This window comes from Streptomyces eurythermus, assembly GCF_014649115.1.
GTDB lineage: Bacteria > Actinomycetota > Actinomycetes > Streptomycetales > Streptomycetaceae > Streptomyces > Streptomyces eurythermus.
Map to the genome: position 1 here is coordinate 147,459 of NZ_BMSK01000006.1, position 228,615 is coordinate 376,073.

The window sequence follows — 228,615 nt, forward strand, 5'->3', positions numbered from 1 at the left end:
TCCTTCGGCGGCGGCGGAGCATCGGACAACTGGCGCTTCTCCATGCCGGTCACCGCGGCCGCGACGAGCGGCATCGTCGGCCAGGGCGAAGCGCACGACGTCTCCGCGGCCGGTACGGGTGGCCGCCTCGGTATCCGGCCCCGCCTGACGACCACGACGACGATCGAGCTGGAGGTGTCCACGGGCCGCGTCGACGCGGTGGCCGTCACCTCAGGTGGCCTGATCGACGCCATCACCCCGTGGACGTGGGCCAGCGGGGACGCCATCCGCGTCTGGGGCAACTACGAGGCCGCCGCCTGACCCTCTGCCCACCCACGCTCCTGCCCCGCGCCGTCCGGTGCGGGGCCTTCTTCATGTCTGGAGGGCCTCATGGCCACAGAAGTCCATCCCGCCACCGCCTCCAACACCGGCCGGGAGAGCACCCGATGAAACTCGTCACCCGCGCGCAGTGGGGCGCGCAGCCGTCCCGGTACGACCTGGTCTACATCGCCAGCACCCAGGGCGTGAAGATCCACTACGAGGGCGACTACGTCCCCAAGTCGCTCGCGGACCCGGACGCGCACAGCGCCTGCGCCGGCCACATGCGCGACATCCAGGCCGCCCACCTGGCCAACACCACCGAGGACTACAGCGACATCGCCTACAACGCCGTTGTCTGCCCGCACGGCTACGTCTTCGAGGGCCGCGGCGTGCACCGCAAGACCGGCGCGAACGGCAACCAGACGCTCAACGCCAAGGACTACGCGGTGTGCGCGATGCTCGGCTCCTCCGGCCACGTCCAGCCCACCCCCGCACAGCTCGACGGCCTGGTCGACGCCATCGAGTGGATGCGCACGGACGGCGCCGCTGGCAGCGAGGTCCTCGGGCATCGCGACGGCTACGCCACCCAGTGCCCGGGCGAGCCGCTGTACGCCTGGGTGCAGGCGGGCGCGCACCGACCGGACGGCACCACCCCGTCCGGCGGTGGCACGTCCGGCGGGGCGGAGATCGCCCGCTACCAGGTCACGATCAACGGCCTGACGTACGGCTACGGGGCGACCGGGTCGCACGTCACCAAGGTCGGCGAGGCCCTCGTCGCGCGCGGCTTCGGCCGGCACTACTCCGTCGGCCCGGGCCCGACGTGGAGCGACGCCGACACCCTGAACTACTCGGACTTCCAGCAGTCGCTCGGGTACACGGGGACGGCGCCGCATCAGGACGCCGACGGTGTGCCCGGCGCGGTGACGCTGCAGCAGCTGCTCGGCTACCTGCCCGGCTCCTCGACCACGCCCACCACGACCGCAGCCCCGTATCCGGGCCGGGCGGCGTTCGTGCTCGGCGAGGCCAACCCGGCCGTCGTCCGCCTGGACCGGGCGCTGATCCGGAAGGGGTTTACCCGGCACCACGACGGCAACGGCTACCAGCCCGGACCGCGCTTCACGGAGCACACCCGCCGGAACGTCGCCGACTTCCAGCGCTCCCGCAAGGAGTTGGCGGGCGACGCCGACGGCTACCCGGGCCCGCTCACCTGGAAGCTGCTGCTGGCGTGATCCTGAACCTGACGCCGCACCCGATCCGCCTCTACAGCCCGGACCGGCCCGACGGCATCGACGACCTGGAGCCCGGCCTGCTCCGCGTCATCGACCCCGAGCCGACGCCGGCCCGCCTCGACACGCTGCCGCTCAGTACCGAGTACCGGGACGGCGTCCGGGTCGAACTCGTCTCCTACGGCTACGTCCAGGGCATCCCGCCGCAGCGCACGAGCGTGTCCTGCGTCGTGTCCTTGCCCGTCGCGCTCGCCTTGGCCCCGCGCCGCGACGACCTGCTCGTCCCCTACCGCGAGGTCCGCAACTCCGCGGGCACAGTTATCGGCTGCCGCCAGCTGGCGCAGCCCGTCTAGGAAGGACCCCCGAATGGTCTTCGGTAGAGAACCCGCCCTGGTGCTCGGACTCATCGCGGCCGGCGTCAAGCTCATCGGCTACGAACTCGACGTGTCCGACGGCGTACAGACCGCCATCAACGCCATCGCCGCCGGCGTCGTCGCCATCATCATCGCGATCGTCGCCCGCAACGGCGCCTGGGCCGCCGCCATCCTCCAGACAGCGCAGGCCGTGATGTCTCTCTTCGTGGGCCTGGGTCTCGACTGGTCCGCAGACCGGCAGGCGCTGTGGATGGCGACCATCGCCGCGCTCCTGGCCGTCGTCGAGCGGTTCATCGTGACACCGCCGCGCGCGACCACGCCGCTGGAGCAGTCCAGCCCCATCAAGGCGGCCTAGTGCCGTGCCGGGCGGTCCGGCAGGTCCGTAGACGGCTGGGCCGCCGCGGCCACTTCCTCCTGATCTTGGGCGTCGGGAAAACTGCCTGGGGCGCCGGGTTCCTCATCGACCCGCCCGCCCCCGAAGGCCTGCGCCTGCTGACGCACTGGGCCAGCCTCCACCACTGGGCATGGTTGTGGATCACCTGCGGCATCATCACCACCACGTCAGCGTTCCTGCGGGTCGGCCGTGACTGGGCGGGTTTCGTCGCAGCCCTCATTCCCCCCACCGTGTGGGCAATCGCCTACACGGCCGCCGTCGCCAGCGGCACTTACTCCCGCGGCATCTACGTCGCAATCTGGTACCTGACCTCGCACGTCGGGGTCATCGTGTGGGCGAGCACGGTGCCCGAGCACTCGGTCCCCCACGTGCCGCGCTCAGCCCGGAAAGGGCGGGAGCCGTGACCCTGTGGGCTGGACTGGTGGCCGCGTTCGGCACGGTCGGCATGGTGATCGCGGGCTGGTTCGCGGCGCGCGCCACGCGGTCGGCGGCGGCCGCGACGGCGGAGGCGACCGCTGCGGCGGCGCAGGCTCAGGCGGCCCCGGCGCAGAGGGCCGCGGACCTGGCCGTGTTGCAGGCGACGGTGGAGCGGGTGGACAAGGAGAACGGCGAGCTGAGGACGCGGCAGTCACGGCTGGAGTCGATCCTGCGCGCGTTCTCGTGGAGCGCGGATCGGTGGCGCCGGCAGATGGAGCAGGCAGGGATCGAGCCGGAGCCGCCGCACCCCTTGGTCGAGGAGTACAACCGGACTGGAGTCTGAGATGGCCCCCATCGCCTTCGGGCGGTGGGGGCCCTTTCGTCGTGCCCGGTACCCTGCCCGCATGATTCGCGCAGTGATCTTTGACGTCGGCGAGTGCCTCGTAGACGAGACGACCGAGTACGGCACCTGGGCCGACTGGCTCCAGGTCCCTCGCCATACCTTCGCCGCGATGTTCGGCGCCGTCATCGCCCAGGGCCGCGACTACCGCGAGGTGTTCCAGGAGTTCCGGCCCGGCTTCGACCTGTACGAGGAGCGGGAGAAGCGCGCCGCCGCGGGCAAGCCGGAGACCTTCGGCGAGGACGACCTCTACCCGGACGTCCGGGACGCGCTCGCCGCGCTCCGCGCCGATGGCCTGTGGCTGGGCATCGCCGGCAACCAGACCGTCCGCGCCGGCCACATCCTGCGCACCCTGTTCGCCAACGACGTCGACCTGATCGGCACCAGCGACGACTGGGGAGCGAGCAAGCCGGACCAGGCGTTTTTCGATCGCGTCGCCGAGGTCGTCCCGGCCGAGGTGGACGAGATGCTGTACGTAGGCGACCGTGTCGACAACGACATCCGCCCCGCCGCCGCGGCCGGCATGCACACCGCGCTCGTGCACCGCGGCCCGTGGGCAACGATCCAGTGGCGGACCGAGGAAGCGGAGAAGCTCCCGACGTTCCGGGTCGAGAGCCTCCTCGAACTGTCTGGACGGATTGCGCAGTTCAACGAGCAAGGGCGCTGACCGTCGTCGTCCAGCCGTACAGCCGGTCGTCCAGCTCCCGCACGCACCGCTCGTGCTGGTGCGGCGCCAGCGCGCGCCGCACCTCGCGCACCCGGTCCATGCCCATCGCGTACCAGGTGCGCTCCAGCTGGTCGAGTGCGCGCAGCGCGTACCCACACGCGGCCTCCGGGTCGCCCGCCGCGACCTCGACGGCGGCAAGGTCGCCGAGGATGACGGTGCGCTGCTTCTCCTCGGTCGGGGCGAGCGCATCGAGGACACCGAGGAGGGTGGTCCGGGCCTGCGGCAGGTGCCCGGCCTTCAACTGGGTGTTGCCCTTGAAGGCCGCCAGCCGGGCCGAGGAGAACCAGTCCAGCCACTCCGGGGACTCGTGTTCGCTGCCCGCGGCGAGGACATCCTCGGCGTGCCCGATCAGGTGCAACGCGGTACGGGTGTGCCCGCACCGGGTCTCGCACTCGGCCTCCACCGCGTCCAGCCAGGCGAGCAGCTCGGCCGAGGCCGGGCCGCGGCGTGCGTACGTTCGCGCGGCCACCATCCGCTCCACTGCGGCTTCCCTGCGACCGTCCCAGCCCGGGATAAACGCCATGTGCGCCAACACGGCCGCACCGAGGAGTGCGTCATCGGCCTCGCCAGCGGCCTGGAGAGCACGCAGCAGCGTCTGCTCGGCCCGTTCTGCCTCCCGCAGATCGAAGAACTCGATTCGGCCGGCCAGCAGGAGGTCTTCGGCGAGGGCCGCAGCGATCCGTCGCTTCGTCTCGCCCGCGGTCTCCGGCAGCAGTGCGCAGCCGAGTGTGGCGTGTGCAACAGCGGCCGGGTGCAAGGTGGCTGGCGCGACAGACCAGTACAGCCGTCGGTGCGAGCGGGTGACGGCCTCGTAATCCTCGGCGGCGGTGGCCGGCTGCATGGCGAGGGCCTGCGTGGGAACAGCGGCAAGACCAACGGCGGCCGCAGTCGTTGCGAGCCCCGTCCGCCTGGGGTGACCGGCTGGCGTGCCAGCGGGCGGAGTGAATCCGAGCGATTCGAGGTCCTGGCCGAGGAGACGTGTGAGAGCCTGGGCCGCCTCGGGCTGCGGCATGGGCGGGTGGTCGGATTCCCACCGGCGGACCTGCCGCACGCCGACGCCGAGCGCGTCCGCGAGGGCCTGCTGGGAGTGGTATCCAGCCGCGAGGCGGGCGGACTTCAAGCGGGTGTTACCTGCGGACCGTGCCACTGCTGCACCTCCATCGTCGTGCGCTGCGCCAAGTGTCGCGCCACGACCTCATGTTGGCCAGCAGTCACCCGTAGAGCCCAATGAAAGTCCTGTTTGCGGCGTGGAAGCGACCTCTCTGAGTCCTCGGATTTGTGAAATCGGGGGACCACCCTGGTGTGTGACAGACCACACCAGCCGCTGAGGAGCCCAGATGCCCGCAGCCCCAACTGTTGACGCCGCTGAGCGGGACGTTGTCCGCGTCCCCCGACAGCTCGGCCTCGCAGCCGTGACGATCTTGGGCACGCGTGCCGGCGCTGTCGTCGAGGACCCGGCGCAGACCGCGGTGTACTTCTTCCTCCCCCTCGGTGCGGCGGCCACGTGGGACGTAGAGAACACCTGCCCGCTGTCCGACGGCGAGACGGTACCGCTGCCCCCGGACCGCCGCACGGATGGGCCGGGGCCACACTGGCGGATCTGCCCCGGCGACGACGGCTGGCTGACTAGCCCGGCCGCACTCGCCGCGGCGCTTGCGGACGCATCATCGGCGCGCGTTGGCGAGGAGCTGGCCCGGTGACCTCTGCTCCTGGGCTGCCGCAGGTCCGCGTACTGCCCCGGCAGCTGTGTGCCGCGCCGGACGCGAGGCACTTCGTGGTCGACGTCCTCAAGGACTGGGGCCTGGTCAGCGTGCTGGACGACGCCGCGATGGTCGTGACCGAGCTGGTGACCAACGCGGTTCAGCACACGGAGACGCCGACCGTCCGGATCATCGTGCGCCGGATGCCGTCAAGCGCGGTCCGGGTCATCGTCATCGACAAGCACCCTGACCTCTGGCCCGCTCTCCAGCCCGCGAAGCCTCTCGCCAGCGGCGGGCGCGGCCTGGCCCTGGTGGATGCCGTGACGAGGGCATGGGGCTGCACTCGATTGCCCCGGGAGAAGTACGTCTGGGCCGACCTGGAGGTGCCCACGGATGCCTGAGATGCCGGTTCCGAGCGCGCGCCTGATGGAGATCCCCGCCGCGCTGGTGCCGCACATCGTGCTGCCCCGCCTGGAGCTGCTGTCCGAGGCCCGGACGCGAGGCGCCGAGTGCGTCTGGGGTGGCGAGCGGCTGACCATCGAGACAGCCATCGACCTCAGAGTGCACACCAACAACGGCTTCAACTGGTACCCCCGCGCCTGCCGACGCTGTACCAAGGCCGCCGTACGAACAGCCCGCGATACCCACCCAGACCAGTGCACCGAGTGCACGGGCCCCACCAAGCTGTGCGAGACGCGCCGCGCGCTGCACAACCTCCTGATGGAGCTGCGCCGATGACCGTACAGATCCCCGAGGAACTGGCGAGACTGCACCAGCTCGTCTCCTGGTACGACCTGCCTCGCTGGCTACCCGAGGCGGCCCGCGCCGGCAAGGCATGCGTCTGGTGCGCCGGTCGTGCGGACGCCACCGCAGTGGAGCTGGAACCGTCGGCCGCGCTTCCGCGCCGGGCCTGCACGCGCTGCTACGCGGCCCGGCTCGCCTGGTACATCACCTGGTACGACTGGCACGGTCACTTCTCCGCCTGCACCCCCTGCCGGCAGCACCAGACCTGCTACGTCGGCCACGGGCGGCGCCTCCAGCACGAACGGACAATGCCCCCGATCGACAAGAAGCCCGTCTGCCTCTCTTGCCCCGCCCCGCTGCTGGCGACGGAGCTGGTCGCGCCCGTGCGCTGGGAGGGGAGCGACGGCTTCAACTTGGGGTACGTGCACCTTCGGTGCCTGAGCAGAAGGGCGATCGTCACGTGACCGCCATCAGCCCCATCCGCCCCGTCCGCTACTGGAACGGCACCCCCGTCCCGTTTATCACCTCCTGGACCAAGGAGGTCGCCCCGCCCCAGCCGGTCACCGTCATCGAGGGCTGCGGCGGACGGGGTCTGGGTTTCCGAGACGAGGTCGCCCACATCGATCGGCACTACGGCGTGCCCTGGGTGCGCATGCCAGCCGTGCGGGGCGGCCGGCCAGACTTCAAGCTCGTCCACCCCCTGCGGGGGCGGCAAGCGATGAGCCGCCTGCTGTGCCAGGTCTGCGGCGGGCCCACGATCGGGACCCGGACGGACGAGCGCACCCTCTTCCTGGCCGGCTCGGCTGGCGGTCGGCCCATCGCGGAGGGGGAGCAGACGATGTCGCCGCCCGTGCACGCGGTCTGTGCCCGCCTCGCCGTCCGGGAGTGCCCGCCGCTACGCGACCGCGGCTGGGCGGCGGCGCTCGTCGGGTACACGCCGGTCTGGGGCGTGGCCGGCTCACTCTTCCACCCGCACACCCTGGAGGAACTGGCGGCTAAGAAGCTGTGCCGTGTCCCGTTCAGCGACACCAGGCGTATCCGTTGGGTCCTCGCCACCCACCTCATCATCACCTTGGAGCAAGTGACCCCCGTCACCGACCTTGACGCCCTGGTGGACGAGGAAGCCGAGGCCATCCGGACCTCTCACAGACCCGTGTCCGGCAGCGGCGCCGACCGCGCCGGGCACGGCCAGACCTCCAGCGCAGCACCTCGGGCGGGGGCCAGAGGGTAAGCGCTGGAGCCGGGCGGCCGTCTCCGTCCCCCGTCGGGGGCGGCCGCTCACGTGGCTTACGCGAAGAGCTTGGCTCGGCCGGCCCGGACGTCTCGTCAGCGAACGAGGTCGGCCAGCGGGACGCCGAGGGCGTCGGCGATGAGCAGCAGATGATCCAGTAACGCGGAGTGGGCGCCTTGCTCGATCCGGTTGATCGTCTTGCGGTCGAGGCCCGTCAACTCGCCCAACTTCTCTTGCGACAGCTTGCGAGAGCCACGAGCGGCACGGATGGCGTCCCCGATGACCCGGCGGCGGGTGAGTACCCAGTCGGGCAGGGGATCAGATGGCACGGATACACGCTGGTCAAGTTCTTGATCATTGTCTGTACCATGCTTGGTACATTCCGAGCACACGTTTCGGCCACTGCGCAACCCTGTGAGCCATAAAACATGCGTTCGAGTGACGTGATCCTTGACCTATTGAGAATAGGTATCCACATGTCAACTATTGAGCGTTACATCAACCGTGAATTCGCACGTCAAGCAGGTGGCTACGCATGACCGATGAGCAGTCCCGCTTCCTCTCGGGGCCCCTCACCGACCTTCAGTTCGCTCGTATCGACTACGCCCGCCGTGACCTCGAATACGCTCGTGCGGAAGATCTGGCGCAACTTCAGGCGGACGGGCTCATCCTGATCATCGAGCGACTCCGTACGCGCCTCAGCGATGTGCTGAGCCTCGTGGATGAGATCGTTAAGCCCGAATCGCCCCATGCGTAGGCGATTTGTCCTGCGGAGGTAAACAACTTTGTGGGGCGACACCTACACGCCCAACGGCGTCCTCTACGCCTGGCAGACGACCGACCTCGCCGCCGGCACCTGGACCCCGGTCGACCAGCGGCTCTACACCCACCCGGTCAACGCCAAGCACTGCACCATCGCCCCCATCACCTCCGCCGAGTACGGCAACCTCGTGGCCCGCTGGGGCACTCCCGCCTGGAATCGGCTCAAGTCCTACAACCAGCCCGCCCGTTACGTACGCCACGCCGACTACACCGCGCGGATCGACACCTACCCCTTCGACCCGTACACCGACTCCCAGTGGAAGCTCGTACCCGGCCTGGCCGACCCCTCCGGCGTGTCCTTCCAGTCCGTCAGCCACCCCACCCGTCACCTGCGGCACTACGACTACCAGCTGCGCCTGGACGTCAATGACGGCAGCTCCGCCTTCGCCCAGGACGCCACCTTCCACCGGGTTCCGGGCCTGGCCGACCCCTCCTGGGCGTCCTTCCGCTCGCACAACTACCCGACCCGGTACATCAGGCACTACGACTACGCCCTGCGGATCGACCCGGTCACGACCACCACGGACCGGGCCGACGCCACGTTCTCCGTCGGCTACTGACCGGACCCTCCCGCCCACCGGCATCGCTCCCCCCGGGGCTGACGGAGTCCGTTCCGCGAAGGGGGCGTACGCCGCGCCTTCCGCGTCCGCTCCGGTGCGCCCGTCCGCCACGTACCCGAAGGCGTGTTTCCCGCCGGACGGACACCCCTGTCGTGCCACTGTGGCGTCGCCGAAGGACACCGGTGGTGTGCCGGGCGGGGCATGCCGCCGCCGTGGAGGGAGTGTGGGAAGTGGAGCTGGGCAAGGCCACGCGGGCGCGCATCGCGGGGACGGACGACGACGCCTATCGAGAGGCGTTCGACATGTTCCTCTCCGGGACGGACGAGAAGACCACCACCCACGCGTACCTGCGCCGGGTGGTGGACCGGCTGCCCGCCCGGCGGACGCTCCTGGACATCGGCGCCGCCCAGGGCACGACGACCCGGTATCTCGCCCCGTACTTCGAGCGCGTCGTGTGCGTCGAGCCGAGCGAGCCCATGCGGCGCGCGCTGGCGCGGGCGTGCCCGCGGGCGGAGGTGGTGGCCGAACCGGTCGGCGAGGCCCGGGTGGACGCGCGGGCCGACCTGGCCCTGCTGTCCCACGTGCTGTACTACATCCCCCGTGCGCAGTGGGCGGTGACGACGGCCCGCGTCATGGAGTGGGTGGCGCCGGGCGGCGTCCTGCTCGTGCTGCTGCAGAATCCCGACAACGCCTGCATGCGCATGGTGCGTCACTTCACCGGCCGCCATTTCGACGTGCGGGAACTCGTCCGCGAACTGGCCGCCCTCCCACCCGGCCTGGTCGGCCGCACCGAGCTGGACGTCGTACCCGCCCGCTACCACGGCCGCAGCCTGGAGGAGACCCTCATGGTCGCCGACTTCCTCCTCAGCGTCCCCGAAGCCCCCTCCCCGACCCGGGAGGCGGTCGAGGCATACGTACGACGGCACTTCGACAACGAGGACGGTACGTACACCTTCCGCCACGACCAGCACGTACTGCGCATCGAACGCCCGGCACCCTGAGCACGCGGCGACGTGGGCCCGTTCGGTGCACTACTGTGTCGGGAATGAATACCGGGACGGCATCGCGCCACACACGGATCGGTGACCCGGTGCCCTCCTGAGCGCCGTACGGGCCGGTGAGGGCCCACCGTCCGGCCGAAGGTCTCGCGCCGCCGCGCGCGCTCCGCCTCCGTCGTGTTGATCACAGGTTCGACAGATCAGCCACGACAGGAGAGTTCATGCCCACCGAAACACTGCGGATCCCCACCGCCGACGGCCACGCCGACGCCTTCGCCGCCTTCCCCGACCAAGGGGAACGGCACCCGGCGGTGCTGATGTACCCGGACGGCTTCGGCATCCGGCCCGCGCTGCGGGCGCTGGCCCGCCGACTGGCCGGGCACGGGTACTACGTGCTCGTCCCCAACATCTTCTACCGGCACGGCCCGTCGCCGGTGATCGAACTGCCCGAGCACATCGGAGAAGAGGCCCGGCCGCAGGTCTTCGCCCGGCTGATGCCTCTGATCGAGGCGCACACCGCCGAACGTGCTCTGCGCGACGCCGGCTCCTACCTGGAATTCCTCACCGGCCGTCCGGAGGCCCGGCCCGGACCGGTCGCGGTGACCGGTTACTGCATAGGCGGCCTGCTGGCGGTGCGCACCGCCGCGGCCCACCCCGGCCAGGTGGCCGCCGTCGCCGCGTTCCACGCCCCCGTGGGCGCCGACGGCCCCCGCCTCCTGTCCGGGCTTACCGCCCAGGTGCACTTCGGCCACGCCGAAGGAGACATGACCCCCGAGGCCCTCGGCGAGCTCGACCAGGCCCTGGATGCCGCGGGGGTCGGCTACACCTCCGAGATCTACCCCGGCACCGTCCACGGCTTCACCATGTCCGACACCGACGCCTTCAGCCCCTCCGGACTGCGCCGCCACTGGGACCGCCTGCTTCCCCTGCTGGACCGCGCACTGGCCGACCGCTGAGGCTCCGGTACCGGGCCCTGTGCACCGGCTACGGCCGCCGGTGCACAGGGCCGTAGCCGCCCCCCTTGGGCAGCACCGCGCCGGTTCAGGGGGTCTTCTTCGCGTTCCCGCCACCGCTGCCGCCGGACTGCGCACCGCCGCCGGTGGCCTGGCCGGCCGTCTGGCCGGCGGCGGCGGACAGGTTCTGCAGGGACTCGAGGGCCTTCGTGAGCGAGGTGAGGGTCTCCTGGAGCCGGGCGACCTGGCCGGGCAGACCGGACAGTGCCGTGGCGAGGTCCACGGCACTTCCCGCCGCACCGGCCGCGCCGGAGGCCCCGGCCAGGAGACCGCTCGGCCCCGCGAGCGGCGCCCCCGCCGCCCCGCCCGCCGCGCCCAGCCGGCTCGCCAGGCCGGTCACGTCGGACAACGGCTCGCCCTTGAGCAGCCGGGCCGCCTCTTCCTCGCCCAGGCTCTGCAACGCGGCGAGCTTGCCCAGCAGTTGGAGCGACTCGGCGGGCAGGTTCCGCGAGAAGGCGACGACAGCCGCCGACACCGCGAAGGAGACGGCCCACGCGGCGACGGCCGCCCCGCAGGACGACCGTCTGGGAAGTCCGCCCGATCGGCTGGTGACACCCCGGCGGCCGGCCCACCTGGTGGGGCGTGGAGCTTTTCCCAAAACCCTTAGCGCCTGCTCGCCTCGCCCGATACGGTCTCGACCGTGTTCCCGCTGCGGGGAGGCCGAGAGCTGTGCGCGGCCGCCCGGCAGTTCCCACGCTGAGAGTAGGTTTGGTCGATGGCATGTCGTATCGGTGAGCTGGTGCTGGGCTGCCGCGAACCGGAGGTGCTGGCCCGGTTCTGGTGCGAGGTCCTGGATTTCGTGGTGCTCGGTCGTGAGGAGGACGGCAGCATCGAGATCGGGCCGCGCGAAGGGTTCGGCGGTGCGCAGCCGACGCTCTTCCTCAGCCGCAGGGACGAGCCGGAGCCGGGCAAGTCCCGGCTGCACATCGACGTCAACGCCACCGACCGCGATCAGGACGCCGAACTCGAACGCCTCCTGAAGCTCGGGGCGCGTCCGGCCGACATCGGCCAGACCGGCGAGGAGTCCTGGCACGTCCTCGCCGACCCCGAGGGCAATGAGTTCTGCCTGCTCAAGGCCCGCCTCAACCCGCTCTGACGGCTCTGCGCCCCCCCCACGCCCGGGTCGGGTCATCCGCCGGCGTGGAGCCGGCTCGCGCCGGCCGGGACCGGCGCGAGCCGGTAGGCGCCTCCCTGGGGGACGACCCGGCCGGCGGTGGGCGGTGCGAAGTGGGTGCCCAGGACGAGGGTCCCGGTGCCGGCGAGCGCGCCGAGCAGTGAGCGGCGCGTCGCCTCGGACCGCTCGGGGTCGATGTCGACGCAGGCGCCGACGGCGGGGTGGGCGAGCTGGACCGGGTGGTGGACGCAGTCGCCGGTGATGAGGGCCGTCTGCCCGCGGCTGGTCAGTTCGACGGAGAGATGACCCGGGGTGTGCCCGGGGGTGGGGATCAGACGCAGGCCCGGGACGATCCGGGCGCCCTCGGCGGGCACGTCGACGAGGTCGAGCAGCCCCGCCCGCTCCACCGGGATCACGGAGTCGCGGAACATCTGCCTGCGCGGCTCGTCCATGGCGTACCCGGCCCAGAACTCCCGCTCGGTGCGGGAGGTGAGGTGGCGGGCGTTGGGGAAGGTGGGGACCCACTCGCCGTTCACCTTCCGCGTGTTCCAGCCGACGTGGTCGGCGTGCAGGTGGGTGAGGATCACCAGGTCCACCGAGTCCGGGGGGAACCCGGCGGCGGTGAGGCGCTCGAGGTAGTCGGTGTCCAGGTCGTGCCACGCGGGATTGGCCCGCTCCTTGCCGTTGCCGATGCCGGTGTCCACCAGGACGCGCCGGCCGCCGACGGTGAACGCGAAGCTGTGACTGTCCAGGCGCAGGACCCCCGCGTCGTCCGCGAAGTGCGGGCGCAGCCAGTCCTGCCCGGCGACGAGGTCCGGGGTGGCACCGGGCAGCAGCCACGGTCCGGTCGCGGGCGGCAGGAGAACCTCGTCGACGCGGTGGACGAGGAGGTCGCCCACGGTCCAGGAGGGGACGGCGGTCGGGCCGGTGGCCGGGGGAGTGCTCATGATCGGTCGTTTTCCTAGGGAATGGCGTGCGGTTGTGGGTGGGCGGGCGCCTGGTCCGGGACTCAGCGCGGACGCGGCTAAACGCAATGTGTTTGCGTTAAGGAACCGTAGGCCCTAGAGTCCAGCTAACGCAAACATTTAGCTTTTGGTGTCGGGGCTGCTCCGCGGCTCCTGCCGTACGAAACCACTCGGACCAGCCCGCACCACCTCAGACCGCGCCCCCAGGGAGAACGCCCATGTCCTCCGCCGAACTCACCCCAGCGGAGGCGGCCCGCTGGGCCGCCCGCGCCGGGCTCCCGCTGCCAGCCGACCGGCACGCCGTGGTGGCGGCCACCGCCGACCACATCCACTCCGTCGTCGCGGTCCTGCGGGAGCTGGACTTCGGGGACACCCCGCCCGCCCTCGCCTACCGCGCGGAACAGGAGACGCATGATGCAGCCGTATGAACTTCCGCTGAGCGTCGCGGCCGAAGCCATCCGGACCCGGAAGCTGTCCCCCGTCGAACTGGCGGACTCCGTCCTCCGGCGCGTCGAGCGGGTGGAGCCGCACCTTCAGGCCTACGTCGCCGTCGCCGCCGAACACACTCGCCGGGCCGCGCGCGAAGCCGAGGGCGAGATCGCGGCCGGCCGGCACCGCGGTCCGCTGCACGGCATTCCGATGGCGCTGAAGGACCTGATCGACGTCGCGGGCGTGCCGACCACGGCCAGCTCCCGGGTCAGGGCCGGCCACACCGCGCGGGCCGACAGCACGGTCGCCGCCCGGCTGTCGGCGGCCGGCGCGCTCCTGGTCGGCAAGACCCACACCCACGAGTTCGCCTACGGCCTGACCACCCCGCAGACCGGCAACGCCTGGGACACCGGCCGGGTCGCGGGCGGCTCCAGCGGAGGATCCGCCGTGGCCGTCGCCGCGGGCACCGCCACCTTCGGCCTCGGCACCGACACCGGCGGGTCGATCCGGGTGCCCGCCGCGCTGAACGGGGTGGTCGGCCTGAAGCCGACCTACGGCCTCGTCCCCCGCCACGGCGTCACCTCGCTGTCCTGGTCACTGGACCACGTCGGCCCGATCACCCGCACCGTCGAGGACGCCGCCCTGGTCCTCGCCGCCCTCGCCGGCCCCGACCCCCGCGACCCCGCCTCCCTGACCGCCCCCGCCACCGACTATGGGCCGGGCGTCGGCACGGACCTCACGGGGCTGCGCGTCGGCGTGCCCCGCAACTACTACTTCGAGCACGTGGACGCGGAGGTGGAAGCCGCCGTCCGGGGCGCGATCGACCAGCTCGCCGCCCTCGGCGCACGGCTCGTGGACGTCGAGATCCCCATGACCCGCTACATCCAGGCCACCCAGTGGGGCCTGATGGTGCCCGAGGCCACCGCCTACCACGAGAGCACCCTGCGCACGGTCCCCGAGCTGTACCAGGCCGACGTCCGCGTACTCCTCGAGGCCGGCGAACTGATGCCCGCGGGGGACTACCTGCGGGCCCAGCGCTCCCGCACCCTCATGCGGCGGGAGTGGGCGCACATGCTGCGGGAGGTCGACCTGATCGCCGCCCCCACCGTCCCGGCGACCGCGGTCAAAGCCGGCCAGGAGACGATCACCTGGGCCGACGGCACCGTGGAAAGCGTCTCCGACGCCTACGTACGCCTGTCGTCCCCCGCCAACATCACCGGAGTGCCCTCCCTGACCGTGCCGGTCGCCCTCGACACGGCGGGTCTGCCGATCGGCATGCAACTGCTCGGGCGACCGCTCGGAGAGAGCGTCCTCCTGCGGGCCGGCCACGCCTACCAGCAGACCCGGCCCGCACCCGCACTCGCACCGGCGGTCTGAAACCCCGATGCCGAACGGAGACAGGCCGCCCGGCTAGAAGCAATGGATGAGCTTTAAGCTGGTTTCCATGAGCAGGCAGATGGTGCGTCCCGGCGGGCGCAGCGCCCGGATCCAGGCGTCCGTGCACGCCGCCGTACGCGAACTCGCGGCGGAGCTGGGCCGGGACGCCCTGACGGTTCCGCTGGTCGCCCAGCGCGCGGGCGTGACGCCTTCGACGATCTACCGCCGCTGGGGGGACCTGCAAGAGCTGCTGTCGGACGTCGCGGTGGAGCGGCTGCGGCCCGACACCGAGCCCGAGGACCACGGCACCCTGTCGTCCGACCTGACCGGCTGGGCCGAGCAGTTCCTCGACGACATGGCCGCCCCCGCCGGCCGCGCCTACATCCGTGACGCGCTGCTCGGCGACCCGGACGGCGGCAACGCCGGCCGGTGCTCCGACTACGCCGCCGCGCAGATCGACGTCATCCTCACCCGGGCCGCCGAACGCGGCGAGCACACCCCCGAGACCGAGACGGTCATCGACCACGTCGTGGCCCCCCTGATGTACCGCATCCTCTTCCGTCCGGACGGGCTCGACGCCTCCTACGCCCGGCGGCTCGTGGCGGGAGTGCTCGCCCCGAACCACCGGTGACCAAGGGCAGCGCGGCCCGTATCGTGGTCCCCCGGCGAAGGGGGAGGGGCACAGCCATGGGCTGCTCAGGCGGACGGGCGGCGGGCCGGGCCGTGGCCGCCGTGATGGGCGGGTCACTGCTGGCCGGCTGCGCGACGCGCGCCGGTGCGGGACAGGCCGGACCGACGGGTACGCAAGTGACCCCCGCGCGGCCTCCAGCCCTGTCGGACACCCGGCTCCGGGCGCTTCTCCTCACCGCCGGGGACCTGGGCGAGGACCACGCCCGCCAGGCGGTGCCCTCCCCTTCGCCCGGCGAACCCACCGCTTCCGTGAAGGGATGCCGTTCCCTGGAGCGGTGGGCGCGCGAGCGGCCGCTCAAGGACCTCGCGGGCGAGGCGGCGACCCGCTTCGTCTCCCCCTCCACCCGACACGAGCTGACCGAGGAACTGCACAGCGACCGGCCCGCCGCTCTCTCCGCCAGGCTCCGGGAGTTCTTCGACGCCTACACGGGGTGCCGCCGCTACACCCTCACCTCACCCTCGCTCACCATAGACATGACCGTGTCACAGGTGCCCGCTCCCCGGCTCGGCGACGAGAGCCGCGCCTGCCTGGAGCAGCTCACGTCGTTCACCGGCCCGAACGACTTCACCAAGACCGTGGCGGTCCGCGAGGGGAACATCACGGTGCTCCTGCGTGGCACACCGGCACTCGTCGACCGTGAGATCGGCACAGCCGTGGCCAGGCTGCCGACGGGCTGAGTACACCGCCGGTGGCCACTGGCGGGCCCGGTTGTCAGTGGCGGGTGGAAGACTGCCCGGCATGATCGAGACGAACCCGAAAGCGGACCTTCTCCGATACCTGCAAGAGGCGCGGGACGCGCTGCTGTGGAAGCTCGACGGGCTCTCGGAGTACGCCGTCCGCCGTCCGCTGACCCCCACCGGAACCAACCTGCTGGGGCTGGTCAAACATGTCGCCGGCGTGGAACTGGCGTACTTCGGCGACACCTTCGGACGCCCGTTCTTCGACCAGGAGCCGCCGCCCTGGTGGTACACACAGGAGGCGGAACCCAACGCGGACATGTGGGCCACCGAGCAGGAGTCACGGGAAGAGATCGTGGGGCTGTACCGCCAGGCGTGGGAGCACTCGGACGGCACGATCGCGACGCTGGCACTCGACGCGACCGGTCACGTCCCGTGGTGGCCCGAGGAGCGGCGGGAGGTGACCCTCCACCACGTCATGGTGCGCGTGGTCTGCGACACCCAGCGCCATGCGGGCCACGCCGACATCGTGCGCGAACTCATCGACGGATCCGCGGGGTACGCGCGAGGCCAGGACAACCTGCCGGCAACGGACCAGGCTTGGTGGGAGAGCCACCACCGGCGACTGGAGCGCGTGGCCCGGGACGCCGGCGAGAACTGACCGCGCCCGGCTGTCGCCGGCCCGTCGGATCAGTCCTCGGCGTCGACATCCGGACTCCCGGCCTCCGCCCGCAGTTTCGCCGACCGCTCGCGCGGGTCGTAACGAGGTCCCACCCCCTCGATCAGCAGCACGTCCCCCTCGATGTGGTCGGTCCGCAGCCGAAGGATCTCCTGGTACGCGGGGGAGACGTACCAGGCACGGGCCGTGGTCAGGTCCGGGAACTCGATCAGCACCATGCTGCCGGGCCAGGCACCCTCCCCCACCTCGGCCGGCGGACCGTGGATGACGAAGCGTCCGTGGAAGGGGTCGAGGGTGCCTTGGATGCGCTCCAAGTACTCCAGGACGTCGGGGTGATGACGACGGGTGCGGAGATGCGCGAAGCCGTAAGCGGGCACGACGAGTTCCTTTTTCCGGATCGTTCGCGTCCCCGTGCGGGACGACGCCCCGAACGTAGCCGCGAGCGGCACGGCGCGGCGATTACCAGGGAGGTAAGGAACACCGCGCCGTGCCGTCCCGGTGCGGCCGGCCTGGCCGAAGGGCCGAGCCGGTGTCAGGAGACCACGCGCAGGTGGGTCGGCCATCCGATGCGGTTGAGCAGGCGGAACATCTTCTTGATGTCCGCCGGACGCAGCTTCACGCAGCCGTTGGACTTGTAGTCCCCGTCGCCGTCCCACCGGCGGCTCTCGGTGCTCCCCTGGCCGCCGTCACGGTTCATCTCGGAGTGGATGAACATCTCCGTGCGCGTCAGGGTGCCCCGGGAACACTTCATGTCCTCCAGATGGACGGCGTACCCCTTGATGAGACGGCCGTCGTAGAAGGGATCCTTGAGCCTGATCCTCCAGTTCCCGTTCGGCATCCAGCCTTCGGCGCGGACGCAGTCGTCCTTGACGCCGGTGCCCGACCCGGCGCGGTAGGTGGCCTGGAGCCTGTCTCCCTCGTAGACGGAGAGTTTCGAGTGGGCGGGCGAGTCCGGGTTCTTGTCGAACACCAGGGTGGTCGCCGGCCCCGCCGCCACGGTCGCGGTTCTCGCGGGTCCGTGGGCGGTGGCGGCCGGGGCGAGGGCCGGCACCGCGGTGAGGGCGGCCGCCACCGCCACGGCGGCCGTGATGCCGCGTACGCGCCGTACGTTGCTGCTCATGTGTGTACCTGTCTTCTTTCCGCACGCCCTCTTCCGGCCGTGCGCGTGCGGGTGCGGCAGGGGGGCCGGGGGCGGGCGCCGCGACCCGCCCCTCCGGTTGCCGGGTCAGGCGATGGCCAGCCGGACCTGCGCGGACTTCGTCCCGCCGAAGGTGTACGAGAAGTACTCCCGGACCCCGGAGCCACAGGCGGACTTCTTCTCGTAGCCGCCGTTGCCGGCGTTGACGCGGACCACGGCGCACTTCATGTCGGCCCGGGTGTCCTCCACCCAGCCGGACACCGTCACGTTGTTGCCCGAACAGCGCAGGGTCCAGGAGGCCCTCGCCCCGTCGATCACCGGCGCGGCCGCCGAGGGGCACGTGGCCGCGCTCGCCGGGCCGGCGGCGGCCACGGCCAGGCCGCCGGCCAGAACGGCGGCCGACAGGGCGGACGTGAGGGTCTTGCGGACAGCGGACATGGCTGCTCCTCCAGGTGAGAGAGGTCGTGGAAGCCGGACCGGAACGCGTCTCGGGGGCGCGTCGCCGCCGACGGGGGCGGGACGGCCGGAACGCCGGTCGCGGCAGCAGCATGGCCGGAGGAGCCGGACGGCGGAAGCCGATGCCGGCCGCTTGCCCAGGCACATCCATGCCGCGTCCGGGCATCGGCGAACAGGGCGCCTATGACGTGCAGTCATGCCTGCGGGAGTGCGGGTCGGAACGTCATGCGGTCGGCCCTGTGCCGCCGCTTCTCACGCGGACGCGGACGGCGGCATGCCCGTGGGCCTCTGATACGCCGGGGCGCCGGCGGGAGGACGCTGCCGCACCAGCAGGGCCAGCCAGGTGTCCGGGTCCGCCCTGCCGGTGACGGGCAGGTGGTGGGTGCGCTGGAAGAACCTCAGGTCGTCGGCGGTCACCGCGGTGTACTGCCCCGACACCACCGTGCCGCCCTGGCCCACGTTGTCCAGGAGTTCCTGCACGGCCAGGACCATGTGCCCCGAGGAGCCGGGCCCGACGGTCTTCACCAGCTCCGGCCAGGTGTCCCGGCCCGCCTTGCCGTCGGACACCAGATGGTGCTTCCTCTGGAAGTCCATGACGGCGTCCCGGGTCTCCGCACCGAAGAAGCCGTCCGTCCTCACCTTGTAGCCGTGCGCGTTGAGCAGGTGCTGTAACGCGCGGGCACGGGTGTACTGGTCCTCCTTCTTCATCCGCAGCAGCGGCCACTCGTACGGCGACTCGCTCACGCGGAACGCACCGGGAACGCCGTCGGCCGGAAGCCCGCGCACCGGGGCGACCAGTGCGTGTACGGCGATCCCGGCGACGAAGGACAGCACGACCGCCGACGCGAGCAGCACCGGGAGCAGCCGGCGGGAGCGGGACCGGCCCCACGCGCCGGACCGGCCCGCCCGTACCGCGTCACCGGCACCGGTGACGGCGGTGCCGATGGAATCGTCGGCTCCGGGGTGGGATCCGGGCTGTTCCACGAGTCCGGTCGCGGTCCTGCCGCCGGCCGGCCGTTGGCGGCCGCTCTCCTCCAGCGCGGCCCGGCACAGCGCCCTGGCCGGTTCCAGCTCCGCCGCCGGGGCCCGCAACTGGGCGTGCAGGGCCTCCACCACCCGCAGAGGAGCGTTCAAGGGGTGCTTCGGATTGAGGTAGCGCGACAGCGTGGTCTGGTCGATGCCCAGTCTCGCGGCCAGCGCCTGCTGTGTCGGCCGGGCACCGCCGGGTGCGCTCCCGGCCTCCTGCCACCAGCGGCGCAGCAACAGCGCCAACCGCGCCCCCGGCGCCCGCTCCGGCGCCCGGCCCTCTTGCTCACGCATGTCCGTGTCCCCCAGTGGTCGTCAGGGTGGGTCAGCCGGCATCCGCACCGGTGCATGGACGGCATACGGCAGGCCGGCCGGGCATGCCTCGGCACGCATGGACGCATCGGCATACAGCGGCGCAGATCGTAGCGACACGGAAGCCGGCGTCCGGTGAGCCCGCCGGGCAGCCGCCGGCGGCTCCGCGCGGCCACGGGCACCGCGCGGCCGGGCATGGCAGCGGGCCCCCGCCCGTCGGAGGAGTGAGCGGAGAGCCGGTGTGACCACGCGTGCGTTCATCCGGACGAGTACGCGGTGCGGCGCCGGCCTGACGTGGGTGGGTCACTCACAGGGAGGACCCGATCAGGGCGAGCCGTCTGCCGGGGCCCGGTCCGTCGCGGTCTTTCCCCGGCCGGGGTCGAAGTGTGCCGGGATGTGCCGGAAGAAGAAGTTGTGGATCAGCCGGGCGGTGGCCTTGCTGTCGCCGAAGTACTCCTGGGCCTGGTGGAACTGGCCGGGGTCGAACAGCACGAGCCGGTTCGGCACCATCGCCAGGGAGAGCAGCTCCTGCCACCGGGTGATGTCACCGCCGTCGGCGAGGATCTCCTGGGCGTCCGGACGGCCGCGCAGTTCGGAGAAGTGACGCACTCCGGTGCGGCGGTGGGCGTAGAGGGAGGTGCCGCCGCGGCACTGCTCCGCCGTGTTCAGATAGAGCACGCCCGCCCAGCGGGCCTCGTCGATGTGGATCCGGGCGCCGCGGTGCAGGTTGACCTTCCAGTCCATCGCCGTCGACATGTGCAGATGGTTGGCGATCAGTTCCGCCCGGCTGCCGGGACCCAGCACCTCGCAGATCCGGCCGATGGCCTCCTCCTCCATCCAGCGCGGCGCCGACGCGGTGCGGTAGGCGAAGGCGCTGTCCGTGCGCGGGGTGAACGCGCGGGACAGCGCGGCGGCCCGGGCACGCTCGAAGTCTGCGTAGACGTCGTCGACGACGATGAGGGAGGCGTTGTCGATGCCGGTGACGGTCATGGCGAGGCTCCTTCGGGGTCACGGGCGACGGCGGCGGGATCGTGCGCGCCCGAGGTGCCCTCGCGCACGGGGGTGCCGTCGTGGACGCAGGCGCTGTCGCGCGCGGAGACGGCGTGGTCGTGGCCAGGGGCGGCGCGGTCCAGGACGAACGCCGTCACCTCGGCCACGGCCCGGCGCGAGGCGGCCTGGCAGAACCGCTCCACATGGCCGACCGGATAGCCGCTGAGGGTCACCGCCGCCCGGCCGCGCAGCCGTTCGGCGAGGCGCCGGCCGTGCCGGGCGTCGGCCCGGGTGTCATGGGTGCCGGTCTGGATCAGCACCGGCGGCAGCGGACCGGCGGGCAGCGGCAGGTGGAGCGGCGACAGCGCGGCGAGGGCGGCGCGCTGCTCGGGGCGGGACGGGTCGCCGAGCAGGGCCGTCCAATACCGGCCGATGCCGAGCGAGGGGAAACCGACCAGGTCGGTGACCGGGAAGCGCAGGATCCAGCCGTCGAACAAACCGGGCTCCAGCAGGACCGCGCGCGCGGCGCCGACCGCGCCCATGCTGTGCCCGAGGACGAACAGGGGCCGGCCGGGCCCGGTGTGCTCGCGCAGGTACCGGGCGGCGTGCAGCAGGTCGTTGTACCCGCGCTCGCCGGCCGGCACCCGATGGGCGGGGACCAGCGACCGGGTCACCGCCCGGGCCAGGGTGAGCCGTCCCGCGCGGGCCAGGTCCTCCAGGGCGCGTTCCAGCGGGGCGTTGGCGAGGGCGGTGAGCCCGCCGTGCTCCAGCAGCAGGACGGGCCCCGCGGTGCCGGACACCCGCACCGGGAGCCGGTGGCCGTCGCCCGCCGCGCAGAACCGGGTGGTTCCGGGCGCGGACGCCGGCCAGGGAAGCACGCGGAGGGTGCGCGGGGCCGGCGTACCGTCCAGAAGCTGCTCGACGTGGCCGGCGGTGCCGCCGTCGGGCCGGCGGCCGACCCTCAGCCACAGGGCGCAGCCGGCGTCGGGCGCGGCGGTGACCTCCGGGAACGAGTCCCCGGGCGCGCCCTGGGCGAGAAGGCGCGGCTCGGGGCTGTCGCCGTCGATCCGGTACAGGGCCTCGGTCCCGCCCGCGACCACGGCACGGACGACCACCCCCTGTCGTGTGCCCCAGAACCAGGCCGGTGCCGTCCCGTCCGGGAAGGCGACCGGTTCCCCGGCGGACGGATGCGTCGCGCCGGGCGGAAGGGCGTACAGGACGGCGCGGGGCGTGCCCAGCGCCTCGCCGCGCCACCAGCGGTGCGCTCCGAGGACCAGGCGGGTGCGCGGGGAGGACGCCGCCGGCAGTTCGGTGACGGTGGGGCGGCCGGATCCGGGGGCGAGGCGCAGCAGCCGGTGGGCCGTCACACCGCGTGCCGTCGACTTCACGAGCACGGCGTCCGGGTCGGCCGTCGGCTCCAGGGTGACCAGGGCGTCCGGGGCGTCGCCGAGCGGCACCGGCCGGTCGTGCGCGAAGGGTTCACCGGTGCGGTGCAGCGCGACCCTGATCCCGTCCACCGGGGGATCCTCCAGACGGGCGTCCGGCGGGAAACCGGTGTAGAGGAAGCCCGGCCCGGCCGGCCCGCCGGTCGCCGACGGCACGTGGGGCAGCCGGACCAGGGCGGGACGGCGGGCGAGCACGCGGTCCGGCGCGCCGGCCTCGGTGAGATAGCCGTAGTCGCCGCCGGGACGGCCGTACAGGACGGCGGCGGGCCCGCCGTGCGGGACGGCACCGGGTCGGCCGTGCGGGACGGGGGCGGATCCGGCCTCGGCCGGGTGGACGGCGAGGACCGTGAGGCCGTCGGGCCCCTCGGGCAAGGCGACCTCGCTCACCCCGGAAGCGTCCCCGCGCAGCAGCCGGGCCCCGCTCTCCGCGTCCTGCCACCAGTAGCCGGCCGCCCCGACGACCAGCAGCCCGTGCACCGCCACCGGCTCCGGCACACCGGACGGACGACGCTCCCCATACGCGTACACCCCGCGTCAGCCCTGCTCGTTGGAGGCGAGTTCGTGCCGTCCGGCGGCCAGGTACAGGCCGCCCAGGACCAGCAGCGCGGCGGCGAGGCAGCCCGTGATCGCCTGGGTGGGGAAGCTGTCCGCGGCGGGGGAGCGGACCAGCAGTACGCAGTATGTGAACGGGTTCACCGCGGCCAGGGCCCGCATGAACAGCGGCAGCCCGTCCAGGGAGTAGAACAGCGGGGCCGTCATGACCAGCGGCAGGCTGAACAGGGACGTCATCAGGTCGCGCTTGCTGTAGCTGTTGATCCCGAACCCCAGCGCGCATCCGGTCAGCACGGTCAGCAGACACACCAGGACCGCCAGCCCCGCCATTCTCAGGTCCTGGACCGGACTGCCGCGCCCCAGCAGCTGCTTGAGGACGCAGATGGCCGCGATCTGCACGGTCGCGACCACGGTGTTCGCCGCCAGGATCGAGCCGACGTACTGCGGGAAGGACACGTCCGTGGTCCGGGCGACCGCGTACACGCCCCACTTGCGGTCGTTGGCGACGTCGCCCATGCACCAGAACAGGGCGCGTACGGCGATCACCACGAGGACGCCCGCGTACGCGAAGTCGTCGTAGGCCATGCCGTCGACCCGGGTACCGGCCACCAGGGTGTCCAGGCCGGTGACCATGAAGAGGAAGTAGGCGGGGGCCTCGATGACCCGGCTGAGGTGGCTGGTCCGCCAGTTCCACACGCTGAGCAGGTGGAAGCGGGCCAGCGTCAGGGAGGTCTTCACTGCTGCACCGTCACAGTCTCGGTCTCGGTCTCGGTCTCGGGCGTGCGTTCGGCGTAACGGGCGAGATAGACATCGCGCAGGGACTGCTTCTCGGCGCTGAGGTCCTGCACCCGCAGCTCGGAGGGCAGCCAGGCGAGGACCGGGCGCAGCCCCGTGGCCAGCGGCACCCGCACCGACAGCCCCGCGCGGTCCGCCGCCGTCGTCAGGGCCCACTCCGCCGGCAGTGCGCGGGCGAGCCGTTCCGGCATGCCGTCCGGCATCGGCTCGGCGAACACGACGTTCACCTCCATCGTGGCCCCGGCCCGGCGGACGAACTCCGCGACGGGCAGATGGGCGCGCAGCCTGCCCTCGTCCAGCAGGACCAGGTCGGAGGCGGTCCGCTCGACGGCGTCCAGGTCGTGCGAGGAGACCAGCACCGTACTGCCCGCGGCGGCGCGGCCACGCAGATGCTCCATCACCAGCTCACCGGCCGCCGGATCGAGACCGGCCGTCGGCTCGTCCAGTACGTAGACGGCCGCGTCGGCCACCAGCGCCCGTCCGATCTGTACGCGCTGCAACTGCCCGCCCGAGATGTACTCGGCCTGCCGGGAGCGGACCTTGTCCAGGTCCAGCAGTTCCAGCACCCGGTCCACGGCGGCGACCGGCGTGCCCGTCAGCCGCGCCACCAGCTCGATGTTCTGGCGCACCGTCAACGACCAGTCGACCATGGTCCGCTGGGGCGCCCACATGATCCGGCCGCGCCCGATGCCGGTGGTGACCGTGCCGGAGGTGGGGCGGATCAGCCCCGAGACGATGTTCAGCAGCGTCGACTTCCCCGCGCCGTTGTGGCCCACCACGGCCAGCAGGGTGCCGGGTTCCACGGCGAAGGAGACGTCGATGAGGGCCTCCGTCCCCGTGCGGTAACGCTTGGTGACGTGATCGACGGTCAGGCTAGGCACCGAAGTACTCCTCCACAAGGTCCGCGCCCGCCTCCTCGCCGCCCTCGGCGGGCAGCGTCAGCAGGCTTCGTGCTCGGTCGGTCGCGAGCGTGCCCTCCAGCCACGACCAGGCCCCGGCCGGCCACACCCGTGGCACCGGCCCGCCCGGCTCCAGCACCGGCGGGGCGGACGTGCCGGTGCGCCGCACGGCGACCAGGCGCACCGGCCGCAGCCGTCGCCCGACGGGCACGACCGCGCCCAGGCCCTCCGGCCGGGCGAGCACCACCTCACCGCTCACCGTGCAGAAGGAGCGGCGCTGTTCCAGCCCGGCCAGGGCGCCCTCGCGCATCGCGGCCAGCGTACGGCCGCGCACCCCAGCCGGCGTGAGATACGGCCGGGCCGCGCCGGTGGCGCGCTCGACCACCAGCAACTGGTCCGAGGCCAGGGCCCAGCCGCGCGCGAGGAGCACCAGGCCGAGGCTGGTCTTGCCGCTGTGCGGTGCGCCGAGGAAGGCCACGCAGCGGCCCGCGCGCACCAGCACCGTGGCCTGCGCCGCGGCGACCGTGTCCCGCAGGACCCGGAACGGCGGCAGCGGTGACGGCACCGAGGACCAGCGGGTGAAGCGGCGCTCCTCGACGAGGTCGCCGCCGGGCTCCGCGGACAGCCGGAAGGACTTCGGTACGTCGTCCTTGGCCAGCAGCGAGCGCAGGAACCCGCCCTCGCCGGCGGACAGGTCCACCCGGTACCGGGGCCGCGCCCCGTCCCGGGCCCGGTGCGGTCCGAAGAAGAAGTCCAGGTCCACGGCGTCCGCGGGCGTGCACCGCACCCGGACCACGGTGCCGAAGAAGTCGAGGACGCGCTCGGCGCCCGGGTCACCCGGCATGGCGGTTCCCTCCCGCGGTCAGCTGTTCGCACGTCTCCAGCAGGGGCGCCAGGTGCCGGTGCGGGTCCCAGGCGACGCGCGTGACGGGCCCGTCGGCGCGCGCGGTGAAGCGGTCGCCGCGGGCCAGATCCAGGCGCCAGGACAGCCGGTACGGCCGGTCCGGCGGGGCGCAGCGGCCGAGTCGCTGCGGGCGCACCATCCAGGTGCTGCCCCAACGGGTGGGCACACACGGCGCGCCGGCCAGCAGCGAGGCGTCGAGCCACGGCAGCAGCGGCAGGCTGCGCGCGCGGACGCCGACGGGCCGGCCGTAGTAGTACAGCCGTCCCCTGGTACGGCGGTCCAGCACCAGCAGGTCGTCGGAGACGAACCGCCAGCCGAGGCGCAGCAGATGGGCGACGACGACCGACTTCCCGGTGCCGCTGGCCCCGGTGACCGCCAGCGCCCGGCCCTCGTCGTCCGGGGCGGCCAGGGCGGCACCGTGCCGCAGGCGCACCCGGTCGCGCAGCGGCGGCAGGCCGAAGGGCGGCACCGGCGAGGGCAACCGGGCCTGGACGCCCCACTCCTCGTACAGCAGCCAGGGCCTGCCCGGCGTGCGCCACCAGACGCGCTTGGGTGTCGCCGTGCCGAGGGCGGCGGTGAGGCAGCCGTCCCCGTCCGCTTCCAGCCGCACGCTCAACCCGGCCTCCTCGCAGGTCTGTTCCGGTACGAGGTGGTCGTCGAGGTAGTAGCGCAGGTGGCCGGCGTCGCGGGGGTGCGCGCAGTGGAAGTCCACGGTCGTGCCGAGGAAGCGGGCCCGGACGGCCGGGTGCGTGCGGTCAGGCATCGAGACCGGCCTCCATGCCCTGCTCGCGCTGCCAGGCGGTGAGTTCCTCGCTGATGGCCCGCCGGTCGGCCCGGTAGCCGGGCTCCTCGAAGGGCATGCCCCGCACCCGGCTCGGGATCAGGGAGCAGGCGTGTTCCCGCGGACTGAGGAGGCTGTCGAACATCCGCCACGGAAACTCCACGCTCAGCCCGAGCGCGGCCCGTTCGTCCCACAGCCCGCTGCCGGGGCGCAGCTCGCACTCGGTCAGGTACTTGGGCGCGGGCAGGCCCGCCCGGCGGTGTGCGCGGATCTCCGCGAGCAGGCGCCGGCGGTGGTCCGGTGTCTCCTTGGGATGGCCGATCATCACGCCCCACACGCTGCGCATGCCCAGCGAGCGGGCCGCGCGGAGCATCCGGACGCCCTCCTCGACGCTCTGCCGCTTGTCCATCAGCGCCAGATGGTCCTCCAGCAGGGTCTCGATGCCGAGCTGTACGGTCACCCGGCCGAGCCGGGCCAGCTGCCGCAGCCGTTCCCGGCCGAAGTCGGGCCGTATCTCGCAGAAGACGCGGTAGTCGTGCCGCTCCCCGGAGGCGTCCAGCGCCTGGGTCAGACGCGGGGGCAGCGCCGTGTCGAGGAACTGGAAGCGGCGCTGCCCGTACGTCCGGGCCAGGTGGGCCATCTCGGCCAGTACCCGGGCCGGGTCGTGCATCTTGAACCGGGCGTCGTAGGCGTCGTTGAAGTTGCAGAAGTCGCAGCGGTCCCAGTAACAGCCGCGGGACAGCTCCAGGCTCACCACCAGCCGGTCGCGCAGCCAGGGCCGGCGCGTCCCGGCCGCGACGAGGGCGGACTGCTCGGCGTACCCGTCCTTGAAGGTGTGCGCCCGGCCGGCCACGAGCCGGCGCCGCCCCTGAAGGGCGTGGTGCACGGCGTCGCCGAGGACGTCCTCGGCCTCCCCGTACACCACCACGTCCACCTCCTCGTGCCGGTCGAGGACGTCCCGGGCCACCTGCGAGGAGCCGAAGTACCCCCCGAGGACCACGCGCGGCCGGGGCACACCCCTGGCCCGGGCGGCGCGGGCCGCGCGGCGGGCCAGCAGCAGGCTGGGCAGCAACTGGAAGTGGGTGCTGGTCAGGCACAGCACCTCGGTGCCCACCAGGCGTTCGGCCAGCCGGTCCAGATACGCGTCGAACAGCTCCCGCAGCCGCGTCTCGTCCTCGGCGCCGGCGAGGATCTCGGTCCGGGACAGCTCGGCGCGTTCGGCCCGGTGGGCGGGGGCCGGCGGCGACCACAGGGGCAGCAGGGCGACGTCGGAGGCGAAGTGCCGGTTGGTGAACAGCTTGTACGCGCTCTCCGGCAGGCCCCGGCCGCGCGCGAAGGCGTAGAACTCCATGTGCGCCGGCAGGAACCGGGCCCGGCAGCCGAGCTGCCGCAGCCGCCGGGTGATGAGCACGGCCGGGTAACAGGTCGCGAAGGGGGTGAAGAAGGGCAGCGAGACCACGGCGACGGTGGCCGCCGGCGCGGTGCGCACGACCGGCGTCAGCGACAGGGGTGCGGGGCTTGGCGTCATCCGGGGGTCCCTCCGTGCCGTCCGGCGGTGCGAGTGACGTCGTGCGAATGGTGCGCGATGATGAGGGGTGGCGCGGGTCCGGTGCACCGGCTTGGCCCCGGTGCACCGGACCCGGCCCCTGCGGGCGGATCAGTCCACGACGAACTGCTTGTGCAGGCCGGAGGCCATGATGGCCTCCTCGATCGTGGGCTCGAAGAAACCGTCGTCCTCGAACTCGACCTCCGCCGCGGCGGTGTCCGTCTGCTCCTCTGCCATGGGTTCACCTCCTTCCGGCTACTCGGTGCGCTGACCTGTCCGGGGTCTCCACGGACAGGAACCGGGCGATCAGCAGCCGCCACACGAAGGCGCGCAGCCGCGGTACGGATCCCGGGGCGCAACGCGCGGCCAGCTCGGCCCACCGCAGGCCGTCGCTGTCGCAGCCGACGTCTTCGGCGGTGTCGGCGCCCTTGCCCGCGCCGGCGCCTGCGCTCGCGTCGGCGAGGAGCCGGGCGGCGGCGGCCCCGGAGGCGGACAGGCGCAGGCGCTGCCCGGTGATCCAGGAGGTCAGGAGGGTGTCGGTGCCCTCGTGGACGAGGCGGGCGCCCGGCGCGAGACGCAGCAGGAGGTCACCGGTCAGCTGGGCCGCCGAGGTCAGCGACCGGGCGTCCGGGCCGGCGGCTTCCAAGCACCGGTGGTGCAGCGCGGCCCGCAGCAGCCTGTGTTCGGCCTGGTCCCGGCAGACGTCCACGGCGCGCCCGGGCAGCGCGTCCAGCAGTCTGCTCGGCAGGCTGAAGAGGGCTCCTTCCCGGGGTTCGTAGAGGAGGGTCCGGTCGCCGTCGCGCAGCCGGATGACCCAGCCGCCGGCGGGCCGCAGCGCCATGTGGTCCCAGCGGGTCCCCGGGCAGGGCACTCGGGGCGGGGCGGCCCGGTGGCCCCGGCGGGAGTCCGCCCGCAGGAAGACGACCTCCTCGGCGGGGCGGTCCGCGGAGTCGGGGGAGCCGCTCAGGACGCGGTCCGCCCGGGCGGCGATGTCCCGGTCCTCCGCGCCGCGCGGCTGCGGAAAGGGGCCGACGTAGTCGTAACGCAGCGCCATCTGGAGGTCCTCGCCCGGGCCCGGGGGCTCCAGGCGCACCTGGTACTCCTCCGGGGCGGCGGCCACCGGGGACAGCGCGTCCAGGACGAACGGGCCGATGCCGAAGGTGCTGTCCGGCACGCCGTACCGCTCCCGCGACCGGGCGAGGGTCGCGGCCGCGAACTCCACGGTGCGGGCCGTCTGCCAGCGCGCCTCGCCGGGGAACCCGGCGATCCCGAAGAGGTGGACGCTGATGCCGGACGCGAGCAGCGCGTCCAGATTGGGCGCGATCCAGGACGCCTTGATGTCCTTGCGCATACGGTCGAGGACGTCCTGGTTGTACGACTCCAGCCCCAGGTCCAGCCGGCGGCAGCCGGCCGCGTACAGCGCGTCGGTCAGACGGCGGTCGATGGTGGGGGAGAAGCGGGTCTCGCCGTACCAGCGGTAGTCGCGGCCGGCCAGCCCGCGGGCCAGGCCGCGCATGCTGCGGACGGTCAGGATCTCGTCCACGAACTGGAAGTGCCGGATGCCGTGGCGCCGGTGCAGCTCGTCCAGCTCCGCGACGACCGCCTCAGGGGCGCGCATCCGGAACGCGTCCGAGGCGAAGGGGATCGCGCAGAACGCGCACTTCCAGGCGCAGCTGCGGGAGGCGATGACCGGCAGGACGGGTCCGGGCGCGAGGTAGCTGTCGGTCAGCGGGTGGTCGGTGAAGTCGGGCACGGGCAGCTCGCCGAGCGAGGCGGTCACGGGCGGGCAGCGGTGCAGGGCGTCACCGTCGGGTACGACGATGCCGGGGACACCGTGCGGGGTCCGGCCCGCGAGCAGCCGGTCCACGAGGGCCACGACCGACTCCTCGCCCTCGTAGCACACGAGGGAGTCCACCAGCGTGAAGAACGGGTGCCCCGGCCGCAGCCGGTCGGCGATCCGGGTGACGAAGTTGCCGCCGAGGGTGATGTGCGCGCCGGGCCGCTCGCGCCGGACCAGCCGTGCGGCCGTCAGCGCGGCGATGAGCTGGGAGTCGGCGGACACCGACAGCCCGACCACTTCGAGGTCCGGCAGCGCGCGCAGCCGGGGCACCAGGACGCGTTCGAAGACGTGCAGGTACGGGTTGTGCACGGGGTCGGTGACCGCGCGCATCACCTGCGCGCTGGAGACGGGGCGGTGGCGCAGGTCGAACCGGTCGAAGCTCAGCCGGGAACCGGGGGTGAGGGCGGCCATGCCGTCGAGGACGGCATGGCACACGGCGGTGGCGGCCCGGTGGCCGTCGATGTCCTCCACGGAGGCCGGCGAGCGCAGGAACGCCGCCGCGCGGTCCACGGCGGACCGCGCCGCCTCGAACTGGTCGAGGGCCCGGCCGGTCAACGTCTCCGACCGGTGGGCCGCGTACTCGCCGGCCCCCTCCCGGCTGAGCAGGTGGCGCATCGTCTCGGCGGACAGGTCGAGCGCGCGGGCGGCCACCCCGTGGCGGCGCAGCACGGCCAGCAGGAGGGGTACGGCGAGATGAGGCGCGTACGGGTTCCACAGCGGCGGGTTGACCAGCAGGACGCGGGGTGAGGAGGGGGCGGTGTCCGGGGCATCGGCTGTGGCGGGGGTATCGGGGGTATCGGGGGTATGGGGAGTATCGGGCGGGGGTGCGGGATTGCGTGGGTGCATGGGCTCACCTCGTCCCGTTCCGGGAAATGGTCCGGCCTTCACGGTTTTACGACGTCACGGTTTTTACGACGTCATCTTTTCTGCGTCGTCACGGCTTCCACGGCTTTCACGCCTTCGTGATCTCGTGACTTCGTGACTTCGTGACTTCACGGCGAAGGCACGGAGGAGCGGTCGGTGTAGGTTCCCTCGCCGTCCCAGCGGCCGATGCGTCCGGGGACGAAGGTGTGCCGCACCGCGTCCGCGTGCGGGGTCCAGGGCCGCCCGAGGAGACGGCGGGTCAATTCTTCGAGCGGACTTTTCGGGGCCGGTCCGTCGGCGAGGTTCATCGGTGATTCGAGTGCCACGACCGGATTGGAGATGAACCGGGGCCGGCCTCGGGGATTGGGTGCCGACTGATGAGCGGTCAGTGGGTGCAGGATCCAGGCGTCACCCGCCTTTCCGGTCAGGGAGAGGTGCCGCCCCGGGTCCCCGACGAAGTCCCGGGCGGGAATGTGCGCGCTGGTCAGCCCGGCCGGATGGCGGGCCAGGTGCCGGAGAATGCCGGCGGTGGCCGAGGGGGCCGCGAGCGTGGCGCCTTCGCCCTCCTCCACGTCGGTCCACAGCACGAACAGCAGGAGCGCCTGTTCGGGACTGTCCGGATGGTGCACGAAGAAGTCACCGTCCACGTGCCAGCTGTCGGCCAGCCCGGTGGTACGGAAGTTGCAGATCAGGGCGTTGCCGAGCCGGGCCGGCCGCTTGATCCGGCCGGCTCCGCCGAGCAGGGCGCACACGGCCGCCCAGAGTGTGGGCGCCACGTCGGCGAGGTCGGCGACGCGGGTCGGGGGCAGCGAGGTGACACCGGGCGGCACCGTGAGCCGTCCGTCCACGGTGAGCCCCTCCCTGCGGAGCGTGGTCTCGAAAAATACCTGGAGTCGCGATCCGGGGCTGAGGTCGAGCGCGTTTCTCACACGGACGTACCCGTGCCGGAGAAAAGAGGACACGAGAGAGACATGAGTCAACGGAGCCCCCCGTACTTCGTCTGACTGAGCCCTGAAAGGAATGGAGTCGAATGAGGGAGGGTGGTCAATCCTCGCCGAACATCGATGAATCACTCATCGAGGGAACTGAATCATCGGTGGAACGCTGAATCATCGGTGCGGTGGGATGCTAGCAGCGCCCACTTCGCGACGTCCATCAACGTGCGCTGTCCGTGCGGATCTTCAGAACTCCGCAAAGCGGACACCGGGCTTCTCAAACATGGAATTTCCCGCGCGGGTGGAGAGACGCGAGTGATCTCGAAAGGTCTCCTTTCGACAGGTCGCCGAGGGAATGCCGGACCGGCCCGCCGCCGGGAACGGACACCACGCTGTGCGCCGACATCGACACCCACGCGCGCCCCACACCGGCCGAACACCACCCGTACGAGTGACAGTGAGGTCTACCCGGGAACCGTCCGGAAGTTCTGGGTGCACGTGCCCGCACGGTACGACCCGGCGGAACCGGCGTCCTTGGTGGTGTTCCAGGACGGATGGTGGTACCTGGACCCCGCGGGGGAGGTGCGCGGCGCGATCGTCCTGGACAACCTCGTTCATCGCGGCGACATCCCCGTGACCATCGGCGTGTTCGTCGATCCCGGTGTCTTCCCCGGTGCGGAGAACCGTAAGAACCGCAACGCGGCAACTGTGCCTTCACCGCCGCGTGGTAGCGCAAGGCGGCCACCGCGACCTGCGCTGGAACGAGCCACGGCGGAACTGGCTGGCCGAGAACCTGCGCGTGGCGGCCGCCCTCGCTGAAGCGGGCTACGACTTCCGTCTTGTCCTGGGGGACGGAGGACACAGCCCGAACCACGGCGGTGTCCTGTTGCCGGACGCTCTGCGCTGGCTGTGGCGGCCGAACGAGAGCGGCCCCCCGGAAGCCTGAGCGATTCCGCGACCGGGGTGATCACGCACGGGACGCCGTTCGAGGCCCGGGCTCAAAGGTCAAGGTCGCGTTTGCCGACGGTGAGTTCGCCGTTCAGGATCACCATGCCGAGGTCACGGACGCTGCCGATGTCCGCAGTGGGATCGGAGTTCAGTACGAGCAGGTCGGCGCGCTTGCCGGGGGCCACCGCGCCGAGGTCGGGGCGGACGCACTGCCGCGAGGCGCCGCTGGTGCCCGCGGCCAGCACCTGCGCGGGCGTCATCCCGGCCGCCACCATGAGTTCGGCCTCCTCCAGCGTGTTGGCCCCGAACAGGCCCCGACCGCTGAAGGTGTCGCTGCCCAGCGCGATGTGCACGCCGGCCTCGGCGACCTTCTTGAGGTTGCCACGGGCGTCCGGGTGGGCGTCGTCGATCCAGAGCGTGGGCGTGTAGGTGATACCGCGTTCCAGCATCAGGTCGATGAGCGAGTGGTCGGTGAGGGGCTCGACGGTGACACCGTGCTCCAGACCGTCCGCCCCCGCCTCGATCGCCTCCCGGGCCGCGGCCTGCTGGGTGGTGTGGACGGTCACCCGAAGACCCCGCTCGTGACCGGCCTCGATCCCCGCGCGCAGAAGCTCGACGGGGAGTCGTATCAGCTCGACACCGTCCGGGAAGACGGGATTCCGCCAGAGGTACCCCGGTCCGCCGGAGTGCGCGCACGCGCCTTCCGACAGGAGTTTGATCGCGTCCACCTCGCGGTCGGCGAGGTGGTGCACCAGGTCGCGGATCTGCCGCACGCTGTCGACCTCTCCCGTGAAACGTTCGCGCGCCCACGGGTTGTCGCCGAAGACCGTGACGGCGGGATGCCCGTCGCGTCCGGTGATGCCGCAGCCGGTCGCCAGCAGTCGCGGGCCTCTGAGGGCGCCCGCGGCGATTTTGGACCGCGTGTCCAGGATTCCGTCCGTCGGATCGCCCACCGACTTGACGGTGGTGATCCCGTGGTCGAGGAACAGCCCGAGCTTTCCGGGGAGTTCGTGCTCCTCGAAGGCCCGCATCGAGTCCGGACCGGAGACCGCGTGCACGTCGTAGAGGTGAATGTGCGTGTCGATCAGTCCCGGCATCACCCACCCTTCGGCCGCGTCCACCTCTCGTCTGCCCCTGAGTGGCTCGGCCGAGACGGACGCGATCTCCTCACCGTCGATGGCGATGTCGTACAGGCCGGCGAGCGCCTGGTGGCCGTCGAAGACATGTGCGCGCCTGATCACGAGGTCGTGGATCGCGGGGCCGCGAGCCCCGGCATTCACGGTCGTTCCGGATTCCTGAGGCATCGCTCTCCTCTTGGCGCGCAGGCCGAGTCATGCGTCGTGACACACGTGTGTGCGTCACCGCTCGATCAGTGATCCTTCGCCTCGCTGTCGCGGGCCAGTATCCGCCGCAGCAGGCCGGCGATCGTCGTCCGGCCGAGTTCTCGCTCCAGAGCTCGCTCCGCGTATCGGAACTCGGCGTCGAGCAGGTCGCCGATATGGCGTCCGATCTCGCACGCCGTGCTGGGCGGACGGGTGTGCCGCGAGAAGATCCGGCCGTCCTCGACGGCGGCGTACGCGTCCTGGAGCGTGATGTCCCGAGGGTCGCGGGCCAGGGACCAGCCGCCGCCCCGGCCCTCGGCGGACCGCACCAGGTCGGCGTCTCGCAAGCGCCCGAGGACGCGCCGCACGAGGACTGGATTGCTGTCCAGGCTGTCCGCGATCTCCGCGGAGGTCAGCGCGCCTCCGCGCCGGTGCGCCAGCATCGCGAGCGCGTGCACCGCGACCGCGCTCCGGCTGCTGAGCCCCGTCAACTCCTGCTCCCGTCACCGCCCATGGCTAACTGAAACCAAGCTAGTTGCAGTTAAATCGACGGTCAACCGCCCGCCGCCCGGGGTGCCAGAAGCCCGGGGTGGCATGCGCGACGTGTTGCTCCCCGTCTCGCGGTGGACGATCCTCGCCCATGGGCTCCCGGCGCTTCAGGGGCGCTTCTCAGGGCCGGGTGGGACTTGCCGCCCACACCGTGGGGGTGCGGCCCGACCAGGGGCTCGCCTGTTCCAGTTGGCCGGCGAGGCGGAAGAGGCGGCCCTCGAGTCCGTGACCCGCGGCGAACTGCATACCGATCGGGAGCCCCGTCTCGGCGTCGGCCGTCACGGGTACGGACATGGCGGGCGTGCCCGCCACGTTGAACGCCATGGTGAAGGGTGAGCGGTCGTTGAGGCGCTCGATCCAGCCGAGGCCGTCCAGCGCCTCCGCTCCCTCGGCGTAGGTGCCCAGGGGGACGGGCGGTTCCGGCAGAGTGGGGGTGAGCAGGATGTCGTGGACGTCGAAGGACCGTGCCAGGCTTCGGGCGACCCGGTTCCGGATGGTGAGGGCGGTGACGAACTGGGCGCCGCTGACCCGCTGCCCGTAGTGGTAGCCGGCGAGGGTGGGCGCTTCGAGGGTGGAGGAGTCGACCGGCCGGCCGAAGGCGGTGGCCAGTTCGTCGATCTGGGCCGTCAGGTTCGCCGCCATCAGACGGGCGTTGGCCAGGACGAACTCCTCCCAGTGGGCCCCGAGGCCGGCCTCCGCCTCCTCCACCCGGTGGCCGAGGGATTCGAGCAGGCGCACGGTGCGGGAGAGGGCGTCGGCCACGGGCGGGGTGGTGCGGCGGCCGCCCCACGCCTGCGGGAGCACACCGATCCGCAGCGAGCCCGGAGGGCGGGTGACTTCCTCCGCGTACGGCCGGGACGGTTGCCGCGCGGAGTAGGGGTCGCCCGGTTCCGGGCCGCTGATCCGGTCGAGCAGTGCGGCACTGTCGCGTACGGTGCGGCTGAGGCTTCCGTGCACGGCCAGGCCGTTGAAGACCTCGTCGAAGTCGGGGCCCATGGAGACCCGGCCACGGGTGGGCTTCAGTCCGAACAGGCCGTTGTAGGCGGCCGGGATGCGCAGTGAGCCGGCGGCGTCGGTGCCGTGTGCGATCGGGACCACCCCGGCGGCGACAGCCGCGCCCGCGCCCCCGCTGGATCCCCCCGCGCTCCGCTCCCGGTCCCACGGGTTGCGGGCCGCGCCGTACAGCAGTGGTTCCGTCGTGATGCTGTAGGCCATCTCCGGTGTCGCGGTACGCCCGAACGTCACGAGGCCGGCCCGGCGGAAGCGCGTCATCAGGGAGGAGTCGGCGCGCGCGACATTGCCGGCCGCGAGGCGGCTGCCCAACTCCATGCGCCTGCCGGCCATGGCGACTCCGATGTCCTTGATCAGGAAAGGCACCCCGGCCAGCGGTGCGCTGCCAGGGTCGGGCACGTCGTCGGCCGGCCATGTCTCCACGATGGCGTTGATCCGCGGATTGACCGCCTGTGCGGCCTCCCGCGCGGCTGTCTCCACTTCGGCGGGGGGCACCTCGCCCTTGGCCATCAGCTCCGCGAGCCCGACCGCGTCGAAGCTCACGTACTCGGAAATCCTCACTGTCACTCCCAGCAGGGCAGAACGATACCGATGGGTCTTGGATGAGACCGAACGGTATCGCATGGAACGGGCTGGTACCGTAGCGGTGGGCGCGGGGCCCGACAGCCGGACCGGACGTCACGGAGTAGTCATGGAAGCGACCGCCAGAAGGCCGGGCAGGGTGGCCAAACTGCCACCTCGTGAGCGCATCCTCGACGCGGCGGAAGAGCTCTTCCAGAGCGAGGGAATCCGGCGGGTGAGCGTCCAGGCGATCGCCGAGAGGGCCGAGACCACCAAAATGGCGATCTACCGGCACTTCGAGACCAAGGACGCCTTGGTCGCGGAGTGGCTGCGGATCGTCGCCGCCGACTACCAGGCGGCCTTCGACCGGGCCGAGGCCGAACACCCGGGCCGGCCCAGGGAGCAGATCCTCGGCCTGGCCCGCTTCATCGCCGAAGGGCTGCCGGCCATCTCGCACCGGGGCTGCCCGTTCATCAACTCCCTCGCCGAACTGCCCGACCGCTCCCACCCCGCACGGCAGGTGATCGAGGAGCACAAGGCCCGCCAGACCCGCAGACTGGTCGGCATGTGCGCCGAGGCCGGGCTGACCGACCCTCGGCAGGCCGCGGCCGAGATCACCTTCGTACTCGAAGGCGCGCAGGTCAGCACGCAGAACGGAAGCATCGACCAGGCGGACAACCGGCTGATGAGGACCGTCGAGGGCATCCTGGACCGGTACCGCTCCCCCCTCGGTGCACCCCCCGCCACGACCGGCTGACCGCCCGTACCCGCGTCCCCGCCACCGAGCGCCCCGGGCGCGCTTCCGGGCCCGGGGTGACCGGCCCGGCCGGCACCGCCGGGCCGCGCGCCGTTTTACGAACAAGCGGAAGGGCCTGCGGCCGGAGGCCGCTGGGTCACCCGGCGAGGGAGTGGGCGAGAAGGGTCTCCGCTGCCGCCCGTGCGTGCCGGCCGTAGTCCGGGTCCCCCAGCACCATGGCCCGGCTGGCCGCCCCGTCCGCGAGGGTGACCAACTGTTCGGCGAGGGTGGCCGGTTCACGGCAGCCCAGTTCCGTCACCAGCGCGGTGACCAGCCCCACCATGCGTAGTTTCTGCTCGCGGGCGTAGGAGTGGACCGTGCTGTCCGGGTCGGGGAACTCCGCCGCGGCATCGATGAACGGGCACCCGCGCACCGTTTCCGCCTCCGGCGAGGGCTGGTCGAACAGCCCGAGGATCCGCTCCCGCGGCGGGATGTCCTCGCGGGTCAGCACGCTCTCCAGGGTCGCCCCCGACGAGGCGAGGTCCTGGAGGTGGGCGATCACCAGGTCGCTCTTGGTCCGGAAGTGCGCGTAGAGCGTCCGCTTGGACACCGGTGCCGCCTCGGCGACCTGCTCCATGCCGGTCGCGTTGATCCCCTGGACCGCGAACAGCCGGGCGGCGGCGGCCAGGATGCGCTCCCGCCCGCCACGCCCGCGCCCCCCGGAGGCCGTAGTCGTCGCACTCATGCACCAAGTATACGTCTCCGTTTACCTCGCCGGGCGGCGTCTGCTAGGGTCCCGTGGCATCCACAAAGTAAACGGTCACGTTTACATCATGCTGTCGAGGAGTGCCCCATGAGCCTGTTGGTCCCCACCCAGCTGAGCGGCTGCGCGGAGAAGCTGATACGCGGCCGTCACGCGACCCGCGCGTTCCGCCCGGACGCGGTGCCCGAGGACACGCTGCGCGCGATCTTCTCGCTGGCCGGCGCCGCGCCGTCCAACTCCAACGCGCAGCCGTGGCGGGTGGAGGTGGTCAGCGGCGCCGCGCGCGAGCGCCTCGCGGACGCCTTGCAGGCGGCCCACGCCGCACACCGCACCTCGGTCGACTTCCCGTACTCCGAGGACATGTACGCACAGGTGCACCAGGCGCGCCGGGCGGCGTTCGGCGCCCGACTGTACGGAGCGCTGGGCATCGGCCCCGACGATCACGAGGCGCGAGCGGCCTACGACGCGCAGAGCCTGCGCTTCTACGGCGCGCCCCACGCCGCGTTCCTGTTCGTCACCGGGGACGGCGGGCCCCGGCTGGCCGCCGACGCCGGCGCCTACATGCAGACGCTGCTCCTGGCGATGACCGCGTACGGCGTGGCGAGCTGCCCGCAGGGGCTGCTGAGCTTCTACGCCGACACGGTACGCGCCGAACTCTCGGTCACCACAGGGAAGTTGCTCGTGGGCATTTCCTTCGGGTACGCCGACGAGGCCGCGCCCGTGAACCACGTCACGACCGAGCGGGCCGCGCTCGAAGAGGTCGCGGCCTTCCACGGGTAGGGAGTGTCCGCGGAAGGGTCCTCCTGACCGCCGCCCAGGCGTACGTGAGCGTCGACCTGGGCGGCGGGCCGTACCCCCACGGTGCGAACCGACGGCGCGTGCTCAGGAGTCGTGCCGGTGCTCGGCGGCGAAGGCGGCCAGCCAGGCCAGGGGAGCGTTCCAGTTGATGGCGACCTCGTTGGTCGAGTACGAGCCGATGTCGTCCACGTAGCAGGCCGCCGGGCTGCAGCCGGGCAACCGCTCCTCGGCCACGGGGTCCTGAAGGGCGCTGTTGGGTCCGCCCGCCAGGGAGCCCGCAGGCGGGTTGGGCAGCGAGGCGTCGTACTGGTGCGCCCAGAACCGGTGGTGCTGGTTGTGGGAGTACCGGGTGCCGTAGCCGGTGACGTAGGACGTCCCGAGCGCATTGCGGCCCAGCAGGTAGTCCATCGCCTCGACGGCGCCGTCACGGTAACGCCGTTGCCGGGTCAGGTCATAGGCGACCCCCATGACGAGGGCGTTGTTCGCGACCTGGCTGTTGGAGCCCCAGACGTACGCCGACGCGGGAATCGTGGCCGGATAGCCCTGGCTGCTCAAGGTGGTGAGATAGCCGTCGGCGGCGGAGACGACGGAGGCGCGCAGCCGGGCCACATCCGGGGCCGGCAACCGGTTCGGCACGGTGGCGAGGGTGAGACGGCCGAGGGCCGCGGTCTCGGCCCACCCGAAGCCGAAGGAGGTGAACGCGTCCGGGGACGTGTGCCAGGAAGAGGAGGTGACGGCGTCGCGGTACGTCCTCTCCCCGGTGGTCGCGTACAGTTCGCCCGCCGCCCAGTAGAACTCGTCGCTCACCTGCCCGTCGCCGTACGCGCCGCCGCCCGTGCTGTCGGAGTCCGGCGCGATCATGCCGGGGTTGGCCTCGGCGGCGGCCCAGGCCTTGCGTGCGGCGGTCAGGCAGCGCGCCGCGAACGCCCGGTCGAACGGGGCGTACACCCGCGCGCACTGCGCGGCCGTCGCCGCGAGGTTGAGGGTGGCCGCCGTGGAGGGCCGGTGCAGTTCGCGCGGCTGCGGATCCTGTTCGGGACGGGTGGGCAGCGCCGTCCAGTTGGCATCGTGGATCTTGTGGAAGGCCATGCCGGCGTACGGCCGCCCGTCCGGCACCTGCATGCGCAGCAGGAACTCCAGCTCCCAGCGGGCCTCGTCGAGCACATCGGGCACGCGGTTGCCCCGCTCGGGGACCCGGAGTGTGGAGTCACCGAGGGCCTTGGCCGTGCCGGCGCGCGCCGCACGGTCGTAGGAGTTGACCAGCAGCCAGGTGGAAATGCCGCCGTTCACCACGTACTTGCCCTGGTCGCCGGCGTCGTACCAGCCGCCGCGGACGTCGAGGGAGTAGTCGCAGACACCGGCCTGGCAGGGCACCTGCGTGTCACCCGTGTTGGGGGCCACGCCCAGGTGCCCGGCCGGCCGCGCGTAGGCCGCCCCGGCGAGGGAGGGCTCGATCGGAGTGCCGCTGCGCTGCTGGTAGAAGAAGGACATCGAGTCGGAGAACAGGGGGCTGTAGAGGCCGGCACGGATGTCGAACGCCGGACTGCTCTGCCCGTCCACCACCAGGCGGAAGCCCTTGCCGGTGCCCTTGTACGACGTGAAGTCGGCCAGATGGGTGGAGTCGCCGGACGCCGCGTCGGTGCCGCGCGCAGCCGTGGAGCCGGAGGCGACGGTCCGGCCGGAGGCGTCGACCAGCTGCCACGCCAGCGGCTGAGCCGACGAGCTGACGACGGTGGCGCGCTTCGGGCCGTCCGGGAGGTACCCGACCTGGTTGACCCGGACCGGGGAGTCGGCGAGGGCAACGGTGGGCGCCGCTCCGGTACGCGTGAACCCCGCGGCTCCGGTGGCGTCGGTCAGTGTGCCGGCGAGGGCCAGCGCCGTCACCAGGCTGACGGCCGCCACGCGACAACGACGCAGGACGGTGGGGGAGGGGGAGGCCATGGGCTGCTCCTGGGCTGGACGGGACAGGAGTGGGAGCGCTCCCACGCAGCGTTGCATGGTCATGTCACTGCGTCAATCGGTCCTGCGGTGATTGGTGTGGATCCGGGGCACGCCGTCCACGCGGCCGGGATTGCTCCTGGTGCACGGCCGGCAGGCCCATCGCGGCCGAGTCCCGCGCGACCCGCAGGCGGGCCGGACCCTACCCGTTGTCCGGTTCCGAGGAGTGGGCCAGTACCGTGCGCAGCCACACTTCCGAGGTGTTGACGTGCAGCATGGCGGTGGACTGTGCGAGCAACTGGTCGCGGGCGCACAGGGCGTTGTAGATGGCCTCGTGCTCGGCGAGGGTGACGTGCGAGGCGTTGCCTTCGATCAGACCGCGCCACACCCTGGCCCGGATGGTCCGGCTGGACAGCCCCTCCAGCAGCGAGGTCAGCGTCTCGTTCCCGGTGGCGGCGATGACGGTGCGGTGGAAGGCCGTGTCGTACCGGATCAGCAGTTCGGCGTCGTCCCGGGCAGCGCGCATGTCCTCCAGGATCTTGCCCAGGGCGTCCAGGTCCTCCTCGCGCATCCGGACCGCGGCCAGGCCCGTCGCCATCGGTTCCAGCAGACGGCGGACCTCCATGACTTCCAGCAGGGTGTCGTCGCGCAGCAGTTCCACGGCCACGCCGAGCCCCTCCAGCAGCAGGCGCGGGGCGAGACTGGTGACGTATGTGCCGTCACCGCGGCGCACGTCGAGCACGCGGGCCGACTCCAGGACCTTCACCGCCTCCCGCACGCCACTGCGGGACAAGCCCATCTGGGCGGCCAGCTGGGGTTCGGGTGGCAGGCGCGCACCGGGCGGCAGTTCACCGGACTGGATCAGGGACCGGATCTTCGCGATCGCCTCGTCGGTCAGTGCCACGTAAACCCCTCGGAGCGCGGCGGGAGCAAGACATCATACCTTCGGTAGTGGGCGGTGCGAGCGTGGTTGTCCATGGGCGGTCGTGGGGTCGGCGCCCCCCTGTTCAACCCGCGGACCGGGGAGACCCTATCAACGGGGCGAGTGCCGTCCCGGGCGGTCGATTGCCGTCCGGCACCTATGGCGCGGAGATCAGCGGAGGTTCCAGAGGTGACGTCAGATGTAGGGGCCGGCGGGAGCGCTGCCGGGCACGATGAACAGGTCGATGCCGTGCGCGGCGGAACAGCCCTCGTTCCGGGCGGAGTTGAGGAACACCGGCCCGGCCGGCGCCCGCTTACCCTGGCCGGAGCCCGCCGAGCGCAGCGCTGCGGGCGGACCCGAAGCGGAAGGACTGCCCGATGAACGCGTCTCCGTCTCCCGCCCACCGTCCACTCCGGATCGACGCGCACCACCACCTGTGGAACCCGGCCACACGTCCCCACGAGTGGCTGGCCGGCGAGGAGATGACGCCGATCCGGCGCCGCTTCACCGAAGCCGACCTGCGCGCGGCGGCCACCTCGGCCGGAGTGGGGCGCACGGTGCTGGTCCAAGTACTGCCCGACCTCGAGGAGACGGCGGAGTTCCTGGCGCTGGCGGCGGGCTCGCCCCTGATCACCGGGGTCGTCGGCTGGGTGGACCTCACCGCACCGGACGTCGCCGACGTCCTGGCCGGGCTGCGGTCGGGGCCCGGCGGGCGCTTCCTGGTCGGGGTGCGCCATCTGGTGCAGGGCGAACCGGACCCTCGGTGGCTGGTGCGGCCCGATGTCCTCGCCGGGCTGCGCGCGGTGCGCGACGCCGGGCTGGTCTACGACCTGCTCACCCTGCCGCACCAGATGCCCGCGGCACTGGAGGCGGTACGAGCGGTCCCCGACCTGCTCTTCGTTCTCGACCACCTGTCCAAACCCGACGTGGCGGGCGGGTCGTTGCGCCCGTGGGCCGACCGGATCGGCGCGCTGGCGGAGCGGCCCAACGTGGTGGCGAAGCTGTCCGGCCTGGTCACCGAGGGCGACTGGGCGACATGGACGGTGGACGACCTGCGGCCCTACGCGGACGTCGCGCTGGAGGCGTTCGGACCCGGCCGGTTGATGGTCGGCTCCGACTGGCCGGTCTGCTTGCTCGCCGCGGACTACGCGCGCGTGTTCGCCACCGCGGAGGAACTGCTGTCCGGCTGCACGGCCGACGAGACGGTGCAGGTTTTCGGCGGCACCGCCTCGCGGGTCTACGGCCTGGGGTAAGGCACACGCGCCCGCGTCCGCAGTGGTGGCGGGTGCCGCCCACCCGCTGGGACGGGCGACACTCGGTCGGATCAGACGGCGGTGATGGTCCACTGGAGGTTCGTGCTGCTGTCCGGCGCCCACAGGCCCACCGTGGAACCGGACGCGACAGCGCCGCGGCCGTCCAGGGCCGTACCCGTGCCGCGGTTGACGATCTGGTAGCGGCCGGCACCCATGTCCACCAGCCGCCACTGCTGGTTGACGCCCCCGTTCCAGGGCGCCTGGCGGGCGTCCGCGCCGTTGGCGCTGTTGCCCCAGCTGTCGGCGGCCATGCCGTTGGTCCGGTTGACGATGCGGTACCAGCCACTGCCCAGGCCGACCAGCTGCCATTGGAGGTTGGTGCTGCCGTCGAAGCTCCACGACTTGAGCACCGAGCCGGAGGCGACGTTGCCGCCGCCGTCCAGGGTCAGGCCGCTGGTGACATTGCTGATCCTGGCCCACGTGGTGGGGAGGTCGGCCGCGCCCAGTGCGGGGATCGGCCCGGAGAAGGTCAGCTTCACCACGTACGCCGGGGCGGTGAACGGCGCGCTCGATGACGGCATGGCGATGTGCAGTCCCGAGCCGTCCTGGGTGCGGCCGGGCAGGCTGGTGTAGGTGCCGGCGCCGGGACCGAGCAGCTGGACCGAGGCGAGTGTGCCCAGGTTGATCCGGCCGGCGGCCAGGGTGCCGATGGTGAGGGTGCTGCCGGGCCAGCCCAGCACGGTCGCGTAGAGGACCGTGTTCGCCTTGTCACGGGTGAAGCGGATGTCGGCGCTGGTACCGGGTCGCGGAGTGACGAAGGAGCCGCCGCCCATCTTCGTCGGGCCTTCGCCGTAGACGGTCCAGGCGCGGGTGGCGTAGACGGACTCGCCGAAACGCTTCAGGTAGTCGCCGATGCCCAGCAGGATGCCGCGCTGTCCGCTGGGGATGGTGCCGTCGGCGGTCGGGGCGATGTTGAGCACCATGGTGCCGTTCTTGCTCACCCGGTCGATCAGCGAGTGCAGCATGGCGGGCAGCGAGTAGTAGCCGATGCCGGCCGTGTAGCACCAGCTGGAGCTGGAGACGCTGTCGTCGGTCAGCCAGTACGGGGACTGGATGTCGGCCGGGCCGCCGCGTTCGAAGTCGTATACCTCGCCCCTGTTGTTCAAGCCGTCCTTGTAGGTGGCGACGACCTCCTTGTCCCAGGCGACGGCGCGGTTGTAGTAGTAGGACAGGAACTTGAGCCGCTGTGCCTCGTCCACCCGGGAGAGGTTGAAGTCCTGCCACAGGATGTCCGGCTGGTACCCGTCGATGATCTCCTTGAGCTTGTCGTACCACAGTTGGTTCTCGGCGGCGGCGCCGAGCTGTCCGTACAGTTTCTTCAGCGTGGTGGTGGACTGCGCGGGGACGTTGTCGTAGAAACCGGTGAAGTTGTAGGCGTGGTGCATGGCCACCATCAGCTTCAAGCCCTTGGCGCGGATCGCGTCGGCGTGCAGCCGGAGGAGGTCCAGCCGGGGGCCTCTGGCCACCGAATTCCACTCGTTGACACCGCTGTTCCACATCGAGAAGCCGTCGTGGTGCTCGGCGACCGGCCCGGCGAACCTGGCGCCCGCGTCGGCGAACAGCTGGGCCCACTCGTCGGGGTCGAAGTTTCCGCCGGCCGACTTCAGCCTGGGCGCGAACTGCACGAAGTTGCCGGCCTTGTCCCGGGCACCGTCGATGAAGTTGTGGTACGGCCACGTGTTCGGCTCACCGTAGACGCTCGTGTGGTGGGTGTTGGCGCGCGAGCCGCCGATGTACATGTTGCGCGGGTACCACTCGTTGTCGTACGCCGGGACGCTGAAGGTTCCCCAGTGGAAGTAGATGCCGAACTTCGCGTCCTGGAACCACTCCGCGGCGGGCGGGTGCTGGTCCACCGACGCCCAGTCGGGGGAGTAGCCGGCGGGGCCGGGGATGCTGACGCCGGTCGGGGCGTCGCCCAGCGCTTCGGCGCGGCCCGCCAGGCCGAGGGACGCTCCGGTGGCGCCGAGCACCGTGAGGAACACGCGACGGCTGTGGGGAGACGCTGGCATGGGAACCTCCGGATCGGACACGGAAACCGCGACGCGCGAGACATCTGACGTTAGGGGCGCCCCACTGTCCGGTCAATGACCCGCACATGGCAAAACGCGAGGAGTGCGCGTGCGTAGATCAGATGTATGGGTCTCCTTCGCGCCACTGGCACCCTCCGCACCGGGGCCGCTGTTCCTCACGATTGATGGGATGGATCGGATGCCCCGGCTTCGGCGCTCGATCCGGAACAGCGCGCGGATCTGGGGTTTTCGAGCCATGTATGTCCAGCCCATGGACAGCTGCCGCAGCCGGTCCTATACATACATCCCATGTCTCCGGGTGGTGGCGAACGCATGCCGTCCAGGCGAACGAACCCTCTTCCGTTCCGGGACCAGCGCAAGGAGAAGCGCCCATGAGACTCAGACTCGTGCTCTGCTCCACCCTCTCCGCCGTGTCCGTACTGACGCTGCTCAACGCCTGTGGCGACTCCGCCACCGCGTCGGGCGACGGGCCGTTGGTCGGTGTCGACTACCCGCGTTCCGACACCGACTTCTGGAACTCGTACATCAGGTACACGCCGACGTACGCGGGGCAGCTGGGCCTCGGCCTCAAGACCACCAACTCACAGAACGACGTCGCCAAACTCGCCGCCGACGCGCAGACGTTCATCAGCCAGGGCGTCAAGGGCATCGCCATGGCCCCTCAGGACACCGCCGCGATCGCGCCGACGCTGGCGCAGCTGGAGGCGAGGAAGATCCCGGTCGTCACCGTCGACACCCGGCCGGACAGCGGCAAGGTCTTCATGGTGGTCCGTGCCGACAACCGCGCGTACGGCGAGAAGGCGTGCAAGTACCTCGGCACCCGGCTCGGAGGCAAGGGGAAGGTCGTCATGTTGCAGGGCGGCCTGGACTCCATCAACGGCCGTGACCGCACGGAGGCGTTCCACGCGTGCATGAAGACCCGCTACCCGGACATCAAGGTGTTCGGGGAGGCCACCGGCTGGGACGGTGCCGTGGCCGCGCAGAAGCTCCAGACCGACCTGACCGCGCACCCGGACATCAAGGGCGTCTACATGCAGTCCAGCTTCGCCCTGTCCGGCACCCTGCAAGTCCTCAAACAGAAGGGCCTGTTGACCGGGCCGCGGGACAAGAGGCACGTCTACGTCGTCTCCAACGACGGCATCCCCGAGGAACTCGCGTCCATCGCCGCGGGCAGGATCGACGCCACGGTCTCCCAGCCGGCCGACCTCTACGCCAAGTACGCCCTGTACTACCTGAAGGCCGCGGTCGACGGGAAGACGTTCCGGCCCGGGAGGACCGACCACGACAGCACCATCGTCCAGGTGCGCGAGGGCCTGCTGGAGGACCAGCTCTCCGCCCCGCTCGTCACCGCCGACGGCGGCACCTACGGCGGCGTCCCCAGCGTCAGGAGCGACGACACCTCCCTGTGGGGCAACCACGTCCGATGACGGACCCGAGGTCCTGCACCAGCACACGGACACAAGGCGGCTGAGATGAGCGAGGGAAAGCGAGCGGCCGACCCCGTGCCCGCCCCGTCGGCCGGCGGGCGGGCACCGACGGACCCACCCGTCGTCGAGGCAGTCGGCATCGTGAAGCGATTCGGTCCGACGGTGGCCCTGAACGGCGCCCGGATCACCATCCGGGCCGGCGAGACCCACGCGCTCGTCGGCCGCAACGGAGCCGGCAAGTCGACCCTGGTGTCCGTCCTCACCGGGCTGCGGGCCCCGGACGAGGGGACGGTCGCCTTCGACGGCACCCCGGCCCCCCGGCTCACGGACCGCGACGCGTGGCGGCGGCGCGTCGCCTGCGTCTACCAGAATCCGACGATCATTCCCACGCTGGCCGTCGCCGAGAACCTCTTCCTCAACCGGCACGACCACGGCCCAGGCGGGCTGATCCGCTGGCAGGCGGTGCGCCGCCGCGCGCGGGATCTGCTGGCGGCCTGGTCCGTGGACGTGGACCCGCAGGCCCCGGCCGGCGAACTGAACGTCGAGCAACGGCAGTTCGTCGAGATCGCGCGGGCCCTGTCCTTCGGTGCCCGGTTCATCATCCTGGACGAACCCACCGCCCGGCTCGACGGCGCGGCGATCAACCGGCTCTTCGAGCGGATCCGCGACCTGCAACGCCAGGGCGTCACGTTCCTCTTCATCAGCCACCACTTGGAGGAGATCTACGACATCTGCGACATGGTGACGGTCTACCGGGACGCCCGCCACGTCCTGACCGCGCCCGTCGAGGACCTCCCGCGCGCCGAACTCGTCGCCGCCATGACCGGCGAGGCGGCCGCGGACCGGCACGCGGAACGGGCGAGCACCGCCGACGCCGACGCGGTCGCCGCGCTGAGTGTGCGGGGCCTGACCGGGGAGAACTACGACGACGTCACCTTCCAGGTGGCCGCCGGCGAGATCGTCGGGCTCGCGGGGGCCGCCGGCAGCGGCCGCACGGAGGTCGCCGAGACCGTCGTAGGACTGCGCGCGGCCGCGTCCGGCACCGTGGAGATCGCCGGGCGGCGGCCACGGCCCGGCAGTGTGCCGGCCGCGCTCGCGGCCGGTGCCGGATTCGTCCCGCAGGACCGGCACCACCAGGGGTTCGTGCCGGACATGTCGATCGCGGACAACGCCACGCTGTCCGTGCCCGAGCGGCTCGGACGCCACGGGTTTCTCAGCCGCGCCCGCCGGGACCGGCTGGCGAGGACCCTGATCGAGAACCTGTCGATCAAAACGCCCGGTCCCGAAGTGCCCGTCTCCGCCCTCTCCGGGGGCAACCAGCAGAAGGTCGTCATGGCCCGCGCCCTCGCCGACGACCCCCGGCTGCTGGTCCTGATCAATCCGACCGCGGGCGTGGACGTGCGCTCCAAGGAGTTCCTCCTCGGCAAGGTCGAGGAGACCGCGGGCACCGGCACGGGAGTGCTCATCGCCTCCGACGAACTCGACGACCTGCGCGTGTGCGACCGGATCCTGGTGATGTTCCAGGGCCGTGTGACCTCGCAGACAGCCCGCGGCTGGCACGACCACGATCTGGTGGCCGCGATGGAGGGAGTGGACCTCGATGCCTGACACCGTCCTCGCGGACCCGTCCGCCCCCGGGAGGCCCACCGCCCGGCGGAAGGGGCTCCTCGGCGGCCGGGTGCCCCTCGCCCGGCTGCGCGACCTGGCCCTCGTCCCCGCGATCGTGATCATCGCGATCGTCGGCCAGATCGTCAATCCGGTGTTCCTGCGCGCGGACAACCTGATCAACGTCCTGCAGACCATGTCCGAGACGGCCCTGCTGGTCCTGGCCCAGACGATGGTCCTGATCGTCAAGAAGATGGACCTGTCACTGGAGTCCACCATGGGCCTGGCCCCCGGTGTCGCGGCCTGGCTGGTGGTGCCGGCGGGCGCGGGACACGGTCTCGGCCTGCTGCCCGGCGCCTGGGCCGTCCCCGTCACCCTCGCCGTCGGGGCCCTGGCCGGCGCGGTCAACGCCCTGCTGATCATCCGCTTCGGGCTCAACGGCTTCATCGTCACCCTCGGCATGCTGATCGTGCTGCGGGGCGTCCTCACCGGCATCTCCGGCGGCCAGACCTTCTTCCAGTTGCCGCAGTCGATGCTGTACCTGGGGACCGCCCAGTGGGGCGGGGTGCCCGCCTCCATCTGGATCTGCCTCGTCCTGTTCGCCGTCGCCGTCGTCGTCCTCGGCTGGACCGGCTTCGGCCGCTCGCTGTACGCCATCGGCGGCAACGTCGACGCCGCCAAGGCCGCCGGCATCCGTACCGACCGGGTGCTGTGGATCGTCATCGTCACCGGCGGCGTGCTGGCCGCCCTTGCCGGGCTGCTGCTCTCGGGACGCCTGGCCTCGGTAGCCTCCGCCCAGGGTGACGGCTACATCTTCACCGTCTTCGCCGCCGCCGTGATCGGCGGGATCAGCCTCAACGGCGGCAAGGGGACGATGTTCGGTGCGTTCAGCGGCATCCTGCTGCTCTTCATGATCCAGAACGTACTCACCCTGGCCGGCGTCCCCGCCCAGTGGATCGGAGCGCTCAACGGACTGATCATCCTGGTCGCGCTGACCATCTCACGCATCACGGGCGGCCAGGCACAGGAATGAAGCGGCCCGGCCGCAGCCGCAACCGCGACCGCCCGCGAGGCGGCACAACTCCCGCAAGCCGTCCCCCGTTTGCCGCCGGGCCCTGTTTCCCCGCTCTTCCAGGAGTCGCCATGTCCTCCGCCGCCCCTCCGCCCGCGGAATCCGCCCGCATCATCGCCCTGGACGTCCACGATATCCGCTTCCCGACGTCCGAACACCTCGACGGGTCGGACGCGATGAACCCCGAACCCGACTACTCGGCCGCCTACGCCGTGCTGCGCACCGACGCCCCCGACGGGCTGGAGGGGCACGCGCTGGCCTTCACCACCGGCCGCGGCAACGACGTCCAGGCCGCCGCCATCGCGGCCCTCGCCCCGTACGTGGTCGGCCTGTCCGTGGCCGAAGTCTGCGGCAACCTGGGCGCGTTCGCCCGCCGCCTCGTCCACGACCCCCAACTGCGCTGGCTGGGACCGGAGAAGGGCGCCATACACATGGCGACCGGCGCGGTCGTCAACGCCGCCTGGGACCTCGCGGCCAAGCGCGCCGGCAAGCCCGTCTGGCGCTTCCTCGGCGAGATGTCGCCCGAAGAACTGGTCGCGCAGGTCGACTTCCGCTGGCTCAGCGACGCGCTCACCCCCCAAGAGGCACTGCGGATCCTGCGGGCCGCCGAACCGGGCCGCCGGGAACGCGTCGCGCGCCTCCTCGAGCGCGGCTACCCCGCCTACACCACGACCCCCGGCTGGCTCGGCTACTCCGACGAGAAGCTGGCCCGCCTGGCGCGGGAGGCCGTCGCCGAAGGCTTCACCCAGATCAAGCTGAAGGTCGGCGCGTCCCTGGAGGACGACGTACGACGCATGCGCACCGCACGTGCGACGGTCGGTGACGCCGTCCGCATCGCCGTGGACGCCAACCAGCGCTGGGACGTTCAGGCGGCGATCGACTGGACGCGCGCCCTGGCCCCGTACCGGCCGTACTGGATCGAGGAACCGACCTCCCCGGACGACATCCTCGGCCACGCCGCCGTACGCGAGGCCGTCCGCCCCGTCAAGGTCGCCACCGGTGAACACATCGCCAACCGGGTCGTGTTCAAGCAACTGCTCCAGGCGGGCGCCGTCGACATCGTGCAGATCGACTCCGCCCGGGTCGGCGGCGTCAACGAGAACATCGCGATCCTGCTGCTCGCCGCCAGGTTCGGGGTGCCGGTCTGCCCGCACGCCGGCGGCGTCGGCCTGTGCGAGATGGTGCAGCACCTCGCGATGTTCGACTACATCGCGGTCTCCGGCACGACCGAGGACCGGGTCATCGAGTACGTCGACCACCTCCACGAGCACTTCGTCGACCCGGTGCGCATCGCCGACGGCCACTACCTCGCGCCCCTCCGGCCCGGACTCGGCGCACAGATGCGCCCGGAGTCCTTGAAGGAGTACACCTACCCCGACGGCCCGGTCTGGTCCGCCCGTGCCTGACGTACGCGACGAACCGGGGACCGGGTCCGCCGCGAACTCCCGGGAGAGGGGGGCGCGGTGTCCTTGACGGACCGGGCCATCGAGCGGATCCGGGAGCTCATCCGCACCGGCGTGCTGCCACCCGGCTCGAAGCTGCCGCCCGAGCCGGACCTGGCCGCCCAGCTGGGCCTGTCCCGCAACCTCGCCCGCGAAGCGGTCAAGGCACTCGCCGTCGCTCGGGTCCTGGAAGTCCGGCGGGGCGACGGCACGTACGTGACCAGCCTGCAGCCGAGCCTCCTACTGGAGGGACTCGGCGGAGCGGTGGAACTGCTGCAGGGCGACGCCGCCGCCCTGCGAGACCTCATGGAGGTACGGCGTCTGCTCGAACCGGTCGCCACCGCACTCGCCGCCACCCGGATCTCGGACGACCAACTGGCGGAAGTGGAGGGCCATTTGGATGCCATGCGCCAAGCGCGTGACGACATCGAGCGACTCACCGCACATGACGCCGCCTTCCACCGCGCCGTGATCTCGGCCACCGGGAACGAGACGCTCCTCACGATCCTGGAAGGGATATCCGGCCGCACCCTGCGGGCCCGCATCTGGCGTGGTCTCGTGGACGACCAGGCCGCGGCCCGGACCCTGGCCGAACACGAAGCGATCTTCCGGGCCCTCTCCGCCCGTGACACCGTCCTCGGTCAGGCCACCGCGCTGCTGCACGTGAGCAACACGGAGCGGTCACTGAGGGAACGGCTGCGCGCCAGCGCCTCCCGCTCCTTCGGGATACCGGGGGAGAAGTGAACCGGGAGGCCGGCGGTGACGTGACGACGCGGCGCCGTACCCGCGGGCCGCTCGGCGGCCTGTCGAGGGCCTGAACCACCCGCGCCGGACCGGCACCGGCGTACCGTGTCACCCGTCAGGGCTCGACCACCTCCACGTGGTCGCCGACAGCGACCACCAGGACCCGCGCGCCCGGTTCGGTGGAGCGCCAGCGGTGCCGGACGCCGCCGGACAGCAGCAGCGTGTCCCCGCGCCCCAGCCGGTGGATCCGCCCCTCGGCCTCCACCTCCACCGAGCCGTCCGCCACGTACATCAACTCGTCGTTGCGGTGCCGGAATTCGCGGTCCGCCTCGTGCTCGCCGACGAACTCCAGCGCGTGCAGCTGATGGCGGCCGCGCACCACCGGCCGGACGCGTGCCTCCCGGTCGAGGCCGCTGTCGTCGCCCGCGCGCACCACGTCGACCGTGCGGGTCTCGTCCGAGGCCGCGAGGAGCTGTACCGCCGTGGTGCCGAGGGCGTCCGCGATCCGCTGCAACGAACGCATGCTGGGGCGCGCCCGGTCGTTCTCGATCTGGCTCAGGAACGGGGAGGACAGCCCGCTGCGCCGCGCCACCTCCGCGAGCGTCAGGTCGAGTGCCCGGCGGCGACGGCGTACGGCAGCACCCACCCGAGGTGTGTTCCCGGCCTCCATGGTCGTCCCGTCCCTTCCCGCCCCGCGGCGCCGTTCTCCCTGGCCGACGGTGCCTGACGGCACCTTACGCGGCGCACGCCGAAAGGCCGCAGGCGGTTTCGTACTGCCGACACACGCCCGTCACACAACCTCTCTACCGTCAAAGTCGATTGATGTCGTCAAAGAAAATTTGAAGAATCGAGGAGTTCCGACGTGCCCCCGATCGACCAGAACTCACGCCGCCGGCGTCCCACCGGCCTCATCGCCCTCGACGAGACGGCCGTGTGCGACGGCTACACCCTCTACGCACCGCTCACCGGCACCGGCGAGGTCTACCTCATCGACATCCACGGCCGCACCGTCCACCGCTGGGACCTCCCCTACCGGCCCGGCCGCCACGCCCGCCTCCTGGCCGACGGAACCCTCGCCTACAACGGGGTGCTGCCGGGGGAGAAGGCCCTCTTCCCGATGTGGCACAAGTACCGGGGCGGCGTCATGCTCCGCGCGGCACCCGACGGAACGGTACTGCGGGAGCACCGCGACCCCCTCCAGCACCACGACGCCCACCACCTCGACGACGGCCGGATACTCTACACGGCCCTGGAGCCCCTGACCGGCGCCCAGGCGGCGGCCGTACGGGGCGGAGTGCCCGGCACCGAGGCCGCGGGCGGCGTCGTCTGGGCGGACACCATCAAGGAGGTCGGCCCGGACGGTGAACTCCTGTGGTCCTGGCGCGCCGCCGAGCACCTCGACCCCGCGTCCTTCCCGCTGCACGAGGCGTACGCCCGGGAACACTGGCCCCTCGTCAACAGTGTCACGCCCCTGCGGGACGGCAACATCCTCGCCAGCCTGCGCAGCGTTTCGGCCGTCGTCGTCATCAGCCGCGAGACCGGCGAGATCCTCTGGCGCAGCCGCCCCGGCACGGTCAGCCAGCAGCACGCGCCCACCGAACTGGACGACGGCAGGCTGCTGGTCTTCGACAACGGCGTCTTCCGGCCCGGCCACGACGTGCCGTACTCCCGCGTCATCGAGATCGACCGGGCGGACGGAGACATCGTGTGGGAGTACCACGACCCGGCCCGCGAGTTCTTCTTCGCGCCCTTCATGGGCTCCGCGCAGCGCCTGCCGAACGGCAACACGCTCGTGACCGACTCTCCGTCCGGGCGGTTGTTCGAGGTGACGAAGGACGGCTACCTGTGCTGGGAGTACGTCGTCCCGTACTTCGCTGGCTACCAGGAGAGCGAGGTCCGGGGCCTCTTCCCGTCCGAGCCCAACGCCGTCTTCCGCGCCTACCGTTACACGGCGGCCGGCATCCCGTGGCTGGACGCGACGGCATGACGACCACCCCGGCCCCGGCCGCCCCCCGCTCCGCCGAAGCCGTCGACGCGCGGGTGCCGTTGCGGCGGCTCGTACCGCTGGCTGTCCAGCACGTCCTGGCGATGATCGCCGCCCCCGTCTCCACCGTCTTCCTCGTCGCCGGCACCCTGCGGATGCCGCCCGGCACGACGGCCTCGCTGCTGAGCGCCGTCCTGCTGCTGTGCGGCGCGGGCGCCCTGCTCCAGTCCCTCGGAGTATGGCGGATCGGCGGCAGGCTGCCGTTCGTCATGCTGCCCGGCGGTGCCGCGACGGCGCTGTTCCTCCAGATCGCCCAGGAACACGGCGCGCCGACCGCCACCGGTTCCGTCCTCCTGGCGGCAGCGCTGCTGCTCGCCGTACTGCCCCTGTACACCCGTGTCGTACGGCTCTTCCCGCCCCTGGTCATGGGCGTGACCGTCCTGCTCATCGGGATCGCGATGATCCGCGTCGCCGCCCGGCTCGTCACCGGTCCGGACGGCAGGGGCGAGCCGCGCGCGGTACTCCTGGCCGCGCTCACGGTCGCGGCGACCGTCGTCGCGTACGTGCTCCTGCGCGGTGTCTGGCGGCAGACCTCCGTCCTCATCGGGATGGCGGCCGGAACCGTCGTGGCGGTGACGACCGGCCTCGGCGCCTTCGCCCCCGCGGCCGGCACGGGCTTCGCGCTGCCCGCTTTCCTGCCCTTCGGCGCACCGCGCTTCGACCTCGTGGCCGCCCTTCCGCTGCTCGTCTTCAGCCTCACCACGCTGGCCGAGATCACCGGGCAGACCGTGCTCAACAGCGAGACCGTGGGCCGGACCCCCGCTCCCGAACGGGACGTTCCGCGTGTCGCCCGCGCCGACGCCCTCGTCTCCCTGGCCGGCGGACTGTTCGGCACATCCCTGATGATCACCAGCGCCGAGAACATCGGCATCGGCCGGCTCACCGGGGTCCGCAGCCGTTTCGTGACCGCCGGGGCAGGTGTACTCCTGGTCGTCGCCGGCCTGGCCACGCCCGTGTCCCGGGCGCTGGCCGGCATACCCGAGGCCGTCGTGGGCGGCTCGGCACTCGTCGTCTACGCCGTCATCGCCGTCATGGGCGTCGAGATGCTCCGCCGAGCCGACCTGTCCGGCCCGGGCACGGGCAACCTGACGGCCGCGCTCGCGCTCACGACGGGACTGCTGCCGTTGCTCAGCCCGGACCTGTACGCGGGGTTCCCCGAGTGGGCCCGTACGATCCTCGGCAGCGGCGTCGTCGCCGGAACCCTGACAGCGGTCCTCCTCACCGCGCTGCTCGGCCGCTTCGCCCCCGTGAGCCGGGCCCCCGCCCCGCAGCAGCCGTGTGTACGGGAGTGACCGGCAACCTCAGGGCGTCCGCAGTGTGTCGTCGAGGAGTGCGTGGCCCTGCGAGGTCAGGCTGTGGTGCATGGTGTTGCGGTGGCGCGTACTCGTGATCAGGCCCGCCTGACGCAGGACACCGGTGTGCTGGCTGACGCCGGGTGGTGAGATGTCCAGGCGGCGAGCGATCTCGGTGGTGGTCGCGCCATCCGCGCAAGCGGCCAGGACAGCGGCGCGTGTGACACCGAGAAGGGCGGCGAGCGCTTTATGGGTGCCGGCCGCGTCGCCGGGCGACCATATGCCGCGCACGACGGAGGGGCTGCGGGGAATCGGATAGATCAGGATGCTTTCCCCGTCGCCGGCCGGTGTGAACAACAACGGCAGCGGGCCGCAGAACAAAGCGGGGGCGAGAACCAGGCCGCGACCGTTGAGGTGAATGTCCACCACCCTGCCCGGTCTGTACTTGGGTACCTGCAGCGTGGGCGGATCCCAACGCACCGCGGGGGCCAGGGCCTTGAGAGCGGCACCGATGCCGCTGGTCGCCATGAGCGTACCCATCAGGCTGACATGGGCACGGACGTGCTGTCGGATGCGGTGCCAGTAGGGGGCCAGAGCGGCATCGTGGTACTCACTCAACGCATCCGCCAGCCGGCCCAGTCCGCCGCCGCGCCGCCCGGGGTCGGCCAGCCATCGGGGTCTGCATCGCTCGGCACCCTCCGGGGGCGTCAGCTCACTGCGCAATACACCGGGCGGCGCACCCAGCAGGCGATCCCGTCCATCCTCCATCGATGCCACCGGCCCCAGAGAGGTGTACAAGTCGGCGATGAAACCACTGGGGTTGGCGAGAAAGCGCGCCGCCTCACGCGTGTCATGGGGCACCCGAGGACCCGTGCGTCTGCGCCAAGCGTCGAAGAGCACGCGGTCGTGCCGACTCTGCAGCATCTGCAGACTCAACTGTGTCTCGGCCATCGGCCCGAGTTCCACGATCCGGGTCCGGACCAGATCCTCCATGGTCAGCACGATGCGTTGCACGGTACCTTCCCCCGCCCGCCGATACCTTCGTGAACAGGGACATTGCGTCACGCCTGAACGTTGTTGTCGACGTGGTTCCCGGACAGACATGCTCACGGTGTCGAACACGGACGGCGCACCAGCGGGGGACTACTCCGGCGCGGGAACCACGGGGGTGTTTCCGCGCCGGCGTTCTTCGTCCTCCATGTCACCTCCGCCGAGCGTCACCAAGTGCTCGGGTGCAGAGGGACGGACGGCCGACGGGCTTGCGGCGCGAGGGTTGTCGGCCATTCGGATCCGGGCCGGTGACGTCGGCCTCCGGGGACACCGTGCCGCGTTCCGCACCGCTGATCTGCCCGGATGCCGGACGGAGCCGGCACCCGTGGGATGCCTGTCCGCCCGGGGCATGGCCGGATAGCGCGGTCGGCGCCCGCGGGCGGCGGTTCGCGGACCGGGCAAGGTGTATCAACGGAACGGTACCGAGGCGAAAGCCCCGGAAGATCCGTGGCGCGTATGGGGGAAGCATGGCGCGTTGGAGGGAACTACCGGATCCGCCGGAACGGAGAGAGCGGCAGCTCGTCGTGCGCTCACGACGACGCCACCTCAAGACGGACCCGTGCGTCCACGGGCCGCGGACCGACGCGGCGGCGACGCCCCGGCGGAAGCCGCCCGGGCTGCCGGCGGACGGCGCCGTGGGCCCGCACACCCGGCGGGTGCCGCGCCGATGACCGCCCTCGCACCGGAGTGCGCGGCGTTGACCGAGGGTCTTCGTGCCGTCAGAGCACGTACCGGTCTGAGCCTGACGGGGCTGGCGGAGCGCACCCCCTACAGCAGGTCGTCCTGGGAGCGTTACCTCAACGGGAAGAAGCCGGTACCCCGGCAGGCCGTCGAGGCGCTGTGCGCGATGGCGGGAGAGCCCTCCGCGCGGCTGCTCGCGCTCTGGGAGCTGGCGGACGCCGAGTGGAGCGGGCGGGCCCGGTCCACCCGCCCCACCGTACCGCCCGTACCCGCGGCGCCCCCGGCCTCGGCGGGCGCCGGCACGGGTGCCGTCGGCAGGGCTCGGCGCGAGTACCAGCTCGTCGTGGGGGCGGGCCTGGCGGTGGTGGCCGCGGCGATGACCGGGGTGCTGATCGTGGTGCTGTCGGTGCTGAGCCCGGGCACCGGGCATCCGGCGAGGGCGGCGCTTCCCGCGCTGGATCCCGTTCCGGGATGCCAGGGCAGGACGTGTGAGGGGAAGGATCCCGACCGCATGTTCTGCGGACTGCCCGGCCGGGCGGACTCGCTCGGGCCGGAGCATCGCACCGCCACCGGCGCCCATATGGAGATCCGGTACAGCACGGTGTGCGCCGCCGCGTGGGGCCGGATCTGGCATGCGAGGGTCGGGGACGCGATCGAGCTCTCGGCCCCTGGCGCCCGCTCGCGCCGGACCGTCATCGAGAACGCGTCGGACACCGGTGTCTACCGCTTCACCGAGATGATCGGCGCCCCCGCCAGATCCACCCTGCGCCTCTGTTTCCTGCCGGTGTCCGGCGCGGGCCGGAGGGAGTGCGTCACCCCCGGCTGACGGGGGGCCGAGCGGGGCCGGGCAGGCTTGGCGGGGGCCGGCTCCGGCGAGGCACGTGGCCCCGGTGTGTTCATCCGGATCTACCGCTTGGCGTTGCTCCGTCAGGTCCCGGTCCGGCACGGCCCACATGCTGCGCTTGTGGGACGTGGTGACAGGTCGCTGTGCCGGCCGGCTGGAGGGGCACGGGTGCGATGGGGACGCGGTGGTGAGGACGAAGTCGCCCCCGGGCACCGCGTGCACGGCCCGCGGCATCCCGGCGCCGGACCCCGCGCCGAGCCGGCGGACGCCCGCAGGTCCCACACCCGCACCGTGCCGTCGCCGTCCCCGGTGACCGCGAACCGGCCGTCAGGGGTGACGCAGACGTAGTGGGCGCCCGTCCCGCCGAGGCGTGACCGCCGTCCGGGGCCGCCCTGACCGCGTTCCGCGTCCCCGCGTCCCCGCGGATCCGTGCCCTGCCCAGGGCCTGCGGACCTCGGATCCGTTCCCCGGTCAGGGCCTGCGGACCTCGTACTGGAAGCAGCCGTACTCCACCGCCCGTACGTGTACGAGGGCGACTTGGGGGTCGCTGAAGGCGGTGTGCAGGGCCTGTTCCACGACGGTCTGTGCCCGGACGGGGTCGGCCGGCAGCTGTACGAGCGTGCCTCCGCTGATCCAGCCTTCGGCGTTGTAGCGGCGGAAGACGCGCTGGGCGCCGGTCTCGGCGAACGGATACCCGGACTCCGGATCCGGGCCCGGGCAGGTGCCGGCGTGGATGAACACCGGGCCCACCTCGTCGTAGGCCCCCGGGTCGGCGCCCGCCTCCACCGCCCAACGGCGCAACGGGGCGTACGACACCAGTGAGATCCGCTCACCTGCACGGCTGCGGCGCAGACAGCAGCGCAACGGCGCTCCGTCCATGTCGTACACGTAGGAACGGGGAACCGCCCCGGCGTCGTCGCGTTCGCGGAGCTCGTCGAGGACGTGGGGAGCGATGGCAAGCGGCTGATGGGTCAAGGGTGTCATGTGTTCAGGCTGCGCGATCGGGGCCGCCGGTGCCTGCGGGAATCCGACATCGAGTTCGGCCGCTCGCGACGCAGGCGCCGCCGGTACGCCGGGCATAACGCGAGGTTATGGCGAAGTGCTAGTACCCGGGTCACGGCTCCTTCCCGAAAGCTAGGTCATGTCCATGCCGTAAACGCCGTCTTGTGGCGGCGCATCTCCATGGACACGGCCCGCGAGGCCGTCCACCCCACACATGTGCGCTTCTCCAGGCGCCCTCCGGATCGAGGAACCTTGCGTATTTCAAGGCTTGCGCCCGCTCTCGCCGCGGCGGCGGTCTCCGTCCTCGCGCTGTTCGCCCCCACGGCCTCCGCCGCGCCGACGGCGGCCCCCGTCACCGCCAGGGGTTCCCAGCCCATCATCGGCGGCGGGTACGCCACGAGCGGCCCCTGGGCCGCCCGGCTGTACTCGAACGGCCAGGAGACCTGTACGGCGACGATCATCGCCCCGACCTGGGTGCTCACCGCGAAGCACTGCGTGTCCGGCGGCTCGCTGTCCTTCCGCGTGGGCAGCCTGGACCAGTACAGCGGCGGCACGGTCGCCAACGGGGTCCAGACCTACACCCACAGCGCGGACCTGGCGCTCGTCCGCCTCGACCGCTCCGTGTCCACGACCTACGCCTCCCTCGGACAGCCCGGCACGGTGCGGGTCGGCCAGAGCGTGCAGGTGTACGGCTGGGGCGCCACCTCCCAGTGCGGCTCGGAGATCAACTGCCAGTCCCGCTACCTGAAGGTCGCCAGCGTCACCGTGTCCAGTGGCTGCACCGACGCCTACGGCGGCTCCGCGATCTGCGCCTACCGGGGCAACGGGATCACCGCCGGCGGTGACTCCGGCGGTCCGATGATGGCGAACGGCGTCCAGGTCGGCGTCGCCTCGACCAGCGACCGCCAGACGAACACGGCGTACACCAACGTGACGGCGTACCGCTCCTGGATCCAGTCGATCGCCGGCGTCTGAACCAGCCCGCCCGCCCCGTCCCCAGCGGGGGCGGGGCGGGCGGTACGGCCGGCTCCGGCAGCGGACGCCGGCGGCGGGGGTTCGCCGCTCAGGACGAGGCCCGGCGGCGGTGCAGGGCGGCCACGGTTCCCAGGGCCACGCCGACCGCGATGACGATCAGCCCGCGCGCCCAGACCTCGGCCTCGACCCGCGTGGCCAGCACCACGCAGGAGACCGCTCCCAGGACGGGGACACCGGTGTACGCCCGGAAGTGGGGGTGCGCCGGGCGGTCGCGCCGCTGGACCAGGACGGCGGTGTTGACGAGGAAGAACACCACGAGGAGCAGCAGCACCAGGGTGGAGGCGAGGGTCGCCACGTCTCCGGTGAGCGCCAGCAGGAAGGACAGGGCGGTCGTGGCCGCGATCGACGCCCACGGAGTGCGCCGCCGGGGAAGCACCCGGGTCAGGAAGCGGGGGAGGAGGCCGTCCCGCGCCATGCCGTAGGCCAGCCGGGAACTCATGATGCCGGTGAGCAGCGCACCGTTGGCGACGGCGACCAGGGCGATGGCGCTGAACAGCTTCGGCGGCACCCCGCCCGCCTCCTTCACCACTTCCAGCAGCGGACCACTGGAGCGGGCCAGTGTCCCGGTGGGGACGGCGGCCGAGGCGACGACTCCGACGAGGACGTAGACGGCACCCGCCGTCACCAGAGCGCCGAAGAGGGCGCGAGGATAGGAGCGACGCGGGTCGCGGGTCTCCTCGGCGACGTTGACGGAGGTCTCGAAGCCGACGAAGGAGTAGTACGAGAGCACCGTTGCGCTCAGGACGCCGGCGGCGGCCCCGGTGTCGGCGGTGCCGAGCCGGAGGAGCCGGCCGGGGTCCCCGTCGCCGCGCAGCCACAGCCAGGCCCCGAGTCCGACGACGAGGAGGAGGCCGCCGACCTCGATGACCGTCGCCGCCACGTTGGCGCGGGTGGACTCGCTGATGCCACGGGCGTTCAGCAGGGCCAGGCAGCACAGGAAGACGGCAGCCACCAGCACCACGGGCAGGCTGACGAAGGCGGTCAGATAGTCACCGGCGAAGCCCCGCGCCAGCGCGGCGACGGACACGATGCCCGCGGCGAGCATGCAGTACCCGGCGAGGAAGCCGGTGAACGGCCCGTACGCGAGGGTGGCGTAATGGGAGGCACCGCCTGCCCGGGGGTATTTCGTGGCGAGTTCCGCGTACGAGGCGGCGGTCAGGAGCGACAGCAGCAGGGCGAGGAGCAGGGGCAACCACACGGCACCGCCCGATTCCGCGGCGATCTGGCCGACGAGGACGTAGACGCCGGCGCCCAGCACGTCGCCGAGGATGAAGAAGTACAGCAGAGGGGTCGTCAGCGCCTTGTCGAGCGCGGTGGTCCCGTTCCGCGGTGAGCCGTCGGTGGTCGGTGGGGAGGGAGTGGTCACTCCTGCCGCCTACCCCCTGTCGGTGCGATTACCGAAGGAACGGATGTGACGTGCGCTGAACGGCCCATCGGCGCGGTCCACCCGTCGACGTGACGGTCCGGACGGCACCGCATGACCCCCGTCCGGCTTCGTCCGGCCGCCGACGCGCTCCCGATTCCTCCTTGATGTACCTTTCGCAAGGTGTGTTCCATTTTGGTGATGTGCTTCGGTGAGGGCTCGCCGACGAGGAGAACGGGATGACCGAGTCACGCGTTTCGGCACCGGTCACGGAGGTCGCGCTGCCGTGGGCGGCCGATGGCCTGTCCGGTACGCCGAAGGAGGGACTCCGGGCCGGGCTCACCGCTCCCGTCCGGCACCGCAGGATTCCGTCGCTCTTCGGCTACGACGAGACCGGTTCGCACCTCTTCGAGGAGATCACCCGGCTGCCCGAGTACTACCCGCCCCGGGCCGAGCGGCGGCTGCTCACCGAACACGGCGACGACCTGGTCGGCCTGGCGGAGCCGGCCGAGCTGGTGGACCTCGGGGCGGGCAGTGCCCTCAAGTCCGAGATCCTGCTCGCGGCGATGGACAGGCACGGCCTGGCGCGGGCGTACACGGGCGTGGACGTCAGCCCCGAGCCGATGCGGGAGGCCGCCGGCCGCATCCGGCGGCGCTGGCCGGGAACCCGGGTCACCGCCGTGCACGGCGACTTCCTGGCGGCCCTGGAGTGGCTGGACCGGGCGGAACGGGTCGCGCACAGCGCCGCGACCAGAGGCGACGCCAACGGCTCGGGCAGCCGCCTCCTGACGCTCCTCGGCAACACCCTCGGCAACCTGTCCGAACCCGAGCAGACGCGGTTCCTGCGCGCCGTCCGTGCCGGCTGCGCCCCGAACGACCACCTGCTGATCTGCGTGGACCTGAACGAACCCGTCGAGGTGGTGCGGCGCGCCTACGCGGCCGGATACACCGGGCCGCGTCCCGTCCGCCGGATGTTCGCCCTGAACACTCTTTCGCACCTCAACCGCCGCTACGGCGCGGACTTCGACGCCGACGCCTTCGAGCCGGAACTCACCTACGACGTGGCACGGCGCGAAGTGCGCGGCGGCCTCCGCAGTCTGCGCCGGCAGCGGGTGACCCTGCCCGGGCTGGGGCTCGCGGTGGACTTCGACGCGGGCGAGACGCTCCTCCACGACGTGATCCGCAAGTTCACGGTGGACGACCTCGTGCGCGCGGTCGGCGAACACGGAATGCGCTGCCGGCGGCACTGGGTCGAGGAGGAGTTCGGCTACGGGGCCTTCCTCTTCCAGCCGACCCGCTGACGGTCCGTCCGCTGGGGGACCGGGCGTGCGATGAGTTGCCTCAGTGGCCCCTGGCCGCGTGCCGAGCTCGAGCGCGTGGTGCCCGAGGTTCCCGGGCGGCGCCCCGGCGTCTTCGTGGTCGATCTCGGCGGAGCGATGATCGGGATGATCACGCTCGACCGGCGTGCCACCGGGCCCTGCTGGTAAGACACGCGAAGTCCGGGCCGGACGGCCGCCGGCCCGGACGACACCCGCCGCCGCGGACAGGTGCCGGTCAGCCGCAGTCGTACGCGACCGGCCGGCGGGATTCCACACCGACCAGTGTCCGTTCGTCGTTGCTCAGCCAGTCCAGGACGAACCCGGAGGCGACGGTGGACAGCGGGTCGCTGACCGCACCGTCGCGCCAAAGCACCGGCCGTCGCTGGGAGTTCACGAACCGGTGGCCGCCGACCGTACCGTTGCCGCCGACGGCCGTGGCGTTGACGGCGCCGCCCGCGATGGTGCGGACGAGCCCGCCGCGCGCGGTCCACTCGGCCGCGGCGCTCGTGTCGTTCAGGCCGCCGACGACACGGCCGTCCCGGATGGCCCACGGGGTGCCGTTCGGCGCGAGCTTGCGCCACTGGCCGTCGGTGTCCCAGACCAGTCCGCCGACGCTCGAGTCGCTCTGGGCGATGATCCTGCCCTGGCTGTCGACGTCCTGGAGGTGCAGGTAGGTGACATCCGGGGTGGGCAGCACCCGGTAGGTGCCCGGCGCCCCGGCCGGCCACACCACCACCCGGAACTTCAGATCGACGGTGGCCGTGCCGACGATGTCGCCGTTGTCGCTGACGAGATCGGCGGAGTAGTTGTCCCACGCGGGGTCGCCCGGCAGTTGGTGGGTCGTGCCGTCGTGGTCGACGGTGATCCCGACGAACTCGTTGCCGACGATGGTGTCGCCGACGACCGACCCGGACGCGTTCACGTCGTTGAGGTGCGGGATCTCACCGGAGACCCGCAGCGCGACCTTCCCGTTGTCCCACAGCGTGCCCCGTGCGTTGGTGATGCCTTCGCCCATCCACGCCCGGTTGCCGGTGATGCCGACGGCCCAGCGGTCGCCGTCGTAACCGTCGAGCGTGCCCACGTCCGCACCGGCGGGCAGGTCCCACACCGTCTTCTGCCATGTGCAGGCCGCTGCCGCCGCACCGGCCTGGCCCGCGGGTAACGTCACCAGCCCCGCCACCATCACCGACACCGAGCCCAGCACTGTCGCGAGCGCGCGCCTTCTACGTCGATCCGACACCGGATTCACCCTCCTGTTGGTGTGATCGCCCCAGCCCAGCACGTCCGCCCATAGCGGCGCTATAGAGGCGCGATCCGCGGGCCGGGCGCCTGCCCCGCGGCGCCGGTAGGAGTGCGTTGTCAGTGCCCCCTGTCATCATCCCGCCATGCTCTACGACGCCTTGATCACCGATGTCCGCAGGGACGACTCCCTGGACGGCGTGCGGTTCGCCGCGCTCGACCGGGTCCGCTGGCTCGTCGACGCGCTGGAACGTCAGCGGACCGAGTTCTGGCAGGCCACGGGACACCAGTACCGGCGGTCCAGAGCGGCGGGCGCTGCGACGCATGCCGAGTTGGACAGGCGGCTCGCGGCCTGCGCGGACGAGGAGGCCAGGGCGGCGGCCCTGTGCCTGATGCTGGCCGCCCGTCGGGATCGTACGGGCTGGTGGGAGTACGACGCCGAACTGGAGCCCCTCATGGCCCGGGCGCGTGGCTGGACGCCGGACGAGGTCGCGGTACTGCTCCTGCGGGCCACCGAGCGGGACATGGGCTTCTGGGGCGCGCGTGCGCTGGAGCTGGCGCTGGACGCCGCCGACCGGCTCGACGCCGACGGCCGCCGGGCGGTCCTGCCCTGGCTGGGCGAGGCGCACGCACGGCTCAGGGACATCACCATGGAGGCACGCAGGCGCACCTCGCTCGCCCAGCGCCTGCGCACGCTTCTCGCCCGCACGGACGAGGCCCGCCTGCCCGAGGGACTGGTCCCTGCCGACGCCCCCTGGGCGGCCCCGCTCAGCCACCGGGCGAAGACCGACCCGACTCCCGAACTCGTCCGGCTGGCCGGACACTTGGCGAGCCTTCAGGGACCGCGCCCCACCCAGCGGTGGCGGCGGACGTGTCTGGAACTCCTGGACGCGGCGCGGGCGCGCGCCCTCGTGTCCGAGGTGCTGCGGACGCTGGCCGAGGACGCCCCGATGTGCAGCAGGCGGCACGGCGCGGGCCACGGCTGGCTCTCCGCCGACGTCCACCACCACTACGTCGTCCACGACCGTGACACGGACCTCGCGCGCGGCATCGTCTGGGCCGCCGCGCTGACCGGCGGCCCGGCCGCGGTGGCGCACCTCGCGACGCTGGCGCTGCGCGGCGGCGGTGTTCAGGACGACGTGATGGAAGACCTCAAACTCGCGGGCGCGGCCATCAACGCGCTCGCCGAGACCGGCGACCCCAGCTCCCTGGAGGCGCTGTGGCGGCTGCGGACCCGTATCCGGCACCGGGCGCTGCGCAAGCAACTCGACACGGCGCTGACGACGGCGGCCGGCAAACAGGGCATCACCCCCGAGCAGCTCGTCGAGCGGAGCGTCCCGGACCACGGCCTGGCCCCGGACGGTTCGCTGGAGCGACAGGTGGGCGGACACCGGATACGGGTGGCGATCGAGGAAGCGGCGACCGTACGGCTCACCTACACCCGCCCCGACGGCACGACCTCCCGTACCGCGCCGGCGGCGCTGAAGGACGGCTTCCCCGACGCGCTCGGCGAGCTGAAAGCCCTGGCCAAGGAGGTGCGGGCGACGCTGTCGGGGGAGCGGGCCCGGGTGGAGGCGCTGATGTCGTCCGGGCGGGAATGGCCGTACGACGAGTGGTGCCGCCACTACCGGGACCACCCGGTCACCGGGGCCCTCGTCCGCGGCCTCATCTGGGAGTTCCGGGGCGCGGACGGCGAGTGGCGGGCGGTGGCACCCACGGCCGGGCCGCCCGGCCGGCCCGAGCGCGTCCGGCTGTGGCACCCGGTCCGGTCCTCGGCCGACGAGATCAGGGAATGGCGGGAACGGCTCGTCGCCGCGCGGCTGCGACAGCCCTTCAAGCAGGCCTTCCGGGAGATCTACCTGCTCACTCCGGCGGAGCGGGGGACGGGCGGCTACTCGAACCGGTTCGCCGCCCACATCGTCCACTACCGGCAGCTCTACGCCCTGTTCAAGGAGCGCGGCTGGCAGGCGAACTTCCTCGGCCCGTACGACGGCGGCCACGACGGCCGGGCGCGGGCCGAGTTCGGCGACGGCGCGTGGCGGGCCTGCTTCCACCACGAGCCCGCGCCGCACGACTACCCCGGTCACGCCCCGGAGTACGCCGCGACGGACCAGGTCCGCTTCGAGCGCCGGGACGGCCGGCGCTGGCGGGAGACACCCCTGGACGAGGTGCCCCCGCTGGTCTTCAGCGAGGCGATGCGGGACGTCGACCTGTTCGTGGGCGTGACCTCGATCGCGGCCGACCCCGACTGGGCCGACCGGGGCCAGGACCGCTATACCGCGTACTGGCGGACCGCCGGCTTCGGCGAGCTGACGGCGAGCGCCGAGGTCCGGCGGGAGGCACTGGCCCGGATCCTGCCGCGCCTGAGGATCGCCGGCCGGTGCGCGCTCGACGGCCGCTTCCTGACCGTGCGCGGGGACCTGCGCACGTACCGCATCCACCTGGGTTCGGCCAACGTCCTGATGGCACCGGACGATGCCTATCTGTGCATCGTCCCGGCGCGCGGCAAGGGCCCGGGCCGGGTCTTCCTGCCGTTCGAGGACGAACGGCTGTCCCTGATCCTGAGCAAGGCGTTCCTGCTGGCCGCCGACGCCGGGATCACCGACGAGTCCGTCCTCGCGCAGATCAAGCGGGGTGGCTGATGACCACCGTCACCTTCCGGGACGAGACCGCGACGGGCCGGCCGGTCACCGAGTGGGAGGTCGCCGGGCTGCCGGAACGGATGACCGTGCGGGAGCTGATACGGCTGCGGGTGCGCGAGGAGGTCCTCCGGTACAACGCCCGTCCCGGCGCCCGCTTCAACGGTCTGGTCCGCCCCGACGACGCCGAGACCGAGCCGAACGGCTACCGGCTGCGCGAGCCCCGTCGCATCGACTGGGAGCGCCAGGCCGACATCGCCGAGCGGGCGTTCCTGGCCAACGGGTTCTTCGTGCTGGCCGGCGACCGCCAGGTGGAGGACCTGGACGAGGCCGTGGACCTCACCGCCGACCCGGACCTGGTCTTCATCAAGCTCGTCCCCCTTGCCGGCGGCTGACGCCCGGGCCCCGGTGCCGGATGCGGGCTCGGCGACACGTCACTCCTCGTGCGTCGCGTCGGCCGGCCGGGGGTGTCCCGGGCGGACGGTCCGTGCGGTGAGCACCGGGTTGACGGGCGGCACGAGTCGCTCGACGGCGACCGCCACCAGATGGCCCGGGGCACCGCCGTCCAGCAACGCCCCCACGTACTCGAGCGACTGCGCCGGGGACAGCTCCGGCAGCCTTCGGCGCAGCGTGCGGGACGCGCGTACCCGCCCGTGGGCGGCGGCGACTTCGCGTATCTCGTCGTGGAGGTCGCCCACGGGGGTCCGTGCGGGCTCCCCCCGGACACGGGCCCGGTAGTCGGCCTCCCAGTCCCCGCCGCGCGCCGAGACGACTCCGATCTGGTGCAGTCCACCGTCGACGCGGTCGATGAGATAGGGACCGTTGCCGACCAGCATGGCACTTGGGTTGCCGGTGCGTACGAACTCCTCGGAGTTCCAGTAGACGATCCACACCAGCTCGTGTTCCTCGACACGCGTCACCGTCGCCGGGGGCCAGTCCGGGACGACAGCGGACCACCTCCGGTCCTGGCGATCCAGCTCCTCCCGGACGATGCGCACCGCGTCCTCACGATCGATCACGCGGGCAGCATGTCGCACGGCCGCGGTCGGCCACGAGTGGTTTTCCGGCTGCGGGCACTCGCGGGGGCCCGGCCCGTCCGTTCAGCGAGCGGCGGCGACCGCCGTCGGTGCGGTGTCGCGCAGGCCCAGGCGGAGGTGTTCGACGTGGTAGAGGGCCTGTTCGAGGAGCTCGGCCACATGGTTGTCGTAGAGCGCGTAGATGACCGAGCGGCCCCGGCGTTCCCCGGCGACCAGGCCGAGGTTGCGCAGCAGGCGCAGCTGGTGGGAGCAGGCGGACTGTTCCATGCCGACGGCCTCGGCCAGCTCGGTCGCCGCGCACGGGCCTTCCTGGAGCCGGGCCAGGATCCGCAGCCGGGAGGGCGTCGCCAGGGCCTGGAGGGTGGCGGCCACATCGGCGGCGCCCACGGTCTCCAGGCGCTGGCGCGCGGTGGCGGTGGTCTTGGCGTCAACTCCGTGGCCCATGCCCCCATCCTACGGAGACATCCCCGGCCCGACGCGAATACATGAATAGGTCTTCATTTGATCCTGTACGGTGGGGGAGCGGCACCGCCCCGCGCTGCCCGCTGCTCCGTCATGCCGTCGTGAAGGACTTCCCCGATGACCTCCGCACTCGCCCCGGCCCCGGCCGACCGCGCGGCACCCCCGCGCGGCGGGGACCCCACCCGCCGCCGTACCCCCTTCCTGTCCCTGCCCGAGGCCCGCTGGGCGGCCACGGCCACCGTCTGCTTCCTGCTCGCGCTGCCCCTGCACCTGACCGGCGCCCCGGCCTGGACCTGGGGCCCGCTGTACGCGCTCACCTACGCGGCCGGCGGCTGGGAGCCCGGCTGGGCGGGCCTGTGCGCCCTGCGGGAGAAGAGCCTCGACGTCGACCTGCTGATGGTCGTGGCCGCGCTCGGGGCGGCGGCGATCGGGCAGGTCATGGACGGCGCGCTGCTGATCGTCATCTTCACCACCTCCGGAGCGCTGGAGGCCCTGGCCACCGCCCGCACCGCCGACTCCGTACGCGGACTGCTCGACCTCGCGCCCGCCACGGCCACCCGCCTGGGCGCCGGCGAGACCGAGGAGACGGTCGCCGTCACGGACCTGGCCGTCGGCGACATCGTCCTCGTACGGCCCGGGGAACGCGTGGGCGCCGACGGCCGGGTGCTCCACGGGCGCAGCGACGTCGACCAGGCCACCATCACCGGCGAGCCGCTCCCGGTGACCAAGGAGCAGGGCGACGAGGTCTTCGCCGGAACCCTCAACGGCACCGGCGCCCTGCGCGTCCGGGTCGAGCGGGACGCGTCCGACACGGTCATCGCCCGCATCGTGCGCATGGTCGAGGAGGCGTCCGAGACCAAGGCGCCGACACAGCTGTTCATCGAGAAGGTCGAACAGCGCTACTCGCTGGGCATGGTGGCGGCGACCCTCGCGGTCTTCCTCGTCCCCCTCGCCCTCGGCGACGACCTCGCCGGCGCACTGCTGCGGGCCATGACCTTCATGATCGTCGCCTCGCCGTGCGCGGTGGTGCTGGCCACCATGCCGCCGCTGCTGTCGGCCATCGCCAACGCCGGACGGCACGGGGTCCTCGTCAAGTCGGCCGTGGTGATGGAGCGGCTGGGGCAGGTGGACGCGGTGGCGTTCGACAAGACCGGCACCCTCACCGAGGGAACCCCGCGCGTCACCGACGTACGGCCGCTGACCGGCTCCGGCGTCGACGCGGACGGACTGCTGCGCCTCGCGGCGGCCGCCGAGCGCCCGAGCGAGCATCCGCTGGCGCGGGCCGTCGTGGACGCGGCACGGGAGCGGGGGACGGCCCTGCCGGCGGCGGACGGCTTCGCCGCCACCCCCGGGGTCGGCGTGACCGCCACCGTGGACGGGCGGACGGTCGCGGTCGGCGCACCGGCGCGGCTGCCGAGCGCGGCCACCGGAGCGCGGGCCGCCCAGGCGGCGGTCATCGCCGCCGAACTGGAGGAGAGCGGCCGGACGGCCGTACTGGTCACCGTGGACGGCGGCCCGGCGGGCCTGCTCGGCATCACCGACCGGCTCCGCCCGGACGCGGCCCGCACCGTCGGCGCCCTGGCCTCCCTCACCGGCACCGCGCCCGCGCTGCTGACCGGCGACAACCCGCGCGCCGCCGCCCGCCTCGCCGCCGAGGCCGGCATCGACGAGGTCCGGGCCGGACTGCTGCCCGAGGACAAGGTGCGCGCGGTCAGGGAACTGGAGGCCGCCGGCCGCAAGGTGATGGTGGTCGGCGACGGCGTCAACGACGCACCCGCGCTGGCCGCCGCGCACACCGGCGTCGCCATGGGCCGGGCGGGCTCGGACCTGGCCCTGGAGACCGCGGACGCGATCGTGGTCCGTGACGAGCTCGCGACCGTGCCCGCCGTGATCTCACTGTCCCGCCGGGCCCGCTCCCTGGTCGTCCAGAACCTCGTCGTCGCCGGTGTCTTCATCACCGGACTGGTGGTCTGGGACCTGGCCGGCGACCTGCCGTTGCCGCTCGGCGTCGCCGGTCACGAGGGATCCACCGTCCTCGTCGGCCTCAACGGACTGCGGCTGCTGCGCGAGGCCGCCTGGCGGCGGGCCCGTACGGACGCGCCGCGCTGACCCTCACCGGTCGCCGGAGTCCGCCGCGTCCGGGAACGTCACATGGGTGCAGCCCCGGCGCCCGGCGACGTCGTCGACGTACGCCCGGAACAAGGCCGCCACCGCCCGGGAACCGAGCACGTTGTCATAGGAGTAGCTGCTGCTGAGCGTGTGCAGCGCGGGCTTGCCCCCGCACACGGAGGAGGCCCACCAGACGTTGTTCGTCTGCCCCGCCGTCCCCGGCTTGATGACGATGTCCTCCCCGTCGAGGGACTCGTACCCCGTCGCGCGGGCCTCGGCGCCGGTGTAGGTGACGGTGCGCAGCCACCAGGGCGAGTGGGTGACCGCGCTGTCGGCGTAGTCGCGCTTGTCCTCGGGCAGGCCGCCGGCGGTGTGGCGCACCTGGCCGGGGCTGACCGCCAGCAGGCAGCTCTCCAGCGGATACGTGTCCCGGACCGGCACCGACAGGGCCCGGTCGGGCAGCGGACCGTGGTCCGAGCGCCGGAGGTACCCGGCGAACCAGGCGCAGGAACCGCCGGCCGACCGGGCGGGACGCAGGACGGTCGGCACGGGCGCGGGCTCCCCGCCGGGCAGGGCGGGCAGCCGGGTGCGGCAGCCGATCCGGTGGGTGAGGGTCTCGGTGGCCGAGCGGGCGATGCGGGCCAGCCGTGCCCGGTCCGCCCCGGAAACGTCGTCGTCGTAGTCGGCGCTGGCCGTGATGTGCAGCAGCGGGGGAGCGGTCGGACTGCTGCCGGGCCCGCACTCGGCCCGGACGGTGGTGTACCAGTTGCCGTACCAGCCCAGGGTGCCGTCGCCCAGCGGCCGGGGCTCGGGGCGCCGGTCGGCGACGGCGGTGAGGTCCGTCTTGTCAGTGCGGTCGGGGGTGCGGAGGGCGAAGGGCTCCAAGCCGGCGCCGATCCGGTTCAACGGCTCCCTCTTGCCACCGGTCCGCACCGCCAGCGAGAACAGACCCCTGGTCCGGCCCGACCCGGACGCCTGGTAGACGGTGCAGGAACCCCGCAACCCGTGGGTGTCGATCCGGTCGGCGCTGGTCTTCGCCCGGACGGTGCCGCCGTGCAGGTCCATCACCGCGGCCCCGGACACCAGCCGGTCGCACGCCTCGGCGATGGCGCGTTCGCTCGCGGAACGGTCCCGTGCGTCGTCGACCGTCAGCCAGCCCGCGTACAGGCTCAGCCCGATCCCGCCCCATGCCACGCCCCGCCACAGCCTGATCCACCCCGTGCGCACCGCACACCTTCCGCTCGGACCCCGTCCGGCGCGATCGCCGGCCCCTCGGGCACCGAGCGTAGATGTCCGGCCACGGTCAACTCGACGCGGGGTCCGGCCCGGCACCGGTCGCCGGGGCCGGTGTTCAGCCGGCGCAGCAGTCCTGCCGGGGTGCGCGGAGCGCGGTGGTCTCGAGCCGGCAGTAGCAGGACGCCTCGACCGGTACGTCCGCCAGCGCGGTGGCGAGCTTCAGCTGCCGGGTCACGATCCGGGCCTCCCCCTCCTTGCCGAGCCGTACGAGGCACTCGTGCAGGCCGTGCAGCGCCCAGACGTTGTTCGGGTGCTGGAGCGGGCGCGGCAGTGTGTCGTCCAGCCCGAGGTCGGCGCGGTAGACGGCCTCGGCCTGCGCGATCCGGCCCTGTTCGAGGAGCAGCGCGCCGTACGCGTGCCGGGCCGGCTGCATCCACCCCCACGGCTCGTCGTACGCCAGGCCGTCGCTCAGCTCGATGGACCGGCGCAGCGCCTCGAACGCCGTGTCGTACCGGCCCTCGCGGTACTCCAGTTCCCCGTCGAGCATGTGCGCGGCGATCGCCAGGATGTCCGTGCAGGTGTTGTTGAACAGCGTCCGCGTTTCGGGGACCCGGGCGGCGGCCTCGCGGAACAGCTCGCGTTCCGCCGCGGCCTCGCCGGTGCGGCCCAGGGCGGAGAGCGCGACCCCGCGCGCGTACCGAAGCATGGCCGTGGTCACGCAGTACAGGCGCGCGTCGGCGGGCATCGGCAGGCGCAGGATGTCGTGCCAGCGGCCGAAGCGGACGAGCACGTGCACCCGCATCGCGAGGAAGCCCTCCAGCCAGTCCGCCATCGGCGGGCTGTCCACCCGCAACAGTTCCTCGGGCACCGCCGCTTCGAGCCGCTCCGCCGTCTCGATCGCGTCCTGGAATCGGCCGAGGAGCATCGCGCCGTAGATCTTGAAGTGCAGGTTGTGGCAGCGGTACAGGGTGTAGAAGTTCAGTGCCCCGGAGCGGGCGAGGAACTTCTCGTCGGCCGCGATCGCCGCGGTGTTGTCGGAGACGACCCGGCGGTAGTCGCCGCAGAGCACCTCGATGTGGGACGGCATGTGCCGGAGATGGCCCGCGTCCGGCATCAGGTCCCGCAGCCGGTCGCCCGCGGGCAGCGCGGCCTCGGGGGTGGGGGACATCTCCATCAGGTGGATGTACAGGTGCAGCAGACCCGGGTGCCGCGACCCCGCCTCGGTGGCCAGCGCCCGCTCCAGCACCTCCCCGGCCTCGGTGGTGCGCGAGCCCGGCGCCGGCTTGCCCGCGCGGATGTCCCACAGCTGCCAGGGCGTCAGGCTCATCAGGGCGTCGGCGTACAGGGCGGCCACGTCGGCATCGTCGGGCGCCAGCCGGTGCACGGCCCGCATGCTGTCGGCGTAGGCGGCGTTCCACACCGGGCCCTCCTCGGCGTCCGGGATCCGGGCGCGCGGGTAACGGGCCCCCAACGCCTCGATGAGGGCCTGCTCGACCGGTGTGGCGCCGGCCGCCTTCTGGTGCGCGCGCCGTACGGCGGCGTGCGCGCGTTCCACCGTCCGGCCCAGATCCCGTTCGTCGAAGGCGTCCCAGGGCTTGTTGTAGTTGGGGCCGAGCGCGTAGGCCAGGCCCCAGTCGGCCATGGCGCAGCCGGGGTCCGCCGCGCCGGCGGCCTCGAAACAGCGCACGGCCTCCTCGTGGTTGAAGGCGTACGTCCAGTTCAGCCCGCGATCGAACCAGGTCTGCGCCTCGGCGGACGAGGTCGTCACGGGCCGGCCGTGACTGCCGAGGTCGTAGTACGGCATACGGGCTCCCTCAGGGCTGACGGTCGGCTGCTCCGGACACTGCCCCGTCCGCCCGCGGGGAAACGGGTGACCTCCGGTCGGCGGGCGCCTGGTTGACGACACGTCAACACGACCGGGCAGTCGTCACCTGGTCGGTCGCCGTCGTCTGTCCGACTGTCAGCCTCATCCGGTCGGCCGCAGTCGTCTGCTCGACCGCTCAGCACTCATCCGGCCGGCGCCGCACGTCGGCACGATCGCTCAGCCGCCGTCGGGCCGGCCGCACGTCAGCACGGCCTCGCGCAGCCAACGGTGTGCCGGGTCGTCCGCCCGCCGGGCGTGCCACGCCTGCTGGTAGGCGAAGCGGGGGAGCTCCAGCGGCGGGGTGAACCTCCGCAGCGTCCGGTGCCGGCGCAGCGGGCCGACGGCCCGGCCGGCCACGGTCAGCACCAGATCGGTGCCCGCGAGCAGGTCCACGGCCGCGCTCCAGTGGGGCAGGGTCACGGCGAGGCGCCGGCGCAGCCCGCGCGCCGCGAGTGCCGTCTCGATCTCGTCGTGCGCGTCGGGCCGCATGGCCAGCATGATGTGCGGCCGCTCCAGCCACTCCGCCAGCGACAGGCCCCCCTTCTCCGGCAGTACGGCCTTGTCCGCCAGGCTGACGAACTCCTCCTCGAACAGATCCTGGACCTGGATGTCCTCGGGCGGATGCGGGAACACCCCCAGCGCCAGATCCAGTTCGCCGTCCGTGAGCCGGGCCGCCATCGCCTCCCGGCTCGCCTGGCTGATCGCCAGGTCCAGGCCCGGCGCCCGCTCGCGGATGTGCCGCACCAACGGCGGCAGCACGATCCGTGAGGCGTAGTCCGACAGGCAGAGCCGGAAGCGGCCGCGGGCGCGCGAGGGATCGAAGTCCGGTGCGCTCAGCAGCCCGTTCAGGCGGGTCAGCGCCTCCTCCAGAGGCCGCGCCAGCGCCTGCGCACGGGCCGTCAGGACCATACGGCCGCCGTGCCGCACCAGCAGGGGATCACCGAACCGCGTGCGCAGCTGGGCCAGGGCGTGGCTGACGGCCGGCTGGCTCTTGTTCAGCCGCAGGGCGGCCCGCGTGACGTGCTTCTCCACCAGCAGGGCGTGCAGCGTCAGGAGCTGGTTGAGGTCGATACGGCGCAGCTCATCCATGCGGCGCATACTACGAATGCACACAAAGCATTTCCATCGACGAGCGTGATGGCGCAGGGTCGAAGCGTCGCCCCGCGAGCCCTTTCGGGGCGGCGGCCAACCGCACCCTCACCCTCCGGAAGAGCCATGTCCGACCCGTCCGGGGCGGCCGCCACGCGCGCCCCCTCCGCCGTGCCTCCGTCCGCCCGTCAAGTCCCCGTCCTCTGGCTGGCGTTGCTCGCCGCCCCGGTGGCCGCCGCCGGCAACGCGGCCGTTCTGATCCTCGGCGATCTCGGCCGCTCCCTCGGGATTCCGGCGGCCACCGCCTCCTGGCTGGTCACCGTGTACGCGCTGGCCCTGGCGGTCGCGACACCGCTGTTCGCGACGCTGCTGCGGCGGCGCGGCACCCGGCCCGCGCTGTGGCTCGCAGCCGCCTGCGTCACCGCCGGCACCGTGCTGATGGCCGTATCCCCGTGGCTCCCGCTCCTCCTGGCCGGACGCGCCGTGCAGGCGGCGGGCGGGGCGGGCATGACGGCCATCGCCATGAACCTGGCCGGCACCGCCCGCCGCATGGGCGCGATCAGCGCCGGTACCGGAATCCTCGGCGCCGTGGGACCGCTGCTCGGCGAGCGTCTCACCGAGACGGTCTCCTGGCGCGCGGCGCTGTCCCTCCTGGCGGTCACCCTCCTGGCCGTCCCCGCGGTCGGCCGCCGCACCACACCGGCACCGCCACCCGCCGGGGACCGCTTCGACGCCCGGGGCGCGCTGCTGCTGGCCGTGCTGTCCGGCGGACTGGTGCTGCTGCCGTACCACCCGCTGCCCGCCCTGGCCGTGGCGGCCGTCGCCGCCGCGCTGCTGGTCCCGCACATCCGGCGCCGCCCGGACGGCTACGTCCCCGCCGCCGCGCTGCGCTCCGGACACTTCCGCGGCTCGGTCCTGATCGCCCTGACCCTGTCCGGGTCCTACTTCACGCTGCTGTTCGCGGTGCCCCAGACGCTCGCCGACCGGGCGGGCCGCCCGGCGACCTCGGTGGCCGTGGGCCAGATGGCCGCCATGATCACCGGATCCTTGCTCACCCTCGGCTTCGCGGCCGTCTCCGCGAGGCTGCGCCGCCGCACGGTACGGGTGATCCTGCTCGCGGCCGGGACGCTCGCCGCCGCCGCGGCCGCCCTCGCCCCCGGCGCGGTCGTGCTGCTCGCGGCGATCGGCCTGGCCGTCTTCGCGGCCACCGCCGCCAACGCCACCCAGTCCGTGATCGCCGCCACCGCCGTCCCCGACCGCCAACGCCCCGCCGCCATCGGCCTGTTCCAGCTCGCCTATCTCCTGGGCGGCGCCCTCGGCCCGGCCCTCGCCACCACGCTCGTGCTCCGCTGAATCGCGGACCGGGCGGGTTGTTGACGAGGGGGACCGCTGAAACTACTTTTCATCGCATGAATGCGTTTGCGAAGGAAACTTTCCTTCCGTGAGTGTGCGTCAGCTCGACCTGTTGGTGGTCGTCGTCTACCTCGTGGCGATCGCCGTGATCGGACTGCGCCTGGCCGGACGGCAGAAGACGGCGAAGGACTACTTCGTCGGTGAAGGACACATGCCCTGGTGGACCGTCTCCTTCTCCGTGGTGGCCACCGAGACCAGCGTGCTCACCGTCATCAGCCTGCCGGGCGGCGCCTACACCGGCCAGGGCTTCGGCAACGTCGAACTGGCCCTCGGCTACGTCATCGGACGCGTCGTCGTGGCGACCGTACTCATCCCCCTGTACAAACGGGGCGGCTTCGTCAGCGCCTACCAGTACCTGGGCAACCGGTTCGGACTCAAGGTGCAGGGGCTCGCCTCGGTGACGTTCGTCTTCACCCGGCTGCTCGCCGAGGGCGTCCGGCTGTTCGCCTCCGCCATCCCGATCAAGCTGCTGCTCGACGAGTTCGGCGTGCACGCCGGCTACCGCGTCATCATCCTCGTGCTCACGGCGATCACCGTCGTCTACACCTACCTCGGCGGCATCCGGGCGGTCATCTGGACGGACGCCATCCAGATGGGCCTGTACCTGGGCGGTGCCCTGTTCGCCATCGGCGTGCTCGCCGCCCATGTCGGCGGTGACGGCGTCCAGCGCGCCCTGCACGCGGGCCGGTTCCGGCTCTTCGACACCGACTTCGCCCTGGCGCACATCCTCACCAGCCCGTTCGCCCTGCCCACCGCGATCGTCGGCGGCGCCATCTTCGCGATGGCCAGCCACGGCTCGGACCAGCTGATCGTCCAGCGCGTCCTGGCCACCCGCTCACTGCGCGACGGCCAGAAGGCCATGATCGCCTCCGGTGTCTTCGTCACCCTCCAGTTCGCCGCGTTCTCCCTCGTCGGCGCGCTGCTGTGGTCCTACAACCAGGGCAAGTCCTTCCAGGAGCTGGGACTGACCAGCTCCGACAACCTCTACCCGGACTTCATCCTGCACGGACTGCCCGTGGTGGTCTCCGGCCTGCTCGTGGCCGGCATCCTCGGCGCGGCCATGGGCTCGCTGTCCTCCGCGCTGAACTCCATGTCGAACTCGACCGTCGCCGACATCATCCACAGCTTCTTCCGGAGCGCGCCCACCGAGGAGTTCCTGCTCCGGCTCGCCCGGCTGATGACCCTGGTGTGGGCGGTGCTGATGGCCGTGTTCGCCTGCGCCTTCAGCGCCAGTACCGGCAACGTCTACCTCACCGGGCTGACCATCGCCGGATACACCTACGGCGCGCTCCTCGGCGCGTTCCTCCTCGGCCGGCTGGTCCGGCGGGCGAACGAGACCGACGCCGTGATCGCGTTCCTGGTGACGGTCGGCGTCATGACGTACATCGTGCGCGGCGTCAAGATCGACGTCAGCGCGGGCGGCGGCACCGTACCCACCGCCATCGCCGCACAGTGGCTCGTCCCCCTCGGCGTGGCCGTCACGCTGGCCGTGGGCGGGCTGAGCAGCCTGCTGCACCGGGCACCGACGAGCGCCCAGGCCCCGCTGGACGAGGGCGGCACCGAGCGTACGGCGGCCACCGTCGCCCCCGAGTGACCGGACGGGCGGTCGGCCCGGCGACCGGTAACCGCGACAACCCCGGAGGGGCCGTGCACCAGCCGCAATCGCAGCCGTCCCCGCCCGCCCGGCGTGACCCCGGCCGGAAGGAGGCGCCGTGCGCGTGATCGGCCTGATGTCGGGCACCTCGCACGACGCCATCGAGGCCGCCGCGGCGGACCTCGCGCTGGACGGTGACGCCCTGCTCCTACGGCCCCTCGGACACCTCTCCGTCCCCTACCCGGACGCGCTGCGGGACCGCATCGCCGCCGCCCTGCCCCCCGCCCCCACCACCACCCGGGCCGTCTGCGCCCTGGACACCGGCATCGGCCAGGCCTTCGCCGGCGCCGCCGGCCGGGCCCTGCGCGACCTGTGCGCCGGCACCGCCGACCTCGTGGTCTCGCACGGCCAGACCATGCACCACTGGGTCGAGGACGGCACGGTCCGCGGCACCCTCCAGCTCGGCCAGCCCGCCTGGATCGCCGAGGCGACCGGCCTTCCCGTCGTGTCCGACCTGCGCAGCAGGGACGTCGCCGCCGGCGGTCAGGGCGCCCCCCTGGTCGCCCTGACCGACACCCTGCTGCTGTCCGGACTGCCCGGCACCCCCGCCGCGCTCAACCTCGGCGGCATCGCCAACATCACCGTCCTCGCACCCGGCGCCGAGCCGCTCGCCTTCGACACCGGCCCCGCCAACGCCCTGCTGGACGCGGCCGTGCACCATTTCACCGACGGCGCCGCCGCCTACGACGAGGACGGCCGCCGGGCCGGTGCCGGACAGGTCAGCCCAAAACTGCTGCGCGTCCTGCTGGCCGACCCCTACTACCGCAGACCCGCCCCGAAGACCACCGGCAAGGAACACTTCCACCTGCCCTATCTGCGGCGCGCCCTCGACACCGTGCCCGTGCCGACCGCCGCCGACGTCCTGGCCACCCTGACCCGGCTGACCGCCGTCACCGTGGCGGACGCCTGCCGCGCCCACGGCGTCACCCGGCTCGTCGTCTCCGGCGGCGGCACCCGCAACCCGGTGCTGATGCGCATGCTCGCCGAGGAACTCCCGGGCGTGCCGCTCGGCCCCAGCGACGACCTCGGCCTGCCGTCGGCCGCCAAAGAGGCCCTGGCCTTCGCCGTCCTGGGGTTCCTCACCGCCCACGGCCTGCCAGGAGCCCTGCCCTCGGGCACCGGAGCCCGCCGTGCCACCGTGCTCGGCAGCATCACCCCCGGCCGGATGCCGCTGCGCCTGCCCGAACCCGCGGCACACCCACCGCGCCTGCTGCGGATCCTGCGCTGACCCGGCCGGCCGCGGCGGGCTGGGAGCCCCGCCCGCCCGGGGTCGGTGCCACCCGGGCGGGCGAGGACGAGGGGAGCCGGCCGGTGCCGCGCCGGACGGGGCTGCCGTACCGGCGTCAGGCGCCAGGTGGCCGGTGGTCAGGTGCCGGCGCAGTGCGGGGACGGCGTGCCCGCGGTGCCGGTCGCGGTGAAACCGAACGTGGCCCTGGCGCCGGGGGAGAGGGCGCCGTTGAAGGCGGCGTTGCGGACGGTCGCCCGGCCCTGGGCCGTGGTCAGGGTGCCGTTCCACAGGCTGGTCACGGTGGCCCCGGCCAGATCCCAGTCGACCGACCAGCCCGTCAGCGCCCCGGAGCCGGTGTTCTCCACGGTGACCTCGGCCTGGTGACCGCCCTGCCAGGAGGAGGTGGTGCGGAAGGTTGCCGTGCACGCTCCCGGGGACGGAGTCGGGGTCGGCGTGGGAGCCGGAGTCGGGGTCGGTTCGGGGGCGTCGTCGTAGGTCAGCCCGTACCCGTACGGGAACAGCGGGGTCTTGCCGTCGCCGTCGTTCACGGGCTCCTGCGAGGCGCCGCGCATCCAGCTCATCGGCAGCTTGCCGGTGGGGGCGTGGTCGCCGAACAGGACGTCGGCGACGCCCGCGCCCTCGGTGCCGGGCAGCCAGGCAGCCAACAGCGCCTTCCAATCGGGCAGTTGAGCGGTGACGTCGAGCGGCCGGCCGGAGACCAGCACCACGACGACCGGCACCCCGCTCGCCTTCAGCCGGGCGAGGGTCCCCAGGTCCTCCTGATCCAGTCCCAAGCCGTCCGGCCGGTCGCCCCGGCCCTCGGCGTACGGGGTCTCTCCGACGACGGCGACGGCGGCGGTGTAACGGGAGTCGATGCCGTTGCCGTACCGGTCGTAGGTGACGCGCGAGGGGTCGGTGACGGCGGCGCGGATGCCCTGGAGCACGGTGGTGCCGTCGGTGACGGGACCACCGCGCCCCTGCCAGCCCACGGTCCAGCCGCCGCTCTGGTTGCCGATGTCGTCGGCGGACTTGCCGGCGACGAACAGCCTGGCCGACTTCGCCAGCGGCAGCACCCCGCCGTCGTTCTTCAGCAGCACCTGGGACTCCCGCACCGCCTGCCGGGCCAGCGACCGGTGCGCCGCCGAGCCGACCGTGCCGGTGAACGACCGGTCGGTCAGCGGGTGATCGAACAGGCCCAGCTGGAACTTCTTGGTCAGGACGCGGCGGTTGGCGTCGTCGATCCGGGCCTGCGGGATCCGGCCCGCGGTCACCTCGCCGCGCAGCAGACCGAGGAACTTCTTGTAGTCGTGCGGGACCATCACCATGTCGACGCCCGCGTTGACGGCCGTGGAGATCTCGGCGCCGGTGAAACCGCTCTGCCCGTCGAGCTGGTCGACCGCGGCCCAGTCGGACACGACGAACCCGGTGAACCCCAGCTCGCCCTTGAGCACATCGGTGACCAGGTACTTGTTGGCGTGCGAGCGGACGCCGTTCCACCTGCTGTACGACAGCATCACGGAGCCGGCCCCGCGGCGCACCGCCTCCTTGAACGGCGGCAGATGGATCGCCCGCAACTCGGCCTCGGACAGCTCGGTGTCGCCCTGGTCCACGCCCGCGGTGGTGCCGCCGTCACCGAGGTAGTGCTTGGCGGTGGCCAGCACCGATGCCGGGGCCGCGCCCAGGGTGTCGCCTTGGAGGCCGGTGACGAACGTCGTCATGGCGGACGGCAGTTCGGGACTCTCGCCGTACGACTCGTAGGTGCGGCCCCACCGGTCGTCGCGGGCGACGCACAGGCACGGGGCGAAGTCCCAGTCGATGCCGGTGCCCGAGATCTCCTCGGCGACCGCGCGGCCGATCCGCTGGACGAGGGCGGGGTCGCGCGTGGCGCCGAGCCCGATGTTGTGCGGGTAGAGCGTGGCCCCGCGCACCGCGTTGTGCCCGTGCACGGCGTCGATCCCGTAGATCATGGGGATGCCGAGCGGTGTGGTCAGCGCGGTGCGCTGGAGCGAGTCGTAGGTGTCCGCCCAGGTCTGGGCGTTGTTGGGGCTGACCGTGGAGTCGCCCCCGGACAGCACGGACCCGATCCGGTACGCGGCGAGGTCGGACTGCGGGAGGAGGGAGTCCTTCTCGATCTGCGTCATCTGGCCGAGCTTGTCGTCCAGCGTCATCCGGGACAGCAGGTCGTTCACCCGGTCCGGAACGGGCAGCGAGGCGTCCTGATAGGGGAGCCCGGCGGCCGGCGCGGCGGCGGCCCGCTCCGGGACGGCCGTGGCGGGCCCGGAGAGGACCAGGCCCGCCACGCACAGGGCCACGGCCGCCGTCACCCGGCGGCGGGCGGACGGAAGGCGCCTGGCGGCACCGTCGTGGTGCGGTGACAGTCGCATGCGGGTCCTCTCCGGGGAGGAGGGAGGGGCGGCGAGCACAGGGAGTGGGAGCGCTCCCATCGTCGGTCTGGTGGGACTGTAGAGACAGGCGCACGCCCCTGACAAGACGATCTGCCGAAGAACTTGCGAAGGGGGCGCCGGATCCGCACCCGTCGTCGCGCACGGCGGACCGTGCCGGACCGGCGCCGGAGGGTCAGCCCTCGTCGCGTACGGCGGCCAGGCCGTTGAACACCCCGATGTAGGCGGTGCCGTCCGGACCCACGGTGATCGGCGCCCAGTTGTTGTCGTATCCGACGCCGGTGCCCACGAGCTGCTTCCAACGGGTCCGACCGGTGCGGAAGTCGACGGCGGTCAGGTACCAGGCGTCCACGCCCAGGCTGTTGGGATCCTTGGTGTAGAGGTAGATCAGCCCGTTGCCGGTGGACAGTTTGGGCACGACGGACGGCGACCGCTCGTCGCTCTCCCACACGGTCTCGCAACCGCTGCCGTCCGGGCGGACGTCGATCCGGGTGACCCCGCCGACGACGCTCCGCCCGAAGGTGAGGGACGAGACGTTCTCGTAACCGTAGTTGTTCTCGACCACCAGGCTGTCGCCCCAGCTGATCAGGGAGTTGTCGGTCGTGGACGCACCGGGGGCGAAGACCGGGACCTCGCACACCAGTCGCCGGCCGGCGGGCACGTCCGCGTCGCGCCGGTAGACCAGGACGTGCATCCGGTCGTCGGCGTTGTCGGTGATCGCCACGTACCGGCCGCCATCGCCGAAGATGTCCGGCGTGGTGCCCGAACCCTGGTTCACCGAGCCGGGCTTGGTGCCGGTGCCCCGGTCGTAGGTCTGCCGCCACACCACGGCGGGGGTGCCGTCCGCCGCCGCGGTGAACTCGTACAGCGCGTGGTCGGAGACGATGGACACGCCGTCGGCGGCGACGGAGAAGGAGTTCTGGATCTCCTCACCGTCCAGCCGGACGGAACGGATGGTCCCGGTGGCGGGGTCGACGGTGCCGACCCGGCCCTGCCGGGTGACCCACCAGATCCGGCCCTGCCAGTCCGGCATGATGGAGGTGACCGGGTCACAGCTTCCGTCGGGGTACGGGTCGGCCCAGGTGGCGCAGTCGTGGGGCACCTGATCACCCAGGTCCCAGTCGTCGGTGACGGTGAACTCCCAGCCGCCGTCCGCCCGTTGCCGGTGGGCGAGGCGGACGATGTGCTGCCGGGAGTCCGCGAGCACCAGCCGGTCCTCGTCGTCCAGGTACGAATAGGCCCCGCCCGAGGTGTCCTTGAAGATCCGGGAGAAGTCGAGCCGGGTGATCGCCTCCACGGTGGACGGGCGTTGGGGCAGCTCGTACTCGGCCAGCGTGGCCAGGGAGCGCGGGTCGAGCAGCTTGACCAGGAACCCGGTGAACGTTCCGCACACGGTGACGATCCGCCCCGCCCGGTCGAAGGTGACGGTGGCGCACTCCCCGCCCAGCACCGCCATCCGCTCGCTGTCGGCCCGCGGGTTTGCGCCGAGCGGACCGGACCACGGGGAGGTCGCGCTGCCCCAGCCGTCCGCGTGCATACCGGACCGGCCGTTCGGCGCGAGGTAGGGGTGCTGGGGCGGCTGGGTGCCGGGCAGTGGCCGCGCCGCCGCCGGGGCGCCGGTGTAGGCGTCGGCCAGGCGGTGCCCGGGCGCCCTGGGGATCGGGTCGGCCGACGCGGGGGAAGGCGCGGCGAGGGCGATGCCTGCGGCCAGGGCCAGGGCGAAGGCCAGGGCCCGGCCGGGCGTCCTGCGGGACATGGGGCTCCTCGGGGTGTGTGCGTCGGGTGGTCGCGCCGCCGCGACCTTAGGAGCGGGCCGTCGAGGAGTCCAGGGAAAGATGAGGGTTGTTCATGACCTCGCAACACGGGTACCGGCAGCGGTGGGCAACCCTCCATCGGACCCATGGGTCTCACTCCGTAATGGCGTGACATTCGATCAAGGGGGCAACATCATGCGACGAACAGCGGCGGCGGCAGCGGCGCTCGTTCTGGCGGGAACCGGGCTGGGGATGGTGACGGCCGCGGCGGGCACCGCGACGGCGGCCACCACCGGCGCCACGGCCTGTCCGACCGGCTGGGGCAGCGGCGACAAGGGTGGTGCCGCGGCGGGCGCCGTGCCGCTGAAGACCGTCAGGGCCGGCCGGCACGACTGCTTCGACCGCCTGGTCTTCGATGTGCCCGGCGGCGGCACCCTCGGCTACTCGGTGCGTTACGTCGACCGGCTCTACCAGCTGGCCAGCGGGGACTACATCCCGGTCGGCGGCGGCGCCGTGCTCGACGTCCGGGTGGGCGCGCCCGCCTACGACCCGGCGAGCGGCACACCCGCGTACCCCGGGCGGGCCGGCCAGCCCCTTCCGGGCGTGGACGTCAGCGGGTACAGCACCTTCAGGGACACCCGGTTCTCCGCCAGTTTCGAGGGGGAGACGCAGATCGGTCTCGGCGTCCGCGCCCGCCTGCCGTTCCGGGTGATCCAGCTGCCCGACCAGCTCGTGGTGGACGTGGCGCACACCTGGTGACGGGCGCGTTTCCCGTGACGTGCTGCGCTCCTGTCGGCGTGGCGCGCTCGTGGTGGACGTGACGCGCCCGTGGTGACGTGGCGCACTCCGGGTGAGGCGGCGGACGAGAGCGGACGGACGACTGGCCCCCGCGCGGCCCGCCGCCCGGGACGGGCGGGCCGAGCGCCTCGCGGCGCCGGCGCGGGGTAGCCGGAACCTACCCTTCCGGCGGTCGGAAGGGAAGCCCCCGTGACAGTCCTTCGACGGTCTTTCGACAGTCCTACGGGGAGTGCCCCGGCAGCCCTGGCGGACAGTGCCCCGGCAGCCCTCCGGCGACCCTCGGCCGTGTGACGGCGTGTTCCGGACGGCGGGCGGGGAACGGCCGTTGCCGTGGCGCTCATATCGGGTATGTCTCCCTGGTGCCGACAAAGCGGCATGTGCGGTCGACCTCGGCCCGGGAGGCACGATGAGTCAGCAGCCTGTCCTTCTTCCCTACTCCGACCCGGCCTTCCTGGCGGACCCCTTCCCGCTCTACCGGCGGCTGCGCGAGGAGGGCCCGGTCCGGCGCGCGATGATCGCCGGCGGTCTGGAGGCCTGGCTGATCACCCGCTACGAGGACGGACTCGCCGCTCTCTCCGACCCCGGGCTGAGCAGCGATGTCCGCGACGCCTCGGACCCTCGCCTCATCGCGCAACTGCCCGAGTTCGAGCGCGAGTCGATGATGAGCACCATGCTGCGCTCCGACCCGCCGGACCACACCCGGCTGCGCCGCCTGGTCTCGAAGGCGTTCACCGCACGCCGGGTCGCCGGGCTGCGCCCCCGTGTCCAGGAGATCACCGACCGGCTGCTCGACGCGGTGGCACCGGCCGGCCGGGCCGACCTCGTGGCGGAGTTCGCGCTGCCGCTGCCGGTCACCGTCATCGGCGAACTGCTCGGCGTGCCCGGCGACGACCGGCAGGACTTCCAGCGGTGGACCGACGCCATGCTCGTACGCGACGAGACCATGCCCGACCCGGCCGTCGTCGGCGAGGCGTGGCAACGGATGCACGCCTATGTGACCAAGCACCTGGAGACCAAGCGCGCCCGGCCCGGCGACGACCTCCTCAGCGCGCTGATCAGCGCCCACGACGAGGAACAGCGGCTCAGCCAGGACGAGCTGATCGCCATGACCTTCCTGCTGCTGGTGGCCGGGTACGTCACGACGGTCAACCTGATCAGCGGGGGCATCGCCGCGCTGCTCGCCCACCCCGGGCAGCTGTCGCTGCTGCGGGAGCGCCCGGAGCTGCTGCCCGACGCCGTCGAGGAGTTCCTCCGCTACGACGGACCGGTCAACCCGGGGATCGTCCGGTTCGCCCGTGAGAACGTCGAGATCGCGGGCGTGACCCTTCCCCGTGGGGCCACCGTGGTGATCGCGTCGGCGATCGCCGACCGCGACCCGGCCCGGTTCACCGACCCCGACAGGCTGGACATCACCCGCGGTGACAGCGGCCACCTGGCCTTCGGGCACGGCATCCACTACTGCCTGGGGGCGCCGCTCGCCCGGCTGGAGGGCCAGATCGCCATCGGCGCGGTGCTGCGCCGGCTTCCGGACCTGGCGCTGGCGGTGCCGCCGGCCGAACTGACCTGGCGGCCCGGCGGCCTGCGCGGCTTGGCACGGCTTCCGGTCACGTTCACGCCCGGCGGGCGGCGGTCCGGGGAGAGCTGACCCGCCGTACGCCTCCCAGGCGACTCCGGTGTGCGGGACGCCGGTGGCTCCGGTGGCCGGAGTCACGGCCGTCGCCACCGCTCTCACCCCGAGCCGGGACGCGCCTCCAGCGGCGGATCCCCGCACAAGACCGGTGACATTGCCGGTCCGGTCGTGCCGCGCGACGCCGACAGTGGCACTGCTCACCCCACTGGCGGAGCCCGTCGGCCGGCGCGCTCACGCGTGCCATCCGGGCCGGACGGGCGGCTCGCCACGACAGAGAGGACGACTCGTCGTGCAGCACCCGCGCACCAGCACCACGGCACCGGCCCCCCGCCCCCGCCCCACCCGTCGTGCCGGACGGCTCGCGACCCTCGCCGCGGCGGTCACCGCCGTCGTCGGCCTGACCACGCTCGGCGGACCGGCGGCCCACGGTGCCGACAACCCCTACGAGCGCGGTCCGGCGCCCACCGAATCCAGCATCGAGGCGCCCCGCGGCCCGTACGCCGTCGCGGAGACCAGCGTCTCCCGGCTCGCCGTCTCCGGCTTCGGCGGGGGCACCATCTACTACCCGACCAGCACCACCGACGGCACCTTCGGCGCGGTGGCCGTCTCACCCGGCTACACCGGCACCCAGTCCTCCATCGCCTGGCTCGGCCCCCGGCTGGCCTCCCAGGGGTTCGTGGTCTTCACCATCGACACCCTGACGACGCTGGACCAGCCCGACTCCCGGGGCAACCAGCTGCTCGCGGCGCTCGACTACCTCACCGGCAGCAGCTCCGTACGGAACCGCATCGACTCCAGCCGTCTCGGCGTCATGGGCCACTCGATGGGCGGCGGCGGCAGCCTGGAGGCGGCCAAGACGCGCCCCTCGCTCCAGGCGGCGATCCCGCTGACCCCGTGGAACCTCGACAAGACCTGGCCCGAGATCAAGACCCCCACCCTGATCTTCGGCGCCGACGGTGACACGATCGCCCCCGTCGCCACCCACGCCGAGCCCTTCTACACCACCCTCCCCAGCTCCCTCGACCGGGCGTACCTGGAGCTGAACGCCGCGACCCACTTCACGCCCAACACCTCGAACACGACGATCGCGAAGTACAGCATCTCGTGGCTGAAGCGGTTCATCGACAACGACACCCGCTACGAGCAGTTCCTCTGCCCGCTGCCACGGCCGAGCCTGACCATCGAGGAGTACCGGGGCAACTGCCCGCACACCTCCTGACCGACCCGCCGGGCCCCGGCGGCGACCGTTGCTCGTGGCGGTCGCCGCCCGGCGTCGTGCCGTCCCGCCTCCGGCTTCCAGTAGCCCCGGCACGGCGCCGCCGCGACGGAGCGGAGGGGCCCGGACGTATGCCTTCCGCGCGTCCTTACGCGTCAGTAAGGTTTCGGGAATGAGCGGACAGACGACTCTGGGACCCGGTGCGGCGCGGCACCGGCCGGATCCGGTCGCGACGCTGGGGGAGCGGCTGCGCGAGGGCGGCGCGTACGTCCTGACCGGTGAGCCCGGCAGCGGTCGCTCGACCGTCCTCGCCCGGGCCGCCCGCGCGTTCGACGCCGGGCCCGCCGTGGTCGTACCCGCCCGCCCCGAGCCGTTCCGGCAGCCGCTGGACGGACTGCGGGCGCTGTGCCGGGCCGCCGGGGTGCCCGAGGCCGATGCCGCGGGACCGGTGCGCGACCTGGCCGGCGCGCTGCGGGCGACCGCGGCGTCCGGGACGGTCCTGCTCTGTGTCGACGACGCCGACCGGTGGGACACCGCCTCCCGGGCCGCCCTCGGCCGGCTGGCCGCCCGGCTCCGCCCCGGCGGTGGGCTCGCCCTGGTGCTCACCGTGGCCGGCTTCCGGCCCGTGGACCCGGAGTTCGCCGGCCTGCCGCTGCTCCGCCTCGCGCCGCTGTCCGCGCCGGACGCCGCCGCCCTGCTGGACGAGGCCGCGCCGGGCGCGCTCGACCCCCGGGTACGCGAGGAGATCACCGCCGCCGCCGAAGGCAACCCCGCCCTGCTGCTCGGCGTGCTGCACCGCCTGACTCCGGCCCAGCTCGGCGGCATCGCTCCGCTGCCGTGCCCCCTTGTCGCGGCCGAGACCCTCGCCGCGTCGGCGGACCGCCACCTCACCGGACTGCCGCCGGCCCAGCGGGACCTGCTGCTCGTGACCGCGGCGGCCGTGCAAATCTCGGGGGAGCCGACCGCCGGGACCGACGTCGTACGACGCGCGGCGGCCCGGCTCGCCGCCGATCCCCTCGCGCCTCCACGCGCGCACGCACCCGTGCGTCCAGGCATCGAGAGCGGCTCCTGGCCGGGCCGTGGTCTCCCGCTTCAGCTGGGGCCGCGCCCTGACGGTGGGACGCTACCGAGCCGGGATCCCGGTTTTTTGTCGGAGTCGGATGCCGGGGGTGGGGCCGTGCCGGGTCACGGTCTCGATGCCCTGCCGGAGGCGCGCGCCCATGGTGGTCGCGTGCCCGGTCATGGCCCCGTTCCGCTTCCCGCCGCACACCCCGGCGGGGACCTCGTTCCCGACGGCATCGGCGACGACCGGTTCCCGCCGGGCGACATCGCGCCGCCAGAGGCGCTGTTCGCCGCCGAGGGGCGGCTGGGCTTCCGCAGTACGGTGCTGTGCCGGGCGGTGTACGCCGGCGCGTCGGCCGAGCGGCGCCGTGCGGCCCACGAGGCGCTGGCCGGCGCGCTGCCCGACGCACGCGGCCTCCCGGCGCTGCTGCACCGCTCCTGGGCCGTCACGGCTCCCGCCCCGGCGCTCGCGGCCGCCCTCGCGTCCGTCGCGGCGGACCCGGCGTCGGCGGCCACGCCCGCGCAGCGCTGTACTGCGTACACCCGCGCCGCCGAACTCGCCCCGGACGGCGTCGAGCACGTCCCGTGGTACACGGCCGCCGCCGAACAGGCCCTGCTCGCCGGTCGGTCGGCCCGGGCGCTGCGACTGCTCGACACGGCCCGCTGCCGACCGGCGCCCGCACCGGTACGCGCGCGTGCCGAACTGCTGCGCGGCACCGCGCTGCGCTGGGACGGCCCGGTCGACGACGCCCGCGAGACCCTGCTGCTCGCCGCGGCCCTGTCCGCTCCGCACGACCCCGAACGGTCCGCCGAAGCCGCCCTGGCCGCCGCGGACGCCGCCTGGTCGGCGGGAGACGTCGCCGCCTGCCTGCGCGCCCTGACACAGGGCCGCTGGTGGACCGGGGTCCACCGCGCGGGGAAGGCCCCCGGCCCCGCTCTCACGGGCCGGTCACTGCCCGGGGCCACGCCCCCGTCCCCCGACCGGGCCGTGACCGAGCGGGTGCCAGGCGCGGGGGAGGCGCTTGGCACCGGTCGCGCGGGCCAGGTTCCGCCCGTGTCCGCCGGCTCACCCGGGGATGGGCGGGGCCGTGGCGCGGTGGAGGCTCCCGGTTCTGTGAGCGAGGTTCGGCCCGTGTCCGCTGGTCCGGCCGGGGATGGGCGGGGCCGTGGCATTCCGGAGGCCGTCGGTTCCGTGGGCGAGGTTCCTCCCGTGTCCGCCGGTCCACCCGAGGACGAGCGAGGCCCCGGTATGGCGGAGACCCCCGGCCCTCCGGAACAGGTATCGCCCATGCCCGCCGGTCCATCCCGGGACGAGCGGGGCCGCGGCATGGCAGAGGCCCCCGGTCCCCTGGACCAAGTACCGTCCTTGCCCGTCGGCCCACCCGGGCATGAGCAGGGCCCCGGCATGCCGGAGGCCCCCGGTCCCGGTCTCGTGGGTCAGGTGGTACCCGGGAGTATGCCCCTGGCCGCCGGTGCGCTCGCGGGCGGGCGGGGGCCCGGCGCCGTGGCGGTCCTGCGGGACCACCGTGCGGGCATGCGCGCGGTCCTGCAAGGGCGGTTCGACCTGGCCGCGGCCCCCCTGCGGCGGGTCGTGGACCGCGCGTGGACGGCGGACGACCCGGAGGAACTGCTGCGGGCGGCCTCGGCGGCCCTGCTGCTCGGCGACACCGCCGCCGCCCGCCGGTCCGGTGCCCGGGCACTCGCGGTGGCCCGTACCCACGGGTCCGCCCTGCACGAGACACGCGCCCTGGAGTACCTCGCCTACGGCGAACTCCGCGCCGGACGGCACGCGCTGGCCCGGGCACACGCCGAGGAGGGGCTGCGCAGCGCCTACCGCGCCGGGCTGCGCAACACGGCCGCCCACCACCACGCCGTACTCGCTCTGGCCGCCTCCATCGCCGGTGAGGGACACACCGTCGCCGAGCACGCGACCGCGGCCATGAGCACCGCCCGCCGGCACGGGCTGGCCCAGGCCGCCGCACTGGCCCAGTGGGCGCTGGCCCGCGCCGACCTGGGGCACGGCCGGCCCCGCGAGGCCGCCGAACGGCTCGCGCCCCTGGTGCGGCCCGGCTCGGGGCGCGGCCACTTCGCCGTCTGGATGCTCGCCGTACCGTGCTACGTGGAGGCATGCGCGCTCGCCCGGCAGCCGGAGGGCGCCGGGGACGCGGTCGAGGACTTCGCGCTCTGGGCGGCGTGCGACGCCGACCCGCAGGCCCCCGCCCAGCTCCTGCGCTGCCGCGCCCTGCTGGCACCGCCCGAGGCCGCCGACGCGCTGTACCGGCAGGCGCTGCGGCGGCACGCGGAGGGCGCCGGGGACTTCGAACGCGCCCGCACCGAACTGCTCTATGGCAAGTGGCTGCGCCGACGCCGCCGGCTGAGCGAGGCACGTACCCATCTGCGGTCCGCGCTGCTCGGCTTCGAGCGCTGCGGCGCCGGCCCGTGGGCCCAGCAGGCGGCGGCGGAACTCCGGGCGAACGGGGTGGCAGGGGTGGCCGGGGTGACGGGGTCCGCCGGTGTGCTCGGCGCGGACGGACCGGCCGCGGGCGCGCCCGGGGACGTGGTCCGGCCGGACGGACTGGCGCGGCTGACCCCGCAGCAGCTGCGCATCGCCCGGGGCGTCGCAATGGGACTCACCAACCGGGAGGTGGCCCTCAGCCTGTCGGTCAGCACCCGCACCGTCGACTACCACCTGCGCAACGTCTTCGCCGCCCTCGGCGTCCGCTCCCGGATGGAGCTGGCCCGTCTGGTGGAGCAGGCCGGGCAGACCGTGGCACAGTCCTGAACCCGAGCGCGCCGTGCGTCAGGTGTCCAGGCGCCGCCTCAGCACCGCAAGCCCCACCGCGTACGGCAACAGCACCGCGGTGAGCGGGAGGTAGTAGACGGGTGGCAGGGCGGTCAGGCCGAGCACCGGGCCGACGGGCGAGGGCGGCACGGCCAGCCCGATGACGGCCAGGGCGAGCGCCGCCCAGGACACCGGCCCGGGACGACGGCCCCGGCCGCCGCCCCGGTCACCCCGGAGCAGGAACATGACCAGCGCCTGGGTGAGCAGGTTCTCGGTGAACCAGCCGGAGTGGAAGAGCGTCTCGTCGTCCCCGCTCCCCGCGTCCGGGACGAGCGCGAGCACGCCGAAGGTGGCCAGGTCGGCGATGGCGTTGAGCAGCCCGAAGCCGGTGAGGAAGCGCAGCAGGGCCCCAGGGCGCAGCACGGCGGGCCGGCGCAGTACCGACGGATGCGGCCGGTCGTGGGCGAAGGCGAGCTGGGCCGCGTCGAAGCACAGGTTCTGGGCCAGCACCTGCGCGGGGAGCATGGGCAGGAACGGCAGCAGCAGGCCGGCGGAGAGCATCGCCACCACGTTGCCGAGGTTGGAGGACAGCGTGACGCGCAGATACGTGGCGATGTTGCCGCCCGCGTGCCGGCCGGCGGCGATGGCGTGGGCGATCGCGGTGAGGTCCTTCCCGGCGAGCACCACGTCGGCACCCTCCCGGGCCACGTCGGCGGCCTCGCGCGGGGCGAGGCCGACATCGGCGGTGCGCAGGGCGGGCAGGTCGTTGACGCCGTCCCCGAGAAAGCCGACCGTGTGTCCGCCCGCGCGCAGCGCCTGGGTGATCCGGGCCTTGTGTTCCGGCGTGCAGCGGGCGAAGACGGTCGTACGGCGGACCAGGTCGGACAGTTCGGCGTCGGTGAGGGTGTCGACGCGGCCGGCGGTGAGCACACCGTCCGCCGGGACGGGGACACCGAGGTCGCGGCAGGCGCGCAGGGCGGTGCCCGGGTGGTCGCCGGTGAGCACCTTGACGGTCACGCCGCCGTCCATCAGGTCCCGCAGCGCGTCGGCGGCGGTGGGCGCGAGGGCGTCCCGCAGGGTGACCAGGCCGCGGAAGGCGAGGCCGCGTTCGTCGGCCGGGGTGTAGTCACGGGCGCGGGCCGGGCGCTCGGCGGTGGCGACGGCCAGGACCCGCAGACCCTCGTCGGCCGCGCGGGCGGCGAGGGCCCGGTACCGCTCGCGCTGCGCCTCGTCCAGGGCGCAGCGCTCCAGGACGGAGTGGACATCCCCCTTGACGACGAGCGTGTGCGTGCCGAGCCGGCCCGGGGTGCGGATCACGGCGGTGGCGAGCCGGCGGACCGGGTCGAAGGGAACGGCGGCCACTCCGTCGTAGGCCATCGGCGCGTCCGTATCCGCTTCCAGGAGCGCCTCGTCCAGAGCGTCGGGCCGGGGCAGGTCGGCGAGCTGGAGCGTCCACCACGCGTTGGCGGCGGCCCAGCGCAGCACGTCGGGATCGTCCCGGCCGTCCGCGCCGAACGACCGGTCGACGACCGGCCGGTCCTGGGTGAGGGTGCCGGTCTTGTCCAGGCACAGCACATCCATCGCACCGATGTCGTGCAGGGCGGGCAGCCGCTTGACGATCACGCCCCGGGTGCGGGCCAGCCGCGACGCCCCGCGGGCCAGACAGACGGTGACCAGGACCGGCAGCATCTCGGGCGTCAGCCCCACCGCCACCGCGACGGCGAACGGCAGCGTCTCCAGGCCCCGTCCGCGCAGCGCCGCGTTGGCCATGAGCACGAGCGGCGGGGTGAGCAGCATGAACCGGATCAGGATCCACGAGATGCCGTGCACGGACCGGTCGAAGGCACCGGCCCCCCGCCGGCCGGCCGGGCCGTCCTGGGCGGCGGCGAACCGGGTGCGCGCCCCGGTCGCGGTGACGACCGCGGTGGCGCTGCCGGTGGCGACACTGCTGCCCAGGAAGCAGTACGGGGACCGCTCGAACACCCCGCTCCCCGTCCCGCCCGGAAGATCGTCCGCGTGCTTGGCGACGGCCGCCGACTCGCCCGTCAGCGCCGACTCGTGCACCGTCAGCCCACTGGCCCGCAGCAGGCGTACGTCCGCCGGCACCAGGTCGCCCGGGCCCAGGCGGACGACATCCCCCGGGACCAGCTCGTCCACCGGAACCTCCCGGCTCACCGGCGCCGCGTCCTCCCGCGGGCGGCGCGACACGGTGGCGGTAGTGGCGACCAGCTCACGCAGCCGGGCCGTGGACCGGTCCGCCCGGTGCTCCCCGGTCGCCCGCAGGACACAGCTCACCGCGACCAGGAGGAGGATCACCGAGGCCGTGCCCCAGGCGAGAACGGCCGCCGACACCAGCCCCAGGCACGCCAGCACCGCGGTGAACGGATCCCGCAGGCTGCGCACGCACAACCGCGCCCAGGAAACCTCCCGCCGGGCCGGGAGCACGTTGTCGCCGAACCGGGCCAGCCGCCGCCCGGCCTCCGCCTCCGTCAGGCCGCGCGGACCGGTCTCCAGCGCGCGCAGCACCTCCAGCACGCCGGGCCCCGGACGCTCCTCGGCACGGGCTCCGTCGACTTGTCGGTTCCGGCCCGCCCGCGCGGTGGCGCCGGGAGCCGGGCCCGCAGCGTCCCGACCGGAGGCCGCGGTGGCCTCACGCACCGGTTCCGCGTAGCCCGCGCGCCCGGCCGGAGCCGTACCGGGAAGGCCCGGTCAGATGCGTGACCATCACCCGTACGAGTGTGACCACGTCGGGGTCGTCGATGTAGTAGACCTGCCGCCGGCCCTCCCGGCGGGAGCCGACGAGTCCGGCCAGCTTCAGCTTGGTCAGGTGCTGGCTGACGGCGGGCAGCGCGCCGCCCACCCGGTCGGCGAGGCCGGTCACATCGCTCTCGCCCTGGGACAGGGCCCACATCAGGTGCAGTCGGGCGGTCGAGGCGAGCAGCCCGAACGCGGCGGCCGCGGCCGCCAGCACCTCGGCGGGCGGGTCCTCCAGGCCACCGGCGCGGTCCGTCACAGTTCCCCTGTCCTCTCCTGATCCTCTCCGATTCCGGCCCGTGGGCGACCGGCGCCCACGGGCCCGCCCATCGTAAGGGCCGGGTCACCGGCCATCACGCGCCGCGGGGTCACCGGTCATCGCGCACCGCCAGGTCACCGGTCATCGTGTGCTGCCGGGCTCCGGTCGTCGTGTGCTGTCAGGGTCTCCCGGGCCCGGCCCGTCAGCGTCCCGCGCGATCCCGGCGCTGTCCCAGGCGTGCCTCTTCGAGGCGGCCGAGGAGGAAGGGCACCACCCCCCGCTCCAGCAGGGCCAGTTCCCAGGCCTGCCGGGCCCGGGCCACGGTGTCCGAGGGGACCGCCGCCGCGCCGGAGCCGACAGGGCGGTCGCCTGCCGCCGGCCGGGACCGCCGGACCAGGTGACCGATCGCCACCCCGACGGCCGGCACGCCCAGCAGCAGGCAGACCGTGAGCACGCTCTCGCCGGCGCGGGGCAGAGCACCGGAGGACCACATGCCGTACCCGGAGAGCAGCAGCACCAGTCCCAGCGAGGCCAGGACGAGCCTCGCGGACGTCGAGGACGTCGAGGACGGCGGCCCGGCGGAACGGGTCCGCAGCCGGGGCTCGCGGGACAACGGCAGGGCGCCATACGGTGGCACGCCTGGATCGCAGGACGGCGGTGCGGGGTCATGGAAGGCCCGTCGGCCCCTCCTCCGGCCCGAACTCGCGGTCACGGCCGCCAGATACTCGCGGTACTCGATGTCGGCGAACGCGGCGATCGCGTTTATCGCCCCGAGCGCCCTCGTACGCAGCTCCGCGCGGTCGACGAGGCTCCCGCACCGCTCCATCGCCTCCACGACCTGCCCGAGGCTTATGGCCTGGTCGAGTACGCGCTCGAACACACCGCCGAGTTCAAGCCCGAGCGGGGCACTGTCCGTCATCCATCCCCCAGGTCCGGAAGGCTCGCCGACAGTAGGTCCGCCACCCGTCGCGGCGCGGCGCGGCGAGGGGCGGCGCGTCTCATAGTCGCAAACTTGCGCAACCAACAGAACGGGTCACGCGGCCGGTCGAGGGGGCGTGAAGAAGGGAAAACGTGAACAAGGGAAAAGGGAAGGGGAGACCGGTGGCTCGGTCTCCCCTTCCCCTATTCCCTTTCAGGGCACTCGGTTTCCCGTCAGGGCACTCAGCTCAGGCGCAGGGCCTCGCGGAGGGTGGTGAACAGGTCGGTCTGGTTGGTGACGCCGAGCACCCGGTAGGCCAGCGGGCCCTGTGCGGCGATGCGCACCTCGGTGCCGGTGTGCTCCTGGGACTGGCCCGGGGTGTTGGTCGAGTAGTTGACCTTCAGCTGCTGGCCCTCGTTGGTCACCAGGGTGGCGGACAGGCCGGGCGGGGTGGCCTCCAGCGGGACGATCTGGCTGGTGTGGCCGTGGTCGGCGGTGGTGACGACGAGAGTGTCCGGGTGCTGGGCCGCGTAGGCGCGGGCGACCTTCACCGCGCGGTCGAAGGCGGCCGTCTCACCGATCTGGCCGCAGGGGTCGGCGGCGTGGTCCTGCTTGTCGATGGAGGCGCCCTCGATCTGCAGGAAGAAGCCCTTATTGGAGTGCTTCTGGCGCTGCTTGGCCTCCAGCAACTGGATCGCCTTGGTGGCGGAGTCCGCCAGGCTCGGCGTGGTGGACGGCCGGTTCGGGTTGGAGGTGACGCAGCGCTGCGGGTCGGTGCCGCCGACGGCGGCCGGCCTGCCGGTCCACTCGACCGGCACGTTCCCGGAGGCGAACAGGCCGAGGACGGGCTTGCCCGGCTTCGCGGACTTCATCGAGGCGTCGTCGGTGACGACCTGATAGCCGAGCTTCTTCGCCTGCTCGGTGACGGTCAGACCCTTGTACCTGCCGTCGGTGACCTTCTGGTCGAAGCGCTGCTTGCCGCCGCCGAAGAGGACGTCCACCTTGTGGTTGACGGACTGCTCGGCGATCGAGCCCGGGCCGCCCGCAGCGATCGTGTCGACGGGGCACTTGGCCATGTCGGCCGGGCCCTGGCAGGAGCGGTCGGTGACGTGGGAGGCGAGCACGGCCGGGGTGGCGTCGGTCAGCTCGGCCGTGGTGACGCTTCCGGTGGCGTAACCATTCTTCTGAGCCAGTTCCAGGATCGTGCGGACGGCCTTGTCGGAGCCCGGTGTCTTGGAGATGCGGCCGTTGACCGTCTTCACACCGGTGGCCCAGCCGCTGCCGCTCGCGGCGGAGTCGGTGACGTAGTCAGGGGTGCCGTCCTTGTGCACGGCGTACGTGGTGTACTCGCCGGTCAGCGGGAACTTGTCCATGTTCAGGCGGCCGTTGGCACCGACGGTGTAGTCACGGGCGAGCGTGATCTCCGAGTCCCCCATGCCGTCACCGATCAGCAGGATGACGTTCTTCGCCTTGCCGCCCTTGATGGCGTCCTCGGCCTGCTGCTTGGTGTCGGTCGCGCCGGCGCCGGTGGTGAAGGCGACGGCTGCGGCGGTGGTGGACGCCAGCAGCGCGGTGGCGAGGGTGAGGTGACGGCGGGACGGTCTGTGCATGAAAGCGACTCCTTGGGGCATCCCGTCCGGGACGGACGGGCGTCAACGGGCGTCAGCCCATCACCCGTTGTTGAATCGCGTGGAAACCCCTGGTGGGGCGTTGGTTTCGGATGCGTGTCCTCCGGACGGCCGTCGGTGCGCAGCCTCCGTAGGGTCATCCGCTAGGACCGGGTGATGGCTTGCTCCAGCAGGCCCTGAAGGGTGCTTTGCTGCTGTGGGCTGAGACCGGCCAGCGGTGAGTCCTGGGCGAGGAGCCCGAGGAGCCGGTCGCGCAACGCCGCGCCCTCGGCGGTGAGCAGGAGCTGCTTGGCGCGGCGGTCGGTCGGGTGCGGGCACCGCTCGACCAGGCCCTGCTTCTCCAGCTTGTCGACGACGAAGGTGGCGTTGGAGGGCTCGCAACTCATGCGCTCGGCGAGCTCGCGCATGGTCATCGGGCCGGTCATCTCGCGCAGCGCGGTCGCCTGGGCGGCGGTGAGGCCCAGGGCGGCGGCCCTCTCCCGTACGTGCTCGGCGATCTGCTGCGCCAGTCCGTTCACCAGACCGCACAGCTGACGTTCGGCGCTGGTCTGCGGTTCCGGGGGCGTCGTCATGGGTCCCATCCTAGCAAGTCCATCAAGCTCGGATATTTAGAGCTTGAATGTTTCTAGCTTGATGCTTATCGTGGTGTTGTGCCCACCGGGAGACATGACGGTGACCGGCATCGAGGTCCTGCGCCCACGGCCGAGGCCGGGGAACGAAGAAGAGGGAGACGAAGCGCATGGTGGCCCACTCCGCACTCGCCCAGGACGACCGGCTGCGACGGCCCGCGGGCATCCGCTCGGTCCGGCTGGGCGACACGAAGGTGTCCTTCGTCCCGGACGGAGCCGTGCAGGGCAGGCCCCGCGCCTGGCTGCCGGACACCACCGAGGAGACCTGGACCGCGCACCCGGAGTATCTGGACGCCTCCGGGTGTCTCGTGGCGAGCATCGGCGGCCTTCTGGTGGAACAGGGCGACCGCGCGCTGCTGATCGACACGGGATTCGGCCCCCGGTCCCTGCCGGCCGTCCCGGACACCCCGAACGGCGCGCTGTACGGCGGCGCGCTGCTGGACAGCCTGGCCGAGCTGGGCCGTGCTCCCGAGGAGATCGAGGCCGTGGCCTTCAGTCACCTGCACCCGGACCACGTCGGCTGGGCCGTCCACCCCGCTCCGGGCACCGGCCGGCTCGCGTTCGCCCACGCCGACCACCTCGTACCGGCACCGGAATGGGCCGCGCGTGACCTGCCGGAGACGGCCGGCGGCCTCTCCGAGGAGATCGTGACGGCGCTGGCACCGCGCGTGCGCACGGTGACCGACGGACAGGAGATCTTCCCCGGCGTGCGGGTCCGGATCACCGCCGGCCACACGGCCGGGCACGCGGAGTACGTCATCACCGGCGGCGGAAGCCGGCTCATAGCCTTCGGCGACTCCCTGCACTCACCGATCCAGGTGGACCACCCCGAATGGTCCTGTGTCTACGACCACGACCCCGTCCGGGCCGCCGACCACCGCCGGCGTCTTGTCGCCGAGCTGGCGGAGCCCGGCACGATCGGCTTCGGCGTCCACTTCGCCGACGTGGTGTTCGGCCGGGTCCGGCGCGGCGGCGACGGCCCGGCGTGGCAGCCTCTGGACGCCTGAGGCGCCGGGCGCGGACAAGGCGGGGCGCACTGGCAGGGCGGAGGCGTACGGGCGGGACGGGGTGCGCTGGCAAGGCGGGGACCTACGGGCAGGGCGGGGCGCATGCCCAGGGCGCGGGCGCACCGCGCGCGGGCGCGGGTGGGCGGCGAAGGTGCGGGCGGTCGGCGAGGGCGCGGCTCCGCGAGGGTGCCGGGGGTTCCGCCTGGGCGCGGCTCGTGCCACCCGTACGACGACGCACCGCGATCCGCCGGCCGGCCCCGAAGTCCCGCGCGCCGTCCCGCATGCGGCCCAGGTACCCGCCACCATGGACCCGGCCGTGCCGCCCGCCGACCGTGTCGGTGCGCTGGGGACGGCCGCTCGGTGAGCCGGTGAGGAGAGCGATGACGACGGATCACGGCCGGGTCGGCCGCCGGGACCTGCTGCGGGCGTCCGCCGCCGGGCTGACGGCGGTCGCGGTCCCGGCAGCGGCCCCGGCCATGGCCGCGTCCGCCGCCGCAGGGCGGCGAACTCTGCTTTACCGCGAGGTGACCGGTGGATCGGTGACCTCTTCCCGCGATGGGTCCGTGCTGATCGCCGAGGTGCAAGGCGTCCTGTGGCGGGTGCCGCCGGAGGGCGGGGAGGCGGTACGGATCACCGACTGGGACCTGGAGGCGACCCGCCCGGTCCTGTCCCCCGACGGCGGACGGCTGGCGGTGGGCGGCTACCGGGGCGGCGGCTTCCACCTGTGGACGCTGCGCACCGACGGCAGCGGGCTGCGCCAGGTCACCGACGGCCCCTGGGACGACCGGGGCGTGGCCTGGTCACCCGACGGCGGCCGGCTGGTCTTCGCGTCCGAGCGCGGTGGGGACCCGGTGACCGGTGCCTCGTTCGGACTGTGGACGACGGACGCGGACGGCGGCGGGGCCGAGCGGCTGACCGGCGGCGCCTACGAGGACAGCGACCCGGTCTGGTGGCCGGACGGACGCTCGGTGGTGTGTGTCCGCGCCGCCCACACGCCCGACGGCGGCAGCGACGGCGGCCTGGCGCTGGTCCGCGTACCCACCGGCGGAGGACCCGGGGAGGTGCTCCACAGGGTGGGGGAGGGCCGGCTGCTGTGCCCGTCGGTGTCGCCCTCGGGCCGGATCGCCTGCCTACACCTGTCCGGCACCACGGGCTCCCCGTCCCTGCCGGCCGCGCGGGCCACGCTCCTGGTGGACGGCCGGGCGGTGACCGAGGGCGAGGACCTGGCGGCGGCACCGCCGTGCTGGCTCGGCGACGACCGGCTCCTGTACGTCGCCGACGGCCGGCTCCGCCTCCGTACCCTCGGCGCACCCGGCTCGGTGCGGGACATCCCGTTCACCGCCCGGATGCCGGTGCCGCGACCTCGGCGGCGCCCCAGGCCGCTCTCCCCGGAGGCGGCGGGACCGGTGCGCGGCATCCATCTGCCCGCCCTCGCGCCCGACGGCGGCAGCGTGGCCTTCGTGGCGCTGAACGCCCTGTGGGTGCTGCCCGTCGGCGGGACGCCCCGCAAGGTGCTCCAGGCCGCCGCCGTCCATCATGTGCAGATGCCCGCCTGGGCGCCGGACGGGCGGAGCCTGCTGTACTGCACCGACCGGGACGGGTTGACGGCCGTACGCCGGCTCCACCTGGACAGCGGGCACGACGAGCCGGTAACCGGACCGGGCCGGCTGTATCCGGCGCCGTCCCCGGACGGCACCCGCCTCGCCTGCCAGGACACCCGGGGCAACCTGCTGCTGCGCGACCTCGCCACCGGCGCGGAGCGGGTGCTGGCCCGGCCGCTGGCCGCCGACGGTCCGCCCGGCGCCCCGACCTGGTCACCGGACGGACGGTACGTGGCCTTCTGCGACCGCAACCGGCTCAACCACCGCTTCCGCGAGGGCTACCACCTGATCCGGGTCCTCGACACCCGCACCGGCACCGAGCGGCGGCACCTGCCCGCCGCGCACCAGTCCCTGTCCGACCGCGCCGCCGCCGGCCCCGCGTGGTCGCCCGACGGCCGCTGGCTGGCGCTGGTCGCGGAGTCGATGCTCTGGCTGCTGCCCGTCACCGGTGACGGCACCCCGACCGGTCCCGCCCGCCGGCTCACCGGCGAACCGGCCGACCACCCCACCTGGGCGCGCGAGACGAACACCTTGCTCTACCTGTCCTCGGGCCGGCTCCGTCTCCTGGACCCGGCCCGGTCCGGGCCCCGTACGCTGTCCGTGCCGCTCACCCACCGCCCGGCCGGCGACCGGGGGCGACTGCGCGTCCACGCCGGGCAGTTGTGGGACGGCACCGGCACCGCCCCGCGCCGGGACGTCGACATCCTCACCGACGGCCGCCGGATCACCGCGGTCGAACCCCACCGCCCGCGCCGCCCGGGACACCGCACCGTGGACGCCTCGCGGCACACCGTTCTGCCCGGCCTGTTCGACAGCCACACCCACCCCTACAGCGCCACCTACGGCGCCCGGCACAGCCTCACCGCACTCGCCTACGGCATCACCACCATGGCCTGCATGGGCGCGTCCCTGTACGAGGCGGTCCGGCTGCGCGAGTCCCTCGCCTCCGGGCACAGCACCGGCCCGCGCCTGCTGGCCTGCGCCGAACTCATCGACGGCGCCCGCACCGCGTACGCCATGGGCCGCGCCCACCGCACCGCCGCCGGGGTGCGGCGCACCCTGGAGCGGGCCACCGCCCTGAAGGTCGACTTCGTCAAGACCTACGTCCGCGCCTCCGGGCAGGTCATGGCGCAGGCGGCCGACGCCGCCCACCGGCTCGGGGTGCCCAGCGGCAGCCACCTGTGCGCACCGGGCCGGGCCGCCGGACAGGACCTCACCACCCATCTGCAGGCCACCCAGCGCCTGCCCTACGGCCACGCCACCACCCCCACCGGCCACATCCACCAGGACCTCGTCCAGCAGTACGCCGACGGCCGCTTCGCCCTGATCGCCACCCCGTTCACCGCGCAGGCCCTGCTGGGCGCCGACCCCGCCCTGGCCGACGACCCCCGGGTGCCCACCCTCATGCCGCCCTGGGACGTCACCACCGTCCGTGAACGCGCCCGCACACCGCCCACCGACGAGCAACGGCGGGCCCTCGCCACCGAGATGGCCGCCTACCGCCGCCTCGCCGCCGAGGGCGCCCTGCTCGCGGTGGGCACGGACGCGCCCCTGGTCCCGGCCGGCCTCTCGCTCCACCTGGCCCTGCGCGCCCTGCACGCCCACGGCTTCAGCCCGGCCCAGGCCCTGCTGTGCGCCACCGCCGCCCCCGCGCGGCTGTTCGGCGTCGAGGACGATCTGGGCACCGTCGAGCCGGGAAAGATCGCGGATCTGACCGTCGTCGACGGCGACCCCTTCACCGACTTCGGCAGCCTCCCGCGCACCCCGCTGGTGCTCCGGGACGGCATCGCCCACTACCAGAGCGACCTCCTGGACGCGGTACGGGGCGCGGTCACGACGCCCGCTTGAGGACCACCGTCCGCATGCCCCAGGCCCGCCGTGCTCGTGCGCCACCCGCAACCCGGCGCCGCGGAACTGCTCCAGCACCCAGGCGTGCGAGAGCCGCAGCCCGCGCTGCGCGAGCGCGCGGTCCGCCCGGCCCAAGCCCCGGTCGGCGCCGACGAAGCACGGCGTGCGCCGCACCGTGCCGCTCAGCTCCTCGGCCATCCCCGCGGGCGGGCCGGGCGTGGGGACCGGGCGCCAGGCCCTGCCCGAGCTGTTCGACCAGTGGGCCGTACCGCGCCCCTCCTGGTTCATGCAGAACTTCACCGGCGCCCCCACGCACGCCCCGAGCATCCGTGAGCACGGCGTGATCCACACCGCCGCCGGAAACGGCCGGGGCGGGTTCGTCGACGCCTACGGCATCGCCGCCGTCGTCATCGAGGTCACCGGCCGTCCCGTGAGCCACCGGCCGCCCGCCGCACGGCTTCCGGGACGTCGCGGAACGCGAGCTGACCCTGGGAGGATGAGCGGGACCGCGCGCGAAAGGGCCGGACGGCCCTGTTCCCCGGTCCCGGAAGGGACCAGGATCGGCGAGGAGAACCACGTATGTGACAGGGAGTTACCATGGCGGAGCGCGCGCAGACCGGACCCGGCAACCCGATCCGGGTCTTCCTCCTCGACGACCACGAGGTGGTCCGGCGCGGGGTGCGCGACCTGCTGGACGACGAGCCGGACATCACGGTGGCCGGCGAGGCGTCCACCGTCGCACAGGCCCTGGCGCGCGTCCCCGCGCTGCGCCCCGACGTGGCCGTCCTCGACGTCCGCCTGCCGGACGGCGACGGGGTGACCGTCTGCCGGGAACTGCGCTCGCACCTGCCGGAGCTGGCCTGTCTGATGCTGACCTCGTTCGACGACGAGGAGGCGCTGCTGGACTCGATCATGGCGGGCGCGTCCGGGTACGTCCTCAAGCAGATCCGGGGCTCGGACCTGGTCTCCGCCGTGCGCACGGTGGCCGGCGGGCAGTCGCTGCTGGACCCCAGCGCCACCACCCGGCTCCTGAGCAGACTGCGGGACGGGCGGGAGGAGGAGGCCGGACCGGACGCCCTGCCCGGACTGACCGAGCGGGAGCGGGAGATCCTGGCCCTCATCGGAGAGGGACTCACCAACCGGCAGATCGGCCGGCGGCTGTTCCTGGCCGAGAAGACGGTGAAGAACCACATCTCGCGCCTGCTCGCCAAGCTCGGGGTCGAACGCCGGGTCCAGGCGGCCGTCATCGCCACCCAGGTCCGGAGCCGCCCGCGCGCCGACGGACACCGGTCATAGGCCGACGGCTCGCGGCCCCGGGCGGTGCCCGGCCGGTCACATCCCCGACAGCCGGCGGCCGGTGACCAAGTCCGGCGCGATACGGACGAACACCCCGTCCCGCAGGGGCAACCAGGAGTCCGGGCCGCGCCGCGCGAGGCGCTCCCGCTCGGCCGGGTCCGTCACCAGGACGGCCCGGCCGGTGACGACCACACTCCAGCCGCTGCGGGCCGCCGCGTCGAACTCGTCGGCCTCGAAGGCGACCACGGCACCGTCGACCGCGCGCACCAGGTCCGAGCCCGCCGACGTCCGCAGCACAACGGAGGAGTCCGCGTCCAAGCGGAAGTTGACCGGCAGCACGGCCGGCAGCGCCCGCCTGGTGTACACGATCCGGCCGACCCGCACCCGGCCCAGCAGGCGCAGGCAGGCCTGTCTGCCGAGCGCGTGGAAGTCGACGTCATGAAGCACCAGGCCATCGTGGACGCGGGCGACCGCGGGGGGTAGGGCCGATAGGCCCTGCCCGCGCGTCCGGAAACCGCTGCCGCCGGCGTACCGCCCGACCCCGGGCCACGCCCGCCCGGCCCCGGCCGCTACGGTGATCCCGGACGAGGCGGCCGCGCGCGGGGCGAGAGTTCGGGGAGGAACGGCGGTGGAGGGCTCCGAGGGCACTGGTGCGGCACGCGTCGTACGGCTGCCGCAGCTGAGACTGGACGAGCTGCTGGAGGAGTTGCAGGCCCGCCTGGACGCCGCCCGCGGCACCCAGAACAAGGTGCACACCCTGCTGGAGGCCGTGGTCTCCGTCGGCCGCGAGCTGGACCTGGAGCAGGTGCTGCGCGGCATCGTGGAGGCGGCGGCGGTCCTGGCCGAAGCCGAGTACGCGGCGCTCGGCGTGATCGGCACCGGCGGCACACGGCTCTCGGCGTTCATCACCTACGGCGTCGACGCGGCGGACATCGCCCGCATCGGCCCCTACCCCGAGGGCCACGGCATCCTCGGCGAACTGATCCGCCACCCGGAGCCGCTGCGGCTCGACAAACTCTCCGAGCACCCGGCGTCGTACGGCTTCCCGCCCAACCACCCGCCGATGAACACCTTCCTCGGCGTACCCATCCGCGCCCGCGACCGCGTCTTCGGCAACCTCTACCTCACCGAGAAACGCGGCGGGCTGCGATTCGACGAGGACGACGAGTCGCTGGTGTCCGCGCTGGCCGTGGCGGCGGGCGTGGCGATCGACAACGCCCGGCTGTACGAGGAGTCCCGGCTGCGGGAGCGCTGGCTCGCGGCCACCGCGGAGGTCAGCAGCAGCCTGATGTCCGGCGCGGACCAGCCCGAGGCGCTGGCGCTGATCGCCGAGCGGGCGCGGGACATCAGCGGCTCGGCGCTCGCCGCCGTGGCGACCCCCGTGCAGGACGCCGACGCGCTCGCGGTGGAGCTGGCCATCGGCCGGCAGGCCGACGCCCACCGCGGCCTCGTGCTGCCCGTGGAGGGCACCCTCACCGGCCGGGCCTTCGCCCTGGGCGCCCCCGTGACCAGCCCGGACGTGGCACGCGACGAGCGGGTCACGGCGGGCCCGCCACGGTTCGCCGGACTGGGCCCGGCCGTCGCCGTCCCGATCGGCCGGGAGGACCGGGTCCGGGGCGTGGTCCTGCTGGCCCGCGAGACGGGCGCGGGGGACTTCTCCGACAAGGAGACGGAACTGCTGCGGGGATTCGCCGCGCAGGCCGCCGTCGCCATGGAACTCGCCGAGCGCCGCCGGGACGCCGAGCAGATCGCACTGCTGGAGGACCGTGACCGGATCGCCCGGGACCTGCACGACCTGGCCATCCAGCGGCTGTTCGCCACGGGCATGACGCTGCAGAGCGCGGACCGGTTCATCCAGCACCCCCAGGCCGCCGAGCGGGTGCGCCGGGCCGTGGACGACCTCGACGAGACCATCAAGATCATCAGGTCGGCCATCTTCGGCCTGCGCGCCGACGACCGCGACGAGACACCCGGGCTGCGCGCCCGCGCGGTACGCGTGGCCGGCGAGGCGACACCGGTGCTGGGATTCGCGCCCAGCGTCCGGATGGAGGGCCTGCTCGACACCCATGTGCCCAGGGAGACCGCCGACCACGTCGTGGCCGTCCTGTCCGAGTCCCTCGCCAACATCGCCCGGCACGCCCACGCCGACCGCGCCGACGTGGCCCTGGAGACCGACGGCACCGAGGTACGGCTCACGGTCACCGACAACGGCGTCGGCATCCCGCCCGACGGCCGTCGCAGCGGCCTGCGCAACATGGCGGAACGCGCCCGGAGCCTCGGCGGGGACCTGGAACTCGGCTGCCCGGAGGGCGGGGGAACCCGGCTGGTCTGGCACGCGCCCCTGCGGGAGTAGCGCCCCGGGCCGTGTGCGACCGGGGCCCGGTGCCGGACGGCGGCCGTCGTCCGGGGTCGCCCGAGCGGAGCAGCGCGGGGCCCGAACGGCCGTAGCCCGCCGGGGCCGGAGGCCGTTTGGCCGGGCCCGGCCCGGTGGCATCGGTCATGGTGGACATACGGGGCGACGGTTCGCAGCCCGAGGAATCCCGAGGAATGAGGAACCATGGCCGAAGAGAGACCACCGGGGCGGCTGCCGCAGGGCGACCTCGGGCGCCGCATCGAACAGCGCCGCAGGGAACTGGGCCTCACCGTCGAGGAGCTGGCGTTCCGCGCGGCCATGGCCCCGGCCTACATCGAACACCTGGAGAAGCACAGCACCGCCGCGCCGGAAGCCGGCACGCTGCTCCGTCTCGCCGGCGCCCTGCGCACCAGCGCCACGGAGCTCGGCGGCGGACACGTCGACCTGCCGGCCGGCCTCGGGCAGGCCGCCCGGGCACCCCGCTTCACCGAGCTGGGCGAGGAGGACTGCCGCCGGCTGCTGTCGACGCACGGTGTGGGCAGGATCGCGGTGTCCACCGAGGCCGCCCCGGTCGTCGTCCCCGTCAACTACAGCGTCATCGACGACACCATCGTCTTCAGGACGCAGGCCGGGACGGTCTCCCTCCAAGGACTCGACCGGGAGGTGGCCTTCGAGGTCGACCGCCTGGACGACGCGCTCAGCCAGGGGTGGAGCGTCGTCGTGCACGGCACCGCCGAACAGGTGACCGACCCCGACGCCGTACGCCATCTCGCCGAGCGGGCCTACAGCGCGCCCTGGGCCGGCGGGGAACGCGATGTGTGGGTGCGGATCGGGATGAGCGCGCTGACCGGCCGCCGCATCGACACCTGGTAGCCGACGGCCCCCGGTCCGGATCAGCCGGGATCAGCGGGGCCGAACCTGGTCCTCCCGGACGACGACCACCGGGCAGGCCGCGTGCTGGGCACAGCGCAGGCTCACGGAGCCCAGGATCGCGCGGGCGAAGCCGCCCCGCCCCCGGCGGCCCACGACGAGGATCTCCGCCCCCTCCGAGGCCGCGATCAGCACGTCCGAGGGGTCGCCCTCCACCAGGATCTCGCGCATACCGGGGGGCCGCTTGTCCGGGAAGACCGCGCGCAATTCCTCCGCGAACCGCTCCTGAGCCTGCTCGAGGTCGAACTCGGGGTCGATCGCGGGCCCGGTCCAGCCGATGGCCGACGGGGTGTCCCAGGCGCACACGGCCTCCACGAAACCGCCGACCATCTCCGCGTACCGCGCCGCCCAGCGCAGCGCCGCGTACGACGTCGGGGAGCCGTCCACGCCCGCGACCACGCGGGCCTTCGGTTCAGGGGGTTGCATGGCCACCTCACCAGCAGTCGTTGTCGGTACTCTCCACGCTGCCCGGGACGACGGAACTGTGCCAGCCGGGAAGTCACCTCCGCCGCGCGGCGGCGAGCACGAGGAGTGAGCACCCTTCGCACGGCGCCGCGCGGTCAGACCAGGCTTCCGCTGCCGTAGGGGGCGTACAGGTCGAGCAGCCGGACGCGGCAGGCGAGCAGCCGCTCGACGAGCACCCGGCCCACCCAGCCCGCGATCGCGCGGCCGAACTCCGGGTCCTCGGCGCACATGGCCCGGACCGTCCCGCCGTCGAACTCCCACGCGCGCACCGGACTGATCGCCTCGGCGCCCAGGTGCCAGAGGTACGGCGGGTGGTACCAGGACCAGCCGACGAGCTCACCGTGTCCCAGGGAGGCGACGACGGCGGGACGCCGGCCGGGCACGTGGAGGTCGAGGGCGACCGTGCCGGTGCGGACGATCCACAGCCGGTCGGCACGCCGGCCCTCCTCGAACAGCCGGGTCCCGGCGGCGAAGGACACCTCACTGGCGGTCCGCATCAGCCGTGCGCGGTGCTCGGCGGGGAGTGCCGCGTTCATGGTCGTGGCGGAGGTCATCACACCGGCTCCCTTCGTGTGGTCTGCCCCCAGCCTGGGCCGCTCCAGCCCCCACGACCACGGGCCGCCCGGCCCGCCCGCCGGGGCCCTTCGGCCCCCGTGCCCACCCACCCGCGGACCACGGCGCGCTCTCCTGCGGGCGTCCTCAGCGGGCGTCGGTCCGGGCGCGGGCCTGATAGAGGTCGCGCAGCAGGGCGATCTCGGCCCCGTGGTGCAGCAGTTCCTGGTTGACCCACCACACGACGTCGAGGAACGGCTCTTCCGGATCGCCGCCGTGCGGATAGGCGCAGTACCCGACCGTGTCGAGCGCGGTGTCGTCGGCGCTGAGCAGTGCCTTCCGCCAGGCCTCGGCGCCGCTGCCGAAGGCGGCTGTCGCGGTCGCCGCGTCCCCGCCGACCCGGTAGTCGTCCCGGGTGAGCCGCCGGTCGCCGACGGTGTGGTCGGCGCGCAGGGTCAGCATCTCGCCGAGGTGGCTCAGGCGCCACGCGATGGTGGTGAAGGGCGGCGGCCAGGGGTGCGGGTAGGCGGCGGCGTCGCGTCCCCAGTCACCCGCGCCCGCCAGGGACGTGGCGCGCGGCCCCGGCCCGTCCTCGCGCCGCCGCACCGACCAGCAGCCCGGCACCGGCTCCCAGAAGTACTCGTCGTCCGTCATCGGACCGACCGGGGTGTCCGCTCCGTCGCCGCTGTCCACGAGGGGCCCTGTCATACGGTCGGCGAGACGCCGGTACGCGAAGTCGAACTGCTCCAGCAGCGGCAGCAGGCGGGACGGCACCGTCATGGCAGGCTCCTGTGTCGAACCGGTTCGGTACGGTCCGCCAGCCTGGCACAGCCGCGGCCGGAGCCGCGCCCGGTTTTCCGCGCGGCTCCGCCCGGGTGACGTCCCCCCTGCCGCGCCTACTGCGGGGCGCGCCGGCATGCCTCGAAGGCGATCACCGCGGGGACGTACTCCCGCCGCAACTGCGCGAGAAGCAAGGACGGGACCGCTGAGGGCAGCGGCGAGACGCATGGGAACCAAGGTCAGTCCTTTTCGGGCCGGCGTGACCCGAAATGGTCACGCTGTGTAGTCGATCCAGTGGGGAGGGTGCCCATGCGTGTTCACGATGATGCGGACCGGCGCCTGCGTGACCCGCGTCCATGGCGGACGATGGGCCCAAGACCACGTCGTCCCACCGCCCCACCGCCCCACCGGAGAGAACCCCATGAAAATCCACCTGACCAACGTGTTCGTCGACGACCAGGACAAGGCCCTGCGCTTCTACACCGAGGTGCTGGGCTTCGTGAAGAAACACGACGTCCCGATGGGCGAGGACCGCTGGCTGACCGTGGTCTCGCCGGAAGACCCCCACGGCACCGAACTGCTGCTGGAGCCCTCCGGTCACCCGGCGGTGCGGCCGTACAAGACCGCGCTGGTCCAGGACGGCATCCCGGCCGCCTCGTTCGCCGTGGACGACGTACGGGCCGAGTTCGACCGGCTGCGCCGGCTGGGCGTGCGGTTCACCCAGGAGCCGCTGGAGACGGGCACGGTCACCACCGCCGTCCTGGACGACACCTGCGGGAACCTGATCCAGCTCGTACACACCACATGAGCGCCCCGGGGCGCCGGGCCCGGCGAGGCGGCCTGCCGCAGGGTGATCCGACGGAAGGAGTGCACGTGGAGATCGTCGCGTACGGTGTTCTCTCCGACGAGGAACCTCTGCTCAGGGCCGCGTTCGACAAGGCGTTCGCCGGGCGCCACGAGCTGCGCTGCCTGCGGCTTTTCCTGGACGGGGACACCGCCCTGACGACCGCCGGCCACGAGATCGTGCTCAGCGGCGTCAACGACACGCTGGACGCCGGCGTGCTGCGCACCCTGGCCGCGGGCGGCACCCGGATGATCGCCCAACGGTCCACCGGCTACAACAACATCGACCTCACCGCCGCCCGGGAACTCGGCGTCACGGTCGCCCGTGTCTCGTCCTACTCGCCGTACTCGGTCGCAGAGTTCGCCTGGACCCTGGCCCTGGCGGTCAACCGCCGGATCGTCCGCGCCGCGCACCGCACCCGCGAATTCGACTTCCGGCTCGACGGCCTGATGGGCCGCGACCTGCGCGGCCGGACGGCCGGTGTGGTGGGCACCGGGAAGATCGGGTCCGCGTTCGCCGCGATCGCCCACGGATTCGGGATGCGGCTGCTGGGCTGGGACATCACGGAGAATCCCGACTGCCTCGCCCTCGGCATGGAGTACGTCCCACGCGAGCGGCTCTTCGCCGAGGCCGACCTGGTCAGCCTGCACGTGCCGCTGCTCCCGGAGACCCATCACCTCGTCGACGCCGACGCCCTGGGCCTGATGAAGGACGACGCCATCCTGGTCAACTCCAGCCGCGGCGGTCTGGTGGACACCGACGCCCTGCTGGCGACCCTGCGCGCCGGACGGCTGACCGGCGTCGGCCTCGACGTGTACGAGGAGGAGGCCGGTGTCTTCTTCCTCGACAAGTCGCTGGAGGTGATGACCGACGAACGCCTGGCCCGGCTGATGACCTTCAGCAATGTCCTGCTGACCTCGCACCAGGCGTACTTCACCGAGGACGCCGTCGGCCAGATCGTCCGCACCACCGTGTCCAACATCGAGGACTACCTCGCCGGCCGCAGCGGCGACAACACACTCGTCGCCGCGACCTGAACCCCCCGACGCGTGCGCTCACCTCGTGTCCTGGGCCGGCAGCACGACGCACAGCTCATAGCCGCCGTCACTGGTGGGGCCCGACGTCATGGTGCCGCCGAGGAGTTCGGCGCGCTGGCGCAGACCCAGCAGACCGTGGTGCGCCCCGGGCAGGGGCAGCGGCGGCTGGGTCGGCGCCGTGTTGGTGACCCGGACCCGGACGGCTCCGTCGGCATGGCTCAGATCGATGTGCGCGGTCGCCCCCGGAGCGTGCTTGCGGGTGTTGGTCAGCGCCTCCTGGACCGTGCGGTAGACCGCGCGCTGAACGGTCGGCGGAAGACCGTCGGGCAGGGCCATGCGCAACTCGGTCCTGATGCCGCAGTTGTCGGCCAGCCGCTGGATGTCGCTGAGCGCCGGCTGCGGGGTGAGCTCCGTGGGGTGACCGCTGGAGGCCCGCAGGACACCGACCATGTGGCGCAGTTCGTCCAGCGTCTGCACGCTCAGCCGGCGGATCGTCGCCGCGGCCTCCCTGGTGTCCGGGTCGCCCGCGCCCACCTGCAGCGCCCCGGCGCGTACGGCGATCAGACTGACCTGGTGGGAGACGACATCGTGCATCTCCCGTGCCAGCTGCGCGCGCTCCTTGGCGAGGACGGCCTGGGCGGTCAGCAGCTGCTGGTGGTCACGCGCCTCCGAGATCTCCGCCAGCCTCAGCGACAGATCGCGACGGGTCCGCACCAGCTGCCCCAGGAAGACGGCCGCCGCCGCCGTGGCGGCGCTGTAACCGAGTGCGATCAGCGTCGGGGTACGCGTCAGATCCAGCTCCGGCGACGGCAGCGACGTCGTGTCGCTGACCGCGAACGCCAGGGCGCACACCACCAGCAGCGCCCGGGGACGGCTGAGCGAGGCGAGCGTGTACAGCGCGGCCAGGCAGGCGAACACCGCGTCGGACAGCAGGACCGCGGGCAGCGTGAGCAGGAAGGTGAGCAGCGGTTGCGGCCGGCGCAGCAGCAGGGCGACCGCGGCGGCCAGCGCGCAGGCCATCCGCACCGGCTCGTCGATGTCCCAGTGCGCCCACACGTCGAGGAGCGCCATGGCCACGGCCACGCCGTCCACGAGCAGCGGGGACGGCCGGCGGGTCATCCCGTGCCCTCCGCGAGGAGTCCGGCCCGCTGGGCGAGGAGGGCGGCCTGGACCCGGCCGCTGACCTCCAGCTTGGTCAGGATCGCGCTGACATGGTCCTTCACGGTGCCGGTGCTCAGGTGCATCCGGGCCGCGATGTCGGTGTTCGACAGGCCCTCGGCGATCAGCACGAGCACCTCGCGTTCACGCTCGGTCAGCCGTTCCAGAGCCTTGGGCGGGCGCTCCTGCGCTCCCGCGTTCAGATAGCCGTCCACCACCGTGCGCGTGACCTTGGGCGACAGCACCGTGCCACCACGGGCCAGGCTCTGCACCGCCGGCGGCAGCGCCTCGGGGTCGGTGTCCTTCAGCAGGAAGCCGGCGGCGCCGGAGCGCAGCGCCGTCTCCACGTACTCGTCCATGTCGAACGTGGTCAGCATGGCCACCACCGGAGGCTCCGGCAGCCGGCGGATGTCGCTCAGCACGGTCAGCCCGTCCACGTCCGGCATGCGGATGTCCAGCAGGACCACATCGGGACGCGTCTCCCGTACCACCCGCAGGGCCTGACCGCCGGAGACCGCCCCCACGACCTCGATGCCGTCGGCCGCGTCCAGAATGCGCTGGAAGCCCGTGCGGATCAGGGCTTCGTCGTCGACCACCAGTACCCGGATCACGTGTGCTCCAGCCTGTGTGGGAGTACTGTGTCCGATTCGTACCACGCCGGGCGCGACCGCGCCGCCGGGGGCGTCCCGTTCCTCTTCGCGGGCCTGCTGCCGTGCCGGTACGGGGCTGCCGTCCGGTGTCCTGGCACGGTGGCCGCGCGGCGGTCAGGTCACGGCCGTCCGGCGAGGCAGAGCCGTTCCCGGACGGCGGGCAGGGTGCCGGGGGCGCTCTCCCCGGCCGTCGGCGGCAGCCGCCGCGGTACCGGGGGCGGTGTGAGCCGGGCCGTCCAGTGGCCCTCGCGCAGCGTCAGCGTCACCGTCGACAGCGACGGCACCCGCAGCTGCCAGAAGGCGCGGGCGGGCACGGCCAGGGCATGGACCAGCGCGGCCCGGATGACCGCGGCCTCGGTGATCGCGAGCAGCACCGGGCCGCCGGGCAGCGCCGTCAGCCAGGCCGCCGTACGGTCGCAGAGCCGGGCGACCGACTCGCCGCCGTGCGGTGCGGCCTCGGGGTCCGTCAGCCAGGCGGACAGCCCGTGCGGGTCCTTGGCCGCGATGTCCCGCAGCGGGCGGCCGTCCCACGCGCCGTAGTCCAGATCCCGCAGGGTCTCCTCCGGGGTGGCCTCGACCGCCAGGGCCCCGGCGATCCGCGCACAGCGGGCCGAGGGCGCCCGCAGGGCCCGCGCGTACGGCGGCAGGGCCGCCCGCACGGCGGTGACCACGCTCTCGTTCTCGAGGACCCGGTCCGGCCCGCCCGGTGTGGCGGTCGCGCACAGCATCGTCAATCGCACGGTCACCATCCGCCATCCGCCTCCTTCTCCGCACGGAGCGGCACCTCACCGGCCCGGTGAGCAGGAGGTGCCCGTCGAGCAGGGGGTGCTCGCCCGTCACCACACTCCAGGCAGCAGCACCGGTCGAACCATCCGGCAGGTGGCCGGACCACCCCCGCCGGGTGGCGGGACCTCACCGCGAAGAGACGGAGCGCCGGCCGGGGAGCGCGGAGCGGCGCGGCCCGTACCGGCCACGTCAGCGCAGCCCCAGGCAGGGGAGCCAGCCACGTGGTGCCCCGTGGGCGGCGGTCAGCAGCGCGGCCAGCGCCCCCGGCAGGCCGGTGAGGAGGTCCGCGGGCCACTCGGCGAGCGGCCGGGCGGCCAGCCGGGCCGTCAGATGAACGGCGAGCCGGTCCTTCAACGCGCTCGCCGCCGGCAGCCGGGCGTGGCGGTCGAAGGCGTCGGCGACCGCCAGCACGCCCGCGGCCCCGTGGCACAGCCCGAGCCGGTCGCCGGGGGCGTCGCCGAAGAGGTGGAACGTCTCGTCGTAGTGCTCGGCGAGCGTGGTGAAGGCGGTCGCGGCCCAGTCGGCGGCGGCCCGGTCCCCAAGGGCGTCGGCGGCGTCCCACAGGGCCCAGGCGACCCCCGGCGTGCCGTAGCACCACGCCTGGCGGGGGTTGGCCTCGGCGGAGGGCGGCTCGGCGAGACCGGCGCCGGGCCAGGTGCGGATGCCCCGCTCGTCGTCGTACGCCTGGCGGACCAGCCAGCGAGTGGCCCGGCCGAGCGCCTCGGCGAGATCGCCGGCCGGATCCGCGTCCGGCCCGGTGCGGCGCAGCGCCGCGGTGAGCGCGGTGACGAGCCCGGCGACGCCGTGCCCCATACCGGTGTTGACGCGGCCCTGCATCCAGCCCAGCAGCGGGTGGTCCGTGTACTGGCCCGCGCGCAGCCGCCCCAGCTCCTCCTCGTCGCACAGCAGCGCCAGATGCGCGGCGAGCGGTCGCGGCACGGGCAGCGCCGGTTCTATCGCGCACAGCGTGAGCAGCAGGCCCGAGGGACCGGAGATCAGGTCGTAGTCGGGAAACGCGACCTCGCGGGTGCGGTACCCGGGCGGGCGCCCGGCGAGGTGGGCGCCGAGCCGGTCCGCCGCGGCCCCCAGCCCGGGGTGCACCCGGGCGCCCAGGCGCAGACCGACGAGCGTGCCGGCCAGGCCCCCGTCGTACAGGGTGGGGTGGGACGGCCCGCGGCCGGCCGTGCGGGACCACACGGCGACGGCGGCGGGCGCCGCCCGGTCGTCCGCGACCAGGTGGGCCAGCACCGGGATCCCGGGGTCGCAGAGGTGTCCGCCCCGGTCGGGCGCCTCGGCCCACTCCAGCAGGTAACGGACGGCGAGGCCGTGGACGTCCTCGTCCGGCGGGGCGGCCGGTACTGCCGTGTCGTGCGGCATCGTCCTCCAGACGTCGTCGCGGACGGGGCGGAGCCGCCCGCACGGGCGGGCGGCTCCTGGGGGTCGTCATCCACAGATGACGACCGTGGCACAGATGACGATGGTGCACAGGCCGCTGCATCCCTGGGTGTACACGGATGCCGTCGGCAGCTCCTCGTCGGTGATCCGCTCCTCGAGGTCGCTGATCAGGGTGTCGAGTTCGGTGATTTCGTGTGCGGGCATGGGACTTCCCCTTTCACTCATCGGGTGTTGGCCGCCCCGGCGGGCCGCCTGGCGGGCGGGCCGGGGACGTCGTGCCGGCCGCCGTGGACCAGGGCGTCGGCGGCGGCCTCGGCGAGCCGGCCGGCGCATCGGTCGTGGGGGAGCCGGAGCAGGAGCTGCGCGGCGACGCTCGCGCCACCGTGCAGCGGGTCACGCAACAACAGGTCTTCGGGGGCCGGCAGCATCTCCTCCACCAGCAGCGCGGTGCCCGCCTCCCGGGCACACAGCCGCTCGATCAGCTGGAGGGCCGTCAGCGAGGCGAGGTCCACCGGGACGGGCTTCGCGCCGGGGGCTGTGCGCACGAACGCGTGCCGGGGCAGACCGGCGGACCGGCGCAGCAGGGCGAGGACCCGGACCTTGGTGAGCAGGTCGTCACCGGGCTCCCACAGCTTGCCTCGGTCGACGCGCCAGGTCGCCGGGGCGAGGACGAGGTCGCCGCCCGCGGTGAGCCGGGGCAGCCGGGCCCGGTCGGGCAGCGCCGCGTCCAGCGCGTCCAGCCGCACCAGATAGGAGGCGGCCGGATGGCTCGCCGCGAGCAGCAGCCGCACGAGGGTGTCGTAGGGCGGGGCGGGGGAGCGGGTGGCCTGGTACACGGGGACGATGCGCCGCCCGTCCGCCTCGGCGACGATCCGGCCGTGGGCGCGCCGCAGGCTGATGCGGTCCAGCGGGAGGTAGCGCGCGTGCCCGCCGGGCGAGCCGTAGTACGGCGTGGGGTCAGGGTCGCCGGTCCACCAGCGGGTCGTCACCGGACGGCGCACGGCGTTGGCGGACCGCTCGGCGAGCGGCGGCACGAGCAGGTCGACGAAGCGGACCCCGGCGCGCTCCTCGACGGCGGCGAGGAAGGCGCGGTAGGCGTCGCTGTTGCCGTAGCCGCCGTGCAGGGTGCGCAGTCCGTCGGCGAACCGGGCGTCGAGCACCCCGGCGGACGAGGCGGTCTCCAGCACGGCCACCGGGCCGCCGTCGGCGGCGGGGGGCAGCGGGCGCAGCAGACAGTCGACCGGCCAGGGCGGCAGCGTGGCACCGCCGGGCGGTGCGCCCAGCTCGTCCAGGAGCGCGTCGTCCACGTCCACGCAGGCCGTGCCGGAGCGGGCGGCGGCGTCCAGGCGGGCCAGCAGCCGGGCGTAGCCGCCGGCGGGGTCGTGGGCGGGGTGCCAGCCCGTGTAGCGGCGGACGGGCGGCGGTTCGTCGGCGCTCAGCCGGTCGGCGAGGATCTCGCTGATGGGGCGCGCCTGTTCGGTCAGCCCGGCGAACCAGGGCTGTCGCTCCGGCGGCTCCGCCGGCCGGTCGGCCTCCCGGAGGGCGGCGAGCCGGGCCGCGATCCGCAGGCCGCGCCGGACGCGTGCGGCGGCTGCCGCGGGCACGGCGGCGTCGGCGCCGAGCCGGCGATAGGAGTCGAGGAACCAGGCGTCCGCCCCGCCGCCCGCGGGCGCCGGCGGCAGCGCGCCGGTGGCGCCGACCGTCTCCACCGGCACCCAGCCGGAGCAGTGCTGCCGGGGCGCCCGGCAGATCTGTACGACCCCCAGCCCGTGCAGGTGCTGGAGGAACCCGCGCAGTACCGCGGGGGCCACGGCCGGCCGGCCGGGCGGGGCGCTCAGCGGCGGCAGCACGCGGTCCAGTTCGCCGAGCGTGCGCGGGCCGTCGGCGAGCAGGGCCAGGACGCTTTCCAGCACGCGGGTGCGGCGCAGCACGATCTGCCGGAGCCGCCCGGGTTCACGGGGGTCCACGACGTAACAGCGCACCTGTCCGGGCGGGTCGCCGGGAGCGGGGGCGGACGGTTCGGCGAAGTGCAGGGGCGTCGGCGCGAGCAGGGTCGCGGGGTCGGCGGTGCGCAGATCCGCGAGGGCGGAGCCGGCCCGCAGCAGGTGCACGTTCTCCACGGCGATCGCGGCGAGGGCACCGAGGGGGGTACCGGGCGCGAGCAGCGGCGGACAGCCGTCGTCCGGGCCGTCGGTCACCGGGAGCGCGGCGATCTGGCCCGCCCAGCCGCGCGGCGTCGTCTTCACCGCGGCCCGGCCCACGACGCGCCACAGATAGGCGGCACGTTTGCGCAACTGCTTGCCGGACCACGACTGGCCGTCGGCGAGCCGCCGTTCGATGTCGTCGGCGAGCGCGGGAGCGGTGCTGTCCAGGAACGCGCGCATCACCGGGCTGGAGCACGCCGTGCGCCACGCCTGCTCGGCGACCCGCTGCTGCTCGGCCGTCACCTCCTGCCGCAGCCGGGTCAGTGCCGCCTTTGCCGCCTCGGCGCCGCGCAGCAGGGCGCGGGCCTGCCCGGCGAGGTCGGCGGGCACGGCGGCCGAGCGCTCCAGCAGCACGCAGTCAGGCGCCCCCGGTGCCGTACCCGAGTGCAGCCGCCGCCGCAGCGCCAGTACGGCGCCCCGGTCGGCGGACGCCAGCGACGGGTGGGGTACGACCTCGGCACCCAGCCGGTCGGCCAGCGCCCGGGCCTGCGCGGCGAGCCGCTCGGTGGTGTCGGCGTGCCGGGCGGCACCCTCGAAGAGGTGCTCTGCGGCGCCGGCCGTCCAGGCGGCGCCGGGCATGCCGCCCAGCCGCAGCAGCGCCGTGCCCCCGAGCAGGGTGTCGCGCGTGTCGGCGGGTTCGGTGGCTTGAGCCGGTACGGGGGCGGCCCCGGGCGGGGTGCCGCAAGCGCGGGCCGGTACGGCTGGGGTGCCGGGTGCCGTGCCGGGTGTGGGCGTGGGTTGGGCCGTGGTGCCGGGTGCCGTGTCGTGGCTGTCGGGCCTCGCGTGCCTGTCCTGCCCGTCCTGCCTCTCCTGCCTGTCCCGCCTGTCGGCGGGCTGGGCCGCTTGTGCCGGTGTGTGTTCCATGCTCAGTCCGCCTCCTCCCGGCCGTCGGCGGCGAGTGCCTCGGTGAGCAGGCACTGGCGTGCGGTGGAGAGCGCGCCCCGGTTCCAGTGGAAGATCACGTGGTGGGCGGCGGCCCGGCGCGGACCGACCGTGGCCTCGCCGGAGGCGAAGTAGTGGCTGTGCCAGCGCTCCGCGGCCCGCCCCACCGCCACCAGATGCTCACCGAGGACGTCCCGCCAGGCCTTGGGCAGGGCCTGGAGCCGGTCCTCGGGGCTCTGCTCCCAGTAGGCGCGGATCCCGGCGGCGGCCCGGCGCAGGTCCGGCTCGCCGAGGCCGCCCGGCAACCGCCGGCCGGTCTCCTCCCGTACGACCTGCCAGACCCCCCGGTGCTCCCAGCCGACGATGCCCAGCCCGTCGAACACGGCGCGCAGCAAGGCCAGGGACACCCGCCAGCCGACCGGAGCCGGGTCACCGGCCACGGCGGTGTGCACGTCCAGCCAGGCCCGGGAGTCCGCGGTGAACAGCTCGTGCACCCAGGGCATGGAGCGCGGTCCGCCGAAGAGGTAGGTCTCCGGCTCGTACACACCGGCCACGGGCGGTGTCCCTGCGTCCCCGGTCCGCTCCGGCGTCAGCCGGCGCAGCAGGTCGGCGCGCAGTTCCGGTGCCCGGGACGGCTCCGCCGCTAGGAACCGCACGCGCAGCCCCGGGGGTTTGTGCATGAAGAAGAAGTCGCGGGCCTGTCCGGTGCCGAGCAACTCACGGGCTGTCGTGGCGAGTCGGCGGTACGGTGGCGGCGTGATGGCCAGGTTGAGCTGGACCCAGCCGGCCTCGGGGGCGTGGGCGCGCAGGGCTTCGAGTCCGGCCGTCAGGAACGTCCGTCGGGCCGCCGCGTATCCGGGGTCCTCGGCCGCGAGGGGGACGGTGCCCAGAGGCTCGGCACGTACGTCGTCCAGGCAGTCGGCCAGTAACCGCTCGACCCGTACCATGCGACCTCCTCACCGGGAAGGGCAATCCACTCCTGTGATGTCCACGTCGCATGCGTTCCGAAGCGCGGAAGCGAATTGGTCATATGATCAACAGGAGTGCGCGGGAGGTATGTCGCGCGCGGTGACAGCCCGTCCGACGCGCTCGAGTCACACCGGCGCCGCCGGTGACGACCACCGCACGATCCGGGCCGCCGACGCCGCCCGAGTCCCTCGACCACTCCCGTGAGCTGGGACGACGACGGGGCCGAAAACAGGTGGGCCGGGACGGCGCACCGACGCGATCATGGACCGGTTCGTCACCGCTTCTCAACCACCGAGGGATCCGCCATGCCCGTACCCGCCGATCCGACCGTCCTGCACCCCATGCCCGATCAGCCTCGCGTGGTGCTGCTCAAGCCGCTGGTGAAGTCCCCGCTGATCGAGGTCGGGGAGTACTCGTACTACGACGACCCGGACGACCCCACCGCGTTCGAGACCCGCAACGTGCTCTACCACTACGGACCGGAAAAGCTGATCATCGGTAAATTCTGTGCGCTGGGGACGGGGGTGCGGTTCATCATGAACGGCGCCAACCACCGTATGGACGGCCCTTCCACCTTTCCGTTCCCCACCATGGGCGGCTCCTGGGCCGACCATTTCGACCTGCTCACCGGCCTGCCGAACCGGGGAGACACCGTCGTCGGCAACGACGTCTGGTTCGGCCACGGTACGACGGTGATGCCGGGCGTACGGATCGGACACGGCGCGATCATCGGCTCCGGTTCCGTGGTCACCGCCGACGTACCCGACTACGGCATCGTCGGCGGCAACCCGGCCCGCCTCATCCGCACCCGCTACTCCGACGAGGAGATCGCCCGGCTGCTGGCGGTGGCCTGGTGGGACTGGCCCGCGGAGCACATCACCCAGCACGTGCGCACGATCATGTCGGGCACCATCACCGACCTGGAGGCCGCCGCTCCGGGCGACGCGCGGTCGTAAGGACACCACCGCCGACCGAGCCGGAGGCCGGACGTATCCCGCGTGTTCGTCGTCGGCGAAGACGGTCGTGGGCCTTGGCGACCACTGCCACGGTGGGCACATGAAGACGACACCCGATGGACGGCCCGTCCCGCCCGCGCACGCCGACGAGCGCGCCATGCTGGGAGCGTGGCTGGACTTCCACCGCGCGACGCTCGCGCTGAAGTGTTCCGGCCTGCCGGACGAACGGTTACGCCTTGCCGCGGTGCCACCGTCGCCGATGACGCTGCTCGGCCTCGTGCAGCACATGGCCGAGGTGGAACGCAACTGGTTCCAAAGGGTGTTCGCCGGTCGGGACGTGCCGCCGGTCTTCGGGGGAAGCAACCCGGACGGCTTCGCCCTTGACCCGGAACGAGGACTCGACGAGGCGATGGCCGTCTGGCGGGGGGAGGTTGCCCGGGGGCGTGCGGTGATCGCCGGAGCGGCGCTGGACGACTCCGGCCGGCTGCCCGAGCGGGAGGCCGGTCACGCCGGTGACCGGGGAGTCTCCCTGCGCTGGATCCTGGTGCACATGATCGAGGAGTACGCGCGTCACAACGGTCACGCGGACCTCATTCGCGAGCGGATCGACGGAGTCACCGGCGCGTGAGACGTGCGCGCGGCGCGGGACGGACCGTGCGAGCGCCCGGCCGCGTCTGTCGGCTCGCCCTCACGCCCCGGTCCATCGGCCGCGGCAGGCCTGACTAGGCGATCGAGAAGGTGGTGCCGGGGGCGGCGTAGTCGACGGGGCCGCGGAACCGGGCCGAGGCGCGGCGTACCGCTTCGGCCGGGGTGAGGGCCGGGCCGACGTGGGTGACCAGCAACCGGCGCGCCCCGGCCGCCTCCGCCGTGTCGCCGGTGTCCTCGGGGGTGTGGTGCACCTGGGGGCCGTCGGCCGGGGCCCGGCTGCTGTCGGCCTCGCACAGCAGCGCGTCGCATCCCTCGGCCAGTCGCGTGAGGTTCGCGCACGGAGCGGTGTCCCCGGAGTAGACCAGCGACCGGCCCTCGGCCTCGACGCGCACGGCGAAGGCCGGGATGCCGTGTTCCACCGCCCGGGTGGTCAGCGTGAGACCGCCGACGCTCGCCTGATGCCCGTCATCCAACTCGTGGACGGCGAAGGCGGATTCGACGGGGCTGCGCGTCGAGGTGTTGGTCAGGAAGCGGGCCAGCCGGTCGGCGATGCCCGGCGGCCCGTACAGGGGGATGGGCGCGTCGAACCGGACGTTCGCGAACAGCACCGCGTAGTACGTGGTGAGCAGATCCGCGCTGTGATCGGCGTGCAGGTGCGAGATCCAGATCGCGTCCACCTCGTCGAGCCGGACGTGCCGCTGCAACTGCGCCAGCGTCCCGCTGCCCGCGTCCACCCAGAGGCGGGTGGCGCCATGCGACACCAGGTAGCCGGAGCACGGATTGTCGACGGTTGCGTGGGGCGTCGCGGAGCCCAGGACGGTGAGCCGGAGAGGATCGCTGGTCATTCGCGGAGTCTATAGAGCGGATGATCTTACGTGAGTGTCAATTTCTTGCACCCGGATCACCTGTACGGATGACACCGGTTCGCGTCACTTCGATCTGCCGGGGCATGGATACGGGCCAGTCGGGGGCGGCGGCCACGGCGGGAAACGTACCCTTCAAGACAATATGGAAGATCATTCTTTAATTCGCTTTACATGGTGAACCGTTCTGCCCGGACAGGATGCGAGGGCAGCGCTTCCCGAGCGAAGGGAGTCGGCGGATGGCCGACTGGAAGCAGATCAGCGGTGGGTTGACGCGGATCGCGGTGGGTTCGCGTACGAACGTGTGGGGTGTGAACTCGGCGGGGAACATCTACCGCTACACGAACAACGACGCGAGTCCGTGGGTGCAGATTCCCGGTGGGCTGTCGGACATCGGGGCGGGTGCGGACGGCACGGTGTGGGGGGTCAACTCGGCGGGGAACATCTACCGTTACACCGGTGACCAGGAGTCCGGTCACTGGAAGCAGATCAGTGGTGGGTTGACGCGGATCGCGGTGGGTTCGCGTACGAACGTGTGGGGTGTGAACTCGGCGGGGAACATCTACCACTACACGAACAACGACGCGAGTCCGTGGGTGCAGATTCCCGGTGGGCTGTCGGACATCGGGGCGGGTGCGGACGGCACGGTGTGGGGGGTCAACTCGGCGGGGAACATCTACCGTTACACCGGTGACCAGGAGTCCGGCCACTGGAAGCAGATCAGCGGCGGACTGAAGGCGATCGCCTCCGGCTCCCGCACCACGGTGTGGGGTGTGAACTCGGCGGGGAACATCTACCACTACACCAACAACGACGCGAGTCCGTGGGTGCAGATTCCCGGTGGGCTGTCGGACATCGGGGTGGGCGCGGACGGCACGGTGTGGGGAGTCAACTCCGCCGGGAACATCTACCGTTACACCGGTGACCTGCCCGGCTGACCGGGCACGGCGGCGCCCCGGCCCCGCACGGGAGTCCGGGGCGCCGCAACCGTACGGCCCTCGCGGCGGGGTCAGTTCGCGGCGAGCAGGCCGAGCGTGTCGAGCACGCGGTTCGAGAAGCCCCACTCGTTGTCGTACCAGGCGACCACCTTGACATGGCGGCCGTCCACGCGGGTGAGGGCCGAGTCGAAGACGGACGAGGCCGGATTGCCCGTGATGTCGGACGACACGAGCGGGTCCTCCGAGTATTCGAGAATGCCGGCGAGCGGCCCCTCGGCGGCCGCGCGGTAGGCCGCCAGCACCTCGTCCCGCGACACCTCCCGGCCGACGGTGGTGTTCAGCTCCACGATCGAACCCACCGGAACCGGCACGCGGATCGAGTCACCCGACAGCTTGCCGTCCAGATTCGGCAGCACCAGTCCGATCGCCTTGGCGGCACCCGTGGTGGTCGGCACGATGTTCACGGCGGCGGCACGCGCACGGCGGGCGTCGCGGTGCGGGCCGTCCTGGAGGTTCTGCTCCTGGGTGTAGGCGTGCACCGTCGTCATGAACCCGTGCTCGATGCCCGCGAGTTCGTCCAGTACCGAGGCCAGCGGCGCGAGCGCGTTCGTCGTGCAGGAGGCGTTCGAGACGATCGTGTGCAGGGACGCGTCGTACGCCTCGGTGTTGACCCCGTACGCGAGGGTGACATCGGCGCCGTCCGACGGGGCGCTGACGAGTACCTTCCGCGCGCCCGCGTCCAGGTGCGCGCGGGCCGCCTTGGCCGAGGTGAAACGGCCGGTCGACTCCAGGACGATGTCCACCCCGAGTTCGGCCCACGGCAACCGCGCCGGCTCCCGCTCGGCCAGCACCTTGATGCGCCGGCCGTCGACGACGAGCGTGTCCCCGTCGGCGCTCACCGGCCGGCCCAGCCGGCCGGCCGTCGTGTCGTAGGCGAGCAGCCGCGCCAGGACGGCGGGCTCCGTGAGGTCGTTGACGGCGACGACCTCCAGAGCGGTGTCGCGTTCGAGCAGCGCGCGCAGCACGTTGCGTCCGATGCGGCCGAATCCGTTGATGGCTATGCGGGTCATGAGTGCTCTCCTTTCCGTTCGCCACCATCGTGGATCGCCGCGTCCGCCCGTGCCGACGGCGCGAGCGCCATGGTTCGCAAGGATCGCGCCAGGCGATGGGCCGGCCGTGTCCGCCCGTCCCGGCCCCCCGGTTTGCCGGCGCGCGGGGCGGCGGATGGTTCGCGTACCTTTCGCCAACCGGGACATCGATTCGCGCCGCACGCTCGGCGCATTTCCTCAGATCTCGCTCAATTGCCGCCAATCCCGGCCGGAAGTGTGGTGTTGTTCATCCCGGCACCGAACAGCCGCGTACGGCACGGTGCTTGCGTCACACCGCCCTGCTCCGGGCGCGAACGTACAGGGAGGGCGGATATGGCGAAGGCGGTGCACGCCTGGCTGGGCGACATGAGGATCACCTGTCAGGTCTGCCGGGGAGAGCTCTTCCGCGAGCGAGGCGTGAAGCTCAACAGCACCGGCATGGAATTCATGAAACTGGCCTGGGCGGACGAGACCGCGACGGGGCTGATCTGCTGGCACTGCGGGTATGTGCACCTTTTCGTCAACCGGGACATCGAGTTGCGCCGCGTCAAGATGTGACTCTCGGCCGAGCGTTCACGCGCCCGCACCGTCCTCGTCGTCCCGGCCGTCTTCCGGCTGCCCGGTGAGCCGGGTCGCGAGGCGGTAGACGATCAGGGCGTCCCGGTACTCCTTCCCGGCGACGACTTCGCCGGGAACGTTCGTGCGCTCGCTGCGGGACGTCGATGTCCGCTTCCCGGTGCCGGGGAAGCGGACCGCTGTCCGCGGCCCCTCCACGAAGCGAAGGCGATCGGCGCGGACGGTCGCCCGGAACGCGATGTCCCAGGGCGGGCGCGCGGCGTCCGGCGCCGGGGCGCCGGCCGTTCAGGGCGGCTCGTCCCGCTCCCTCGGGGCACGGCGACGCACGGGACGAGGCGGCACCTTCCCGTCCTCGCCGCGTACTCGGCGCGCGCGGGTGCCGCCACGACCGGGGACGGCCGGATCCCGCACCTCACCACCGGGCCCACGCGCCCGGGCTCCTCCGGGAGCCGCGGTCCTGCGTACGGCACCACGCGCGGCGCCCGGCACGTCCTCGACAACGTCCGCTACGCCCGCCACGTCCTCGACGGCATCCGATGCTTCCGCGACGGCGTCGGGTACGTCCTCGACCGCCCCGGTCACCTCGCTCGCGGCACCCGCCACAGTGCCCCCGGCCTCGCGGCCCACATCCCGGACGGCACCCGCGGCACCCCGCCCGACCCCCTCCACCGCCGAGCCGGCGCCACGGCCCACCCCTTCCACGGCCGAGCCGGCACCCCGCCCGACCCCTTCGACCGCCCGCCCTGCGCCACGGCCCACCCCCTCCACCGCCTGGCCGGCGCCACGGGCCACGCCCTCGACCCCTCGGCCGGCGCCTCGGCCCACGTCGCGCACGGCCGACGCGGCTCCGCTGCCGAGGTCGCCGACCGCCCTGCTCGCACCCGTCCCCAGCTCGCCGACGGCCTGCCGCGCCCCGCTCCCGACGTCCCGCACGGCGGACCCCACCCCGCGGGCCAGCTCCTCGAGGAGCTGCGGATTGCGGTCGAGCGTGGTGAGCACCCGGTTGATGATCGTCGCCACGTTGTCGAGCCGCACCTCCAGCCGGGCCTGGGCCTCCACCCCCGAGATGCCCAGATGTACCCGGCCCAGTGCCACATCGGCGCCCACGTTCAGCCTCAGCAGGTCCAGCACCTCGGCCTGGAGCGAGACGTGCGCCCGCAGATCCTCCACGTCCAGATCGATCTGGTCCACCTTGAGCACCGGGACGTCGAGGAAGACATCGGGATCCGCGCCGGCCGCCCTCCTCCGGCCGTGGGGCTCCCCGGCCGGGCCGGCCATGTCGCCGTGGACCTCGTCGTCCGCGTCGGCCGTCTCCTCGGAGACCTCGTCCTCAGGGCCGGCCGCGTCCTCGTAGACCTCGTCCTCAAGGCCGGCCGGGTCCTCGTCGTACAGCTCCGGCCGCTCCTCGATAGGCCCCTCGCCGTCCTCGGCGCTGTCGCGCATCACCGAGCCGCCTCCGCTGGTTCGCCGGACATTTCATCCCATTCTGCGGGCATATGGAGCAGGGCGCGCGGCGCGGGCCAGCCATTGGTATCTCCTTGGAGCCTGGTCGTTTTTTCGTCTTTGACCTATGGGCCGGCCGGGCGTGCACTGGAAGAGAAGCCAATCGGCGGCGGACCGAGGCGCGAGTGAGGACTCACCCGCCCAGGTACCCGGGGAACCCGGGACGGCCCGGTGCCCCGCATGTTTCTCCGACACGGAAGGGCGATCATGGCCACGCAGCACAAGAAGGTGGATCCGTTCGCCGTCGAGGGCGACTTCTTCCGGATCAAGGACCTGCTCGAACCAGAGGAACGGCAGACGCTGGAACGCATCCGTTCCTTCCTCGCCGACAAGGTGGAACCGACCGCCGGCGAGCTGTGGGCCCGTGCCGAGTCGCCGCTGAACCTGGTGGACGCGATCCGCGACCTCGGCATCACCGGCATTCCCGGCGACGCCCCCGGGATCACCGCGCGCAGCCCGCTGCTGAGCGGCCTCATCAGCATGGAGATGGCCCGCGTCGACCCTTCGTTCGCCACCTTCTACGGCGTGCACAGCGGGCTGGGCATGGGCTCCATCCGTGAGTGCGGCTCCGAGGAGCAGCGACAGCGCTGGCTGCCGCAGATGGTCGAGTGGCGCAAGATCGGCGCGTTCGGTCTGACCGAGCCGCTGGTGGGTTCCGGTACGGCCCGTGGACTGCTCACCACGGCCCGCCGGGACGGCGGCGACTGGGTGCTCAACGGGGAGAAGCGCTGGATCGGCAACGGCACGTTCGCCGACCTGGTGGTGATCTGGGCGCGCGACGAGGCGGACGGGCAGGTCAAGGGCTTCGTCGTGGAGAAGGGCACCCCGGGCTTCACCGCCCGCAAGCTGGAGGGCAAGATCGCCCTGCGCGGTGTGCAGAACGCCCACATCGTCCTGGACGACGTCCGGGTCCCGGAGGAGAACCGCCTCCAGCGGGCCGACTCCTTCCGCGACACCGCACGCGTCCTCAAGGTCACCCGCGGCGGTGTGGCCTGGCAGGCCATCGGCTGCTCGATCGGCGCCTACGAGGCTGCCCGCGCCTACGCGGTGGAGCGCGAGCAGTTCGGCAAGCCGATCGCGAGCTTCCAGCTCATCCAGGACCTGCTGTCCCGGATGCTCGGCAACATCACCGCCTCCCAGACGATGGCGGTGCGGATGGCCCAGCTGCACGCCGAGGACGCGCTGAGCGAGGCCCAGGCGGCCATGGCCAAGATGTTCTGCACCACCCGGATGCGCGAGACCGTCGCCTGGGCCCGCGAGGTGTTCGGCGGCAACGGCATCCTGCTGGAGTACAAGGCGGCCCGCTTCTTCGCCGACGCCGAGGCGCTCTACTCGTACGAGGGCACCCGCGACATGAACTCCCTCATCGTCGGCCGGGCGGCCACCGGTATCAGCGCCTTCGTCTGAGCCCCGGCCCCGAGCCCCGCGCCCCAGCCCTGGGCTCTTGACCCCATCGCCCGTACCCGGCCGCGCGCCCCCACCTCACCGCAACCTCCCACCTGCACCATCCCGCACCGGGATGCGTCACTCCACAAGGGGATGAGACGTTCATGAGCCACCCCACCCCGGCAACCGGCACCCGCCCCCTCGACGGCCTGCGCGTCATCGACCTGGCCAGCGTCATCATGGGGCCCTACGCCTGCCAGATCCTCGGCGACCTCGGCGCCGACGTCATCAAGATCGAGTCGCCCACCGGTGACGTGATGCGTCATGTGCACCGGCGGGACGCCGACACCATCGGGGCGCTGGCACTCAACATCAACCGCAACAAGCGCAGCGTCCGCCTGGACCTGAAGACGCCCGAGGGCAAGCAGGCCGCGCTCGCCCTCATCGGCACGGCCGACGCGCTGATCACCAACATGCGCCCACGGGCCCTGCGCAAGCTCGGCCTCACCTACGAGGACCTCGCCGAGAGCAACCCGCGCCTGGTCTACTGCAACGCCCAGGGCTTCCGCTCCGACTCGCCGGCCGCCGACTACGCCGCCTACGACGAGGTCATCCAGGCCGCCTCCGGCATGGTCGACCTGATGCGGCGGGTCACCGGCCAGCCCTACTACGTACCCACGGCCATGGCCGACAAGGTCTGCGGCATGACCATCGCCTACGCCGTGCTCGCCGCCCTGCTGGGCCGGGAACGCACCGGCAAGGGCCAGCACGTCGAGGTGCCGATGGCGGACACGATGTTCGCCTTCACCCTGGTCGAGCACATCGGCGGCCAGGCGTACGAGCCCCCGGCCGGCCCCGTCGGCTTCCCGCGCTCCCTGGAACCGGGGCACGCGGCGTTCCCGACCAAGGACGGCTACGCCTGCGTCCTGCCGTACAACTACCGTGACGCCGAGGCCTTCTTCACCTTCGTCGGGCACCCCGAGGCACTGGACGGCTTCACCCCCGAGAACTTCCAGTCGAAGATCGGCGAGCTGTACGAGCTGCTCGCCCGGTACACCGACGGACACACCACCGCGGAGTGGGAGGCCTTCTGCTCGCGGCACTCCATCCCGTTCGCCCCGGTCATGAACCTCGACCACGCCGGCGAGCACCCCTACTGGGCCGACGGGCACATGCTCGACGTGCAGCAGCACCCGCACGTCGGTGCCTACCGGGTGATCGGCGACCCCGTCCGCTACTCCGGCTCGCCCTCCGGGGTACGGCGGCCCTGCCCGGAACTCGGGGAGGACACCGCGTCCGTCCTGGCCGAGATCGGCTACACCCCCGAGCAGGTGGCCGAGGTGACCGGCACGGCCGACGTGGGGCGGTGAGGGAGAGGCGTACCGGGGGAGGAGTACGGGGCGTCGTACGGGGCGTCGTACGGGGGAGTCGTACGCACGTTCCGGCTTACGCTCCCGGACCCGGACCCTCGGCGGATCGTGCCGCGCATGTCTCCCGCAGGATCTCCAGGAACACCCGGCAGGCCGGGGAGAGGGGTTCGCGGCGGCGTGCGACCCCGAACGGGGCGCGCACGGGCGGGCCGAGGGGGCGTACGACCCCGCCCTGCTCCGCGATGCGCTCGGCGTACCAGCGGTCCACCAGAGCCGCTCCCGCACCGGTCAGCACCAGCGGGATGACGGAACCCAGACGCGGGGTGACGACACCGGCCCAGGAGCGCACCGCCTGAGCCGGCTCCCGGCTGTCGTGCCCCACGTCCTGCTCGTGCCCCACGTCCTGCTCGCGCCCCGCGTCCCGCTCGTGCCCGGTGCTCTGCTGATGCCCGGTGCCTACCTCGTGCCCGGTGCCTTCCTCCCGTCCGGCGTCGGCGAGGGCCCGGCGGATCGCGTGCCGGGCGGAGCCGCCGTGCAGGACCGCCACCAGCGGCATGGCGCTCACCTGGGCCGGCGACACCGGTCCCGGTGCGATGGCGGTGCCCGGAGCCATGGCCAGCCAGATGTCGTGGTGCCCCAGCTCCTCCGTCACCAGATCGGGGGACGACGGCAACGGCAGTGAGACCACCGCCAGTTCATGGCGCCCGTCGGCGAGCGCGTACACCAGCTCGTCGTCGTCGGGCGCGTCCTCCACCAGCACGCCGACCCCCGGGTGGGCCCGGCGGAACCCGCCCACCGCCCGCGCCAGCGGGTCGGCCGCCACCGAGGCGTGCGCCACCAGTTCCAGGCGCCCGGCGCGCAGCGACGCCACGTCCGAGACCGCGCGGCCGGCCGCCCGGCGCGCCGCCAGCAGCCGCCGGGCCGGCTCCACCAGGGCCCGGCCCGCCGGGGTGGGGACGACACCGCGCGGCGTCCGCTCGAACAGCTCGGCGCCCGCCTGCCGTTCGATCGCCCGTACGGTCTGTGACAGGGACGGCTGCGCCACGTGCAGCCGGCGCGCCGCCGCGGTGATGCCGCCGCTGTCGACCACGGCCAGGAAGTACTCGGCCTGCCGAAGACCGGTGAACGGCGCGCCCCGGCCCGGTTCACCCGGCAAAGGACCCACCACCCACGCGCCCTCCGCCGTCCGGTGCCACCGCCAGGCCGGCCAGCGCCCGCGCGGCCGGGGACAGCCGGCCGGGCACATACGCCAGCCCGTACCGCTGGCGCAGGGGCGGATCGAGCCGGCGGACCCGCGCGCCCTGCCCGGCGGCCCACCGCGCCGCCGTCCCGGCGAGGAAGGACATGCCCGCCCCGGCCAGCACCAGGGGAACCACCATCTCCCGGTGTGCCACCTCCACCGTGACCCGCAGCCGCACCCCGTGGGCCGTCAGATGGTCACCGACCAGCGCGCGCCGGCGGCTGTGACCGGTGACGCCCACCGTTTCCCGGCCGGCCAGCCACCGGACCGGCAACGGGTCGGGCGGGGGCGGTCCGTCGGGCGGGAAGACGGCCATGATCTCGTGCTCGGCCAGCGGACGCACCACGATGCCGTCCGTGTCGAGGGGCAGATAGACCAGGCCCACCTCGGCCCGGCCGTCCGCCAGCATTCCGGGCACTTCCGTGTCGCGGTCGGTGACCTGGACGCGCACCCGCACCTCGGGGTGCAGCCCGCGGAACCGCCCGAGGAGCGGGGCGCAGGGATCGACGGCCAACACCGGCGTGGTGACCAGGTCCAGCTCCCCGGCCGGTCCGCCGGTCACCTCACCCGTCCTGCGCAGCTCACGCAGCAGCAGCCGCGCGTGGGGCACGAACACGCGCCCCGCCGGCGTCAGGACGGCGCCCCGCCGCACCCGGCGGACCAGCGCCGCGCCCATCTCCTTCTCCAGGGTGCCGAGAGCCTGCGACAGCGACGGCTGGCTCACCCCGGCGGCCACCGCCGCGTGACCGAGGCTGCCGTGCTCGGCGACCGCGAGGAAGTACTCCAGCTGCTGACGGTTCACCCTCCGCACCGTACCCGGACCGGCACGACATACCCGCCGCAGCAGGCCAGGCCGCGTTGCTCCCGGACCGGACGCCGAAGCGGGGTGGCCGCTGGCGGGGACCACCGTGAGGTGTTCGACGCGATCTGCCGGAGAAGCCCGGCAACTGGCGGGGCGTCTACAACCGGCTGCGGATGTGGGCCGTGTACGGCACCCGGGAGCGGGTGTTCACCGCCCTGGTGGCCCAGGCCGATGCGGACGAAGACGTCGGCCCGGGACAGGCCGGCGTTCGGAAGGCACACCGTATGACCTGCCTCCTCTCGGTCGACGACCTCGTCGTCCAGTACCACCGGCCGGGGGCGCCGCCCGTCCGTGCCGTCGCCGGGGTCAGCCTCCGGGTACGGGCGGGGGAGGCCGTCGGACTCGTCGGCGAGTCGGGCTGCGGCAAGTCCACCCTGGCCCGCGCGGTCTGCGGCCTCACCCGGCCGGTGGCGGGCCGGATCACCTACGACGGCACACCGGTGCGCCCTCTGCGGATGCGCCGTCGCGACCCGGCCCTCACCGGCGTCCAGATGGTCTTCCAGGACCCGTCCGGCTCCCTCAACCCCCGCCGCCGGGTGGGCACGCAGCTCGCCGACGGCATCCGCACCGCCGCCGAGCGCGGCGAGGCGGCACAGGGCACCACTCCGGAAGATCTCCTGAGACGCGTCGGGCTGCCGGCGGGCGCCGCCGAGCGGTACCCGCGGGAGTTCTCCGACGGCCAACGGCAGCGCATCGCCATCGCCCGCGCGCTCGGGGCCCGCCCCCGGCTGCTCGTCGGAGACGAACCGATCTCCGCCCTCGACGCCTCCGCTCAGCTCGAAGTGGCCATGCTGATGCGGTCGTTGGCCATCGAGTCGGGCGCCGGGCTGCTGTTCATCAGCCACGACCTGTCCGTCGTACGGCTGATCTGCGACCAGATCGCGGTGATGTACCTCGGGCGGATCGTGGAGACCGGTCCGGTCGCCGAGGTCTGGGACGACCCACGGCACCCCTACACCCGGGCACTGCTGGCCGCCGTACCCCGGCCGGACGGGTCCGGCACGCTGCCCGCCGAACTCCCCGGAGACGTACCCGACCCTGCCGACCCACCGGGCGGCTGCCCCTTTCACCCGCGCTGCTCGCGGGCCTTCGACCGCTGCCACCACGAGGAACCGCGGCTGATCGCGGGGGGCGTCGCGTGCCACCTGTACGCGCCCTGAGGCGGACCCCCGAACGGTCCGCCTCGCGAAAGCCGCTGCTCGCCACCGACGCAACCGCCTTCGTGCCCCGCACCATCCCGGTGCTCTCCTTCCCCGCAACCGCCGGGGCGGTGTTCGTTGGGAGCCGGAGCCGGAGCCGGAGCCGGAGCCGGAGCCGGAGCCGGAGCCGGAGGCGGCACGGCCGGCGGCCCCGGATGGACGAACCCGGGGCCGAGGCGAGCGTGGGGCGCTGATCACGAAGCGTGCCCCAGGCAGCGCGGCATGAGGGGCTGTAACGCAGCTCCATCGCCGTGATCGGGTCGCTGCCCTCGGCCACTGTGCGGGCGTCGTTGGCGCAGGTCGTACTGGCGGGGTCCAGGCCGTTGCTTTCCGGTTCGGTTCGGTTCTGTTCGGACGGCCAGGAGCCGGGCGGCGCTGGTGCAAGCGGATGTCCTCGATCTTGTGGTGAGGTGCACCGGCCGGCGTACCCCTGACGACCGGTGTCCTGTCTCGGGGATTCCTGTGTTCCCCCACGCCGGGTTGACGCGGTCAGTTGACCAGCGCCAGCCAGGTGCCGGGGCCCACGATGCCGTCGGGGATGAGCCGGTTGCGGGTCTGGAAGGCGACGACGGCGTCGTGGGTGGCCGGTCCGAAGGAGCCGTCCACGGACAGCGATGCCCCATGGGCTCTCAGCTCGGCCTGCACCGCGCTGACGGCCGGCCCGTGAGCGCCTTCGGCGACGGTCACGACGAGCGCCTGCCAGCTTTTCGCGCCCACGATGCCGTCGGGGGTGAGCTGGTTGCGGGTCTGGAAGGCGACGACGGCGTCGTGGGTGGCCGGTCCGAAGGAGCCGTCCACGGACAACGACGCCCCGCGTGCGTTCAGCAGGTACTGAATGGTGATCACCTGGCGGCCGTTGTAGCCCTGCTGCACGACCGGCCAGGCTCTGGCCGGTGGCGGCGGTGGAGGTGTGCAGGTGCCGTTGGCGGCGAGGTCGCGCAGATCCTGTGTGGTGCCGTTGAACAGGTCCTGATCGCCGGGAAACGTGCCCGAGTCGGCGGTCTGCCAGAAGGCGTAGGTGTTCCAGCCGTGGGGCAGGGGGTGCGGAGTGCCGGTGTAACTGCCGATCCAGAGAAGGTTGGTGGCGGCGAAGGCGGTGGAGTCACCGGTGCACTGCGACCACCATGCCGTGTTCGTGTTGATCACCGGATGGCGGCCGGTGCGACGTCGGTATTCCTTGTCGAACGAGGCGATCCACTGGACGGTCGCGGTGGTGTCGAGCCCATAGCAGGACGGCAGGCCCGGGGTGGGTTCCACGTCGAGGACGCCTGGCAGGGTCCGGCCGTCGGGCTTCCAACCGCCCCCGTGGTCGACGAAGTAGTCGGCCTGGGCGCTGCCGGAGGACTTGTCGGGTCTGGCGAAGTGATACGCGCCGCGGATCAGGCCGACCGCCGCCGCACCGTCGTACTGCTGGGAGAAGCGGGAACTGATGTAGGTGGTGCTCTCAGTCGCCTTCACGTAGGCGAAGGCCGCTCCGTCGGCGGCGACCGCGGACCAGTCCACGCTCTCCTGGTACGCGCTGACGTCGAGTCCTCGTACGAGACCGTCCGCGGCACGCCGTGGCTGCGTCTCCTGGGCCGTCGCCACCGCAGACGCCGATGCCCGCACGGGAGAGGCCCACAGGGACACCGCAACGGTCACCGCGGCCAGCGCGCCGAGCGTCCCCGTCCGCACACCGCGTCTGACTCGGCGGGAGACTCCGGGAAGGTCTCCGGGATTACGTAAGCGTCCGGTAGTTCGAAAAAGAAGCGTCATTCAGGAGTCCTTTCGCTCGGCCGCGCGCTGTGCCTCAGCCGGGGGCTTCACCTCTGCGACGACCAGCGACCGGCAAGGGCGCCGTCCGGCCCTGTGCCCCCATACGGGGACAGCCGCTCCGTGATCGGCAATGGCCACGGTCACGTCGCCCCGCCGGCTGTCGTCCGTGCCAATCTGCTGCTCCGTGCCGTTGTTGCGCAGCCCCGCGGCGCCCCTGTAACAAATGCCGGCGCCCGGTCGGAGCGAGGGCCGGATCGGCCGAAACACGCACGGACGGGATGCGATCGTGGTGACGACGGTGCCACTGTTGACCCGCCGTGTCGGCGACGACCGCGGGGGATGGGATGGGGCGTCGTGAGGGACCGCTGGATCCGGCGGCCGGGCCGGTCCAGCGTCTCGCGTTCGACTTGCGAAAGCTGCGCCAGGAGGCCGGAGGCCTGACCTACCGCGCCATGGCGCAGCGCACGGGTTATTCGGCCGCCACTTTGTCGAGGGCGGCCGCCGGCGGCCAGCTTCCGACCCTCGAAGTGGTCTTGGCCTTCGTGCGAGCGTGCGGTGGGGATCCGGGGGAGTGGGAGCCGCGCTGGCGGGCCGTTGCCCGTGACACGGCCGCCGAGCCGGGCACCGATGACACGGACGCCCCGTACCGCGGACTGGCCCGCTTCGAACCCCGCGACCGGCACCTGTTCTTCGGGCGCGACCACTTCGTGGCCCGGCTCACCGAGCGGGTGTGGGGCTGCCGCCTGGTAGCGGTGGCCGGGGCGTCGGGCAGCGGCAAGTCCTCCCTGTTGCGCGCAGGGCTCCTGCCGTCCCTCCAGGCGGAGCAGCCGTCGGGGTACCGGCTGGCGGGCCTGCGGATCCTCACCCCGGGCCCGCGCCCGGCATCCACCCACTCCCGTGCCCTGACGGCACGTGAAGAACCCGGCGACACGGTGGTCGTCGTCGACCAGTTCGAGGAACTCTTCACTCTCTGTTCGGACCCGACCGAGCGGGCTTCCTTCCTCGATCTGCTGGTGAGCGCGGTCGAGCCGGAGAGCAGACTGCGGGTGGTGATCGCGGTACGGGCGGACTTCCTCGGCCGCTGCGCCGACCACCGCCCGCTCGCCGCCGCCCTCACCGAGGCCACTTTCCTCCTGGGCCCCATGGGACCGGCCGAACTGCGCGAGGCGATCGTCAAACCCGCAACCGCCGCGGGTCTGATCGTCGAACGCGTGTTGACGGCGAGGATCGTCGAGGACGTCGCCGAGGAACCCGGCGGACTGCCGTTGATGTCCCACGCCCTGCTGGAGACCTGGCGCCGTCGCAGGGGCCGCACCCTCACCCTGGCCGCCTACGAGGCCGCCGGAGGGGTCCACGGCGCCCTCACCCGCACCGCGGAAGAGCTGTACACCCGCCTCGCGCCGGACCAGGCTGAAACCGCCCGGCGCATCCTGCTGCGGCTCATCACGCCCGGCGAAGGAGCGCAGGACACCAGCCGTCCGGCCGGACTTGCCGAACTGCAGGCACTGAGCGCCACCGGCCGGCACACCGGGCCGGGCGCCGTCCTGGAACAACTGGTGCGCGCGCGGTTGATCACACTGGACGGCGACACGGTGCACCTGGCCCACGAAGCGCTGATCACCGCATGGCCGAGGCTGCAGTCATGGATCGACGACGCCCGCGAACGGCTCCGGGTCCACCGCCAGCTCACCGAGGCCGCCCGCGTCTGGGACGCGCTCGACCAGGACACCGGCGCCCTCTACCGCGGCACCCGCCTCGCCACGGCCGAGGAAGCCCTCGCGGGGCACCGGGAAGACCTCACCCCGGCCGAAGAGGCGTTCCTCAACGCCAGCATCGCCGTCCGGGAGCAGGAACGCCGGGCGGCCGCGCGCACCGCCCGGCGCATCCGGGCCCTGCTGGCCGCGGTGTCCGCCCTCCTCCTGGTCGCGTCGACGGCGGCGGTCATCGCCTTCCAGCAGCGCTCGCTCGCCCGCGCCGGCCGTGACCGCGCAGTGGCAGCGGAGGTGCTGGCCGGGGCGGGGCAACTGGCCGCGACCGATCCATCGCTGGCGGCGCGGATGTACCTCGCGGCGCACCGCCTGCGGCCGGGTCGCGTAGCCGAAGCGGGCCTGCTGGACACACAGAACATCGCCCTGTCCTCCGCGCTGAACGGCCATTCCCAGGCGGTGTACGCGGTGGCGTTCTCGCCGGACGGGCGGACCCTGGCGACAGGCTCCGGTGACCGCACCATCCGGCTGTGGAGCCTGGCCGACCCCACCCGTCCCGTACCGCTGGGCAGACCGCTGACCGGGCACACCGACTGGGTGTACTGGCTGCAGTTCTCCCCGGACGGTCACACCCTGGCCAGCGCGAGCCGGGACCGTACGGCACGGCTGTGGGACGTCCGCGACCCGCGGCACCCGAAGGCGCTCGGCAGGCCGTTGACCGGTCACACCGACTTCGTGTTCTCCGTGTCCTTCAGCCGAGACGGGCGCACCCTGGCCACCGCCGGCCACGACGGCACCGTACGGTTGTGGGACGTCTCCGACCCGGCGCACGCGGCGGTGCTGGGCAGGCCGCTCGCCGGGGCCGGCGACGCCGTCTCCTCGGCCGCTTTCAGCCCGGACAGCCGGACGGTGGCGGCCCCCAGCCACGACCACACGATCCGCCTCTGGAACGTCACCGATCCGGCCCACCCGCGGCTGTGGCGCGAGCCACTGCGCAACCCGGACGTCGTCTACGCGGTCGCTTTCCGCCGTGACAGCAAGATCATGGCCAGCGTGGGCAACGACTACAAGGTGCGCCTGTGGGACGTGTCCGACCCGGCGCACGCCGAACCACTGGGTCAGCCACTGACCGGACACACGGACACGCTGCTCGCGGTGGCCTTCTCGCCGGACGGGCGGACCCTCGCCACGGCCGGCGCGGACCATGCGATCCGGCTCTGGGACGTCTCCGACCCACGGCATCCGGGCGCCCTCGGACAGCCGTTGATCGGCCACACCGGATTCGTCGACTGGCTGACGTTCAGCCCCGACGGGCGGTCGCTGGCCAGCGTGAGCGACGACCACACCGTACGGCTGTGGCACCTGCCGCACGCCGTCCTCGCCGGTCACCTCGGCAACGTCACCAGCATCGCGTTCAGCGCCGACGGCCGAACCCTGGCGAGCACGAGCGCCGGACGGATACGACTGTGGGACGTCCGCGATCCGGTACGAGGCAGACAACTGAGTGAGTTGCCGGGCAGGCACCGCGCCGTGCGGGCGGTGTTCCAGCCGCGAGGCCGGTTACTGGCGAACACCGACGAGGACGGTGACGTGTGGCTGTGGGACGTCTCCGCACCGTCCGACCCCCGACGGACGGGCAGGATCCGCGCCGCCGGGAAGGACCTGGGCGACGGCGTACTGGCCTTCACCCCCGACGGCCGTGTACTGGTCACCGGCGGCCCCCGCTACACCCTCCGGTTGTGGAACGTCGCCGACCCCGCACATCCCGCTGCCCTGGGCAGCCCGCTCACCGGCCACATCAGCCGCGTCCACTGGGCGGGGATCAGCCCGGACGGCCGCACTCTGGCCAGTACGAGCGAGGACGACAAGGTCCGCCTGTGGGACATTCGCGACCCTGCCCGTTCCGGGCGGCTGCCGGACATCCGGACCGGTGACACGGGGGGCACGCTGTGGGGGGCCTTCAGCCCCGACGGACGGCTGCTGGCCACCGCCGGCGTCGGCCACGACGTTCGCCTGTGGAACGTCGGCACGCCCGCGCACGCCTCGGCCCACGGCAGAGCACTGACCGGTCACACCGGCCGGGTCAGCTGGGTGGGCTTCAGCGTGGACGGCCGCACGCTGGCCTCCACCGGTGAGGACCGCAGCGTCCTGCTGTGGGACCTGTCCGACTCCGCGCGACCGGAACCCTGGGGCAAGGCGCTCACCGCGGGGCACACCACGGCGATAGAGACGGCCGCGTACCGCCCGGACGGACGGCTCCTGGCGACAGCGGGGCCGGACGGACTGGTGGAGTTCACGCCCCTCGGGCTGGGTCCGGCCGTCCGGCGGATCTGCACCAGCACCGCCGGTCTGCTCACCCCGGCGCAATGGCGGGACTACGTACGCGAACGTCCCTACACCGATCCGTGCCGCACCTGACACGCCTTCCCGGCGCGTCCGGCGGCGTGTCCACGTGAGTGCAGCCGCCGCGTGGAACCGGTGCCACGGCGGCGGAGCGGAAGCTCTCCGCCTGAGCCGGACACGGGCCCAGCCACCATTGCGCCCGCGGACGTTTGTTTCACGCCGAGGCACGGGCCTGCGCAACAACCGCCAGGCCCGGAACCTGGTGTGCGGCGGGCGCCGAACAGCGAAACCGGCCATGCGCACCCGGGCGCCGGGGTCGTCATCCGCCGTTTCGCACACAGCACGAAGGAGCGGCCGTGACCGATTCCGTCACCCCGCGGGAACACGGTCCCGCCACCCGCGAGCAGACAGAGGCACCCGCGTTCGCGACCGATCCGCTCGCCCCCGGCCGGGAGCTGCTGCCGGCCGAACCGGCCGTGCCGGACGCCGTCACACCGATGGACCCGCATGCGCCCGGGAAACCGGAAAAACCACACCAAGTACGTCATCCAGGGCTACGGCTACCCGGCTTGGGACCACCGACCCGCTGTCCGCGCACCTCACGGGGGTGGGCGCGTGGACTTCCGGAGGATCACCGTCGCGGTCCGGGTGAACACCCCGCCCGGCTCCACCGCGTCGAGTACTGGCGGGAGATCGGCGAGGCAGACCTGCCGAAGACGAAGAAGCTCCCCAGGCGACAACCGTTGAGGTATGCGTCATCGGGCGGCGGTTCGGCCCGCGTCGTCCCGGGACTCGAGGTGGAGGCCGGCGGCCTCCGGAGTCGCGGAGCAGCCCTTGGCGAACCCAGGAACCCCGGCATGAGGAGACCGAGCCGGCATGCCCACACCAGGAGGGACGGATGAGCGGCACGACACCGGAACCGGACACGAACTTACCGCCGGGTCCCTCGGGCCCGATGGAGGAACCCGTCCTCAGCCCACGAGTCCCGCGCATGCGAACCCGGCGCCGGCGATTGGTCCGCGCCCTGCCCTTTCTGATGGCCCTCGTCCTGGCGGGCGCGGGTCTCCATCAGCTGCAACACGCGGGAAAGCTGTTGCTGCCCTTCGAGAGCGTCACGACGTTGCGGGGCCGTCTGGCGTCCGTCGGTGACCTCTTCAAAGACCCCCAGATCGTCAGGATCCTGCGCAAGAACGGTCTGAAGGTGGAGATCACGAGCGCGGGTTCGCGAGAGGTGGCGACCGGCAGCCTCAACGGTCTCGACTTCGTGTTTCCCTCGGGCCAGCCCGCTGCCGACCTGATCTACGTCAGGCGGCAGGAAGAAGGCCTCTACAGCAAGGACTTCCACCCCTTCGACAGTCCCCTGGTCCTCGCCACCTTCGCGCCCTACGCGAAGGCACTGACCGCGATACACGCGGCCGAGCCCGAGAAGGTGCCTGCCGGCCCGCAGTTGTACTACACCGTCGACATGGCGCGCTTCCTGGAGCTGCGCAACACCAAGTGGAACTCCCTGAACGTGCAGAAGTACGGTTACCGCAACGACAACAAGATCCTCGCCCAGACCTCGGACATCTGTGAGTCCAACTCGGCGGACAGCTATCTCAGCCTCGCCGCCTTCACCCTGAACAACGACAGTGTGCTGTCGAAACAGACGGTTCCCTCACTCGCACCCGCCATGAAGCAGGTATTCGGCGGCCAGGGCGCCCCGAGTGACGGCCTGTACTCCTCCTACGTCAGTTCCAACGGCAGCCGTCAGTCTCCCGTCGCGGTTCTCTACGAGCACCAGTTCCTCACCTATCAGACGGCCTACCGGGCGGCGCACGGTCATGTGGACACGCAACGGGTGTTGCTCTACCCGAAGACACAACTGCTGTCGGAGCCGCATTACATCGCCCTGAACCACCAGGCGGACCGTCTCGGCGAGCTGCTGGAGGGTGACCCGGAACTGCTCCGCCGGGAGACGGAACTCGGTTACCAGCTCCACTCGTCCGAGGACGGCCACGAGCTGAGGGACTATCTGCGCAGTCAGGGCGTTCCCGCCCCTCAGGAGGACACGGTGGACAGGACGAAGGTGACCCTGCCGGATCTCTCGGTGCTGGAGGCCATGATCACCAAGATCAAGGGAGGCCCGTGTCCCTCGCACGTCCATGGCCACACCACGTCGCCGAGCGAAGGGCGGTGACCTCGGTGCCCGTCTTCTCCGACGGCCTGTGGTGGGACATCAACCGTTACGAGATGGCCGTATGGCTGGTGACCGCGGTGTCTCTGGTGTGCATGGTGATCCTGCTGCTTCGCCGACGGGGACACCGTGGTGATCCGTCACAGCATGTGGTCGGTGACACCATGTGCATCTACCTCGACGACCGCAGCATCATGGACGTCTACCAGCTCAACCGCTACGCGGAGGCCCTGCGCCAGGAAGTGGAGCACCGTGTGAGCAGGTCCAAGGGCGCGGAGTTCACTGTGCCGATGTTGTCCTCCCTCACCTCGAAGGCGGACGTACGGCAGAGCAGTGAGGTCATCACCAAGTACATCGACACCCACGAACCCATCTCCGTGGTCCAGGTCCTGATCGACGGGCTCTCCCGCAGCAACGCCGTCGTCACGGCAGACCTGAGGCAGCGAACCGTGGACCGCGACGCGGCGCTGCGCCTCGCACTCACCGGCCGGTCCGACAGCACAACGCTGCGCCTGAGCGACATCAGCGGTCGTTTCGTCCTGCTCAGGGGTTCCTTCACGCGCGACGCCACCGCATCGTCCGACGGACATGAGGTCTTCACCGCGCCCTACGGGGATCCCCCCTCGGTCGCCCGGGTACGCCTGCGCTGCCGCAAGGAGGGACTGCGTCTGGAACAGGGCGACAAGAGGCCCCGGGTGTGCCTGGGCGTGGTCATCGGCTGGGTCTCGGAGGACGCGGTGCTCGACGTGCAGCCACTGGCGGTGTTCAGCTGATCCGACACCACGGAGCCGTCCCGACACAGCGGGCGGCAGAGGGCCGTGAGGATCATCCGGACCGTGCGGCCGCACCGGCCGAGTCGGCTTCTCCTGGATCATCGTGAGGCTATCGCGTCGATCACCTCACGATGGTCCAGGCTGGTCCCGCCGGACGAAGGTGCGCCGGTACTCGGTCGGGGTGGTGCCGAGGATGCGCTGGAAGTGGGTGCGCAGGTTCGTGCCGGTGCCGAGACCGACCTCGGCGGCGATCTGTTCGACGCTGCGTTCCGTACGCTCCAGCAGCTCACGGGCCAGATCGACGCGGGCCCGCATGACCCACTGCATCGGTGTGTACCCCGTGTCCTCGACGAAGCGCCGGGAGAGGGTGCGCGGCGAGACCGCCGCGTGCCGGGCGAGCGCCTTGAGGGTGAGGGGTTCGCCGAGCCGGTGCAGCGCCCACTCGCGGGTGGCGGCGAACCGCTCGCCGAGCGGCTCGGGCAGGCTGCGCGGCACGTACTGCGCCTGACCGCCGCTGCGGTAGGGGGCCGCGACCAGGCGCCGGGCCGCGTGGTTCGACGCGGCCACCCCGAGGTCCCCCCGCAGGATGTGCAGGCACAGGTCGATGCCCGAGGCGGCGCCGGCCGACGTCAGCACGCTGCCCTCGTCGACGAAGAGGACGTTCTCGTCGACCCGGACCAGCGGATGCCTCGCCCTGAGCGCCCGGGTGTAGTGCCAGTGGGTCGTGGCACGCCTGCCGTCGAGCAGACCCGTGGCGGCGAGCGCGAAGGCGCCCGTCGAGATGGCGGCGAGCCGCGCGCCCCGGGCGTGGGCGGCGAGCAGCGCCTCGACCACGGCGGCCGGCGGGTCTTCCCGGTCCGGGAACCGGTAACCGGGGATGAAGACGGTCTCGGCCCACTCCAGCGCCTCGAGGCCGTGGGCGACGTGGTACGACAGGCCGTCACCGCCGGTCACCAGACCGGGCGCGGCACCGCACACCCGCACCTCGTACGGCATGCTCGCCCGGGTCGTGAACACCTGGGCGGGAATGCCGACATCGAGCGGCTTGGCACCCTCCAGCACCAGGACGGCGACACGACGCATACGGGAGGACGACACGGGAACAGGGTACGAGCCGCCGCGTCAGCGGGAGCGGGCGGTCTGCTCGGAACGGGGATCCACGTGGCCCGCGGGGAGTTCGCCGGTACGGCCGCTCGCGTGGAACGAGGGACGGAGGCGGCCGGTCAGCGCCAGGAACGCGACGAACGTGCCGGTGACGATCCAGCCGGGCCAGCCGGTCAAGCCCATGTGCAGCGGATCGAGGGCCGCCGTGGGATCGGCGAACTCCTTGACCATGCCGACACTCATCGAGCTCACGAACGCGTGCCCGATGACGGCCGGCACCACCGACCCCGACCGCAGCCGCAGCCATGTGAAGACCGGCAGGATGAGGACGCAGCTCACCAGCATGGCGGGCACCGACACATACCAGGGCCGGCCCGGGTACTGGCCGCCCATCAGCAGCGTGGGCAGATGCCACAGGGCGAAGGCCGCGCCGGTGACCGCGTACGCCCGCACCAGGCTCCGGCGGCCGCCGTCCCCCGCGAGCCGTGGGAAGAGATACCCCTGCCAGCCCAGTTCCTCGCCGAAGAACAGCGGGAGCCACACCAGCATGCCCGGCACGGCCCCGGCCGCCCAGCCGCCGAGCCCGCTCCAGTGCACGCCGCCGAACGGGTAGCGGCCGGCCAGGGTGCCCAGGGCGAGGGCGGCCGCGGTGAGCCCGCAGGGCACGGCGAAGGCCACCATGCAGGCCCGCGCGGTACGCCCCCACGGTCTCGGCCACCGCAGGGCGAGCGCGTCCCGGACCCGGCCGCCGCGCTCGATCCGGCGGACGACGAGGATCGCGGCGAGGGCGGGTGTGAGCATCGCGGCGGCGATGCACACCTCCTGCAGCGCACCGGTCTCCTCCCGTGCGTCGCCGCGGTGGTAACCGCCGAGCAGCAGCGGTGACATGGCCGCCCACATGCCGAGGTAGGCGACACCGAGGTAGACCAAGAGGCCGCGCCGCCCCTTCACGAGGGGCAGGGCACTGGTGGAGAGCGTCATGCACGGGGACGCTACGGGGCCGTGCGGCGGCGCGGGATGGGCCTGGGGTGCGTGTCGGTGGTGGCCCTGACACCACCCCGGCCGGGGGCTTTCCCACCCTAGGGGAGACCGTTCACGGGACCGGCACCGGCCTGCGGCACCCAGACGGCGCTTGAACGGGGGGCTTCGTGACGGGGTCCGTCACGAGGGTCCGTGAGGCGACTTCAGGACTCCCGGGGGCGGGGCCGCCAGCCGCCGGTGACCTCCTTGACGGGCTTGTGCGGGAAGCGGCGCTCCGCGTACCGCCGCGCGTCGGAGTCCGGCAGGACGTACAGGGTCTCGGTCTTCTCCTGGAGCGGGCGCAGCACCGTGTCCATGAACCCCTTGCGGTCGTCGAGGTAGGGGCCGAGGACGTCCTCCCCGGCAGGGCATACGGCCACGCAGTAACCGGACTTGTAGTTCGGCTTGAACGCCAGGCTCTGCCACATCGACGCGTTCTCGGGATCGGTGACGCGGGAGCGGAAGTCGGCGGCGTCCGCGCTGTCCGCCACCGTCTGCACCCAGTCGGTGAACCCGCTCATGAACTCCCGGTAGTTGTGCGTGGCGCAGGCAAGGAAGTCGAAGTCGCCGTCCTTCGTGAGGGCGCCGATGGGGCAGGCGGCGACACACAACTTGCAGTCGATGCAGGGGTTGTGGTCCAGGGGCTGCCCGTACGCGCTCACCTCCGCGTCCACCAGCACGGTGGCCAGCAGGACGAAGGTGCCGAACTTCGGGTGTATGACGTTGCGGTGCAGCCCCATCACACCGAGGCCCGCCGCCACGGCGACCGTCTTGTGCGCCACCACCCACAGACGGCCCGGAAACCGTTCCATCTCCTGCGGGAAGCCGGCCGACGGGTTCAGCGCGCGGTAGCCGGCGTCCTGCAGGGCCCGGGTGACCGCCCGGGCGGCGTGGTTGATCTGCTCGTCGGCCTGGTGGAACTCCTGGTTCGCCACGCTGCGGGCGGGCGAGCGGTAGTTGTCGCGGTTCATCCGCACCACGAGCGAGACGAGGGTGCGGGTGCCCGGCAGGGCGGCCAGCGCGTGCTCGCGTTCCCCGGCGAGGTCCGGGTGGTCGAGGCTCACCGCGGCCGCGTCGTCGGCACCGGCGGCGAGACACAGCTCCCGCAGCCACTCCGCGTCGATCACCGGCGGGGGCCCGTCCGCCGCTTCGGAGTCACGGCGCGCGAGGACGGCCCGGACGGACGGATGGCCGGCGAGCTTCGCGGGCAGTTTCGGCCGCCCGGCTCCCTCCGTGGCATGTGACTCGCGCATCCGACACCCTCCCTGTGAGTTGGATTTTCAAACTCACTATGCCGGGAGAAGGGACCGGTCGGCAAGATCCCCGTCCCCGGGTGACCGGCGTCACGGGCCCGGGAGCAGCAGCACCGTGCTGGAGACCGCTCCCGCCGCGGTGTTCACCGGCGCACCGGGGGCCGTCCCGGGGCTCGCGTGACGGATGTAGGCGCCCGCCGTACGGCCGTTGAGCAGGAACGGGGAGACGACGAACGGCACCCGGGCCGTCTCCCGCGCGCCGTCGACGCTCCGGAAGCGCATCCACGTGGTGTCCGGCACGATCCGGCGCTGCAGGACCAGCGTCTCCTCGAGGGACCGCCGCGCCAGCAGGTCGACCCAGTCACCTGCGGAGACCTCGGCGCCGGCGACGAAGCCCGTACCGCCGTGGCCGCGCGACGGTTTGACGACGAGACCGGCCCGCTCCCGCGCGGCGCGCGCCAGGACGTGCCGGCGCCGTTCGGCGGATTGCCCGGGGCCCAGCCACGCCGTCCACGGCACATGCCCCAGGACCAGCGCCCGGTCGGAGGGCGTGTACAGGTCCAGATCCTCGTGCATCCAGGCCAGCACCTGCTTGGCGCTGAGCAGACACGCCGCTTCCGGCACGAACAACCGCACGCTCCGGGCCCGTACCGCCTCGCCCAGCACCCCGAGGGCCGCCGTGTCCGCCACCACGGAACCGGCGAACTGATTGAAGAGCACATCGACGCGGTCCCCGCCCACCCACAGTCCGTCGGCGCCACCGCGCACCTCGGACAGATCCGCGACCGTCACCTCCAGCCCCACCGCCTCCGCGGCCTGCGCGGCCGGCCGCAGATAGCGGCGCAGCGCGCCGGCGTCGCCCAGCTTCGCCGCGATGCCCGAGGTCGCCCGCCAGGTCGGCACCAGCACCCGGCGGCGCCCGCCGTCCGGCACCGGCGCCGGTACCGCTCCGGCGAGGGCCAGCGCTCTGGCGCGCAGGGTCGACGGCGGCTCCTCGGCCGGCGTGCCGTCCGGCCAGTCGCGGGCGAAGGCGGCACTCCGTCGCTCCAGGCCCGGAACGCCGTAGATGTTGGGGCCGGCGTTCAGTTCCACGAACCAGGGCCTGCCCCCGGCCACCAGCGCGTCGGGGCGGGCCATGCGCAGCAGCGCGGGGTCGGACAGCCGCTGCGCCGGGTCCAGGAGCCGCGGCTCACGGTGGTCGTCCAGCGCCCGGCACAGCTCGCCGGCGGTCCCGGCCCGGCGCCGGCAGGCGAGGAGCGCGCACCGCAGCACGCCCGCCGCCAGCTCGCCGAACCGCTGGTAGTCCACCGCGGCGAAGACCAGCGGGCGCAGCGCCTCCCACCGGCCCGGCAGCGCGTCGAGAACCCACCAGTCCGCCTCGGCGGCACGGCGCAGCGACTCCGAGCGGGCCCCGCCGGGCAGCCGGGACCACAGATCGCACAGGGTCACATCCGGGGCGCTCGCCACGTCCGCCTCCCTCCGCTTCCATCGTGCGGGAGCGTCGGGCGTCGTGCCCGTGCGGCTTGCGTCGTGGGGCCGCGCAGGGTGTCATCGGGGCCGTGCGGCTCGTCCGTCTCGCTCCGCTTCCCATCGTGCGGGAGCGCCCGGGTTCGTGCCCGCACGGGTTGCGCCGTCGGCCGCAGAGGGCCACACAGGGCCGTCCGCCCCTCTCCGCTTCCCAGCCTGCGGGAGCGTTCGGCCCCGTGCCCGCGCGGGCTACGCCGTCGGCCGTACCAGCCCGCCCGGCTCGTCGGCCGGCGCCGTCGTCGGCGTGCGGACCATCAGGTAGGTGCACACCGCCACCACGGCCGTGCCCGCGGCCCCCGTGTACAGCGCCGCGTGCAGACCGTCGAGGAACGCGGCATGGAACCAGCGGCGCACCGCACCGGCGCCCGGACCGGCGAGCGCCGCCGCCGGCCCGTGGGCCAGGGCACGGTCGGCCAGCGCGGTCGCCTGGTCCGCCGGGAGGACGGCCTCCGCCTGGCGCAGGAACGACTCCCGCATCCGGGAGTTGAGCACCGCCCCGAGCGCCGCCACGCCGGTCACACCGCCGAGTTCGCGCAGCGTCTCGGCGATCGCGGTGGCCATGCCGGCCCGTGGTCCGCGTACCCGCTGCACGACGATGACGTTGACCGGTACGAAGGTCAGGCTCACGCACACCCCGATGACCGGCAGGACCCAGCAGTACTGGGCGTAGCGCGCGTGCTCCCCGTACCCGGCGAGCCCCGCCAGCGCGAGCGGGCACAGCGTGACGCCGATCAGCAGCGGCCGGAAGGCGCCCCGGCGCGCGGACAGCCTGCCCGCGACGGGGCCGGTGACCACGATGAACGCGGACGCCAGCAGGAAGACGAGGCCGGCGCCGGCCGGCGACCAGCCGAGGATGTACTGGAGGTACAGCGACAGGAAGAAGATCGCTCCGAACAGGGCCAGGCTCGTGGAGAAACCGGCCAGCGCGGCCACCGCGCAGAGCCGGTCGCGGAAGAAGGACAGATCGATCATCGGCTCGGCGGCGCGCGCCTCCACGGCCAGCAGGGCGGGCAGCGCCAGCCCGGCCGCGGTGAACCCGGCGAGGACGGCCGGGTCGGTCCAGCCCTCCGACGGACCCTGGATGAGCGCGAAGATCAGCCCGCCGACACCGACGGCCGCCAGCGCCTGTCCGGGCAGGTCCCAGGGACGGCTGCGGCACGGCGGCGCGTACGGCAGGAAGAACGCGCCGAACAGCAGCAGGCCCACGCCGATCGGCACGTTGATGAACAGCACGCTCTGCCAGCCGAACCGCTCCACGAGCGGACCGCCGATCACCGGGCCCAGGGCGAGCCCCAGGCCGGACGCGGCACCGCGCAGCCCCAGCGCCCGGGCCCGGGAGGCGTCCTCGGGGAAGACCTGTCGCAGCAGTGCCGCGCTGGACGGCAGCAGCGCCGCGCCTCCCGCGCCCTGGACGACCCGGCCGGTGACGAGCGTCGCCCAGCTGTCCGCCGTGGCCCCGAGCAGCGACCCCAGGGTGAACGCGGCCAGTCCCGCGAGGAACAGCCGGCGCCGCCCGAGCCGCTCCCCGACGATGCTGCCCGGCAGCAGGAAGGCCGCCAGGACCAGCGTGTACGAGGCCACGACCCACTCCAGGCCGCCGACGCCCACGGCCAGGTCCCTGCCGATGTCCGGCAGCGCGTTGTTCATCGCGAGGTTGTCGAGCATGACCATGAAGACGGCCACGGACTCGACGACGAGCACGGCACCGGGGCGGCAGCGCCGGGATCTGGGCTCGGCGGCGACGGCGGGCGAGGGCGGACCGGTACGCGGCAGGGACATGGCGTCGTCCAGACGGGGAGAGGGGCGGGGACAGGAGTCGGTGGAGCGGGCCAAGCGGTTCCGGGCCGGTGGAGCGGGCCGGGCGGATTCGGTTTCGGCGGATCGGGCCGGGCGGCCTCCGGTCCGGTGGAATGCGCCGGGCGGATTCGGTTTCGGCGGATCGGGCCGGGCGGATCCGGGCGGTGGGCGGGTCGGGTGGGTTCGGTTGGTGGGTCGGGTCCCGTGGGGCGGATCGGTTCCGGTGGATCCGGTCAGCCGACCCGCTCGGCGAGGAGCCGCGGTACCCGGTCGAAAGCCCGGGCGGGACGGCCGGAGCAGCCGTACCCTTCCCGCCGGGCGCGGTGGGCGAGCTCCGGATGTCGTCCGGGGAATTCCGTGCCCGAACCGGACTGATGGGCGCCTCGCCCGGGGAAAAGGACTGCGATCACCTGGCAAAAGGTACGCGTTCCACGCCGGAACGAGGTCCGATGACGGCGAAGATCACTGACAGAGGTGAGGCGCGTACCCCTGGCGGGCATCATGCGGATGATCGGACAAGATGCCGCAATGGCAGGTGCGTTGATCGCGAGTGATCGGACCATGTGCCGTACGGGACAAATACGATCACGGTCATGACGACGGCCTGTTCTCCCGGGGCAATTCTGCCCAGGGTCGGTTCCCTCTTTCTTGCGTAGGATCGATAGGGGCGGTTCACCGCTGCGACCGCGGCGCGGGCCGTACCGCCTACCGGTGAGCCGGCGCCTGACCGGGCCGGCATGCGACAACTCCTGCTCGTGCGTCCGTACCGGAGCACTCAGATGACCAAGCGCGACACGGACCGGTCCTCGACTGCCACGCAGACAGCCGCACGGCGGACCCTCGCACCCGGGGTGACCGCCGGTGACTGGGGGCTTCTCCTCCTCAGACTGACCTTCGGGCTCCTCATGGCGGCCCACGGCGCCCAGAAACTGTTCGGCCTTTTCGGTGGACCGGGACTGACGGCCACCGGCAAGGGATTCGCCGGCCTCGGCTATCACCCGGGGAAGGTGTTCGCGGTGATCGCCGGCCTCTCCGAGTTCCTCGGCGGCCTCGGTCTGGCCGTCGGACTTCTCACCCCGCTCGCGGCCGCCGCGCTGATCGGAGTGATGATCAACGCGATGGCGACGGTGACCTGGGCGAACGGCCTGTGGGACGCGGACGGCGGCGTCGAGTACAACGTGGCCATCGCCGTCGTCGCCCTGACCGTGGCCGCGACCGGCCCGGGCCGGCTGGCTCTCGACCGCTTCTTCCCCTGGCGCAGCGGCGGCTGGCCCGAAGCGGGTGTCGCCCTGGTACTGGGAGGCATCGGCGCCGCGATCGCACTGATCCTGTGAAGGCCGGCTGCCGGGCGCCTGCTTCCGGCGGGTCACCGGCCTGACCGAGACCGGCGGCCGCACGACGTACTCGCCCTGCTGCCGGCGTACTCACACCACTGCCCGGCGTAGTCACACCGCTGCCGGCCGGCAGCACCACGCGTGCCGATCAGAGCTGGGCGCGCACCCATCGTGGGTCGGGGTTGACGTACGGCCGGCCCGCCACCACCACGGTCGGCACGGTCTCGGCACCACCGTTGACGGCCCGCACCGCCGCCGCGCCCGCCGGATCGCGCCAGATGTCGACCCAGTGCAGCCGACGGGCGTCCCGGCCCAGCCGGAACCGCAGACGCAGGCAGTACTTGCACCCCGCCCGCCAGTAGACGATCGGCCGGCCGTCGACCGCACCGCGCTCCCGCGCCTCCACCGCGCCGACCGGCCGCGGAAACACCAGCGGGGAGTGCGTGACCGCGAGCAGCGCGAACACCAGCCACACCGCGACACCCGCTCCGGCGGACCCGTCCACGGCCCGCACAGCCGCGACGAGCGAGCCACAGCCGACGAACAGGAGGGGCAGCAACCAGGCACGCATCATGATCAGGCAGCCTATCGGCAGGGCGAGTTGAGCGGGCCCAGACCGGTGTTCCCCGTGGCCACCACCGACCCGAGCGCGATTCGCCCTGGTGTGACGCGGAGCGGCCCGCACCGCTCCGAAGGACTTCGGGTGGGTGCGGGCCGATCCCGGCAATGTCTCTCCGGGGCCGGTCAGGCCGCCTTCGTGGGCTGCCGGGCGGGCTCGGGAGGGAGGGGTGCCGCGGTGGTCCGGCGCGGCGGGGCCAGTGCGGCGAAGATGGCCACCGCGCCGATCGCGCACACCGCGGCCGTTCCGTACAGGGCGAGGCGCAGGGCGTGGGTGAAGCCGTCGGCCAGCACGGCCGGGCCACCGCCGGACACGTCGCCCGCGGCCACCCTCGCCGCCAGTTCCCGTGATCCGACGCGGGTTTCGATGAGACTGACCAGGACCGCGCCGTACACGGCGATGACGATGGCCTCGCTGCCGATGCGCATGGTGTTGAGGAACCCGGTGGCCATACCCGCCTGTTTGGGCTCGACGAGGCTCATCGCCGCACCGTCGCCCACGCCGAACGACACCCCCGCGCCCAGCCCGGTCATCAGCAGCGGGCCGGCGATCGCGGCGAGGGAACCGCCGGGGCTGATCACGGTGAGCCACGCGTTCCCGCCGGCGAACATCAGCAAGGACAACGTGATCAGCGTACGGGGGGACACGCCCCGGTTGACCAGGCCCCCGGACAGCGGCGGGGCCAGCAGCACCGGCGCGGTCATCAACAGCAGGACCGTTCCCGCGCGTTGGGCGGAGAAGCCGCTCGCCCCCACGAGATAGGTGGGCAGGTACGTCAGCAGCGTCACGAAGCCGAACGTCGACACCACGGGCACCATGCACAACGCGAAGAAGCGGCGGTTGCGCACCAGCGTCAGATCGAGGACGGGGGCCGCGGAACGCGACTGGAGGACGACGAACAGCACCAGCAGACCCGCGCCGCCGGCGAGCAGCGCCGCCACGCCGGGGCTCGTCCAGCCCCATTGCGGGCCCTGGACCGCGCCCAGGACGAGCAGGCCGAGGCCCGCGACGAACACCAGCGCGCCCGTCGCGTCCAGCCGGGGACGGTGCGGGGCGCGGGACTCGGCGACGAAGCCGACGCCCGTCAACGCCACGGCGAGCAGGGCCGCGTGCAGTCCGAACGTGGCGCGCCAGCCGAGCGTGCCGACCAGCCAGCCGGACAGGGTCGGCCCCACCGCCAGCCCGACGCCGGCGGCACTGCCGAGGGCCGCGAAGGCGCGGGTGCGGGCGGCACCGTCGAAGGCCGTGGCCAGGATCGCGCCACCGCTGGCGAACACCCCGGCCGCGCCGATTCCCGACAGGGCGCGGGCGAGGTCCAGCAGGACGACACCGGGTGCGACCGCCGCGGCGAGCGAACCGGCGGCGAACACCGCCGACCCCGTCGCGAAGGCCCGCCGGCGCCCGACCAGGTCGGCCGCGGACCCGGCGACCAGCATGAACGAGGCGAACGTCAGGTTGTAGGCGTTCATGACCCATTGCAGGGGCGCGCCCGCGGTGTGCAGGTCCTCACCGATGCCGGGCAGTGCGACGGCCGCTCCGGAGATGGACATCGGCACGGTGGCGAAGGCGAGTAAGACCACGGCCAGCGTGATCGCCGGACGTGAGCGGCCCGTGGAAACGGTAGTCACGACGGAGGGCTCCTTCAGGAGACGGGCAAGAAGTGGCACCGAATGGCCACTTGGGCGACAGTGCCACTGAGTGGCATTAGCTGTCAAAGGGCAACCGCGTCCGGGTGGTAGGCTCATGCCGTGAGTGACGATCTGCGCGAACTGCCGCTACGGGAACGGAAGAAGCTGCGCACGCGCCGAGCCCTGGCCGAGACCGCGCTCCGTCTGTTCACCGAACGCGGCTATGACGCCACCACGCTCGACGACCTGTGCGACGCGGTGGAGGTGTCCAAGCGGACCTTCTTCCGGAACTACCGGTCCAAGGAGGACGTCGCGCTCGCCGCCGACAGCGACCTGTGGTCGGCGTATCTGGACCGCGTGGCCGTCGCGAGGTTGGACGGCCCGCTTCTCGAAGCGCTCCGGGCGGCCCTGAACGCCACCCTGGAGGACATGGACCCGGACTGGGAACGCCGGTTCCTGGCCACCCGTGAGCTGTCGGAGTCCGTTCCCGTGCTGCAGTCGCACAGCCTGGGGTACTGCCAGGACACCACCCGGGCCATGGTCGAGACACTGGCCGGCCGCTCCGGCGCCGGCGTGGATGACACGTGTCTGCGGCTCACCGTGGAGATCTTCGTCGCCTCCTGGCGCACGGCGTGCCTGCGCTGGACGGCTCAGGGCGGCCAGGGGGGCCGCGACGGCCTGACGGACCTCATCGAGCGGACCTTCGCCCTGATCCCCGACGCCCTCACCTGCGCCGCCTAGGCTCCGTCGGCTCTACGCCGGCCGGCGGACGCCTGGAATGCGGCGGGGCGGGGACCACCCTCCGCCGGCGGTTCTGAACAAGAGCGGCGCGCCGGCGGTCCCGGCCGTGGCGCGCCCGGGCCGTCAGCGCGGTTCGTGCCGGGCGAGGACGTGGGTGAGCAGGCGGGTCAGGGTCTGCCGGTCCTCCGCTGGCAGCGGTCCGAGCAGATCGTCCTGCACCTGGTCGAGCACCTTGTCCATGCGGCGCAACTGCCGGGCGCCGGCGCCGGTGAGGGTCACTTTGTTGCGCCGCCCGTGGTCCGGGTCCGGCGTCCGGTCGACGAAGCCCTGCGCGACCAGTTCGTTGACGGCCGCCACCACATCACTGCGGTCGATGCGGCACCGACGCCCCAACTCCGCCTGGCTCGCGGGCCCGTACTCGTGCAGGGCCGCCAGGATGCGGTAGTGGTACCCGCGCGCCCCGACGGAGGTGAATCCGTCGAACACCAGCTTGCGGGCGTGCACGGCCAGTTGGGTGATCAGCCAGCTCGGCCGCTCCGTCAGGCGCTCGGGGATCTCTTCCATGGTGACCACTCTAACCATGTTGGCGTGACCAACACTTGTGGCTAGTGTTGGTCACACCAACATTGGCGAGGCCATCCAAGGAGGCGCCATGCCCACCGCTGCCCCGACCGCCGATCGCGTCGAGATCGCCGAACTGCTCGCCCGCCTGGCCCGTCTGCTGGACGAAGGCCGTCACGGGGACATATCCACGGTCTACCACCACGACATCACGGTGCGTTCACCGCGCGCCGAGCTGCACGGCCTCGACGAGGTGACCGCTCACCTGAGGCGCAGCCGGGTGGAGGGGGAGAACACCCAGCACGTCCACGGAGACGTGCTGGTGCGGGTGGACGGTGACCGGGCGGAGGCCACCGCGAACCAGCTCGTGTACTTCTACCGGGACGGCGAACCGCCCCACCGCACCAGCGGCCTGCGCGTGTCCTGCACCACCGTACGGACGCCGGCGGGCTGGCGGATCGGCGACCTGCGCATCACGCTCGCCTGGACGCACGAGCGCTGACCGGACGCGTCAGGTCCGTGGCCCGGCGTGGTCGACGAACGAGTGGGCATGCGTGTAGCGCTTGACGCCCGCCTCGCCTCCCGCGGCGGCTTCCTGGGAGGCGGCGTCGGCCCATTCCGTGACGACGACGGTCCGCTCACCGTCGGACGTCACATGGAGGTGCGCCGCGAGCAGGCCCGGTGCCGGGGCGGTCGCGGTCTCCACGTCGCCGGCTACCACCGTGCGCACGGTGATGAGGCCGGCCGGCCGCCGCGCGTCGTGGACGACACTGCGGGCGAGGCGCGTGCGGACCAGCCCGGGACGCTCGATGCCGGGCACCAGCGCGTCGACGCGGCTGACGACCTCGGTGCGCCGGGCGCGGGCCCAGGCCAGGTGCTCCTCGTCGCTGGTCCACTGCGCGTAGAAGAAGAGGCCGGTGCCGTCCAGGGAGAGGAAGACGTGCTGCGCCAGCCGCCCGGAGGGCGCCGGTGCCGCCGCCCACTCGTGGAGCAGGGCGTCGGCGGCCGTGCGGGACCGCTCGGCGGTCCCGGTGAGCCACTCGCTCATCAATGTCGTGCCGGCGGAAGGGTGCTGGAGGTCCTGCAAGCGTGTCGTCATGAAGCACGACCCTCGTACCTCAAGTGCCCTTGAGGTCAAGGCCGGGTTCCGTATCCCCCTTCAGTGATCCTCTTTCCGTGCGGTCAACCCCGAGAGGAACCGTTCGCGGTCGACGACGGCCCGGTCGATCTCGCCGGTCGCGACGAGCCGGCCGGAGTCGTCGACGGCCCGGACCGGGAAGGTGAGGCGCCGGCCGTCCACCGACGGCGGCTCGGCGTTCACCCGCACCCGCGCACCCACGCGGGAGGCGCGCAGGTGCCTGACGCGAATGGCGGTCCCCACGGTCGTCTGGCCGGCCCCGGTGAACGGCGCGGCGGCCCGCACGGTCGCCGCCTCCAGCCACGCGATCAGTCGCGGGGTGGACAGCACCGGCACATCGCCGCTGCCCATCACCACGGCGGTGTCGGTATCGGTCACCTCGTGGTCCATGGCACCACGCTATCGCCGTGCGTACGCGAACAGGTCGCCTCCCCTCTGGCCGGCAGGAAGCACGGAGATCACCCTCGCGAGAAAAGCGGAAGACGGCCTGTAAGAGGCAAACCCCGGCCGCACCACTCGGCTAACATGATCGAACTCATGACGAGCGCACCCAACGCTCGTCATTCACAGAAAACCGTGCTATCCGGCGCGGATAATCACCTAAATAGACAAAACCTAACAAATCGGCCAGAGAATTGATACCTATACCAACACGGGTACGTACCCGAATAAAGGGCGGAACCGAGGCCCCCCTGTGGCGCCGACCACGGGTGATCTTCTGGGCCGCGGCGGCTGTGGCGACTCTCGGTTTCCTGGTCGCACTGGAGATCACCGCACAGCACTACGGTCTGCGGGGACCGCTCGCCACCGAGGCGCGAGAGCTGATCTATCCACCCAAATCCGGATTCCTGCTGTACGCCAGCATGGGCCTGATGATGGTGGTGCTCACCTGGCGGCAACGGCTCGTCGCCGCCGGTGTCGCGGTCGGCATCGACGTCGTGTTCCTGCTGGTGCGATGGGCGTCCGGCTACCACTACGACTTCGACGAGGGCCACCCCTTCGGCAACGGCGCGTTCTGGGTGCTCCTGGGCTGCGCGGTCATCGCCGTCACCCGCCGCACGGGACAGGAGCGCGCCCTTCTGCTCAAGGGCGTCGCACTGGGCCTGCTGCTCATGGCCGGCCGCAAGACCGGCGACACCTGGCTGCTCATCACGTCGAAGAGCCGGCCGACCGTGCTCGATCAGTACGTGGCGACCGCCGACCACGCGCTGGGCAACCCGTCGTGGCTGGTCGGCCGCTTGGTGAACGCCAGCGGCCCGGTCGGCACGCACCTGCTCGACTACGTCTACGCGCAGCTCGCCGTGGCCGCGGTCGTCGTCGCCCTGTACCAGCTGCGCAACGTGGCGACCGAGCGCCGCTTCCCGCGCCACCACCTGGTGCGCACCTTCCTGGTGATCGGCCTGCTCGGCCCGGGCATCTACATGATCTTCCCCGTGGTCGGACCGATCTTCGCCTACGGCCCGGGCGCCTCCGGCACCGGCGGTCTGGAGTGGGCGGCGGCCAACCTGTGGCCGCACACACCGACGCCGATCACCACACCGCACCCGATGCTGTACGACGGGATCACCCCCCGCAATTGCATGCCCAGCCTGCACACGGCCTGGGCCACCGCCATTTTCATCCACTCCCGCAAGGGCCCGCGAATCCTGCGGTACGGAGGCGCCTTCTGGCTGGTCGCCACGCTCGCCGCGACCCTGGGATTCGGCTACCACTACGGCGCCGACATCGTGGCCGGCGTGGTGTTCACGCTCACGATCGAGGGCGCGCTGCGCTCGCAGGCACGGGGCTGGGACCGGTCGGGTACACGCCTGGTCGCCCACGGCACGACGGTCTTCGTGGCGCTCCTGCTGGCGTACCGCTATCTGCCCATGGAGATGGCCCGGCTTCCCTGGCTGTTCGGGCCGCTGGTGATTCTCGCGATGCTCTCGGTGATCTACGGCTACCTGAGGACCACCTCCCGGTGGGAACCGAAGCCCGTGCCGGCGCCCCGACCGGAGCCGCAGCCCGAACCGGTGTGAGCCATGGCGCGGCACCGGACGCACGAGCCCGGGGTCGGCACCGGGACCACGGCGACGACGACCGCCGCCGGCCGGACCACCGACCCTGGCGGTCGCCGCGGTCAGCGCACGACCGTCGAACGCCTCCGCGTCACGATCGCGACGACCGTCCCGGCCCCCGCGACCAGCAGCCCCAGCCCGCCGAAGATCAGCGGCAGCAGCCACAGCGAGGCGAAGCCGTCGATCCGCGCGTCCTCGGGGGAGCCGGCGCGGTACAGCACCTCGACCCGCTCGCCCTTCTCGTAGGCCGGCGGATTGGAACCCGTGGAGTCCTGGAAGGTCGTCCGCGTCCCGTCCCGCGATGTGAACTCGACCACCGGATACGCCGCGGGCCGGTCGTCCCCCCGGTTCCTGCGTGAGGTGCCGCCGTGGTCGGTCCGCCACTCCAGGGCCACCACCGTGCCGCTGGCGCGCTCCGCGTCCGTCAGGAACGAGACCGACATCCCCGCCAGGACCACCCCGATGACGAAGAACAGCGATCCGAACGCGATCAACCCGAACGCGACCCACCGGCGGGCGGCCCGCCCGCGCACCTGAACCTGCACCATGTTCCTTTCACCGGATCCGAAGCCGGAGGAACGCTAGTACACCCCCGAAGAGCCGGCGGCGCCCGGCACCGTGAGCGGGACCCTTCGGCGTCAGACCCCCAGGTGGGAGAGCACCGTACCCATGGCGCGGATGACCGCCCCCCGGGACTCCTCCGTCGGGCCGTGCACCTCGAAGCCGTGGCCGCCGTGCGGTACGTCGATGATCTCGACCGGGGCCCCGGACTCCTCGGCCGCGCCCAGGAACCGTTCGACCGTGACGGCGATCTGCGGGGTCTCCAGGCCCGCCCGGGTGAGCAGGAGCGGCGGCGGCTGAGCCCCGTCGGCCCGGAGCGCCTCGGCCGGGCGGAAGCGCGGGGAGACGGCATCCCAGCCGGGCAGCGGGGCGAGGACGGGATAGGTCAGGGCGACGCAGCGCAGCCACTTCGGCGGGGCGGTGAGCCAGTCGGTGACGAGCAGCCCGGCGCCCGAGAAGAACCACAGGGCGATGCGCTCCGGGTCCACGCGCGGGTCGGCCCGCAGCAGCTCGACGGCCCCGGTCACATCGTCCGCGGCCCGCGGATAGGCGGTGAGGCCGTGCAGGCGGTGCTCCACGACGGCGCCCACCGCGCCCAGGCTCGCCGCGAAGCGGGCGTAGCCGAGGTAGAACGGCCAGTCGCGGGGCGCCGGGACGACGTCCGGCGACAGCGGGCCGCCGTGCACGAACAGCACCGCCGGCCGGGGCGCGTCGGCTTCCCCCGGTTCCGGCAGGTGCAGGTCCACGTGGCCGGTCCGCACCCGTGGCCGCTCCGGGACGTCCAGCAGGAACGGACGCAGGAAGGCGGGATCGCCCTCGGGCGGGGTCAGCCTGTGACCCTCGTCCGCGGCGGCACGGCACAGCACCTCGGTCAGCTCCCGCGGACTGGACAGCATCGGCCAGTGGCCGGTGGCCAGCTCGAAGAAGCCCACCCGCGGGTCGGCGAGCTTCCGCAGCTGCGGCGGGCCGACGCGCACCAGCTCCTGGATCCCCTCGATGGTCGTCCCTCCGGCCGTGCACAGGACCGCGCTGACCGGCACGTCCGCCGCCGCGCCGGTCAGCCGCAGCGGCTGGGTCAGCGTGCGCGGCGGCTGGGCGACGGCCAGGGTGCTCAGGAACTCCAGCTGGTCCGCCGTGAGGCCCTCGGTGCTGCCCCAGCGCTGCCAGTCCCGTGGCCCGGGCGGCGGGACGGGCCGCGGGTCGTCACCGGCCCCCAGCAGCCGATGCACCTCGGGGTCCGGTACGAGGTCCAGGGCCGGGTCACCGTGCTGCGGCAGCCCGGCGTCCAGGTACACGACGCGGGCCACCCGCCCCGGCCGCAGGTCGGCCGCGCCCAGTACCGGGTGGATGGCGTAGTCGTGACCGACCAGCACGACCCGCGGCACATCGAGGGAGTCGATCAGCCGGACCACGTCCTCGACATGGGTCTCCAGGTCCGCCTCCGGCCGCAGGTCCAGCGACACCGGATACGCCCCGGCACCCTTGTGCCGCAGCCGGCCCACCACCGCGTCCCAGATCCGCCCGTCGGTGAACGGACCGGAGACCAGCACAAACGCAGACATCAGCGCCTCCAGACAAGTAGGTCGTCGCGGGTAACGTAGGAACTCCCCCTGAGGGAGGTTCAACCTGTGTCACCGGACGGCACCCTGAGCATCGGCGATCTGGCCGCGCGGGCCCGCACCACGGTCAAGACCATCCGCTTCTACTCCGACCAGGGCCTGCTGCCCGAAGCGGCCCGCAGCAGCGGCGGCCACCGGCGCTACGGGCCGGACGCCCTGGCCCGGCTGCGGACGATCCGGTCGCTGCGCGCCCTCGACGTGCCCGTTCCCGAGATCAAGCGGGTCCTGGAATCCGGTGACGGTCCGGAACCCGGCGACGGCCTGGAAGCCGTGGTGGCACGGCGGTTGGACGACATCGGCGGCCAACTCGCCGCCCTGCGCTGGCGGGAGGCCGCGCTGCGGGCACTACAGGAGTGCGAACCGGGGCGGTTGGCGGAGCGCCTCGAGCTGATCGGAGCGGTCAGCGTCCCGCCCGACACCTCCGCGATCGCCCACTACTGGCGCCGGCTGCTGCCCGCCCGGCTGTCCGCCCGGCTCCGCACCGCGATCACCGAGGCGGCCGTTCCCCAGCCGCCCGCCGACCCCACCCCGGACCAGGTCCTCGCCTTCGCCCGGGTGCACGCGCTGGCCACGGCCGCCACCGATCACTGCCTGACCGGCCACCGGCCCGTCACCGAGACACACCCGGACCTGCTCTACGACGGCCTGTACGAGGCACACCAGCTGGTGGAGGCCGCCGTACGGGCCGGCCGCGCCCCGGGCCCGGGCGAGGCCCTGGACTGCTACACCGCCGCCTACGCACGGGCCGCCGGCACCCGCGACACCCCTGTCTTCCGCCAGGCCTTGGCGGCCCGCCTCGCCGCGGCGGACCACCCGGTGATGCACCGCTACTGGCACCTGGCGGGGGCACTGATCCCCGGCCTCACCCTCGGCGCGGCCGACGCCTGGCTCCGCGACGCGCTGGCCGCGGACACGGCGACGGGCTGAGCCGCCCGGCCCGGCCGGGATTCAGTCCTTCCACTCCCGGGCGAGCAGCGCGTAGACGTACTCGCTGCCCCAGCGGTCCCCGTCCAGGTCGCTCTCGACCAGATGGGCCTCGCGGCGCATACCGAGACGCTCGCACACCCGCGCCGACGCCGTGTTGAGGGCGTCGAGCCGGGCGAAGACCCGGTGGGCGTCCAACTGCCCGAAGGCCACCGAGAGCAGCGCGCCCGCCGCCTCGGTGGCGTAACCCCGCCCGGCGTGGCGGGGGTCGAAGACCCAGCCGATCTCGGCCTGCCGCGCGTGCGCGCTGGTGAGGGTGAGGACCACCTCGCCGACGACACCGGGCTCCTCCTTCCGGCACACGGCCAGCAGCAGCGTGTCGCCGTCCGCCCGCCAGTCGGTGCCCCGGGCCCGGGCCGCGATGGACTCGGCACAGCCCTCGCGGGTGAGCGGCGGACGGTACAGGTAGCGCGCCACCTCCGGCAGGCACTGGTAGGAGTACCGGTCCTCCGCGTCGGCGGGTGTGAACAGCCGCAGCACCAGCCGGTCGGTGACGACGGGTGCCGTGATGCGCTTCGTGGTGTTCCTCGAGACGGCGGTCATCGCGTTCCCCTGTACTGCTGCCCGGCCTGCCTGCCGCGACAGACTAGCCGGGCACCGCGTGCCCTTCCCGCGCTTTTCCCGGGGGAGCCGGCAACCGGGCGCTCAGTCCAGGGGGACGGCCACCTCGCCCGTGCCGGTCGCGCTCGCGCCGCCGCCCGCGACGCGCACGGTGAAGGGCCGGCCGGTGCCGCGCGCGGTGACCCGCAGCCCGGTGCCGTCGCGGCGGACGGTGAAGGTGGCGGCGGGGGTGCCCGACAGATCGGGGACCGTGACCTCGGCGGTGAAGTCCGGCTCCCCCGTGGGGTGGACGAGCAGGGTGGGGGTGTCCAGCCAGTCGCCGTCGGGGCGGCTGTCGTCGGCGGCCAGCGGCAGGACGGCGCCCTCACGGACGTACAGCGGCAGGCTGTCGTAGTCGTGCCGCTCGGTGCGCCAGGCCGGTCCGGTGACCCGCTCGCCGGACAGCAGGTGCGTCCAGGTGCCCCCGGGCAGGTAGACCTCCACCTCGCCGTCCTCCGTGAACACCGGGGCGACCAGCAGATCGGGGCCCAGCATGTACTGGCGGTCCAGCGGGCGGCACGCCGGGTCGTGCGGGAACTCCAGGAGCATCGGGCGCATCACCGGCACGCCGGTGCGGTGGGCCTCGGCCGCGGCGCCGTACAGATAGGGCATGAGACGGTGCTTGAGCAGCGTGAACCGCCGGGCGACCGCCACGGCCTCCTCGCCGAAGTTCCACGGCACCCGGTACGACGTGGAGCCGTGCAGGCGGCTGTGCGAGGAGAGCAGGCCGAAGGCGAGCCAGCGCTTGAACACCGACGGGTCGGGGGTGCCCTCGAAGCCGCCGATGTCATGACTCCAGAAGCCGAAGCCGCTCAGCGACAGGGACAGCCCGCCGCGCAGGGACTCCGCCATGGCCTCGAAGGACGCCCAGCAGTCGCCGCCCCAGTGCACCGGGTACTGCTGCCCGCCCGCGGTCGCCGAGCGGGCGAAGAGGACGGCCTCGCCCTCGCCCCGCTCCTTCAGCAGGAGTTCGAAGACCGTCCGGTTGTACAGGTGGGTGTAGTAGTTGTGCATCCGCTCCGGGTCGGAGCCGTCGTGCCAGACGACATCGGTGGGAACGCGCTCGCCGAAGTCGGTCTTGAAACAGTCCACGCCCTGGTCGAGCAGCGCCTTCAGCTTGGCCTGGAACCAGGCGCGGGCGTCGGGGCTGGTGAAGTCGACCAGACCCATGCCGGCCTGCCACAGGTCCCACTGCCAGACGTCGCCGTCCGGCCGGCGCACCAGGTGGCCGAGGGCCGCCGCCTCCTCGAAGAGCGGGGACTTCTGCGCGATGTACGGGTTGATCCACGCGCTGACCCGCAGGCCCTTCTCCTTCAGCCGGGCCAGCATGCCCTCCGGGTCGGGGAAGACGGCCGGGTCCCACTGGAAGTCGCACCACTGGTACTCGCGCATCCAGAAGCAGTCGAAGTGGAAGACCGACAGCGGGATGCCGCGCTCGGCCATGCCGTCGACGAAGGACATCACGGTCGCCTCGTCGTAGTCGGTGGTGAACGACGTGGTCAGCCACAGGCCGAAGGACCAGGCGGGCGGCAGCGCCGGACGGCCGGTCAGGGCGGTGTAGCGGGCGAGCACCTCCTTCGGGGTGGGACCGGCGATCACGTAGTACTCGATGCTCTGCTCCTCGACGCTGAACTGCACCTGGCCGACGGACTCCGAGCCGACCTCGAACGAGACCTTGCCGGGGTGGTTGACGAACACGCCGTAGCCGCGTGAGGAGAGGTAGAACGGGATGTTCTTGTAGGCCTGTTCGCTGCTGGTGCCGCCGTCCGCCTGCCAGATGTCCACCACCTGGCCGTTCTTCACGAACGGCGTGAAGCGCTCGCCGAGGCCGTAGACCTGCTCGCCCACGCCGAGGGCGAGCTGGGCCAGGACATGGTGGGCGCCGTCGTCGGTGATCGCGAAGGCGGTGCCCTTGGCGCCCGCCCGGGTCAGCTCCCGGCCGTCCGCGCCGAGGAACGCCAGGGCCCACGGGGCCGCCTCGTCCAGGCGGAGGGTCAGCGGACCGCTGGTCAGCTCCGTGACCGTGCCCTCCCGGCGCACCTCGCCCGCGCCGTCCGGCTCCTCGCCCAGGGCGAAGTCCGGGCCGGGGCGGCGCTTGCCGGCGTGGTGGGTGACCCGCACACCGATGACGCCCTCGGCGGGGGAGAAGCAGTCGACCGTGAGCAGCGGCGCGTTGAGCGTGTCCCCTCTCCGCGCCACGTTCTGTACGGCCGCATAGGCGGTGAAGCGCTTCGATGACAGACGCACATCACGCGGCTGCACCGCGTAGGAGATCTGCACGCCGTCGCGGACGCGCCAGAAGCCGTTGGTGAACTTCATGTTCTTCCTCGGGGGAGCTGGAGTGGTTCGAGTAGGGCGCGGAGGCGCCGCCCGGCGATTCGATCGTACACAGAACACCTCCCGGCCGGGCAGGTCCCGGCGCCGATAAATCCCTTCTGAACAGGGGCGATTACGGATTTCCCGACGCTCGTCACCGGAGGCGCGGGGGAACGGGGATGTGCTCGGGTCTGGCGCGACGGCCCGTGCATGGCGTATTAGTCATCACCATAAACAAAGGCGTCCGGCGCCGTTGCCGGACGGTACGACAGCAAGGGCCGTACATGTCGAAGCGCTTCAATAGACGCTCCCGCAGGGCCGTGATACCTCTCGCCGTCGTCTGCGCCCTGCTCGCCGGGGCGGCACTGACCGGCTGCGGCCGGCAGCGCGACGGCTCCGTCTACACCGTGCTGAACTCCTCGACCGACGAGACGTACCACCGCTGGGACGCCGAGGCGATGGCCCGGTGCGGCGAGCGGCTCGGCGTCACCGTCGAGCAGCAGAGCGTCCCGGCGGCCCAGGTGATGACCAAGGCGCTGCGCATGGCCTCCTCGAAGTCGCTGCCGGACATCGTGCAGTTCGACGCCTCGGAGATGCCGGTGTTCGCCGAGGCCGGCGGGCTGACCGACCTCAGGACGCTCGGACTGGACACCGACGGCGTGCCGCGCGGCATCGTCAACTTCGGTTCCTACCGGGGGACGTACTACGGAGCCGCCCGGTCGGTGAACACCCTCGCGCTCTTCTACAACAAGGACCTCCTCGGCCAGGCGGGCCTGAAAGTGCCCACCACCTGGGCGGAGCTGCGCGAGACCGCGCGCGAGCTGACCCGGGGCAAGCGCTACGGCATCGCGCTCAGCGCGGGCGGCGCCGAGGACGGCGTCTTCCAGTTCACGCCGTTCATGTGGTCCAACGGCGGCGACGAGACCCGCCTCGACGGGCCGAGGGTCGTCGAGGCCCTGGACTACTGGAAGAGCCTGCTGAAGGACGGCTCGCTGTCGAAGTCGACGGTGGGCTGGACCCAGGCCGACGTCAACGACCAGTTCATGGCGGGCAACGCGGCGATGATGATCAACGGCCCGTGGCAGGTCGAGACCCTGAACACCAAGAAGTCACTGCACTGGGGCATCGCCCGGATCCCCGTGCCCAAGCCCGGCGCGAAGTCCGTCGCCCCGCTGGGCGGTGCCGTGCTCACCGTCCCGGACACCGGCGACGAGCGGCGGGAGCGGATGGCGGCGAAGATCGTCGGCTGCCTGACGAGCGAGCGCGAGCAGCTGACCTACGCGCGCAACAGCTGGATGGTCCCGGCCGACGAGAAGGCCGCCGCCGTCTGGCGCGGGCAGGTGCCCCAACTGGACGCGCTGGCCGACCAGGTGGCCGCGGCCCGGTCCCGTACGGCCCGGCTCGGCGCCGGCTGGCCGGCCGTGTCGCTCGCCCTGCAGAGCGCCTTCCAGGCCGCCCTGACCGGCCAGTCCAGCCAGGCCGCCCTCCAGCGTGCCCAGCAGCGGGCCACGAACGGGAACTGAGGTACGCGCAGATGACCACGCCCACCGTCACCGCGCGCGGCGCGGCGCCCGCGGCCGGCGTACCGGCCGCCGCCCGGCCGCGCTCCCGGCGACCCCTCGCCCAGTGGGGGTTCGTCGCCCCCGCCGTGCTGTTCATGCTGCTGTTCTTCGGCTACCCGCTCGTCCGCAACGTCGTGATGAGCTTCCAGCACTACACGCCGAAGACGTTCTTCACCGGCGAGGCGCCCCTCAACGGGTTCGACAACTGGTCGGCGGTCTTCCGGGACGCCCTGTTCGGCAAGGCCCTGTGGCACACGCTCGTCTTCACCGCGGGCTCGCTGCTCGGCCAGTTCTGCGCGGGCCTCGCCCTCGCCGTCTTCTTCACCCGCAGGTTCCCGCTGAACGGCGTCCTGCGGTCGCTGATCCTGCTGCCCTGGCTGGTGCCCATGGTGGTCTCCGGCATCGTGTGGCGACGCATCCTGGACCAGGACACGGGTGTACTGAACTCCTTCCTGGACGCCGTCGGCCTGGACGGACACACTCCATGGCTGACCAGTCCGCACATGGCCCTGCTCTCGGTCATCCTGGTCAACATATGGATCGGGATCCCGTTCAACATGGTCATCCTGTACGGCGGTCTCCAGGAGGTGCCCCGCGAGCTGTACGAGGCCGCCGCCCTGGACGGCGCCACCGCCTGGCGGACCTTCCGGTCCGTCACCCTGCCGACGCTCCGTCCCGTCATCACGGTCGTCCTCGTCCTGGGCTTCATGTCGACGGTCAAGATCCTCGACCTGATCCTCGCCCTCACCGACGGCGGCCCCGCCGACGCCACCCAGACCCTGGGCACGCTCACCTACCAGAACTCCTTCGTACGGCTGGACTTCGGGGCCGGCGCCGTCGTCGGCAACGTACTGATCCTGATCTCCGCGGTCTTCGCGGTGTTCTACCTGCGGGCCAACCGCACCGAGGGGAAGTGACCTGCGATGGCCGCCGAGAACGTCAAACCGCGAGCGAGCCGGCGCCGTTGGGGCTCCACCGTGGCCGGGGTGCTGGTCCTGGCCGTGATGCTGTTCCCGCTGTACTGGATGCTCGACACCGCGCTCCAGCCCGAGGCCGGGCTGCTGGAGGTCGGTCCGGTACCGCACCGCCTGGACCTGTCCGGTTTCTCCAAGGCGCTCGACGACCAGGGCGGGCATCTGCTGACCTCGCTGCTGGTCTCGCTCGGCGCGGTCGTCATCTGCCTGGCGATCGCGGCCCCGGCCGCCTACGGGCTGGCCCGTTTCCGGCTGCGCGGCACACGCGCCATCGTGTTCGGCACCCTGATCACCCAGATGGTGCCCGGCATCGTCATCGCCAACGCCCTGTACACCTCGTACGTCGATCTGGGCCTGGTCAACTCCTACTTCGGGCTGATGCTCGCGGACGCCTCCCTGGGCATCCCCTTCTCCATCGTGCTGATGCGGTCGTTCATGCAGTCCATACCCGGCGAGGTGATCGAGGCGGCGGAGATGGACGGGGCGGGACGGCTGCGCACCTTCCTGCGGGTGGTGCTGCCGATGAGCCGCAACTCCCTGATCACCTCGGGCCTGTTCGCCTTCCTGTTCTCGTGGAGCGACTTCATGTTCGCGCTCACCCTCAACACCACCGACGACGTCAAGCCGGTCACGCTGGGCATCTACCAGTACATCGGCGCGCACGTGGGCGACTGGGGCTCGGTGATGGCCGCGTCCGTGCTGTCCGCGGTGCCCGCCGCGATCCTGCTCGTCCTCGCGCAGAAGTACATCGCCGCAGGCATCACCGGCGGCTCCGTCAAGTGACCTCCAGGGTACGGCGGATGTCCGGCGTTCACCGTTCGGCCATGCCTTCGCGGCGGATCCAGCGGGACAGGGTGGGGTTGTCGACGGGCGTGATCACACTGGCGGTGGCGCGACATGGCGGTCGTCGCCCAGCAGCGTCAGAGTCATGCACCGGATACCACCAGGGTGCTCGACATCGAGGCAAGAGATTCACGCCGGTCACGCCGGGCCGAATGCCGCCGCTCCGGTTCGACGCGGACGACCCGGCCTCCCCGCGCTTCGCCCGCCCGCCCCCGCGGGAGACCGTCGGGAGCCTGCGGGCATGAGGCATCCACCGAGCGCCTCCAGTATGCCCGGCGGCCGTCGCGGCCGGGCTCGACTTGCCGTCGCGGCCGGGGAGCCGCAGCATGGCCGGAAAGACGGATCCGAGGGCGACAGCCGCGAGGCGGACCGCCGTAAGGCAGGTGAGACCCGGAGACACACGAGGCAGCATCTCGGGTTGTGCGTCCGTGGATGACGTGCCTCCGATCGACCCACCGTGGTTTCCGGCCTCCCGCTTCCCGTTCCGGGGCGCTGCGAGGCCGAGGACGTCTGGGAGGCCGGCCAGTGGTGTACTTCACGAATTCGCTCGACCGAATGGTCCCCGACGCACTGGCCGGGTTCGCCCGAGTCCACGCCGACCTCGTCGTCCACGACGAGGCGGCCGGTTTCTTCCGGGCCCGGCACCCCGCCCCCGGCCGCCGCGTGGCGATCGTGTCGGGCGGCGGCTCCGGACACGAACCGCTGCACCTCGGCTTCCTCGGCGCGGGCATGCTGGACGCCGTGTGCCCCGGCCAGTTGATGGCCTCCCCGCACAACCGCCAGGTGTTCGACGCCTCCCGCGCCGTGTCGCGCGGCGCGGGCGTGCTGCACCTGGTGAAGAACTACACGGGGGACCGCATCAACTTCGGCATCGCGGCCGAGCGGCTCGCCCATGAGGGCATCGACTGCGCCCGTGTGCTGATCGACGACGATCTGGCGTCGGACTCACCCGAGTCGGCCACGGGCCGTCGGGGAACCGGGGCCGCCGTACTGGTGGAGAAGGTCCTCGGGGCCGCCGCGGACACCGGCCTCGGGTTGCGCGAACTCGCCGATTTCGGCACCGAGTTGGTGAGCCGCTGCCGTAGCCTCGCGGTCGCCTCGGCCGCACATCGCACACCGGCCACGGGGCGTTCCGCCTTCGACCTGGCCGAGGGGGACCTCGAGTGGGGGGTCGGCATCCACGGCGAGCGGGCCCGCCGCACGGAATCCCGGCCGGCCCTGGACGAGCTGGTCACCCGGATGACGGAGGAACTGCTCGCCGCGCTGGACCCGGCCGCCGGTGACTCGGTCATCGCCCTGGTCAACGGGCTCGGCGGGGTGACGCGTCTGGAGTTGTACGGCGTGGCGCGGGAACTCGCGACGCGCCTGGACCGGTGGGGACTCGTCCTCGAACGCGTCCTCGTGGGCGACTTCGTGACCGCGCTGGACATGCGCGGCTTCTCGCTCACGCTGATGCGGGCGGACCCGGAGACGGTCAAATGGTTCGACGCGCCCGCGCACACGCCCTCATGGCCCCGGTGACCAAGGGCGGGCAGGAGGTGGCACCATGCTGGAGCACTACTCGGCGCAGGACGACGCGGCATCCCCGGACAGTGCTGTCGCGAGCACGACGTGGACGGACGCCCCTGCCGCGGACGCGGCCTTCACCGAAGGCTGGATGCGGAGGTTCGCCGCCTCCGTCCGGGCCACCGAGGCCCAGCTCACCGCGCTCGACCAGCGGGTGGGCGACGGCGACTTCGGTACGAATCTCCGTTCGGGACTCGACGCGTCCGTGCGCGCACTGGACCAGGCGGGGGCGGTGTCACCGGCTGCCACCGTGCGGGCCGGCGGACCGCTGCGGACGGTGGCGACCGTCTTCCTGGACGGGGTCGGCGGCACCAGCGGCCCGCTGTTCGGGCTGCTGCTGACGGAACTGGCGCTGGCGGCGGTCGGCCCGGTCCTGGACGTGGCCGCGCTGCGGGCCGGTCTCACCGGCGGGCTCGCCGCCGTACAGCGGGTCGGCGAGGCGCGGCCGGGGGACAAGACCCTCGTGGACGCCCTGTATCCGGCGTGCGAGGCGCTGCGCGTGTGTCCGGAGCAGGCCGGAAGCCGGGTGGCCCTCGCCCATGCGTCGCGCGCCGCATGGGAGGGGGTGCGCTTGACGGCACGTCTGCGTGCGCGCCGTGGCCGGGCCAGCTACGTCGGCGAGCGGGGCAGGGGAGTGCCGGACCCCGGTGCGGTGGGCGTCGGCCTGCTGCTCTCCTCGGCCGACGGCGTGGTCACCGTACTGCCGCCGTTCGTGACGGGCCCGGCGCCGCGGCGCCCGGACTGAACGAGCGGCGACCCGCCTCCCGGGGACGGACCCGGCCCACCGTTCGCCCGCCGTGGGACGGCGGTCACGGAGCCGTGGCCTGCTGAAGCCCGGAACCGGTCGGTGACGGAGCCGCGGCGGGCTTGGGCGGTGAGGTCCGCAGCGGTGTCCGCTCGGTGGCCCAGCGGATGATCCGCGGATCCTCGAGCGTCTCGACCCACAGGTCGGTCAGGGCGGCGGTCTCCTCGCCGGGCCAAGGCCCGGCGCCGAGCACCGTCAGTCCGGCCCGGACCGCGGCGAGGATCCCGCAGTGCGTGTCCTCGACCGCCATCGTGTCGGCCGGATCGGCGCCGCAGCGCTGGGCGGCCGTCAGATAGACGTCCGGGTCGGGCTTGGGCCGGATCGTGCCCTCGGGCACCACCACGGCGCGGAAGTGACGGAGCAGCCCGGCCTCTTCCAGACCGGGTTCGACCACGTCACGGGGGCAGTTGCTGGCGACGGCCAACGGGGCGAAGGCGGCCGCCGCCCGCACCAGGTCGCGGGCGCCCGGCATGATCACCGGGTGGTCGCAGACCAGGGCGCGGAAGTGCCGGAGCAGCCGGTCGGCGAGGTCCCCTCCCAGTTCGGGACGGCCTCCCTCGTCGGCCATGAGCTGCCCGCACTCGGTGTAGTGCAGGCCCTTGGCCCGTTCCGCGAAGCCCGCGGCCGGGGAGAGGCCCACGTCGTCGAGAACCCGCCGGCGGGCGGTCTCCCAGTGTCGTTCGGTGTCCAGCAGCGTGCCGTCGCAGTCGAAGACGACGGCCGCCGGTGTCCAGGAAAGGATGCGATGAAGCGTCATCTGTGTGCTTTCCGTTCGGATGGGCCGCGAGAGCGCAGACCGGGGCGTGACGTCCTCTCACCGCGGGGGTGTGAGCGGCGCCGACGGGCCACCCGTGTGCGCGGGGCGGCGCAGGGTTCCGGGCGGGGCCGGAGGTCGTACGGTCGGCCGTTGACGCCCGTACGGACTAGTCCCACCAGGGAACATAACGATCGTTACGCTAGATTTGGTCACACATGGCAGTCAAGCGGTGACGTCAAGTTACGCTCGCAAGGGTGATTGGTAGTGCAGAACGCCGAAAGCCGGGCACTCTCTGTCCTGCTGGAACCGGAAGACGCAGGTGCGGTGGTGCGGCACGCACACGATCCGCGCGGGCGGCGAGAACTCGGTGAAGCGCAGCGCCGTCAGCCGGACACCCGTGGGCCGGGACAGGGCTCCGTCGCTCGCGAGTGCGGCGGCCTGGCGCGCCGCCTCCAGCAGCACCATCCCGGGCACGTGGTCGGTGGCGTGGTCGAAGAAGAAGGGATGCCAGGGGTCGGCCGCGTCCACCAGCACCTCCTTCGGGTCCCACCGGTCCCGGCGGCACCGGCCGCCGCCGCCGGACCCGGCGTGTCCGGGGTCGTCGGCGCAACCGATGACCACGTCCCGGGCATGGGCCACACCGAGCCGTGCCGGGTCGGGCCGGAGCAGCCCGGCCGACGCCGGGGGCTGGCAGGTGCCCGCGCGCGGCCCGCGCAAGGCGGCATACCGTTCGGGGGAGAGGAACCGGGCACCGCCGCCGGCCCTCGCGAACACCTTGCCGCCGGCCAGGAACTCCGCGTGCAGCCGCAGTCCGGCGGTGGCCCCGTCGGAACCGGTGCGCAGCCCGGTGACCCGTACCCGGCAGGTGACCTGGGTGGCGCCGTGGGAGGCCTGGGGCTGTGCTCCGGGTTCCGTGGTGAAGAAGACGTCGGTGATCAGCATGCGGGTGTCCACCGGAACGCCGAGGTAGCGCAAAGGGATGAAAATACCCAGCTGCCGTAATGTCTCCACCACCATCAGCGGATGATGTACGGCATGGCCGTCGACCGGAAAGGTGGGATGCGACCGCGACCAGCAGGCGGCCGCCACGAAACGCGTCGCGTCGACGCGCAGTACGTCGGTGAGCAGAACCTCCGCCACGGACGCCCGGTGGACCAGTTCCCGGGGGACCGTGCGGGACCAGCTCAGGTCCCGCGGCTCTTCGACGGTGCCACGGATTCGAGCGTCCATTCCCCCAGCAGACCGCAGTTCGGCGCGTTCCGCACACCGACTCGACAGTCCGGGCGGGCTCGGGTACTACATTGCCTAGCGGCAGGAAGAGGTACGAGAACCTCGGAAAAAGGTTGCGACGCGTGCGAGCGAATCTGACACGGCGGGCTCTGCTGGAAACCGCGGCACAATTGTTCGACGAACGGGGTTATGCCGGGACCAGCATCAGCGATATCAGCGCACTTTCCGGGCGCACCAGCGGCGCCATCTATTTCCATTACGCCAGCAAGGAGAAACTGGCCCTCGCCGTGGTCGAGGAGCACTTCGCGTCCTGGCCGCGCATGATCGAACACCATCGCTCCACCGGCCGCCCGGCCCTGGAGAAACTGGTGGCGCTGAGCTTCACCGTCGCCCGCGCCTTCCGGGACGACGTCGTCGTACGGGCCGGCTCACGCCTGTGGATGGAACGCAAGGCCATCGCCGCTCCACTGCCCACGCCCTTCGTCGACTGGATCGAGGTCGTCACCGAACTCCTCGCCGAGGCACGCGCCAACGGCGAACTCGCCGCCGGCGTCGATCCGGTGCCCGCCGCGCACAGCGTGGTCTGCGCGTTCTTCGGCCTCCACACCGTCTCCGACGCCCTGGACGGCCGCGAGCACATCGAGCAGCACCTGCACAACCTGTGGCGGCTGCTGCTCACCGCTCTCCAGGCCCACCCGGACCCGGCGGCCCTGCTCGACCGCGTCCACGCCGCCCGGCCCTCACCCTCCCCGGTGCGGCAGCCGCCGGTCGACGAGGCCGTGCTCACCCGCGCCGAGGCATAGCGGTCACGGGAAGCGGGACCCGGGAGCGGGGCAGGCCGGCGGCCTGCCCCGCTCATCGCCGTCAGGCGGACGGGTTGAGGGTCACCGTCGCGGAGTTGTTCCCGCTGTCCGGGTCGAAGGCGAACGACGTGCCGTACTCGGGCCGGGCCACGACGCGGCCCGTCGCGTCGGGGACGACCCGGTCGACGCGCAGCTGGAACGGGAAGCTGACGTCCAGGTCGGGCTTGGCCCACATCGGCAGGGTGCAGGCGTAGTGGGACGACCCGGCGGCGTTGCAGGTGTCCGGCACGGACGTGGCGGTGGTGCCCTCCGGGAGGTAGAAGTCGATCACGGCGACCGGGTCGCCGGAGCTGACATTGCCGACCCAGGCCGGGCCCCCGTTGGTGAAGCGGAAGGCGGCGGTGACGGTGTCCCCGGCCTGGCCGCTCACCCGGGTGCCGTGCACCGCGAAGTCGGCGGTGTTGCGGGCGGTGATGCTCCAGGCCTGGCCGTTGTCCGAGACGTCGAGGTCGGTGGCGCCGCCGCCGGGCTGCACCTCGTAGTCGAACCGCTCGTACAGCGCGTGGCCGGTCACGGCGAGCCGCAGCGGCTCCGGCAGCTCCACCGTGGCGCCGGGCGCTATCTCGGTGTCGAAGGAGCACGTCACGTACGTCATGGGCGTGTACTCGTTGTCGTCGGTGTCCGGCCCCGTGTAGGTGCACTGGGGGTAACGGGTGGCGACGTCGAGGCCGTAGGTCGCCCACAGCTTCACGCTGAAGCCGTGGGCCGCCTGGTCACCGGTGTTGGTGACGGAGAACGGCACCGTGAGGGTGGTCCCGGGCGCCACGTCCCGCACGCTCTGCAGGGCCTTGACACCCAGGTTCGGGCCGGAGCCGACGGTGACGAAGGTCTCCGCACCCGGGGCGACCATCTTGCCGTCGGGCCCGGTGGCCTCCGCCGAGTACTCGATCGCGCCCTGTACCGCACCGGCGCCGGCGGCGGCCCGCACCCGCAGCTCGACCTGCGGGGTGTAATCGGTGGGCACGTCCCCGGTGTCGCACACGGCGACCGTACCGGCGTGGTTCGGCGCGCAGTTGGCGGGCCAGGCCACGTCGACGGCTCCGGCCAGCCCCGAGACGTCGACGGTCAACCGGCCGTCGGACACGGTGAAGTTGGAGTTGTCGTGGTACAGACCGAGCGCCAGCGACCGGTATTCGCCGGCAGCGCCGTCCGCACCCGCGGTGACCGCCTGCTCGTACGGCGCCTGGATCCACAGGCGGTCGGTCTGCGCCTCATCGGCGAAGGCGACCCCGCTGCCGAGACCGGCGACCAGCAACGCCCCCACGGCTCCGGCACATGCGCCGCGACGCAGCACACGGCCGACGGAGACAGAACTCATGGCATCTCCCACATCGGAAAGAAGTGAAACCCGGCGCGGTGATCCACACCGGACTCCTCTTGGACGGCCGACCCGGCCGAAAGGTTGTAACTGACCTGCGAAAACTCGACGTTCCCCACCACGTCAGGTTCCCAGGCATGCCTCCGGCCCCGACGCGGCGAGCACACCCAGGCCGCAATAGGCCGCCTTGGGGTGGTACGCGCCCATCACCTCGGCGGTGCGGGCCGCGTCGCTCCCCGCCGGAACCCGCTGGATCGCCTCGGCGAAGCCCGGCGCGGCCACCATGTTCCGCAGGATCAGCAGGTGCCGGGCGGTCGGTGTGACCGAGGACAGCGGCAGGAAGGTGACCCCGGGCACGCGCTCGACGGCCGCCCGCTGTTCCTCCGTACCGACGGCATAGGTGTAGGTGCCGGCAGGGGAGAGACGGGTGTCGAGGTCCGCGCGGCAGCCGGGGTCCACCCCGCCGCCGGGCAGCGGGTTGGCGACCACCTCGCCCGGCCCCCACCACAGGTTGTCGCACATCGACCAGTACCGGACCTGGGCACTTCCGGCGGGCCAGGGCCGGGCGCGGTCCCCGGCGGTCGCGGTGGGCGCCTTGCCGCGGACGACGAGGACCTGTCCGGCGGGCGGCGCGTCGAAGCCGGCGCTCAGATACGCGTTGTCCGGGTTGGGGTAGAGACCGGCACCGCCCGACCGGGAGAAGACCGGCCGGGCCGGGGTGCCCTCCCCGGCCGAGGACACGGTCCCGGAGGACGCTGTCCCGGAGGATGCTGTCCCGGAGGGCGCGCCGACGGCCGGAGCGCCGGGGGACAGGGCGCCCGCGCACGTCCCCACCCGGACGCGGTGCCCGTCCTGGACGAAGGTGACCTTCGGCAGGCGGAACTTCCCGTGCGGCAGGTAGATCCGGTAGACGACGGTTCCCTCGGCGCCTTCCGGGGTTCCCGCGGGGGCGAGCGGCAGGGCGTTGGGCCGGCCCGCGGGCGTGTCCGTGACCGTGACGGTGAACTTGCCGCCGGGACGGGCGGGTTCGCGGTACGGGTTGCCGCTGCCCCGGTCCGCGAGAAGCCGGTGGTCGGTCAGCGCCGACGGGGTTCCGTCCGGAGCGGTGAAGCTGCCGCGGTGGGCGTCGTAGGAGGCGACCGAGGCGTAACGGGCGTCCGGGAAGCGGCCGTCGAGCCGGATGGCCAGCCCCTTGCGTACGGTGTGACGCAGCAGCCAGTACCGGGCGTTGGTGTCCGGGTAGGCGACGTTGGACGTCTGGTAACCCAGCGGTTCCCAGGCGCAGGCGGGCACCGCCGGCAGCGGGGCGCCGCTCGGCGCGGCGGCCGCGGGGGCGGTCCCCGACAGGGCGAGCGCGGTGGCGAGGAGAACGGGCTTCCAGCACTTCATCAGGCCCTCCCCCCGGGCCGGGGGGACAGCCAGGACGCGGCGGCGGCCAGGAGGTGGCGTATCCCGGCGGCGACGGCGTGCCGGTCGGAGGGCGCGTAGTGCGGGGAGTGGTTCGTGGCCGTGCCCGGCGGGAGCGTACCGCGTTCCAGCGCGGCCACGGCCGCCTCGTCGAAGTCCCCAGGATCCGCGCCGCCGAAGTGGAAGAACACCGACGGGCACCCGGCCGCCGCGGCGAACCGGCCGAAGTCCTCGCTGGCCGGGAGCGGAGCGGGCAGCGTGTGCCCCAGGGCACCCGCGTCGCCCACGGCCGCCAGGACGCGCTCGGTGGCGGCCGGGTCGTTGACCGTCAGGGGGAAGGAGTCGTACGTCGTGATGTCCGGCGCACGGGTGGCGCCCTGGGCGTCGGCCTCCGCGTCGATGACGCGCCGGATGTCGGCCAGCATCCGCTCGCGGGTCTGCGCGTCGAACGTCCTGAGGCTGCACAGCAGTTCGGCGGTGTGCGGGATGACGTTCGGCACGGTCCCGGAGTGCAGGGCCCCGACCGTGAGGAGCGGTGACGGGGACAGCGGCGCCAGGCGGGCGGACAGGGTCTGCAGGCGCAGCACCACGGACGCCGCCATCACGATCGGATCCACGGCGAGATGGGGGGCGGAGGCGTGCGCGCCCGCGCCGTACAGGGTGACCCGGAGGCTGTCGGCCGCCGCCATGAGGGGACCGGGCCTGGTCGTCACCACACCGGCGGGCAGCGGGCCCACATGCTGGCCCAGCACCACCTCGGGCCGGGGGAAACGGTCGAGGACACCGTCGTCCAGCATGGCCTGCGCGCCATGGCCCACCTCCTCGGCGGGCTGGAAGACGGCCACCGCGGTCCCGCTCCAGGCGCCGGGGTGCGCGGCGAGCTGCCGGCAGACCCCCAGCAGGGCGGCGACGTGCACGTCATGGCCGCAGGCGTGCATCAGCCCCGGCTCGACGGAGGCGTACGGGAGCCCGGTCTCCTCCCGCACGGGCAGGGCGTCCATGTCCGCCCGCAGCCAGACCACCGGCCCGGCGCCGTTGCGCAGGACGGACACCACACCGGTCCGGCCGACCCGCTCGGTGGTCTCCCACCCGCCGATGTCCGCCAGTTCCCGGACGGCGGCGGCGGCGGTACGGCGCTCCTGGAAGGCGAGTTCGGGATGGGCGTGCAGATCGCGGTACACCTCCTCCCAGTGCGGGAGGCGAGCCGCGAGGCCATGGCTCAGGCCGGTCTCAGGCGGAGTGGGCGGCAGCGGACGTATCACTGTCGTCCTCCTTCGGGGTGTCGGTGACGACGGCGCGCAGACGCGCCAGGAAACGGGGAGAGGTCTGGGGCACCCGGAGCACGGCGGCGACGGCGAGCACGGGACCCACGAGCAACGACCAGAACGCGGTGCGGTACGAGAAGGCGTCGACGATGTGACCGAACAGGGTCGGCACGATGATGCCGGACAACTGGCCGCCGAAGAGGATGATTCCCGAGGCCGTTCCCGTCAGGCCCGGCGGGAGGCTGCGCAGGGGCACCGAGAAGCACGGCATGTAACACAGGCCGACGGCCCCGCTGACGAGCGTGCCGACCACCACGAACTGGGCCGGTGTGGTGGTGAGCGGCAGCAGGACGAGCAGGCCGGCCGCCACGCACATGGCCGGGACGACGATCCGCCGGGGGCGCCCCTCGAACCTGTCGCTCAGCCGGCCCCCGATGACGGCGGCGACCGCCGCGAGCAGGGTCGGCGCCAGGGACACCAGCCCCGCGTCGGCCACGGCCAGACCGCGTTCCTCCATCAGGAAGGAAGCGCTCCAGCTGTTGAGCCCCCACACGACGACGTCGTAGGCGAGGAACATCACCGCGAAGCCCCAGACGGCCGGCGACCTCAGCAGGGCGGTCGCGGCCCCCTTCGGCTGCCGCAGCGGAGGGCCGGTCTGTCCGGCGGGCAGCGGTCCGGGCAGAGCACGCCGGATCGCGACCACCACCAGCAGGCCCAGCACGGACACGGCCGCGAACATCACCCGCCAGTCCCAGTGGGCCAGCAGCAGCCCGCCCAGTACGGCGGCCAGCAGCCCGCCGACCGCGTTGGAACTCTGGATCCAGCCGTTGGCGGTCAGCCGCTGCTCGGGCACGCTGCGCCGGCTGAGGGTGTCGACGGCCGCGGCGGGGAACAGGCCCTGGGCCACACCGAAGAGACAGCGGAAGACCACGAGCGCGGCGAACGACCAGGCGACGGCGGTCAGTCCGGTGAAGACCGACCACAGGACGAGGGCCGCGCACACCACCCGCGCACCGCCGAAGCGCGCGGCGACCAGGCCGGCGGGAATCTGCGTCAGCGCGTAGGTGACGAAGAACGAGGAGAGGATCACGCCCCGCTCCGCGTGACCGAGACCGAAGGTGCCGCCGATCGACGGCAGCGCCAGATTGATCACCTGCCGGTCGATGTAGTCGACGGCCCAGGCGGTGAACAGCAGGACCGCGGTGGTCCGGGTGGTTCTGAGCAAGGGGTCCTCCCGCCGTGCGAGGCGACGCTTGGCGGACACCCTGCACCGTCCGCCGCTTCGCACCGCGCAATCGCAGGATTCCGGCATCTGAGGGGACTTCGCGCTCGAATCCGCCAACCCGGTTATGCGGAAGGGGTCTTCAGCCGGGCCCTCCGCGCTGACAGGATGAGACCCGTGCCACCCACACACACCACCCTCCCCGACACCCCCGAGGGACTCGACGAGACCGACCTCGCCCTGGTCGAGGCCCTCCAACTGCGGCCGCGCGCCACCTGGGCGCGGATCGGCTCCGTCATCGGCCTCGACGCCACCACCGCCGCGCGCCGCTGGCGGCGGCTCACCGGCGGCGGCCTGGCCTGGATGACGGCCTACCCGGCGCGGCACGCCTCGGTCGTCGGTTACGTCGATCTCGCCTGCGCCCCCGGTGCACTCGACGCGCTGACCACCGAACTGTGCCGCTGGGGACCGGTGTTCAGCGTGGAACGCACCACGGGCGACCACTCGTTGTTCCTGGGCGTGGCAGCGTACGACCTGCCGTCCCTGGACGACTTCGTCACCGGGCGGCTGGGGCGGCTGGACGGGGTGCGCTCGGTGCGGCTGAGCATCTGCACCCGGGTGTACCGCGAGGGCAGCGGGTGGCTGGTGCACACGCTCAACGAACGCCAGCGCACCCATCTCACCGGCGGCGACAGCCGGACGCGCCCACGGCCCGGCGGCGGACCGCACGAGGGCGACCGCAGGCTCCTGCGCGCGCTCGGCGCCGACGCCCGCCGCGGCCATGCCGAGCTGGCCCGGGAGTGCGGACTGAGCGAGACGACCGTACGCCGGCGGCTGGCACGCATGATCGCGGGCGGGGAGGTGTACTTCCGGTGCGACCTCACCCAGCAACTGGCCGGCTGGCCCGTCATCGCCACGTTCCGTATCGCCGTCCCGGGGCCCGGCACCGAAACCGTGGCACACGCGCTGGCGGGGCTGCCGGAAACCCGGCTGTGCGCGTCGGTCACCGGGCCGGAGAACCTGCTGCTGTCCGTGTGGCTGCGCTCGCCCGCCGACTGTCTCACCCTGGAGGAACGCATCCTGCACCGCCACCCCGGGCTGCGGATCGGCGAGCGGAGCATCACCCTGCACACCGCCAAACGCATGGGCAGACTGCTGGACCGGTGGGGCCGCGCCCGGGCGCACGTCGCGATCACCGCGGCACCGGAAACGGGGGCCTTGGAGAACGGCCGCGCAATGAACTGAGGCCACTTGTCGGCTTGCCGGGAAAGCCCTTTCCTGCCCGATCTCTTGACGTGCACCTGTCGTAACTGGCTGTATGGGAGCGCTCCCACATGTTTCGGCCTACTTGTTCACCCACTCATGGAGTCGCAGTGAGAACAACGACAAGTACGACACCGAGGAACCCGGTCGCCGTATTGCTGGCCGCCGTGGTCACCGTGCTGGGCATGCTCGCCCTCTCCCCGGCCCCCGCGCACGCCGTTTCCCGGCCGGCCGCCGCCGCGCCCGGGCTGCACATCGGCAACGGCCGCCTCCTCGAAGGCAACGGCAACGACTTCGTGATGCGCGGCGTCAACCACGCGCACACCTGGTACCCGGGCGAGACCCAGTCGCTGGCCGACGTCAAGGCCCTCGGGGCCAACACCGTGCGCGTCGTCCTCTCCGACGGCCACCGCTGGTCCCGCAACAGCCCGCAGGACGTCGCGGCCGTCATCCAGAACTGCAAGGCCAACCGCCTGATCTGCGTCCTGGAGGTGCACGACACCACCGGCTACGGAGAGGACTCCGCCGCCGGCACCCTCGACCACGCCGCCGACTACTGGATCAGCCTCAAGGACGTCCTGGCCGGCCAAGAGGACTACGTCATCATCAACATCGGCAACGAGCCGTGGGGCAACACGAACCCGGCCGGCTGGACCGAGCCCACCATCGCCGCGGTCAAGAAGCTCCGCGCGGCGGGCTTCCAGCACACGCTCATGGTGGACGCGCCCAACTGGGGCCAGGACTGGCAGGGCGTCATGCGCGCCAACGCCCGCACCGTCTACGACGCCGACACCACAGGCAACCTCCTGTTCTCGATCCACATGTACAGCGTCTTCGACACCGCGCAGGAGATCACCGACTACCTCAACGCCTTCGTCACCGCGAAACTCCCCCTCGTCATCGGCGAGTTCGGCGGACCGGCCGACCAGTACGGCGATCCCGACGAGGACACCATGATGGCCACCGCCGAGCAGCTCCGCCTCGGCTACCTGGCCTGGTCCTGGAGCGGCAACACCGACCCGGTCCTCGACCTCGTGACCGACTTCGACCCGGCCCGGCTCAGCTCCTGGGGCCGGCGCGTCTTCCAGGGCGCCAACGGCATCGCCGCGACCTCGCGCGAGGCAACGGTCTTCGGCGGCACCGCCCCCGACACCCAGGCCCCGACCGCACCGGGCACCCCCACCGCATCCGGCGTCTCGGCCACCTCGGTCACCCTGACCTGGCCCGCGGCCACTGACAACGTTGGCATCGCCGGCTACGACGTGGTCCGCCTCAACGGCACCACGGAGACCACGGCCGCCTCCACCACGACCACCACGGTCACCGTCTCCGCCCTGACCGCCGACACCACGTACACGTTCGCGGTCTACGCCAAGGACGCCGCCGGGAACCGCTCGCCCCGGTCCGCGACGGTCACCGTCAAGACGGAGAAGGGCACCGGCACTCCGGGCGCCGGCTGCTCCGTGCGCTACCGTGTCACCGGTGAATGGCCCGGCGGCTTCCAGGGCGAGATCACCATCGGCAACACCGGCACCGCCGCCATCAGCGGCTGGACGCTGGGCTTCAGCTTTCCGAGCGGCCAGACCATCAGCAACATGTGGGGCGGCACCCCGGCCCAGAACGGCGCCTCGGTGACGGTCGCCGCCGCGTCGTACACGTCCACGGTCCCCGCAGGCGGCTCGGTCACGGTCGGCTTCACCGGCGGCAAGTCGACCACCAACACCTCACCCACCGCGTTCACCCTCAACGGCACTGCCTGCACGACCCTCTGACGCGTCCGCCGCGACCGCGCGTCGGGCGCGGTCATGGCGCACCGGCCGGCCGCCTCGCCTCCGGCCGGCCTTCCGGACCGTAGGGCTCCGGTGTCCGTCGGTCTTCGATGATGCGCTGTTCCAGGTCTCACTCTTCTTCGAGGACTGGCTCGACGTCGGGTGAGGCCCGTGGCCGATCGGCGGTGGAGCTGCCCGGGGTCACCAGGCCCGTCTCGTAGGCGAGGACGACGGCTTGGGCGCGGTCGCGGAGTGTGAGCTTGGCGAAGATCCGGGCGACGTGGGTCTTCACGGTGGCCTCGCTGAGGGTGAGGGCGTCGGCGAGTTCGGTGTTCGACAGGCCCCGGCCCATGAGGGCCAGCACTTCGCGTTCGCGGGGTGTCAGCGGAGCGAGGTCGCGGTGCAGCGGGGGTGTGCGGTCCACGGTCGCCGCAGTGGCGGGGCGGTGAACCGCCTCGGCTCGGCCGGCCACGAGGGTGGTCGCGTAGCGCTCGACCAGACGGCGGGTGATCGAGGGGGCGAGCAGCGCGTCACCCGTGTTCACCAGCCGCACCGCCGCGGCGAGATGGGCGGCGGTGACGTCCTTGAGCAGGAATCCGCTCGCCCCGGCGGCGAGCGCCGCGTAGACGTAGCGGTCGAGGTCGAACGTGGTGAGCATGAGCACCCGACAGCCCGGGAGTTGCCGCAGGACGCGCTTGGCGGCTTCCAGGCCGTCCAGTCTGGGCATGCGGATGTCCATCAGGAGGACGTCCGGGCGTAGCCGCTCGGCTTCCGTGACGGCCTGTACGCCGTCCGCGGCCTCGCCGATGACCTCGATGCCGCGCGAGGCGAGGATGAGTCGGAAGCCGGTTCGGATGAGTTCCTCGTCGTCGGCGATGAGGACTCGCGGGGCGACGGTTTCCTTGCTCGGGTTCGGTCCTGGCTCCTGGGTGTTCGGGGTCCGGTTCGGGGCCTGTGGGGTGCGGCGGTCGGCAGCGGGCTGGGTCACGGGCGCTCCAGGGGGATGCGTGCGCGGACACGGTACCCGCCACCGACGCGGCGTCGGGCGTCGAAGTGGCCTCCGTAGACGGCGACGCGCTCGCGCAGACCGATCAGGCCGTGCCCGGCTCCGTCGTTTTGGCGCTGGGGGCCGGATCGGGCTCCCGTGCCCGCGGAGCCGGCGGACAGCACGCTCGGCCCGCTGTTGAGCACCTCGACCCGCAGACCGTGGTCGGCATAGCGCACCATCACGGTCGCCGTGCCGCCGTCGCCGTACTTGAGCGCGTTGGTCAGCGCCTCCTGCACGACCCGGTAGGCGGTGACGTCGATGCCGGGCGGCAACGGGCGCGGCTCTCCGGAGATGCGCACCTCGACCGGGAGACCGGCGAAGGCGATCCGGTCGACCAGGGTGCCCAGTTGGCTCAGGCTCGGCTGGGGGGCGAGTGCGGAGGGGTCGCCCTCGCCGTCGCGTCCGGCCCGGTCGTCGTCGCCGTCCGGCGACGGTGCCAACAGGCCCAGCAGATGCCGCAGTTCGGTCATCGCATCGCGTCCGGCACGCTCCACGGCTTGCAACGCGGTCTCCGCCGCGTCCGGCAGGGCGGCGAGCACCTCGCGGGCCGCGGTCGCCTGCACGACCATCAGGCTGACCTTGTGGCTGACGATGTCGTGCAACTCCCGTGCTATACGGGCACGTTCGGCCGTCACCGCCGTGCGGGCGGCAGTCTCCCGCTCGCGCTCCAGCAGCCAGCGCCGGTCCTCCAGAAGCTTGCGGTAGCGGCGGCGAGCGCGCGCCAGCAGCAGGGTGGCGCCCCCGGTCGCCGCCAGGCTCACGGTCGCCAGGGCGATGAGCAGCAGGCCCGTCTCCGATCTCCACACGTCGTCCATCGTGCCAGCCGGCCGAGGAGCGGGCGTCCTTCTCCGGGGCCACCCCGTACATCGCCGGTATGACCGTCGCCGCCGGATACCTCCGGGGGCTGACGCTCGGGGCTGCCCACGCCGCCTACCGTCCCTGTCATGACCACCGAAGACATCAGCGGCACGGCTCCGGGCCCCGGTCCGGCCGCCGTGCACGAGCAGGGCGTCGTCCGGGTGAGCGGCCTGCGCAAGGAGTACGGCGACACCGTCGCCCTGAACGGGGTGTCGCTGGAGATCGGCGCCGGGGAGGCGGTCGCGGTGATGGGACCGTCCGGCTGCGGCAAGTCGACCCTGCTCAACATGATCGCCGGCCTTGACCGGCCGAGCGCAGGCCAGGTGTGTGTGCACGGCGAGGACCTGGGCGCGATGAACGAGACCGGGCTGGCGCTCTTCCGGCGCCGCCGGATCGGCATGATCTTCCAGTTCTTCAACCTCATCGACGACCTGCCCACGATCGACAACGTCGCCCTGGCCGCCCAGCTCACCGGAACGCCCACCCGTCAGGCCCGGCGCCGGGCGCTGGAACTGCTGGACGAACTCGGCATCGCCGACCGCAGGAACGTCTACCCCGCCGCGCTCAGTGGCGGCGAGCGCCAGCGCGCGGCGGTGGCCCGCGCACTGATGAACCGGCCCGCGCTGTTGCTGGCGGACGAGCCGACCGGCGCGCTGGACAGCCACGCGGGCGAACAGGTGATGGACCTGCTCATCGATCTCAACGAACTGGGCCAGACTCTGCTGTTGGTGACGCACGACCAGACACTGGCCACCCGCTGTGCCGGCCGCCTGGTGCTGATGGCGGACGGCCGGATCACCGGCGAGCGGGCCCTGGAGCGGTCGGCGTGAGCGCGGTGTGGCGGGCCTCCCGCGCGGCCGTGCGCCGGCGCCGGTTGCAGACTTCCGTGATCGCGGCAGTGGTCCTCGTTTCCAGTACGGCCCTGGTGGTCGCCCTCGGTCTGCTCGACGTCGCGTCCGGTCCCTTCGACCGGCTGTTCGGTCAGGTGCACGGCGCGCACGTCGTCGCCACCTTCGACGCGACGAAGGTTTCCGGCGCGGAGCTGGAGCGGACCGTGAAGCGTCCGGGTGTACGGGCTGCGGCCGGGCCGTTTTCGCAAGCCGTGATCGACATGCCGGAAAGCGCGGCGTCCCAGATGCCCGGGATGGCACCCGGCCCCCTGACGGTCGTCGGGCGGCCGGATCCCGGTGGCGACGTCGACCGACTGGACCTGTTCGCCGGGCATTGGGCCACCGGTCCGGGCCAGATCGTGCTGGCGTTGCCGGACGCGCCCGGGATGGGCAACGGGCCGCACTCGCCGCTCGGCAAGCGGATCCGGCTGTCCGGGCAGCGGCCCCTGACCGTGGTGGGCCTCGCCTCCAGTGTGAGCGGCACCGCGCAGGCATGGGTCTCCCCGCAGCAGATCACGGCCCTGCACCCCACGACGTACCAGATGCTCTACCGGTTCGACCGGGCCGCGACAGCCCGCGAGATCAGCGAGGGCCTCTCAGCGGTGAGCGCGGGTCTGCCGTTCGGATCGCTGGTCGCGCATCAGTCGTACCTGACCTTGAAGGCGCAGGTGGCGGCCAGCCCCAACGCCTACGTGCCGTTCCTCCTGGCCTTCGGGATCCTCGGCCTGCTGGTGGCCGTCCTGATCGTGGGCAACGTGGTCAGCGGCGCCGTCGTCTCCGGCTTCCGGCACATCGGTGTACTCAAGTCCCTGGGCTTCACACCCCGACAGGTCGTCGCGGTCTACCTGGTGATGGTCTGCGTCCCCGCCACAGCGGGCGCGCTGGCCGGCACGGCCCTGGGCGGGGTTCTCGCGCCGCCGCTGCTGCACCAGGTCTTCCAGGGCGCGCAGCTCGGCACCGCGACCGTGCACCCGACGATCAGCTCCTGGGCGTATGTGACCGCCGCACTCGGCATGCCCCTGACGGTACTGCTGGCCGCGCTGATCCCGGCCCTGCGCGCACACCGGCTCTCCGCGGCACGCGCCATCAGCGCGGGCAGCGCACCGCACGGTGGACGGGGACCGGCGGTTCAGCGGTGGTTGAGCGGGGTGCGGCTGCCGCGCCCGGTGACTCTGGGCCTGGGCCTGCCCTTCGCCCGGCCCGGACGGGCCTTGCTCACCGTCGCCTCGGTCGTGCTCGGCGTGGCCACGGTGACCTTCGCCACCGGCCTGTCGGCCACCATGGTTGCCTACGGCCGCGCGGAACAGGACTACGGCACGGCACAGTCGACCGTCTGGCGAGGACAGCCCAGGTTCGACCAGACCGCCCCGCGTCACAACGACGCCGCGACGCAGAATCTCCTGCGCTCTCTGCCGCATGTCGCAGACGTGGCCGCAGTCGGCTTCATCAACGTACGGATCCTCGGCCGGAGCGAAGGAGTGGCGATCGAGGGCGTGCGCGGGGGACGGTCCGCTCTCCCGGACAACCTGGCACGGGGCCGCTGGATGAGTGGGCCCGGCGAAGTGGTGGCCTCCGGCAGATTCCTCGCCAAACAGGGCCTACGGCTCGGCGACTCCTTCACCCTGACCGGGGCGGACGGCCGTCAGGAGCGCGTGACCCTGGTCGGAGAGATCCTGGCCGGCCCGGAGGACTGGATGCGCGCGGATTGGTCGACGGTGACCGCTTTGGCACCGGAGGCGCAGGCCAACCAGTACTGGGTGCACCTCACCCGCGGCGCCGACTTCAACGCCTACAAGAAGGCGGTGCAAGCCGCCGACCCAGGGCTCTACCCGACAAAGAACACCATGCTGAACACGGACGCCGTGACCGTCATCAGCTCCGCCTCCGCATTGACCCTGATGCTGACGCTGGTCGCGGCGATGGGCGTGTTCAACACCGTCGTACTCAACACACGGGAGCGCCGGCGCGACCTCGGGATGCTCAAGTCCATCGGCATGACGCCACGCCAGGTCACGGTGATGATGGTGGCGTCCATGGCCGGACTAGGGCTGGTCGGCGGGATCCTGGGACTGCCGCTCGGAGTCGCCGCGTACCACGTGGTGATCCCGATCACCGAGCACGCGGCCCAACTCACCTTCCCCGCACGGATGCTGGACGTGTGGCACCCGGGCTTGATGACGTTGCTGGTGCTGGCCGGGGTGGTGATCGCCGCCCTGGGTGCGGTGCTGCCGGCGCGTGCGGCGGCCCGGCAGACCATCGCCCGCGTCCTGCACACCGAGTGACGGCCGGCGGCCGTCCCCGCTGCGGCGTCGACGCGTCAGACGGGACCTCCGTCGGCCCCGGCCTCACCGCGTCGTGGCCGGCCCCCGTGGATGTGTCACGGGGGCCGACGCCTCGTGCCGGATGGTCCTTCTTCTGTGTGAACCACCGTCCGCAGACGGGGAACCCGTGCCGTCGGCGGGCATCTCCCCGGGTGTCCGGTGCCATTCGCGACCGTATGGTTCAGGCTCACGTTGGGAGAGGTCATGCGATCCCGTCCCGTACACCGGCAGATCACCGCACGGCACACCGGCGCGGTGAAGGACGGGACGCTCGGCGGGGGAGTCGCGGACGCCCCGCCCCGCCCGGTGCGGATCATGCCGCTGGGGGACTCGATCACCGCCGGTCCGAACAGCACCGGGGCCGCCGGATACCGCGACGAACTCCTCGGCCACCTGCACCGCCTGGGCCACGACGCCTGCTTCGTCGGCCCCTGTGTCAACGCCTTCCAGCCGCAGGGAGACCCCGGCTACGCCGCCGTCTGCGGCATCACCATCGAGGCGCTGACCTCCTTGCTGCCGCGGTGGGTTCCGGCCGCCCGGCCGGACTGGCTGCTCGTGCACGTCGGCACGAACAACATGTACGGCCCCGACCACACGGCCGCCCCCGGCCTCCTGCGCACCTTCGTGGACACCCTGCTGCGCCTGGCCCCGACCGCCGGCATCCTGCTCGCCTCGATCATTCCGTCCCGGCTGCCCGAGTGGCAGGCACACATCGACGACTACAACCGGCGGGTGCGCGAGATCGCCGAGGAGCCCGGGCGCCGCGGCCGGGTCTTCTTCGTCGACATGGCCCCCGCGTTGCACGCCTCCCCGCACGGCGGCGACGATCTGTCCGACCTCGTCCACCCGTGCGACCAGGGGTACGCCAAGATGGCGGCCGTCTGGCGGGACGCGCTCCACGCACGGCTGCCCGCCCCCGGAGGCGGTCCCATCCTCAACCCCAACCCGCACCTTCGGACCCCCTCGCTCTCCGAGGCGGAACCGCGCGCCCGGGGCAACGCTCCCGCCTACTTCCCGGGCTGGACGAACCACGGCGTGTACGCCTGCCACGGGCGTCTCGCGGGCCTGGACAACGGCTCGCACGCCGTGGGCCTGTGCGCCGCTCCCGGGTTCCTCGGCATCGGCACCCGCCTCGCCACCACCCCCGGCCGCCCGGTCCGCGTCACCTTCCGCGCCCGCGCCGGCACCCTCGGCGCCGACCCGGACCACGGCGGCCCCACGAACGCGGCAAGGATGTTCGGCGTCCAGGCCGACAGGCACCCCAGGGCCATCGTCACCGCGACCGACGAGTGGCGTACCTGGACCTACGATTTCACCCCCACCGGCGCCGGGACCGACCTCCGCTTCACCCCCGAGAGCGGCCTCCCCCTCACCCCCGGCACCCGGACCGGCCGAGGCCCCCTCGTCACGGACGTCCTCGCACGCGCGTCGGCCTCCTGAGCACACCCGCCGGCCCGCGCGCGCCGGACTTCTCCAGCCGGCCGCGGTCACCCGGCGCAGCCGACGTCCAGTACCTCGACCACGTCGTCATGGACGGTGTACACCAGCCAGCACCATTCACCGAAGACCGCGGCAAGATCCGGGACCTGGGCCCGCCGGTCCTCGGAGACGGCCGTGATGAGCATGATGATCTCTTGGTGCATGTCGTCCGGGACGTCGAACAGCACGTCGGCGGCCCGTTGAATGAGTTCGATTTTCATGGCGTCCACCCGTGGACGGCGGGATTTCGCGTGGTGTGCGGAGGTATGCCCGCGCGGGGTCTGTCACGGAAGGGGGAACAGGGCCCGTGAACATGGTAATTCCGCCGGCTCCGGCAGGAGCCGGTGAGACCCCGCGCGTGGTCAGGTCAGGCCCGGCCTGCCGAACAGTTCCGCGTAGCCGGTCGGCAACTGCGACAGCAGGTCGTCGACCTCTCCGCCCGGCACCGCGTCCGCGACGGTGGACAGGACGGCGCCGGCGTCCCACTCGGCGGTCCGGGGCCGGGCGCCGGTCTGCTCGGCCACGCGCCGCAGGAACTCCTCACGCCCGAGCGCCTCCGGCTGCCGCGGGTGGGTGTGCAGGACGTCGTCCAGTGGCGCGGGCAGCTGTGCCGCCAGGTCGTCCGCCTCCTCCGGCGTGATCCGCGTGGCGAGCACCCGCAGCACCGACGTACTGATGTGCTCGGCCTCCTCCTGGCTGCGGTACTCCCCTCGATCGCGGACCTCGGCCAGAAATTCCGCCAGCTTCACGGTGCCCTCCTCGGACTGGTTCCTTCGGCATGCCTGGGAAACGGCCGGTACGAGAACCGGCACGACGCGTGAGCGCCGTCTCGAGGTCCCGTCGGCCTCACACCCCGACGGGCCAGGTCTCCGTCTCGGGGCGCGCCGCGGCCGTCGGGCGCAACGGGGTGACGGCCCGGGTGTGGTCGAGATAGCAGAAGGCGTCGTAGCGCTCGGCCAGGACGGTGGGGACGTAGTTGCCCATGCGTTCGTACTCCGGCTGGTAGACCACCCCGATGGCCCGATGGCCGCGCTCCTCGTGGAACCACGCGCGCCGGCCGGTGGCGGGCGGCCGCTGGAACTGGACAGGGGGGAAGACGAAGAGGGCCCGCTCGCCGGGCAGCGCCGTGTGCAACAGGTCCTCCAGGCTGCCGGTGCGCGCGGGCGGCACCTCCATGACCCGGGGCACGTCGCCCCAGGCGTCGGCGGCGACCACCGTGCCGGTGTACGAGCCGAAGCCGACCAGTGCCACGCCCGCGCCCATGTGCCGTTCGCGGACCAGCTGACCGACGTTGATCTCGCCGATGTCGGCCATGTCCGTGGCGCGGGCGTCCCCGACATGGGTGTTGTGTTCCCACACCACCGCCTTGGCGCCGGAGCCGTAGTGCTCCATCAGCCGGTCCAGCGTGTCGGCCATGTGCCGGTCGCGGATGTTCCAGGAGTCCGGGCCGCTGTCCAGGGTGGCCCGGTAGTAGCGCTCGGCGCCGGCCAGCACCTCGGCGTTCTGGCGGGCGGCGAACTCCGTGAGCGAACCGTCCGGGGAGGCCGCCCGCGCGGCCCTGTCCCGTGCCTCCGTGAGCAGGGAGATCACCTCCCGCTCACATCCTTGGGGGACATACCGTGTGGCCAGCGCATACGAATGCGGGTCCTCGGCGTACGGCTCGAGGCAGCGGTACGCGTCCAGGGCGGGCCGCACCCGCTCGGGGTCGTGCTCGCGGAGATGGGCGAGGACGGCGTGCAGCGACTCCCACAGGCTGTAGACGTCCAGCCCGAAGAAACCGACGCGCCGCTCGGGAGGCAGCCCCTGGTTGTGCCGGCGCAGCCACCGGGTGAAGGCCGCGACCTCGGTGTTGCCCCACATCCACGTCGGCCAGCGGTCGAAGCCCGCGAGTACCTCGCCGGGGTCCTCGGGCGCGCCCGGGGCCGCGACCACCGAGCAGTGCACGGCGTGGCAGTCGGGCCAGTCGCCCTCCACGGCGACGAAGGAGAACCCCTTCTCCTCGATCAGCCGACGGGTCAGCACGTCACGGAGCCGGTAGTAGTCGGCGGTGCCATGGGACGCCTCGCCCAGCAGGACGTAGCGGGCGTCGCCGATGCGGTCCAGCAGGGGGTCCAGGGAGCCCGGATCGGTCAGTGGCAGGGCCGCTTCCCGAATGCGGGCCTGTTCGGTGTCGGGCACGGCTCGCCTCCCTTCGCGGGGTGCACCACCGGGTCCCCGCCGCGTCGCGCCCCGAAACGCGAGGTCACGGCGGTATCCACGGAGACCGGGGAGTGGCTGCGCGCAGCGTGATGTGATGTGAATCACATCATGGGGCCGGTGGGTGTTGCTTCGCTCACCCGAGTGGGGGAATTCGGATAAAAAGCACATAAGCCTCAATGCTGGAGAGGGGACGACGCCCATGTCGTATCCGCAGTACTCCACCGGCATGACCGGACATCCCGAGATGGCGGAGATGCGGGAGCGGCTCGAACGCACCGCCTCCACCGGCAAGGCGATCGCCCTCGAAGGGCTGATCCTTCTGACCGGTCTCTACGCCGCGATCTCACCGTGGGCCGTCCACTTCGCGGGCCTGCGGAACATCACCGCCAACAACCTGATCGTCGGCATCACCATCGGCCTGATCGGTCTCGGCCTGGCCCTCGTGCCCGAGCGGATGTTCCGTCTGGCCTGGGCGCTGGTACCCCTGGGCGTCTGGCTCCTGATCTCGCCCTGGGTGGTCACCGCCTCGCACGGCGCGCGGGCCGGCGTCATCTGGAACAACGTCCTGATCGGCGTCGTCACCATGGCGCTCGGACTGGCCGCCATGGGTCTCACCATCGGCGTCGCCCGCCCGGACAAGCGTTGAGCCGAGGAGCGTGCCGCACCCGGCGGGTCCGGCACGCTCCCCGAGCAGACGGCGCGGTCTCCTGTCCGACGGCGCGGTCCCCGAGCGGGCGGGCACGGTTCCTGACCCGGTGGGCACGGTCCCCGAGCAGGCGGCACGGCGCCCGATCCGGCGGGTGGACAGCCGGTTTCGTCCACCGGGGCATGGAACCCGCACGGGGAGAGGCGGAAGCCACGCTTCCCGCCCCTCCATGCCAAGGCGAACGGATTGGAAGACAAGACGATGCCCACCACCCGCTCATCCGACTTCGAGCACGCCATCCACAGCGCGAACATCTGGCTCAAGGCGGTCGCGGAAGCCCTGGGAACGGACGACCGCCATCTCGCCCACCGGGTCCTGCGCACATGGCTGCACACCCTCCGGGACCGGCTCACCGTGGAGGTGTCGGCCCACCTCGCCGCACAACTCCCCGAACTGCTGCGCGGCGCCTACTACGACGGCTGGACGCCGAGTTCCGTGCCCATCAAGTACGACATCGACGGCTACGTGAACCGCTTCGTCCAGGAAGCCAAGGTCGACGCAGAGGACGTGCCGAAGATGGCCGCCGCCGTCACCACCGTCGTACGCGACCACGTCTCACCCGGCACGCTGGAGTCGGCACTGGAGCAGCTCCCGAACGACATCTGCGCCCTGCTGCTGCAGCCGGCCTGAACCGGGCCGGCCCGCTCGGCCGCCGCCGGACCAGGGCGCATGCCCGGGCACGGGTCAGCGCGCGCGGTCCGCCGTGACCAGCCACGACGTACTGAGCAGGCGTACCGTTCCGTCCGACGCCAGGTGGCCGCGCAACTGGTCCGTCAGGGCGCGGCGGGCGCGCTCGCGTGTGCGCGCGTCGGCCTGTTCCAGCAGGTGGCGGCCGGGGCCCGTGCCCCACAGGAACTCCGCCGCGTCCTCGGCGCCGTGTCCCCACACTCCGTGGGCCTGGACCCGGTCGACGGTGACGGCGGTGAATCCGGCCGCGGTGAGGATGTCCCGGATGCGGTCGGGAGCGGCCAGGGAGAACATGCCCGGCAGCCCGGGCGTCCCGAAGTCGCCGACCGGCAGCAGGCCGCGCAGGCTCGCGATCGCCGTCACCCAGCCGTTGTCCGCCGCGTCGGCCGGGCAGACGAACGCCAGCCGGCCGCCGGGGCACAGCGCCCGGCGGACATTGCCGAAGGCCACGGTCGGGTCGGTGAAGAACATCACCCCGTAGCGGCTGATCGCCGCGTCGAACGCGCCCTCCTCGAGGGGGTACACCTGCGCGTCGCCCTGTACGAAGGAGACGTTGCCGATGCCTTGGTCCTCCGCGCGGGTCCGTGCCTCGGCCAGCATCGGGGCGGACAGGTCGAGGCCCAGAGCGCGCCCCCGGGGCGCCCGGCGCGCGGCGCGGCGCGTGGTCTGCCCGGAGCCGCAGCCGACATCGAGGATCCGGTGCCCCCCGGTGATTCCCGCGGCGTCGAGCAACGGCTGGTCGAAACCTCCGTTCACGGCGTTCCAGCGGTCCTGGTGGCGGGCCCAGTGGGCGCCTTCGGGGCCGTTCCACGCCTGCGACTGACCGGTGTTGACGATGTCCGGCACGGATTCCGGCACGGGTGCCTCCAGGGACGACGACGAGAATGGGCGTGCGCCCAAACAGTATGGGCAGGTGCCCAAACTGGCAATGCCCAGTACTATCCGGTGAGTTGTGTCGTCTGAGCCGGAACGGGAGAGCGGCCCATGTCACCGCGGGGAGTGGCGACGCCGGACGTGCGCGAGCGGCTGTTCGCGGCTGCCGAGCGCGTCGTGGACAAGGGCGGCCCCGGCGCGCTCACCAGCCGGGCCGTCACCACCGAGGCGGGCTGCGCCAAGGGGCTGCTGCACGCGCACTTCGCGGGCCTCGACGATTTCGTGGCCGAACTCTGCCTCGACCGGTTCGCGCGGACGGCGGCGAAGGCGCGGGCACTGTCGGGACTCGTCGGGCAGGGCACGGTGGCGCGGAACCTCGACGCCGTCGTCCTCGCGCTGTTCGACTCCGGCGGCCCCGCGCTCTCCGGCCTCGCCCTGACCCGGCCCGCGGCGGCCCGGCGCATCCGCGAGGCGCTGGAAGGCGGGGCGCCCGGCTTCGCCGCGATCCAGGAGGCCGTCACCGGCTATCTGGCCGGCGAACAGAAGCTCGGCCGGCTCGCGGAGGCCGTCGACCCGCACACCGTGGCCCTCGCCCTGGTCGGCACCGCGCACCACCTGCTGATGACGAGCTGGCCGGGCACCCCCGACCCGCGGCCCGCCATGACGCGCCTGGTGGCCGCGCTCCTGCGGGACTGAGAGGCGGAGCGGGGCGGCTGCGGACCGGCCCGCGGGGCGCCATGGCCTGTGCGGGAACCCGCCCGCGCGCGTGGTACGGGGCGGCCGGTGATGTGCGCGGGCACGCGAAGGGCGAGGCGTAGGCACGTTCCGTGGTGAGTGGTGCGGTGTTGTCAGGGTTGTGCTGCACCTTCATTCGTGCGGTGTGTTTACGCGGTTCGGCCGGTTATCCCACGCCGGTCCGGTCATCACCGTTGCGGGACCGGCGCCCGCATGCCGGCGGACGGGGCGCCGATCCACACCCCTTCGGCTCGAGGTGCACGGAAGGAGGTGACAGACATGGAGAACCGCGAGGAGGTCTACGAGGCGCCGACGCTGAGCGAGGCCGGCGACTTCGCCGAGGTCACCCTCGGCTGGCCGTTCGGGTACCGCCGCGACGGCGGTCTCCCGCCGTACTGGCTGTACCCCTACGGCGAGTGAGCCCGGTGCTGTGAACCCGGTGGGCGCGCGCGACGCGGGCGCCCACCGGGCGCGGGGCCGCCCGACCCGCCCGTGAGGAGAAGGAGTGCCGTGGACGACTGGTGGGTGATGCTGCCCGATTCCCCGGCCGCCGCCGCTGTCGCGGACCGGCTGGGCCGGGAAGGCGTGCGCCGCGTGTCGCACGCCTCGGGACGGCCCTGGCTGGTGGGCCGTTGGGACGCCCGGCAGGAGGTGTCGGCCCGGGCGGGGGAGACCCGGATCGTGGTGCTGGGCCGGAGCACCGCGCGGGCCGGGACGCTACGGCGGCGGATCGGGCGGGTGCGCCGTCCCGCGGAGGCGGAACGGGCCGTGACGGGCCTGGCGGGCAGCTTCCATGTGCTGGCCTCGGTGGGCGGACGGGTGTGGGCGCGCGGTACGGCGTCGGCCGTGTGCCGCGTCTTCACCGCACACATCGACGGCGTACCGGTGGCGGCCGGCCGCGCCGATGTGCTGGCCGCCCTGTCGGGCGCGGACCCCGACCTCGGGGCGCTCGCCGTGCGGCTTCTTCACCCGTCGGTGGCCTCCACGGTCCTCGCCGACCGCACCTACTGGCGGAACGTACGCGCCGTACCCCCGCACGAGGCGTTGGTCTGGGAGCGCGACGGGCGCCGCGGGCCCGGGGCCCGCTGGTGGCGTCCCCCCGAACCGCACCTGTCCCTGGCGGAGGCCGCAGCCGAGGTGCGTACGGCACTGACGGACGCGGTCGGCACCTGTACGGCCGGTGGCGGCACGGTCAGCGCCGATCTCTCCGGAGGACTGGACTCGACGAGCCTGTGCTTCCTGGCCGCCCGGGAGACGGACCGGCTGGTCACCGTGCACTGGGAGGGACGGGACCCGGACAACGACGACGCCATCTGGGCCGCGCGCGCCCGCGAGGCACTGCCGTCGGCCACCCACCTGGTGCTGACCGGCGAGGAGTCACCCGACTGGTTCGCCGGCGTCGGAGGACTACGGCTGCCCAGCGAGGAACCCTGTGCCTGGGTGAGGGACTTCGCCAAACAGACCGACCTGCTGCGGCGGGCCGGGGAGCACGGCTCCCGGCTCCATCTGAGCGGTGGCGGCGGCGACGAGATGTTCACACCGTTCCCCTGCCACCTCCAGGACCTGGCCGCCACCCGGCCGTGGCAGGCATGGCAGCTGCTGAGCCGGCAACGCCACCAATGGCGCGCCGGCCACCTCTCGGTGGCCCGCGGCGTCCTCGGACGGACCTCCTACCGGCGATGGCTGCTGGACGCCGCCGACCACGTGACCCTCCCGCCGCCGTCGGGCCTCACGGGCATGCTCGGCTGGCAGCCCGAACCCCGCGCACCGGGCTGGGCCACCCCCGAGGCGGTGGCGATGATCACGGACGCGCTGCGCACCGCGGCGGCCGGCAGCCCCGAACCGCTCGCGCCCCAGCGGTCCGTGCACTGCGCGCTGCAACAGGTCCGTGAGGGCGGCAACACGATCCGCGTACTGAACCAGACGCTGACCGGCCCGGACCTGGCCCTGCCCTACACCGACGACGCGGTCGTCACCGCCGCCCTGTCGGTCCGCCCGCTGGAAGCCGTACGGCCGGGTACGTACAAACCGCTGCTGGGCGCCGCCCTGTCCGGCATCGTGCCCGCGCACATCCTGGCCCGCCCGGACAAGGGCCCGTACGACGCCGACTTCTACCACGGGCTGCGCCGCCACCGCGGGGAGCTGCTGGCCCTGACCGAGGACTCGCGGTTGGCCGAAGCCGGGCTGATCGACGCCGAACGGCTGCGCCGCACCCTGCACCACAACGCCGACGCCGCCGAACTCGACCCGCTGCTTCACACGTTGGGCTGCGAGGTGTGGCTCCGCTCGCTGGACGACGGTCCGGCCCCGGTGCCGTACCCGCCGGCCGCGACAGCGCGGTGAACAGGGGGGCGGCGATGGAAGGAGCGTGTTGATGTCCCTCTCGCTGGCCGCGTACGTGACCGCGGTCGACACCGACGGCGGTGCCATGGTCCTGCTGGACGAACGCACCGGGAAATACCGGCAGTTGAACCCCACGGGCGCGCTCGTCCTCCGCCTGCTGCTGCGGGGCGCCACCGCCGAGGACGCCGCGGCGGCCCTGACGGAACGCTATCCGCAGGCCGGCGGGCGGGCCGGCGAGGACGTCGCGCGCCTCGTGGAAGCCCTGCGGCGGGCCGGACTGCTGCGTGACTGAACCGCCCGCCGTCATCCCGCCGCCCGAACACCGGGAGGCCCGGAGGAGGTCCGGGAGCCCGGAGGACGCCCGAGAAAGACACTCTCGCCACCGCACCAGGAGCGTTCACCATGACCGACCTCATCGGAGCACCACAACCGTCCGTCGTCCCGCCGCCGCGCCGCCTGCTCGCCCTGCTGGCCGTGGCCGCCGCCCGCCCGCTGGCCGGCGCCGGACCGCGCCGCATCCGCGCCGTGCTGCACCTGCTGCGCCGCGGAGCCGTCCCCGCCACCCGGCAGCAGGCCGCCGCGGCCCGGCAGGCCGTCATCACCGTCAGCCCGCGCTGCGCCGCCGACCGCAGCTGCCTGCAACGCTCCCTGGCCACCGCCCTGTTGTGCCGGGCATGGGGAACCTGGCCCACCTGGTGCACCGGCGTGCGCACCGAACCCTTCCGCGCCCACGCCTGGGTCGCCGTCGGCTCCGAACCCGTGGGCGAACCGGCACACGAACGCGGCTACACGCCCGTCATCACCGTCCCGCCCCTGCCGCTCACCGGGAACCGCTCATGACCGGACGGCCGAGCCCCACCACGGACACCGCCGCCGGCGGCCGGGGAACCCGGCGTGCCCTGCCGTACGCGGTCCACACCCGGGGACTGACCAAGACCTACCCCGGCGGCCAGGACGCCGTACGGGGCGTGGACCTGACCGTCGCGACCGGCGAGATGTTCGCCTTCCTCGGCCCCAACGGCGCGGGAAAGTCCACCACCGTGTCCATGCTGTGCGCGCTGAAGAGGCCCAGCGCGGGAGACGCCTGGGTCGCCGGGGCGAACGTGCTCACCGAGTCCCACCTGGTGCGGCGCCGCGTCGGCGTCCTCTTCCAGCACAGCGCCCTGGAGCCCGACCTGACCTGCGCCCAGAGCCTGCAACTGCACGCGCGCCTGCACGGTCTGTCCCGCTCCGACGCCCGCTCCCGCACCGGCCAGGTGCTGAGCGCCGCCCGGCTCGCCGAGCACCGGCACGCACGGGTGCGCACCCTCTCCGGCGGCATGCGCCGCCGCCTCGACATCGCCCGCGCCCTGCTGCACGAGCCCCGCGTGCTCTTCCTGGACGAACCGACCGCCGGACTCGACCCGCCCGCCCGCGCCCGGCTGTGGCAGCACCTGCGCCGACTGCGGGAGGACGAGCGCATCACCGTCTTCGTCACCACGCACTACCTGGAGGAGGCCGAGTACTGCGACCGGCTCGCCATCATCGACCACGGCCGCATCGTCGCCCACGGCACGCCCGCTGGCCTGAAATCCGCCCTCGGGCAGGAGACCGTACGACTGCGCACCAGCGACAACCGGCGGGCCGCCGCGCTGCTCAGAACCGATCACGGCCGCACCGCCTTCGACGGCTGCGAGGAGGTCACCGTGCCGGTGACCGACAGCGCCGAGTGGCTGCCCAGGCTGTGCGCCACCCTCGGCGCACACGGCATCCACATCCATAGGGCCACCGCCACCGTGCCGACGCTGGACGACGTCTTCTTCCACCACACCGGCCGCCCCTTCGAGCCCGAGAGCGGCACCCCATGACGACGGCACGCGTCCCGTCCAGGGTGAGCCACACCGGGGAGGACGGCGTGCGTCAGGAACTGCGCGCCGTCCACGCACTCATCACGCGCGACTGGCTACGGCTGGCCGCCAACCCCACGAACACCGTGCTGATGCTCCTGCAGCCCCTGCTGTTCCTGCTCGCCTTCGGTGGCGGCCTGTCCGCACTCGTCCCCGACAGCGCCGTCGGCGGCCAGTACCGTGCCTTCCTCTATCCCGGCATCCTGCTCATGGCCATCCAGGCGCCGGCCATCAGCGTGGGCATCCGTCTGATCACCGACCGGTACAACGGCACCATCCGCGAGCTGCTCGTCACCCCCGCCCGCCGGTCGAGCCTGCTGTGCGGGATCTGCCTCGGCGGCTGTGCCACGGCCACGGCCCAGGGCGCGGTCCTGCTCGCCCTGGCACCGGCCGGCGGACTGCCCTACCGGCCCCTGCCGCTCGCCGGCCTCCTCGCGGAACTGGCCCTGGCCGCCTTCACGGTGACCGCGCTCGCCCTCGTACCGGCCGTACACACGCGGCGGCCCGAGACCTTCAGCACGCTCCTGGCGCTGACCAGCGCCCCCCTGCTCTTCGGATCGGGCGCACTCGTCCCCCTGTCCACCCTGCCCTCCTGGGTGACCACCGCGGCCGCCCTCAACCCGCTCGCCTACGCCACCGACCTCCTGCGCCGCACCGCGGGCCCCACCACGGCCGCCGGCGTCCACTGGGGCACATGGCAGCCACCGCCGGCCCTGGAGGCGGGCGTCCTCCTGCTGACCGCGATCACCGCCCTTCTCTGCACGGCCCACCGCTTCGGCCGCACCGACGACATGACGTGACGCCACGTTTCTCCGTGACCGGGCTTCCGCCAAGTCGGCGGGTACCGACGGAGCACATGCCGGTGACGACGCACACCGGGCAACAGCCGTCGTGCCGCGGCCCGCGCCTGTCCGTGGCTCATCCGGGGACGGCGACCGGCATGCCCTCCGGCTCGCGCGCCCGGCGCAGCACCTTCGCGGTCCGTACGACCGGGGCGGCCGCGATCGTCGCCGCCCACTCCGCGGGGCCCTTCTCGCGGGCCGGACCGACCACCACCAGCGTGCCGCCGGGCCGCAGCAACTCGCGCATCCGGACCAGGGCGGCCTCGAAGCCCATGTGAGGAATCGCGGTCACCGAGCGGATGGAGTCGTACCCCTCGTCCGGCAGATCAGCGGCCAGGAAGTCGCCCTCGACGAAGGTGAGTCGCGGGTCGTCGGCGGAGAGCTCACGCGCGTGGGCGATCATCCGGGCCGATGTGCCGATCCCCGTGACCCGCTCGGCCCGCCCGGTCGGCTTCCGCGCCGGCGGACCGTCCCCGCAGCCGACGTCCAGCGCGTCCCCGCGACCATCGGGAACCGCGCGGAGGATGCCCGAGTGCCGGGCGACGTCGGTGTTCCAGTACGGCGTCGGGCCGGCGTCATCCGACAAGAGAGGCCTCACCGGGAGCGGCGAGCACAGGGTGGCGGTGATGTCGACCAGCGGCTGTGACAGCCGGGTTCAGCCGTGGGTCAGCGCCGGCGTGTACGTGTGGTCGCCCAGGGCGCGGTGGACCAGTTCGAGCACCATGGCGGTCACCCGGCGCTCGTCGAGGCCGGTCCTGTCGTCCTCCTGGCCGATGAGGTCGTCCAGCAGGCCGTCGGACGCGTGGTAGGCCATGCGGAACGCCACGCGGGTGTCGCCGGCCCGGAACGCCCCGGCGTCCGTGCCCTCTTCGACGAACGCGCACATCAGGTCGATGACCCGCTGGTTGGCCTGCCGGCACAGCTCCAGGGCCTTGGCGTTGGCCGAGCCGTAGACGATCCGGTGCAGCTCGGCGTTCGCGATGGCGTGCCGGACGAGGGCGCTCATCACCCGGTCGATGGTGGGCCACCAGTCGTCGCTCTCGTCCAGGATCTCCTGCGCGGTGGAGACGATGGCGTCGACATAGCGCTCCCACAGCGCGCCGAGCAGGTGGTCCTTGGACTCGAAGTACAGGTAGAAGGTGCCCTTGCCGATCTCGGCCGCGTCCGCGAGTTCGGAGATGGTGGCGCGTTCGAAGCCCGTTGTGCCGAACACGCGTTGCCCTGCGCGCAGGATGTCGTCCCTGCGGTCGTCGGGGCTCTTGGTGACTCGCTTCCTCCGCGTCGTCGCCGGCATGCCCACCTCCGTTCACGCGGTGTCGTGGAGCCCTGTAGGGGCTGCCCAATATATCTGACCGCCGGTCGGTTCCCTTCCGTTGACTGACCGTCGGTCATTTGTTTGACTGACCGCCGGTCACGAACGCCTGGCCGACGCACCACGACGACGCACCCGAGGACCACGAGATGACCACGCAAGGCATGACAACCCCTGCGGAACCCAAGACCGCCCCGCGGAGCCCGGCCCGCTTCTGGGCCACCGCCTATACGCTCTTCTGCCTGCTCACCGGCACCAACCTGCCCACGCCCCTGTACCGAGGCTACGAGCGGGAGTTCGGCTTCTCCCCGCTCGTGGTCACGCTGATCTTCGCGGTGTACGTGGCCTCGCTGATCCCCTCCTTACTGATCGCCGGCCCGCTGTCCGACTCCGTGGGGCGCCGCGCCGTACTCCTGCCGGCCGTGGTACTGGCCGCCCTCGGCTCGCTCGCCTTCGCGCTCGCCGACGGCGTCGGCCGGCTCTTCGCCGCCCGCCTGCTCCAGGGCCTCGCCGTGGGTGCCGCCTCCGGCGCGCTCACCGCGGCACTGACCGAGCTGGAACCCCGTGGCGACCGGGGCCGGGCCGCGCTGGTGTCCACGGTCGCCTCCGTCGGCGGGCTGGGGGCGGGCCCCCTGATCGCGGGCCTGCTCGCCGAGTACGCCCCCTGGCCCTACGTCCTGCCCTACGCCCTGGAGATCGTGCTGCTGGTCCCCGCGGCCATCACCATGGTCACCCTTCCCGTCACCCGTCCCACCACCCGCTGGCGCCCGCGCCGCCCCACCGTCCCGGCGTCGATGCGCGGGCTGTTCCTCTCCAGCGGCACGGCGAGCTTCCTCGCCTTCTCCGTGACCGGCCTCTTCCTGAGCCTGGTGCCGACCTACGTCACGAAACTCTCCGGCAGCGACAACCTCGCCCTGGCCGGCGGCGCCGTCACACTGATGCTCGCCTGCTCCGTACTCGCCCAGATCGCGGCGGCGGGGCGCCGGGCACTCGGCATCCAGCTCACCGGCCTGGTCGTGCTGGCCGCGGGCCTGGTGCTGCTGGCCGCGGCCGGTGGTCTCTCCTCCCTGCCGCTGCTGCTGGCAGCCACCGTCGTCGGCGGCGCCGGGCAGGGACTGGCCTTTCTCGGCGCCGTCACCGAGATCAACCGGGCCGCCCCCCAGGGCAGGCACGCGGACGTACTCTCCAGCTTCTACGTCGTCGTCTACCTCGGCGTGGGCGTCCCCGTCATCGGCGTCGGCCTCCTGGCCACGACCACCGGTCTGCTGACGGCCGTGCAAGTCTTCGCCGCCCTGGTGTCCGCGCTGTGCCTGCTGGACGCGGCCGTCCTCTTCCGCAGGCACATGACCGGGTCTGGAAACAAGGACGGGGAACAGGGTTGAGTCCTGCCTCATGACCCAGTACGTCAAGACTTTCCATGCCCTGGAGATCGGTGACGGTGGCGACGGGCGATGGGCCGAGCGGGTCCGGCCGGCCATGGCGGGCGCGGCGGACTGGCTGACCGAGGAGGGGAGGACTCCCGAGGTGCGGCCCGTGCCCGGCGGCTCTTCGAGGAGCACATGCCCGAACTCGTCCCGGCACTCGACCGGCTCGCCGGCCAACTGCCCTCACCCGAGGCCGGAACTCTTCTCACCATGGCAGCGGTGCGGCCGTTCTTCTCCGGCCGCACCCAGATCGGCCGCGACGGCACCCTGCTCAGGAACTACGACTAGGCTCCCGAACACTGCGAAGGCACCATCGTCTCCTCCCACCTCCTGCGCCCCGTGATCGGCATGCGGGAGGCCGGGTGGGGGCTGCTGGACGGCATGAACGACGCGGGCCTCGCGGTGTCGCTCACCTTCGGCGGGCGGTACGTCCACGGACGGGGATTCGCCCTCCCCCTGGTGCTGCGCCATCTGCTGGAGACCTGCCGGACTGTCGACGAGGCGCTGGGCAGACTGCGCACGATACCCATTGCGATTCCGCAGAACGTCACCCTCGTCGACCCGGACCGGACCGCAGCTGGAAGCACTCCTTCGACGCCTTCTCCCCGGGTACCCTCACCGTCACCCTGGGGCTCCCGGACGAGGGGAGCGACGACAGCTGACGGGGCGCCCGCCGGCGCGGTGACCGTAGCGCCGCCGTGACCGCCCGCACGTGACGATGTTCCTCCGTGCCCTCCGTGAACGGGCGGCTCCGGCCCACGAGTTGTCAGCGATGCGCTGACCGGCGTTCGTACACGATCACCCTGCGGCCGCGGGTCTGCTTGTCGGCCACCGGAACGAAGTACCGGTGCAGGACGGCGGTCTTCGTCCTCTCCCGGGCGGCTGCCACCGGGCGGGCCGCCGGAGCCGCGTCCGTCACCAGGAGGACTCGCTGTTCGGCGAGGAGCGCGGCGCGTATGCGCTCCGGTTCGGTCTCGACACCTTTGAGAGTGCCGGACCTCTCCGGGGACTCCGCCAGCGCTATGTCCCGCAGGCCCGCGAAGGCGTCCGGGGTGACGGACTTGGTGTCCCTGCGGTCTGCGGGTACGAAGAGAACCGCGTCCCCGGGCCGCTTCAGGTGCCGTATGTCCGAGGCGACCGCCAGGACGTCGTCCACTCTGCTCGCCGGGGACCGCTTGGCCAGTGACTGCGGCAGCAGGGCCGGCACGGCCACGGCGAGCGTGACGGGGAGGATCCACCTCGACGCCCTCGGGAAGCGGGGCCTGGCGGCCCGTATCGCCGCGCCGACGGCCGTACCGATCAGGAGCGCCAGCCCCAGCATGCTGTAGAGGATGTAGCGGTCCAGGAAGATCGGCTGGATCAAGGACAGGGAGGCGAGGCCGAGTTGGGGCACCGCGAGCAGCGGCAGCCCTACGGCCGCCGCCGATGGACGGCCTGCCCGCGGCCGGTCCGGCAGCGCGCCGGCGCCGCCGATCGCCAGGAGAACCGCCGGGCCGATCAGCATGTGCCAGGACAGTGGCGGGATCCAGGCCACCTGCCCGGACTGGCCCCGGCTGAACAGGATCAGCGGCAGCACTCCGGCTGTGGCACACCCGGCCGCCACCGCCCAGCGGGCAAGGACCGCGCGCTCGGCCCGGGTCCAGAGCAAGGTGGCCAGATGCGCCGCGAGGATCATGAGCGAGAGCCAGTTCAGCAGGCCGGTGAGGAGGACAGTGGTGCCGTAGGCAGCCCAATGGTGTGTCCGGGCGGGTCTTTGGAGGACGGTGGTGAGGAGCAGGGTGGAGATCGCCGCGCCGGCCGCCACCAGTGCGTACGACCGGCCCTCCTGGAGATGGAACTGCACGGCCGGCAGCAGCCCGAACGCCATGCCGCCGGCCAGGCCCGCCCACCTGCCCGCCAGTCGGCGGCCGATGACGGCCACGCAAGCCGCCGCGACCGCTGTGGCCAGCACCGATGGCAGCCGCAGGGTCGTGGTGCCGGGGCCGAAACACGTGAACAGCACGTGCATCAGCAGGTAATAGAGCCCATGGACCACGTCGATGTTCGCCAACAGGGGCCATATCTCCGCCGTCGAGCGCTGGGCCACCTGCCAGGTCGCGGCCTCGTCCCGCCACACACTGTCCTGCCGCGACAGCCCCCACAGGCCGAAGGCGCACGTCCACAGCATCGGCAGCAGCCACACGACAGCCGTGCGTAACGAGGGAGTCGGCGCCGCACGTGGTGCCCCGGCCAGGGAAGGTGGGAGTGCGGTGTCCGACGTGCGGCCAGGTGACATGAGGAGAGGCTCCCGAAGCGGTTGTCCATGAGGGTTGACGGCCGGAAGTCACCTCCCGGCCGTCAACCGTATCCCGCCCCGGGTGAAGCCCTGAGTGCTAGGTGACGGGGGAGTCCGCGGATGTCCGGGTGCGGGGAGCGGCCTGGTAGGAGGCCAGCAGACGGAGCTTCTCGTCGTTGTCGCTGTCGCGGTCGGCGTGGTAGAGGACGAGGAGCAGACCGGGCGATCCGGAGACCAGGAGCTTCTCCCGGTTCAGCGTGATTGCGCCGACGTGCGGATGGTCGAGCGTGACGGACGCGCCCTCGCGGGCGTGCACGTCATGGCGTGCCCACAGCCGGCGGAACCGGTCGCTCGTGAGGGAGAGTTCGCCCACCAGCTCGATGAACCGAGGATCGTCGGTGTCCGTGCCGACCGACTCGCGGAACCCGGCTACCAGACTGCCGGTGGCCTCCTCCCAAGCGGGGTAGAGGGACCGCTCGGCCGGATCGAGGAACACGTCCCGCAGCCGGTTGCGGCCGGCCACCAGCCGGGGCGAGAGCGCCGTCGCCAGCGGGTTCGCCGCCAGTACGTCGAAGTAGCGGCCTTCGACGAACGCCGGCTGCGTCAGCGAGTCCAGGAGCCCCCGGATCCCGGCGGGCACGACCTCCTTGCGGGGCCGGCGGCGGCCGCGGCGGGGACTGTCGGAGCCCAGTCCGAGCAGATAGGCGGTCCCCGCGTCATCGAGCCGCAGCACCCGGGCGAGCGCCTCGAGCACCTGGACGGAAGGGTTGCGGTCGCGGCCCTGTTCCAGGCGCAGGTAATAGTCGGCACTGATACCGGCGAGCATCGCGACCTCCTCGCGGCGCAGACCGGGAACGCGGCGGACACCGAGCTGCGGCAGACCGACACTCTCCGGCGTGACGAGTTCGCGGCGGGCGCGCAGGTACTCGCCGAGCATGTTCGTGTGGCGGGTCATGCAGCGAGCGTAGGCGGATCCTCGGACACGTGCCTGGTCCTGTCACCCCCAGGATCACGAGGGCCCTGTCCCGCTGCCGTGCCGGGGCGAAGGATCGACCCCGAGCTGGTTCAGCGACGAGAGGAAGCAACCGACATGACCGTGACAACCGACACGACCGTGACACTCGTCACCGGAGCGAACAAGGGAATCGGACGCGAGACCGCCCGTCGGCTGATCAAGGAAGGGCACACCGTCTACATCGGGGCACGCAGCGTGGAGCGCGGGCAGGCCGCGGCGGCCGAGCTGGGCGCCCGGTTCGTACGCCTCGACGTCACCGACGACGCATCGGTCCAGGCAGCCATGCGGCTGATCGAGGAGCGCGAGGGCCGCCTCGACGTCCTCGTCAACAACGCCGGCATCGCGGACCACACCCTCGGCACCGACGGGGTCACCGCCCAGAGCGCGCACACCGTGTTCGAGACCAACGTCGTCGGCGTCGTCCGGGTCACCCAGGCCGCGCTCCCGCTGCTGCGGGCGTCGGACAACCCGGTCGTGGTGAACGTCTCCAGCGCACTCGGCTCGTTCTGGGCGGTCACCAACCCCGAGCGCCGCCAGTCGCACTACGCCTTCATCGTCTACGGGGCGAGCAAGGCGGCCGTGTCCATGCTCACCGTCCAATACGCCAAGGCACTGCCGGGCTTCAAGGTCAACGCCGTCGAACCCGGCTTCACCGCCACCGACTTCACCGCGGACTTCCCGGGCGGGCGACCCGTGGAAGAGAGCGCCGAAGTCGTCGTACGCATGGCCACCCTCGGCAAGGACGGCCCCACCGGCACGTTCCAGGAGGACGGCGGCGAGCTGCCCTGGTAGCTCCGCACCGTCCCCCGCCAGGCCGGTGACCGGCGCGGTCGGCTGCCGCTTCGCCGGCGACGACGGCGACGGTCTTGCCGGGGCCGGCCTCGGTGGCGAGGGCTCCGTACCAGCCGGTGCCGAGGGCGCCGGAGGCGGCGAGCAGCGAGGGGATCAGGTCTTCGACCGGCTGCGCGGGGGTGGCGACGAGGGTTCCGTCCGCGTACGGGAAGCGGGCACCGCTTCCGCGGACCGCCGGGACCGGGCGGCCGGCGCAAGCGGCTCACCTCGGTGAGGGCGCCGGGGCCGCCTGCCGCGGGCACGCCCCTCAGACACGGGGCCCCACCGTTGCCATGGCCCGGTCCAGGGCGTCGGCGAACGAGCCCTTCCCGTCCGAGGCGGACCAGGAGTGCTGAGCGGCGAGCAGGCAACCGAACGCCGCGGCCGTCAGGGCACGGGGTGCCGGGTCGTCGGGGGCGTAGGGGGCACCGGTCGAGGCGGCCCGCTCGATCAGCTCGGTGACGACGGCCTCCTGCGTCCGGTGCAGCTTCTGGAGATAGCCGGCGAGCAGCACGGGCGTCTCGAAGACCATCCGGTGCACCGGCGCCACCCGGTGCTGGTGCCCCGGCACCTCCGGGCGGGCCGCCGGCACATCGAGCACCCGGCGCAGGGAGGTCCACACCGGCTCGCCGGCCGGGCGAGCGCGCAGGGCGGCGAGCATGTCGTCCAGGACGAGACCGAAGTGGCCGAGGACGATCTCCTCCTTGGTGGCGAAATAGCGGAAGACACTGCGCTGGGACATCCCCACGGCCGCCGCGATGTCGTCGACGGTCGTCGCCTCGAAGCCGCGCTCCAGGAACAGCGCGGTGGCGGCTTCGGCGATCTCCTTCCGCACCGCGCGGCGGGAGAGCTCCCGCAGGCCGACCCGTTTCCCACCCATGACCCACGCACTCTAGCGAGCCGGACGGTGGTCGACGGCCCGGACGGCGACGGCGGCCGCGTCCGGCATGCCGGAAGACCGGAGGTTCAGGCGCGGCTCGGAGAGGGGTCCGGTTCGGAGAGGGGTGCCGTCGTACGGAGGGGGAGGAGCAGCGGGGTCGCCAGGACCAGCACGCCGGCCAGGCCGATGGCCGTACGCGGGCCGAGCAGGCCGCCCAGCACGCCCCAGACGGCGGTCAGCAGCGCGGTCGAGGACTTGACCGTCACGGTCCAGGCGGACAGTGTGCGGGCGACCCGGTCGGGCGCGGTGCGCTCCAGGCGGTAGGTGGCGTAGACCGGGTTGAACACCCCGCAGCAGAAGATGAGCCCCAGCTCCACGCCCATCACCAGCAGCAGCCCTCCGGTGCCGGGCCCCAGGAAGGCCAGGCCCACGGGCCACAGCGCGCGCAGGGCACCGGAGACCACCAGAACCCGGAGCTGCCCGAACCGGGTGACGAGCGGCCGGGCCAGCCGTGAGCCGGCCAGCCCGGCGAGGGAGGGCACGGCGAAGGCGAGGCCGTACTGCCACGGCGCGAACCCGAACCGGCCCAGCATCAGGACGGCCAGCAGCGGCTCGGCGGCCATCACCAGGCCGTTGAACAGGGCGGTGTTGAAGAACAAGGGGCGCAGCGCCGCGTCGGAGAGGATGTACCGCCAGCCGTCGAGCAGGTCCCCGGCCCGCATGCGCGCGGCCCGCCGGCGCTCCGGCCGCGGCTCGTGTCCGCCCATCGCGCGGATGCCGAGCGCCGAGAGCAGATAGCTGACCGCGTCGGCCAGCACCGTCGCCACCGGCCCGAGGAACGCGATCGCCGCGCCGCCCAGTGGCGGCCCCACGATCGTGGCCGTCCAGGCCGTGGACTCGAACCGGGCGTTGGCGACGAGCAGGCCCTCGCCGGGCAGCAGCGTCTTCAGGTACGCGCCCGAAGCGGTGCGGAAGGTGATGTCGGCCGCCGCGACGACGACCGCGACCAGCAGGAGCTGAGGAAAGGTGAGGGCTCCGAACGCGAACGCCACCGGGACCGTCAGCAGCGCCGCGCACCGCGCCAGGTCCATCCCGATCAGCACCGGCCGCTTGCGGCGGAACTCCACCCACGGACCGAGCGGCACCGCCACGGCCGCGCCCACCGCGGCCCCCACGGAGGACAGCGCGGCGACCTGGGCCGGGCCCGCGTCCAGCACCTGGATGGCGATCAGCGGGAACGCGCCGAAGGCGAGCCAGGTACCGATCGCGCTGGTCCCGTACGCGGCCCAGAGCCACCCGAACCGCCGCCCCAGCCGAGGGCCGGGCACATGCCCCGGCCGGTGTCCGCTCTCCATACCCGCGTCCCCTCGCATCCGTACAACCGCTCCGCGACCAGTGGCATCAAAGCGAGGGTGGGGCCCGGGGATCAAACAACCGCGGAGCCCCACACCACAACCAACGGTTGTGGTCATAGGGTGTCGGCATGGACCTCGAAACCGTCCGGACCTTCGTCGTCGCCGCCGAGGCGGGGCAGTTCCAGGGGGCCGCCGCCGAGCTGTCGCTCACCCAGCAGGCCGTCTCCAAGCGCATCGCCGCGCTCGAGCGCGACCTCGGGGTGCGGCTGTTCACCCGCACCCCGCGCGGTGCCGAACTCACCATCGACGGGCAGGCCTTCCTCCCGCACGCGCGCGAGCTGCTGCGCATCGCCGAGCGCGCGGTCACCTCCGTGCGCACCGGCCGCCGTCCGCTGCGCGTCGACGTGATCGCCTCGCGCTCCGCGCCGTCCGGCCTGATGCGCGACTTCCACCACGCGCACCCCGGGATCGAGCTCGACGTGGTGTGGCTGTTCGACATCGAGGCGGCCGTCACCGCGCTGCGGACCGGCGAGATCGACGCCTCCTTCCGCGCCGTGGCCGCGCCCGGCCGGCCCCTCCCCGAGGACATCGAGTCCGCGCGGGTGCTCGACGAGCCGCTCCAGCTCCTCACCGGCCCCGCCCATGCCCTGGCGGGCGCCCGGTCCGTGCCCCTCGAACGGCTCGCCGGGCACCGCATCTGGATGCCCGGCGTCGTCCCAGGCACCGAGTGGGCCGCCTACTACGACGACCTCGTGGCCGAGTTCGGGCTCACCATCGAGGCGACCGGCCCCAACTTCGGCTCCGACGCCCTCCTCGACACCGTCGCCGACACCCCGGCCCTGGCCACCTTCATGGGCGCGCACACGCGCCTCGTCTGGCCCGCCGGCCACGGACTGCGCCGCATCCCGGTGACCGGCCCGACGCCCGTCTACCCGCACTCCCTCCTCTGGCACCGCGACAACCCCCACCCGGCGCTGGACACGCTCCGCGCCCACCTCGCCGCCAGAGCGAGCGGCCACGACGCCGCCGGGACCTGGACACCGGCCTGGACACTGCCGCGCTGACCCCCCGGCCGTCTGCGCGATCACCCGACCCCCGACTCACGGACGACGGCCCGGCCTGCCGGGGGCGGCCACCCGTGTCGGCGGCGGGCCCTTGTCCGCGTCCCCACCGGTCCGACGCAGGCGGTCACACGCTTCAGGACACGCTGATGTCGGTGTGCGCCTGAGCCACGCGCAGCAGTGCCTTCGCGATCACGTCGGCCTCGTCGTCGCTCAGATGCCGGGCGAAGTGCTCCCAGATGCCGCGCAGGTAGACCGGCGCCGTCTCGCGCAGCGCGGCCAGGCCGTCCTCGGTGATCACCGCCCAGGTCACCCGCTTGTCCGTGGGATCGGGCCGCTTTGTCACCAGGCCGAGCCGGGCCATCTCGTCCACCAGCCGGCTGACCCGGGTCCGGCTGAGGACCACACGCTCGGCGACTTCCTGCATGCGCAGGCCCCGCTCGCCCCCCGCACGTAGCTCCAGAAGTACGTCGTACCAGGTCAGCGGGATACGGCCGTTGCGCTGGACGTCGCTCTCGATCGCCCGCACGGCGGAGTTGTGGGCCAGCAGCAGCGCTCGCCACGCCTCGACTCGGTGCTCACCTTCGTTCACGAGAAGAGTGTATCCAGACTTGCTTGCGTGCGCACGCACGGATTAAGGTGTGTGCAGACGCACTGATTTCCGCTTCGAAAACGGGAGGCGTACATGGTCCAGCGGATCACGCGTGACGAGCTGAAGAAGAAGATCGAGGAAGGGCTGGTGACGGTCGTCGAGGCCCTGCCCGCCCAGTACTACAACGACAAGCACCTGCCCGGCGCGCTCAACCTGCCGCACGACCAGGTCGACCAGCTGGCTCCCGGCCTGCTGCCCGACAAGGAGGCGGAGGTCGTCGTCTACTGCGCCAACGAGCCGTGCCCCAACTCCGGCATCGCGGCCCAGCGGCTGGCGGAGCTGGGATACGTCAACGTCAGGGAATACGGCGAGGGCAAGGACGACTGGGTCGGGGCCGGCCTGCCGACCGAGTCCGGCGCCTGATCGGAGGACCGACCACATGACCACGTCACCGACCCGTACCGTCGACGGGGTGGAACTGCCCGCGGCCGGCACCTGGAAGATCGACCCCGGACACGCCGAAGTCGGCTTCGTCGGACGGCACTTCATGCTGACCAAGGTGCGCGGCCGGTTCACCGGCGTGGACGCCACGGTCGAGATCGGCGAGCGCCCGGAGGACAGCAAGGTCACCGCCGTCATCGACATGACCAGCGTGGACAGCGGCGACCGGACGCGCGACGACCACCTGCGCTCCGCGGACTTCTTCGACACGGAGAAACACCCCAAGGCCACCTTCGTCTCCACCGCGGTCACCTGGGACGGCAAGCGCGGCACCCTCGCCGGCGACCTGACCATCAAGGACGTCACCCGCCCGGTGACCCTGGAGGTGGACTACCTGGGCTACGCGCGCGACCCCTGGGGCAACGACCGCACGGTCTTCTCCGCCCACGGCAAGATCAACCGAGAGGACTGGGGCCTGACCTGGAACATGGTCCTGGACTCCGGCGGCATCCTCGTCTCCAAGGAGATCGAGCTGTCGCTGGACCTGGAGGCGATCAAGGAGGCCTGACCTCCCGTCCTGAGGGGCCCCGGTGTGCCGGCCTGCGCACCGGGGCCCGTCCGGCATGCGGCGACACGTGCGATGCGTGCCACCGTGCCACGACATGCCGGCGCGCGTGCTCTTGTGCGTGTCGGTGTGCCGTGTGCCATATGTGCCACACGCGTCACGTACGCTCCGCAGCCGCATACCCGCCCGCCCCTCATGCGCCCGCGTGCTCCCGCGCGCCTCCCCGTCCTGACCGTGCGCCCGCTCGGCCGCCGACGGTCCGCCGGACGGCTGGGCGTTTCCCGCCGCACTCGCGGAGCAGGAGGACGGCAAGCCCCGCCATGCCGCCGAACGCCGGTGGAACCGGCCGCCGTTGCCCACCTGCGCATCGGCGTGAAGGCACCCGTAGACACCGTTTTCCCACGCCGTGCCGACGGCACGGCGCCTGACCCGTGCCCGGCATCGCGCACCGCAGAGCGCACGCCGGGAAGCCGGTGCGCGGCCTGTCAAAAGGCGGTCCTTTGTGACGGTGAGTCGCTTGTCCCGCCGCCGCCGACTGTGGCACAGTCACCTACCGGACGAAGTCCGTATACGGGGGTATACATGTCTGGAACTCGTTTCCGAACTCACGTCGTAGCCGGCGACGAGCACTCTGGCCTCCTTCCGTAGGAGCACCCTTCCCACCGTCCGACCGCGACGGTTCTCCGTGTGCCCTGGGCCACGGCCCGCACAAGTCCTCTGAAACACGAGCCGGGTCTCCCGCACGCCGGGACGGGCCCGCTCGTGCCCGCACTCGTACGCCGTACGACTGGAGGAACCATGACCATGCACGCCGGCACCACTGTGAGCACCGCGCACGACCTACGGCTGCTCGATCTGACACAGCATGAGATCCAGGCCCTGCGCACCGAGTTCAACCTCGCCGACGCCCACACCCACCAGCGCCAGTCCGCCGCCCAGCACGAGATCGTCGGCCGCCTTCCCCAGCTGTGGTACGAGGCGGAGGAGGGCCTCCAGGCCACCTACGAGCAGCGCTTCACCGAGGCGTTCTTCCGCCTCCACCGCCAGCCCACCGCCCTGGCCAGGAACAAGACGCTCCTGTCGTACGCCGCTTCCATCTCCACCATGGTCGTGGCGATGTACCTCAAGCAGCGGCGCGCCGCCGTCACCCTGGTCGAGCCGTGCTTCGACAACCTGCACGACGTCCTGTCGAACATGGGCGTGCCGCTGTACCCCGTCGAGGAGTCGGCGCTGCACGACCCCGACCGCATCTACACCGAACTCAAGCGCCGGGTCCGCACCGACGCGCTGTTCCTCGTCGACCCCAACAACCCCACCGGCTTCACGCTCATGCGGCACGGCCGCAAGGGGCTGGAAGAGGTCGTCCGGTTCTGCAAGGACCACAACAAACTGCTGGTCATCGACTTCTGCTTCGCCTCGTTCACCCTCTACGACCCCGAACTCGCCCGGTTCGACGTCTACGAGCTGCTGGAGGAGTCCGGGGTGAGCTACCTGGCGATCGAGGACACCGGAAAGACCTGGCCGGTGCAGGACGCCAAGGCCGCCATGCTCACGGCCAGCGAGGACATCAAGGACGACATCTACAACCTGCACACCAGCGTGCTGCTGAACGTCTCGCCGTTCGTGCTCAATATGCTGACCCAGTACGTGGAGAACTCCCGCGAGGACGGTCTGGCCTCGGTCCGCGAGGTGCTCGACACCAACCGGGCCGCCGTCCGGGAGGCGCTGCGCGGCACGATCCTCGACTACCAGGAACCGGTCGCCAAGACCAGCGTCGCCTGGGCGCGGATCACCCACCCCGAGCTGACCGCGAGCGAACTCCAGCGGGAGCTGCGCGCGGAGGGCGTGTACGTGTTGCCCGGGCGGTACTTCTACTGGAGCCAGCCCGGCCGCGGCGAGCCCTATGTCCGCATGGCCCTGGCCCGCGAGCCGGAGATGTTCGCCGGCGCGATGCAGCGGCTGCGGAAGGTGCTGGACCGCTATGCCCGCTGACACCCCCGCCGCACCGGACCGTGAGGTCTTCGTCGACGCGGCGCTGTTCCTCGGCATGCACAGCCAGGACGACGGCCTGCGCGTCGCCTGCAAGGCGTTCTTCGTGGAACGGCTCGACACCCGTGTGGTCATGAACCTGGAACAGGTGGGCCGCTGCGACGACGTCATCTGGAGCTACTCACGAGAACTCCAGGACCTCTACTACCCGTTCATGGACCAGCTCCACACGGTCATGGACATCAGCCGGGAAGGGTACGACCGGGCGGACGTCGGCCTGGCCCTGTCCGACCCCGCCCTGCCCGGCCAACTGCCCTTCATCGACCGGCTGTTGATCGCCATGGTCGTCAACCGCAAGGGGCTGCTGCACACCGTCGGCCCCCGCGGGGCCGCCTTCGGGGGACTCCCCGTGCGCGCCGTGGCCGCCCGGCCCGCCGGCGCGCCCGAGCCCGCCTTCCCCGAGCCGCTGGAGCGGCTCTACCGCGCATCGCTCGCCCTGCGCCTGCCCCCGGACCGGCTGGGCATACCGGCACCGGACCGGGCCGCGGCGCGGGACCGTACCTGAGGGAGCCCGAGATGTACCAGGGAGTGATCGCGGCCCTGGTGACGCCGCTCTCGGAGACCGGTGAGGTCTCCGAGAGCGGGGTCGCCCGGCTGCTGGACACCGTCCGACCCCATGCCGACGCCCTGCTGCCCAACCTCAGCACCGGCGAAGGACGCCGGCTCAGCGACCGGCAGTGGGAGGACATGCTCACGGCGACCGTGAAACACGCCGGCGGCCTGCCCGTCCTCGCCGGCATCCTGCGGCCCACCACGGAACGGGTGCTGGAGCGGGCCCGGGTCGCGGTGGACCTCGGCGCCCAGGCACTGGTCGCCACCACCCCGTACGGCCCGGGGATCACCCAGGACGAGATCCGCCGCCACTTCACCGAACTCGGCGAGCGCGGCGGCCTGCCGGTCGTCGTCTACCACGGCACCGAGGTCGCGGGGAACGCCGCCGACTTCGACACCCTGCTGCGGATCTGCGAACTGCCCTCGGTGGTGGCCGTCAAGGACTCCTCGGGCAGCGCGGACTTCACCCGGCGGCTGGTCCGGGCCCGGCCCGGGGCGCGGATCCTCGCCGGGCTGGAACACCTGCTGCTGGAGTCCGGGCCCGTCGACGGATACGTGGTCGCGCTCGCCAACGCCGAACCGGCGCTGTGCGCCGACCTGTTCGCCGGCCGGCTCACCGATCCGGCCGCCCGCCTCGCCGACGCCTGCGCACGCTACGGCCTGGAGCGGGACGACTGGTACCGGCGGATCAAGACCGCGCTGTACCACCGCGGCGTACTGGAGACCGACAGGACCGTGGAGACCGCGGAGGTGGGCGAATGAACACCGAGGCCCCAGTCGTACCGGGTCCCCCGGCGGCTCGCCCGGCCGTGCCCTCCTGGCCCGCCCCGGCCTCCGGCGGCGAGTCGGTCCACCGAGAACTGTTCCGGCTCAACCGCACACCGCTCGACTCCCGGCTGCTCGCCCGGGTCGAGGAGATCGAACGGGACTGGATCCTCCCGCTCGTGCGGGCCGTCGAGGCGGCCACCGCACCGGTAGCCGACCGGGCCGACTGGCAGCGCCGGCTGTCCGGGCTGCTGGCCCGGGAACGCGCGGGCAACCCGGCCGGCGAATACCTGGCCGAACAGGCTACCCGCGAGGAATTCACTCACGTGGTAAGGGAGTTCGCGCTCGACGGGCTGACCGAGGCGCAGAACTTCTTCCCCGCCGTGCCCCGGCTGCCGATCAAGGCCCAGATGGCCGTGATGCGGGTCCTCATCGACGAGTTCGGCTGCGGCAACCTCCAGCAGGCCCACTCCCAGCTGTACCGGCTGCTCCTCGCCGAACTCGGCCTGCCCCAGGAGCCGGAACACTTCCTGGACACCACCGGGGACGAGACCTTCCAGTTCCTCAACGTCTTCTACTGGCTCACCCAACGCGCCCCGCACGTCGAGTACTTCCTGGGCGCCCTGGCCTACCTGGAGGCATCCATACCGGACGCCTTCACCCACCAGGCGCGGGCCTGCGCGCGGCTCGGCATCCGACACGGCCGCTACTACACCGAACACCTGCACATCGACACCTTCCACATGCGGGAGATGCAGTTGGCCATCAAGGAGTACGAAGCCGCCTACGGTCTCGACCCGACCCGGCTGTGGACCGGTGCCCGACTGCTCTCCCGGCTGATCGGCGGCGCCTTCGACGCGGCCGTGGCACGGGCGAGGGAGTCGGCCGGCGGGGTGACGGCATGACGGGCCGCACCGGAGCCGAGGAGCCGGCCCTGGAGGAACTGCCCGGCGACCGGCTGCGCGTCCGGGTGGCCGGCCGGGAGTTCGTGACCGACGCCGCCTGCCCGCACCGCAAGGGCCGACTCGTCCACGGCCAGGTCAACGCCCGCACCCTGCGCATCACTTGCCCGCTGCACCACAGCAGCTTCGACCTGACCACCGGCTGCCCGGTGGGCGGCCCCGCCGAGGAGGCGCTGGCCGTGCACCGGGGCGGCCTCTGGCCCGGCTACTACCGCGCCGAGCAGGTCTGGCTGCCCGCCTCCGAGCAACTCATGGACTGGGGCGAGGAATTCCACGAACTGATGCTCGGCGACGAACTGCGCATGGCGGCCTACCGGGCGGCCGTCAGCGAGGCGGTACGCCCCGGGGACACGGTCCTCGACCTGGGCACCGGCACCGGCATCCTGGCCCGTTGGGCCCTGGAGGCCGGGGCGACCCGGGTCTACGGGATCGACCTGAACGAGAACGTCCTGGCCACCGCCGCCGAGCGGCTCGCCGAGGCCGGGTTCGCCGACCGCTTCATCCCGCTCGCGGGCCTCTCCTTCGACCTGGAGCTGCCCGAGCGGGCCGACATCGTCATCTCCGAGATCATGGGCAACCTCGGCGACAACGAGAACTTCTCCGCGATCCTCGACGACGCCCGGGAACGCTTCCTGCGCCCCGGCGGCACCATGCTGCCCCGCCTGGTGGACACCTTCCTGGTTCCGGTGACCGCCGAGTCCGCGCACGCGCAGCTGACCGGCCCCGGACCCGAGGACGCGGGCGGACCGAGCGCCTTCGCCGCCCTGCTGGCCGCCCGCGGCGCCCGGGACCCGTATTCCCTGTACTACGACGTGATCCTCCCGGTCTCCGGCCACCTGAGCGCACCGGGCCTGCTGCGGCGCTACGAGCCGGGACACGAACGGACCGGACCGGGCCGCACCCCGGTCTCGTACGACGTGCCGCTGGCGTTCACCGTGCAGCGGGACGGCGTGTTCACCGGGTTCAAGGGCTACTTCACCGCCCGGCTGTCGGACACGGTGGCGCTCGACATCTCCGGCGACGACATCGCGGGACGCACCACCTCCGACAGCTGGAAACACTGCTATCTGCCCGTCGAACGGCCGGTGCGGGTGCGGCGCGGCGACCGGATCGCCATGACCTTCAGCCGCCGGAGCGGCCGGGACGGCAGCCCCTTCGGCCAGACCTACGGCTGGCAGGGCCGGATCCTGTCCGGCTCCCGGGTCGTGGACCGGTTCGCCCACAGCACCGGCCCCGCCACCGACCTGCCCGAATGACCATGACACACGGGGGAGTTCACCAAGACATGACCAGCACAGCGGCACCGGCCGAGCAGCACGGGGACGGACGTCCGGTGCGGACGTACGACGTGGTCGCGCTCAACGTGCCCATCGCGTACAACGAGTTCGGCGACCACGACCGCAACGGCGCCCTGTACGCCCTCGCCTCCGACGCGCCGGAACTGAGGGAGGTGGCGGCCTCCTGGCCGCAGCCGTTCCCCAGCTATCTGGCCCAGCCCGAGCTGGTGCCCGGCCCGCACCCGCTCGCCCGACCGCTCGTCCTGCGGGTCCGGCGCGGTGAACGGCTGCGGGTCCGGCTGACCAACGAGCTGCCGCGCCCCGCCGGCATCACACTCCAGGGTGTCCGCTACGACGTGCGCACCATGGACGGACTCGCCGCGGGCGCCAACCCGGACAGCAGCGTGCCCCCGGGCGGCACCCGCGTCTACGAATGGGTCTGCGAGCACGAAGGGGTCTTCCACTTCGGGGACATGTCCGACGCCCGCGGCGAGGGCACCCAGAGCCACGGCATGGTCGGCGCGGTCGTGGTCGAGGCGCCCGAGGCGACCTGGACCGACCCGGAGACCGGAGCGCCGCTGGCCACCGGCCTGTACGCGGACGTCCATCTGCCGGACCGCAGCTTCCGCGAGTTCGTGGTCTTCATGATGGAGTACCCGAGCAACGACAACCCGGCGGTGCCGCCGCCGATGCCCGGTCACGGCCACGGCGGGGGACACGGCGAGGACGGGGGACACGGCGGCGGGCACACCGGGGCCGGCGCGCGGACGGCCACCGGCTGGCCGGCCGCCCGCCCGGACACTTCGGACACCGTGGACGACCTGACCCCGCTCAACAACGCGATGCTTCCGGTCAACCACCGCATCGAGCCCATGGAATGGCGGATGTACCGCTACCAGAAGCTCCTCGAGGAGGGCCGTATCGACCCGGTGCGCGACGCGGTGATCGGCGAGGAGGCACACCACAGCTCCTGGCTGTTCGGCGACCCCTCCACCCCGGTCCTGCGCGGCTACTCCGGCGACCCCACCGTCATCCGGCTGGTGCACGGCGGTATGCGCGACACCCATGTCTTCCACACCCACCTGCACCAGTGGCGGCTGCGGCCGGGCGACGAGAACGCGCCCATCGTGGACTCCGTCAGCATCGGCCCGCAGGAGGCCATGACCCTCGAACTGATCGGCGGCCTCGGCTCCCGGCAGGGCGCGGTCGGCGACTCCATCTGGCACTGCCACATGTACGTCCACTTCCATATGGGCATGTGGGGGCTGTTCCGGATCTTCGACACCCTCCAGGACGGCACCGGCAGCTACCCCGACGGCCGCACCGTACAGCCGCTGGTCCCGCTGCCGCACCGCCCGGCCCCGCCGGCGCCCACGCCCGAACGGCCCGGCTTCCCCGGCTTCCTCGCCCAGTCCGCCACCTTCCCGCAGAAGAACCCCCGGCCGCCGCGGACCCCGCTGCAGCCGCCCGGCATGGGCCGCGAGCCCACCCCCCTGGAAGCCGCCGCCTTCGTGGACGACCCCCAGCCCGGCGAGGCCTTCACCAAGATCGCCCCACCGGACGCCCCGGTGCGCCGCTACCACCTGGTGGTCACCAACGGCACCCTCTACTACCACGGCGACCCCACCGACAAGCACGCCGTGACCTGGCACGACCACAACGCCCACTTCTACGTCCTCGCCGAGGAGATCGAGGAGGCCGGCGGCCTCGAGGAGTTCAAGCGGCAGCTCGCACGGGGCGAGCGCACCCTCGAACCGCTGGTCATCCGGGCCAACAAGGGAGAGGTCCTCGAACTCACCCTGACCAACGCGCTGCCGACCGGACCGCAGGAGGAGTCGGCGTTCGACCCGCACCTGCCGTTCCAGCCGGAGTGCGGACTCCACACCCACCTGGTCAAGTACGACCCGCTGATCTCCGACGGCTCCGCGGTCGGCTGGAACTACCTGTCCGCCACCACCACCGCCGACCAGGGCGAGGAGGCCCACGGCCAGTACAACTCCTGGACCTACCGCTGGTACGTGGACGAGGAGTTCGGCACCGTCTTCTTCCACGACCACCTGCTCGCCAACTACCGCCAGCGCCACGGCCTGTTCGGAGCCCTCATGGCCGAACCCGAGGGCGCGGTCTGGGTCTCGCCCCACGACCACGGCAAGGAACTGCGGCGCGGCACCCAGGCCGTGATCAAGAAGGCCGACGGCACGGCACACCGCGAAATGGTCCTGGCCATCGGCGACTTCGTGCCCATGGTCAGGCACGGACACGGCGACCACGGCGAGCCCGTCAACCCGCCGCCGGCGCCCGGAGCCCCGGACGACCAGGGCGCGATGGGCGTCAACTACCGCAGCGAACCGCTGTCCGAGCGCGTCGGGGACCCGGCCCACTGGTTCTCCAGCGCCGTCCACGGCGACCCCGGCACCCCGCTGCTGCGCGGCTACGCCGGGGAGGACCTGCGCCTGCACATCCTGCAGGGCTCCCACGACCTCCAGCACAGCTTCACCGTCTCCGGCGCCCGCTGGCGCGAGTGGCCCCGCCGCGCCGACACCGCCTGGCGCAACCAGCAGACGCTGGGCATCTCGAACGTCGCCGAGCTGGCCCTCGCCCCGACCATGGTCCCCGGCGACCACCTGTGGTCCTTCAGCGCGGGCAACGACCTGTGGCTGGGCTGCTGGGGCCTGCTGCGGCTGCACGACCGCCGGCAGGCCGACCTGCCGCCGCTGCCCGGCCGCACCACCGGCATCCCGCAGCTGCCGGCCCGCCGCCGGGTGCGCCGGCACACCGTACGCGCCCGCGCCCAGGTCGTCGCGTACAGCGCGCTGCGCACCGACCCGTACGGGCTGGTCCTCACCGCCGACGGGGACGGCGGCCCGGAGGAGGGCCCGCTGGTCCTGCGCTGCCGGGCCGGTGAATGGGTGGAGGTCACCCTCATCAACGAGCTGGACGGGCCGCCGCCCGCGAGCCCGCTGGACCCGGCCCTCATGAACGAGGCGGACCCCGGGGCCCGGACCGTCTCCGGCCGGGTCTCCCTGCACCCCACCCTGCTCGACTTCGACGTCCGCACCGACGACGGCGCCCACGTCGGCCGCAACTCCGACTCCACCGTCAAGCCCGGGGCCGCCCGCACCTACCGCTGGTACGCCGCCGAGCCCGGCGTGGTGCTGCTGCGCTCCCACGCGGACGTCATCTCGCACCCGCGGCGCGGACTGGCCGGGGTGCTGGTGGTGGAGGAGGCCGACGCCACCCCGTACGACCCGGACACCGGACGGGAGCGGTGGACCGGCGAGCGGGCCGTGGTGCGCCGCCCGGACGCCGAACCGGTCCGCGAACTCGTCCTGCTCGCCCAGGACGGCCTGCGGCTCTACCACGACGGAGACCTCACCCAGCCGGTCACCGACCTGTTCTCCGACAGCCCCGACGACGCCGGCCAGAAGGCGTACAACTACCGCACCGCGGCCCTGCACCCGCTGGACCCGGTGCTCGCCGACCCCCACCCGCCCACCCCGCTGCTCACCTGCCGGCCCGGCGACCAGGTGGCCGTCCACCTGGCCGTCGCCTCCCACCGGATGCGCAACCAGTGCTTCACCGTGCACGGGCAGGTGTGGGACGCTTCCGAGACCGGCCTCGGCCGGTATGTGTCCACGATCGGCGCGCTGGGCTCCGGCAGCACCCGGACGGTGCGTTTCCGCGCCCAGCACCCGGGAGATCACGTCTACCGCACCGGCAATCTCCACTGGGGCCTCAGCGAGGGCTGGTGGGGGCTGATCCGCATCGAGGAGACTCCATGACCCCTGCGACCACCGGCCCGGACGGGCAGTCCGATCCCCGGCTGCCCGCCGCGCCCGACACCATCGCCGTCTACACCGACCTCAACTGCTCCTTCGCCCACGTCGCCGTGCACCGGCTGCACGAGACCCGGCGCCGCCTCGGCCTGGAGGGACGGCTCTGGTTCGATCTGCGGGCCTTCCCGCTGGAGCTGTTCAACCAGGAGGTCAACGCCCGCCCCGGAGTGGATTCGGAGATCTCCGTGCTCGGCGCGCTGGAGCCCGAGGCCGGCTGGCGGCTGTGGCAGGGACCGGACTGGACCTACCCGGTGACCACGCTGCCGGCGCTGGAGGCGGTGCACGCGGCCAAGGCACAGGGCTGGCACGCCAGCGAGCAGCTGGACCGCGCCCTGCGCCGGGCCTTCTGGGCCGAGAACCGGTGCGTCTCCCAGCGCCATGTCATCCTCGACGTCGCCGCGGAGACCGGCGCGGTGGACGTGGCGGCGCTGGCCGAGGCCTTCGACAGCGGCACCGCCCGGCCGGCGATCATGGCCCAGTACGAGTCGGCCCGCGACGGCCGGGTCGACTGCAGCCCGCACCTGTTCCTCCACGACGGCACGGACAGCGCCAACCCGGGCATCACGGCCCACTGGGTCAACGGCGGTTTCGGCGTCGGCTATCCGGTCATCGACGAGGACCGCCCGGAGATCTACGACAAACTCCTGACCCAGGCGGCGGCGCTGCTGTAGCACGACCGGGAGAGCGGGGGACTGCCGGCGGCGACCAGGCCGTCAGCCCCCCGGCCGCCGGCCGCTTCCAGGGAGTCCACGGAGATACGGCGTACGCAGCAGCGTGGTGCGCGCGCCCACGTGCACCGGCCCGTGGGCACCGGCCTCCACGCCTCGGCCCGTACGGACCGCCCCCTCACCCGATCAGCCCGCGCCCGGGCGCTTCCGGCCGTATGGGCGCACGGTAGAGACGGGTGGCGGGCGCCGCGACGGCGGCTTGCCCGCCGGGCGGAGACGGACGGAGCGGCCATGAGCGACGACACGACAGCGGCCGGAGACGCGGCGGGTGACGGCCTGACCTGCCTGGTGACCGGGGCCACGGGCTACATCGGAGGCCGGCTGGTGCCGGAGCTGCTCGACGCCGGACACCGGGTGCGCTGCCTGGTCCGCACCCCGGAGAAGCTGCGCGACCACCCATGGGCCGGCCGCGCGGAGATCCTCCGGGGTGATGTGACCGACGCCGAGTCCGTGGCCCGGGCGATGGACGGCGTGGACGTGGCCTACTACCTCGTGCACGCCCTCGGCACCGGCCGCGGGTTCGAGGAGACCGACCGCGCGGCGGCCCGGATCTTCGGCGCGCAGGCCCGCCGGGCCGGCGTCGGCCGGCTCGTCTACCTGGGCGGCCTCACCCCCGGGTCCGTGCCCGAACACGAGCTGTCCCCGCACCTGCGCTCCCGCGCCGAGGTCGGCCGGATCCTGCTCGCCTCCGGCGTCCCCACGGCCGTGCTCCGCGCCGCCGTGATCATCGGCTCGGGCTCCGCGAGCTTCGAGATGCTGCGCTACCTCACCGAACGGCTGCCGGTGATGGTCACCCCGCGCTGGGTGCACACCCGGATCCAGCCCGTCGCCGTGCGGGACGTCCTCCGCCTGCTCACCGGCTGCACCCGCCTGCCGCGCGAGGTGAACCGTGCCTTCGACATCGGCGGTCCGGAGGTGCTGACGTACCTCGACATGATGCGACGCTACGCCTCGGTGGCGGAGCTGCCCCGACGGCTGATCCTGCCCGTTCCCGTCCTCACCCCCCGGCTGTCCAGCTACTGGGTGGGCCTGGTGACGCCGGTCCCGGCCTCGATCGCCCGCCCCCTGACCGAGTCCCTGCGCCACGAGGTGGTGTGCCGCGAGAACGACATCGAGCGGTACGTGCCCAGCCCGCCGGGACACCCGATCGGTTTCGACCGCGCCGTCCGGCTGGCCCTCCAGCGCATCCGCGACGCCCAGGTCACCACCCGGTGGTCGTCGGCCTCCGTGCCGGGCGCGCCCAGCGACCCGCTGCCCACCGACCCCGACTGGGCGGGCGGCAGCCTCTACACCGATGTGCGCGAACGCGACGCGGATGTCTCGCGGGAGGCGTTGTGGGAGGTCGTCGAGGGCATCGGCGGTGAGCACGGCTGGTACTCCTTCCCCCTGGCGTGGGCGGTGCGCGGCTGGCTCGACCGGCTGGTGGGCGGTGTCGGGCTGCGCCGGGGCCGCCGTGACGCCCGGCACCTCAGGACCGGCGACTCCCTGGACTTCTGGCGGGTCGAGGAGATCGCGCACGGCCGGCTGCTGCGGCTGCGCGCCGAGATGCGGCTGCCCGGTCTGGCCTGGCTGGAGATGAGCGTGGACGGCGACGACGGCGGACCGGTGCGGTACCGGCAGCGGGCGCTGTTCCACCCCCACGGCCTCCTCGGCCACCTGTACTGGTGGAGCGTCTCGCCCTGGCACGCGGTCGTCTTCGGCGGCATGGCCCGCAACATCGTGCGCACCGCCGAGCGCGCGGCACCGCCGTCCCACGGGCGTGCCACCGGAAGGGGCTGACACCCTTGCGCGTCTGCATCGTCCTGTTCACCGCCGTCCCCGTGGGACCGAGGGCCGGCTGTCGGTGGGCGCCGGACCGGGCCGGGGGTCAGAAGGCGTACCGGATGCGCAGCCAGGGTGCGTGGGCCGCGATCAGGCCGCGCAGGGTGCGTACGGCCCGTGCCTTGACCTGGTCGCCGTAGCGGACGTTCAGCGCGCCGTTCTGCGAGCGCTTGTCCTGTTGCAGCTCCGGCCGCCACAGCAGTTCCTCGGCCCGGGGGTGCCAGCCCAGGTTGACCTGGTGCAGGTCCCGGTTGTGGGTGAGCAGGATGACCTCGGCGGCGGCCTGCCGTTTGACCCGGCCGGGCAGGACGTCGTCCAGCTGCCGGAGCACCTCGCTCCAGGCTTCCTCCCAGCCGGGGCGCAGGACCACGGGGGAGAGGTTGAAGTGGACCTCGTAGCCGGCGTCCAGGAAATCCGCCGCGGCGGCGATCCGGTCGCCCACCGGCGATGTCCGTAGGTCCAGCAGCCGCGAGTCCGCGGCGGGCATCACCGAGAAACGGATCCGGGTGCGGCTCCGGGGGTCGAGCGCCAGCAGGTCGGGGTTGACGAACTTGGTGGCGAAGGACGCCTTCGCGGTGGGCCAGCCGCGGAAGGCGCGCACCAGATCCGCGGTGTTGTCGCTGATCAGCGCGTCCACCGAGCAGTCGCCGTTCTCCCCGATGTCGTACACCCAGGCCGACTCGTCGCACTGGTTGGGTTCCGGCTTGCGCCCCTGGCGGGCGATGTGCCGGGCCAGGTGGGCGATGATGGCGTCGATGTTGGTGAAGACGGTGACGGGGTTGGCGTATCCCTTGCGGCGCGGGACGTAGCAGTAGGCGCAGGCCATGGCGCACCCGTTGGAGGGGCCGGGGGCGATCCAGTCGGCGGACCGTCCGTTGGGCCGTGTGGCCAGGGTCTTCCGCTCGCCCAGGACCAGTGTCTCCCCCTTGACCCGCACCCAGCGCTCGACGTTGCCCTCGTTGCCGTGCAGTCCCGGGATGCGCCAGTGGGATTCCACCTCGATCAGCTCGGCGTCCGGGAAGCGGGCGAGGATCTGGCGGCCGCGCGCGGAGGACGCGGCGGCCGGTTCCGCGTAGACCGTCCGGACGGGCAGCAGACGACGGGCCGCGGCGGACTCGCGGAACGGCGGGCGGTCGTCCGGGCCGGGTCCCGTGCCGCCGCGCCCGGGTGCCCCCGGGGCGGTGTCCAGCGCGTCGAGGCCGAACAAGGCGTCGAGACCGTCGTCGCCGGGGTCTGCGGGGTGGTACGTCATGCGCGTCTGCCGAACAGTAGGGGAGGGGCCGTGGGCGGGGAAGGGCCACGTCCACTGTAGGCGCTTTGTCCGGAACCGCCGGATGGTCTTCTTTACACCGGGGCCGGCCGGGCAGGTCCCGGTTCCGCGTGGGGCCGTACCAGTCGCCGGAACGCCCGCGCCGCCGGGGAGAGGTCCCCCGCCTCCGGGCCGGCGGGGGAGAAGGCCAGTGCCAGCGTCCGGTGCAGAGGAGGGTGCAGCGGGCGGGCCACGACGGCACCCTCGGTGTTCTGCCACGCCCCTCGGCCGAGCGTCGGCGCGATGCTGACACCGAGTCCGCTGCCCACCATCGTGACGATCGCCGACAGTTCGGCCGCCTCGAAGGCGATGTCCAGTTCGACCCCCGCTTCCCGGGCCGCGTGCCGGACCAGGGGGCGGCAGCCGCCGGTGGAGAGGATGAACGGCTCCTTCGCCAGGGCGGACACCGGTACGGCCGGGGCGTCCGCCAGGGGATGGCCCGCCGGAAGCAGAGCCACCATCTCGTCCGAGCCCAGTCCCACCACGTCCAGTCCCGGGGCCGGCAGCGTCACCACCCCGGCCTCGACGGCCCCCCGCTCCAGCCAGGCCCGTACGTCCCGGTCGAAACCCTCCAGCAGCCGGACCCGCACCCGCGGGTGGCGGTCGGTGAACTCCGCGATCCGGGGCGCCAGCAGGGCGCCCGTGGCGGTCGGCAGCGAGGCCAGCCGCAGTTCACCCGTCACCTCGCCGGTGGCCGCCGCCACTTCGGTGCGCACCAGGTCGAAGTGGCGCACCGCCTCGCGCGCGTGCGCGACCGCGCGCCGGCCGGGCTCGGTCAGCCGGACGCCGTCACGGCCCCGGACGACCAGCCGGGTTCCGAGTTCGCTCTCCAGGGAGGCGACCGCACGGCTGACCGCGGGCTGGGAGATCCCCATCCGTTCCGCCGCCGCGGTGAAACCGCCGTGGTCCACCACGGCCAGCAGGACGCGCAGTTGTGAGAGACGCATCACACTTCCCCAGAGGTGTCGGCCGGTCACCAGCGATCATGCCGGGACGGGCATGCGCGCATAACGCCACCATTATTTGCCCGCCGGTACGGCATGGCAGAAGGGTGTCGGCATCCGACGTCAGACGTCAGACATCGACATCCCCCCGACCGATCGTCGTCAGGAGTCCCGCCATGACCACCGCGCCCACCGCGGTCCGCCGCGCCGCCGTCGAGGTCGACGGCCTGCCCGCCTCCTACCTGACCGCCGGCGGCGAAGACGCCCCGGCCGTCCTGCTCCTGCACGGCACCTACTGGAGCCGGGTCTGGCTGCCGGTGCTCGGGGACCTGGCCGCCGCCGGCCTGCGGCCGATCGCCGTCGACCTGCCCGGCCTGGGACGCTCGGCCGGCGAGCTGACGGTGGAGACCGCCGCGGTGCCGGCCCTGGCCTCCTGGGTCGTCCGGTTCGCCGCCGCCCTCGCGCTGCCCGGGCCGCTGCGGGTGGCGGGGCACGACATCGGTGGCGCCGTCGCCCAGCACCTGCTCGCGGGTGAGGGCGCGGAGGTGGAGCGGATGGCACTGGTGAACTCGGTGAGCTACGACTCCTGGCCGGTCCCGGCCGTGGCCCGGTTCCGCGATCCGGCCGTACGGGCGGCCGTCACCCCGCAGGAGCTGCTGGACTCGCGCCGGACCGCCCTCACGGCCGCGCTGGGCCGCCCGGCCGAGGAGGCCGAGATCACCGAGTACCTTCAGCCGTGGACCGACCCCCGCACCGCCCGCTCGTGGCTGTGCCTGGCCGCCGCCGCGGACAACCGCCACACCCTGACCGCGCTCCCGGCGCTCACGGCGTCGACCGCGCCGAAGCTGCTGGTGTGGGGCGAGGAGGACCGGTTCCAGCCGATCGCCTACGCCGAGCGGTTCGTCACGGAGATCCCGCACAGCACCCTGGTCCGGATCCCCGGCGCGGGTCACATCCCGATGGAGAACGACGCCCCCGCCGTGGCCCGCGCCCTGGCCCGGTTCTTCCTCGGCTGAGCCGCACCGACGGCAGGCCGGTTTCCCCGGGCCGGCGTCGTCAGACGAAGAAGGCGTTCATGCCGGGCACGTCCGAGAGGTAGGTCTCGATGCTCGCGATCCGGCCGTCACGCAGACGGCAGACGGTGGAGAGGTGTTCGTCCAGCCGGAGATCGCCCCGCCGGGCGGTGTTGTGCAGGGACAGCGCCATGTTCTCCCGGCTGACCAGGATGTGCAGCAGCCGGAAGTCGAGACCGTAGGAAGCGATCTTCCGGGCGCGTTCCACGACGGCGTCGGCGCCCACGGCCGTACCGGAGATGGTGTTGTCGCCGGGCAGCGTCCAGGTCGCGTCGTCGGTGAGCAGGGACCGGATGCCGTCCCAGTCACCGGCGGCGAGGAAGGCGTGGAACCGCGTGCCGAGCTGGTGCGCGGCCTGGTACGGGTCCTCGTACGGGGGCATGGTTCCTCCACGGAAGAGTGGCTAAAGCAGCGATCTTTGCGTTAGTCAGCGTAGGCGGCCCGCTGGCTAAAGCACAACTCTTTGCTTTAAGCTGGGAGGGTGCCCGCCAAAAGCAAAGACATCCGTCCCGGAGGCAGAAGTGCCCGGGTGCGTACCGCCGTCCACCGCGCGGTGGTGGAACTCGTCCACGAAGTCGGCGCCGACAAGGTGACCATCCCCGCGGTGGCGCGCCGCGCCGGTGTCAATCCCAGTTCCGTGTACCGCCGTTGGGGCACGGCCTCCGCCCTCCTCGCGGACGTCGCCGACCGGCGTCAGGACGAGGAGGCGCCCGAGCTGGTCGGTGATCTCCGCAAGGACCTGGAGCGGGTGGCGGTCTGGACGCTCGAGGACCTGTCCCGGCCGGGCGGTGTGGCGTTCTTCCGCGCGGACGTGGCGCCGGACGTGGATGAGCGCCGGGCCGGTCTGCGCGCCTGCCTGGAGCGGGTCAGCGCTCGCTTCCGGGTGCCGCTGGACGCCGCCGCCGAGCGCGGCGAGGGGGCGCCCCCGCTGGAGCGGGTACTCGACCGGGTGGTCGCCCCCCTCTATTTCCGGGTCGTGTTCTCGGTCCCGGGAACGGACGAGCGGTACGCGCGCGACCTGGTCGCCGAACTGTGCGCCTCCGGTCCGGACGCCCCGGGTGATCGAGGTCGCCGCTGACCTCCGGTTCCGGTGGTCGAAGTATCGGACGTGCGCGATCTGTTGACACTCTTCGGGTGCTTCCTATCATCAGACCTTGTCCGCTGGTGCGATCAATATCCGAAATATCGAACCAAGCTTGCCGGATGTTGTTGTCATGCGCATGACTAACTGGTCCATGTGCCGGTGGTGGGACGCCGCCGGCCCCCGACTCCCCCAGGAGACCGCTCATGTCTGTGACACCGGCCCGCTCCGGGCGGGCCAGGCCGCTCGCCCTGCTGGCCCTCGTGCTGGCCCTGGCCACGGCCCTGCTCGGCGGCCGCGCCTCCGCCGAGGGCGACGCCGTGACCGCCGGCTCGCTGCCCTGTGACCTGTACGCGGCCGGCGGCACCCCCTGCGCGGCGGCGCACAGCACCACCCGCGCCCTGTACTCCGCGTACAGCGGCCGTCTCTACCAGGTCAAACGCGCCTCCGACGGCGCCACGCGGGACATCGGCGCGCTCGGCGCGGGCGGCTACGCCGACGCCGCCGCGCAGGACTCCTTCTGCGCGGGCACGAGCTGCCTGATCACCGTCATCTACGACCAGTCCGGCCGCGGCAACCACCTCACCCAGGCGCCCCCCGGCGGCTTCCAGGGCCCCGCCGCCGGCGGCTACGACAACCTCGCCGAGGCGTCCGCCGCACCGGTCACCGTCGGCGGCCACAAGGCGTACGGCGTCTTCATCGCCCCCGGCACCGGCTACCGGAACAACAACACCAACGGGATCGCGACCGGGGACCAGCCGGAAGGCATGTACGCGCTCCTCGACGGCAGCCACTACAACAGCGGTTGCTGCTTCGACTACGGCAACGCCGAGACCAACAGCCGGGACAACGGCAACGGCACGATGGAGACCATCTACTTCGGCAACAGCAAGGCCTGGGGCTACGGCACCGGCAACGGCCCCTGGGTCATGGCCGACCTCGAGAACGGCCTGTTCTCCGGGGTCAACCGCGGCTACAACGCCAACGACCCCAGCGTCGCCCACCGGTTCCTCACCGCCGTCGTCAAGGGCGGCCCCAACCACTGGGCGATCCGGGCCGGCAACGCCCAGTCGGGCGGCCTGACCACCTACTACGACGGACCGCGCCCCAACGCCTCGGGCTACAACCCGATGAAGAAGGAAGGGGCCATCATCCTCGGCATCGGCGGTGACAACAGCAACAGTTCCGCCGGGACCTTCTACGAGGGCGTGATGACGTCCGGCTACCCGTCCGACGCCACCGGGAACGCCGTACAGGCCAACATCAACGCGGCCGGGTACGCCGCCTCCCCTCCGGCGGGCGCGCCCGCCGTGGGTTCCAGGGTCTCGCTGCGGGCCACCACCTCCTGCTGCACCGCCGACTACCTCCGGCACAACACGGCCGACAACAACGCCGCCATCGGCGCGGTCTCCTCGTCCAGTCCGTCCGCCGACAAGGCCGCCGCGACCTGGATCGTGCGCGCCGGCCTGGGCGACGCCTCGTGCGTCTCCTTCGAGTCCGCCGACAAGCCGGGGCAGTACCTGCGCCACTACGACTTCCGGCTGCGCGTCGACACCATCGACAGCAGCGCGCTGGCCAGGCTGGACGCCACGTTCTGCCCACAGCCGAGCCACAACGGCCAGGGCGTGTCCCTCCGGTCCGCCAACTATCCCGGCGACTTCGTGCGCCACTACGAGTACGGCGCCTATGTCGCGAGCCACGGCGGCTCCCACGCCTGGGACAGCGCCACCGCCTGGGCCGACGACACGAGCTGGGTCGTCACCTCCCCCTGGGCCTGACGCCCGTCACGCGACACCCGCACTCCGGCCGTGCCACCCGCCCGGTGGCACGGCCGCCTTGTGCCGCCGCACGGATCTCCACCAGGCGAAAGTTTCGCTTATCCGCCACATTGGCCGGAAAATCTCCGTCCCGCTCATTGTGGGTGCCGCGACGCGTTCCTAGCATGGGAGCGCTCCCATACCCTTCCGCCCGCCTCCTCGGTCCTCGGAGGTCCCATGCGCCCGGACCGACCGCCCCGCCACCGCCCCGCACCGCTGACGGCCACCGCCCTGGCCGGGACCGTGGACCCGGCCGGTGCCACCCTGCAAGAGGCCCGCCCCGCCATCGCCTCCGGCCCCGCCGCTCCGGCCTGCGGCAGGCCCTGAGGGCGTGGGCGTGGGCGTGCCGCCGAGGCGACGGCCGGTCCCCTCCGTCCCCGGGGGACCGGCCGTCCGTGTCCGTGGCGCGTCGTCAGGCGTCGCTCACCGGTGGAACAGGGCGAACGGGACGGCGTCGGCCAGGGCCTGGTACCCGGCCGGGTTGAGGTGGAGGTGGTCACCGGTGTCGTAGGCCGGCCGCAGTCGGCCGGGGGCGTCCGGGTCGCGGACCGCGCGGTCGAAGTCGATGACGGCGTCGAACCCGCCGCCGGTGCGGATCCACTGGTTGACCTGCTGCCGGGCCGACTCGTGGGCGCCGGCCGGATCGTCGTAGCCGTTGCCGCCGAAGGGGGTGAGGGTGGCGCCGTAGACCTCGATGCCCTGCGCGTGGGCACGGGTGACGATCTGCCGGTAGGCGCCGATGAGTTCGTCCGCGATCCGCCGCGCGTCCGCCGGGGAGGTGCCGGCGGTGCCGATGTCGTTGACGCCCTCGAAGACGATGAGCCGGTCGGCGCCGCTCCGGGAGAGGACGTCACGGTCCAGCCGGGCCAGGGCGTTCGGGCCCAGCCCGTCCCGCAGGACGCGGTTGCCGCCCGCCGCCTCGTTGATGACAGCGATGTCCGCCGTGCCGGGGCGGGACGCCAGCCGTGACCGCAGCCGGTCCGGCCAGCGGTCGTTGCCGTTGGTCGTGGATCCGCGGCCGTCGCTGAGCGAGTCGCCGAGGACGACGGTGGCGGAGGCGGTCCGCCGCGACCACACCTCCAGCCCGTTCAGGAAGTACCAGTGGTCGACGGCCGTGGCGCCGGGCAGGTCCGCGTCGTCCAGGTGGTCGCCGGCGAGCAGGTGGGACGTCGTGCGGGATCCGGGGTGCGAGGTGATGGCGGTGGAGGCCTGGCCGTGTGCGAGGTACAGCGTCACGGTGAGGTTGCTGCCCGGCGCCACGTCGAAGTCCAGCGGATCACTGACGGCCTGTGCGCCCTGCGGGATGTCGAAGCCCGGCTGTCCGCCGAAGGTCACCCGCCGGGAGCTGCCCGGCACGATCGCGCCGACGCCCGCCCTGCCGTCGGCCGGGCGGGCGACGGAGACGGCGGTGACGGGCAGGTCGGCGCCGCCGAAGGCGTTGGACAGGCGCAGCCGTATGCGCTTGCCGCCCGGCCCGACGTGCACGGTCTGCCGCAGGGTGGCGTTGTCGAACACGCGGTCGCTCTGGGTGAACGGTGCCGGGGGCATGTTGCCCGGCTCGGTCAGCTGGGGCATGGACGCCCAGGTGTCCGTCCACTGCCCGCTCCCGGTCGTCACGGCCGCGGGCCGCGCGGGAGCGGCTCCAGCGCTTCGCGGGCCGTCCGCGCCGGACGACGCGTGAGGGGAGAGGCCCACCGTGGCGGCGATCGCCGCGGCGGCGGCCACGAATGACGCTGCTCGCTTCATGAGAGAGGTTCCTCCGACTGGTCTGGTTGCTGGGGCTGGTGGGTGTCAGGCCCGCTTCGCCACGGCGTGTGCGGCCGTGCCGGATCCGGGTTCCGGGCCGGAGACCGCCGCCACCACGGCGTCCGCCTCCGCGTCCGGTTCGGGCAGGAACAGGCCGAGGCCCGTGTAGACGACGAGCGAGGTGACCAGCGGGGTGACGACCACCGTGGTCTGCGAGGCGTCGTCCAGGCCGTACTTGACGAAGAAGTAGCCGCCGAGACCGAGCGCCCACGACGTGAGGGCCGCCCGGGGGCCGCAGCGGCGGAACGCGGGCAGCAGCCCGAGCAGCATCGGAATGGAGATCGGGCCCATGACGGCCGCGACCATGCCGACGATGATGCCGAGGACTCCGCCGAAGTGGTCGGCCTCGATGGCCACGACCATGGAGACGGTGATGAAGGCGACCGTGACCACCCGCGCCGCCCGCAGACCGCGCGCGGTGCTCACCTCGCGGAAGCCGGGCAGGACGGCGGGCAGGATGTCCCGGGTGACCACCGCCGAGATGGCGTTCGCGTCCGAGGAGGCCATGGCCATGGTGTGCGAGAACATGCCCGCCAGGGTCAGCCCCACCAGGCCCACGGGCAGATACGACCGTGCCATCAGGGCGTACGTCTGCTGCGGGTCGGCGATGTGCGGCATGAGCACCGGCGCGGCGACCGCCGGCAGCAGCAGTACGGCCGGCCACACCAGGTAGAGGGCCGCCGACAGCCCGGCCGAACGGCGGGCGGAGCGCGGGGAGTCGGTGGCCATGTACCGCTGGGCCAGGTTCCACATGCCGCCGTTGTACTCGAAGAGCTTCACGACGACGTACGCGGTCAGGAAGCCCGCCGTGTACGGGCCGACGAGGGGGTCGGTGTGCCCGGCCGGCAGCCGGTGCCAGAGGGTGCCGAGGCCGGAGACGCCGCCGAGCCGGTCGAGGACGACCCACATCATCGACAGCGCGGCCACGCCCTGGATGACGAACTGCCCGAACTCGGTGAGCGCGTCCGCCCACAGCCCGCCGACCGTGCAGTACAGCAGGGTGACGACGCCGGTCAGCAGGATTCCGTTGGTCATCGACATACCGGTGAAGACCTTCAGCAGCACGGCCACCGACGCCCACTTGGCGGCCACGTCGAAGACCTTGAGCAGGGCGCCGCTCCACGCCAGCGCCTGCTGGGTGGGCAGGTTGTAGCGGCGCACCAGGTACTCCAGCGGGGAGGCGACCTGGTAGCGCTCGCGCAGCCGGTTCCACCGGGGCGCGAAGAGCCAGGCGCCGACACCGGTGCCCAGGGCGAGCGGCAGGAAGGCCCAGACGTAGACGGTGATGCCGTAGTCGTAGGCGACCGCGGCGTACGCGACGAAGACGGCGGCGCTGTAGCCGGACATGTGGTGCGAGATGCCGGTCAGCCACCAGGGCATCCGTCCGCCGCCGGTGAAGTAGTCGGACACGTCGTCGACGCGCCGGTGCGACCACAGGCCGATCAGGAGCATCACCAGGAAGTAGGCGCCTACGGCGGCCCAGTCGAGCCAGTGCATGGGAGGACCTTCTTGTCGTGAACGGCGGGCAGGCGTACGGACGTCGCGAACGGCGGGCAGGCGTACGGACGTCGAGGCGGACCGGGCGGGACGGGCCGGGGTCCGCCGGGGGTCACCAGCGCGGTGACTTCTTCTCGTACGACGGGTCCAGTCGGCGCATGTACCCGGTGTCGTCCCGGTTGCGCAGGCCGCAGCGCAGGTACTGCTCGTGCAGCCGGGCCAGCGCGTCCCGGTCCAGTTCCACGCCGAGGCCGGGGGAGCGGGGGACGGCGACCGCGCCGGCGCGGAAGCCGAGCATGCCCGGGACGATCACGTCCTCCGCCGGGTCCTTCCACGGCCAGTGCGTGTCGCAGGCGTACGTGAGGTTCTCGGTGGCGGCGGCCAGGTGTGTCATCGCGGCCAGACTGATGCCGAGATGGGAGTTGGAGTGCATGGACAGCCCCATGCCGAAGGTGGCGCAGATCCCGGCGAGCAGCTTGGAGCGGTGCAGGCCGCCCCAGTAGTGGTGGTCGGACAGGACGACCCCGACCGCGTCGTCGCGCACCGCGGAGGGCAGTTCGTCGAAGGCGACCACGCACATGTTGGTGGCCAGCGGCATCGGGGCCTCCCGGGCGACCCGGGCCATGCCCTCCTGGCCGGGGGTCGGGTCCTCCAGGTACTCCAGGACGCCTTCCAGCCGGCGGGCCACCTTCAGTGAAGTCTCCACGGTCCAGGCGGCGTTGGGGTCCAGACGCAGTGGGATGCCGGGAAACGCCCGGCGGAGCGCGAGAACCGCCTCCACCTCCTGCTCGGGCGGCATCACACCGCCCTTGAGCTTGATCGCCCCGAAGCCGAACCGCTCCACCATGCGCCGCGCCTGCGCCACGATGCCGTCCGGATCCAGGGCGGGTCCCCACTCGTCGGGCTCGTGTCCGGGATGCGCGGCCCACTTGTAGAACAGGTAGGCACTGAACGGGACTTCGTCTCGGACGGCACCGCCGAGCAGATCGCTGACGGGGCGGCCGGCGGCACGGCCCTGGATGTCCAGGCAGGCCACCTCGAACGGGGAGAAGACCCGGTCGACCGTGCTGCTGGTGGTGATCATGCCGGTCAGGCCGTGGCCGTCACCGCCCCGGTCGTCGCCGATCAGCTCGGCGATCCGGCGGCGCATCGCACCGAGGGCGTGGACGTCCATGCCGGTGAGGGCGCCGGCCGCCGAGCGCAGCCGGCGCAGGTGACCCTCGTCGGCGTAGGTCTCGCCCAGACCGGTGATGCCCTGATCCGTCGTCACCTCGATCACGGCGCGCAGTGCGTAGGGTTCGTGGACGCCGACGGCGTTGAGCAGGGCGGGGTCCTTGAACGCCACCGGAGTGATGTCGACGCGGCTGATCCGCAGGGCCTCGCTCATCGGATCGCCGCCCCCCTCGCGATGATCCCCTCCAGTTCGGCGAGATGCCCGGGCGTCGGATCGGTCAGCGGTGGGCGCACGCCTCCCACGTCGAGACCGCGCAGCCGGACGGCCGCCTTGACCAGGGCCACCGCATAGCCGGGCACGCGTTCGCGCAGCGCGATGAGCGGGTGGAAGAAGCCGGCCAGCAGCCGCTGGACCAGCTCGTCGTCGCCGGTGGCGAGGGCGCGGTGGAAGGCGAGAGCCGTCTCGGGGGCGAAGCAGAACACCGCCGACGAATACAGGTCCACGCCGATGCCGCGGTAGGCGAGTTGGGTCCCCTCGGCGGTGGGCATCCCGTTGAAGAACTGGAACTCCCGTCCGCCGGTGGCCGGGTCCGCCCGGACGGCGGTCACGATCCGGGCGAGCAGCTCCAGGTCGCCGGTGCCGTCCTTCAGGCCCACCACCCGTGGCAGGCGGGCCACTTCGACGGCCGCCGGGACGTCGAACCTGGCGGTGCCGCGCTGGTAGACGATCACCGGCAGGGAGCAGGCGGCGACGACCTCGCGCACATAGGCGACCAGCCCGGCGGGTGGCCCCGCGACCAGGTACGGCGGCATCAGCAGCAGTCCGTCGGCACCGGCCTCCTCGGCGGCCCGCGCGTACTGCCGGGCCAGGGGCAACGGCCCGCCGGCGCCCGCGAACACGGGCACCCGGCCGGCCGCCACGCGCACCGCCGTGCGCACCACGGAGGCGAACTCCGCCAGGTCCAGCGCGTGGAACTCCCCGGTCCCGCAGGCGGCGAAGACACCACCGGCTCCGGACTCGATCCCCGCTCTGAGATGGTCCGAAAGTTTCGCCGTGTCTATCGAACCATCTTCCGTGAACGGGGTGACGGGAAAGAAGAGAATGCCCTTCAGCACGCTGACCTCATCCGGTGACTGTCACATATGTGAATGGCCGTCATGATGACGAATGGTGGGAGGGAATGTATGGTCAGCCGCCAAGCCGGGTCAAGGTGTGTGCAGCGCCTGTGTGGCCTGTCGAGTGAAGAGTCTGACCAGCCGTCCGGGGTGTGGCCGGTCGAATGGCTGGCGAAAGTTTCGAAGGCGTCCGTGTGTCAAGTGAACGGCCAGTGGGTGCCGTTCGCGCCGGGGGCGGGCAGGGGGGCGGGCGCCCGTGTTCCGGACAGGGCCGGCGAGTAGCCCCCATTTGTCAATCTATATGCTCTTTACCTCTCATGGGTGATAGTCGCGTCATGTCGGTTTTCCGCACATCAGGGCGGGGATTGGCCCGACAGAGGGACAGCTCGGACAAGCCCGGTGTCCCCGCCGAGAGACTCGCCGAGGAGACGACTCGATGAGAATCGGAGAAAAGCGCCGGTTCCGGCGAGATCCCCTGAAGTACATCGACATCCTCCGTCGCCGCAGCGAGACGGACGTGTTCCGGCTTCCCCACGGCGGCTATTGCGTCAGGGACGCGGATCTGGCGCAGACGCTGCTGCGCAGCCCGGAATACCACACGGGAAAGTCGGGATTCTTCAACGAACTGCTGCCCACGCGAGACGCGCAGGTCGAAGTCGGCCACGCGGTACGGAACTTCCTGCGCGCGGGCCTGCCGCGATACCGCGCCGAGCTGACCTTGGCGGTGACCGCGCTCCCGGCGGTCAGCCGCTGGCCCGCCGCCGGCAACGCGCTGGTGCACCGATGCCTGGCCGATCTGCTGCTGCACCCCCAAAGCCCGGTCAGGACAAGCGGGTTGACCGATCGGGCGATGCACGGGGGAGTGGTGTTCCACGCACCGCGGGCCTGGCAGCGAGCGCGGGCGGAGTTCCCGCGGGCCCGGCTGCTCGCCGCCCTGACCGAGGAGGTGCGACACCGCCGGCAACACCCCGCCGACGACCCCCGTGATGTGCTGGACGCCCTGCTCGGCGTCTGCCCTCCCGCCGAGGTGACCGACCGGACGCTGGCCGAGCTGCACTGGCTGATGTACCGGGCGATCGTGGTGCCCATCAGCGCCTCGCTGGCATGGTCGGTGCTGCTGGGCTGCCTGCGCCACACCTCGGACGAGCCGTGGCCCTGGCCCGCCGACCAGGTCGTACGGGAGGCGCTCCGGCACCGCCCGGTACCTTGGCTGCTCGGCCGCACCGTCCCGCACGCCGTCGAACTGGGTGGCGTCGCCTTCCGGCCCGGCGACCTCCTCTCCGCCTGCCCGTACCTGATGCACCACGAGGAGGGCCGGTGGACCGCCCCCGAGGAGTTCCGGCCCGAACGCTGGGCGGAGCCCGGCGAACACGGCTCCTACGTACCGTTCGGCGCGGGCCCCTACATCTGTGCC

General features: G+C 72.7%; 207 protein-coding genes and 5 pseudogenes (2 of these 212 running past the window's edge). 110 read left to right on the top strand and 102 right to left on the bottom strand.

Features of this window, described 5'->3' with window-relative positions:
• The 7 genes from IE251_RS13300 to IE251_RS13330 form a co-directional block, all read left to right on the top strand.
• Positions 1–300, top strand: partial view of a hypothetical protein gene (locus IE251_RS13300; protein ID WP_189753108.1) — the 3' portion only. It extends 210 nt beyond the left edge of the window; 300 of the gene's 510 nt are visible here — the last part of the coding sequence; its start codon lies off the left edge, out of view; its stop codon occupies positions 298–300.
• Positions 301–425: 125 nt separating this feature from the next.
• Positions 426–1,529 carry a peptidoglycan-binding protein gene (locus IE251_RS13305; protein WP_189753109.1) on the top strand — a complete coding sequence of 368 codons (1,104 nt, stop codon included), beginning with the start codon at positions 426–428 and terminating at the stop codon, positions 1,527–1,529.
• On the top strand, positions 1,526–1,879 hold the full coding sequence (locus IE251_RS13310) for a hypothetical protein (RefSeq protein WP_189753110.1): 354 nt from the start codon (positions 1,526–1,528) through the stop codon (positions 1,877–1,879). Before IE251_RS13305 ends, IE251_RS13310 begins: the two co-directional genes overlap by 4 nt.
• A gap of 13 nt (positions 1,880–1,892) precedes the next feature.
• Complete coding sequence (locus IE251_RS13315) at positions 1,893–2,255, top strand: hypothetical protein (protein WP_189753111.1); 363 nt, start codon at positions 1,893–1,895, stop codon at positions 2,253–2,255.
• 65 nt (positions 2,256–2,320) lie between these two features.
• Positions 2,321–2,698 (top strand): hypothetical protein, encoded by a 378-nt coding sequence (locus IE251_RS13320; RefSeq protein ID WP_229896733.1) that lies wholly within the window; start codon positions 2,321–2,323, stop codon positions 2,696–2,698.
• Positions 2,695–3,054 (top strand): hypothetical protein, encoded by a 360-nt coding sequence (locus IE251_RS13325; RefSeq protein ID WP_229896734.1) that lies wholly within the window; start codon positions 2,695–2,697, stop codon positions 3,052–3,054. Before IE251_RS13320 ends, IE251_RS13325 begins: the two co-directional genes overlap by 4 nt.
• A 61-nt stretch (positions 3,055–3,115) precedes the next feature.
• Positions 3,116–3,778 (top strand): HAD family hydrolase, encoded by a 663-nt coding sequence (locus IE251_RS13330; protein WP_189753113.1) that lies wholly within the window; start codon positions 3,116–3,118, stop codon positions 3,776–3,778.
• Here the strand turns inward: IE251_RS13330 and IE251_RS13335 are convergent.
• On the bottom strand, positions 3,759–4,985 hold the full coding sequence (locus IE251_RS13335; protein WP_189753114.1) for a helix-turn-helix transcriptional regulator: 1,227 nt from the start codon (positions 4,983–4,985) through the stop codon (positions 3,759–3,761). The genes IE251_RS13330 and IE251_RS13335 overlap by 20 nt on opposite strands.
• Before the next feature lie 190 nt (positions 4,986–5,175).
• Between IE251_RS13335 and IE251_RS13340 the strand changes: the two genes are divergently transcribed.
• From IE251_RS13340 to IE251_RS13360, 5 genes are read left to right on the top strand one after another with little or no spacing between them, the layout of a single operon-like run.
• Positions 5,176–5,538, top strand: coding sequence for a hypothetical protein (locus tag IE251_RS13340; protein WP_189753115.1), 363 nt, complete (start codon positions 5,176–5,178; stop codon positions 5,536–5,538).
• Positions 5,535–5,939, top strand: coding sequence for an ATP-binding protein (locus IE251_RS13345; protein ID WP_189753116.1), 405 nt, complete (start codon positions 5,535–5,537; stop codon positions 5,937–5,939). Before IE251_RS13340 ends, IE251_RS13345 begins: the two co-directional genes overlap by 4 nt.
• Positions 5,932–6,276 (top strand): hypothetical protein, encoded by a 345-nt coding sequence (locus IE251_RS13350; RefSeq protein WP_229896735.1) that lies wholly within the window; start codon positions 5,932–5,934, stop codon positions 6,274–6,276. Before IE251_RS13345 ends, IE251_RS13350 begins: the two co-directional genes overlap by 8 nt.
• Complete coding sequence (locus IE251_RS13355; protein WP_229896736.1) at positions 6,273–6,746, top strand: hypothetical protein; 474 nt, start codon at positions 6,273–6,275, stop codon at positions 6,744–6,746. Before IE251_RS13350 ends, IE251_RS13355 begins: the two co-directional genes overlap by 4 nt.
• The gene (locus IE251_RS13360; protein ID WP_189753117.1) at positions 6,743–7,513 is read left to right on the top strand and encodes a hypothetical protein; all 771 of its coding nucleotides are present in this window, start codon (positions 6,743–6,745) and stop codon (positions 7,511–7,513) included. Before IE251_RS13355 ends, IE251_RS13360 begins: the two co-directional genes overlap by 4 nt.
• A 95-nt stretch (positions 7,514–7,608) precedes the next feature.
• Here the strand turns inward: IE251_RS13360 and IE251_RS13365 are convergent, their stop codons facing one another.
• Entirely contained in the window at positions 7,609–7,842 is a 234-nt protein-coding gene (locus IE251_RS13365; RefSeq protein WP_189753118.1) for a helix-turn-helix domain-containing protein, read from the bottom strand.
• 206 nt (positions 7,843–8,048) lie between these two features.
• On the opposite strand from IE251_RS13365, the gene IE251_RS13370 reads away from it, so the two are divergent.
• From IE251_RS13370 to IE251_RS13385, 4 genes and pseudogenes are all read left to right on the top strand, one after another.
• Positions 8,049–8,270, top strand: coding sequence for a hypothetical protein (locus tag IE251_RS13370; RefSeq protein ID WP_189753119.1), 222 nt, complete (start codon positions 8,049–8,051; stop codon positions 8,268–8,270).
• Between the two features lie 28 nt (positions 8,271–8,298).
• Positions 8,299–8,895: pseudogene (locus IE251_RS13375) on the top strand (AbfB domain-containing protein); the annotation flags it as partial.
• Between the two features lie 230 nt (positions 8,896–9,125).
• Positions 9,126–9,896, top strand: coding sequence for a class I SAM-dependent methyltransferase (locus IE251_RS13380; protein ID WP_189753120.1), 771 nt, complete (start codon positions 9,126–9,128; stop codon positions 9,894–9,896).
• A 218-nt stretch (positions 9,897–10,114) separates the two neighbouring features.
• Entirely contained in the window at positions 10,115–10,849 is a 735-nt protein-coding gene (locus IE251_RS13385; protein ID WP_189753121.1) for a dienelactone hydrolase family protein, read from the top strand.
• A gap of 85 nt (positions 10,850–10,934) precedes the next feature.
• Here IE251_RS13385 and IE251_RS13390 read toward each other — a convergent pair whose 3' ends face one another.
• The gene (locus tag IE251_RS13390) at positions 10,935–11,381 is read right to left on the bottom strand and encodes a hypothetical protein (protein WP_189753122.1); all 447 of its coding nucleotides are present in this window, start codon (positions 11,379–11,381) and stop codon (positions 10,935–10,937) included.
• Positions 11,382–11,621: 240 nt separating this feature from the next.
• Here IE251_RS13390 and IE251_RS13395 point away from each other — a divergent pair, with 240 nt between their 5' ends.
• On the top strand, positions 11,622–12,002 hold the full coding sequence (locus IE251_RS13395) for a VOC family protein (RefSeq protein ID WP_189753123.1): 381 nt from the start codon (positions 11,622–11,624) through the stop codon (positions 12,000–12,002).
• A 32-nt stretch (positions 12,003–12,034) separates the two neighbouring features.
• On the opposite strand, the gene IE251_RS13400 is transcribed toward IE251_RS13395, so the two are convergent.
• The gene (locus IE251_RS13400; protein ID WP_189753124.1) at positions 12,035–12,967 is read right to left on the bottom strand and encodes an MBL fold metallo-hydrolase; all 933 of its coding nucleotides are present in this window, start codon (positions 12,965–12,967) and stop codon (positions 12,035–12,037) included.
• A 236-nt stretch (positions 12,968–13,203) separates the two neighbouring features.
• Between IE251_RS13400 and IE251_RS13405 the strand changes: the two genes are divergently transcribed.
• The 5 genes from IE251_RS13405 to IE251_RS13425 all read left to right on the top strand — a co-directional run bounded on the left by IE251_RS13405 (position 13,204) and on the right by IE251_RS13425 (position 16,820).
• Positions 13,204–13,413: a hypothetical protein gene (locus IE251_RS13405; protein ID WP_030776025.1), complete on the top strand. Its 210-nt coding sequence runs from the start codon at positions 13,204–13,206 to the stop codon at positions 13,411–13,413.
• Entirely contained in the window at positions 13,400–14,791 is a 1,392-nt protein-coding gene (locus IE251_RS13410) for an amidase (RefSeq protein ID WP_189753356.1), read from the top strand. The genes IE251_RS13405 and IE251_RS13410 overlap by 14 nt, the downstream gene beginning before the upstream one ends.
• A gap of 67 nt (positions 14,792–14,858) precedes the next feature.
• Positions 14,859–15,422: a TetR/AcrR family transcriptional regulator gene (locus tag IE251_RS13415; RefSeq protein WP_189753125.1), complete on the top strand. Its 564-nt coding sequence runs from the start codon at positions 14,859–14,861 to the stop codon at positions 15,420–15,422.
• A gap of 56 nt (positions 15,423–15,478) precedes the next feature.
• Positions 15,479–16,159, top strand: a complete 681-nt coding sequence (locus tag IE251_RS13420; protein WP_189753126.1) for a hypothetical protein — start codon at positions 15,479–15,481, stop codon at positions 16,157–16,159.
• Between the two features lie 61 nt (positions 16,160–16,220).
• Positions 16,221–16,820: a DinB family protein gene (locus IE251_RS13425; protein WP_189753127.1), complete on the top strand. Its 600-nt coding sequence runs from the start codon at positions 16,221–16,223 to the stop codon at positions 16,818–16,820.
• A gap of 29 nt (positions 16,821–16,849) precedes the next feature.
• Here IE251_RS13425 and IE251_RS13430 read toward each other — a convergent pair whose 3' ends face one another.
• The 14 genes from IE251_RS13430 to IE251_RS13490 form a co-directional block, all read right to left on the bottom strand.
• Complete coding sequence (locus IE251_RS13430) at positions 16,850–17,215, bottom strand: DUF1330 domain-containing protein (RefSeq protein ID WP_189753128.1); 366 nt, start codon at positions 17,213–17,215, stop codon at positions 16,850–16,852.
• Between the two features lie 155 nt (positions 17,216–17,370).
• Positions 17,371–17,958: a L,D-transpeptidase family protein gene (locus IE251_RS13435; protein ID WP_189753129.1), complete on the bottom strand. Its 588-nt coding sequence runs from the start codon at positions 17,956–17,958 to the stop codon at positions 17,371–17,373.
• 105 nt (positions 17,959–18,063) lie between these two features.
• Positions 18,064–18,414: a hypothetical protein gene (locus tag IE251_RS13440; protein ID WP_189753130.1), complete on the bottom strand. Its 351-nt coding sequence runs from the start codon at positions 18,412–18,414 to the stop codon at positions 18,064–18,066.
• A gap of 270 nt (positions 18,415–18,684) precedes the next feature.
• On the bottom strand, positions 18,685–19,752 hold the full coding sequence (locus tag IE251_RS13445) for a peptidoglycan-binding protein (RefSeq protein WP_189753131.1): 1,068 nt from the start codon (positions 19,750–19,752) through the stop codon (positions 18,685–18,687).
• Between the two features lie 342 nt (positions 19,753–20,094).
• Positions 20,095–20,760 (bottom strand): DUF6445 family protein, encoded by a 666-nt coding sequence (locus tag IE251_RS13450; protein WP_189753132.1) that lies wholly within the window; start codon positions 20,758–20,760, stop codon positions 20,095–20,097.
• Positions 20,757–22,700: an alpha/beta hydrolase family protein gene (locus IE251_RS13455; RefSeq protein ID WP_189753133.1), complete on the bottom strand. Its 1,944-nt coding sequence runs from the start codon at positions 22,698–22,700 to the stop codon at positions 20,757–20,759. Before IE251_RS13455 ends, IE251_RS13450 begins: the two co-directional genes overlap by 4 nt.
• A gap of 39 nt (positions 22,701–22,739) precedes the next feature.
• On the bottom strand, positions 22,740–23,495 hold the full coding sequence (locus IE251_RS13460; protein ID WP_189753134.1) for an ABC transporter permease: 756 nt from the start codon (positions 23,493–23,495) through the stop codon (positions 22,740–22,742).
• Positions 23,492–24,433 (bottom strand): ABC transporter ATP-binding protein, encoded by a 942-nt coding sequence (locus IE251_RS13465; protein WP_189753135.1) that lies wholly within the window; start codon positions 24,431–24,433, stop codon positions 23,492–23,494. The genes IE251_RS13460 and IE251_RS13465 overlap by 4 nt, the downstream gene beginning before the upstream one ends.
• The gene (locus IE251_RS13470; protein ID WP_189753136.1) at positions 24,426–25,295 is read right to left on the bottom strand and encodes a hypothetical protein; all 870 of its coding nucleotides are present in this window, start codon (positions 25,293–25,295) and stop codon (positions 24,426–24,428) included. The genes IE251_RS13465 and IE251_RS13470 overlap by 8 nt, the downstream gene beginning before the upstream one ends.
• Positions 25,285–26,118, bottom strand: coding sequence for a hypothetical protein (locus tag IE251_RS13475; RefSeq protein ID WP_189753137.1), 834 nt, complete (start codon positions 26,116–26,118; stop codon positions 25,285–25,287). The genes IE251_RS13470 and IE251_RS13475 overlap by 11 nt, the downstream gene beginning before the upstream one ends.
• Complete coding sequence (locus IE251_RS13480; protein ID WP_189753138.1) at positions 26,111–27,664, bottom strand: B12-binding domain-containing radical SAM protein; 1,554 nt, start codon at positions 27,662–27,664, stop codon at positions 26,111–26,113. The genes IE251_RS13475 and IE251_RS13480 overlap by 8 nt, the downstream gene beginning before the upstream one ends.
• A 129-nt stretch (positions 27,665–27,793) precedes the next feature.
• Positions 27,794–27,919, bottom strand: a complete 126-nt coding sequence (locus tag IE251_RS41700) for a hypothetical protein (protein WP_267925859.1) — start codon at positions 27,917–27,919, stop codon at positions 27,794–27,796.
• Positions 27,920–27,923: 4 nt separating this feature from the next.
• The gene (locus IE251_RS13485; RefSeq protein WP_189753139.1) at positions 27,924–30,368 is read right to left on the bottom strand and encodes a B12-binding domain-containing radical SAM protein; all 2,445 of its coding nucleotides are present in this window, start codon (positions 30,366–30,368) and stop codon (positions 27,924–27,926) included.
• 146 nt (positions 30,369–30,514) lie between these two features.
• Positions 30,515–31,459 carry a phytanoyl-CoA dioxygenase family protein gene (locus IE251_RS13490; protein ID WP_373301991.1) on the bottom strand — a complete coding sequence of 315 codons (945 nt, stop codon included), beginning with the start codon at positions 31,457–31,459 and terminating at the stop codon, positions 30,515–30,517.
• A 586-nt stretch (positions 31,460–32,045) separates the two neighbouring features.
• On the opposite strand from IE251_RS13490, the gene IE251_RS40945 reads away from it, so the two are divergent.
• Complete coding sequence (locus tag IE251_RS40945) at positions 32,046–32,267, top strand: hypothetical protein (RefSeq protein ID WP_229896737.1); 222 nt, start codon at positions 32,046–32,048, stop codon at positions 32,265–32,267.
• Positions 32,268–32,319: 52 nt separating this feature from the next.
• Here IE251_RS40945 and IE251_RS13500 read toward each other — a convergent pair whose 3' ends face one another.
• The 3 genes from IE251_RS13500 to IE251_RS13510 all read right to left on the bottom strand — a co-directional run bounded on the left by IE251_RS13500 (position 32,320) and on the right by IE251_RS13510 (position 35,712).
• Complete coding sequence (locus tag IE251_RS13500) at positions 32,320–33,510, bottom strand: amidohydrolase family protein (RefSeq protein ID WP_229896738.1); 1,191 nt, start codon at positions 33,508–33,510, stop codon at positions 32,320–32,322.
• 128 nt (positions 33,511–33,638) lie between these two features.
• Positions 33,639–34,082 (bottom strand): Rrf2 family transcriptional regulator, encoded by a 444-nt coding sequence (locus IE251_RS13505; RefSeq protein ID WP_189753142.1) that lies wholly within the window; start codon positions 34,080–34,082, stop codon positions 33,639–33,641.
• A 178-nt stretch (positions 34,083–34,260) separates the two neighbouring features.
• Positions 34,261–35,712, bottom strand: coding sequence for an amidase (locus tag IE251_RS13510; protein ID WP_189753143.1), 1,452 nt, complete (start codon positions 35,710–35,712; stop codon positions 34,261–34,263).
• Positions 35,713–35,842: 130 nt separating this feature from the next.
• Between IE251_RS13510 and IE251_RS13515 the strand changes: the two genes are divergently transcribed.
• Complete coding sequence (locus IE251_RS13515) at positions 35,843–36,469, top strand: TetR/AcrR family transcriptional regulator (protein WP_189753144.1); 627 nt, start codon at positions 35,843–35,845, stop codon at positions 36,467–36,469.
• A 136-nt stretch (positions 36,470–36,605) separates the two neighbouring features.
• Here IE251_RS13515 and IE251_RS13520 read toward each other — a convergent pair whose 3' ends face one another.
• The gene (locus IE251_RS13520) at positions 36,606–37,193 is read right to left on the bottom strand and encodes a TetR/AcrR family transcriptional regulator (protein WP_189753145.1); all 588 of its coding nucleotides are present in this window, start codon (positions 37,191–37,193) and stop codon (positions 36,606–36,608) included.
• Positions 37,194–37,301: 108 nt separating this feature from the next.
• Here IE251_RS13520 and IE251_RS13525 point away from each other — a divergent pair, with 108 nt between their 5' ends.
• Positions 37,302–37,991, top strand: coding sequence for a nitroreductase (locus IE251_RS13525; RefSeq protein ID WP_189753146.1), 690 nt, complete (start codon positions 37,302–37,304; stop codon positions 37,989–37,991).
• 102 nt (positions 37,992–38,093) lie between these two features.
• On the opposite strand, the gene IE251_RS13530 is transcribed toward IE251_RS13525, so the two are convergent.
• Both IE251_RS13530 and IE251_RS13535 read right to left on the bottom strand, forming a co-directional pair.
• Positions 38,094–39,950, bottom strand: a complete 1,857-nt coding sequence (locus IE251_RS13530; protein WP_307784862.1) for a glycoside hydrolase family 9 protein — start codon at positions 39,948–39,950, stop codon at positions 38,094–38,096.
• A 199-nt stretch (positions 39,951–40,149) separates the two neighbouring features.
• On the bottom strand, positions 40,150–40,851 hold the full coding sequence (locus IE251_RS13535) for a FadR/GntR family transcriptional regulator (RefSeq protein ID WP_189753148.1): 702 nt from the start codon (positions 40,849–40,851) through the stop codon (positions 40,150–40,152).
• A 395-nt stretch (positions 40,852–41,246) separates the two neighbouring features.
• Between IE251_RS13535 and IE251_RS13540 the strand changes: the two genes are divergently transcribed.
• Entirely contained in the window at positions 41,247–42,122 is an 876-nt protein-coding gene (locus IE251_RS13540) for an amidohydrolase family protein (protein WP_189753149.1), read from the top strand.
• A gap of 71 nt (positions 42,123–42,193) precedes the next feature.
• Here the strand turns inward: IE251_RS13540 and IE251_RS13545 are convergent, their stop codons facing one another.
• The gene (locus IE251_RS13545; protein WP_189753150.1) at positions 42,194–44,191 is read right to left on the bottom strand and encodes an alpha-L-fucosidase; all 1,998 of its coding nucleotides are present in this window, start codon (positions 44,189–44,191) and stop codon (positions 42,194–42,196) included.
• Positions 44,192–44,583: 392 nt separating this feature from the next.
• On the opposite strand from IE251_RS13545, the gene IE251_RS13550 reads away from it, so the two are divergent.
• From IE251_RS13550 to IE251_RS13570, 5 genes are all read left to right on the top strand, one after another.
• Complete coding sequence (locus IE251_RS13550) at positions 44,584–45,639, top strand: sugar ABC transporter substrate-binding protein (protein ID WP_189753151.1); 1,056 nt, start codon at positions 44,584–44,586, stop codon at positions 45,637–45,639.
• A gap of 45 nt (positions 45,640–45,684) precedes the next feature.
• Positions 45,685–47,247 (top strand): sugar ABC transporter ATP-binding protein, encoded by a 1,563-nt coding sequence (locus tag IE251_RS13555; RefSeq protein ID WP_189753152.1) that lies wholly within the window; start codon positions 45,685–45,687, stop codon positions 47,245–47,247.
• Positions 47,240–48,277 (top strand): ABC transporter permease, encoded by a 1,038-nt coding sequence (locus tag IE251_RS13560; protein WP_189753153.1) that lies wholly within the window; start codon positions 47,240–47,242, stop codon positions 48,275–48,277. Before IE251_RS13555 ends, IE251_RS13560 begins: the two co-directional genes overlap by 8 nt.
• Before the next feature lie 110 nt (positions 48,278–48,387).
• Positions 48,388–49,722 (top strand): enolase C-terminal domain-like protein, encoded by a 1,335-nt coding sequence (locus IE251_RS13565; protein WP_189753154.1) that lies wholly within the window; start codon positions 48,388–48,390, stop codon positions 49,720–49,722.
• 57 nt (positions 49,723–49,779) lie between these two features.
• Entirely contained in the window at positions 49,780–50,502 is a 723-nt protein-coding gene (locus tag IE251_RS13570) for a FadR/GntR family transcriptional regulator (RefSeq protein WP_189753155.1), read from the top strand.
• 115 nt (positions 50,503–50,617) lie between these two features.
• On the opposite strand, the gene IE251_RS13575 is transcribed toward IE251_RS13570, so the two are convergent.
• The gene (locus IE251_RS13575; protein WP_189753156.1) at positions 50,618–51,172 is read right to left on the bottom strand and encodes a helix-turn-helix domain-containing protein; all 555 of its coding nucleotides are present in this window, start codon (positions 51,170–51,172) and stop codon (positions 50,618–50,620) included.
• Positions 51,173–51,364: 192 nt separating this feature from the next.
• Here IE251_RS13575 and IE251_RS13580 point away from each other — a divergent pair, with 192 nt between their 5' ends.
• Both IE251_RS13580 and IE251_RS13585 read left to right on the top strand, forming a co-directional pair.
• Positions 51,365–52,489: an aryl-sulfate sulfotransferase gene (locus IE251_RS13580; protein ID WP_189753157.1), complete on the top strand. Its 1,125-nt coding sequence runs from the start codon at positions 51,365–51,367 to the stop codon at positions 52,487–52,489.
• Positions 52,486–53,838: a uracil-xanthine permease family protein gene (locus IE251_RS13585; RefSeq protein WP_189753158.1), complete on the top strand. Its 1,353-nt coding sequence runs from the start codon at positions 52,486–52,488 to the stop codon at positions 53,836–53,838. Before IE251_RS13580 ends, IE251_RS13585 begins: the two co-directional genes overlap by 4 nt.
• Before the next feature lie 9 nt (positions 53,839–53,847).
• Here IE251_RS13585 and IE251_RS13590 read toward each other — a convergent pair whose 3' ends face one another.
• Positions 53,848–54,852, bottom strand: coding sequence for an ArsR/SmtB family transcription factor (locus IE251_RS13590; protein WP_189753159.1), 1,005 nt, complete (start codon positions 54,850–54,852; stop codon positions 53,848–53,850).
• A 703-nt stretch (positions 54,853–55,555) separates the two neighbouring features.
• Between IE251_RS13590 and IE251_RS13595 the strand changes: the two genes are divergently transcribed.
• Entirely contained in the window at positions 55,556–56,395 is an 840-nt protein-coding gene (locus tag IE251_RS13595; RefSeq protein ID WP_189753160.1) for a helix-turn-helix domain-containing protein, read from the top strand.
• Between the two features lie 489 nt (positions 56,396–56,884).
• Here the strand turns inward: IE251_RS13595 and IE251_RS13600 are convergent, their stop codons facing one another.
• The gene (locus IE251_RS13600; protein ID WP_189753161.1) at positions 56,885–57,397 is read right to left on the bottom strand and encodes a DUF1203 domain-containing protein; all 513 of its coding nucleotides are present in this window, start codon (positions 57,395–57,397) and stop codon (positions 56,885–56,887) included.
• A gap of 270 nt (positions 57,398–57,667) precedes the next feature.
• Here IE251_RS13600 and IE251_RS13605 point away from each other — a divergent pair, with 270 nt between their 5' ends.
• On the top strand, positions 57,668–58,390 hold the full coding sequence (locus IE251_RS13605) for a S1 family peptidase (protein WP_189753162.1): 723 nt from the start codon (positions 57,668–57,670) through the stop codon (positions 58,388–58,390).
• Between the two features lie 88 nt (positions 58,391–58,478).
• Here the strand turns inward: IE251_RS13605 and IE251_RS13610 are convergent, their stop codons facing one another.
• Entirely contained in the window at positions 58,479–59,816 is a 1,338-nt protein-coding gene (locus tag IE251_RS13610) for an APC family permease (RefSeq protein ID WP_189753163.1), read from the bottom strand.
• 236 nt (positions 59,817–60,052) lie between these two features.
• Between IE251_RS13610 and IE251_RS13615 the strand changes: the two genes are divergently transcribed.
• Complete coding sequence (locus IE251_RS13615) at positions 60,053–61,114, top strand: L-histidine N(alpha)-methyltransferase (RefSeq protein WP_189753164.1); 1,062 nt, start codon at positions 60,053–60,055, stop codon at positions 61,112–61,114.
• 39 nt (positions 61,115–61,153) lie between these two features.
• Positions 61,154–61,279: pseudogene (locus IE251_RS40950) on the top strand (GNAT family N-acetyltransferase); the annotation flags it as partial.
• 88 nt (positions 61,280–61,367) lie between these two features.
• On the opposite strand, the gene IE251_RS13620 reads toward IE251_RS40950, so the two are convergent.
• Positions 61,368–62,372 carry a hypothetical protein gene (locus IE251_RS13620; protein ID WP_189753165.1) on the bottom strand — a complete coding sequence of 335 codons (1,005 nt, stop codon included), beginning with the start codon at positions 62,370–62,372 and terminating at the stop codon, positions 61,368–61,370.
• Between the two features lie 145 nt (positions 62,373–62,517).
• On the opposite strand from IE251_RS13620, the gene IE251_RS13625 reads away from it, so the two are divergent.
• Positions 62,518–65,013, top strand: coding sequence for a DUF4132 domain-containing protein (locus IE251_RS13625; RefSeq protein ID WP_189753166.1), 2,496 nt, complete (start codon positions 62,518–62,520; stop codon positions 65,011–65,013).
• On the top strand, positions 65,013–65,405 hold the full coding sequence (locus tag IE251_RS13630; RefSeq protein ID WP_189753167.1) for a hypothetical protein: 393 nt from the start codon (positions 65,013–65,015) through the stop codon (positions 65,403–65,405). The genes IE251_RS13625 and IE251_RS13630 overlap by 1 nt, the downstream gene beginning before the upstream one ends.
• Before the next feature lie 39 nt (positions 65,406–65,444).
• Here IE251_RS13630 and IE251_RS13635 read toward each other — a convergent pair whose 3' ends face one another.
• Together IE251_RS13635 and IE251_RS13640 are read right to left on the bottom strand one after the other, a co-directional pair.
• Positions 65,445–66,029, bottom strand: a complete 585-nt coding sequence (locus IE251_RS13635) for a YrhB domain-containing protein (protein ID WP_189753168.1) — start codon at positions 66,027–66,029, stop codon at positions 65,445–65,447.
• 81 nt (positions 66,030–66,110) lie between these two features.
• Positions 66,111–66,491, bottom strand: coding sequence for an ArsR/SmtB family transcription factor (locus IE251_RS13640; RefSeq protein WP_189753169.1), 381 nt, complete (start codon positions 66,489–66,491; stop codon positions 66,111–66,113).
• 135 nt (positions 66,492–66,626) lie between these two features.
• On the opposite strand from IE251_RS13640, the gene IE251_RS13645 reads away from it, so the two are divergent.
• Positions 66,627–68,618, top strand: a complete 1,992-nt coding sequence (locus tag IE251_RS13645) for a heavy metal translocating P-type ATPase (protein WP_189753170.1) — start codon at positions 66,627–66,629, stop codon at positions 68,616–68,618.
• Positions 68,619–68,621: 3 nt separating this feature from the next.
• On the opposite strand, the gene IE251_RS13650 is transcribed toward IE251_RS13645, so the two are convergent.
• The 3 genes from IE251_RS13650 to IE251_RS13660 all read right to left on the bottom strand — a co-directional run bounded on the left by IE251_RS13650 (position 68,622) and on the right by IE251_RS13660 (position 72,807).
• Entirely contained in the window at positions 68,622–69,845 is a 1,224-nt protein-coding gene (locus tag IE251_RS13650) for a hypothetical protein (protein WP_189753171.1), read from the bottom strand.
• 124 nt (positions 69,846–69,969) lie between these two features.
• A complete protein-coding gene (locus IE251_RS13655) occupies positions 69,970–71,658 on the bottom strand; it encodes a tetratricopeptide repeat protein (protein WP_189753172.1) in 1,689 nt (562 codons plus the stop codon).
• Positions 71,659–71,895: 237 nt separating this feature from the next.
• Positions 71,896–72,807 (bottom strand): LysR family transcriptional regulator, encoded by a 912-nt coding sequence (locus IE251_RS13660; protein ID WP_189753173.1) that lies wholly within the window; start codon positions 72,805–72,807, stop codon positions 71,896–71,898.
• Between the two features lie 126 nt (positions 72,808–72,933).
• Here IE251_RS13660 and IE251_RS13665 point away from each other — a divergent pair, with 126 nt between their 5' ends.
• The 3 genes from IE251_RS13665 (at position 72,934) to IE251_RS13675 (ending at position 77,102) form a co-directional block, all read left to right on the top strand.
• On the top strand, positions 72,934–74,160 hold the full coding sequence (locus tag IE251_RS13665; protein ID WP_229896739.1) for an MFS transporter: 1,227 nt from the start codon (positions 72,934–72,936) through the stop codon (positions 74,158–74,160).
• Positions 74,161–74,254: 94 nt separating this feature from the next.
• Entirely contained in the window at positions 74,255–75,814 is a 1,560-nt protein-coding gene (locus IE251_RS13670; protein ID WP_189753357.1) for a sodium:solute symporter, read from the top strand.
• Positions 75,815–75,932: 118 nt separating this feature from the next.
• Positions 75,933–77,102, top strand: coding sequence for an anhydro-N-acetylmuramic acid kinase (locus tag IE251_RS13675; RefSeq protein ID WP_189753175.1), 1,170 nt, complete (start codon positions 75,933–75,935; stop codon positions 77,100–77,102).
• A 137-nt stretch (positions 77,103–77,239) separates the two neighbouring features.
• On the opposite strand, the gene IE251_RS13680 is transcribed toward IE251_RS13675, so the two are convergent.
• The gene (locus IE251_RS13680) at positions 77,240–79,486 is read right to left on the bottom strand and encodes a glycoside hydrolase family 3 N-terminal domain-containing protein (RefSeq protein ID WP_189753176.1); all 2,247 of its coding nucleotides are present in this window, start codon (positions 79,484–79,486) and stop codon (positions 77,240–77,242) included.
• Between the two features lie 193 nt (positions 79,487–79,679).
• Positions 79,680–81,260, bottom strand: a complete 1,581-nt coding sequence (locus IE251_RS13685; RefSeq protein ID WP_189753177.1) for a hypothetical protein — start codon at positions 81,258–81,260, stop codon at positions 79,680–79,682.
• Positions 81,261–81,453: 193 nt separating this feature from the next.
• On the opposite strand from IE251_RS13685, the gene IE251_RS13690 reads away from it, so the two are divergent.
• The 4 genes from IE251_RS13690 to IE251_RS13705 all read left to right on the top strand — a co-directional run bounded on the left by IE251_RS13690 (position 81,454) and on the right by IE251_RS13705 (position 88,746).
• Positions 81,454–82,017 carry an AMIN-like domain-containing (lipo)protein gene (locus IE251_RS13690; protein WP_189753178.1) on the top strand — a complete coding sequence of 188 codons (564 nt, stop codon included), beginning with the start codon at positions 81,454–81,456 and terminating at the stop codon, positions 82,015–82,017.
• 445 nt (positions 82,018–82,462) lie between these two features.
• Positions 82,463–83,701: a cytochrome P450 family protein gene (locus IE251_RS13695; RefSeq protein ID WP_189753179.1), complete on the top strand. Its 1,239-nt coding sequence runs from the start codon at positions 82,463–82,465 to the stop codon at positions 83,699–83,701.
• A gap of 274 nt (positions 83,702–83,975) precedes the next feature.
• Positions 83,976–84,905 (top strand): bis(hydroxyethyl) terephthalate hydrolase, encoded by a 930-nt coding sequence (bdeA, locus tag IE251_RS13700; RefSeq protein ID WP_189753180.1) that lies wholly within the window; start codon positions 83,976–83,978, stop codon positions 84,903–84,905.
• 169 nt (positions 84,906–85,074) lie between these two features.
• Positions 85,075–88,746 carry a LuxR C-terminal-related transcriptional regulator gene (locus tag IE251_RS13705; protein WP_189753181.1) on the top strand — a complete coding sequence of 1,224 codons (3,672 nt, stop codon included), beginning with the start codon at positions 85,075–85,077 and terminating at the stop codon, positions 88,744–88,746.
• Between the two features lie 18 nt (positions 88,747–88,764).
• Here the strand turns inward: IE251_RS13705 and mgtA are convergent, their stop codons facing one another.
• The 5 genes from mgtA to IE251_RS13730 all read right to left on the bottom strand — a co-directional run bounded on the left by mgtA (position 88,765) and on the right by IE251_RS13730 (position 94,878).
• Positions 88,765–91,404: a magnesium-translocating P-type ATPase gene (mgtA, locus tag IE251_RS13710; RefSeq protein WP_189753182.1), complete on the bottom strand. Its 2,640-nt coding sequence runs from the start codon at positions 91,402–91,404 to the stop codon at positions 88,765–88,767.
• Positions 91,397–91,759 (bottom strand): ArsR/SmtB family transcription factor, encoded by a 363-nt coding sequence (locus tag IE251_RS13715; protein WP_189753183.1) that lies wholly within the window; start codon positions 91,757–91,759, stop codon positions 91,397–91,399. The genes mgtA and IE251_RS13715 overlap by 8 nt, the downstream gene beginning before the upstream one ends.
• 202 nt (positions 91,760–91,961) lie before the next feature.
• Complete coding sequence (locus IE251_RS13720; RefSeq protein ID WP_189753184.1) at positions 91,962–92,678, bottom strand: hypothetical protein; 717 nt, start codon at positions 92,676–92,678, stop codon at positions 91,962–91,964.
• Positions 92,679–92,920: 242 nt separating this feature from the next.
• The gene (locus IE251_RS13725) at positions 92,921–94,288 is read right to left on the bottom strand and encodes an alkaline phosphatase (protein WP_189753185.1); all 1,368 of its coding nucleotides are present in this window, start codon (positions 94,286–94,288) and stop codon (positions 92,921–92,923) included.
• Between the two features lie 161 nt (positions 94,289–94,449).
• A complete protein-coding gene (locus IE251_RS13730; protein ID WP_189753186.1) occupies positions 94,450–94,878 on the bottom strand; it encodes a MarR family winged helix-turn-helix transcriptional regulator in 429 nt (142 codons plus the stop codon).
• A gap of 167 nt (positions 94,879–95,045) precedes the next feature.
• On the opposite strand from IE251_RS13730, the gene IE251_RS13735 reads away from it, so the two are divergent.
• The 4 genes and pseudogenes from IE251_RS13735 to IE251_RS13745 all read left to right on the top strand — a co-directional run bounded on the left by IE251_RS13735 (position 95,046) and on the right by IE251_RS13745 (position 100,687).
• Entirely contained in the window at positions 95,046–95,942 is an 897-nt protein-coding gene (locus IE251_RS13735) for an MBL fold metallo-hydrolase (RefSeq protein ID WP_189753187.1), read from the top strand.
• 380 nt (positions 95,943–96,322) lie between these two features.
• Positions 96,323–99,391 (top strand): amidohydrolase family protein, encoded by a 3,069-nt coding sequence (locus IE251_RS13740; protein WP_189753188.1) that lies wholly within the window; start codon positions 96,323–96,325, stop codon positions 99,389–99,391.
• 160 nt (positions 99,392–99,551) lie between these two features.
• A pseudogene (locus IE251_RS40955) lies at positions 99,552–99,803 on the top strand (ergot alkaloid biosynthesis protein); the annotation flags it as partial.
• A gap of 185 nt (positions 99,804–99,988) precedes the next feature.
• Positions 99,989–100,687, top strand: coding sequence for a response regulator (locus IE251_RS13745; RefSeq protein WP_189753189.1), 699 nt, complete (start codon positions 99,989–99,991; stop codon positions 100,685–100,687).
• Between the two features lie 36 nt (positions 100,688–100,723).
• Here the strand turns inward: IE251_RS13745 and IE251_RS13750 are convergent, their stop codons facing one another.
• Positions 100,724–101,134 (bottom strand): pyridoxamine 5'-phosphate oxidase family protein, encoded by a 411-nt coding sequence (locus IE251_RS13750; protein ID WP_189753190.1) that lies wholly within the window; start codon positions 101,132–101,134, stop codon positions 100,724–100,726.
• Positions 101,135–101,315: 181 nt separating this feature from the next.
• Between IE251_RS13750 and IE251_RS13755 the strand changes: the two genes are divergently transcribed.
• Positions 101,316–103,040, top strand: a complete 1,725-nt coding sequence (locus IE251_RS13755; RefSeq protein WP_189753191.1) for a sensor histidine kinase — start codon at positions 101,316–101,318, stop codon at positions 103,038–103,040.
• 204 nt (positions 103,041–103,244) lie between these two features.
• A complete protein-coding gene (locus tag IE251_RS13760; RefSeq protein ID WP_189753192.1) occupies positions 103,245–103,913 on the top strand; it encodes a helix-turn-helix domain-containing protein in 669 nt (222 codons plus the stop codon).
• A gap of 30 nt (positions 103,914–103,943) precedes the next feature.
• Here the strand turns inward: IE251_RS13760 and IE251_RS13765 are convergent, their stop codons facing one another.
• The 3 genes from IE251_RS13765 to IE251_RS13775 all read right to left on the bottom strand — a co-directional run bounded on the left by IE251_RS13765 (position 103,944) and on the right by IE251_RS13775 (position 105,767).
• On the bottom strand, positions 103,944–104,396 hold the full coding sequence (locus IE251_RS13765; RefSeq protein ID WP_189753193.1) for a universal stress protein: 453 nt from the start codon (positions 104,394–104,396) through the stop codon (positions 103,944–103,946).
• 134 nt (positions 104,397–104,530) lie between these two features.
• Positions 104,531–104,989 carry a Crp/Fnr family transcriptional regulator gene (locus IE251_RS13770; protein ID WP_189753194.1) on the bottom strand — a complete coding sequence of 153 codons (459 nt, stop codon included), beginning with the start codon at positions 104,987–104,989 and terminating at the stop codon, positions 104,531–104,533.
• 145 nt (positions 104,990–105,134) lie between these two features.
• Positions 105,135–105,767: a DinB family protein gene (locus tag IE251_RS13775; RefSeq protein ID WP_189753195.1), complete on the bottom strand. Its 633-nt coding sequence runs from the start codon at positions 105,765–105,767 to the stop codon at positions 105,135–105,137.
• A 421-nt stretch (positions 105,768–106,188) separates the two neighbouring features.
• On the opposite strand from IE251_RS13775, the gene IE251_RS13780 reads away from it, so the two are divergent.
• A complete protein-coding gene (locus IE251_RS13780; protein WP_189753196.1) occupies positions 106,189–106,575 on the top strand; it encodes a VOC family protein in 387 nt (128 codons plus the stop codon).
• 65 nt (positions 106,576–106,640) lie between these two features.
• Complete coding sequence (locus IE251_RS13785) at positions 106,641–107,648, top strand: 2-hydroxyacid dehydrogenase (protein ID WP_189753197.1); 1,008 nt, start codon at positions 106,641–106,643, stop codon at positions 107,646–107,648.
• Positions 107,649–107,666: 18 nt separating this feature from the next.
• Here the strand turns inward: IE251_RS13785 and IE251_RS13790 are convergent, their stop codons facing one another.
• The 7 genes from IE251_RS13790 to IE251_RS13820 form a co-directional block, all read right to left on the bottom strand.
• Complete coding sequence (locus IE251_RS13790) at positions 107,667–108,767, bottom strand: sensor histidine kinase (RefSeq protein ID WP_189753198.1); 1,101 nt, start codon at positions 108,765–108,767, stop codon at positions 107,667–107,669.
• A complete protein-coding gene (locus IE251_RS13795; RefSeq protein ID WP_030776243.1) occupies positions 108,764–109,417 on the bottom strand; it encodes a response regulator in 654 nt (217 codons plus the stop codon). Before IE251_RS13795 ends, IE251_RS13790 begins: the two co-directional genes overlap by 4 nt.
• A gap of 158 nt (positions 109,418–109,575) precedes the next feature.
• Complete coding sequence (locus IE251_RS13800; RefSeq protein ID WP_189753199.1) at positions 109,576–110,205, bottom strand: histidine phosphatase family protein; 630 nt, start codon at positions 110,203–110,205, stop codon at positions 109,576–109,578.
• Positions 110,206–110,431: 226 nt separating this feature from the next.
• On the bottom strand, positions 110,432–111,619 hold the full coding sequence (locus IE251_RS13805) for a lanthionine synthetase LanC family protein (protein ID WP_189753200.1): 1,188 nt from the start codon (positions 111,617–111,619) through the stop codon (positions 110,432–110,434).
• A gap of 66 nt (positions 111,620–111,685) precedes the next feature.
• Positions 111,686–111,841 (bottom strand): hypothetical protein, encoded by a 156-nt coding sequence (locus IE251_RS13810; protein WP_189753201.1) that lies wholly within the window; start codon positions 111,839–111,841, stop codon positions 111,686–111,688.
• A gap of 17 nt (positions 111,842–111,858) precedes the next feature.
• On the bottom strand, positions 111,859–114,705 hold the full coding sequence (locus IE251_RS13815; protein WP_189753202.1) for a lantibiotic dehydratase family protein: 2,847 nt from the start codon (positions 114,703–114,705) through the stop codon (positions 111,859–111,861).
• 2 nt (positions 114,706–114,707) lie between these two features.
• Positions 114,708–115,670 carry a thiopeptide-type bacteriocin biosynthesis protein gene (locus IE251_RS13820; RefSeq protein WP_189753203.1) on the bottom strand — a complete coding sequence of 321 codons (963 nt, stop codon included), beginning with the start codon at positions 115,668–115,670 and terminating at the stop codon, positions 114,708–114,710.
• A 327-nt stretch (positions 115,671–115,997) separates the two neighbouring features.
• Between IE251_RS13820 and IE251_RS13825 the strand changes: the two genes are divergently transcribed.
• Complete coding sequence (locus IE251_RS13825) at positions 115,998–116,648, top strand: CatB-related O-acetyltransferase (protein ID WP_189753204.1); 651 nt, start codon at positions 115,998–116,000, stop codon at positions 116,646–116,648.
• A gap of 100 nt (positions 116,649–116,748) precedes the next feature.
• Positions 116,749–117,276: a DinB family protein gene (locus tag IE251_RS13830; protein ID WP_189753205.1), complete on the top strand. Its 528-nt coding sequence runs from the start codon at positions 116,749–116,751 to the stop codon at positions 117,274–117,276.
• 94 nt (positions 117,277–117,370) lie between these two features.
• On the opposite strand, the gene IE251_RS13835 is transcribed toward IE251_RS13830, so the two are convergent.
• Positions 117,371–118,141: an MBL fold metallo-hydrolase gene (locus tag IE251_RS13835; RefSeq protein WP_189753206.1), complete on the bottom strand. Its 771-nt coding sequence runs from the start codon at positions 118,139–118,141 to the stop codon at positions 117,371–117,373.
• A 257-nt stretch (positions 118,142–118,398) separates the two neighbouring features.
• Here IE251_RS13835 and IE251_RS13840 point away from each other — a divergent pair, with 257 nt between their 5' ends.
• Positions 118,399–119,097: a tectonin domain-containing protein gene (locus tag IE251_RS13840; protein WP_189753207.1), complete on the top strand. Its 699-nt coding sequence runs from the start codon at positions 118,399–118,401 to the stop codon at positions 119,095–119,097.
• 71 nt (positions 119,098–119,168) lie between these two features.
• Here the strand turns inward: IE251_RS13840 and gap are convergent, their stop codons facing one another.
• Positions 119,169–120,167, bottom strand: coding sequence for a type I glyceraldehyde-3-phosphate dehydrogenase (gap, locus tag IE251_RS13845; RefSeq protein ID WP_189753208.1), 999 nt, complete (start codon positions 120,165–120,167; stop codon positions 119,169–119,171).
• A 351-nt stretch (positions 120,168–120,518) separates the two neighbouring features.
• Between gap and IE251_RS13850 the strand changes: the two genes are divergently transcribed.
• Positions 120,519–120,743 (top strand): hypothetical protein, encoded by a 225-nt coding sequence (locus tag IE251_RS13850; protein ID WP_189753209.1) that lies wholly within the window; start codon positions 120,519–120,521, stop codon positions 120,741–120,743.
• A gap of 15 nt (positions 120,744–120,758) precedes the next feature.
• Here IE251_RS13850 and IE251_RS13855 read toward each other — a convergent pair whose 3' ends face one another.
• Positions 120,759–120,959 (bottom strand): hypothetical protein, encoded by a 201-nt coding sequence (locus tag IE251_RS13855; protein ID WP_229896740.1) that lies wholly within the window; start codon positions 120,957–120,959, stop codon positions 120,759–120,761.
• 87 nt (positions 120,960–121,046) lie between these two features.
• Positions 121,047–122,204 carry a TrbL/VirB6 family protein gene (locus IE251_RS13860; protein WP_189753210.1) on the bottom strand — a complete coding sequence of 386 codons (1,158 nt, stop codon included), beginning with the start codon at positions 122,202–122,204 and terminating at the stop codon, positions 121,047–121,049.
• A gap of 267 nt (positions 122,205–122,471) precedes the next feature.
• Between IE251_RS13860 and IE251_RS13865 the strand changes: the two genes are divergently transcribed.
• A complete protein-coding gene (locus IE251_RS13865; protein WP_189753211.1) occupies positions 122,472–123,671 on the top strand; it encodes an acyl-CoA dehydrogenase family protein in 1,200 nt (399 codons plus the stop codon).
• A 143-nt stretch (positions 123,672–123,814) separates the two neighbouring features.
• Positions 123,815–125,020, top strand: coding sequence for a CaiB/BaiF CoA transferase family protein (locus IE251_RS13870; protein ID WP_189753212.1), 1,206 nt, complete (start codon positions 123,815–123,817; stop codon positions 125,018–125,020).
• Between the two features lie 76 nt (positions 125,021–125,096).
• On the opposite strand, the gene IE251_RS13875 is transcribed toward IE251_RS13870, so the two are convergent.
• Both IE251_RS13875 and IE251_RS13880 read right to left on the bottom strand, forming a co-directional pair.
• Positions 125,097–126,176: a LysR family transcriptional regulator gene (locus tag IE251_RS13875; protein ID WP_189753213.1), complete on the bottom strand. Its 1,080-nt coding sequence runs from the start codon at positions 126,174–126,176 to the stop codon at positions 125,097–125,099.
• Positions 126,166–127,062: a LysR family transcriptional regulator gene (locus tag IE251_RS13880; RefSeq protein WP_189753214.1), complete on the bottom strand. Its 897-nt coding sequence runs from the start codon at positions 127,060–127,062 to the stop codon at positions 126,166–126,168. Before IE251_RS13880 ends, IE251_RS13875 begins: the two co-directional genes overlap by 11 nt.
• 284 nt (positions 127,063–127,346) lie before the next feature.
• Here IE251_RS13880 and IE251_RS13885 point away from each other — a divergent pair, with 284 nt between their 5' ends.
• Positions 127,347–128,282, top strand: a complete 936-nt coding sequence (locus tag IE251_RS13885; RefSeq protein ID WP_189753215.1) for an ABC transporter ATP-binding protein — start codon at positions 127,347–127,349, stop codon at positions 128,280–128,282.
• A gap of 244 nt (positions 128,283–128,526) precedes the next feature.
• Here the strand turns inward: IE251_RS13885 and IE251_RS42090 are convergent.
• Both IE251_RS42090 and IE251_RS13895 read right to left on the bottom strand, forming a co-directional pair.
• A pseudogene (locus IE251_RS42090) lies at positions 128,527–128,832 on the bottom strand (DUF2690 domain-containing protein); the annotation flags it as partial.
• Positions 128,811–129,908, bottom strand: coding sequence for a GH25 family lysozyme (locus IE251_RS13895; protein WP_229896741.1), 1,098 nt, complete (start codon positions 129,906–129,908; stop codon positions 128,811–128,813). The pseudogene IE251_RS42090 and the gene IE251_RS13895, both read right to left, overlap by 22 nt.
• A gap of 512 nt (positions 129,909–130,420) precedes the next feature.
• On the opposite strand from IE251_RS13895, the gene IE251_RS13900 reads away from it, so the two are divergent.
• The 3 genes from IE251_RS13900 (at position 130,421) to IE251_RS13910 (ending at position 137,074) form a co-directional block, all read left to right on the top strand.
• Complete coding sequence (locus tag IE251_RS13900; RefSeq protein WP_189753217.1) at positions 130,421–134,200, top strand: nSTAND1 domain-containing NTPase; 3,780 nt, start codon at positions 130,421–130,423, stop codon at positions 134,198–134,200.
• A 916-nt stretch (positions 134,201–135,116) separates the two neighbouring features.
• Positions 135,117–136,304, top strand: a complete 1,188-nt coding sequence (locus IE251_RS13905) for a hypothetical protein (RefSeq protein WP_189753218.1) — start codon at positions 135,117–135,119, stop codon at positions 136,302–136,304.
• Positions 136,301–137,074 carry a hypothetical protein gene (locus IE251_RS13910; RefSeq protein ID WP_189753219.1) on the top strand — a complete coding sequence of 258 codons (774 nt, stop codon included), beginning with the start codon at positions 136,301–136,303 and terminating at the stop codon, positions 137,072–137,074. The genes IE251_RS13905 and IE251_RS13910 overlap by 4 nt, the downstream gene beginning before the upstream one ends.
• A gap of 126 nt (positions 137,075–137,200) precedes the next feature.
• Here the strand turns inward: IE251_RS13910 and IE251_RS13915 are convergent, their stop codons facing one another.
• The 5 genes from IE251_RS13915 to IE251_RS13935 all read right to left on the bottom strand — a co-directional run bounded on the left by IE251_RS13915 (position 137,201) and on the right by IE251_RS13935 (position 143,757).
• Positions 137,201–138,172, bottom strand: a complete 972-nt coding sequence (locus IE251_RS13915; RefSeq protein WP_189753220.1) for a GlxA family transcriptional regulator — start codon at positions 138,170–138,172, stop codon at positions 137,201–137,203.
• Between the two features lie 24 nt (positions 138,173–138,196).
• Entirely contained in the window at positions 138,197–139,159 is a 963-nt protein-coding gene (locus IE251_RS13920) for a CPBP family intramembrane glutamic endopeptidase (RefSeq protein ID WP_189753221.1), read from the bottom strand.
• A 203-nt stretch (positions 139,160–139,362) separates the two neighbouring features.
• On the bottom strand, positions 139,363–140,451 hold the full coding sequence (locus tag IE251_RS13925) for a 4Fe-4S binding protein (protein ID WP_189753222.1): 1,089 nt from the start codon (positions 140,449–140,451) through the stop codon (positions 139,363–139,365).
• Between the two features lie 90 nt (positions 140,452–140,541).
• Positions 140,542–141,918 carry a hypothetical protein gene (locus tag IE251_RS13930; RefSeq protein ID WP_189753223.1) on the bottom strand — a complete coding sequence of 459 codons (1,377 nt, stop codon included), beginning with the start codon at positions 141,916–141,918 and terminating at the stop codon, positions 140,542–140,544.
• Between the two features lie 249 nt (positions 141,919–142,167).
• The gene (locus tag IE251_RS13935; protein WP_189753224.1) at positions 142,168–143,757 is read right to left on the bottom strand and encodes an MFS transporter; all 1,590 of its coding nucleotides are present in this window, start codon (positions 143,755–143,757) and stop codon (positions 142,168–142,170) included.
• A gap of 797 nt (positions 143,758–144,554) precedes the next feature.
• On the opposite strand from IE251_RS13935, the gene IE251_RS13940 reads away from it, so the two are divergent.
• Positions 144,555–145,109: a DoxX family protein gene (locus IE251_RS13940; protein WP_189753225.1), complete on the top strand. Its 555-nt coding sequence runs from the start codon at positions 144,555–144,557 to the stop codon at positions 145,107–145,109.
• A gap of 148 nt (positions 145,110–145,257) precedes the next feature.
• Here IE251_RS13940 and IE251_RS13945 read toward each other — a convergent pair whose 3' ends face one another.
• Together IE251_RS13945 and IE251_RS13950 are read right to left on the bottom strand one after the other, a co-directional pair.
• The gene (locus IE251_RS13945; protein ID WP_189753226.1) at positions 145,258–145,683 is read right to left on the bottom strand and encodes a glutaredoxin domain-containing protein; all 426 of its coding nucleotides are present in this window, start codon (positions 145,681–145,683) and stop codon (positions 145,258–145,260) included.
• 170 nt (positions 145,684–145,853) lie between these two features.
• A complete protein-coding gene (locus IE251_RS13950; protein ID WP_229896742.1) occupies positions 145,854–147,356 on the bottom strand; it encodes an MFS transporter in 1,503 nt (500 codons plus the stop codon).
• A gap of 120 nt (positions 147,357–147,476) precedes the next feature.
• Here IE251_RS13950 and IE251_RS13955 point away from each other — a divergent pair, with 120 nt between their 5' ends.
• On the top strand, positions 147,477–148,097 hold the full coding sequence (locus tag IE251_RS13955; protein WP_189753227.1) for a TetR/AcrR family transcriptional regulator: 621 nt from the start codon (positions 147,477–147,479) through the stop codon (positions 148,095–148,097).
• Between the two features lie 123 nt (positions 148,098–148,220).
• On the opposite strand, the gene IE251_RS13960 is transcribed toward IE251_RS13955, so the two are convergent.
• Entirely contained in the window at positions 148,221–148,661 is a 441-nt protein-coding gene (locus tag IE251_RS13960; RefSeq protein WP_189753228.1) for a MarR family winged helix-turn-helix transcriptional regulator, read from the bottom strand.
• An 88-nt stretch (positions 148,662–148,749) separates the two neighbouring features.
• Here IE251_RS13960 and IE251_RS13965 point away from each other — a divergent pair, with 88 nt between their 5' ends.
• Positions 148,750–149,160, top strand: a complete 411-nt coding sequence (locus tag IE251_RS13965; protein ID WP_189753229.1) for a nuclear transport factor 2 family protein — start codon at positions 148,750–148,752, stop codon at positions 149,158–149,160.
• Between the two features lie 9 nt (positions 149,161–149,169).
• Here the strand turns inward: IE251_RS13965 and IE251_RS13970 are convergent, their stop codons facing one another.
• Together IE251_RS13970 and IE251_RS13975 are read right to left on the bottom strand one after the other, a co-directional pair.
• On the bottom strand, positions 149,170–149,757 hold the full coding sequence (locus IE251_RS13970) for an antibiotic biosynthesis monooxygenase (RefSeq protein ID WP_189753230.1): 588 nt from the start codon (positions 149,755–149,757) through the stop codon (positions 149,170–149,172).
• Positions 149,758–149,817: 60 nt separating this feature from the next.
• Positions 149,818–150,186 (bottom strand): thioesterase family protein, encoded by a 369-nt coding sequence (locus IE251_RS13975; RefSeq protein WP_189753231.1) that lies wholly within the window; start codon positions 150,184–150,186, stop codon positions 149,818–149,820.
• Positions 150,187–150,488: 302 nt separating this feature from the next.
• Here IE251_RS13975 and IE251_RS13980 point away from each other — a divergent pair, with 302 nt between their 5' ends.
• Positions 150,489–151,814, top strand: coding sequence for a phosphatase PAP2 family protein (locus IE251_RS13980; protein ID WP_229896762.1), 1,326 nt, complete (start codon positions 150,489–150,491; stop codon positions 151,812–151,814).
• A gap of 101 nt (positions 151,815–151,915) precedes the next feature.
• Here IE251_RS13980 and IE251_RS13985 read toward each other — a convergent pair whose 3' ends face one another.
• Complete coding sequence (locus tag IE251_RS13985) at positions 151,916–152,401, bottom strand: DUF3592 domain-containing protein (protein ID WP_189753233.1); 486 nt, start codon at positions 152,399–152,401, stop codon at positions 151,916–151,918.
• A gap of 90 nt (positions 152,402–152,491) precedes the next feature.
• On the bottom strand, positions 152,492–153,976 hold the full coding sequence (locus tag IE251_RS13990; RefSeq protein WP_189753234.1) for an alpha/beta hydrolase: 1,485 nt from the start codon (positions 153,974–153,976) through the stop codon (positions 152,492–152,494).
• Positions 153,977–154,042: 66 nt separating this feature from the next.
• On the opposite strand from IE251_RS13990, the gene IE251_RS13995 reads away from it, so the two are divergent.
• On the top strand, positions 154,043–154,960 hold the full coding sequence (locus tag IE251_RS13995; RefSeq protein WP_189753235.1) for a MerR family transcriptional regulator: 918 nt from the start codon (positions 154,043–154,045) through the stop codon (positions 154,958–154,960).
• Between the two features lie 21 nt (positions 154,961–154,981).
• Here the strand turns inward: IE251_RS13995 and IE251_RS14000 are convergent, their stop codons facing one another.
• Together IE251_RS14000 and yicI are read right to left on the bottom strand one after the other, a co-directional pair.
• On the bottom strand, positions 154,982–155,560 hold the full coding sequence (locus IE251_RS14000) for a GNAT family N-acetyltransferase (RefSeq protein WP_189753236.1): 579 nt from the start codon (positions 155,558–155,560) through the stop codon (positions 154,982–154,984).
• Between the two features lie 102 nt (positions 155,561–155,662).
• Positions 155,663–157,936 (bottom strand): alpha-xylosidase, encoded by a 2,274-nt coding sequence (gene yicI, locus IE251_RS14005; RefSeq protein WP_189753237.1) that lies wholly within the window; start codon positions 157,934–157,936, stop codon positions 155,663–155,665.
• A 281-nt stretch (positions 157,937–158,217) separates the two neighbouring features.
• Between yicI and IE251_RS14010 the strand changes: the two genes are divergently transcribed.
• The 5 genes from IE251_RS14010 (at position 158,218) to IE251_RS14030 (ending at position 163,623) form a co-directional block, all read left to right on the top strand.
• Positions 158,218–159,456, top strand: coding sequence for an ABC transporter substrate-binding protein (locus IE251_RS14010; protein WP_189753238.1), 1,239 nt, complete (start codon positions 158,218–158,220; stop codon positions 159,454–159,456).
• Between the two features lie 11 nt (positions 159,457–159,467).
• Entirely contained in the window at positions 159,468–160,412 is a 945-nt protein-coding gene (locus IE251_RS14015; protein ID WP_189753239.1) for a carbohydrate ABC transporter permease, read from the top strand.
• 6 nt (positions 160,413–160,418) lie between these two features.
• The gene (locus IE251_RS14020; protein ID WP_189753240.1) at positions 160,419–161,252 is read left to right on the top strand and encodes a carbohydrate ABC transporter permease; all 834 of its coding nucleotides are present in this window, start codon (positions 160,419–160,421) and stop codon (positions 161,250–161,252) included.
• 615 nt (positions 161,253–161,867) lie between these two features.
• The gene (locus IE251_RS14025) at positions 161,868–162,833 is read left to right on the top strand and encodes a dihydroxyacetone kinase subunit DhaK (RefSeq protein WP_189753241.1); all 966 of its coding nucleotides are present in this window, start codon (positions 161,868–161,870) and stop codon (positions 162,831–162,833) included.
• A gap of 136 nt (positions 162,834–162,969) precedes the next feature.
• Positions 162,970–163,623, top strand: a complete 654-nt coding sequence (locus IE251_RS14030; RefSeq protein ID WP_229896763.1) for a DAK2 domain-containing protein — start codon at positions 162,970–162,972, stop codon at positions 163,621–163,623.
• Positions 163,624–163,687: 64 nt separating this feature from the next.
• Here IE251_RS14030 and IE251_RS14035 read toward each other — a convergent pair whose 3' ends face one another.
• Positions 163,688–164,440, bottom strand: a complete 753-nt coding sequence (locus IE251_RS14035; RefSeq protein ID WP_189753243.1) for an HAD family hydrolase — start codon at positions 164,438–164,440, stop codon at positions 163,688–163,690.
• Positions 164,441–164,680: 240 nt separating this feature from the next.
• Entirely contained in the window at positions 164,681–165,670 is a 990-nt protein-coding gene (locus IE251_RS14040) for a ScbA/BarX family gamma-butyrolactone biosynthesis protein (protein ID WP_189753244.1), read from the bottom strand.
• A 122-nt stretch (positions 165,671–165,792) separates the two neighbouring features.
• On the opposite strand from IE251_RS14040, the gene IE251_RS14045 reads away from it, so the two are divergent.
• Positions 165,793–166,473 carry a ScbR family autoregulator-binding transcription factor gene (locus IE251_RS14045; protein ID WP_373301992.1) on the top strand — a complete coding sequence of 227 codons (681 nt, stop codon included), beginning with the start codon at positions 165,793–165,795 and terminating at the stop codon, positions 166,471–166,473.
• 61 nt (positions 166,474–166,534) lie between these two features.
• Here the strand turns inward: IE251_RS14045 and IE251_RS14050 are convergent, their stop codons facing one another.
• From IE251_RS14050 to IE251_RS14065, 4 genes are all read right to left on the bottom strand, one after another.
• Complete coding sequence (locus tag IE251_RS14050; RefSeq protein ID WP_189753246.1) at positions 166,535–167,851, bottom strand: COG1361 family protein; 1,317 nt, start codon at positions 167,849–167,851, stop codon at positions 166,535–166,537.
• Between the two features lie 123 nt (positions 167,852–167,974).
• Complete coding sequence (locus IE251_RS14055) at positions 167,975–169,240, bottom strand: hypothetical protein (RefSeq protein WP_189753247.1); 1,266 nt, start codon at positions 169,238–169,240, stop codon at positions 167,975–167,977.
• The gene (locus IE251_RS14060; RefSeq protein WP_229896743.1) at positions 169,240–170,520 is read right to left on the bottom strand and encodes an amidohydrolase; all 1,281 of its coding nucleotides are present in this window, start codon (positions 170,518–170,520) and stop codon (positions 169,240–169,242) included. Before IE251_RS14060 ends, IE251_RS14055 begins: the two co-directional genes overlap by 1 nt.
• On the bottom strand, positions 170,489–171,748 hold the full coding sequence (locus IE251_RS14065) for an MFS transporter (protein WP_189753248.1): 1,260 nt from the start codon (positions 171,746–171,748) through the stop codon (positions 170,489–170,491). The genes IE251_RS14060 and IE251_RS14065 overlap by 32 nt, the downstream gene beginning before the upstream one ends.
• 174 nt (positions 171,749–171,922) lie before the next feature.
• On the opposite strand from IE251_RS14065, the gene IE251_RS14070 reads away from it, so the two are divergent.
• Positions 171,923–172,990 carry an Lrp/AsnC family transcriptional regulator gene (locus IE251_RS14070; protein WP_229896744.1) on the top strand — a complete coding sequence of 356 codons (1,068 nt, stop codon included), beginning with the start codon at positions 171,923–171,925 and terminating at the stop codon, positions 172,988–172,990.
• A 128-nt stretch (positions 172,991–173,118) separates the two neighbouring features.
• A complete protein-coding gene (locus tag IE251_RS14075; RefSeq protein WP_229896745.1) occupies positions 173,119–174,780 on the top strand; it encodes a cellulase family glycosylhydrolase in 1,662 nt (553 codons plus the stop codon).
• 127 nt (positions 174,781–174,907) lie between these two features.
• Here the strand turns inward: IE251_RS14075 and IE251_RS14080 are convergent, their stop codons facing one another.
• Entirely contained in the window at positions 174,908–175,654 is a 747-nt protein-coding gene (locus tag IE251_RS14080; protein ID WP_189753361.1) for a response regulator transcription factor, read from the bottom strand.
• Between the two features lie 107 nt (positions 175,655–175,761).
• A complete protein-coding gene (locus IE251_RS14085; protein WP_189753251.1) occupies positions 175,762–176,640 on the bottom strand; it encodes a sensor histidine kinase in 879 nt (292 codons plus the stop codon).
• Positions 176,641–176,769: 129 nt separating this feature from the next.
• On the opposite strand from IE251_RS14085, the gene IE251_RS14090 reads away from it, so the two are divergent.
• The 3 genes from IE251_RS14090 (at position 176,770) to IE251_RS14100 (ending at position 181,334) form a co-directional block, all read left to right on the top strand.
• Positions 176,770–177,513, top strand: coding sequence for an ABC transporter ATP-binding protein (locus IE251_RS14090; RefSeq protein WP_189753252.1), 744 nt, complete (start codon positions 176,770–176,772; stop codon positions 177,511–177,513).
• Positions 177,510–179,855, top strand: coding sequence for an ABC transporter permease (locus IE251_RS14095; protein ID WP_189753253.1), 2,346 nt, complete (start codon positions 177,510–177,512; stop codon positions 179,853–179,855). The genes IE251_RS14090 and IE251_RS14095 overlap by 4 nt, the downstream gene beginning before the upstream one ends.
• Positions 179,856–180,098: 243 nt before the next feature.
• Positions 180,099–181,334 (top strand): SGNH/GDSL hydrolase family protein, encoded by a 1,236-nt coding sequence (locus tag IE251_RS14100; protein WP_189753254.1) that lies wholly within the window; start codon positions 180,099–180,101, stop codon positions 181,332–181,334.
• A 47-nt stretch (positions 181,335–181,381) separates the two neighbouring features.
• On the opposite strand, the gene IE251_RS14105 is transcribed toward IE251_RS14100, so the two are convergent.
• The 3 genes from IE251_RS14105 to IE251_RS14115 form a co-directional block, all read right to left on the bottom strand.
• Positions 181,382–181,594 (bottom strand): hypothetical protein, encoded by a 213-nt coding sequence (locus tag IE251_RS14105; protein ID WP_189753255.1) that lies wholly within the window; start codon positions 181,592–181,594, stop codon positions 181,382–181,384.
• Positions 181,595–181,735: 141 nt separating this feature from the next.
• Positions 181,736–182,122 (bottom strand): DUF2267 domain-containing protein, encoded by a 387-nt coding sequence (locus IE251_RS14110; protein WP_189753256.1) that lies wholly within the window; start codon positions 182,120–182,122, stop codon positions 181,736–181,738.
• Positions 182,123–182,219: 97 nt separating this feature from the next.
• Positions 182,220–183,551, bottom strand: a complete 1,332-nt coding sequence (locus IE251_RS14115) for an erythromycin esterase family protein (protein WP_229896746.1) — start codon at positions 183,549–183,551, stop codon at positions 182,220–182,222.
• A gap of 220 nt (positions 183,552–183,771) precedes the next feature.
• Here IE251_RS14115 and IE251_RS14120 point away from each other — a divergent pair, with 220 nt between their 5' ends.
• Entirely contained in the window at positions 183,772–184,218 is a 447-nt protein-coding gene (locus IE251_RS14120) for an SPW repeat protein (protein WP_189753258.1), read from the top strand.
• 246 nt (positions 184,219–184,464) lie between these two features.
• Positions 184,465–184,908, top strand: a complete 444-nt coding sequence (locus IE251_RS14125; RefSeq protein WP_200692470.1) for a DUF2267 domain-containing protein — start codon at positions 184,465–184,467, stop codon at positions 184,906–184,908.
• A 54-nt stretch (positions 184,909–184,962) separates the two neighbouring features.
• Here the strand turns inward: IE251_RS14125 and IE251_RS14130 are convergent, their stop codons facing one another.
• Positions 184,963–185,811, bottom strand: a complete 849-nt coding sequence (locus IE251_RS14130) for a class I SAM-dependent methyltransferase (RefSeq protein ID WP_189753363.1) — start codon at positions 185,809–185,811, stop codon at positions 184,963–184,965.
• A 138-nt stretch (positions 185,812–185,949) separates the two neighbouring features.
• On the opposite strand from IE251_RS14130, the gene IE251_RS14135 reads away from it, so the two are divergent.
• The 7 genes from IE251_RS14135 to IE251_RS14165 all read left to right on the top strand — a co-directional run bounded on the left by IE251_RS14135 (position 185,950) and on the right by IE251_RS14165 (position 191,602).
• A complete protein-coding gene (locus tag IE251_RS14135; protein WP_189753259.1) occupies positions 185,950–186,534 on the top strand; it encodes a TetR/AcrR family transcriptional regulator in 585 nt (194 codons plus the stop codon).
• Positions 186,535–186,852: 318 nt separating this feature from the next.
• Positions 186,853–186,993 carry a keywimysin-related RiPP gene (locus tag IE251_RS14140; RefSeq protein WP_189753260.1) on the top strand — a complete coding sequence of 47 codons (141 nt, stop codon included), beginning with the start codon at positions 186,853–186,855 and terminating at the stop codon, positions 186,991–186,993.
• 90 nt (positions 186,994–187,083) lie between these two features.
• Positions 187,084–188,916, top strand: a complete 1,833-nt coding sequence (locus tag IE251_RS14145) for an asparagine synthase-related protein (RefSeq protein ID WP_229896747.1) — start codon at positions 187,084–187,086, stop codon at positions 188,914–188,916.
• A gap of 31 nt (positions 188,917–188,947) precedes the next feature.
• On the top strand, positions 188,948–189,208 hold the full coding sequence (locus tag IE251_RS14150; protein ID WP_189753261.1) for a lasso peptide biosynthesis PqqD family chaperone: 261 nt from the start codon (positions 188,948–188,950) through the stop codon (positions 189,206–189,208).
• A 110-nt stretch (positions 189,209–189,318) separates the two neighbouring features.
• Positions 189,319–189,756, top strand: coding sequence for a lasso peptide biosynthesis B2 protein (locus tag IE251_RS14155; RefSeq protein WP_189753262.1), 438 nt, complete (start codon positions 189,319–189,321; stop codon positions 189,754–189,756).
• Positions 189,753–190,763: an ABC transporter ATP-binding protein gene (locus IE251_RS14160; protein ID WP_189753263.1), complete on the top strand. Its 1,011-nt coding sequence runs from the start codon at positions 189,753–189,755 to the stop codon at positions 190,761–190,763. Before IE251_RS14155 ends, IE251_RS14160 begins: the two co-directional genes overlap by 4 nt.
• A 47-nt stretch (positions 190,764–190,810) precedes the next feature.
• Positions 190,811–191,602, top strand: a complete 792-nt coding sequence (locus tag IE251_RS14165; protein WP_229896748.1) for an ABC transporter permease — start codon at positions 190,811–190,813, stop codon at positions 191,600–191,602.
• Between the two features lie 118 nt (positions 191,603–191,720).
• Here IE251_RS14165 and IE251_RS14170 read toward each other — a convergent pair whose 3' ends face one another.
• Together IE251_RS14170 and IE251_RS14175 are read right to left on the bottom strand one after the other, a co-directional pair.
• Positions 191,721–192,230 (bottom strand): class I SAM-dependent methyltransferase, encoded by a 510-nt coding sequence (locus IE251_RS14170; RefSeq protein ID WP_229896749.1) that lies wholly within the window; start codon positions 192,228–192,230, stop codon positions 191,721–191,723.
• A 69-nt stretch (positions 192,231–192,299) separates the two neighbouring features.
• Complete coding sequence (locus IE251_RS14175; RefSeq protein ID WP_189753265.1) at positions 192,300–192,938, bottom strand: TetR/AcrR family transcriptional regulator; 639 nt, start codon at positions 192,936–192,938, stop codon at positions 192,300–192,302.
• A gap of 182 nt (positions 192,939–193,120) precedes the next feature.
• Here IE251_RS14175 and IE251_RS14180 point away from each other — a divergent pair, with 182 nt between their 5' ends.
• From IE251_RS14180 to IE251_RS14190, 3 genes are all read left to right on the top strand, one after another.
• Positions 193,121–194,338 carry an MFS transporter gene (locus tag IE251_RS14180; protein WP_229896750.1) on the top strand — a complete coding sequence of 406 codons (1,218 nt, stop codon included), beginning with the start codon at positions 193,121–193,123 and terminating at the stop codon, positions 194,336–194,338.
• A 177-nt stretch (positions 194,339–194,515) separates the two neighbouring features.
• Entirely contained in the window at positions 194,516–194,668 is a 153-nt protein-coding gene (locus IE251_RS14185; protein ID WP_189753267.1) for a hypothetical protein, read from the top strand.
• A gap of 60 nt (positions 194,669–194,728) precedes the next feature.
• On the top strand, positions 194,729–195,082 hold the full coding sequence (locus tag IE251_RS14190) for a carcinine hydrolase/isopenicillin-N N-acyltransferase family protein (protein WP_189753365.1): 354 nt from the start codon (positions 194,729–194,731) through the stop codon (positions 195,080–195,082).
• A gap of 64 nt (positions 195,083–195,146) precedes the next feature.
• On the opposite strand, the gene IE251_RS14195 is transcribed toward IE251_RS14190, so the two are convergent.
• The gene (locus tag IE251_RS14195) at positions 195,147–196,547 is read right to left on the bottom strand and encodes a glycosyltransferase family 39 protein (protein ID WP_189753366.1); all 1,401 of its coding nucleotides are present in this window, start codon (positions 196,545–196,547) and stop codon (positions 195,147–195,149) included.
• Positions 196,548–196,752: 205 nt separating this feature from the next.
• Positions 196,753–197,610, bottom strand: coding sequence for a helix-turn-helix domain-containing protein (locus IE251_RS14200; protein ID WP_189753268.1), 858 nt, complete (start codon positions 197,608–197,610; stop codon positions 196,753–196,755).
• Positions 197,611–197,745: 135 nt separating this feature from the next.
• Here IE251_RS14200 and IE251_RS14205 point away from each other — a divergent pair, with 135 nt between their 5' ends.
• Positions 197,746–198,462, top strand: a complete 717-nt coding sequence (locus IE251_RS14205; protein ID WP_189753269.1) for an SDR family NAD(P)-dependent oxidoreductase — start codon at positions 197,746–197,748, stop codon at positions 198,460–198,462.
• Between the two features lie 46 nt (positions 198,463–198,508).
• Here the strand turns inward: IE251_RS14205 and IE251_RS40965 are convergent.
• The 3 genes and pseudogenes from IE251_RS40965 to IE251_RS14215 form a co-directional block, all read right to left on the bottom strand.
• A pseudogene (locus IE251_RS40965) lies at positions 198,509–198,676 on the bottom strand (IMP dehydrogenase); the annotation flags it as partial.
• A 93-nt stretch (positions 198,677–198,769) separates the two neighbouring features.
• Positions 198,770–199,381, bottom strand: coding sequence for a TetR family transcriptional regulator (locus tag IE251_RS14210; RefSeq protein WP_189753270.1), 612 nt, complete (start codon positions 199,379–199,381; stop codon positions 198,770–198,772).
• Positions 199,382–199,467: 86 nt separating this feature from the next.
• Entirely contained in the window at positions 199,468–200,736 is a 1,269-nt protein-coding gene (locus tag IE251_RS14215; RefSeq protein WP_189753271.1) for an MFS transporter, read from the bottom strand.
• Between the two features lie 128 nt (positions 200,737–200,864).
• On the opposite strand from IE251_RS14215, the gene IE251_RS14220 reads away from it, so the two are divergent.
• Positions 200,865–201,800 (top strand): LysR family transcriptional regulator, encoded by a 936-nt coding sequence (locus IE251_RS14220; protein WP_189753272.1) that lies wholly within the window; start codon positions 200,865–200,867, stop codon positions 201,798–201,800.
• A 133-nt stretch (positions 201,801–201,933) separates the two neighbouring features.
• Here IE251_RS14220 and IE251_RS14225 read toward each other — a convergent pair whose 3' ends face one another.
• Positions 201,934–202,389 carry a MarR family winged helix-turn-helix transcriptional regulator gene (locus IE251_RS14225; protein ID WP_189753273.1) on the bottom strand — a complete coding sequence of 152 codons (456 nt, stop codon included), beginning with the start codon at positions 202,387–202,389 and terminating at the stop codon, positions 201,934–201,936.
• Between the two features lie 93 nt (positions 202,390–202,482).
• On the opposite strand from IE251_RS14225, the gene IE251_RS14230 reads away from it, so the two are divergent.
• The 10 genes from IE251_RS14230 to IE251_RS14280 all read left to right on the top strand — a co-directional run bounded on the left by IE251_RS14230 (position 202,483) and on the right by IE251_RS14280 (position 215,343).
• On the top strand, positions 202,483–202,812 hold the full coding sequence (locus tag IE251_RS14230) for a rhodanese-like domain-containing protein (RefSeq protein ID WP_189753274.1): 330 nt from the start codon (positions 202,483–202,485) through the stop codon (positions 202,810–202,812).
• A 16-nt stretch (positions 202,813–202,828) separates the two neighbouring features.
• Positions 202,829–203,398, top strand: a complete 570-nt coding sequence (locus tag IE251_RS14235) for a YceI family protein (RefSeq protein WP_189753275.1) — start codon at positions 202,829–202,831, stop codon at positions 203,396–203,398.
• Positions 203,399–204,193: 795 nt separating this feature from the next.
• On the top strand, positions 204,194–205,387 hold the full coding sequence (locus IE251_RS14240; protein WP_229896751.1) for an aminotransferase class I/II-fold pyridoxal phosphate-dependent enzyme: 1,194 nt from the start codon (positions 204,194–204,196) through the stop codon (positions 205,385–205,387).
• Positions 205,377–205,949 (top strand): DUF6190 family protein, encoded by a 573-nt coding sequence (locus tag IE251_RS14245; protein WP_189753276.1) that lies wholly within the window; start codon positions 205,377–205,379, stop codon positions 205,947–205,949. Before IE251_RS14240 ends, IE251_RS14245 begins: the two co-directional genes overlap by 11 nt.
• 11 nt (positions 205,950–205,960) lie before the next feature.
• On the top strand, positions 205,961–206,758 hold the full coding sequence (locus IE251_RS14250; RefSeq protein WP_189753277.1) for a dihydrodipicolinate synthase family protein: 798 nt from the start codon (positions 205,961–205,963) through the stop codon (positions 206,756–206,758).
• A complete protein-coding gene (locus IE251_RS14255; protein ID WP_189753278.1) occupies positions 206,755–207,666 on the top strand; it encodes an iron-containing redox enzyme family protein in 912 nt (303 codons plus the stop codon). The genes IE251_RS14250 and IE251_RS14255 overlap by 4 nt, the downstream gene beginning before the upstream one ends.
• Complete coding sequence (locus IE251_RS14265; protein WP_229896752.1) at positions 207,663–208,979, top strand: methyltransferase domain-containing protein; 1,317 nt, start codon at positions 207,663–207,665, stop codon at positions 208,977–208,979. The genes IE251_RS14255 and IE251_RS14265 overlap by 4 nt, the downstream gene beginning before the upstream one ends.
• 29 nt (positions 208,980–209,008) lie before the next feature.
• Positions 209,009–212,782, top strand: coding sequence for a multicopper oxidase domain-containing protein (locus tag IE251_RS14270; RefSeq protein ID WP_189753279.1), 3,774 nt, complete (start codon positions 209,009–209,011; stop codon positions 212,780–212,782).
• Complete coding sequence (locus IE251_RS14275) at positions 212,779–213,507, top strand: DsbA family oxidoreductase (protein WP_189753280.1); 729 nt, start codon at positions 212,779–212,781, stop codon at positions 213,505–213,507. Before IE251_RS14270 ends, IE251_RS14275 begins: the two co-directional genes overlap by 4 nt.
• Positions 213,508–213,795: 288 nt before the next feature.
• Positions 213,796–215,343 (top strand): SDR family oxidoreductase, encoded by a 1,548-nt coding sequence (locus IE251_RS14280; RefSeq protein ID WP_189753281.1) that lies wholly within the window; start codon positions 213,796–213,798, stop codon positions 215,341–215,343.
• A gap of 88 nt (positions 215,344–215,431) precedes the next feature.
• On the opposite strand, the gene IE251_RS14285 is transcribed toward IE251_RS14280, so the two are convergent.
• Entirely contained in the window at positions 215,432–216,637 is a 1,206-nt protein-coding gene (locus IE251_RS14285; protein ID WP_189753282.1) for a spore photoproduct lyase family protein, read from the bottom strand.
• A 92-nt stretch (positions 216,638–216,729) separates the two neighbouring features.
• Positions 216,730–217,641, bottom strand: coding sequence for a LysR family transcriptional regulator (locus IE251_RS14290; RefSeq protein ID WP_189753283.1), 912 nt, complete (start codon positions 217,639–217,641; stop codon positions 216,730–216,732).
• Between the two features lie 173 nt (positions 217,642–217,814).
• Here IE251_RS14290 and IE251_RS14295 point away from each other — a divergent pair, with 173 nt between their 5' ends.
• Positions 217,815–218,654, top strand: coding sequence for an alpha/beta fold hydrolase (locus IE251_RS14295; RefSeq protein WP_189753284.1), 840 nt, complete (start codon positions 217,815–217,817; stop codon positions 218,652–218,654).
• Positions 218,655–218,694: 40 nt separating this feature from the next.
• On the opposite strand, the gene IE251_RS14300 is transcribed toward IE251_RS14295, so the two are convergent.
• Positions 218,695–219,093, bottom strand: coding sequence for a nuclear transport factor 2 family protein (locus IE251_RS14300; RefSeq protein WP_189753285.1), 399 nt, complete (start codon positions 219,091–219,093; stop codon positions 218,695–218,697).
• A 147-nt stretch (positions 219,094–219,240) separates the two neighbouring features.
• On the opposite strand from IE251_RS14300, the gene IE251_RS14305 reads away from it, so the two are divergent.
• From IE251_RS14305 to IE251_RS14315, 3 genes are all read left to right on the top strand, one after another.
• Positions 219,241–219,789 carry a TetR/AcrR family transcriptional regulator gene (locus tag IE251_RS14305; RefSeq protein WP_229896753.1) on the top strand — a complete coding sequence of 183 codons (549 nt, stop codon included), beginning with the start codon at positions 219,241–219,243 and terminating at the stop codon, positions 219,787–219,789.
• 209 nt (positions 219,790–219,998) lie between these two features.
• On the top strand, positions 219,999–221,570 hold the full coding sequence (locus IE251_RS14310; RefSeq protein WP_189753287.1) for an alpha-L-arabinofuranosidase B: 1,572 nt from the start codon (positions 219,999–220,001) through the stop codon (positions 221,568–221,570).
• Positions 221,571–221,786: 216 nt separating this feature from the next.
• Positions 221,787–221,936: a hypothetical protein gene (locus tag IE251_RS14315; RefSeq protein ID WP_189753288.1), complete on the top strand. Its 150-nt coding sequence runs from the start codon at positions 221,787–221,789 to the stop codon at positions 221,934–221,936.
• A gap of 96 nt (positions 221,937–222,032) precedes the next feature.
• Here IE251_RS14315 and IE251_RS14320 read toward each other — a convergent pair whose 3' ends face one another.
• From IE251_RS14320 to IE251_RS14335, 4 genes are all read right to left on the bottom strand, one after another.
• A complete protein-coding gene (locus IE251_RS14320; RefSeq protein WP_189753289.1) occupies positions 222,033–223,355 on the bottom strand; it encodes an SGNH/GDSL hydrolase family protein in 1,323 nt (440 codons plus the stop codon).
• Between the two features lie 45 nt (positions 223,356–223,400).
• Positions 223,401–224,912, bottom strand: coding sequence for a sodium:solute symporter family protein (locus IE251_RS14325; protein WP_189753290.1), 1,512 nt, complete (start codon positions 224,910–224,912; stop codon positions 223,401–223,403).
• A gap of 112 nt (positions 224,913–225,024) precedes the next feature.
• Positions 225,025–226,299, bottom strand: a complete 1,275-nt coding sequence (locus IE251_RS14330) for a glucarate dehydratase family protein (RefSeq protein ID WP_189753291.1) — start codon at positions 226,297–226,299, stop codon at positions 225,025–225,027.
• Positions 226,296–227,201, bottom strand: a complete 906-nt coding sequence (locus IE251_RS14335; RefSeq protein ID WP_189753292.1) for a 5-dehydro-4-deoxyglucarate dehydratase — start codon at positions 227,199–227,201, stop codon at positions 226,296–226,298. The genes IE251_RS14330 and IE251_RS14335 overlap by 4 nt, the downstream gene beginning before the upstream one ends.
• Before the next feature lie 436 nt (positions 227,202–227,637).
• Here IE251_RS14335 and IE251_RS14340 point away from each other — a divergent pair, with 436 nt between their 5' ends.
• A protein-coding gene (locus IE251_RS14340; RefSeq protein ID WP_189753293.1) for a cytochrome P450 crosses the window boundary here: on the top strand, positions 227,638–228,615 show its 5' portion. It continues 183 nt past the right edge of the window; only the first 978 of its 1,161 coding nucleotides appear in the window; the start codon lies at positions 227,638–227,640; its stop codon lies off the right edge, out of view.

Coding starts and splice junctions, on each gene's coding strand:
- IE251_RS13745 (WP_189753189.1), top strand. CDS start 99,989: ATGGCGGAGCGCGCGCAGACCGGACCCGGCAACCCGATCCGGGTCTTC.
- IE251_RS13405 (WP_030776025.1), top strand. CDS start 13,204: ATGTCCTCCGCCGAACTCACCCCAGCGGAGGCGGCCCGCTGGGCCGCC.
- IE251_RS13870 (WP_189753212.1), top strand. CDS start 123,815: ATGAGCCACCCCACCCCGGCAACCGGCACCCGCCCCCTCGACGGCCTG.
- IE251_RS13900 (WP_189753217.1), top strand. CDS start 130,421: ATGGGGCGTCGTGAGGGACCGCTGGATCCGGCGGCCGGGCCGGTCCAG.
- IE251_RS14030 (WP_229896763.1), top strand. CDS start 162,970: ATGCGGAGGTTCGCCGCCTCCGTCCGGGCCACCGAGGCCCAGCTCACC.
- IE251_RS13975 (WP_189753231.1), bottom strand. CDS start 150,186: ATGGACCACGAGGTGACCGATACCGACACCGCCGTGGTGATGGGCAGC.
- IE251_RS13840 (WP_189753207.1), top strand. CDS start 118,399: ATGGCCGACTGGAAGCAGATCAGCGGTGGGTTGACGCGGATCGCGGTG.
- IE251_RS14180 (WP_229896750.1), top strand. CDS start 193,121: ATGACAACCCCTGCGGAACCCAAGACCGCCCCGCGGAGCCCGGCCCGC.
- IE251_RS13885 (WP_189753215.1), top strand. CDS start 127,347: ATGACCTGCCTCCTCTCGGTCGACGACCTCGTCGTCCAGTACCACCGG.
- IE251_RS13655 (WP_189753172.1), bottom strand. CDS start 71,658: ATGCCGTACTACGACCTCGGCAGTCACGGCCGGCCCGTGACGACCTCG.
- IE251_RS13330 (WP_189753113.1), top strand. CDS start 3,116: ATGATTCGCGCAGTGATCTTTGACGTCGGCGAGTGCCTCGTAGACGAG.
- IE251_RS14185 (WP_189753267.1), top strand. CDS start 194,516: ATGCCCGAACTCGTCCCGGCACTCGACCGGCTCGCCGGCCAACTGCCC.
- IE251_RS13935 (WP_189753224.1), bottom strand. CDS start 143,757: ATGTCCCTGCCGCGTACCGGTCCGCCCTCGCCCGCCGTCGCCGCCGAG.
- IE251_RS13705 (WP_189753181.1), top strand. CDS start 85,075: ATGAGCGGACAGACGACTCTGGGACCCGGTGCGGCGCGGCACCGGCCG.
- IE251_RS14105 (WP_189753255.1), bottom strand. CDS start 181,594: ATGAAAATCGAACTCATTCAACGGGCCGCCGACGTGCTGTTCGACGTC.
- IE251_RS13485 (WP_189753139.1), bottom strand. CDS start 30,368: ATGCACCCACGCAATCCCGCACCCCCGCCCGATACTCCCCATACCCCC.
- IE251_RS14155 (WP_189753262.1), top strand. CDS start 189,319: ATGACCGACCTCATCGGAGCACCACAACCGTCCGTCGTCCCGCCGCCG.
- IE251_RS14285 (WP_189753282.1), bottom strand. CDS start 216,637: ATGACGTACCACCCCGCAGACCCCGGCGACGACGGTCTCGACGCCTTG.
- IE251_RS14000 (WP_189753236.1), bottom strand. CDS start 155,560: ATGACCGCCGTCTCGAGGAACACCACGAAGCGCATCACGGCACCCGTC.
- IE251_RS14120 (WP_189753258.1), top strand. CDS start 183,772: ATGTCGTATCCGCAGTACTCCACCGGCATGACCGGACATCCCGAGATG.
- IE251_RS13905 (WP_189753218.1), top strand. CDS start 135,117: ATGCGAACCCGGCGCCGGCGATTGGTCCGCGCCCTGCCCTTTCTGATG.
- IE251_RS13665 (WP_229896739.1), top strand. CDS start 72,934: ATGTCCGACCCGTCCGGGGCGGCCGCCACGCGCGCCCCCTCCGCCGTG.
- IE251_RS14330 (WP_189753291.1), bottom strand. CDS start 226,299: ATGAGCGAGGCCCTGCGGATCAGCCGCGTCGACATCACTCCGGTGGCG.
- IE251_RS13775 (WP_189753195.1), bottom strand. CDS start 105,767: ATGACGGTGCCGTCCCGCCTGCTGCCGCTGCTGGAGCAGTTCGACTTC.
- IE251_RS13420 (WP_189753126.1), top strand. CDS start 15,479: ATGGGCTGCTCAGGCGGACGGGCGGCGGGCCGGGCCGTGGCCGCCGTG.
- IE251_RS13630 (WP_189753167.1), top strand. CDS start 65,013: ATGACCACCGTCACCTTCCGGGACGAGACCGCGACGGGCCGGCCGGTC.
- IE251_RS13990 (WP_189753234.1), bottom strand. CDS start 153,976: ATGTCTGCGTTTGTGCTGGTCTCCGGTCCGTTCACCGACGGGCGGATC.
- IE251_RS13810 (WP_189753201.1), bottom strand. CDS start 111,841: ATGCCCGCACACGAAATCACCGAACTCGACACCCTGATCAGCGACCTC.
- IE251_RS13960 (WP_189753228.1), bottom strand. CDS start 148,661: ATGGAAGAGATCCCCGAGCGCCTGACGGAGCGGCCGAGCTGGCTGATC.
- IE251_RS13475 (WP_189753137.1), bottom strand. CDS start 26,118: ATGCCTGACCGCACGCACCCGGCCGTCCGGGCCCGCTTCCTCGGCACG.
- IE251_RS14240 (WP_229896751.1), top strand. CDS start 204,194: ATGACCATGCACGCCGGCACCACTGTGAGCACCGCGCACGACCTACGG.
- IE251_RS13565 (WP_189753154.1), top strand. CDS start 48,388: ATGTCCTCCGCCGCCCCTCCGCCCGCGGAATCCGCCCGCATCATCGCC.
- IE251_RS14085 (WP_189753251.1), bottom strand. CDS start 176,640: ATGGACGACGTGTGGAGATCGGAGACGGGCCTGCTGCTCATCGCCCTG.
- IE251_RS13530 (WP_307784862.1), bottom strand. CDS start 39,950: ATGGCCTCCCCCTCCCCCACCGTCCTGCGTCGTTGTCGCGTGGCGGCC.
- IE251_RS14210 (WP_189753270.1), bottom strand. CDS start 199,381: ATGGGTGGGAAACGGGTCGGCCTGCGGGAGCTCTCCCGCCGCGCGGTG.
- IE251_RS14020 (WP_189753240.1), top strand. CDS start 160,419: ATGGCCGCCGAGAACGTCAAACCGCGAGCGAGCCGGCGCCGTTGGGGC.
- IE251_RS14025 (WP_189753241.1), top strand. CDS start 161,868: ATGGTCCCCGACGCACTGGCCGGGTTCGCCCGAGTCCACGCCGACCTC.
- IE251_RS14100 (WP_189753254.1), top strand. CDS start 180,099: ATGCGATCCCGTCCCGTACACCGGCAGATCACCGCACGGCACACCGGC.
- IE251_RS13440 (WP_189753130.1), bottom strand. CDS start 18,414: ATGTCCGCTGTCCGCAAGACCCTCACGTCCGCCCTGTCGGCCGCCGTT.
- IE251_RS13305 (WP_189753109.1), top strand. CDS start 426: ATGAAACTCGTCACCCGCGCGCAGTGGGGCGCGCAGCCGTCCCGGTAC.
- IE251_RS13595 (WP_189753160.1), top strand. CDS start 55,556: ATGACCGCCCTCGCACCGGAGTGCGCGGCGTTGACCGAGGGTCTTCGT.
- IE251_RS13965 (WP_189753229.1), top strand. CDS start 148,750: ATGCCCACCGCTGCCCCGACCGCCGATCGCGTCGAGATCGCCGAACTG.
- IE251_RS13865 (WP_189753211.1), top strand. CDS start 122,472: ATGGCCACGCAGCACAAGAAGGTGGATCCGTTCGCCGTCGAGGGCGAC.
- IE251_RS13725 (WP_189753185.1), bottom strand. CDS start 94,288: ATGCACAGACCGTCCCGCCGTCACCTCACCCTCGCCACCGCGCTGCTG.
- IE251_RS14010 (WP_189753238.1), top strand. CDS start 158,218: ATGTCGAAGCGCTTCAATAGACGCTCCCGCAGGGCCGTGATACCTCTC.
- IE251_RS14090 (WP_189753252.1), top strand. CDS start 176,770: ATGACCACCGAAGACATCAGCGGCACGGCTCCGGGCCCCGGTCCGGCC.
- IE251_RS13815 (WP_189753202.1), bottom strand. CDS start 114,705: ATGGAACACACACCGGCACAAGCGGCCCAGCCCGCCGACAGGCGGGAC.
- IE251_RS14235 (WP_189753275.1), top strand. CDS start 202,829: ATGACCACGTCACCGACCCGTACCGTCGACGGGGTGGAACTGCCCGCG.
- gap (WP_189753208.1), bottom strand. CDS start 120,167: ATGACCCGCATAGCCATCAACGGATTCGGCCGCATCGGACGCAACGTG.
- IE251_RS13555 (WP_189753152.1), top strand. CDS start 45,685: ATGAGCGAGGGAAAGCGAGCGGCCGACCCCGTGCCCGCCCCGTCGGCC.
- IE251_RS14015 (WP_189753239.1), top strand. CDS start 159,468: ATGACCACGCCCACCGTCACCGCGCGCGGCGCGGCGCCCGCGGCCGGC.
- IE251_RS14150 (WP_189753261.1), top strand. CDS start 188,948: ATGTCCCTCTCGCTGGCCGCGTACGTGACCGCGGTCGACACCGACGGC.
- IE251_RS14190 (WP_189753365.1), top strand. CDS start 194,729: ATGCGGGAGGCCGGGTGGGGGCTGCTGGACGGCATGAACGACGCGGGC.
- IE251_RS13480 (WP_189753138.1), bottom strand. CDS start 27,664: ATGACGCCAAGCCCCGCACCCCTGTCGCTGACGCCGGTCGTGCGCACC.
- IE251_RS13925 (WP_189753222.1), bottom strand. CDS start 140,451: ATGCGCGAGTCACATGCCACGGAGGGAGCCGGGCGGCCGAAACTGCCC.
- IE251_RS13415 (WP_189753125.1), top strand. CDS start 14,859: ATGAGCAGGCAGATGGTGCGTCCCGGCGGGCGCAGCGCCCGGATCCAG.
- IE251_RS13945 (WP_189753226.1), bottom strand. CDS start 145,683: ATGATGCGTGCCTGGTTGCTGCCCCTCCTGTTCGTCGGCTGTGGCTCG.
- IE251_RS13585 (WP_189753158.1), top strand. CDS start 52,486: ATGACGACCACCCCGGCCCCGGCCGCCCCCCGCTCCGCCGAAGCCGTC.
- IE251_RS13800 (WP_189753199.1), bottom strand. CDS start 110,205: ATGGTGACCGTGCGATTGACGATGCTGTGCGCGACCGCCACACCGGGC.
- IE251_RS13680 (WP_189753176.1), bottom strand. CDS start 79,486: ATGCGACTGTCACCGCACCACGACGGTGCCGCCAGGCGCCTTCCGTCC.
- IE251_RS13805 (WP_189753200.1), bottom strand. CDS start 111,619: ATGCCGCACGACACGGCAGTACCGGCCGCCCCGCCGGACGAGGACGTC.
- IE251_RS13560 (WP_189753153.1), top strand. CDS start 47,240: ATGCCTGACACCGTCCTCGCGGACCCGTCCGCCCCCGGGAGGCCCACC.
- IE251_RS13370 (WP_189753119.1), top strand. CDS start 8,049: ATGACCGATGAGCAGTCCCGCTTCCTCTCGGGGCCCCTCACCGACCTT.
- IE251_RS14310 (WP_189753287.1), top strand. CDS start 219,999: ATGTCTGTGACACCGGCCCGCTCCGGGCGGGCCAGGCCGCTCGCCCTG.
- IE251_RS14325 (WP_189753290.1), bottom strand. CDS start 224,912: ATGCACTGGCTCGACTGGGCCGCCGTAGGCGCCTACTTCCTGGTGATG.
- IE251_RS14265 (WP_229896752.1), top strand. CDS start 207,663: ATGACGGGCCGCACCGGAGCCGAGGAGCCGGCCCTGGAGGAACTGCCC.
- IE251_RS14275 (WP_189753280.1), top strand. CDS start 212,779: ATGACCCCTGCGACCACCGGCCCGGACGGGCAGTCCGATCCCCGGCTG.
- IE251_RS14140 (WP_189753260.1), top strand. CDS start 186,853: ATGGAGAACCGCGAGGAGGTCTACGAGGCGCCGACGCTGAGCGAGGCC.
- IE251_RS13385 (WP_189753121.1), top strand. CDS start 10,115: ATGCCCACCGAAACACTGCGGATCCCCACCGCCGACGGCCACGCCGAC.
- IE251_RS14175 (WP_189753265.1), bottom strand. CDS start 192,938: ATGCCGGCGACGACGCGGAGGAAGCGAGTCACCAAGAGCCCCGACGAC.
- IE251_RS14300 (WP_189753285.1), bottom strand. CDS start 219,093: ATGCCCCCGTACGAGGACCCGTACCAGGCCGCGCACCAGCTCGGCACG.
- IE251_RS13695 (WP_189753179.1), top strand. CDS start 82,463: ATGAGTCAGCAGCCTGTCCTTCTTCCCTACTCCGACCCGGCCTTCCTG.
- IE251_RS13445 (WP_189753131.1), bottom strand. CDS start 19,752: ATGCGTGAGCAAGAGGGCCGGGCGCCGGAGCGGGCGCCGGGGGCGCGG.
- IE251_RS14245 (WP_189753276.1), top strand. CDS start 205,377: ATGCCCGCTGACACCCCCGCCGCACCGGACCGTGAGGTCTTCGTCGAC.
- IE251_RS14205 (WP_189753269.1), top strand. CDS start 197,746: ATGACCGTGACAACCGACACGACCGTGACACTCGTCACCGGAGCGAAC.
- IE251_RS13970 (WP_189753230.1), bottom strand. CDS start 149,757: ATGACGACACGCTTGCAGGACCTCCAGCACCCTTCCGCCGGCACGACA.
- IE251_RS13350 (WP_229896735.1), top strand. CDS start 5,932: ATGCCTGAGATGCCGGTTCCGAGCGCGCGCCTGATGGAGATCCCCGCC.
- IE251_RS14050 (WP_189753246.1), bottom strand. CDS start 167,851: ATGAGTTCTGTCTCCGTCGGCCGTGTGCTGCGTCGCGGCGCATGTGCC.
- IE251_RS13575 (WP_189753156.1), bottom strand. CDS start 51,172: ATGGAGGCCGGGAACACACCTCGGGTGGGTGCTGCCGTACGCCGTCGC.
- IE251_RS13760 (WP_189753192.1), top strand. CDS start 103,245: ATGGCCGAAGAGAGACCACCGGGGCGGCTGCCGCAGGGCGACCTCGGG.
- IE251_RS13425 (WP_189753127.1), top strand. CDS start 16,221: ATGATCGAGACGAACCCGAAAGCGGACCTTCTCCGATACCTGCAAGAG.
- IE251_RS14295 (WP_189753284.1), top strand. CDS start 217,815: ATGACCACCGCGCCCACCGCGGTCCGCCGCGCCGCCGTCGAGGTCGAC.
- IE251_RS13400 (WP_189753124.1), bottom strand. CDS start 12,967: ATGAGCACTCCCCCGGCCACCGGCCCGACCGCCGTCCCCTCCTGGACC.
- IE251_RS13730 (WP_189753186.1), bottom strand. CDS start 94,878: ATGACGACGCCCCCGGAACCGCAGACCAGCGCCGAACGTCAGCTGTGC.
- IE251_RS13640 (WP_189753169.1), bottom strand. CDS start 66,491: ATGGGCCACGGAGTTGACGCCAAGACCACCGCCACCGCGCGCCAGCGC.
- IE251_RS13545 (WP_189753150.1), bottom strand. CDS start 44,191: ATGCCAGCGTCTCCCCACAGCCGTCGCGTGTTCCTCACGGTGCTCGGC.
- IE251_RS13395 (WP_189753123.1), top strand. CDS start 11,622: ATGGCATGTCGTATCGGTGAGCTGGTGCTGGGCTGCCGCGAACCGGAG.
- IE251_RS14035 (WP_189753243.1), bottom strand. CDS start 164,440: ATGACGCTTCATCGCATCCTTTCCTGGACACCGGCGGCCGTCGTCTTC.
- IE251_RS14215 (WP_189753271.1), bottom strand. CDS start 200,736: ATGGAGAGCGGACACCGGCCGGGGCATGTGCCCGGCCCTCGGCTGGGG.
- IE251_RS13435 (WP_189753129.1), bottom strand. CDS start 17,958: ATGAGCAGCAACGTACGGCGCGTACGCGGCATCACGGCCGCCGTGGCG.
- IE251_RS13340 (WP_189753115.1), top strand. CDS start 5,176: ATGCCCGCAGCCCCAACTGTTGACGCCGCTGAGCGGGACGTTGTCCGC.
- IE251_RS13410 (WP_189753356.1), top strand. CDS start 13,400: ATGCAGCCGTATGAACTTCCGCTGAGCGTCGCGGCCGAAGCCATCCGG.
- IE251_RS14040 (WP_189753244.1), bottom strand. CDS start 165,670: ATGGACGCTCGAATCCGTGGCACCGTCGAAGAGCCGCGGGACCTGAGC.
- IE251_RS14220 (WP_189753272.1), top strand. CDS start 200,865: ATGGACCTCGAAACCGTCCGGACCTTCGTCGTCGCCGCCGAGGCGGGG.
- IE251_RS13660 (WP_189753173.1), bottom strand. CDS start 72,807: ATGGATGAGCTGCGCCGTATCGACCTCAACCAGCTCCTGACGCTGCAC.
- IE251_RS13470 (WP_189753136.1), bottom strand. CDS start 25,295: ATGCCGGGTGACCCGGGCGCCGAGCGCGTCCTCGACTTCTTCGGCACC.
- IE251_RS13515 (WP_189753144.1), top strand. CDS start 35,843: ATGGAAGCGACCGCCAGAAGGCCGGGCAGGGTGGCCAAACTGCCACCT.
- IE251_RS14230 (WP_189753274.1), top strand. CDS start 202,483: ATGGTCCAGCGGATCACGCGTGACGAGCTGAAGAAGAAGATCGAGGAA.
- IE251_RS13780 (WP_189753196.1), top strand. CDS start 106,189: ATGAAAATCCACCTGACCAACGTGTTCGTCGACGACCAGGACAAGGCC.
- IE251_RS13770 (WP_189753194.1), bottom strand. CDS start 104,989: ATGACCTCCGCCACGACCATGAACGCGGCACTCCCCGCCGAGCACCGC.
- IE251_RS13985 (WP_189753233.1), bottom strand. CDS start 152,401: ATGGTGCAGGTTCAGGTGCGCGGGCGGGCCGCCCGCCGGTGGGTCGCG.
- IE251_RS13820 (WP_189753203.1), bottom strand. CDS start 115,670: ATGGTACGGGTCGAGCGGTTACTGGCCGACTGCCTGGACGACGTACGT.
- IE251_RS13645 (WP_189753170.1), top strand. CDS start 66,627: ATGACCTCCGCACTCGCCCCGGCCCCGGCCGACCGCGCGGCACCCCCG.
- IE251_RS13550 (WP_189753151.1), top strand. CDS start 44,584: ATGAGACTCAGACTCGTGCTCTGCTCCACCCTCTCCGCCGTGTCCGTA.
- IE251_RS14290 (WP_189753283.1), bottom strand. CDS start 217,641: ATGCGTCTCTCACAACTGCGCGTCCTGCTGGCCGTGGTGGACCACGGC.
- IE251_RS13920 (WP_189753221.1), bottom strand. CDS start 139,159: ATGACGCTCTCCACCAGTGCCCTGCCCCTCGTGAAGGGGCGGCGCGGC.
- IE251_RS14055 (WP_189753247.1), bottom strand. CDS start 169,240: ATGAAGTGCTGGAAGCCCGTTCTCCTCGCCACCGCGCTCGCCCTGTCG.
- IE251_RS13830 (WP_189753205.1), top strand. CDS start 116,749: ATGAAGACGACACCCGATGGACGGCCCGTCCCGCCCGCGCACGCCGAC.
- IE251_RS13355 (WP_229896736.1), top strand. CDS start 6,273: ATGACCGTACAGATCCCCGAGGAACTGGCGAGACTGCACCAGCTCGTC.
- IE251_RS13835 (WP_189753206.1), bottom strand. CDS start 118,141: ATGACCAGCGATCCTCTCCGGCTCACCGTCCTGGGCTCCGCGACGCCC.
- IE251_RS41700 (WP_267925859.1), bottom strand. CDS start 27,919: ATGGCAGAGGAGCAGACGGACACCGCCGCGGCGGAGGTCGAGTTCGAG.
- IE251_RS14195 (WP_189753366.1), bottom strand. CDS start 196,547: ATGCTGTGGACGTGCGCCTTCGGCCTGTGGGGGCTGTCGCGGCAGGAC.
- IE251_RS13850 (WP_189753209.1), top strand. CDS start 120,519: ATGGCGAAGGCGGTGCACGCCTGGCTGGGCGACATGAGGATCACCTGT.
- IE251_RS13600 (WP_189753161.1), bottom strand. CDS start 57,397: ATGACACCCTTGACCCATCAGCCGCTTGCCATCGCTCCCCACGTCCTC.
- IE251_RS13690 (WP_189753178.1), top strand. CDS start 81,454: ATGCGACGAACAGCGGCGGCGGCAGCGGCGCTCGTTCTGGCGGGAACC.
- IE251_RS13790 (WP_189753198.1), bottom strand. CDS start 108,767: ATGACCCGCCGGCCGTCCCCGCTGCTCGTGGACGGCGTGGCCGTGGCC.
- IE251_RS13685 (WP_189753177.1), bottom strand. CDS start 81,260: ATGTCCCGCAGGACGCCCGGCCGGGCCCTGGCCTTCGCCCTGGCCCTG.
- IE251_RS14160 (WP_189753263.1), top strand. CDS start 189,753: ATGACCGGACGGCCGAGCCCCACCACGGACACCGCCGCCGGCGGCCGG.
- IE251_RS13740 (WP_189753188.1), top strand. CDS start 96,323: ATGACGACGGATCACGGCCGGGTCGGCCGCCGGGACCTGCTGCGGGCG.
- IE251_RS13540 (WP_189753149.1), top strand. CDS start 41,247: ATGAACGCGTCTCCGTCTCCCGCCCACCGTCCACTCCGGATCGACGCG.
- IE251_RS13450 (WP_189753132.1), bottom strand. CDS start 20,760: ATGACCGTCACCGGCATCGACAACGCCTCCCTCATCGTCGTCGACGAC.
- yicI (WP_189753237.1), bottom strand. CDS start 157,936: ATGAAGTTCACCAACGGCTTCTGGCGCGTCCGCGACGGCGTGCAGATC.
- IE251_RS13765 (WP_189753193.1), bottom strand. CDS start 104,396: ATGCAACCCCCTGAACCGAAGGCCCGCGTGGTCGCGGGCGTGGACGGC.
- IE251_RS14200 (WP_189753268.1), bottom strand. CDS start 197,610: ATGACCCGCCACACGAACATGCTCGGCGAGTACCTGCGCGCCCGCCGC.
- IE251_RS13615 (WP_189753164.1), top strand. CDS start 60,053: ATGACCGAGTCACGCGTTTCGGCACCGGTCACGGAGGTCGCGCTGCCG.
- IE251_RS14280 (WP_189753281.1), top strand. CDS start 213,796: ATGAGCGACGACACGACAGCGGCCGGAGACGCGGCGGGTGACGGCCTG.
- IE251_RS14255 (WP_189753278.1), top strand. CDS start 206,755: ATGAACACCGAGGCCCCAGTCGTACCGGGTCCCCCGGCGGCTCGCCCG.
- IE251_RS13720 (WP_189753184.1), bottom strand. CDS start 92,678: ATGACGGACAGTGCCCCGCTCGGGCTTGAACTCGGCGGTGTGTTCGAG.
- IE251_RS14315 (WP_189753288.1), top strand. CDS start 221,787: ATGCGCCCGGACCGACCGCCCCGCCACCGCCCCGCACCGCTGACGGCC.
- IE251_RS13825 (WP_189753204.1), top strand. CDS start 115,998: ATGCCCGTACCCGCCGATCCGACCGTCCTGCACCCCATGCCCGATCAG.
- IE251_RS13860 (WP_189753210.1), bottom strand. CDS start 122,204: ATGCGCGACAGCGCCGAGGACGGCGAGGGGCCTATCGAGGAGCGGCCG.
- IE251_RS13735 (WP_189753187.1), top strand. CDS start 95,046: ATGGTGGCCCACTCCGCACTCGCCCAGGACGACCGGCTGCGACGGCCC.
- IE251_RS14135 (WP_189753259.1), top strand. CDS start 185,950: ATGTCACCGCGGGGAGTGGCGACGCCGGACGTGCGCGAGCGGCTGTTC.
- IE251_RS13525 (WP_189753146.1), top strand. CDS start 37,302: ATGAGCCTGTTGGTCCCCACCCAGCTGAGCGGCTGCGCGGAGAAGCTG.
- IE251_RS13625 (WP_189753166.1), top strand. CDS start 62,518: ATGCTCTACGACGCCTTGATCACCGATGTCCGCAGGGACGACTCCCTG.
- IE251_RS13520 (WP_189753145.1), bottom strand. CDS start 37,193: ATGAGTGCGACGACTACGGCCTCCGGGGGGCGCGGGCGTGGCGGGCGG.
- IE251_RS13940 (WP_189753225.1), top strand. CDS start 144,555: ATGACCAAGCGCGACACGGACCGGTCCTCGACTGCCACGCAGACAGCC.
- IE251_RS14270 (WP_189753279.1), top strand. CDS start 209,009: ATGACCAGCACAGCGGCACCGGCCGAGCAGCACGGGGACGGACGTCCG.
- IE251_RS13315 (WP_189753111.1), top strand. CDS start 1,893: ATGGTCTTCGGTAGAGAACCCGCCCTGGTGCTCGGACTCATCGCGGCC.
- IE251_RS14320 (WP_189753289.1), bottom strand. CDS start 223,355: ATGAAGCGAGCAGCGTCATTCGTGGCCGCCGCCGCGGCGATCGCCGCC.
- IE251_RS14250 (WP_189753277.1), top strand. CDS start 205,961: ATGTACCAGGGAGTGATCGCGGCCCTGGTGACGCCGCTCTCGGAGACC.